General features: G+C 71.5%; 202 protein-coding genes, 6 tRNA genes, 2 pseudogenes and 1 riboswitch (1 of these 211 running past the window's edge). Of the genes and pseudogenes, 61 read left to right on the plus strand and 149 right to left on the minus strand.

Annotated features, from left to right (window positions below):
• Positions 1-14: 14 nt before the first annotated feature.
• From OG730_RS12195 to rimP, 3 genes are all read right to left on the minus strand, one after another.
• Positions 15-302, minus strand: a complete 288-nt coding sequence (locus OG730_RS12195; RefSeq protein ID WP_266881406.1) for a YlxR family protein — start codon at positions 300-302, stop codon at positions 15-17.
• 188 nt (positions 303-490) lie between these two features.
• A complete protein-coding gene (gene nusA / locus OG730_RS12200) occupies positions 491-1591 on the minus strand; it encodes a transcription termination factor NusA (RefSeq protein ID WP_327304270.1) in 1101 nt (366 codons plus the stop codon).
• A gap of 2 nt (positions 1592-1593) precedes the next feature.
• Positions 1594-2091, minus strand: a complete 498-nt coding sequence (gene rimP, locus OG730_RS12205) for a ribosome maturation factor RimP (RefSeq protein ID WP_266904030.1) — start codon at positions 2089-2091, stop codon at positions 1594-1596.
• Positions 2092-2245: 154 nt separating this feature from the next.
• On the opposite strand from rimP, the gene OG730_RS12210 reads away from it, so the two are divergent.
• From OG730_RS12210 to OG730_RS12225, 4 genes are read left to right on the plus strand one after another with little or no spacing between them, the layout of a single operon-like run.
• Positions 2246-2797 (plus strand): hypothetical protein, encoded by a 552-nt coding sequence (locus OG730_RS12210; protein ID WP_327304271.1) that lies wholly within the window; start codon positions 2246-2248, stop codon positions 2795-2797.
• Positions 2794-3249: a ferritin-like domain-containing protein gene (locus OG730_RS12215; RefSeq protein WP_327304272.1), complete on the plus strand. Its 456-nt coding sequence runs from the start codon at positions 2794-2796 to the stop codon at positions 3247-3249. The genes OG730_RS12210 and OG730_RS12215 overlap by 4 nt, the downstream gene beginning before the upstream one ends.
• A gap of 52 nt (positions 3250-3301) precedes the next feature.
• Positions 3302-4204: an aminoglycoside phosphotransferase family protein gene (locus OG730_RS12220; protein ID WP_327304273.1), complete on the plus strand. Its 903-nt coding sequence runs from the start codon at positions 3302-3304 to the stop codon at positions 4202-4204.
• Positions 4205-4245: 41 nt separating this feature from the next.
• Positions 4246-5154: a slipin family protein gene (locus OG730_RS12225; protein ID WP_327304274.1), complete on the plus strand. Its 909-nt coding sequence runs from the start codon at positions 4246-4248 to the stop codon at positions 5152-5154.
• Between the two features lie 73 nt (positions 5155-5227).
• Here OG730_RS12225 and OG730_RS12230 read toward each other — a convergent pair whose 3' ends face one another.
• The 12 genes from OG730_RS12230 to OG730_RS12285 all read right to left on the minus strand — a co-directional run bounded on the left by OG730_RS12230 (position 5228) and on the right by OG730_RS12285 (position 23175).
• The gene (locus OG730_RS12230; protein WP_327304275.1) at positions 5228-6931 is read right to left on the minus strand and encodes a proline--tRNA ligase; all 1704 of its coding nucleotides are present in this window, start codon (positions 6929-6931) and stop codon (positions 5228-5230) included.
• A 58-nt stretch (positions 6932-6989) separates the two neighbouring features.
• Positions 6990-7559, minus strand: a complete 570-nt coding sequence (locus OG730_RS12235) for a GNAT family N-acetyltransferase (RefSeq protein WP_327309232.1) — start codon at positions 7557-7559, stop codon at positions 6990-6992.
• A gap of 137 nt (positions 7560-7696) precedes the next feature.
• Positions 7697-8542 carry a GNAT family N-acetyltransferase gene (locus OG730_RS12240; RefSeq protein WP_327304276.1) on the minus strand — a complete coding sequence of 282 codons (846 nt, stop codon included), beginning with the start codon at positions 8540-8542 and terminating at the stop codon, positions 7697-7699.
• 168 nt (positions 8543-8710) lie between these two features.
• The gene (gene ispG, locus OG730_RS12245) at positions 8711-9868 is read right to left on the minus strand and encodes a flavodoxin-dependent (E)-4-hydroxy-3-methylbut-2-enyl-diphosphate synthase (protein WP_327304277.1); all 1158 of its coding nucleotides are present in this window, start codon (positions 9866-9868) and stop codon (positions 8711-8713) included.
• A 197-nt stretch (positions 9869-10065) separates the two neighbouring features.
• A complete protein-coding gene (locus tag OG730_RS12250) occupies positions 10066-11367 on the minus strand; it encodes a M50 family metallopeptidase (RefSeq protein WP_327304278.1) in 1302 nt (433 codons plus the stop codon).
• On the minus strand, positions 11364-12617 hold the full coding sequence (gene dxr, locus OG730_RS12255) for a 1-deoxy-D-xylulose-5-phosphate reductoisomerase (RefSeq protein WP_327304279.1): 1254 nt from the start codon (positions 12615-12617) through the stop codon (positions 11364-11366). Before dxr ends, OG730_RS12250 begins: the two co-directional genes overlap by 4 nt.
• 20 nt (positions 12618-12637) lie before the next feature.
• Complete coding sequence (locus OG730_RS12260; protein WP_327304280.1) at positions 12638-13957, minus strand: serine/threonine-protein kinase; 1320 nt, start codon at positions 13955-13957, stop codon at positions 12638-12640.
• 91 nt (positions 13958-14048) lie between these two features.
• Complete coding sequence (locus tag OG730_RS12265; protein WP_327304281.1) at positions 14049-16046, minus strand: acyl-CoA dehydrogenase family protein; 1998 nt, start codon at positions 16044-16046, stop codon at positions 14049-14051.
• A 116-nt stretch (positions 16047-16162) separates the two neighbouring features.
• Positions 16163-16888, minus strand: a complete 726-nt coding sequence (locus tag OG730_RS12270; protein WP_327304282.1) for a thioesterase II family protein — start codon at positions 16886-16888, stop codon at positions 16163-16165.
• Between the two features lie 153 nt (positions 16889-17041).
• Positions 17042-18487, minus strand: coding sequence for an aldehyde dehydrogenase family protein (locus tag OG730_RS12275; protein WP_327255191.1), 1446 nt, complete (start codon positions 18485-18487; stop codon positions 17042-17044).
• A gap of 569 nt (positions 18488-19056) precedes the next feature.
• Positions 19057-20634 (minus strand): PucR family transcriptional regulator, encoded by a 1578-nt coding sequence (locus OG730_RS12280; protein ID WP_327304283.1) that lies wholly within the window; start codon positions 20632-20634, stop codon positions 19057-19059.
• 189 nt (positions 20635-20823) lie between these two features.
• Positions 20824-23175: an ATP/GTP-binding protein gene (locus OG730_RS12285; RefSeq protein ID WP_327304284.1), complete on the minus strand. Its 2352-nt coding sequence runs from the start codon at positions 23173-23175 to the stop codon at positions 20824-20826.
• A gap of 276 nt (positions 23176-23451) precedes the next feature.
• Between OG730_RS12285 and gabT the strand changes: the two genes are divergently transcribed.
• On the plus strand, positions 23452-24786 hold the full coding sequence (gene gabT / locus OG730_RS12290; protein WP_327304285.1) for a 4-aminobutyrate--2-oxoglutarate transaminase: 1335 nt from the start codon (positions 23452-23454) through the stop codon (positions 24784-24786).
• A 225-nt stretch (positions 24787-25011) separates the two neighbouring features.
• Positions 25012-25908, plus strand: coding sequence for a phosphatase PAP2 family protein (locus tag OG730_RS12295; RefSeq protein WP_327304286.1), 897 nt, complete (start codon positions 25012-25014; stop codon positions 25906-25908).
• Here the strand turns inward: OG730_RS12295 and OG730_RS12300 are convergent.
• The 8 genes from OG730_RS12300 to OG730_RS12335 form a co-directional block, all read right to left on the minus strand.
• On the minus strand, positions 25893-27704 hold the full coding sequence (locus tag OG730_RS12300) for a chitinase (RefSeq protein ID WP_327309233.1): 1812 nt from the start codon (positions 27702-27704) through the stop codon (positions 25893-25895). The genes OG730_RS12295 and OG730_RS12300 overlap by 16 nt on opposite strands.
• Positions 27705-27855: 151 nt before the next feature.
• The gene (locus OG730_RS12305) at positions 27856-28320 is read right to left on the minus strand and encodes a hypothetical protein (protein WP_327304287.1); all 465 of its coding nucleotides are present in this window, start codon (positions 28318-28320) and stop codon (positions 27856-27858) included.
• 195 nt (positions 28321-28515) lie between these two features.
• Positions 28516-29934, minus strand: a complete 1419-nt coding sequence (locus OG730_RS12310) for an NAD(P)/FAD-dependent oxidoreductase (protein WP_327304288.1) — start codon at positions 29932-29934, stop codon at positions 28516-28518.
• Positions 29935-29956: 22 nt separating this feature from the next.
• Positions 29957-30763, minus strand: coding sequence for an ABC transporter permease (locus OG730_RS12315; RefSeq protein WP_266881382.1), 807 nt, complete (start codon positions 30761-30763; stop codon positions 29957-29959).
• Positions 30763-31692, minus strand: coding sequence for an ABC transporter permease (locus tag OG730_RS12320; protein WP_327304289.1), 930 nt, complete (start codon positions 31690-31692; stop codon positions 30763-30765). Before OG730_RS12320 ends, OG730_RS12315 begins: the two co-directional genes overlap by 1 nt.
• Entirely contained in the window at positions 31689-32840 is a 1152-nt protein-coding gene (locus OG730_RS12325) for an ABC transporter ATP-binding protein (RefSeq protein WP_327304290.1), read from the minus strand. The genes OG730_RS12320 and OG730_RS12325 overlap by 4 nt, the downstream gene beginning before the upstream one ends.
• A gap of 84 nt (positions 32841-32924) precedes the next feature.
• Positions 32925-34175 (minus strand): polyamine ABC transporter substrate-binding protein, encoded by a 1251-nt coding sequence (locus tag OG730_RS12330; RefSeq protein ID WP_327304291.1) that lies wholly within the window; start codon positions 34173-34175, stop codon positions 32925-32927.
• A 54-nt stretch (positions 34176-34229) separates the two neighbouring features.
• On the minus strand, positions 34230-35756 hold the full coding sequence (locus tag OG730_RS12335) for a gamma-aminobutyraldehyde dehydrogenase (RefSeq protein WP_327309234.1): 1527 nt from the start codon (positions 35754-35756) through the stop codon (positions 34230-34232).
• Between the two features lie 194 nt (positions 35757-35950).
• On the opposite strand from OG730_RS12335, the gene OG730_RS12340 reads away from it, so the two are divergent.
• The 3 genes from OG730_RS12340 to OG730_RS12350 all read left to right on the plus strand — a co-directional run bounded on the left by OG730_RS12340 (position 35951) and on the right by OG730_RS12350 (position 38611).
• Positions 35951-36526, plus strand: coding sequence for a riboflavin biosynthesis intermediates N-glycosidase (locus OG730_RS12340; RefSeq protein ID WP_327304292.1), 576 nt, complete (start codon positions 35951-35953; stop codon positions 36524-36526).
• A gap of 51 nt (positions 36527-36577) precedes the next feature.
• A tRNA-Ser gene (locus tag OG730_RS12345) sits at positions 36578-36639 on the plus strand.
• Between the two features lie 343 nt (positions 36640-36982).
• On the plus strand, positions 36983-38611 hold the full coding sequence (locus tag OG730_RS12350) for a TROVE domain-containing protein (RefSeq protein ID WP_327304293.1): 1629 nt from the start codon (positions 36983-36985) through the stop codon (positions 38609-38611).
• 73 nt (positions 38612-38684) lie between these two features.
• On the opposite strand, the gene OG730_RS12355 is transcribed toward OG730_RS12350, so the two are convergent.
• The gene (locus OG730_RS12355; protein WP_327304294.1) at positions 38685-39428 is read right to left on the minus strand and encodes a DUF4190 domain-containing protein; all 744 of its coding nucleotides are present in this window, start codon (positions 39426-39428) and stop codon (positions 38685-38687) included.
• Between the two features lie 121 nt (positions 39429-39549).
• Between OG730_RS12355 and OG730_RS12360 the strand changes: the two genes are divergently transcribed.
• From OG730_RS12360 to OG730_RS12380, 5 genes are all read left to right on the plus strand, one after another.
• Entirely contained in the window at positions 39550-40575 is a 1026-nt protein-coding gene (locus OG730_RS12360; RefSeq protein ID WP_327304295.1) for an adenosine deaminase, read from the plus strand.
• Between the two features lie 20 nt (positions 40576-40595).
• Complete coding sequence (locus tag OG730_RS12365; RefSeq protein ID WP_327304296.1) at positions 40596-41285, plus strand: glycerophosphodiester phosphodiesterase; 690 nt, start codon at positions 40596-40598, stop codon at positions 41283-41285.
• The gene (locus tag OG730_RS12370; protein WP_442814890.1) at positions 41282-42487 is read left to right on the plus strand and encodes a sensor histidine kinase; all 1206 of its coding nucleotides are present in this window, start codon (positions 41282-41284) and stop codon (positions 42485-42487) included. Before OG730_RS12365 ends, OG730_RS12370 begins: the two co-directional genes overlap by 4 nt.
• A complete protein-coding gene (locus OG730_RS12375; protein WP_327304297.1) occupies positions 42484-43173 on the plus strand; it encodes a response regulator transcription factor in 690 nt (229 codons plus the stop codon). Before OG730_RS12370 ends, OG730_RS12375 begins: the two co-directional genes overlap by 4 nt.
• A gap of 146 nt (positions 43174-43319) precedes the next feature.
• Complete coding sequence (locus tag OG730_RS12380; protein ID WP_327304298.1) at positions 43320-44528, plus strand: serine hydrolase domain-containing protein; 1209 nt, start codon at positions 43320-43322, stop codon at positions 44526-44528.
• A gap of 7 nt (positions 44529-44535) precedes the next feature.
• On the opposite strand, the gene OG730_RS12385 is transcribed toward OG730_RS12380, so the two are convergent.
• The 3 genes from OG730_RS12385 to OG730_RS12395 all read right to left on the minus strand — a co-directional run bounded on the left by OG730_RS12385 (position 44536) and on the right by OG730_RS12395 (position 47884).
• On the minus strand, positions 44536-45057 hold the full coding sequence (locus OG730_RS12385) for a hypothetical protein (RefSeq protein WP_327304299.1): 522 nt from the start codon (positions 45055-45057) through the stop codon (positions 44536-44538).
• Between the two features lie 90 nt (positions 45058-45147).
• Positions 45148-46326, minus strand: coding sequence for a polyamine ABC transporter substrate-binding protein (locus OG730_RS12390; protein ID WP_327304300.1), 1179 nt, complete (start codon positions 46324-46326; stop codon positions 45148-45150).
• Between the two features lie 118 nt (positions 46327-46444).
• Positions 46445-47884 (minus strand): gamma-aminobutyraldehyde dehydrogenase, encoded by a 1440-nt coding sequence (locus tag OG730_RS12395; protein ID WP_327304301.1) that lies wholly within the window; start codon positions 47882-47884, stop codon positions 46445-46447.
• A gap of 172 nt (positions 47885-48056) precedes the next feature.
• Between OG730_RS12395 and OG730_RS12400 the strand changes: the two genes are divergently transcribed.
• From OG730_RS12400 to OG730_RS12425, 6 genes are all read left to right on the plus strand, one after another.
• Positions 48057-48560, plus strand: coding sequence for an Lrp/AsnC family transcriptional regulator (locus OG730_RS12400; RefSeq protein ID WP_327304302.1), 504 nt, complete (start codon positions 48057-48059; stop codon positions 48558-48560).
• A 3-nt stretch (positions 48561-48563) separates the two neighbouring features.
• Complete coding sequence (locus OG730_RS12405; RefSeq protein ID WP_327304303.1) at positions 48564-49925, plus strand: aspartate aminotransferase family protein; 1362 nt, start codon at positions 48564-48566, stop codon at positions 49923-49925.
• Between the two features lie 185 nt (positions 49926-50110).
• The gene (locus OG730_RS12410) at positions 50111-50920 is read left to right on the plus strand and encodes an ABC transporter ATP-binding protein (RefSeq protein ID WP_442814891.1); all 810 of its coding nucleotides are present in this window, start codon (positions 50111-50113) and stop codon (positions 50918-50920) included.
• Positions 50902-51975 (plus strand): hypothetical protein, encoded by a 1074-nt coding sequence (locus OG730_RS12415; RefSeq protein ID WP_327304305.1) that lies wholly within the window; start codon positions 50902-50904, stop codon positions 51973-51975. Before OG730_RS12410 ends, OG730_RS12415 begins: the two co-directional genes overlap by 19 nt.
• Before the next feature lie 26 nt (positions 51976-52001).
• Entirely contained in the window at positions 52002-53111 is a 1110-nt protein-coding gene (locus tag OG730_RS12420; RefSeq protein ID WP_327304306.1) for an LOG family protein, read from the plus strand.
• A 101-nt stretch (positions 53112-53212) separates the two neighbouring features.
• Positions 53213-54118 carry a DMT family protein gene (locus OG730_RS12425; protein ID WP_327304307.1) on the plus strand — a complete coding sequence of 302 codons (906 nt, stop codon included), beginning with the start codon at positions 53213-53215 and terminating at the stop codon, positions 54116-54118.
• Between the two features lie 180 nt (positions 54119-54298).
• Here OG730_RS12425 and OG730_RS12430 read toward each other — a convergent pair whose 3' ends face one another.
• The 9 genes from OG730_RS12430 to rpsB all read right to left on the minus strand — a co-directional run bounded on the left by OG730_RS12430 (position 54299) and on the right by rpsB (position 64094).
• A complete protein-coding gene (locus OG730_RS12430) occupies positions 54299-55321 on the minus strand; it encodes an ABC transporter ATP-binding protein (protein WP_327304308.1) in 1023 nt (340 codons plus the stop codon).
• A complete protein-coding gene (locus OG730_RS12435; protein ID WP_327304309.1) occupies positions 55321-56937 on the minus strand; it encodes an ABC transporter permease in 1617 nt (538 codons plus the stop codon). The genes OG730_RS12430 and OG730_RS12435 overlap by 1 nt, the downstream gene beginning before the upstream one ends.
• Positions 56938-56996: 59 nt before the next feature.
• Complete coding sequence (locus tag OG730_RS12440; protein ID WP_327304310.1) at positions 56997-58100, minus strand: thiamine ABC transporter substrate-binding protein; 1104 nt, start codon at positions 58098-58100, stop codon at positions 56997-56999.
• A 251-nt stretch (positions 58101-58351) separates the two neighbouring features.
• Positions 58352-59464: a dual-specificity RNA methyltransferase RlmN gene (gene rlmN / locus OG730_RS12445; protein WP_327304311.1), complete on the minus strand. Its 1113-nt coding sequence runs from the start codon at positions 59462-59464 to the stop codon at positions 58352-58354.
• A 93-nt stretch (positions 59465-59557) separates the two neighbouring features.
• Complete coding sequence (locus OG730_RS12450) at positions 59558-60637, minus strand: phosphatidate cytidylyltransferase (protein WP_327304312.1); 1080 nt, start codon at positions 60635-60637, stop codon at positions 59558-59560.
• Positions 60637-61194: a ribosome recycling factor gene (gene frr, locus OG730_RS12455; protein WP_112453867.1), complete on the minus strand. Its 558-nt coding sequence runs from the start codon at positions 61192-61194 to the stop codon at positions 60637-60639. Before frr ends, OG730_RS12450 begins: the two co-directional genes overlap by 1 nt.
• 50 nt (positions 61195-61244) lie before the next feature.
• Positions 61245-62024, minus strand: a complete 780-nt coding sequence (pyrH, locus tag OG730_RS12460; protein WP_327304313.1) for a UMP kinase — start codon at positions 62022-62024, stop codon at positions 61245-61247.
• Between the two features lie 162 nt (positions 62025-62186).
• A complete protein-coding gene (gene tsf, locus OG730_RS12465; protein ID WP_327304314.1) occupies positions 62187-63023 on the minus strand; it encodes a translation elongation factor Ts in 837 nt (278 codons plus the stop codon).
• 135 nt (positions 63024-63158) lie between these two features.
• Positions 63159-64094, minus strand: a complete 936-nt coding sequence (gene rpsB / locus OG730_RS12470) for a 30S ribosomal protein S2 (RefSeq protein ID WP_327304315.1) — start codon at positions 64092-64094, stop codon at positions 63159-63161.
• A 252-nt stretch (positions 64095-64346) separates the two neighbouring features.
• Between rpsB and OG730_RS12475 the strand changes: the two genes are divergently transcribed.
• Positions 64347-64949, plus strand: coding sequence for a M23 family metallopeptidase (locus OG730_RS12475; protein ID WP_327304316.1), 603 nt, complete (start codon positions 64347-64349; stop codon positions 64947-64949).
• On the opposite strand, the gene OG730_RS12480 is transcribed toward OG730_RS12475, so the two are convergent.
• The 18 genes from OG730_RS12480 to proS form a co-directional block, all read right to left on the minus strand.
• Positions 64903-65460 (minus strand): TetR/AcrR family transcriptional regulator, encoded by a 558-nt coding sequence (locus OG730_RS12480; protein ID WP_327309236.1) that lies wholly within the window; start codon positions 65458-65460, stop codon positions 64903-64905. The genes OG730_RS12475 and OG730_RS12480 overlap by 47 nt on opposite strands.
• Before the next feature lie 105 nt (positions 65461-65565).
• Positions 65566-66399, minus strand: a complete 834-nt coding sequence (gene whiG, locus OG730_RS12485; RefSeq protein WP_250743879.1) for an RNA polymerase sigma factor WhiG — start codon at positions 66397-66399, stop codon at positions 65566-65568.
• A gap of 209 nt (positions 66400-66608) precedes the next feature.
• On the minus strand, positions 66609-67835 hold the full coding sequence (gene dprA, locus OG730_RS12490) for a DNA-processing protein DprA (RefSeq protein WP_327304317.1): 1227 nt from the start codon (positions 67833-67835) through the stop codon (positions 66609-66611).
• Complete coding sequence (locus OG730_RS12495; RefSeq protein WP_327304318.1) at positions 67832-69454, minus strand: YifB family Mg chelatase-like AAA ATPase; 1623 nt, start codon at positions 69452-69454, stop codon at positions 67832-67834. The genes dprA and OG730_RS12495 overlap by 4 nt, the downstream gene beginning before the upstream one ends.
• Complete coding sequence (locus OG730_RS12500) at positions 69454-69825, minus strand: YraN family protein (protein ID WP_243337661.1); 372 nt, start codon at positions 69823-69825, stop codon at positions 69454-69456. Before OG730_RS12500 ends, OG730_RS12495 begins: the two co-directional genes overlap by 1 nt.
• Before the next feature lie 126 nt (positions 69826-69951).
• Entirely contained in the window at positions 69952-70260 is a 309-nt protein-coding gene (locus OG730_RS12505) for a DUF2469 domain-containing protein (RefSeq protein WP_005311352.1), read from the minus strand.
• 55 nt (positions 70261-70315) lie between these two features.
• Entirely contained in the window at positions 70316-70843 is a 528-nt protein-coding gene (locus tag OG730_RS12510) for an NUDIX hydrolase (protein WP_327304319.1), read from the minus strand.
• Positions 70833-71609, minus strand: coding sequence for a signal peptidase I (lepB, locus tag OG730_RS12515; RefSeq protein WP_327304320.1), 777 nt, complete (start codon positions 71607-71609; stop codon positions 70833-70835). Before lepB (OG730_RS12515) ends, OG730_RS12510 begins: the two co-directional genes overlap by 11 nt.
• A 44-nt stretch (positions 71610-71653) precedes the next feature.
• Entirely contained in the window at positions 71654-72571 is a 918-nt protein-coding gene (lepB, locus tag OG730_RS12520) for a signal peptidase I (RefSeq protein ID WP_327304321.1), read from the minus strand.
• A 113-nt stretch (positions 72572-72684) separates the two neighbouring features.
• Positions 72685-73395, minus strand: coding sequence for a signal peptidase I (gene lepB, locus OG730_RS12525; protein WP_327304322.1), 711 nt, complete (start codon positions 73393-73395; stop codon positions 72685-72687).
• A gap of 157 nt (positions 73396-73552) precedes the next feature.
• Positions 73553-74371: a signal peptidase I gene (lepB, locus tag OG730_RS12530; protein ID WP_327304323.1), complete on the minus strand. Its 819-nt coding sequence runs from the start codon at positions 74369-74371 to the stop codon at positions 73553-73555.
• A gap of 44 nt (positions 74372-74415) precedes the next feature.
• Positions 74416-74766 carry a 50S ribosomal protein L19 gene (gene rplS / locus OG730_RS12535; protein WP_112450506.1) on the minus strand — a complete coding sequence of 117 codons (351 nt, stop codon included), beginning with the start codon at positions 74764-74766 and terminating at the stop codon, positions 74416-74418.
• A 134-nt stretch (positions 74767-74900) separates the two neighbouring features.
• Entirely contained in the window at positions 74901-75722 is an 822-nt protein-coding gene (gene trmD / locus OG730_RS12540; protein ID WP_327304324.1) for a tRNA (guanosine(37)-N1)-methyltransferase TrmD, read from the minus strand.
• Positions 75722-76336, minus strand: coding sequence for a ribosome maturation factor RimM (gene rimM / locus OG730_RS12545; protein ID WP_327304325.1), 615 nt, complete (start codon positions 76334-76336; stop codon positions 75722-75724). The genes trmD and rimM overlap by 1 nt, the downstream gene beginning before the upstream one ends.
• Before the next feature lie 79 nt (positions 76337-76415).
• A complete protein-coding gene (locus OG730_RS12550) occupies positions 76416-76655 on the minus strand; it encodes an RNA-binding protein (protein ID WP_030011889.1) in 240 nt (79 codons plus the stop codon).
• 2 nt (positions 76656-76657) lie between these two features.
• Entirely contained in the window at positions 76658-77101 is a 444-nt protein-coding gene (gene rpsP, locus OG730_RS12555; protein ID WP_243337676.1) for a 30S ribosomal protein S16, read from the minus strand.
• Positions 77102-77304: 203 nt separating this feature from the next.
• Positions 77305-77901, minus strand: coding sequence for a hypothetical protein (locus OG730_RS12560; protein WP_243337678.1), 597 nt, complete (start codon positions 77899-77901; stop codon positions 77305-77307).
• A 213-nt stretch (positions 77902-78114) separates the two neighbouring features.
• The gene (proS, locus tag OG730_RS12565) at positions 78115-79527 is read right to left on the minus strand and encodes a proline--tRNA ligase (protein ID WP_327304326.1); all 1413 of its coding nucleotides are present in this window, start codon (positions 79525-79527) and stop codon (positions 78115-78117) included.
• A 142-nt stretch (positions 79528-79669) separates the two neighbouring features.
• On the opposite strand from proS, the gene OG730_RS12570 reads away from it, so the two are divergent.
• Complete coding sequence (locus OG730_RS12570) at positions 79670-80347, plus strand: class I SAM-dependent methyltransferase (protein WP_327304327.1); 678 nt, start codon at positions 79670-79672, stop codon at positions 80345-80347.
• 60 nt (positions 80348-80407) lie between these two features.
• On the opposite strand, the gene ftsH is transcribed toward OG730_RS12570, so the two are convergent.
• The 6 genes from ftsH to nsdA form a co-directional block, all read right to left on the minus strand.
• Positions 80408-82252, minus strand: coding sequence for an ATP-dependent zinc metalloprotease FtsH (gene ftsH, locus OG730_RS12575; RefSeq protein ID WP_327309237.1), 1845 nt, complete (start codon positions 82250-82252; stop codon positions 80408-80410).
• A 236-nt stretch (positions 82253-82488) separates the two neighbouring features.
• Complete coding sequence (gene ffh, locus OG730_RS12580; protein WP_327304328.1) at positions 82489-84063, minus strand: signal recognition particle protein; 1575 nt, start codon at positions 84061-84063, stop codon at positions 82489-82491.
• A gap of 284 nt (positions 84064-84347) precedes the next feature.
• Entirely contained in the window at positions 84348-86777 is a 2430-nt protein-coding gene (locus OG730_RS12585; RefSeq protein WP_327304329.1) for a [protein-PII] uridylyltransferase, read from the minus strand.
• Positions 86778-86794: 17 nt separating this feature from the next.
• Complete coding sequence (locus OG730_RS12590; protein ID WP_112451060.1) at positions 86795-87133, minus strand: P-II family nitrogen regulator; 339 nt, start codon at positions 87131-87133, stop codon at positions 86795-86797.
• Entirely contained in the window at positions 87130-88473 is a 1344-nt protein-coding gene (locus OG730_RS12595; protein ID WP_327304330.1) for an ammonium transporter, read from the minus strand. Before OG730_RS12595 ends, OG730_RS12590 begins: the two co-directional genes overlap by 4 nt.
• A 337-nt stretch (positions 88474-88810) precedes the next feature.
• Entirely contained in the window at positions 88811-90331 is a 1521-nt protein-coding gene (gene nsdA / locus OG730_RS12600; protein WP_442814893.1) for a transcriptional repressor NsdA, read from the minus strand.
• Positions 90332-90711: 380 nt separating this feature from the next.
• Between nsdA and OG730_RS12605 the strand changes: the two genes are divergently transcribed.
• The gene (locus tag OG730_RS12605) at positions 90712-91383 is read left to right on the plus strand and encodes a bifunctional DNA primase/polymerase (RefSeq protein WP_327304332.1); all 672 of its coding nucleotides are present in this window, start codon (positions 90712-90714) and stop codon (positions 91381-91383) included.
• An 84-nt stretch (positions 91384-91467) separates the two neighbouring features.
• On the opposite strand, the gene ftsY is transcribed toward OG730_RS12605, so the two are convergent.
• Complete coding sequence (ftsY, locus tag OG730_RS12610; RefSeq protein ID WP_327304333.1) at positions 91468-92691, minus strand: signal recognition particle-docking protein FtsY; 1224 nt, start codon at positions 92689-92691, stop codon at positions 91468-91470.
• Positions 92692-92840: 149 nt separating this feature from the next.
• On the opposite strand from ftsY, the gene OG730_RS12615 reads away from it, so the two are divergent.
• Entirely contained in the window at positions 92841-94304 is a 1464-nt protein-coding gene (locus OG730_RS12615; protein WP_327304334.1) for a cytosine permease, read from the plus strand.
• A gap of 63 nt (positions 94305-94367) precedes the next feature.
• On the plus strand, positions 94368-95354 hold the full coding sequence (locus tag OG730_RS12620) for an LLM class flavin-dependent oxidoreductase (protein ID WP_327304335.1): 987 nt from the start codon (positions 94368-94370) through the stop codon (positions 95352-95354).
• 37 nt (positions 95355-95391) lie between these two features.
• On the opposite strand, the gene OG730_RS12625 is transcribed toward OG730_RS12620, so the two are convergent.
• The 4 genes from OG730_RS12625 to OG730_RS12640 form a co-directional block, all read right to left on the minus strand.
• A complete protein-coding gene (locus OG730_RS12625) occupies positions 95392-96825 on the minus strand; it encodes a sugar porter family MFS transporter (protein ID WP_327304336.1) in 1434 nt (477 codons plus the stop codon).
• A gap of 197 nt (positions 96826-97022) precedes the next feature.
• Positions 97023-100892 carry a chromosome segregation SMC family protein gene (locus OG730_RS12630; RefSeq protein WP_327304337.1) on the minus strand — a complete coding sequence of 1290 codons (3870 nt, stop codon included), beginning with the start codon at positions 100890-100892 and terminating at the stop codon, positions 97023-97025.
• A gap of 227 nt (positions 100893-101119) precedes the next feature.
• The gene (locus OG730_RS12635) at positions 101120-101335 is read right to left on the minus strand and encodes a hypothetical protein (RefSeq protein WP_030227372.1); all 216 of its coding nucleotides are present in this window, start codon (positions 101333-101335) and stop codon (positions 101120-101122) included.
• A gap of 366 nt (positions 101336-101701) precedes the next feature.
• Complete coding sequence (locus tag OG730_RS12640) at positions 101702-101983, minus strand: acylphosphatase (RefSeq protein ID WP_327304338.1); 282 nt, start codon at positions 101981-101983, stop codon at positions 101702-101704.
• Positions 101984-102129: 146 nt separating this feature from the next.
• Here OG730_RS12640 and OG730_RS12645 point away from each other — a divergent pair, with 146 nt between their 5' ends.
• A complete protein-coding gene (locus OG730_RS12645; RefSeq protein ID WP_327304339.1) occupies positions 102130-102975 on the plus strand; it encodes a CAP domain-containing protein in 846 nt (281 codons plus the stop codon).
• 136 nt (positions 102976-103111) lie between these two features.
• On the opposite strand, the gene OG730_RS12650 is transcribed toward OG730_RS12645, so the two are convergent.
• Entirely contained in the window at positions 103112-103717 is a 606-nt protein-coding gene (locus OG730_RS12650) for a flavodoxin family protein (protein WP_327304340.1), read from the minus strand.
• Positions 103718-103848: 131 nt separating this feature from the next.
• Between OG730_RS12650 and OG730_RS12655 the strand changes: the two genes are divergently transcribed.
• Positions 103849-104289, plus strand: coding sequence for a winged helix-turn-helix transcriptional regulator (locus OG730_RS12655; RefSeq protein ID WP_442814894.1), 441 nt, complete (start codon positions 103849-103851; stop codon positions 104287-104289).
• Here the strand turns inward: OG730_RS12655 and mutM are convergent.
• The 9 genes from mutM to OG730_RS12700 all read right to left on the minus strand — a co-directional run bounded on the left by mutM (position 104244) and on the right by OG730_RS12700 (position 113297).
• The gene (gene mutM, locus OG730_RS12660; protein ID WP_327304342.1) at positions 104244-105113 is read right to left on the minus strand and encodes a bifunctional DNA-formamidopyrimidine glycosylase/DNA-(apurinic or apyrimidinic site) lyase; all 870 of its coding nucleotides are present in this window, start codon (positions 105111-105113) and stop codon (positions 104244-104246) included. The genes OG730_RS12655 and mutM overlap by 46 nt on opposite strands.
• A 152-nt stretch (positions 105114-105265) precedes the next feature.
• Positions 105266-106081 (minus strand): ribonuclease III, encoded by an 816-nt coding sequence (gene rnc / locus OG730_RS12665; RefSeq protein ID WP_327304343.1) that lies wholly within the window; start codon positions 106079-106081, stop codon positions 105266-105268.
• A 19-nt stretch (positions 106082-106100) separates the two neighbouring features.
• Positions 106101-106274, minus strand: a complete 174-nt coding sequence (gene rpmF / locus OG730_RS12670; protein WP_003965982.1) for a 50S ribosomal protein L32 — start codon at positions 106272-106274, stop codon at positions 106101-106103.
• A gap of 2 nt (positions 106275-106276) precedes the next feature.
• Entirely contained in the window at positions 106277-106942 is a 666-nt protein-coding gene (locus OG730_RS12675) for a YceD family protein (RefSeq protein WP_327304344.1), read from the minus strand.
• 133 nt (positions 106943-107075) lie between these two features.
• Positions 107076-108110 (minus strand): ATP synthase subunit B family protein, encoded by a 1035-nt coding sequence (locus OG730_RS12680; protein WP_327304345.1) that lies wholly within the window; start codon positions 108108-108110, stop codon positions 107076-107078.
• 117 nt (positions 108111-108227) lie between these two features.
• Positions 108228-108707, minus strand: coding sequence for a pantetheine-phosphate adenylyltransferase (coaD, locus tag OG730_RS12685; RefSeq protein ID WP_243337845.1), 480 nt, complete (start codon positions 108705-108707; stop codon positions 108228-108230).
• A 29-nt stretch (positions 108708-108736) separates the two neighbouring features.
• Positions 108737-109315 (minus strand): 16S rRNA (guanine(966)-N(2))-methyltransferase RsmD, encoded by a 579-nt coding sequence (gene rsmD, locus OG730_RS12690; protein WP_327304346.1) that lies wholly within the window; start codon positions 109313-109315, stop codon positions 108737-108739.
• 74 nt (positions 109316-109389) lie between these two features.
• A complete protein-coding gene (gene recG / locus OG730_RS12695) occupies positions 109390-111627 on the minus strand; it encodes an ATP-dependent DNA helicase RecG (protein ID WP_327304347.1) in 2238 nt (745 codons plus the stop codon).
• A 26-nt stretch (positions 111628-111653) separates the two neighbouring features.
• Positions 111654-113297: a DAK2 domain-containing protein gene (locus tag OG730_RS12700; protein ID WP_327304348.1), complete on the minus strand. Its 1644-nt coding sequence runs from the start codon at positions 113295-113297 to the stop codon at positions 111654-111656.
• Positions 113298-113540: 243 nt separating this feature from the next.
• On the opposite strand from OG730_RS12700, the gene rpmB reads away from it, so the two are divergent.
• Positions 113541-113726: a 50S ribosomal protein L28 gene (rpmB, locus tag OG730_RS12705; protein ID WP_073911113.1), complete on the plus strand. Its 186-nt coding sequence runs from the start codon at positions 113541-113543 to the stop codon at positions 113724-113726.
• Positions 113727-113921: 195 nt separating this feature from the next.
• Here rpmB and thiD read toward each other — a convergent pair whose 3' ends face one another.
• Positions 113922-114779: a bifunctional hydroxymethylpyrimidine kinase/phosphomethylpyrimidine kinase gene (thiD, locus tag OG730_RS12710; RefSeq protein ID WP_327304349.1), complete on the minus strand. Its 858-nt coding sequence runs from the start codon at positions 114777-114779 to the stop codon at positions 113922-113924.
• The gene (locus OG730_RS12715) at positions 114776-115759 is read right to left on the minus strand and encodes a thiamine-phosphate kinase (RefSeq protein WP_266904108.1); all 984 of its coding nucleotides are present in this window, start codon (positions 115757-115759) and stop codon (positions 114776-114778) included. Before OG730_RS12715 ends, thiD begins: the two co-directional genes overlap by 4 nt.
• 245 nt (positions 115760-116004) lie before the next feature.
• Here OG730_RS12715 and OG730_RS12720 point away from each other — a divergent pair, with 245 nt between their 5' ends.
• Entirely contained in the window at positions 116005-116238 is a 234-nt protein-coding gene (locus tag OG730_RS12720; RefSeq protein ID WP_112450218.1) for an Lrp/AsnC ligand binding domain-containing protein, read from the plus strand.
• Between the two features lie 23 nt (positions 116239-116261).
• Positions 116262-116756: a DUF3515 domain-containing protein gene (locus tag OG730_RS12725; protein ID WP_327309238.1), complete on the plus strand. Its 495-nt coding sequence runs from the start codon at positions 116262-116264 to the stop codon at positions 116754-116756.
• 112 nt (positions 116757-116868) lie between these two features.
• On the opposite strand, the gene OG730_RS12730 is transcribed toward OG730_RS12725, so the two are convergent.
• The 3 genes from OG730_RS12730 to OG730_RS12740 are packed head-to-tail and all read right to left on the minus strand — an operon-like array spanning position 116869 to position 119825.
• A complete protein-coding gene (locus OG730_RS12730; RefSeq protein ID WP_327304350.1) occupies positions 116869-118026 on the minus strand; it encodes a D-alanine--D-alanine ligase family protein in 1158 nt (385 codons plus the stop codon).
• Between the two features lie 39 nt (positions 118027-118065).
• Positions 118066-119076 (minus strand): NAD(P)H-dependent glycerol-3-phosphate dehydrogenase, encoded by a 1011-nt coding sequence (locus OG730_RS12735; protein ID WP_327304351.1) that lies wholly within the window; start codon positions 119074-119076, stop codon positions 118066-118068.
• The gene (locus OG730_RS12740; RefSeq protein WP_327304352.1) at positions 119073-119825 is read right to left on the minus strand and encodes a lysophospholipid acyltransferase family protein; all 753 of its coding nucleotides are present in this window, start codon (positions 119823-119825) and stop codon (positions 119073-119075) included. The genes OG730_RS12735 and OG730_RS12740 overlap by 4 nt, the downstream gene beginning before the upstream one ends.
• A 240-nt stretch (positions 119826-120065) precedes the next feature.
• On the opposite strand from OG730_RS12740, the pseudogene cofC reads away from it, so the two are divergent.
• Positions 120066-120671 (plus strand): annotated as a pseudogene (cofC, locus tag OG730_RS12745) (2-phospho-L-lactate guanylyltransferase); the annotation flags it as partial.
• Positions 120672-120950: 279 nt separating this feature from the next.
• On the opposite strand, the gene OG730_RS12750 reads toward cofC, so the two are convergent.
• The 4 genes from OG730_RS12750 to leuC all read right to left on the minus strand — a co-directional run bounded on the left by OG730_RS12750 (position 120951) and on the right by leuC (position 124174).
• The gene (locus OG730_RS12750) at positions 120951-121631 is read right to left on the minus strand and encodes an HU family DNA-binding protein (RefSeq protein ID WP_266881319.1); all 681 of its coding nucleotides are present in this window, start codon (positions 121629-121631) and stop codon (positions 120951-120953) included.
• A 145-nt stretch (positions 121632-121776) separates the two neighbouring features.
• The gene (locus tag OG730_RS12755; protein WP_243337737.1) at positions 121777-122004 is read right to left on the minus strand and encodes an SCO5555 family protein; all 228 of its coding nucleotides are present in this window, start codon (positions 122002-122004) and stop codon (positions 121777-121779) included.
• 137 nt (positions 122005-122141) lie between these two features.
• On the minus strand, positions 122142-122735 hold the full coding sequence (leuD, locus tag OG730_RS12760; protein WP_327304353.1) for a 3-isopropylmalate dehydratase small subunit: 594 nt from the start codon (positions 122733-122735) through the stop codon (positions 122142-122144).
• Between the two features lie 5 nt (positions 122736-122740).
• Positions 122741-124174 (minus strand): 3-isopropylmalate dehydratase large subunit, encoded by a 1434-nt coding sequence (gene leuC, locus OG730_RS12765; RefSeq protein WP_327304354.1) that lies wholly within the window; start codon positions 124172-124174, stop codon positions 122741-122743.
• A 184-nt stretch (positions 124175-124358) separates the two neighbouring features.
• Between leuC and ndgR the strand changes: the two genes are divergently transcribed.
• Positions 124359-125075: an IclR family transcriptional regulator NdgR gene (gene ndgR / locus OG730_RS12770; RefSeq protein WP_112450208.1), complete on the plus strand. Its 717-nt coding sequence runs from the start codon at positions 124359-124361 to the stop codon at positions 125073-125075.
• Between the two features lie 165 nt (positions 125076-125240).
• Here ndgR and OG730_RS12775 read toward each other — a convergent pair.
• The 9 genes from OG730_RS12775 to OG730_RS12815 form a co-directional block, all read right to left on the minus strand.
• Positions 125241-125313 (minus strand) — tRNA-Glu (locus OG730_RS12775).
• A gap of 21 nt (positions 125314-125334) precedes the next feature.
• Positions 125335-125406, minus strand: a tRNA-Gln gene (locus OG730_RS12780).
• A gap of 24 nt (positions 125407-125430) precedes the next feature.
• Positions 125431-125503 (minus strand) — tRNA-Glu (locus tag OG730_RS12785).
• A 61-nt stretch (positions 125504-125564) separates the two neighbouring features.
• Positions 125565-125637 (minus strand) — tRNA-Glu (locus OG730_RS12790).
• A gap of 27 nt (positions 125638-125664) precedes the next feature.
• Positions 125665-125736 (minus strand) — tRNA-Gln (locus OG730_RS12795).
• An 86-nt stretch (positions 125737-125822) separates the two neighbouring features.
• Complete coding sequence (locus OG730_RS12800) at positions 125823-126551, minus strand: HAD family hydrolase (protein WP_327304355.1); 729 nt, start codon at positions 126549-126551, stop codon at positions 125823-125825.
• A gap of 91 nt (positions 126552-126642) precedes the next feature.
• Positions 126643-128121 (minus strand): glutamate--tRNA ligase, encoded by a 1479-nt coding sequence (gene gltX / locus OG730_RS12805; protein ID WP_327304356.1) that lies wholly within the window; start codon positions 128119-128121, stop codon positions 126643-126645.
• Positions 128114-128905 carry a fumarylacetoacetate hydrolase family protein gene (locus OG730_RS12810; protein WP_327304357.1) on the minus strand — a complete coding sequence of 264 codons (792 nt, stop codon included), beginning with the start codon at positions 128903-128905 and terminating at the stop codon, positions 128114-128116. Before OG730_RS12810 ends, gltX begins: the two co-directional genes overlap by 8 nt.
• Before the next feature lie 103 nt (positions 128906-129008).
• Positions 129009-129191 (minus strand): hypothetical protein, encoded by a 183-nt coding sequence (locus tag OG730_RS12815; RefSeq protein WP_266881312.1) that lies wholly within the window; start codon positions 129189-129191, stop codon positions 129009-129011.
• Between the two features lie 602 nt (positions 129192-129793).
• Here OG730_RS12815 and OG730_RS12820 point away from each other — a divergent pair.
• The 8 genes from OG730_RS12820 (at position 129794) to OG730_RS12855 (ending at position 140366) form a co-directional block, all read left to right on the plus strand.
• Positions 129794-133615, plus strand: a complete 3822-nt coding sequence (locus OG730_RS12820) for a sensor histidine kinase (RefSeq protein ID WP_327304358.1) — start codon at positions 129794-129796, stop codon at positions 133613-133615.
• A gap of 9 nt (positions 133616-133624) precedes the next feature.
• Entirely contained in the window at positions 133625-134038 is a 414-nt protein-coding gene (locus OG730_RS12825; protein WP_008739864.1) for a roadblock/LC7 domain-containing protein, read from the plus strand.
• 151 nt (positions 134039-134189) lie between these two features.
• Entirely contained in the window at positions 134190-134582 is a 393-nt protein-coding gene (locus OG730_RS12830; RefSeq protein WP_243337752.1) for a DUF742 domain-containing protein, read from the plus strand.
• The gene (locus OG730_RS12835; protein WP_254385735.1) at positions 134563-135150 is read left to right on the plus strand and encodes a GTP-binding protein; all 588 of its coding nucleotides are present in this window, start codon (positions 134563-134565) and stop codon (positions 135148-135150) included. Before OG730_RS12830 ends, OG730_RS12835 begins: the two co-directional genes overlap by 20 nt.
• 318 nt (positions 135151-135468) lie before the next feature.
• Positions 135469-138681: a sensor histidine kinase gene (locus OG730_RS12840; protein ID WP_327304359.1), complete on the plus strand. Its 3213-nt coding sequence runs from the start codon at positions 135469-135471 to the stop codon at positions 138679-138681.
• Between the two features lie 10 nt (positions 138682-138691).
• The gene (locus tag OG730_RS12845; RefSeq protein ID WP_243337850.1) at positions 138692-139105 is read left to right on the plus strand and encodes a roadblock/LC7 domain-containing protein; all 414 of its coding nucleotides are present in this window, start codon (positions 138692-138694) and stop codon (positions 139103-139105) included.
• A 93-nt stretch (positions 139106-139198) separates the two neighbouring features.
• On the plus strand, positions 139199-139798 hold the full coding sequence (locus OG730_RS12850) for a DUF742 domain-containing protein (protein ID WP_327304360.1): 600 nt from the start codon (positions 139199-139201) through the stop codon (positions 139796-139798).
• The gene (locus OG730_RS12855; protein ID WP_073911148.1) at positions 139779-140366 is read left to right on the plus strand and encodes a GTP-binding protein; all 588 of its coding nucleotides are present in this window, start codon (positions 139779-139781) and stop codon (positions 140364-140366) included. Before OG730_RS12850 ends, OG730_RS12855 begins: the two co-directional genes overlap by 20 nt.
• Before the next feature lie 112 nt (positions 140367-140478).
• On the opposite strand, the gene OG730_RS12860 is transcribed toward OG730_RS12855, so the two are convergent.
• Together OG730_RS12860 and OG730_RS12865 are read right to left on the minus strand one after the other, a co-directional pair.
• Entirely contained in the window at positions 140479-140682 is a 204-nt protein-coding gene (locus tag OG730_RS12860; RefSeq protein ID WP_327304361.1) for an acyl-CoA carboxylase subunit epsilon, read from the minus strand.
• Between the two features lie 24 nt (positions 140683-140706).
• Positions 140707-142290 carry an acyl-CoA carboxylase subunit beta gene (locus OG730_RS12865; protein WP_327304362.1) on the minus strand — a complete coding sequence of 528 codons (1584 nt, stop codon included), beginning with the start codon at positions 142288-142290 and terminating at the stop codon, positions 140707-140709.
• A gap of 332 nt (positions 142291-142622) precedes the next feature.
• On the opposite strand from OG730_RS12865, the gene OG730_RS12870 reads away from it, so the two are divergent.
• Positions 142623-143234, plus strand: coding sequence for a YceI family protein (locus OG730_RS12870; RefSeq protein WP_327304363.1), 612 nt, complete (start codon positions 142623-142625; stop codon positions 143232-143234).
• A gap of 38 nt (positions 143235-143272) precedes the next feature.
• Here the strand turns inward: OG730_RS12870 and OG730_RS12875 are convergent, their stop codons facing one another.
• Positions 143273-144646, minus strand: coding sequence for a hypothetical protein (locus OG730_RS12875; protein ID WP_327304364.1), 1374 nt, complete (start codon positions 144644-144646; stop codon positions 143273-143275).
• 118 nt (positions 144647-144764) lie between these two features.
• Here OG730_RS12875 and OG730_RS12880 point away from each other — a divergent pair, with 118 nt between their 5' ends.
• Entirely contained in the window at positions 144765-144905 is a 141-nt protein-coding gene (locus tag OG730_RS12880) for a hypothetical protein (RefSeq protein WP_327304365.1), read from the plus strand.
• 13 nt (positions 144906-144918) lie between these two features.
• Here OG730_RS12880 and cimA read toward each other — a convergent pair whose 3' ends face one another.
• The 5 genes from cimA to ureA all read right to left on the minus strand — a co-directional run bounded on the left by cimA (position 144919) and on the right by ureA (position 151128).
• Positions 144919-146556 (minus strand): citramalate synthase, encoded by a 1638-nt coding sequence (gene cimA, locus OG730_RS12885; protein ID WP_327304366.1) that lies wholly within the window; start codon positions 146554-146556, stop codon positions 144919-144921.
• Positions 146557-146906: 350 nt separating this feature from the next.
• Positions 146907-147527, minus strand: coding sequence for a TetR/AcrR family transcriptional regulator (locus tag OG730_RS12890; RefSeq protein WP_327304367.1), 621 nt, complete (start codon positions 147525-147527; stop codon positions 146907-146909).
• A gap of 32 nt (positions 147528-147559) precedes the next feature.
• Positions 147560-148600, minus strand: coding sequence for an agmatine deiminase family protein (locus OG730_RS12895; protein ID WP_327304368.1), 1041 nt, complete (start codon positions 148598-148600; stop codon positions 147560-147562).
• A gap of 63 nt (positions 148601-148663) precedes the next feature.
• Positions 148664-150406 carry an urease subunit alpha gene (locus OG730_RS12900; protein ID WP_327304369.1) on the minus strand — a complete coding sequence of 581 codons (1743 nt, stop codon included), beginning with the start codon at positions 150404-150406 and terminating at the stop codon, positions 148664-148666.
• Complete coding sequence (gene ureA / locus OG730_RS12905; RefSeq protein WP_327304370.1) at positions 150403-151128, minus strand: urease subunit gamma; 726 nt, start codon at positions 151126-151128, stop codon at positions 150403-150405. The genes OG730_RS12900 and ureA overlap by 4 nt, the downstream gene beginning before the upstream one ends.
• Before the next feature lie 164 nt (positions 151129-151292).
• Here ureA and OG730_RS12910 point away from each other — a divergent pair, with 164 nt between their 5' ends.
• A complete protein-coding gene (locus OG730_RS12910; RefSeq protein ID WP_327304371.1) occupies positions 151293-152717 on the plus strand; it encodes a cytosine permease in 1425 nt (474 codons plus the stop codon).
• A 77-nt stretch (positions 152718-152794) separates the two neighbouring features.
• Here OG730_RS12910 and OG730_RS12915 read toward each other — a convergent pair whose 3' ends face one another.
• The 4 genes from OG730_RS12915 to OG730_RS12930 form a co-directional block, all read right to left on the minus strand.
• Positions 152795-153898, minus strand: coding sequence for a branched-chain amino acid aminotransferase (locus OG730_RS12915; RefSeq protein WP_327304372.1), 1104 nt, complete (start codon positions 153896-153898; stop codon positions 152795-152797).
• A gap of 231 nt (positions 153899-154129) precedes the next feature.
• The gene (locus OG730_RS12920; protein ID WP_327304373.1) at positions 154130-155170 is read right to left on the minus strand and encodes a 3-isopropylmalate dehydrogenase; all 1041 of its coding nucleotides are present in this window, start codon (positions 155168-155170) and stop codon (positions 154130-154132) included.
• A 92-nt stretch (positions 155171-155262) separates the two neighbouring features.
• Entirely contained in the window at positions 155263-155397 is a 135-nt protein-coding gene (locus OG730_RS12925; RefSeq protein ID WP_327304374.1) for a hypothetical protein, read from the minus strand.
• Between the two features lie 260 nt (positions 155398-155657).
• A complete protein-coding gene (locus tag OG730_RS12930; RefSeq protein ID WP_327304375.1) occupies positions 155658-156539 on the minus strand; it encodes a LysR family transcriptional regulator in 882 nt (293 codons plus the stop codon).
• A 100-nt stretch (positions 156540-156639) separates the two neighbouring features.
• Here OG730_RS12930 and OG730_RS12935 point away from each other — a divergent pair, with 100 nt between their 5' ends.
• Together OG730_RS12935 and OG730_RS12940 are read left to right on the plus strand one after the other, a co-directional pair.
• Positions 156640-157698 carry an NADP-dependent oxidoreductase gene (locus OG730_RS12935; RefSeq protein WP_327304376.1) on the plus strand — a complete coding sequence of 353 codons (1059 nt, stop codon included), beginning with the start codon at positions 156640-156642 and terminating at the stop codon, positions 157696-157698.
• 119 nt (positions 157699-157817) lie between these two features.
• Positions 157818-159848 carry a phosphocholine-specific phospholipase C gene (locus OG730_RS12940; protein WP_327304377.1) on the plus strand — a complete coding sequence of 677 codons (2031 nt, stop codon included), beginning with the start codon at positions 157818-157820 and terminating at the stop codon, positions 159846-159848.
• On the opposite strand, the gene OG730_RS12945 is transcribed toward OG730_RS12940, so the two are convergent.
• Complete coding sequence (locus OG730_RS12945; RefSeq protein ID WP_327304378.1) at positions 159849-160394, minus strand: GNAT family N-acetyltransferase; 546 nt, start codon at positions 160392-160394, stop codon at positions 159849-159851.
• On the minus strand, positions 160391-160954 hold the full coding sequence (locus OG730_RS12950; RefSeq protein ID WP_327304379.1) for an SMI1/KNR4 family protein: 564 nt from the start codon (positions 160952-160954) through the stop codon (positions 160391-160393). Before OG730_RS12950 ends, OG730_RS12945 begins: the two co-directional genes overlap by 4 nt.
• 130 nt (positions 160955-161084) lie before the next feature.
• On the opposite strand from OG730_RS12950, the gene OG730_RS12955 reads away from it, so the two are divergent.
• On the plus strand, positions 161085-161786 hold the full coding sequence (locus OG730_RS12955) for a nitroreductase family protein (RefSeq protein WP_327304380.1): 702 nt from the start codon (positions 161085-161087) through the stop codon (positions 161784-161786).
• Between the two features lie 79 nt (positions 161787-161865).
• On the opposite strand, the gene pruA is transcribed toward OG730_RS12955, so the two are convergent.
• Together pruA and OG730_RS12965 are read right to left on the minus strand one after the other, a co-directional pair.
• Positions 161866-163506, minus strand: coding sequence for an L-glutamate gamma-semialdehyde dehydrogenase (gene pruA, locus OG730_RS12960; protein ID WP_327304381.1), 1641 nt, complete (start codon positions 163504-163506; stop codon positions 161866-161868).
• A 33-nt stretch (positions 163507-163539) separates the two neighbouring features.
• Positions 163540-164466 (minus strand): proline dehydrogenase family protein, encoded by a 927-nt coding sequence (locus tag OG730_RS12965; RefSeq protein ID WP_327304382.1) that lies wholly within the window; start codon positions 164464-164466, stop codon positions 163540-163542.
• Between the two features lie 201 nt (positions 164467-164667).
• On the opposite strand from OG730_RS12965, the gene OG730_RS12970 reads away from it, so the two are divergent.
• On the plus strand, positions 164668-165981 hold the full coding sequence (locus OG730_RS12970; RefSeq protein ID WP_327304383.1) for a PucR family transcriptional regulator: 1314 nt from the start codon (positions 164668-164670) through the stop codon (positions 165979-165981).
• Between the two features lie 10 nt (positions 165982-165991).
• Here OG730_RS12970 and OG730_RS12975 read toward each other — a convergent pair whose 3' ends face one another.
• Positions 165992-166585 (minus strand): TetR/AcrR family transcriptional regulator, encoded by a 594-nt coding sequence (locus tag OG730_RS12975; RefSeq protein WP_327304384.1) that lies wholly within the window; start codon positions 166583-166585, stop codon positions 165992-165994.
• 90 nt (positions 166586-166675) lie between these two features.
• Between OG730_RS12975 and OG730_RS12980 the strand changes: the two genes are divergently transcribed.
• Positions 166676-168229: an MFS transporter gene (locus OG730_RS12980; RefSeq protein ID WP_327304385.1), complete on the plus strand. Its 1554-nt coding sequence runs from the start codon at positions 166676-166678 to the stop codon at positions 168227-168229.
• A 67-nt stretch (positions 168230-168296) separates the two neighbouring features.
• On the opposite strand, the gene serA is transcribed toward OG730_RS12980, so the two are convergent.
• The 6 genes from serA to OG730_RS13010 form a co-directional block, all read right to left on the minus strand.
• Positions 168297-169886: a phosphoglycerate dehydrogenase gene (gene serA, locus OG730_RS12985; protein ID WP_327304386.1), complete on the minus strand. Its 1590-nt coding sequence runs from the start codon at positions 169884-169886 to the stop codon at positions 168297-168299.
• Positions 169887-170163: 277 nt separating this feature from the next.
• Positions 170164-171165, minus strand: a complete 1002-nt coding sequence (gene ilvC / locus OG730_RS12990; RefSeq protein WP_327304387.1) for a ketol-acid reductoisomerase — start codon at positions 171163-171165, stop codon at positions 170164-170166.
• A 141-nt stretch (positions 171166-171306) separates the two neighbouring features.
• Positions 171307-171831 carry an acetolactate synthase small subunit gene (gene ilvN / locus OG730_RS12995; RefSeq protein ID WP_243337813.1) on the minus strand — a complete coding sequence of 175 codons (525 nt, stop codon included), beginning with the start codon at positions 171829-171831 and terminating at the stop codon, positions 171307-171309.
• Between the two features lie 31 nt (positions 171832-171862).
• On the minus strand, positions 171863-173752 hold the full coding sequence (locus tag OG730_RS13000; RefSeq protein ID WP_327304388.1) for an acetolactate synthase large subunit: 1890 nt from the start codon (positions 173750-173752) through the stop codon (positions 171863-171865).
• Between the two features lie 215 nt (positions 173753-173967).
• Positions 173968-176823 carry a putative bifunctional diguanylate cyclase/phosphodiesterase gene (locus OG730_RS13005; protein ID WP_327309239.1) on the minus strand — a complete coding sequence of 952 codons (2856 nt, stop codon included), beginning with the start codon at positions 176821-176823 and terminating at the stop codon, positions 173968-173970.
• A 360-nt stretch (positions 176824-177183) separates the two neighbouring features.
• Complete coding sequence (locus OG730_RS13010; protein WP_327304389.1) at positions 177184-178149, minus strand: 2-hydroxyacid dehydrogenase; 966 nt, start codon at positions 178147-178149, stop codon at positions 177184-177186.
• A gap of 100 nt (positions 178150-178249) precedes the next feature.
• Between OG730_RS13010 and OG730_RS13015 the strand changes: the two genes are divergently transcribed.
• From OG730_RS13015 to OG730_RS13025, 3 genes are all read left to right on the plus strand, one after another.
• Positions 178250-179251: an aldo/keto reductase gene (locus OG730_RS13015; RefSeq protein WP_327304390.1), complete on the plus strand. Its 1002-nt coding sequence runs from the start codon at positions 178250-178252 to the stop codon at positions 179249-179251.
• A 281-nt stretch (positions 179252-179532) separates the two neighbouring features.
• Positions 179533-180699, plus strand: a complete 1167-nt coding sequence (locus OG730_RS13020) for a PQQ-dependent sugar dehydrogenase (protein WP_442815190.1) — start codon at positions 179533-179535, stop codon at positions 180697-180699.
• Between the two features lie 54 nt (positions 180700-180753).
• Positions 180754-180927: a DUF6191 domain-containing protein gene (locus OG730_RS13025; protein ID WP_327304391.1), complete on the plus strand. Its 174-nt coding sequence runs from the start codon at positions 180754-180756 to the stop codon at positions 180925-180927.
• A 28-nt stretch (positions 180928-180955) separates the two neighbouring features.
• Here the strand turns inward: OG730_RS13025 and OG730_RS13030 are convergent, their stop codons facing one another.
• From OG730_RS13030 to OG730_RS13055, 6 genes are all read right to left on the minus strand, one after another.
• A complete protein-coding gene (locus OG730_RS13030) occupies positions 180956-184006 on the minus strand; it encodes a helix-turn-helix transcriptional regulator (protein ID WP_327309241.1) in 3051 nt (1016 codons plus the stop codon).
• 81 nt (positions 184007-184087) lie between these two features.
• Positions 184088-184252: a hypothetical protein gene (locus OG730_RS13035; protein ID WP_327304392.1), complete on the minus strand. Its 165-nt coding sequence runs from the start codon at positions 184250-184252 to the stop codon at positions 184088-184090.
• A gap of 220 nt (positions 184253-184472) precedes the next feature.
• Positions 184473-185072, minus strand: coding sequence for a hypothetical protein (locus tag OG730_RS13040; protein WP_327304393.1), 600 nt, complete (start codon positions 185070-185072; stop codon positions 184473-184475).
• A 139-nt stretch (positions 185073-185211) separates the two neighbouring features.
• Positions 185212-185766 carry a GNAT family N-acetyltransferase gene (locus tag OG730_RS13045; RefSeq protein WP_327304394.1) on the minus strand — a complete coding sequence of 185 codons (555 nt, stop codon included), beginning with the start codon at positions 185764-185766 and terminating at the stop codon, positions 185212-185214.
• Between the two features lie 39 nt (positions 185767-185805).
• Positions 185806-188055, minus strand: a complete 2250-nt coding sequence (locus OG730_RS13050) for an MMPL family transporter (protein WP_327304395.1) — start codon at positions 188053-188055, stop codon at positions 185806-185808.
• A 171-nt stretch (positions 188056-188226) separates the two neighbouring features.
• A complete protein-coding gene (locus tag OG730_RS13055; RefSeq protein ID WP_327309242.1) occupies positions 188227-188637 on the minus strand; it encodes a cupin domain-containing protein in 411 nt (136 codons plus the stop codon).
• Positions 188638-188808: 171 nt separating this feature from the next.
• On the opposite strand from OG730_RS13055, the gene OG730_RS13060 reads away from it, so the two are divergent.
• Positions 188809-189630 carry a GNAT family N-acetyltransferase gene (locus tag OG730_RS13060; RefSeq protein ID WP_442814896.1) on the plus strand — a complete coding sequence of 274 codons (822 nt, stop codon included), beginning with the start codon at positions 188809-188811 and terminating at the stop codon, positions 189628-189630.
• A gap of 40 nt (positions 189631-189670) precedes the next feature.
• On the opposite strand, the gene OG730_RS13065 is transcribed toward OG730_RS13060, so the two are convergent.
• Positions 189671-190405, minus strand: a complete 735-nt coding sequence (locus OG730_RS13065; protein WP_327304396.1) for a dienelactone hydrolase family protein — start codon at positions 190403-190405, stop codon at positions 189671-189673.
• A gap of 226 nt (positions 190406-190631) precedes the next feature.
• A pseudogene (locus OG730_RS13070) lies at positions 190632-191927 on the minus strand (chloride channel protein); the annotation flags it as partial.
• A gap of 85 nt (positions 191928-192012) precedes the next feature.
• On the opposite strand from OG730_RS13070, the gene OG730_RS13075 reads away from it, so the two are divergent.
• On the plus strand, positions 192013-192531 hold the full coding sequence (locus OG730_RS13075; RefSeq protein ID WP_327304397.1) for a DinB family protein: 519 nt from the start codon (positions 192013-192015) through the stop codon (positions 192529-192531).
• A gap of 36 nt (positions 192532-192567) precedes the next feature.
• Here OG730_RS13075 and OG730_RS13080 read toward each other — a convergent pair whose 3' ends face one another.
• Positions 192568-193389 carry an alpha/beta fold hydrolase gene (locus OG730_RS13080; protein ID WP_327304398.1) on the minus strand — a complete coding sequence of 274 codons (822 nt, stop codon included), beginning with the start codon at positions 193387-193389 and terminating at the stop codon, positions 192568-192570.
• Positions 193390-193493: 104 nt separating this feature from the next.
• Positions 193494-194051 carry a hypothetical protein gene (locus OG730_RS13085; protein ID WP_327304399.1) on the minus strand — a complete coding sequence of 186 codons (558 nt, stop codon included), beginning with the start codon at positions 194049-194051 and terminating at the stop codon, positions 193494-193496.
• 175 nt (positions 194052-194226) lie between these two features.
• Here OG730_RS13085 and OG730_RS13090 point away from each other — a divergent pair, with 175 nt between their 5' ends.
• Positions 194227-196125, plus strand: a complete 1899-nt coding sequence (locus OG730_RS13090) for a protein kinase domain-containing protein (RefSeq protein WP_327304400.1) — start codon at positions 194227-194229, stop codon at positions 196123-196125.
• A gap of 83 nt (positions 196126-196208) precedes the next feature.
• Here the strand turns inward: OG730_RS13090 and gatB are convergent, their stop codons facing one another.
• The 11 genes from gatB to OG730_RS13145 form a co-directional block, all read right to left on the minus strand.
• The gene (gene gatB / locus OG730_RS13095; protein WP_327304401.1) at positions 196209-197717 is read right to left on the minus strand and encodes an Asp-tRNA(Asn)/Glu-tRNA(Gln) amidotransferase subunit GatB; all 1509 of its coding nucleotides are present in this window, start codon (positions 197715-197717) and stop codon (positions 196209-196211) included.
• 15 nt (positions 197718-197732) lie between these two features.
• Positions 197733-197984, minus strand: coding sequence for a hypothetical protein (locus OG730_RS13100; RefSeq protein WP_327304402.1), 252 nt, complete (start codon positions 197982-197984; stop codon positions 197733-197735).
• Positions 197981-199492, minus strand: a complete 1512-nt coding sequence (gene gatA, locus OG730_RS13105; RefSeq protein ID WP_327304403.1) for an Asp-tRNA(Asn)/Glu-tRNA(Gln) amidotransferase subunit GatA — start codon at positions 199490-199492, stop codon at positions 197981-197983. The genes OG730_RS13100 and gatA overlap by 4 nt, the downstream gene beginning before the upstream one ends.
• A 5-nt stretch (positions 199493-199497) precedes the next feature.
• Complete coding sequence (gatC, locus tag OG730_RS13110) at positions 199498-199794, minus strand: Asp-tRNA(Asn)/Glu-tRNA(Gln) amidotransferase subunit GatC (RefSeq protein ID WP_007266718.1); 297 nt, start codon at positions 199792-199794, stop codon at positions 199498-199500.
• 393 nt (positions 199795-200187) lie between these two features.
• Positions 200188-200658 (minus strand): nucleoside 2-deoxyribosyltransferase domain-containing protein, encoded by a 471-nt coding sequence (locus tag OG730_RS13115; RefSeq protein ID WP_327304404.1) that lies wholly within the window; start codon positions 200656-200658, stop codon positions 200188-200190.
• 5 nt (positions 200659-200663) lie between these two features.
• A complete protein-coding gene (locus OG730_RS13120; RefSeq protein ID WP_327304405.1) occupies positions 200664-202865 on the minus strand; it encodes a putative bifunctional diguanylate cyclase/phosphodiesterase in 2202 nt (733 codons plus the stop codon).
• Positions 202866-203252: 387 nt separating this feature from the next.
• A complete protein-coding gene (ligA, locus tag OG730_RS13125; protein WP_327304406.1) occupies positions 203253-205463 on the minus strand; it encodes an NAD-dependent DNA ligase LigA in 2211 nt (736 codons plus the stop codon).
• Between the two features lie 31 nt (positions 205464-205494).
• Entirely contained in the window at positions 205495-206490 is a 996-nt protein-coding gene (locus OG730_RS13130; RefSeq protein WP_327304407.1) for a methionine synthase, read from the minus strand.
• The gene (locus OG730_RS13135; protein ID WP_327304408.1) at positions 206487-207176 is read right to left on the minus strand and encodes an SDR family oxidoreductase; all 690 of its coding nucleotides are present in this window, start codon (positions 207174-207176) and stop codon (positions 206487-206489) included. Before OG730_RS13135 ends, OG730_RS13130 begins: the two co-directional genes overlap by 4 nt.
• 64 nt (positions 207177-207240) lie before the next feature.
• Positions 207241-207585 (minus strand): DUF1330 domain-containing protein, encoded by a 345-nt coding sequence (locus OG730_RS13140; RefSeq protein ID WP_327304409.1) that lies wholly within the window; start codon positions 207583-207585, stop codon positions 207241-207243.
• Between the two features lie 117 nt (positions 207586-207702).
• The gene (locus OG730_RS13145) at positions 207703-208683 is read right to left on the minus strand and encodes a GlxA family transcriptional regulator (RefSeq protein ID WP_327304410.1); all 981 of its coding nucleotides are present in this window, start codon (positions 208681-208683) and stop codon (positions 207703-207705) included.
• Between the two features lie 144 nt (positions 208684-208827).
• On the opposite strand from OG730_RS13145, the gene OG730_RS13150 reads away from it, so the two are divergent.
• Positions 208828-209751 (plus strand): NADP-dependent oxidoreductase, encoded by a 924-nt coding sequence (locus tag OG730_RS13150; protein ID WP_327304411.1) that lies wholly within the window; start codon positions 208828-208830, stop codon positions 209749-209751.
• A 49-nt stretch (positions 209752-209800) separates the two neighbouring features.
• Here the strand turns inward: OG730_RS13150 and mnmA are convergent, their stop codons facing one another.
• On the minus strand, positions 209801-210940 hold the full coding sequence (mnmA, locus tag OG730_RS13155) for a tRNA 2-thiouridine(34) synthase MnmA (protein ID WP_327304412.1): 1140 nt from the start codon (positions 210938-210940) through the stop codon (positions 209801-209803).
• A gap of 69 nt (positions 210941-211009) precedes the next feature.
• Here mnmA and OG730_RS13160 point away from each other — a divergent pair, with 69 nt between their 5' ends.
• Positions 211010-211696 (plus strand): N-acetylmuramoyl-L-alanine amidase, encoded by a 687-nt coding sequence (locus OG730_RS13160; protein ID WP_327304413.1) that lies wholly within the window; start codon positions 211010-211012, stop codon positions 211694-211696.
• A 102-nt stretch (positions 211697-211798) separates the two neighbouring features.
• On the opposite strand, the gene OG730_RS13165 is transcribed toward OG730_RS13160, so the two are convergent.
• From OG730_RS13165 to OG730_RS13215, 11 genes are all read right to left on the minus strand, one after another.
• Positions 211799-212962 carry a cysteine desulfurase family protein gene (locus tag OG730_RS13165; protein ID WP_327304414.1) on the minus strand — a complete coding sequence of 388 codons (1164 nt, stop codon included), beginning with the start codon at positions 212960-212962 and terminating at the stop codon, positions 211799-211801.
• Between the two features lie 305 nt (positions 212963-213267).
• Positions 213268-214122, minus strand: coding sequence for a thioesterase family protein (locus OG730_RS13170; protein WP_327304415.1), 855 nt, complete (start codon positions 214120-214122; stop codon positions 213268-213270).
• 57 nt (positions 214123-214179) lie between these two features.
• Entirely contained in the window at positions 214180-214788 is a 609-nt protein-coding gene (locus tag OG730_RS13175) for a trimeric intracellular cation channel family protein (RefSeq protein ID WP_442815191.1), read from the minus strand.
• A gap of 199 nt (positions 214789-214987) precedes the next feature.
• Positions 214988-216106 (minus strand): ABC transporter ATP-binding protein, encoded by a 1119-nt coding sequence (locus OG730_RS13180; RefSeq protein WP_327304417.1) that lies wholly within the window; start codon positions 216104-216106, stop codon positions 214988-214990.
• 5 nt (positions 216107-216111) lie between these two features.
• Complete coding sequence (locus tag OG730_RS13185; protein WP_327304418.1) at positions 216112-217233, minus strand: ABC transporter ATP-binding protein; 1122 nt, start codon at positions 217231-217233, stop codon at positions 216112-216114.
• The gene (locus OG730_RS13190; RefSeq protein WP_327304419.1) at positions 217230-218228 is read right to left on the minus strand and encodes an ABC transporter permease; all 999 of its coding nucleotides are present in this window, start codon (positions 218226-218228) and stop codon (positions 217230-217232) included. Before OG730_RS13190 ends, OG730_RS13185 begins: the two co-directional genes overlap by 4 nt.
• A 126-nt stretch (positions 218229-218354) precedes the next feature.
• The gene (locus OG730_RS13195; protein WP_442814898.1) at positions 218355-220133 is read right to left on the minus strand and encodes an ABC transporter substrate-binding protein; all 1779 of its coding nucleotides are present in this window, start codon (positions 220131-220133) and stop codon (positions 218355-218357) included.
• A 102-nt stretch (positions 220134-220235) separates the two neighbouring features.
• Positions 220236-221231 carry an ABC transporter permease gene (locus OG730_RS13200; RefSeq protein WP_327304420.1) on the minus strand — a complete coding sequence of 332 codons (996 nt, stop codon included), beginning with the start codon at positions 221229-221231 and terminating at the stop codon, positions 220236-220238.
• A gap of 437 nt (positions 221232-221668) precedes the next feature.
• Positions 221669-222409, minus strand: a complete 741-nt coding sequence (locus tag OG730_RS13205) for an enhanced serine sensitivity protein SseB C-terminal domain-containing protein (protein WP_327304421.1) — start codon at positions 222407-222409, stop codon at positions 221669-221671.
• 67 nt (positions 222410-222476) lie between these two features.
• Positions 222477-223187 carry an enhanced serine sensitivity protein SseB gene (locus OG730_RS13210; RefSeq protein WP_327304422.1) on the minus strand — a complete coding sequence of 237 codons (711 nt, stop codon included), beginning with the start codon at positions 223185-223187 and terminating at the stop codon, positions 222477-222479.
• Between the two features lie 159 nt (positions 223188-223346).
• Positions 223347-224033, minus strand: coding sequence for an AAA family ATPase (locus OG730_RS13215; RefSeq protein ID WP_442814899.1), 687 nt, complete (start codon positions 224031-224033; stop codon positions 223347-223349).
• Between the two features lie 200 nt (positions 224034-224233).
• A riboswitch (glycine riboswitch) is annotated at positions 224234-224337 on the plus strand.
• Between the two features lie 184 nt (positions 224338-224521).
• Here OG730_RS13215 and gcvT point away from each other — a divergent pair.
• From gcvT to OG730_RS13240, 5 genes are all read left to right on the plus strand, one after another.
• On the plus strand, positions 224522-225637 hold the full coding sequence (gene gcvT, locus OG730_RS13220; protein ID WP_327304423.1) for a glycine cleavage system aminomethyltransferase GcvT: 1116 nt from the start codon (positions 224522-224524) through the stop codon (positions 225635-225637).
• Positions 225638-225750: 113 nt separating this feature from the next.
• Positions 225751-226131: a glycine cleavage system protein GcvH gene (gene gcvH, locus OG730_RS13225; protein ID WP_254384336.1), complete on the plus strand. Its 381-nt coding sequence runs from the start codon at positions 225751-225753 to the stop codon at positions 226129-226131.
• Positions 226132-226145: 14 nt separating this feature from the next.
• Positions 226146-227402: a serine hydroxymethyltransferase gene (gene glyA / locus OG730_RS13230; protein ID WP_266881241.1), complete on the plus strand. Its 1257-nt coding sequence runs from the start codon at positions 226146-226148 to the stop codon at positions 227400-227402.
• Between the two features lie 167 nt (positions 227403-227569).
• Positions 227570-229219 carry an APC family permease gene (locus tag OG730_RS13235; protein WP_327304424.1) on the plus strand — a complete coding sequence of 550 codons (1650 nt, stop codon included), beginning with the start codon at positions 227570-227572 and terminating at the stop codon, positions 229217-229219.
• Between the two features lie 144 nt (positions 229220-229363).
• Positions 229364-229761, plus strand: the beginning of a protein-coding gene (locus OG730_RS13240) for an L-serine ammonia-lyase (RefSeq protein ID WP_327304425.1). 985 nt of this gene lie beyond the right edge of the window; only the first 398 of its 1383 coding nucleotides appear in the window; the start codon lies at positions 229364-229366; its stop codon lies beyond the right edge, outside the window.

Raw genomic sequence — 229761 nt, forward strand, 5'->3', positions numbered from 1 at the left:
GCCGTACTACGTGCTTACGGTGTCGCCTCGGCCTCATCGGCCACGGCATTGTGCAGTTCCGCCGTGTCGAACGGTCCTGCGGACTTGAAGGCCCGGGAGAACGCCCTACGGCGGACAGCCTGGTCGAGGCAGACCACGGCGGGGTGCACGTAGGCACCCCGGCCGGGCAGCGTACCGCGAGGATCGGAGACACATTTGTCACCGACCGCCACGATGCGCAGCAGATCGCTCTTGGCCGCTCGCTCCCGACACCCCACACAGGTGCGTTCGGGGCATGCGCGGGCTTGCGTCCGGCCAGACACGCTTAAGTCTACCTCCCCGCACCGACCTCACCCCTTCGGGCGAAAAATCGAACGGATGTTGTCGTGATCACCAGTGCCGGGTCACGCCGCCGAAACCTCGGCGGCGGACAGCCGTGCACGTCGAGCAGGGCTCTTGTCGCCCCTGCCGTTCTTGTGTACCGCCCGGACAGCTCCGGGCGGTAGCGGTTTTATTCCCCGCGGCGGTCGTCGCGCCGGTCGTCCCGGCGGTCGTCGCCCCGGTCGCCCCGGTCGTCGCGGCGCTCGCCGCGGTCGTCACGGCGCTCGCCCCGGTCGCGGTCCTCGCCGTCCGAGGGCTGCTCGGTGTCGGGACGGATGTCGATGCGCCAGCCGGTCAGGCGGGCGGCGAGGCGGGCGTTCTGGCCCTCCTTGCCGATGGCCAGCGACAGCTGGTAGTCGGGCACGGTCACCCGCGCGGACCGGGTGTCCCAGTCCACGACCTCGACCTTGCTCACCCGGGCGGGTGACAGGGCGTTGGCGACCATCTCCGCCGGGTCGTCCGACCAGTCGACGATGTCGATCTTCTCGCCGTGCAGCTCGGCCATCACGTTGCGCACGCGGCTGCCCATCGGGCCGATGCAGGCGCCCTTCGGGTTGAGGCCGGAGCGGTTGGCGCGGACGGCGATCTTGGTCCTGTGACCGGCCTCACGGGCGATCGCGCAGATCTCGACGCTGCCGTCGGCGATCTCCGGGACCTCCAGCGCGAACAGCTTCTTCACCAGGTTCGGGTGGGTGCGCGACAGGGTCACGGACGGACCGCGGACGCCCTTCGCCACCCGCACGACGTACGACTTCAGCCGCAGTCCGTGCGTGTAGTCCTCGCCGGGGACCTGCTCCTGCACCGGCAGCATGGCCTCCATCTTGCCGATGTCGACCAGGACGTTCTTCGGGTCCTTGCCCTGCTGCACGACGCCGGTGATGACATCACCCTCGCGGCCCAGGAACTCGCCGAAGGTCAGGTCGTCCTCGGCGTCGCGCAGACGCTGGAGGATCACCTGCTTGGCGGTCGTCGCGGCGATGCGGCCGAAGTCCGACGGGGTGTCGTCGAACTCCTTGGCCTCCTGGCCCTCTTCCAGGTCCCTCGGGTCCTCGGTCGCCCACACGATCACGTGACCGTTGGCGCGGTCGAGCACGACGCGTGCGCGCCGGAAGCTTCCCTCGGTGCGGTGGTACGCGATGAGGAGGGCCGACTCGATCGCTTCGACGAGCAGGTCGAAGGAAATCTCCTTCTCCCGGACCAGACCCCGTAGGGCACTCATGTCGATGTCCACGACTACGCCTCCTCTTCCTTCTTGTCCTTGCGGTTGAACTCGATCTCGACACGCGCCTTGGCGATGTCGGTGAACACGATGCGGCGGGCGGTCGCCTTGCGGCCCTTCACGCCCGGGACCTCCAGGTCCATGCCCTCGTCGTCGACGTCGAGGATGCGGGCGATCACTTCCCCGCCGTCCGACGTCTGGAACTTCACGAGGCGGCCGATCGCCCGGATGTAGTGACGGTGCTCGGTCAGCGGGCGGTCCGCGCCCGGCGAGCTGACTTCGAGGACGTACTCGTCCTCACCCATCGCGTCGGTCTCGTCCAGCAGGTCGGAGACCTCGCGGCTCAGCTCGGCGCACGCGTCCAGCTCCACGCCTTCGTCGGAGTCCACGATGATGCGCAGCATCCGGCGCTTGCCCGCCTTGGACGTCTCGATCTCCTCGAGGTCCAGGCCCTTGGCGGCGACGAGCGGCTCCAGCAATGCGCGCAGCCTGTCGCTCTGGGTGGTGCTCATCCGGGTGACTCCTCGGCCGCGTGTGCTGTTGTGATTTCCGTCGTGCGTCAGGTCAAAGGGTATCCGGTCGCGGGGGGTGTTGCCGTCCGCCCTGTGGACGGGGCCCCGGGTACGGTGATCACACCCTGCCGGCCTTCACCCTTAGGACGTCCCCGTGCCCTCGATCCCGCCCTCGCGAAGAGGCCTGCTCGCCGGTGCCGCGGGCGTCGCCGGAGCCGCGCTGCTCAGCGGCTGCTCCGACGACGGGCCGCCCGCCGCGGCCCCCGAGGTTCCACTCGAACGGCGGATGCGCGAGACGGCCGTTCGTGAGAGCGAGCGACTGCTGGAACGTTACGACGCGACGGCCGCGGCCCATCCGGCCCTCGCCCAGCGCCTCGTACCGCTGCGCGCCTCGGTCGCGGCGCACACCGCGGCCCTCGCCGACGAGGGCTCCCCGGCGGCCTCGCCCTCCCGCTCCGCCTCCGCGCACTCCCCCGTCCCGACCGGCGCCGCGGCCGCTCCCCCCGCTCCGGCGGCCGCGCCGGTGCCCGCCGCGGCCGCCGACGCGCTGACCGCCCTCGCGGACGCCGAGCGGAGCCTGGCCGAGGCCCGGACGATCTCCCTGGCCGGCGCCCCCGGGGAGCTCGCCCGGATGCTCGCCTCGGTCGCGGCCTGCGGCCACGTGCACGCGTACCTGCTGACCTCGAACCCGGGAGCCTCCTCGTGACCTCCACACCCTCCCCCGCCGGCCGGGTCCTGGAGGCGGCGCAGGCCGCGCTCGCCGCCGAGCACGCGGCCGCGTACGGCTACGGCGTGATCGGGGCCCGGGCCTCCGCCGCGCGCTCCGCCGAGGCCCGCGAGGCGCACGGCGGCCACCTCGCGCGCCGCGACGCGCTCGCCCGCACCGTGCGTGAGCTGGGCGGTTCCCCGCGGCCCTCGGAGGCCGCGTACACCCTGCCGTTCACCGTGCGCACGCCCGCCGACGCCGAGCGGCTGGCCGCCGGGATCGAGGACCGGGTGGCCGGCGCGTACTCCGATCTGGTGCGCGCCACCGAGGGCCGGTTGCGCCGCGAGGCGGCCGACGCGCTGAGCGCCGCGGCCCTGCGGGCGGCACGGTGGCGCGGTGTCGGCGTAGCCTTCCCTGGGCTCACCGAACGCGCGGACACACCGCCGACCTAGCGCGCAACCATGCGCGACGGGCCCGGGCACGGCTGAAAGGGACCACGCACGCATGGCTTTCGAACCGCCGCAGCGGCTCCTACGGGCGCTCGGCGAGCTGCCGGAATCGGCGCACGTCTCGGACTGGCTGGGGCAGCTCCCCGGGCTGGCGCAGGACGCGCTGGCCCGGCGCGGGGTGCAGGCCCAGCGGGTGCAGGCGCCCGGCGGGCGCAGCAGCCTGGTCGTCCTCGTCCGGTACGCCGACGGGACCCCGGCCACGCTGAAGCTGGCCCCGCCGGAGCTCCGGCCCGACCGGGAGCTGGCCGCCCTGGCCCACTGGGGTGGCTTCGGGGCGGTACGGGTCCTCGACACGCGCCATCACGAGGAGGACGGGGCGCTGCTGCTGGAGCGGCTGCACCCCGAGGTCTCGCTGCGGTCGCTGCCGGAGGCGAAGGCCCTGCTGGAGGCCTGCGGCACGCTGCGCAGGCTGTGGGTGGCCCCGGCGCCGGGGCACGGCTGGGAGACGGTCGCCGAGCGGACCTCCGAGCAGGCCGAGGTGCTCCGCAAGGCTCCCCCGGAGACGGCGGAGCTGGCCTCGGCGGCGCTGGCGGCCCGCGAGGAACTGACGGCGGCGCCGGCCGAGGAACTGCTGCTGCACGGGAACTTCCGGCAGGGCAAGGTCCTCTCCGGCGAGCGCGCTCCGTGGCTGGCGGTGGGTCCGGACCCGATGGTCGGCGAGCGGGCGTACGACCTGGCGCGGCTGGTACGGGACCGGCTGGAGGACCAGATGGCCTCCTCGGCGGGGGCCTCGGGCGCCCGGCGACGGGTGAACAAGCTGGCCGACGCGCTGGAGGTGGACCGGGACCGGCTGCGGGGCTGGACGCTGTTCCGCGCGGTCGAATCGGGCAACCGGGCGCTGGCCGCGGGGCGGCGTCGGGACGCGGAGCTGCTGCTGGAGTTCGCGGGCTGGTTGTAGGGCATAAGCCTTGTGGGGGACCTGCCCGCCAGGAGGACGCCATGCTCCAGGAACTGCTGACAGCCGGCGCCGTCGCGGGCGTCGGGATCGCGGCCTACGCGGGCGCCGCCGCCCGCGTGGTGAAGCAGTACGAGCGGGGCGTGGTCTTCCGCCTGGGCCGGCTGCGGGGCGGTGTCCGGGGGCCCGGCTTCACCTTCGTGGTCCCGGTCGTGGACCGGCTGCGCAAGGTCAACATGCAGATCGTGACGATGCCGGTGCCCGCCCAGGAGGGGATCACGCGGGACAACGTCACGGTGCGGGTGGACGCGGTCGTGTACTTCAAGGTGGTGGACGCGGCCAACGCGATCATCGAGGTCGAGGACTACCGGTTCGCCGTCTCCCAGATGGCGCAGACCTCGCTGCGGTCGATCATCGGCAAGTCCGACCTGGACGACCTGCTGTCCAACCGGGAGCAGCTCAACCAGGGCCTGGAGCTGATGATCGACAGTCCGGCGGTGGGCTGGGGCGTCCAGATCGACCGGGTGGAGATCAAGGACGTGTCGCTCCCGGAGACGATGAAGCGGTCGATGGCGCGGCAGGCGGAGGCCGACCGGGAGCGGCGGGCGCGGATCATCAACGCGGACGCGGAGCTCCAGGCGTCGAGGAAGCTGGCCGAGGCGGCGGAGGTCATGTCGGAGCAGCCGGCGGCGCTTCAGCTGCGGCTGCTCCAGACGGTCGTGGCGGTCGCCGCGGAGAAGAACTCCACGCTGGTCCTCCCGTTCCCGGTGGAACTCCTGCGCTTCCTGGAGCGTGCGGCCCCCGCGCCTGCGGCGACGCCGCCGAGTGCCGCCGCCCCCGCTCCGGCGGTGGCGCCCCCGGCCACCACCGCGGGGCTCGGCCCCGGGGCGGTCCCGGAGCCCTGCCTGGACGGGTCCCCGCCACCCGCTGCGGAGCCGGACGTGCGCGGGTAGACGCTGCGCGGAGCTGTCCCCTACCCGCCCCGCGCGGCGGCAAGGGGTGCCGCGGGGACCGCGCCCCGCAGGGTTACGCGTCCGCGGTCAGGCGGGACAGGGCCTCCTCCAGGGGGAGTTCCTCTCGGGTGCCCGAGCGGCGGTCCTGGAGCTCGACCACCGACTCCGCCGAGCGGCGTCCGGCCACCAGGATCCACGGGACCCCGATGAGTTCCGCGTCCGTCAGCTTCACACCGGGTGACAGGCCGGGCCGGTCGTCCAGGAGGACGCGCAGCCCCGCCGCGGCCAGCGAATCCGCCGCCGACTCCGCGAGAGCGAGCGGCACCGCCTTGCCCGCCGCCACGACGTGCACGTCGGCCGGGGCCACCGCCGCCGGCCAGCACAGGCCCCGCTCGTCCGCCGTCTGCTCGGCCAGCGCGGCCACCGCGCGGGAGACGCCGATCCCGTAGGAGCCCATCGTGACCCGGACCGGCTTGCCCTCCTTGCCGAGCACGTCGAGCCCGAAGGCGTCGGCGTACTTGCGGCCGAGCTGGAAGATGTGCCCGATCTCGATGGCCCGGTCGAGCCGCAGCCCGGCGCCGCAGGAGGGGCAGGGGTCGCCCTCTTGGACGACGACCACGTCCAGGTACCGGTCCACCTCGAAGTCCCGCCCGCAGACCACGTTCCGGGCGTGTGTATCGGGCTGGTTGGCGCCCGTCACCCAGGAGGTGCCCGGCGCGACGCGGGGGTCGGCGAGGTAGGTGACCTTCTCCAGGCCCTGCGGGCCCACGTAGCCCCGTACGAGGTCGGGCCGGCCGGTGAAGTCCTCCGCCGTCACCAGCTCCACGACCGCCGGGGCCAGGTGCTCGCCGAGCTTGCCGAGGTCGACCTCGCGGTCGCCCGGTACGCCGACGGCGGTGATCTCGCCGTCCACCTTCACCAGGAGGTTCTTCAGCGTCGCCGAGGCGGGGATGCCCAGGTGCGCCGCCAGGGACTCGATGGTGGGGGTGTCGGGGGTCGGGATCTCCTCCAGCGGGCCGTGCTCCCCCTCGGCCGGGGTCAGGGCGAAGGTCACCGCCTCCGTGTTGGCCGCGTAGCCGCAGGAGGGGCAGTCCGCGAAGGTGTCCTCGCCGGCCGGGGCCGGTGCCAGGAACTCCTCCGACGCCGAGCCGCCCATCGCGCCCGACACCGCCGACACCACCCGGTGGTCGAGGCCGAGGCGCTCGAAGATGCGTACGTAGGCCTCGCGGTGGAGCCGGTAGGACTCCGCCAGGCCCTCGTCCGACACGTCGAAGGAGTACGAGTCCTTCATCTGGAACTCGCGGCCGCGCAGGACGCCCGAGCGGGGCCGCGCCTCGTCGCGGTACTTGGTCTGGATCTGGTACAGCATGACCGGCAGGTCCTTGTAGGACGTGCACTGGTCCTTGACGACCAGGGTGAAGATCTCCTCGTGGGTGGGGCCGAGCAGGTAGTCGGCGCCCTTGCGGTCCTTGAGCCGGAAGAGCAGGTCCCCGTACTCCGACCAGCGCCCGCTGACCTCGTACGGCTCCTTCGGCAGCAGCGCCGGGAGCAGCACTTCCTGCGCCCCGATCCCGTCCATCTCCTCGCGGACGATGCGCGAGACGTTGTCCAGGACCCGCTTGCCGAGCGGCAGCCAGCTCCACACCCCGGCGGAGCTGCGCCGGACGTAGCCGGCGCGGACCAGGAGGCGGTGGCTGAGGGTTTCCGCGTCGGCGGGGTCCTCGCGGAGGGTCTTGGCCATGAGGCGGGACATGCGCTGCACGTGTTGCGTTGACATGGAGGGAGGCTATCGGGGGCCGCGCGGGCCTCGGAAACGCTTTCCGGGCCCGCGGGGGTCAGGGCCTGCGCAGCGGCAGCGGGGCGCCCATGACGGCGTACGGGAGGCTCGCGCTCGGGAAGAGGACCTGGCGGGCCAGGTCCGTGTAGCCGAGGGAGCGGTAGAGACCGCGGGCGGGGCTCTCGGTGTCGATCGCGGAGAGGATCGAGCGTTCCTCGGCGGCGGTGTCGGTGATGAGGGTGATGAGGGCGCGGCCGACGCCCTTGCCCTGGAACCCGGGGTGGACGTGGAGCTCGGTGATCACGAAGGAGCCGTCAAGCCAGCCTTCGAGGCCGCCGGTCCGCAGATAGGGCTCGACGACTCCGGACCACCAGTGCGTGCGGTCGTTGGGCATGCCGTAGACGAACCCGGCGAGGCCCCCGTCCTCGGTGAACGCGCCGAGCGCGCGGGCGCCGCGGCAGGTCATGTGGCGCTGGACGATGTAGCGCCGGATGCCGACCTCCTCCTCGCTGAGGCCGAAGGCCATGGCCTGCACGCGCAGGGCCTCGTCGACCCGGGCGGCGAGGTCCAGGGCCCCGATGCGCAGGCCGGCGGGCCGGCCGGGGTCTTCTCCCGCGGGGGTAGGCATCATGCGGCGACCTTACTGGCCGGGCGTGCGGACGGACAGGAAGATCGGGACAGGACGTGCCCGACGCTCGGAACGGCACGCTCGGAACGGCACGCTCGGAACGGCAACCTCGGAACGGCAACCTCAGAAAGACACCCTCAGAACAGCACGCTCATGAACGCGCCGACCTCGCGGAAGCCGACCCGGCGGTAGGAGGCGCGTGCGGCGGTGTTGAAGTCGTTGACGTACAGGCTGACCACCGGTGCCACGTCCCGCAGCGCGTACGCGACGACGGCGGCCATCCCGCTCTCCGAGTGTCCGCGGCCGCGGAACTCGGGGGCCACCCAGACGCCCTGGATCTGGCAGGCGCGGGAGGTCGCGGCGCCGATCTCGGCCTTGAAGACGACCTTGCCGTCCTCGACGCGGGCGAAGGAGCGTCCGCTCGCCACCAGCTCGGCCACCCGGGCCTGGTAGAGCAGGCCGCCGTCGCCGGTCATCGGGGAGATGCCGACCTCCTCGGTGAACATGGCCACGCACGCGGGCATGATCAGGTCCATCTCGTCCTTGCGGATCCGGCGGACCCCGGGGTCGGCGGTCACCGTGGTGGACGGCTGCTCCATGATCATGAGCGGCTGCCGGGAGCGGACGTCCCGGGCCGGGCCCCAGCTGGGCTCCAGGAGCTGCCACAGCAGCCGCGTCGCATCGGCGGGGCCGACGATCGAGGAGCAGCGGCGGCCGGTGCGCCGGGCGCGGTCGGCGAAGGCCCGTACGGCGTCGGGGCCGGCACAGACGGGCACCAGGTTGGCGCCGGCGTAGCAGAGGGAGCGGAGCTCGCCGTCGGCGTACCAGCCCCACATCTCGCCGCCCAGGCGCCACGGGTCGAGCCCGGCGATCTGGACCCGGGAGGTGACGAAGGCGTTCTGGACCGGCTCGCGTCCGAGGATGTCGAGCGCGGCGTCGAGATCACTGGGCTCAAGGACCCGGGTGGTGGTCTGCGTCAACACTGGGGCCTCACCATGCAAGTCTGCTGATCTCCGCACTGTACCCGGACCGGCTCCGAGATGCCTTGGAGGTCCCTCGGAGGCGCCTTCGGTGCGGTCCGACCGGAGGCCCGCACGCCGACGGGCCCGGAACCGCACCTGCGGCTCCGGGCCCGTCACCTGCTGCGGAAACTAGACGCCGATGGCGACCGTCGGCTCGCCCGACATCACGCCGTCCTTCTCCATCTGCTCGGCGATCTTCATCGCCTCTTCGATGAGGGTCTCGACGATCTTCGACTCGGGAACGGTCTTGATGACCTCGCCCTTGACGAAGATCTGGCCCTTGCCGTTGCCGGAGGCGACGCCCAGGTCGGCCTCACGGGCCTCGCCGGGGCCGTTGACGACGCAGCCCATGACCGCGACGCGCAGCGGCACCTCCATGCCCTCCAGGCCCGCCGTGACCTCCTCGGCCAGCTTGTAGACGTCCACCTGGGCGCGCCCGCAGGACGGGCAGGAGACGATCTCCAGGCGGCGCGGCTTGAGGTTCAGCGACTCCAGGATCTGGATGCCGACCTTGATCTCCTCCACCGGCGGGGCCGACAGCGAGACGCGGATCGTGTCGCCGATGCCCTCGGAGAGCAGCGCGCCGAAGGCGACGGCGGACTTGATCGTGCCCTGGAACGCCGGACCGGCCTCGGTGACGCCGAGGTGCAGCGGGTAGGTGCACTGGGCGGCCAGCTGCCGGTAGGCGTTGACCATGACCACCGGGTCGTTGTGCTTGACCGAGATCTTGATGTCGCTGAAGCCGTGCTCCTCGAAGAGGCCGGCCTCCCACAGCGCGGACTCGACCAGCGCCTCGGGCGTGGCCTTGCCGTACTTCTTCAGCAGCCGCGCGTCGAGCGAGCCGGCGTTGACGCCGATCCGGATCGGGGTGCCGGCGTCCTTGGCGGCCCGCGCGATCTCCTTGACCTTGTCGTCGAACTGCTTGATGTTGCCCGGGTTCACGCGGACGGCGGCGCAGCCGGCGTCGATCGCCGCGAACACGTACTTCGGCTGGAAGTGGATGTCGGCGATGACCGGGATGTTCGACTTCTTCGCGATCACGGCGAGCGCGTCGGCGTCGTCCTGCGTCGGGCAGGCCACGCGGACGATGTCACAGCCGGACGCGGTCAGCTCCGCGATCTGCTGGAGCGTGGCCCCGATGTCGGAGGTCCTGGTGGTGGTCATCGACTGCACGGAGATCTGTGCGTCCCCGCCGACGGCGACCGAGCCGACCTGGATCTTGCGGCTGACCCTGCGGTCGGCAAGCTTCGTCGGCACGGCCGGCATTCCGAGAGAGATGGCAGTCATCTGCTGTGCAACCCCAAGGTGTGGATATAGGTGCCGGGATCGGCGGTCTCCAACGTCCGAGATTACGCCAACCGGCACGGCTCACGTGCATCGCAGGTGGTGTGCCACCCGAACGTAGGGAGCCGGGCACGATGCGTGCCCGGCTCCGGTCCCCATGCTGTACGGGCGTCCCGTAGGACGATCCGCCGATCTTTCGATCAGGTGATTTTGATGGGGTTCACCACGTCCGCGGCCAGCACCAGCAAGGTGAAGCAGAGGAAGACCCCGGCCACCACGTAGGCGGCGGGCATCAGCTTCGCCACGTCGAACGGACCCGGGTCGGCGCGCCGGAAGACGCGGGCGAAGGCCCGCCGCACCGACTCCCACAGGGCGCCCGCGATGTGCCCGCCGTCCAGCGGCAGCAGGGGCAGCATGTTGAACAGGAAGAGGGAGAGGTTGAACATGCCCAGGACGTTCAGCATGATCGACATCCGCTGCTCGCTCGGGATGTCCAGGGCCGCGATCTCCCCGTTGATCCGGGCCGCGCCGATGATGCCCATCGGGGAGTCGGCCTCCCGCTCGGCTCCGTTGAAGACCGCGTTCCACAGGGCCGGGATCTTGCCGGGGAGCTGGGCCAGGCCCTGCACGCTGCTCTGGACGACCTCGCCGACCCGGTCCGCGGACTGGGTGAAGGTGAGCGGGGCGATCACGGACTTCGGGCCGACGCCGAGGTAGCCGGCCGAGACGTACTCGCCCTTGACGTAGCCGCCGTGACCGTCGGTCTTGCCCACGCGGTTCTCCACGAGGCTGGCGTTCAGGGTCATCTTCTGCCCGTCGCGCAGGACGGTGAGGGTGGCGGGTCCGATGGTGTTCCGGATGTCCTTCTGGAGCGCGTCCCAGTCCTCGACCGGCTTGCCCTGGAAGGCCACGATCTTGTCGCCGGCCTTCAGGCCCGCGGCCTTGGCCGGGGCCGCCGGGTCGCCTGCCTGGCAGGTGTCGCGGTTCTCGCTCTGCTTGATCACGCAGTCGGTGACGGTCTGGACCTGGGTGGTCGTCTGCTGCACCCCGAAGGTCATCCACACGCCGAAGAAGATCGCCATCGCCAGGACCAGGTTCATGAACGGTCCCGCGAACATCACGATCACGCGCTTCCACGGCTTGCGCGTGTAGAAGAGCCGCGATTCGTCGCCCGGCTGCAGTTCCTCGTAGGCCGCCGAGCGCGCGTCCTCGATCATCGAGCGGAACGGCGACGTGGAGCGGGCGGTGATCTTGCCGTCCTGGCCCGGCGGGAACATCCCGATCATGCGGATGTAGCCGCCCATCGGGATGGCCTTGAGCCCGTACTCCGTGTCGCCCTTCTTGCGCGACCAGATGGTCCGGCCGAAGCCGACCATGTACTGGGGCACGCGGATGCCGAAGAGCTTGGCCGTGGAAAGGTGGCCGAGCTCGTGCCAGGCGATCGAGAAGAGCAGCCCGATGACGAAGACGAGCACGCCGATCAAGGTGAGCAGTACGGTCATGCGCGCGCCTCCACGGCGGCCCGTGCCGCCAGCTCCTGTGCCCGGGCCCTGGCCCAGGTCTCCGCTTCAAGGACGTCCGCGACGGTGAGGGAAGTTCCCCGGGCGGGCGTTCCGTGCTCATCGACCACGGCAGAGACCGTATCCATGATTGCTGTGAACGGGAGCCGACCGGCCAGGAAGGCCTCTACGCACTCCTCGTTCGCCGCATTGAACACGGCGGGCGCCGTACCGCCCAGGGCGCCGACGTGCCGGGCCAGGCCCACCGCCGGGAAGGCCTCGGTGTCCAGCGGGAAGAACTCCCAGGTCGACGCCTTGGTCCAGTCGAAGGCGGTGGACGCGTCCGGGACCCGCTGGGGCCAGCCGAGGCCGATCGCGATCGGGCCGCGCATGTCCGGCGGGGTGGCCTGGGCCAGCGTGGAGCCGTCCGTGAACTCCACCATGGAGTGCACGTACGACTGCGGGTGGACCACGACCTCGATCCGCTCGAAGGGGATGTCGTAGAGCAGGTGCGCCTCGATGACCTCCAGGCCCTTGTTGACCAGGGTCGCCGAGTTCACGGTGATCACCGGGCCCATCGCCCAGGTCGGGTGGGCCAGGGCGTCCTGCACCGTGACCGAGGCCAGCTCGGCGCGGGTGCGGCCGCGGAAGGGCCCGCCGGAGGCGGTGACCACGAGCTTGCGGACCTCGGCGCGGGTGCCCGCGGCCAGGGCCTGGAAGAGCGCGGCGTGCTCGGAGTCGACCGGGATGATCTGGCCCGGCTTCGCCAGGGCCTTCACCAGCGGACCGCCGACGATCAGCGACTCCTTGTTCGCGAGGGCCAGGGTCCGCCCGGCGCGCAGCGCGGCGAGGGTGGGCGCGAGGCCGATGGAACCGGTGATGCCGTTGAGCACGGTGTGGCACTCGGAGGCCGCGAGTTCGGTGGCCGCGTCCGGGCCCGCGAGGATCTCGGGCAGCGGCTCACCGGCGCCGTACTCGGCGTCCAGGGCCTCCTTGAGGGCCGGTACGACGTCTTCGCGCGCGACGGCCACGGTGTGCACGCGCAGCAGCCTGGCCTGCTCGGCCAGCAGCGCGACCCGGCCGCCGGCGGCGGACAGGGCCGTGACCCGGAACCGGTCCGGGTTGCGCAGGGCCAGGTCGATGGCCTGGGTCCCGATGGACCCGGTCGAGCCGAGGATGACGATGTCCCGACGGCCGGCCGCGGGGTCGAAGAGGAGGTGCGGATCGGCGAGGGGAGATGGGCGGTCGCTCATGGACCCATTGTTGCCGCAACTCAGGGGCGCCCGGACACTGAGCCCCCTTCCGTGACCCGAAGGAGAAGGTGCGGGAGCGTCCCGGCGAAGTCGGGGAGGGTGGTGGCCACCCGCCACCAGGCGTCCGGATCGGAGCCCAGGGCCAGCGCGAACAGCCGGTCGGCCTCGGACCGGGCGGCGATCACCGGAGCGGACGGTTCGTGGCGGTCGGGGTGGTCCACCTCACCCAGCCAGTGGTCCTCGTCCAGGGCCCAGCAGGCGGGCGCCTTGTGCCGGATCACGTCCTCGCCGGTGAGCAGGCCGCGGGCGAGGCAGTCGCGCACCCACCGGACGTCCTCCTGGACGGACTGCATGGGCACCGCGAGGCTCGCCAGGGCCAGTTCGCGGTCCACCCCGCCCACGGGCCCGGCGCCTCCGGGCGCCATGGAGCGCACCGCCTCCGCGAGCCCGGGGACCGGCTCTCCCGGGGCGGGCTCCGGCAGGGTGCCGCGCACGATCCGGGCCACCAGGACCGGCAGGGTGCCCGGGAAGGCGGGGGCGTGGCGCAGCAGTTCCGCCCAGAGCCGGGGGTCGTCGCGCAGCGGGCGCAGGGCCCGGGCGACGGCCGTGCGCATGCCCGTGCGCTCGGGCAGGGTCCAGCGCAGGCCGCGGGCCCGGGACACGTCGGTGAGGAGCAGGGTGCGGTGCGCGGGGGCCACGTGGGCGACGACCTCCTCGTGCGTGACCCGGCCCATCCGTACGGCGCGGACGGCGGGCCGGTACCAGGAGCGCTCGTGCGGACCCGCGGTGGCGAGCAGCGCGTGGACGGCCTCCCGGGGCAGGTCCAGGGCCAGCAGCAGGGCTTCGACCGATCCGGCCGGCAGCGGCCGGCGGAGGTGTTCGGCGAGCAGCGGCTCCGGGTCCGGGTCGTGGGGCAGGGTCAGGACGTCCAGCGGGACCCGTGGCCCGCGCCGGCCGTGGCGGCGCAGCAGGCCGATGAGCTCGGCCGCGGTGAGCGGCCCCTCTTCGGGGTCCCGGCCGAGCTCGGCGCGGAGCACCGGCAGGAGTTCCGGCGGGGTCCGGCGGCGGGCGTACCGGGCGGGCCCGGGCAGGCCGGGCAGCGGCCGGCCCACGACACGGGGGTTGCGGGCGACGTAGCTCCGGTCGGCCTCGCTTCCGTGGCGGAGCAGCAGGGTGACGGTCGAGGCCGCCAGCCATTCGTCCCGGCACAGGTACTTGAAGGCGGGCTCGTCGAGCCGGCCGATCATGTCGGTGACGACGTGGTCCGGTGCGTGGCGCAGGACGTGCGCCACGCACCAGGCCAGCCGTCGGCTGGCGCGGTCTTCCTCGGCCGTCGGCATCGTTCTCGTCCGCCTCGCGCTGTGCTCGTACGCGTACCCGTACTCGTACTCATCCTCGTACGTCGCTCCGACGTCCGGCGATGATTACAGGTCAGCGCAGCGGCCGGTGGACATTTTCGCGGGTTGAGGGGCCCGGGGTGGCGTCGGCGATCCAGGGGCCGTCGCCGGAGGGATCCAGGACGCCCTCCTCCAGCCAGGTGTAGTTCCCGGACAGCACCCCGGCCACGACCTTGCGGTCCAGGTCGTCGGTGTTGTCCCAGAGCCGCCCGAAGAGCTCCTCCACGCGGAGCCGGGACTGCCGGCAGAAGGCGTCGGCCAGCTGGTAGGCCTCCCGGCCGTGCTCGCCGGAGGCCCTCAGGTGCTCGGCGCGCACACAGGCCGCGCTCATCGCGAAGAGCTCGGCGCCGATGTCGACGATCCGGCCGAGGAACCCCTGCTTGGTCTCCATCCGGCCCTGCCAGCGGGACATGGCGTAGAAGGTGGACCGGGCGAGTTTGCGCGACCCGCGTTCGACGTAGCGCAGATGGGTGGCGAGGTCGGGGTGGCCGCTCGGGTGGAAAGCCCGGTAGGTGCCGGGGACCTGGCCGGCGCCGGTGGCGAGCTGGGGAAGCCAGCGGGCGTAGAACCCGGCGGCCCGGGCCCCCGCCTTCGCCTTGTCGCCCAGCGCCTTGTCCGGGTCGATGAGGTCGCCGGCCACCGACAGGTGGGCGTCCACGGCCTCGCGGGCGATCAGCAGGTGCATGATCTCGGTGGATCCCTCGAAGATCCGGTTGATGCGCAGGTCGCGGAGCATCTGCTCGGCCGGCACGGCCCGCTCGCCGCGGGCGGCGAGGGACTCGGCGGTCTCGAAGCCGCGCCCGCCGCGGATCTGGACCAGCTCGTCGGCCATCAGGCAGGCCATCTCGGAGCCGTAGAGCTTGGCGAGGGCGGCCTCGATGCGGATGTCGTTGCGGTTCTCGTCGGCCATCTGGGAGGCCAGGTCGACCACGGCCTCCAGGGCGAAGGTGGTGGCCGCGATGAAGGAGATCTTGGAGCCGACGGCCTCGTGCAGGCCGACGGGCCGTCCCCACTGCTCGCGGACGCCGGACCATTCGCGGGCGATCTTCAGGCACCACTTCCCCGCGCCCACGCACATGGCGGGCAGCGAGAGCCGGCCGGTGTTCAGCGTGGTCAGCGCGATCTTCAGGCCGGCGCCCTCGGCGCCGATGCGCTGGGCCGCGGGGACCCTGACCTGGTGGAAGCGGGTGACGCCGTTCTCCAGGCCGCGCAGGCCCATGAAGGCGTTGCGGTGCTCGACGGTGATGCCCGGGGAGTCGGCCTCGACGACGAAGGCGGTGATCCCGCCCCGGTGGTTCTCGCTCTTCGGCACCCGGGCCATGACGACGAGCAGGTCGGCGACGACCCCGTTGGTGGTCCAGAGCTTCACGCCGTCCAGGACGTACGCGTCCTCCCCGTCCGGGACCGCCGTGGTGGCCAGCCGCGCCGGGTCGGAGCCGACGTCGGGCTCGGTGAGGAGGAAGGCGCTGATGGCGGTGGTCGCGCAGCGCGGCAGGTAGGCGTCCTTCTGCTCCTGCGTGCCGAACATCTTCAGCGGCTGGGGCACGCCGATCGACTGGTGGGCGGAGAGCAGGGCGCCGATGGCCGGGCTGACCGAGCCGACGAGGGCGAGCGCCTTGTTGTAGTACACCTGGGTGAGGCCGAGGCCCCCGTACTTCGGGTCGATCTTCATGCCGAGCGCGCCGAGCTCTTTGAGCCCGCGCACGGTCTCGTCGGGGATCTTCGCCTCGCGCTCGATGCGCGCTCCGTCGACGGAGGTCTCGCAGAACTCCCGCATCCGGGCCAGGAAGGCCTCCCCGCGCCGGACGTCCTCCTCGGCGGGGAGCGGGTGGGGGTGGATCAGGTCCAGCCGGAACCGGCCGAGGAACAGCTCCTTGGCGAAGCTCGGCCGCTGCCAGTCCTGTTCCCGGGCCGCTTCCGCGACCTGCCGGGCCTCGCGCTCGGTCACCTTGGGCGGTGCGGGCGGTGCGGACTCTTCGGGCTCTGGGGGCGGAACGGGCTGTGAGGGCTGTGCGGGCTGTGGTGCGGACATGAGGGGGCTCACCTCGCCGCCGAGAGAGGGGGTGCTTACCGGTGGGTGCTACCAGTGAGTCGTACCCGTTTCGGGCGGCGCGGAAGCGGCGGTAAAAGAGGGACGCCGGAGCCCGCTCAGGCGCCCGGCCGGCCCACGGCCAGCCGGGCGACCCGCTCGGCGTGGGGGACGAGGTAGAAGTGGTCGCCCTCGAAGACGTGGGACGTGAAGGCGCCCGTGGTGACCGTCGACCACGCCCGGGCCGCGAACGGGGTGACGCGGGGGTCGCGGTCGCCCGTGAGGGCCATGACGTCCGCGCGCAGCGGCGGGGCGTCCTCGCGGCGGCGGTAGGCGTCGATCAGGCGGAAGTCGTTGCGGACGACCGGCAGGAACAGCTCGCGCAGTTCCGGGTGGCTCCAGACCTCCACGTGGGGACCGCCCAGAGCGGTGACGGCCGCGATCAGGTCCTCGTCGGTGCGCGGAGGGCGCACGACGGTGGGCGAGGGGAGTCCGCGGCCCGAGACGCACAGGCGCGTGACGTGGTCCGCCCCGGCGGCTTCGAGGCGCAGGAGGCTCTCGTAGGCCACGGCCGCGCCCATGCTGTGACCGAGGAGCACCGTGGGCACGGGAGTTTCGGCCAGGAGCTCCGCGGCGACCTGCGGCACCAGGGCGTCCATCGTCGGGATCAGCGGCTCGCCCATGCGGGTTTCGCGTCCCGGGTAGCGCACCGCCACGAGTTCGACCGAAGGATCCAGGTGCCGGGTCCAGTCGCGGAAGAAGCCCGCGCCGCCTCCCGCGTGCGGGAAGCACACCAGGCGCAGGGCGGGATCCGCGACGGGACGGTGGCGCACCAGGTAGGACACGTGGGACTCGATTCGTCGGCCGGGGAACGTCTCGCCAGGCGGCGTGGGGACGCGCGCCCGGACGCCCACGACCCTGCCACACGTCGAAAAGAGACGGCCGGAGCCCCCGCACAGTAGGCTCCGGCCGTCGGCTTGGTGGCCGTACGAGTTCGGTCAGATGTCGAGGCCGCTGAGGACCAGGACCCGCTCGTAGGTGTAGTCGTCCATCGCGTAGCGCACGCCCTCGCGGCCCACGCCGGACTGCTTGACGCCGCCGTACGGCATCTGGTCGGCGCGGTAGGACGGGACGTCGCCGACGATCACGCCGCCGACCTCCAGCTCGCGGTGGGCGCGGAACGCGGTCTGGATGTTCCGCGTGAAGACGCCGGCCTGCAGACCGAACTTCGAGTCGTTGACGGCGGCGAAGGCCTCGTCGGTGTTCTCGACCCGGCGCAGGGTGAGGACCGGTCCGAAGACCTCCTCGGTGGCGAGGGTGACGCCCGCGGGCACCTCGGCGACGACGGTGGGCTCGTAGGAGGCACCCTCGCGCTTGCCGCCCGTGAGCAGCTTGGCTCCGGCGGCGACGGCCTCGTCGACCCAGGACTCGACCCGCTTGGCGGCGTCCTCGGAGACGAGGGGGCCGACGTCGGTGGCGGAGTCGTTCGGGTCGCCGGTGACCTGCTCGCGGACCTTCGCGACGACCTTCTCGACGAGGCGGTCGTAGACCGTCGCGTCGGCGATCACGCGCTGCACGCCGATGCAGGACTGGCCGGCCTGGTAGTTCGAGAAGGTGGCGATGCGCGTCGCGGCCCAGTCGAGGTCGGCCTCCGAGGACCAGTCCTCCAGGACCACGGCCGCGGCGTTGCCGCCGAGCTCCAGGGTGCAGTGCTTGTGGGGCACGGCCTGCTGGATGGCGTAGCCGACCTTGTCCGAACCGGTGAAGGAGATGACGGGCAGGCGCTCGTCCTTGACCAGCTCCGGCATCTTGTCGTTGGCGACGGGGAGCACGGACCAGGAACCGGCCGGCAGGTCGGTCTCGGCGAGCAGCTCGCCGAGGATCAGACCGGAGAGCGGGGTGGCCGGGGCCGGCTTCAGGATGATCGGCGCGCCGACGGCGATGGCGGGGGCCACCTTGTGGGCGCACAGGTTCAGCGGGAAGTTGAAGGGCGCGATGCCCAGGACCGGACCCTTGACGAATCGGCGGGTCAGGGCGAGGCGGCCGACGCCGCCGGCGTCGGTGTCCAGGCGCTGGGCCTCTCCGCCGTTGAAGCGGCGGGCCTCTTCGGAGGCGAAGCGGAACACGGACACCGCACGGCCGACCTCACCGCGGGCCCACTTGATCGGCTTGCCGTTCTCGGCGGAGATCAGCAGCGCGATCTCCTCGGTGCGCTCGGCGAGCCGGCGGGCGACGTGGGCCAGGGCCTCGGCGCGTACGTGGGCCGGGGTGGCGGAGAACTCCGCGGTCACGGCGTACGCGGCGGCGACGGCCTCTTCGACCTGGGCGTCGGTCGGGACGCTGACGGTACCGACGAGGCGGCCGTCCCACGGGGAGTGGACGTCGAAGCTGTCGTCGCCCGTGGCCTGGCGGCCGGCGAGCCAGAAGGCGTGGGTGGAAGTCATGCTGATCCCGGCCCTTCGGAGGGTGTGCGGTGGGTCCTTGTCCCCTCCACCGTAGGACTCCGCCGGGGTTTCGGCGTTTGTCCGGGGTGGAGTACGCGTTCCGCGCGGCGCGCCGCTTTGTCAGTGTCGGGGGCGCGGCTGCTCGTGCGGGGCCCCTGCGGGGGGGCTGTACGGGTGCCCGCGCGGGCACGGCTGCGCCGGGGGCGGACCGCTGCGCGGGGCGGAGTCCCCTACCCGCCCTTCCACCGTTCCCCGGGCTCTGCCCGGACCCCGGACGTGCGCTCCGCGCACGTGCCCTCAAACGCCGGGCGGGCTGAAAGCTGCCGCGCAGCGGCAGTATCCAGCCTCGCCGGCGTTTGAGGCGCGGGGTCTGGGGCGGAGCCCCGGGGAACGGGCGAAGGGTGGGCAGGGGACCCGGCCCCGCAGGGCCGAACCCAGCCGCACCCGCCCACCGGGCCCCACGCCGGGACGGCAGTGGCGGGCACCCGGCCCAGCCACCGACGGACGGAGTCCGGCGCAGCGGCGCGAAGCCGGTGAGGCCTCCAGGGCCGCACCGCGCGAGCGGCGCGTCAGGAAGGCGCGGTCGCCTTCAGGGCGAGCCACAGCTCCATGCGGACGTCCGGGTCGTCCAGGGAGCGGCCGAGGATCTCCTCCACCCGCCGCATGCGGTAGCGCAGGGTGTGGCGGTGGACGCCGAGGTCGGCCGCCGCCGCGTCCCACTGGCCGTGGCGGGAGAGCCAGGCCTGGAGGGAGGCCACCAGATCGCCGCGGCCCTTCTCGTCGTGCTCGCGCAGCGCCCGCAGGGTGCCGTCCGCGAAGGCCCGTACCGCGTCGTCGGCCAGGAGCGGGAGGACCGAGCCCGCCGCGAGGTCCTCGTGCTCGACCATCGGGCGGCCGCGCCGCCGGGCCACGGCCAGGGCCTGGTCGGCCTGCTTGAAGGCGGCCGCCACGCCGGAGGCCGCCGCGGGGGCCGACAGGCCGAGGACCAGCTCGTCCGGCTCCGGTTCGCCCGTCTCACGGCCCCGGCGGGATTCCAGCGCCTCCGCGTGTTCCACGCACGCCTGCACCGCCGAGCCCCCGTCGGCCGCCAGGACCACGAGCCGGCCCGGCTCCGGAACCACCAACAGGGTCTCCCCCGTGCGCGCGGCCGCCGATTCCACGGCGTCGGCGAGCATCGCCAGGCCCTCCGGCTGGGCGGTGCCGGCCAGGGCCGGTTCCGCCACGAGGATCCGGAACGGCGCGTCGAGCAGGGCCCCGTACAGGTCCCCGGCCACGGCCTGGGCGTGGTCCGCCTGACCGGCGAGCAGCATGCGCAGCACCGCGGCGCCGAGCCGGGACTCGGCGTCGTGCAGGGAGCGGGAGCGTTCGGTGGTGAGGGTCAGCAGGGCCACCGCGGAGTGGACGGCGTACCGCTCCGCCGTGCCGAGCGGGGCGCCGGTGCCGACGGCCAGGGCTCCGCGCGCCCGGCGGCCGGTACCGAGCGACTGGAGTTCCACCCGGTCCTCGGAGCCGCCGACCACGGCGCTGGCCGGCGCCGGCCGCTCCCGCAGCCGTTCCACGTCGGGGGTGAGGCGGGCCGCCCGGCGCGCGGCCCAGTCGGGCGCGGCCGCGACGACGGCGCCCGAGGTGTCGTACAGGGCGGCCCAGCCGTGCACGTGCGCGGCCAGCTTCGTCAGCAGGTCGGCGGGCCCGTCGGCGGACAGCGCGGCCCGGGTCAGCTCGCGCTGCGCCTCGAAGCCGGCGGTCACCGCCCGGTACTGGTCGGCGGCGAGGGCGGCGGAGACGGCCTTGCTGATGGCGAGGAACGGGGTGCGCCGGGGCACCTCCAGCAGCGGCAGGTCCTCGGCGGTGGCGGCTTCCACGAGCGCCTCGGGCACGGCGTCGTAGTTCACCCCGATGGCGAAGCCGATGCCGACGACCCCGGCGGCCGCGAGCCTGCGCACGTAGCGCCGCATCTCCTCGGGGTCCTCCGCGTCCAGTTTCATCGCGGTGATGAGGAGGAGCTCCCCGCCCTCCATGTAGGGGACGGGGTCGGCGAGCTCACTGACGTGGGCCCAGCGCACCGGGGTGTCGAGGCGGCCCTCCCCGGCCCGGACGCTGAGCTTGAGCGCCGAGTGCTGGACGAGCGAGGCGAGGGTGAGCGGCATGGGTACCGGGGCGCCTTAGGGAGAGGAGGGGTGCGGCGGCGAGGTGCCGACGGAGGATTCTCGCCGTGGACCACCACCGCGGTTTTCGCCGTGTCGTACGAACGGCACCCTTTGAGTCTGCCACCTCGTACGGGTTCGCTCCGTTCCCCCGGTCGTCCCGGCTCAGTCCTGTCAGTCCTGTCAGTCCCGTCAGTCCTGTCCCCCGAGCCGCACCAGCAGCGGGGCGGCCCGCTCGCCGCGGACGGAGGTCAGGGAGATCACGGCGTGGCCGGGGGGCACCACGTGCGCCAGGTCGGAGGCCGACCAGCGTTCCCGCTCCACCTGGCGCACGGTCACGGCGTCGGTGGTGACGGCCTTGCCGGAGACCAGCTTCCGGAAGGCGTGGATGGCCCGGGTGAGCGGCTGGTCGGCGAAGACCGTCCGGTGGGTGACGTCGCGGGTCTCCACCCATTCGGTGCCCCAGGTCTCGGCGAACCGCTTGCCGTCCCAGGTGGTGACCCCGGAGAAGGCCATCCGGCAGCCCACGGCCCCGAGCAGCGGGGTGCGCAGGGCTTCCGGTACGTCGTCCAGGGTGCGCAGCGTGAGCAGGACTCCCGCGTTGGCCGAGCGGAGCCGCTGGATGCCGCGCACCGCCTCCGGGGTGAGCGTGTGGGAGGCGTCGTCGAAGGCGAGGAGCGCGAAGAGCGTGCGGTCGGTACGGGCTGCGGCGGAGGCGTTGAACTGGGCGAGCAGCAGCCGGGCCAGCATCCGGGAGGCGTCGGCGTGCCCGCGCTCGGGAAGGTCCACGCGGACCCGCAGGGGGTGCTCCAGGGCCCGCAGGGAGAAGGGCCGCCCGGCGCCGGTGGTGTCGAAGAACCCGGCGAAGGCGGGCCGGTCCAGCAGCGCGACCCGGTCGGCGAGGGCCGGGCCGGGGTCGGCGGGGGCCCCTTGCTGGCGTTCGCGCGCGTCGAGCTCGCGGAGCATCCGGTGCTGTCCGGCGGCCTCCAGGGCCTCGCGCAGGCCGGCGAGGGCGACGGGCACGTGGTCGAGGAGCTCCCGCAGCTCCGGCACGGCGGGGAAACGGCCGTACGCGGCCCGGAACGGTCCGAGGAGCTGAGCGAGGGCGGTGGCGGCGCGGCGCACATCGACCCCCGGCAGGTCTCCCACGAAGCCCTCCGCGAGGAGCGTGGCGGCCTCGTCGGCGTCGGTCGTGCCCCCGTAGAGGTCCAGGTCGTAGACGGAGTCGGGATCGCCGACGCGGACGACGACGTCGTAGCCCTCGTCGGGTCCGAGGGCGGCGCCGGTGGAGGCGACCACGACGACGGCGGCCTGGCCGGCGAGGGCCTGCAGGGCCAGTGACTCCACGACGGGGCGGACCAGGCGGGAGGTCTTGCCCGCGCCCGAGGGGCCGATGGCGAGCAGCGAGGTGCCGAGGACTCCGGGGTCGAGGGCGATGCCGCTGCCGCGGCGGGCGTACGGGTTGCGCTCGCCGTCCTGGACGGTGCCGAGCAGCACCTGGCGGGCGAGCAGATCGTGCCGTGCCGCCCGGACGGGCAGCTCGCGCGCCCCCGACGGGTGGACGCAGGCGCCGGCGCCCTTGTCCCGCACGGACTCGGCGAAGGCCCGCGCCCGCGAGGGATCGGCCCGTACGGTCTCCCAGGCACGCCGGATCCGCACGAAGTCCACGTCGTTCATCCGCCCGGCCACCACCTCGGCCCCGAGCCGATCGGCCACCTCCGCCATCCCGGCGTCCCGCACCTCGGTCCAAGTGAGGTTCTCGGAAGGAGCCCCCGCTGCGGGTACTGGGGACGAGGGGGCCTGCCTGGCTTGGTGGCCCGGACCCGGCTTGCGCGCCAGCCGGGCGAAGAAGACGAGCACGGGCGCCGTGACCACGGTGTAGACGAGGACGGTCACCACGGTCCGCGTTCCCCGGCTCATCTCCGCGTACGGCAGGTGGTCGCCCACAAGACCCAGGACCGTCAGCGTGTTCGTTCCGATGAGGAGCAGCACGAACAGTGCACCGGCCACCGCACCCGCAACCCTGGCCTGGGGTCCACGGGCCGCGACCAGCCGTTCGAAGGCCGGGCCCCACGAGCCCAGCCGACTGAACCACACCACCACCGCGCAGGTCACCAGCAGCATGTAGGCCTGCAACCCGGCGGTACCCCGTCCGTCGACCGGATCGCCACCCAGGTCCCACCAGTCCCGGGGGGTGAAGAGCTTGAGCGGCAGGTCCGTGTACGGGATGTAGTTGTTGCTCAGCAGCGACCAGACCAGCACGCACGCCAGGAATGAGATGACCGCCCCGCTCAGCAGGGCCCGGTCGGTGGCCTCCTCCGGCTCCCGTCCCTCACGGGGCCGGTAACCGAAGCGCCAGATGCCCGGCCCCGCCTCCGGGCGAGGGGTACTCAGCCAGTCCGTGAGCCCCGGTCCGACGCTGGGCGCGTGGGCAGGCCTCGGCGGCGCCAGGCCCTGCACGGGAGACACCAGACCCGGCCGAGTCGGCCTGGGTACATGATCCGCACGGACCCTCTGCCCATCGTGCGTGCCGTCGGTGTCCATGAAACCTCTGCCCCCTGCCCGTGAGCGCACTGCCCTGCACTGTCCTGCACTGCCCTGCCTGCACTGCCCTGCGCGCTCAATCTAGTGGCCGTTGCCGCCCCGCGACCCGTACCCGGGCATGATCCACAAGACAGGCGCGGATTCCTCCCTATGGCCGTCACGGACAAGGACACGCGGGGACCACTCCCGAACGGAGCATGCAGGACCCCGCCTCCCGGGCCTAGCCTGCGGACAAAGACACAAGTGCGTCCGAAAACACCCCCCAGGAGCCCCCCTATGACCGCTGTTCCGCAGGAGCGCCGCATCGTCACCGCGATCCCCGGCCCCAAGTCGCAGGAGCTGCAGGCCCGCCGTCTGTCGACGGTGGCCGGCGGCGTGGGCTCCGTGCTTCCCGTCTTCACCGCCCGCGCGGGCGGCGGCATCATCGAGGACGTCGACGGCAACCGCATGATCGACTTCGGTTCCGGCATCGCCGTGACCTCGGTCGGCGCCTCCGCCGAGGCCGTCGTGCGCCGCGCCGCCGCGCAGCTCGCCGACTTCACCCACACCTGTTTCATGGTGACCCCCTACGAGGGCTACGTGGAGGTCTGCGAGGCCCTCGCCGAGCTCACCCCGGGTGACCACGCGAAGAAGTCGGCCCTGTTCAACTCCGGCGCCGAGGCCGTCGAGAACGCCGTCAAGATCGCCCGTTCGTACACCAAGCGCCAGGCCGTCGTCGTCTTCGACCACGGCTACCACGGCCGTACGAACCTCACGATGGCGCTGACCTCGAAGAACATGCCGTACAAGCAGGGCTTCGGCCCGTTCGCCCCCGAGGTCTACCGCGTCCCGGTCGCCTACGGCTACCGCTGGCCGACCGGCGCCGAGAACTGCGGCCCCGAGGCCGCCGCCCAGGCGATCGACAACATCGTCAAGCAGATCGGCGCCGAGAACGTCGCCGCGATCATCATCGAGCCGGTCCTCGGCGAGGGCGGCTTCATCGAGCCGGCCAAGGGCTTCCTCCCGGCGATCGTGAAGTTCGCCAACGACAACGGCATCGTCTTCGTCGCCGACGAGATCCAGTCCGGCTTCTGCCGCACCGGCCAGTGGTTCGCGTGCGAGGACGAGGGCATCGTCCCCGACCTCATCACGACCGCCAAGGGCATCGCGGGCGGCCTGCCGCTCGCGGCCGTGACCGGCCGCGCCGAGATGATGGACTCCGTGCACGGCGGCGGCCTGGGCGGCACCTACGGCGGCAACCCGGTGGCCTGCGCCGGTGCGCTCGGCTCCATCGAGACCATGAAGGAGCTCGACCTCAACGCCGCGGCGAAGAAGATCGAGTCCGTCATGAAGGCCCGCCTGACGGCCATCCAGGAGAAGTACGACATCGTCGGCGACATCCGCGGCCGCGGCGCCATGATCGCGATCGAGCTCGTCAAGGACCCCAAGTCCAAGACCCCGAACCCGGAGGCGGCCGGCGCGCTCGCCAAGGCCTGCCACGCCGAGGGCGTGCTCGTCCTCACCTGCGGCACCTACGGCAACGTGCTCCGCTTCCTGCCGCCGCTGGTCATCGGCGAGGACCTGCTGAACGAGGGCCTGGACGTCATCGAGGCCGCGTTCGCGACCCTCTGATCGACCGTCCGGTCAAGCGTCCGGCCAACCGTCTGATCGACCGCCTGCGCAGCCCCCTGGTCGAACGTCTGACACAGGCGGTAGAACGCGGGGACGCGATCCTCGATCACCGCGCGGTCACTACCGGGGGTAACGGTCGGGCGCTGTGAAGAAGGTGTGGGGGGCCGATGGCGGGAGCGTTTTCCCGCTGTCGGTCCCCCTTCCGCTGCCGTACGGTTTCTGCAGATGAGTGAGACACCCCGCTCCCGGGAAATCGGGGGCGACACCAGTACCGGGCTTCCCCAGCGCCGCACTGGGCATGCGTTCGCGCACACTCTTCACCGATCGGACGGCCGCACGCCCCAAACCCCCCGGGGCGCCCGGCATCCCGATCCGGGCGGCCGCCCCGGAACCACCCCCCCTGTTCCGGGGCGGCCGGCCACTCTCCTCTCGGCGGGTTCCGCCGTCTCCGCGCTCTGCGCGGCGCTCTTCGCCCTGACCACCTGGCAGGTCCTCGTGTCCGGGCCCCTGCTGGTCCCGGACGCCGCCCTCAGCCGCTCGCTGGTGCGCACGGTCCCCGACGCGGTCACCCAGCGCCTCTCCGATCTCGGCAACGTCCCGGTAGCAGTCCCCGTCCTGCTCCTCGCCGTCGTCCACGCCGCCCGGCGCGGCAACCGGCGCGCCGCGGCGGCCGCGGCCCTGGCCATGGCCCTGGTGCCGGCCCTGATCGTCCCGCTGAAGGAGTGGACCGGCCGTCCGGGCCCCCTGGAGCCCTGGGCCTCCGGCTACTACCCCTCGGGCCACACGGCCACCGCTTGCGTGGCGTACACGGGCGCGGCCCTGCTCGTGCGCCCGTACACCCGGGGCCGCTGGCCCCTCCCCCTCGCGGCGGCCCTCACCGCCCTGACGGCGACGGGGCTGATCCTGCGCGGCTACCACTGGCCCCTGGACGTCCTGGCCAGCCTCCTGATGTGCACGCCGCTGCTGCTCGTGGTGCGGAGCGCGGCGGGGCGGGGACGCACGGCAGGGCCGGGGCGTGCGCGCCCCGGCCCTGCCGCGTCCGACGACCACTCGGCCGACGGCCAGCCGGCGGACGGTCAGCCGGCGGACGGTCAGCCGGCCGACGGTCAGCCGCCGAAGTAGGCGTCGAAGTTCTTCGAGAACTCCCAGCTGCCGAAGCGGTCCCAGTTGATCGACCAGGTCATCAGGCCGCGCAGGGCGGGCCAGGTGCCGTGGGTCTGGTACGCGCCACAGTTCGTCTTCTTGGTCAGGCAGTCCAGCGCCTTGTTGACCTCCGCCGGGGAGGTGTGGCCGTTGCCCGCGTTGGTCGTGGCCGGCAGGCCGATGGCGACCTGGTCCGCGCGCAGCGGCGGGAAGACGCGGGCGGTGTTGCCGGCCACGGGGAAGCCCGTGAGCAGCATGTCCGTCATGGCGATGTGGAAGTCGGCTCCGCCCATGGAGTGGTACTGGTTGTCGAGGCCCATGATCGAGCCCGAGTTGTAGTCCTGGACGTGGAGCAGGGTCAGGTCGTCGCGCAGGCCGTGGATGACCGGGAGGTAGGCGCCGGCGCGCGGGTCCTGGCCGCCCCAGGGGCCGGATCCGTAGTACTGGTAACCGAGCTGGACGAAGAAGGTCTCGGGGGCCATCGTCAGGATGAAGTCCGGGCCGTACTTGGCCTTCAGGGTCTTCACGGCGGAGATCAGGTTGACGATCACCGGGGTGGTGGGGGCGCGGAAGTCGGTGTCGCCGGTGGCCAGGGAGAGGGAGTGGCCCTCGAAGTCGATGTCGAGGCCGTTGAGCCCGTACTCGTCGATGATCTTGCTGACGGAGGAGACGAAGGTGTCGCGGGCCGCCGTGGTGCCCAGCTGGACCTGGCCGTTCTGGCCGCCGATCGAGATCAGGACCTTCTTGCCCGCGGCCTGCTTGGCCTTGATGGCCGCCTTGAAGTCCGCGGCCGATTCGACGTTCGGGCATTCGCTGACCGGGCAGAGCTGGAAGCGGATGTCGCCCGAGGTCACCGAGGTGGGCTCGCCGAAGGCCAGGTTGATGACGTCCCAGGAGGCGGGTACGTCGGCCATCCGGACGTAGCCGGAGCCGTTGGCGAAGCTGGCGTGCAGGTAGCCGACCAGGGCGTGCGCGGGCAGGCCGGGGTTGCCCGGGTTGCCGCCGCCGTTCGGCGTGGTCACCGGGACCGCGGCGCTCTTGGCGGATTCGCCGGCCGCGTTCACGGCGCTGACCTGGAAGGAGTACGTCGTGGAGGCGGTGAGGCCGGTGACCGTCGCCGACGTGCCGCCGACGGTGGTCGGGTTCGCGCCGTCCCGGTAGACCTTGTACGAGGTGGCCCCGGTCGCGGCCGCCCAGGAGAGGCCGACCGTGGTGGAGGAGGAGGCGGACCCGGCGAGCCCGGTGGGGGCGGCCGGGATCTGGGGGCCGGGTCCGGAGCCGCCGGGGTCCGGGCCGACGAGGGTCACGTCGTCGGTGAACTGCGACGGCTGGCCGTACCAGCCCTGCGTGTACACGGTCACCGAGGTGGTGCTCGGGCCGGTACGGAAGCTCGTGCTCAGCTGCTTCCAGGCGCCGGGGCTCTGGGTCCAGGTCTGCGGGTCCGTGGTCCCGGTTCCGGTGGCGCCGAGGTAGACGTACGCCCCCTGCACCCAGGCGCTCAGCGTGTACGCGGAGTCGGGCTTGACGGTGACGGTCTGGGAGCAGCGGGCGTTGTCCTGCCCGGCCGGGGTGCTCTTGAGGGCGGAAGTGCCGCCGTGCACCGGGGTGCTGACGGCGGCTCCGCTGCCGGCCGAGCAGCTCCAGCCGTCCAGGCCGGCTTCGAAGCCGCCGTTGCGGATGAGGTCGGCGTCGGCCGCGGCGGCCGGCTGACCGGCGGCGAGGAGGCCGGCCGCCGCGAGGGCGGCGGCGGTAAGGAGGGACAGCGCGGAGCGTATGACGGTGGGTCTGGCGGGGCGGGTGGGGCCAGCAGGACGAGTGGGGCGCACAACTGCCTCCGGTACATGGGGGGATGGAGCCGGGCCGCGCGCGGGCGAGCCGTGGGGGAAGGCGCAGCGGCGCCCAAGATGGTCCAGACCAATCTTCTTGTCAAGACTTCCCACCCGTCCGCCCCACGACGCGCGCCGCCGCCTCGTGCATCGCGAGCTCCAGTACCGCCGGATCGGTGAGCGTGCCCCGCCCGTCCGGGACGACGAGCCAGCGGACCCCGCCCGTGGCCCGGCCGGGGTACGGGACCACGATCCAGGTCCCGTCACCGGCTCCCCGCACACCCGTCCCGATCCAGCGCGACGCCGTGCCCGGGGGCACGAAGAAGCCCAGCCTGGAGTCGCCGAAATCGGCGAGCACCGGGCCGGGCCGGGCGGGCAGCGTGTCCAGTACTTCGAGGGTGGTGCGTCCCAGCTCCCCCGGCAGGATCAGCACGTCCCACCGGCGGCCGGCGGGCAGCAGGGCGACCCCGAGGGGGTTGCGCTCCCACTCCCAGCGACAGGCGTCCGGATCGGGCGCCACCGAAACCAGCCACTCCACTGCCGTCTTGTCCCCCGGGATCGTCATCGCCCGGCCTCCGCTCTCTGTGGGTGAGGTGAAGCGTTCTCACAGGAGAGAGCGGGGCCGGGCGCAGGTATGACGCGGGTTTCGTTACCCCGTGGTAGTGAAGCAGGTCACACCATCACGGGCGATGTGCGCCCGGGGCGTGCGGAGGTCGCTTACCCGATCAGCGCACCGGGGCGGCGCCGTCGGGTTCAGGCCTCAGCTGTCGAAGCCGAGACCGAACCGGTCCAGCGTCTTCAGCCACAGGTTGCGGTGTCCGCCCATCCGGTCCGCCCGGGCCAGCGACCACTTCGTCATGGTGATGCCGGTCCAGGCGAAGGGCTCCGGCGGGAAGGGCATCGGCTTGGAGCGGACCATCTCCAGCTCGGTGCGCTCGGTCTTCTCCCCCGCCAGGAGGTCCAGCATCACGTCGGCGCCGAAGCGGGTGGCCCCGACGCCCAGTCCGGTGTAGCCGGCCGCGTAGGCCACCTTGCCCGCGTGCGCGGTGCCGAAGAAGGCGGAGAAGCGCGAGCAGGTGTCGATCGCCCCGCCCCATGCGTGGCTGAATTTCACCCCTCCCAGCTGCGGGAAGCAGGTGAAGAAGTGCTCGGCGAGCTTGAGGTAGGTCTCGGGCCGGTGGTCGTGCTCGGCGTCGAGCTTGCCCCCGTACGGGTAGATCGCGTCGTAGCCGCCCCACAGGATCCGCCGGTCGGGGGTGATCCGGAAGTAGTGGAACTGATTGGCGCTGTCGCCGAGGCCCTGCCGGTTCTTCCAGCCGATCGAGGCGAGCTGCTCCTCGGTCAGCTGCTCCGTCATGAGCGCGTAGTCGTAGACGGGGACGGTCAGCGGGCGCACCCGCTTGACCAGCGACGGGAAGATGTTGGTCCCCAGCGCCACCCGGCGGGCGAAGACCCGGCCGTACGGGGTCCGCACGGCCATCCCCTCGCCCGAGCCGACCAGGTCGAGCCCGCGCGTGTTCTCGTAGATCCGGACGCCCAGCTCCAGGCAGGCCCGCTTCAGGCCCCAGGCGAGCTTCGCCGGGTTGAGCATGGCGACGCCGTCGCGGTCCCAGATCCCGCCGAGGAAGGTCGGGGAGTCGACCTCGGCCCGGATGGCGTCCGCGTCCAGCCACTCGGAGCGGCCGGCGAGGCCGAGCCGCTCGGCCTCGGCGTGGAACTCGCGGAGCTCCGCGACCTGGTGCGGCTCGGTGGCCACGTCGATCTCGCCGCTGCGCTCGAAGTCGCAGTCGATGCCGTAGCGGGCGACCGCTTCCTCGATGGCGTCGAGGTTGCGGGCGCCGAGGTCCTCCAGCGTGGCGAGCTCGTCGGGCCAGCGGGCCATCCCGTTCGCCAGGCCGTGGGTGAGGGAGGCCGCGCAGAAGCCGCCGTTGCGGCCCGAGGCGGCCCAGCCCGCCTCGTGGCCCTCGATGAGCACGACGTCCCGGGCGGGGTCGCGCTCCTTGGCGATCAGCGCGGTCCACAGACCGCTGTACCCGCCGCCGATGACGAGCAGATCGCAGTGCTCGTCCCCGGTGAGGGCGGGCTCCGCGGCGGGCTTGCCGGGGTCGTCCAGCCAGTACGAGACCGGCTTCGCTTCGGAAAGAGATCGTGCAGCGGTGCGCATGGCGTCTGGGGCCATGTCTTCCAACTCCCTACAGGTGTTACTTGGGCTGTGCTTTCTTGCGGCGGTTGGCGACCATCTGGCCGCCCAGCACCACCAGGACCGCGATGACGAACATCGCCGTGCCGATGACGTTGATCTGTACAGGCGTACCGCGCTGGGCCGATCCCCACACGAACATGGGGAAGGTGACGGTGTTGCCCGAGTTGAAGTTGGTGATGATGAAGTCGTCGAAGGAGAGCGCGAAGGAGAGCAGCGCGCCCGCCGCGATGCCGGGGGCCGCGATCGGCAGGGTGACGCGCAGGAAGGTCTGCACGGGTCCGGCGTAGAGATCGCGGGCCGCTTCCTCCAGGCGGGGGTCCATGGAGAGCACCCGGGCCTTGACCGCGGCGACGACGAAGCTGAGGCAGAACATCACGTGGGCGATCAGGATCGTCCAGAAGCCGAGCTGGATGCCCATGTTGAGGAAGAGGGCGAGCAGGGACGCCGCCATCACGATCTCGGGCATGGCCATCGGCAGGAAGATCAGCGAGTTGACCGCGCCGCGCCCCCGGAACCGGTAGCGGACCATCGCGAAGGCGATCGCCGTGCCCAGTACGGTCGCGCCGATGGTGGCCCACAGGGCGATCTGGAGCGAGAGGGACAGGGACCCGCACATGTCGGCGACCCCGCAGGGGTCCTTCCACGCGTCGAGGGAGAACTCCTGCCAGGCGTAGTTGAAGCGCCCGGTGGGGTTGTTGAAGGAGAAGACCGTGACGACGACGTTCGGCAGGATCAGGTACGCGAGCGTGCCGAGCCCCGCGATCACGACGAGATTGCGGCGCAGCCAGGTGGTGGCGCTCTTCATCAGACCAGGTCCTCCGTCCCCGCTCGGCGGATGTAGATGGTGACCATGACCAGGACGATGGCCATGAGGATGAAGGACAGCGCGGCCGCCGTCGGATAGTCGAGGATGCGCAGGTACTGCGACTGGATGACGTTTCCGATCATGCGGGTGTCCGTGGAGCCGAGCAGTTCGGCGTTGACGTAGTCGCCGCTCGCCGGGATGAAGGTCAGCAGGGTCCCGGAGACCACGCCCGGCATGGACAGCGGGAAGGTCACCTTGCGGAAGACCGTGGCGGGACGGGCGTACAGGTCCCCGGCCGCCTCGTGGAGGCGGGTGTCGATGCGCTCCAGCGAGGTGTAGAGCGGAAGGATCATGAAGGGGAGGAAGTTGTACGTCAGACCGCAGACGACCGCGAGCGGCGTGGCGAGGACGCGGTCGCCCTCGGTCATGCCGAGCCAGCTGGTGACGTCGAGGAAGCCGACCGTGTTGAGGACGCCGACCACCGGGCCGCCGTCGGCCAGGATCGTCTTCCAGGCGAGGGTGCGGATCAGGAAGCTGGTGAAGAACGGGGCGATGACCAGCACCAGGAGCAGGTTGCGCCAGCGGCCCGCCTTGAAGGCGATCAGGTAGGCCAGCGGGTAGCCCAGCAGCAGGCACAGCGCGGTCGCGGTGCCGGCGTAGAGCAGGGAGCGCAGGAACTGCGGGTAGTACTCGGTGAAGGCGTCCCAGTAGGTCTGGAAGTGCCAGGTGACCTTGAAGCCCTCTTCGAGGGAGCCGGTCTGCACCGAGGTGGAGGCCTGGTAGACCATCGGCAGCACGAAGAAGACGACCAGCCACAGGATGCCCGGGAGCAGCAGCCAGTACGGGACCAGGCGCTTCTTCAGGGACGGCTTGTGCACCGGGGGCTCGGCGGAGACGGCGACCTCGGGCAGGGTCGCGGGGGCGGTCACGCGCTCTCCTCGACCGTCTCGATGCCGGCGTCGATGTCCTGGGCCGCGTCCAGGCCGAAGGTGTGCTCCGGGTTCCAGTGCAGTATCACGTCGGCGCCGGGGACGAGGCGGGCGTCGCGCTCGATGTTCTGCACGTACACCTCCAGCTCCGGGCAGACCGGGCTGTCGATGACGAACTGGGTGGAGACCCCGATGAAGGAGGAGGCCGCGATCTTGCCGGCGACCTTGTTGCGGCCGGCCTCGATGGTGTTCTCCGCGTCCGCGTGGACCAGGGAGATCTTCTCCGGGCGCACCCCGACCAGCAGCTTGCCGCCGGCGCGGGGTGTGGTCGAACATCGCGCCGCCGGGACGCGCAGCTTCGTACCGGCCGAGGAGACGACGACGTCGGACGCGCCGGCCTCCAGGACCTCGGCCTCGATGAGGTTGGAGGTGCCGAGGAAGTTCGCCACGAAGGTCGTCTTCGGGTTCTCGTAGAGCTCGGCGGGGGCGCCGAGCTGCTCGACGCGGCCGCCGTTCATCACGGCGACCGTGTCGGCCATGGTCATGGCCTCCTCCTGGTCGTGCGTGACGTGCACGAAGGTGATGCCGACCTCGGTCTGGATGCGCTTGAGCTCCAGCTGCATCTGGCGGCGCAGCTTGAGGTCGAGGGCGCCGAGCGGCTCGTCGAGGAGCAGCACCTGCGGGTGGTTGATGAGCGCGCGGGCCACGGCGACGCGCTGCTGCTGGCCACCGGAGAGCTGGTGCGGCTTGCGCTGGGCGAACTGGCCGAGCTGGACCAGCTCCAGCATGTCGTCGACCTGCTTCTTGACCGACTTGATGCCGCGGCGGCGCAGCCCGAAGGCGATGTTCTCCGAGACGTCGAGGTGCGGGAAGAGGGCGTAGCTCTGGAAGACGGTGTTGACCGGGCGCTTGTACGGCGGCAGGTGCGTGACCTCGCGCTCGCCGAGGCTGACGGTGCCGGTGGAGGGCTCCTCCAGGCCGGCGATCATGCGCAGGGTGGTGGTCTTCCCGCAGCCCGAGGCGCCGAGCAGGGCGAAGAAGGAGCCCTGGGGAATGGTGAGGTCCAGCGGGTGCACGGCGGTGAAGGATCCGTAGTGCTTGCTGATCCCGGCGAGGCGGACGTCGCCGCCTTCGGTCTTGTCAGTCATGGGCCTGGGCCTTCGGTGGTGTGTCGTGGAAGGGGCAGGTGCCGGTTCGGGTGTCTTCGCCGGTGGGGGACGCGGCGGGACCCGTCAGGCTCCGATGAGCTTGGCGAACTTCTCCTCGTACGCCGTCTCTTCCTCGCTGGTGAGGGAGCGGAAGGCGTGCGACTTGGCGGCCATCGCCTTGTCCGGGACGATCAGGACGTTGTCCGCGAGCTCCGGATCGATCTTGGCCAGCTCGTCCTTGACGCCCTCGACGGGGCAGACGTAGCTGATGTAGGCGGCCAGCTGGGCGGCCACCGCGGGCTCGTAGTAGTAGTCGATGAGCCGCTCCGCGTTGGCCTTGTGCCGGGCCTTCACGGGGACCAGCAGGTTGTCGCTGGAGGTGATGTAGCCGGGCGCCGGGATCGCGTACTGGATGTCCGGGTTGCCGGCCTGCAGCTGGATGACGTCGCCGGCCCAGGCCAGGCAGGCTGCGAGGTCGCCCTTGTCGAGGTCCGCCGTGTAGTCGTTCCCGGTGAAGCGGCGGATCTGCTTCTTGTCCACGCCCTTCTGGAGCCGGCCGATCGCCGCGTCGTAGTCGGCGTCGGTGAAGTTCGCCGGGTCCTTGCCCTGGTCGAGCAGGGTCATGCCGACGCTGTCGCGCATCTCGGTGAGGAAGCCGACGCGGCCCTTGAGGGAGGGGTCGTCGAGCATCTGCGTGACGGAGTCGACCTTCTTCCCGCCGGTCGCCTTGGTGTTGTAGGCGATCACCGTGTTGATGCCGGTCCAGGGGTAGCTGTACGCGCGGCCCGGGTCCCAGTCGGGGCTGCGGAACTGCGGGATCAGGTTGGCGTACGCGTGCGGGAGGTGCGAGGGGTCCAGCTTCTGGGCCCAGCCGAGGCGGATGATGCGCGAGGCCAGCCAGTCGGTGACGACGATCAGGTCGCGGCCGGTGTCCTGGCCGGCCGCGAGCTGGGGCTTGATCTTGCCGAAGAACTCGACGTTGTCGTTGATGTCCTCGGTGTACTTGACCTTGATCCCGGTCCGCTTGGTGAACTCCTCCAGCGTGGGACGGGACTTCTCGTCCTCACTGGTGTCCATGTACTCGGTCCAGTTGGAGAAGCTGATCTCCTTCTCCTGCGCCGAGTGGTCGTCGGAGGCCGCGGCGTTGCCCTCCGCGCGCTTGGCCGGCGGGATGCCGCAGCCGGCCAGCGCGGACAGGCCGCCGAGGGTGAGCGCTCCGACTCCGGAGGCGCGCAGCACGGAGCGGCGGGTGAGGGCGCCGCGCCCGGTGGTGAGGCTGCGCCGCATGGCGGCGAATTGCGCCGCCGAGAGGCGGTCGGGCTCGAACTGCTCCATGGGAGGTGCCCTTTCGGGATGGGTGCGAACCGCTGGTCGGGCGGCTCTACGTGGTTATCTGTCCCCGAAGATCGTGCGGTGCCAGTCCTTCGCGGCAACCGCGGTGTTGTCGTACATCACGTGCTTGACCTGCGTGTACTCCTCGAAGGAGTAGCTGCTCATGTCCTTTCCGAACCCGCTGGCCTTGTAGCCGCCGTGGGGCATCTCGCTGATGATCGGGATGTGGTCGTTGACCCAGACGCAGCCCGCCTGGATCTCCCGGGTGGCACGGTTCGCCCGGTACACGTCACGGCTCCAGGCCGAGGCCGCGAGACCGTACGGGGTGTCGTTGGCCAGCGCGATGCCCTCGTCGTCGGTGTCGAAGGGCAGGACCACGAGGACCGGGCCGAAGATCTCGGACTGGACCACCTCGCTGTCCTGGGCCGCGCCGGAGATCAGCGTGGGCCGGTAGTACGCGCCGTCCGCCAGCTCTCCGCCGGGGATCTCACCGCCGGTGACGACCGTGGCGTACGCGCGGGCGCGCTCGACGAAACCGGCGACCCGGTCGCGGTGCACGTGCGAGACCAGCGGGCCGAGGTCGGTCGACGGGTCGAAGGGGTCTCCGACGCGGACGGTCTCCATCAGCTCGGCGACCCGGGCGACGAAGGCGTCGTGGAGGGGGCGCTGGACGTAGGCACGGGTGGCGGCCGTGCAGTCCTGGCCGGTGTTGATCAGGGAGGCGGCGACGGCGCCGTTGGCGGCGGCCTCCAGGTCGGCGTCGTCGAAGACGAGGAACGGAGCCTTGCCGCCGAGCTCGAGGTGGAGCCGCTTGACGGTGGCGGTGGCGATCTCGGCGACCCGCTTGCCGATGGCCGTGGACCCCGTGAAGGAGGTCATGACCACGTCCGGGTGGCCGACCAGGTGCTCGCCCGCGTCCCGGCCGGCGCCGGTGACGATGTTGACCACGCCGTCGGGCAGGCCCGCCTCCTTGGCCGCCTGGGCGAACATCAGGGAGGTCAGCGGGGTGAGCTCGGCGGGCTTGAGGACGATGGTGTTGCCCGCGGCGATCGCCGGGAGGATCTTCCAGGCGGCCATCTGCAGCGGATAGTTCCACGGCGCGATGGAGCCCACGACCCCGATCGCCTCGCGGCGCACGTACGAGGTGTGGTCCCCGGAGTACTCGCCCGCGGCCTGCCCCTGGAGGTGGCGCGCGGCGCCCGCGAAGAAGGCGGTGTTGTCGATGGTCCCCGGGACGTCGAACTCCGTCGACAGCTTGACCGGCTTGCCGCACTGCAGGGACTCCGCGTGCGCGAACTCCTCCGCCCGCTCGGCCAGCACCGCGGCCAGCCGGTGCAGCGCTTCGGAGCGCTCTCCGGGGGTGGCTCCCGACCAGCCGGGGAAGGCCCGCTTGGCGGCGGCGACGGCGGCGTCCACGTCGGCGGTGGAGGCCAGCTCGTAGGTGAGCACCTCCTCGCCGGTGGCGGGGTCGACCACGGTGTGTGACCGGCCCGAGGTGCCGGGCCGCAGCTGCCCGTCGATGTACTGCGCGCCTGCGGCGAATCGGTCCTTGACCTGGACCTTGACCTGGAAGCGGTTGCCCATCACGCTCTCACGCTCTCCGTAGCTACAGTTCGAGCTACAGCTCGAATTGAGTGCCGATCCTGGCAGAGGTATACCCCTCGGCCAAGTGATTCCGTTGTTGCCTTTTGATTACGCGACGGAATCGGTCGACCATGTGTCGAGGCGCGCCCGAAATCCCGTACGAAGTGTCCGGTGCTCCTGCGAGACTCGCATGCATGGAGAAGATCGAGGAACTGATCGGGCAGGTCAGCCGGGGTGAGCGGGTGAAGTTCCTGCCGTTCTGGGGACACCGTCCGCGGCCGGACGGAACGCTCGGACCGAGCTGCCTCAGTCAGTGGTGGCCGTCCGAGTTCACCGTGGGTGACGTCCGGTACGCCACCGCCGAGCACTGGATGATGGCCGGAAAGGCGCGCCTGTTCGAGGATGCCGAGGCGGAGCGCGCGGCTCTGGAGGCGAGGACTCCGGCCGAGGCGAAGAAGGCCGGGCGGCTGGTGCGCGGCTTCGACGACGTGGTCTGGGAGCGGGAGCGGTTCGCGCTGGTGGTGGAGGGCAGCGTGCACAAGTTCGGCTCCGATCCCGCGCTGACCTCGTACCTGCTCTCGACCGGGAACCGCGTCCTGGTGGAGGCCAGCCCGATGGACCGGGTCTGGGGCGTGGGCCTGGCCCCCGACGACGAGCGCGCGCTGGACCCGGCGCGGTGGCGCGGCCTGAACCTGCTCGGCTTCGCGCTCATGGAGGCGCGGGAGCGGCTGGGGGCGGGGCTGCGGGAGGGGGCGCGGGAGGGGCTTTAATCGCTCGCGGCCGGTACGGGTGTGCGTCTAGCGTGATCCTTGTCCAGGTGCGCAGGTGAGACTTACTTCCACTCTTAATGGGGCAGCCGCGGGTTCGAGTCCCGTCATCGGCTTCGGGTCGGTGTAGCTCAGTTGGTAGAGCACCACGTGGTTTCGCCGACCTCGATCTCTGGACACCTCTTCACGCACCTCCCGGTGCGCGGGCAGCGGCTCCTTCTTTTGCAAAGAAACCCAGGCCGCAGCCACTTTGATCTCGGGAGGCACACGTACGGGAAGCCCGGTGCGCAGGCAACGGTTACTTCTCCGGATCAGCAGGTCGCGGGTTCGAGTCCCGCCCGGCTCCGGCCGGTAGCTCAGATGGTTAGAGCGGCTGACACAAGTCCGTCGTCGACTCCGATCTCGGGCCTCCCGTACGTCCCGCCTCCCCCGGTTTCCACTGAATTCGGGGGGATTCACATGGCTCGTTTCAACCTGCTCCGCTCCAAGGCGGCGCCCACCGCGCCCGCTCCGTCCACCACGCCCACCTCACCGGTCCGCTCCACCGGCCGCCGCGCAGCCAACGCGCACGGCAGCCCCGGCTTCGTGCGCGATCCGCGCTCCGAGCTGTTCCTGCTCGCCGTCGCCAACTTCGTGACGCAGCGGACCGCCTACGAGTCCGGCGAGGCCCGCGACGACCGCTACGCCGCGCTCGTGCGCACCCTCGCCGTGGAGGATCCCGCGTGGACCGCGGGCCTGCTCGCTTGGCTGCGGCAGGGCGGCAACATGCGGACGGCCTCGCTCGTCGGAGCCGCCGAGTACGTCAAGGCGCGGCTCGACGCCGGAGCGACCGACGGGCCGTCGAACCGGCAGGTGGTGGACTCCGTACTGCTGCGCGCAGACGAGCCCGGCGAACTGCTCGCCTACTGGACGGCCGTGTACGGGCGCAGCGTGCCCAAGCCCGTCAAGCGCGGGATCGCCGACGCGGTGCGCCGCCTCTACTCCGGCAACTCCCTGCTGAAGTACGACACCGCCTCCCGGGGATACCGCTTCGGCGACGTCCTCAACCTGGTGCACGCCTCCCCCGACCCGGACAAGCCCTGGCAGGGCGAGCTGTTCCGGTACGCCCTCGACCGCCGGCACAGCCCGGAGACCGCCGAGGCGCCGCCGGGCAACCGCACCCTGCGCGCGCACCGGGCCCTGATGGAGCTGCCCGTGGCGGAGCGCCGGGCCGTGGTCACCTCGGCGGACGGCGCCGAGCGGCTCGCCGCGGCGGGCATGACCTGGGAGGCACTGGCCGGCTGGCTGCAGGGGCCGATGGACGCGGCCGCCTGGGAGGCGGTCATCCCGTCCATGGGCGTGATGGCGCTGCTGCGCAACCTGCGCAACTTCGACGAGGCCGGGGTCTCGGACGCGGTGGCCGAGCGGGTCGCGGCGAAGATCTCCGACCCGGAGACCGTCGCCCGGGCCCGGCAGTTCCCCTTCCGCTACCTGGCGGCCCACCGGCACGCGCCCTCGCTGCGCTGGGCGTACCCGCTGGAGCGGGCGCTGGGCCACTCCCTGGCCCTCGTACCGGCCCTGCCCGGGCGGACGCTGGTCCTGGTGGACCGGTCCGGGTCGATGTGGTCGCCGCTGTCGGACCGCTCGCAGCTCAACCGGGCCGACGCCGCGGCCGTCTTCGGGGCGGCGCTGGCGCTGCGCGCCGAGGACGCGGACCTGGTGCAGTTCGGCTCCACCAGCAAGGCGGTCGGCTTCCGGCGGGGCGAGTCGGTGCTGAAGGTGCTGGAGCGGTTCGAGGACCTCGGCGGCACCTACACGGCGGAGGCGGTGCGCGCGCACTACGCGGGGCACGACCGGGTCCTGATCGTCACCGACGAGCAGGCCACCTTCGCCTACGGCGGCGATCCGGCGGCCCTGGTGCCGGACACGGTGCCGGTCTACACGTGGAACCTCGCCGGCCACCGGGTGGGCCACGCGCCCTCCGGGTCCGCGCACCGGCACACCTTCGGCGGGCTCACCGACGCGGCCTTCCGCATGGTGTCCCTGATCGAGGACGGCCGGGACGCCAGGTGGCCCTGGGAGACCGGGCCGGAGGACGCGGACGCCTGAGGGCGGGGTCGAGGGCCGGGCAGGGACGATCACCGTCCCCGCCCGGCCCTCCGTCGTGCCCGCCGGTCGCGGTTCAACCCCGGTGGAGGACCTGCGTGTTCTCGTACGGGGACGAGAACTCCGAGTCGTAGTCGGAGTCGCCGCCCTCGGACGTGGTGGCGATGAAGATGAAGAACACGATCCACACGAGGCTGAGCACGATGCCGACCGCGCCGGTGATGATGCCGGCCAGCGCCATGCCCCCGTTGTCGGCCTCGCCGCGCTTGGCCTTTCCTCGGCCCAGCACTCCGAAGATGACGGCCGGAACGCCGAACAAAAGGCCGAAGTAGCACGAGCACACGGCGAGGATCCCGAGCACGAGCGCGGTGACGCCGAAGCCGTTGCTCTTGGGCGCGTACCCCGGATACCCGGGGTAGCCCGGATACCCGGGGTAGCCGGGCTGGCCGGGGTAGCCGGGGTACCCCGGCTGGCCGCCGTACGGCGGCTGCGGGGCGCCTTGGTGGGTGGGGTAGCCGCCGTACGGGGCCTGCGGCGCGCCCGGCTGGGCCGGGTAGCCGTACCCGGCGGCGGGATCCTGCTGCGCCGGGTAGCCGAAGGCGGGCGTCGTACCGGGCGCCTGCCCGGGCTGGGGTGCGGTCCCGGGCGCGGGCGCGGGCTGCGGTATGCCTCCGCCGCCGGGCATCCCCGCGACGGTCTGCTGGTCGTGCACCCCCGGCGCACCCTGCGACCCCTGCCCGCCCTGCTGTTTGCCCAGATCGACCGCGGGCTGCTCCGGCGGCGCCCAGGGGTCTCGCGACTCGGGGCTCTGATCGGTCATACGGCGCCCCCCTCTCGTACGGCCATGCTAAGCGCTCCCTCCGACAGGCCCCTTCGCCAGTGCGGATCCTGCCTACGATGAACCCCGTTCCATCCGCACCGCGTCCTTCGGAGGCACCCTCATGCCCGACCTGCACCCCTTCATCGCGGGGCTGCCCAAGGCCGAACTCCACGTCCACCACGTCGGCTCGGCCTCCCCCCGCATCGTGGCCGAACTCGCCTCCCGGCACCCCGACTCCAAGGTCCCCACGGACCCCGAGGCCATCGCCGACTACTTCACCTTCACCGACTTCGCGCACTTCATCGAGGTCTACCTCTCCGTCGTCGACCTGGTCCGCACCCCCGACGACGTGCGCACCCTCACCTTCGAGATCGCCCGCGACATGGCCCGGCAGAACATCCGGTACGCCGAGCTCACCATCACCCCGTACTCCTCGACCCGCCGCGGGATCGACGAGAAGGCCTTCATGGAGGCCATCGAGGACGCCCGCAAGGCGGCCGAGACCGAGCTCGGCGTGATCCTGCGCTGGTGCTTCGACATCCCCGGCGAGGCCGGCGAGGAAGCCGCCGCCGAGACCCTGCGCCTCGCCGTCGACCTGCGCCCCGAGGGCCTGGTCTCCTTCGGCCTCGGCGGCCCCGAGATCGGCGTCCCGCGCCCGCAGTTCAAGCCGTACTTCGACGCGGCGCGCGCCGCCGGGCTGCACAGCGTGCCGCACTCCGGCGAGACCACCGGCCCGCAGAGCATCTGGGACGCCATCCGCGACCTGGGCGCCGAGCGCATCGGACACGGCACCAGCGCCACCCAGGACCCGGAGCTCCTGGCCTACCTGGCCGAGCACCGCATCGCGCTGGAGGTCTGCCCCACCTCCAACATCGCCACCCGCGCCGTCGCCACGCTGGACGAGCACCCCGTCAAGGAGATGGTGGCGGCCGGCGTGCTCGTCACCATCAACAGCGACGACCCGCCGATGTTCGGCTCCGACCTCAACAACGAGTACGCGGTGACCGCCCGCCTGCTGGACCTGGACGAGCGCGGCCTGGCCCAGCTCGCGAAGAACGCCGTCGAGGCCTCCTTCCTCGACCCGGCCGGCAAGGCGAAGCTCACCGCCGAGATCGACACGTACACCTCCGCCTGGCTGGCTTCCTGACGGCCCAGCAGAATGGGCGCATGCGCACCCTGACTGCCGTAGGACACCGCGGGGATCCCTACCGCGTCCGCGAGAACACCCTGCCCTCCATCCGGTCCGCCTTCGACCGGGGGGCGGACGCGGTGGAGATCGACGTACGGACGACGCGCGACGGGGTCCCCGTACTGCTCCACGACGAGGACCTCCGGCGGCTGTGGGGCCACGACGTACGGCTCGAGGACGTCACGGCCCCGCAGCTGAAGGAGCTGACCGGCGGCGGGATCCCGACCCTGCGCGAGGCCCTGATGGCCGCCGGCGCGGGCCGGGTCATGATCGACCTGCCGGGTGCGACGGCCCGGGCCGTGCGGACCGTCGTCGGTCAGGTCCGCGAATGCGGGGCCCGCGACCGTGCGTACTACTGCGCGGGTCCGGCCACCATGCTGGCGGTGCGCGCCGCCGATCCGCGCGCCGAGATCGCGCTGACCTGGACTACCCTGGCTCCCCCGCGCCGGGTGCTGATCGACGCGGTGGCCCCGAGCTGGCTCAACTACCGCTTCGGGCTGGTCGGCCCGGAGCTGGTGGACGCCCTGCACCGGGACGGTCTGCTGGTATCGGCCTGGACCCCGGACACCAAGCGCGCGATGCGCGCGCTGATCAGGGCCGGAGTCGACTCGATCACGACGAACCGGGTGGACGCGCTGAGAGCCGTACGGGCCGGGCTCGGCCGGTGATACGGGCCTGGGGGGAGATCGCGGGGCGGATCCGGAGCGCCGGTCCGCACCGGCAGGACCTCGGGCTGACGCTGCTGGTGCAACTGGCCGTCACGATGCCCTTCGTGGTGCCGCGGCCGGCCGGGGCGCCGCCCGCGGACTGGATCTCGTACGCGATGACCACGCTCGGCGTGCTGCCGCTGATCTGGCGCCGGCGGGCTCCGGTGACGGTGCTGGTCGCGATCCTGGCGGCCGGCGGCGTGTACAACCTGGGGGGAGACGGCCCGGGGCAGCCGCTTCCGTACGCCGGGTTGATCGCCTTCTACACGGTCGCCCTGCGGTGCACGGCCCGGGTGCGGCTGACGGTGGGCGGGCTCACGGTCCTCACGGTCGCCGTGTCGGTGTACTGGAACACCGGGACCGCGCGCGAGCTGCTCTTCACTCTCTTCGTCTCCGGGGCCGCGTACGCGCTGGGGCGGCTGCAGCACACCCGGCAGGCGTACACCGCGGCCCTCCTGGACCGGGCGGCCGAGCTGGAGCGGGCCAACCGGATCGAGGCGGAGCAGGCGGCCGCCCGCGAACGGGCCCGGATCGCGCGGGAGATGCACGACATCCTCTCGCACGCGGTCAGCATCATGATCGTGCAGGCCGAGGCCGGTCCGGTGGCCGTGCGCAGGGCCCCCGAGCGCGCCGAGGCCGCGTTCGAGGCCATCGCGGAGACGGGCCGGGACGCCATGGCCCAGCTGCGCACGATGCTGGGGGTGCTGCGCACGGACGAGGCGGCTCCGCGCTCCCCGCAGCCCGGTGTCGGGGAGCTGGAGGGGCTGCTGGAGCGGGTCCGGGGCAGCGGGCCCGAGGTACGCCTGGAGCGCACGGGTGCGGTACGCGCCCTGCCAGCGGCGCTGGAGGCGACGGTGTACCGGGTGGTGCAGGAGGCCCTGACCAATGTGGTCAAGCACGCCGGGGCTTCGGCGGTGGCCGTGGTCCTGGCCTATGGGGAGCGGGAGCTCACGGTGACGGTGACGGACGACGGGCGGGGCCCGGTGGCCGGGGCCGGTGCGGGTTCCGTGCCGCGGGCGCGACCCGGCGGGCACGGCCTGATCGGGATCCGCGAGCGGGCGGCCGCCCACGGGGGTACGGCCCGGACGGGCCCGGGCCCGGACGGCACCGGCTTCGAGCTGCGCGTCGTGCTTGTAACGTCGGGCGCGGAGGTGGGGAAGTGACGATCCGTGTGGTGGTGGCCGACGACCAGGAACTGGTGCGCAGCGGCTTCGCGATGATCCTGGACGCCCAGGAGGACATCGAGGTGGTGGCGGAGGTCGGCGACGGGGCGGCGGCGGTCGCGGCGGTACGCTCCCTCGCGCCCGACGTGGCGCTGCTGGACGTCCGGATGCCGGTGCTGGACGGGATCGAGGCGTGCCGGGAGATCTCGGGGACCGGTTCCTGCCGGACGGTGATGCTGACGACCTTCGACTCGGACGAGTACGTGTACGAGGCGCTGCACGCGGGGGCCAGCGGGTTCCTGCTGAAGGACGTGCGGCGGGACGATCTGGTGCACGCCGTACGGGTGGTGGCGGCGGGCGATTCCCTGCTGGCTCCTTCGGTGGCCCGGCGGCTGATCGCGGAGTACACGGCGGCGACGGCCCGGCCGGGCGCCGGGGAGACGCTGTCCGCGGAGCGACTGGAAGTGCTGACGGCCCGTGAGCGGGAGACGCTGCTGCACCTGGGGCGGGGGCTGTCGAACGCGGAGCTCGCGGCGGAGCTGATGGTGAGCGAGCACACGGTCAAGTCGCACGTGGGCAACGTGCTGTCGAAGCTGGGGCTGCGGGACCGGATCCAGGCGGTGATCTGCGCGTACGAGACGGGTCTGATCGCGGCTGGCTCTCCGGTATCTCCCTCTGGGGAGTGAGACGGGTCGTATCTCCTAGCTCTCGGTGGTGAGTTGTCGTACCGGCAAAGACCCCTCTTGATGGTGATCCGCAACTACCCCTTTGACCAGCAACATTGAGGTCATCGGGGCGGAAGTCGCCCGGAGAGCCGACAGGGGGATCCACCATGAACCGAGCGACCCGCACACTGATCGCCACCGCCCTGGTCCTGGGCGTCGCGGCCGGACCGGCCGCCGCCCACGCCGGGTCGGTGGGGGCGTCTGCCCCGGCCGTCAGCTCCGCGACGCAGGGGCCCGCACCGCAGGTCTCGACCCCGCCTAACGCCACGGCACTGGAGCAGGCGCTCGCGGGGCTCGGGGCGGACCACAAGGACGCCACGGCCGCGCTGGTACGGGTGGGCGGCGCGAGCGGCAGCTGGCAGGGCGGTTCCGGTGTCGCGGACATCCGCACCGGGCGCGCGGCGATCGAGGAGGGCCGGTTCCGGGCCGGATCGGTCACCAAGGTCTTCACCTCGGCGGTAGTGCTCCAGCTCGCCGCCGAGGGCAGGCTCGACCTCGACGGGCCGGTCCGCCGGTACCTGCCCGGGACCGTCCCCGAGGCTTACGGCGCGGTCACCGTACGGCAGTTGCTCAACCACACCAGCGGGATTCCGGCGGCCGACGGTCCGGGCGACTCCTTCGAGGCGCAGTGGGAGCACCGCTTCGACGTGACCGATCCGCACGACCAGATCGCCGATGCGGCGGCCAAGAGCCCCGAGTTCGCCCCGGGCACGGCCCAGCACTACCTGAACATCAACTACACGGTGCTGGGCGCGCTGATCGAGAAGGTGACGGGCGGGACGTACGAGAAGGCGGTCGCGGCGCGGGTACTGAAGCCGCTGGGGCTGCGGGACACCTCGTTCCCGGGCCGTTTCCAGACCCGCATACCGGGTCGCCACAACCACGGGTACCAGGCGGTGGCGCGCCAGGACGGTTCCACCGAGCTGCGGGACGTGACGGAGTGGAACTCCTCGGACCGGTGGGCGGCGGGCGACATCATCTCCACCACGGCCGATCTGGAGCGGTTCACCGTCGCCCTGTTCGGCGGACGCCTCGTACCGGCGGCGCAGTTGGAGGAGATGTTCACGGTCCCCGGGGTCAAGGACTTCGTCACGGGCAAGTCCGCGACGCTGACGGCCGGGATGTCGCGGATGAAGCTGCCCGACGGCACGGTCGCCTGGGGCAAGACGGGCGGCCGGCACGGCTACAACACCGCGATAGGCGGGACCCGCGACCTGTCCCGCACCCTTGTGTACTCGGTCAACTCGACCGATGCCAAGGGCCAGGACATGAACCCGGTGGCCCTCGGCATCATCATGGCCGCCTTCGCCCAGTAGCCCGGACTCAGACCCGGGTCCCGGCCGGTGCCGGTGCCGGGGCCACGGACGGGGCCCGGCCTGCGTCCGCCGGCATCGCCTCCAGCCGCTTGATCATGCGTCGCAGGATCAGCAGCGGGATCACCCCGAAGGCGCCGAAGGACATGTCGATCAGCGACCACCAGACGGGGATGCCCCGGACGGGAGCGCAGATCAGGGCCAGCGGGATGATGCCGGCGCAGGCGATCATGCCGGCCTCGACGATCCAGATGTTCCGGACGGGATCGCGGTGGACCCCGTAGAAGAACACCGCGATCACCAGATGGGCGAAGGCGAGCCAGTCGGTGCCGTAGAGGAGGAAGGGGTATTCGGAATCCGCCCGCACCAGCCCGTCCCCGACGTGTCGCAACCACGCGTTGTCCAGCAGGGCGTTGGCCCAGCGGAGCTCGCTCACCAGGGGGAAGGCGGTGAGTCCGCTCAGCACGAGGCAGACGAGGAACAGGGCAAGCCAGGCACGGATCCGCCGCAGAAGGGCGCTTCTCTCGCTCATGGGAGGAAGCCTACGCAGTTTTCTGAACATGTTCAGCCGAATTGCTGAACATGTTCAGTTCCGCTGCCGGGTCGCGATCGGGCCCGCCCCTCAAAGACCGACGATGCCGTTCCAGCGCTTGGCGAAGGACGAGCGCTCGGCGGAGGAGATGTCGCGGGCCACGACGAGCCGCTTGCGCATGTCCTCGTCGGGGAAGATCAGCGGGTTCTCGGCCAGTTCGGCGGTCTCCTGGTCGTCCGAGGCGGCCAGCACCTCGCGGGCGGCGGGGACCGGACAGACGTAGTTGACGGAGGCGGCGAGCAGCGCGGCCACTTCCGGGTCGTAGTAGAAGTCGATGAGCGCCTCGGCGTTGGCCTTGCGGGGAGCCAGGTTGGGGATGAGCAGGCTCTCCGCCCAGAGTTCGCCCCCTTCCTCGGGGACCACGAACTCGATGTCGGGGTTGTCGGCCTGGAGCTGGATCGCGTCCCCGGAGTACGCCTGGCAGGCCAGCACGTCGCCCTTGCTCAGGTCGGAGGTGTAGTCGTTGCCGGTGAAGCGGCGGATGTGCTTCTTCTTCACCATGCTCTCGACCTGGTCGCACATCCGGTGGAAATCGGTTTCGGTCCACCGGGTCACGTCGGCCCCGTTGCCCTGCATCAGCAGGGAGAAGGACTCGTCGAGGCCGGAGAAGAGCGTCACCTTGCCGGCCAGGTCCGGGTGCCACAGGTCCTTGACGGACTTGATCTCGCGGCCGAGGGCCTTGCGGTTGTAGGCGATGCCTGTGATCCCCGACTGCCAGGGCACGGTGTGCAGCCGGCCCTCGTCGAAGGCGGGCGAGCGCAGTTGCGGGTCCAGGTGCTTCGACACGTTCGCCTGCGCCGAGCGGTCCATCTTCTGGGCCCAGCCGAGGCGGACGAAGCGGGCGGCCATCCAGTCGCTGACCACGACCACGTCGTGACCGGTCTGCTGGTGGTTCATCAGCGCCGGGCTGATCTTGCCGAAGAACTCGTCGTTGTCGTTGATCTCCTCGGTGTACCGGACCTCGATGCCGGTCTTCTCCGAGAAGGCCTCCAGGGTCGGGCGCCGGCTCTCGTCCTCTTCGTCGGTGTCGATGTAGAGGGGCCAGTTGGAGAAGGCGACGCTCCGGTCGGCGACGGAGCGGTCCCGGCCCTCCCGCCGGTCCTCCGGGACGTACGCGGCCGGGACACCACAGCCGGTGAGGCCGGCCAGCAGGCCCGCGGCACCGAGGCCGCGCAGCGCCGCGCGGCGGGAAAAGGCGAGTTCAGGCATGGAAGGAGCCTGGTGGAACGCCAAAGGGCGGGCAATAGACATGTTGTCTACTACCCGCCCCTTCAAGGCAGTGCCCTGGCCGATGCGGCGGCCGTCAGGCCGCCCGCCCGGCTTCCGGTCAGCCGTCGAGCGAGGTCATGACGTGCTTGATGCGCGTGTAGTCCTCGAAGCCGTAGGCGGAGAGGTCCTTGCCGTAGCCGGACTTCTTGTATCCGCCGTGGGGCATCTCGGCGACGAGCGGGATGTGGGTGTTGATCCACACGCAGCCGAAGTCGAGGTTCTTGGACATCCGCATCGCGCGGCCGTGGTCCTTGGTCCACACCGACGAGGCGAGCGCGAACTCGACGTCGTTCGCGTACGCCAGGGCCTGGTCCTCGTCCGTGAAGGACTGGACCGTGATGACGGGGCCGAAGACCTCGTTCTGGATGATCTCGTCGTCCTGCTTGAGGCCCGAGACCACGGTCGGGGCGTAGAAGTAGCCCTTCTCGCCGACCTGGTGGCCGCCCGCCTCGACCTTGGCGTGGGCGGGGAGCCGCTCGATGAAGCCCGCGACCTGCTTCAGCTGGTTCGGGTTGTTCAGCGGACCGTAGAGCACGTCCTCGTCGTCCGGCTGACCGGTCTTGGTGTCGGCCGCGTTCTTGGCCAGCGCCGCGACGAACTCGTCGTGGATCGACTCGTGGACCAGTACGCGGCAGGCCGCGGTGCAGTCCTGGCCGGCGTTGAAGAAGCCGGCGACCGCGATGTCCTCGGCGGCCTTGGCGATGTCGGCGTCCTCGAAGACCACGACGGGGGCCTTGCCGCCGAGCTCCAGGTGGACGCGCTTGACGTCCTTGGAGGCGCTCTCGGCGACCTGCATGCCCGCGCGCACCGAGCCGGTGATGGAGGCCATCGCCGGAGTGCGGTGCTCGACCATGGCCCGGCCGGTGTCGCGGTCGCCGCAGACGACGTTGAAGACGCCCTTGGGCAGGATCGAGCCGATGATCTCCGCCATCAGGATGGTGGAGGCCGGGGTGGTGTCCGAGGGCTTGAGGACCACGGTGTTGCCCGCGGCCAGGGCCGGGGCGAACTTCCAGACGGCCATCATCATCGGGTAGTTCCACGGAGCGACCTGCGCACAGACGCCGACCGGCTCACGGCGGACGATCGAGGTCATGCCCTCCATGTACTCGCCGGCCGAACGGCCCTCGAGCAGGCGCGCGGCACCGGCGAAGAAGCGGATCTGGTCCACCATCGGCGGCAGCTCCTCGCTGGCCGTGAGGCCGAGCGGCTTGCCGGTGTTCTCCGATTCGGTGGCGACCAGCTCGTCCGCGCGGGCCTCGAAGGCGTCCGCGATCTTCAGCAGGGCCTTCTGGCGCTCGGAGGGGGTCGCGTCGCGCCAGGACGGGAAGGCCGCGGCGGCGGCGGCCATGGCGGCGTCGACGTCCGCCTGGCCGGAGAGGGGGGCGGTCGCGTACGCCTCGCCCGTGGCGGGGTTGACCACCTCGGTGGTCCGCCCGTCGGCGGCGTCCTTGAACTCCCCGCCGATGTAGTTGCGCAGACGACGCAGTTCGGTGGTCACTACAGCCACACTCCTGTGATCACATGTCCAATGGTTGAGACAGCTACCCAAGCCTAGCCTCTCGGACGCCGTTTTCGACAGGCCCACACATCACGAACTACGGAATCAGTGAGATCTGACTCCCCAAACAACGAATTACATCGTTCTCGCCTTGCGGAACAGACGACTCCTCGTGCACAGTGAGGTCGTGGTCAGTCGAAGCGCAGATTCCAGGACAAGACAACCGTCCCCTTCGGTCGATGCTGTGTCCCTGGCGATCATCGAGCAACTGCAAGAGGACGGTCGCCGCCCCTACGCGGCGATCGGCAAGGCCGTCGGCCTGTCCGAAGCAGCGGTGCGCCAGCGGGTTCAGAAGCTGCTCGACCAGGGCGTCATGCAGATCGTCGCCGTCACCGACCCGCTCACCGTGGGGCTCCGGCGCCAGGCGATGGTCGGCATCAACGTCGAGGGAGACCTCGACCCCGTGGCCGACGCGCTGACCGCGATGGCCGAATGCGAGTACGTGGTGATGACCGCGGGCTCGTTCGACCTGATGGTGGAGATCGTCTGCGAGGACGACGACCACCTGCTCGACACGATCAACAAGAAGATCCGTGCGCTCCCCGGCGTGCGATCAACCGAAAGCTTCGTTTACCTGAAGCTGAAGAAGCAGACCTACATGTGGGGAACGAGATAGCCCGTGAGCCAGGACCTCTCCAAGACCGCGTACGACCACCTGTGGATGCACTTCACCCGCATGTCGTCATACGAGAACTCGCCCGTCCCCACCATCGTGCGGGGTGAGGGCACCTACATCTTCGACGACAAGGGCAAGCGCTACCTGGACGGTCTCGCCGGACTGTTCGTGGTCAACGCCGGTCACGGCCGCAAGGAACTGGCCGAGGTCGCCTACAAGCAGGCGCAGGAACTCGCGTTCTTCCCCATCTGGTCGTACGCGCACCCCAAGGCCGTCGAGCTCGCCGAGCGCCTCGCGCACTACGCCCCGGGCGACCTGAACAAGGTCTTCTTCACCACCGGTGGCGGCGAGGCCGTCGAGACCGCCTGGAAGCTCGCCAAGCAGTACTTCAAGCTGCAGGGCAAGCACACCAAGTACAAGGTCATCTCCCGCGCGGTCGCCTATCACGGCACCCCGCAGGGCGCGCTGTCCATCACCGGCCTGCCGGCCCTCAAGGCCCCCTTCGAGCCGCTGGTCCCCGGCGCGCACAAGGTGGTCAACACCAACATCTACCGCGCCCCGATCTACGGCGACGACCCCGAGGCCTACGGCCGCTGGTGCGCCGACCAGATCGAGCAGGAGATCCTGTTCGAGGGCGCCGACACCGTCGCCGCCGTCTTCCTGGAGCCGGTGCAGAACGCCGGTGGCTGCTTCCCGCCGCCGCCCGGCTACTTCCAGCGCGTCCGCGAGATCTGTGACGAGTACGACGTCCTGCTCGTCTCCGACGAGACGATCTGCGCCTTCGGCCGCCTCGGCACGATGTTCGCCTGTGACAAGTTCGACTACATCCCGGACATGATCACCTGCGCCAAGGGCATGACCTCGGGCTACTCCCCGATCGGTGCCTGCATCATCTCGGACCGCCTCGCCGAGCCGTTCTACAAGGGTGACAACACCTTCCTGCACGGCTACACCTTCGGAGGACACCCGGTGTCCTCCGCGGTGGCGCTCGCCAACCTCGACATCTTCGACAAGGAAGGCCTCAACCAGCACGTGCTGGACAACGAGGACGCCTTCCGCTCGACGCTGGAGAAGCTGCACGACCTGCCGATCGTCGGCGACGTCCGCGGCAACGGCTACTTCTACGGCATCGAGCTCGTCAAGGACAAGGCCACCAAGGAGTCCTTCACGGACGAGGAGACCGAGCGCGTGCTCTACGGCTTCCTCTCCAAGGCGCTCTTCGAGAACGGCCTGTACTGCCGCGCCGACGACCGTGGCGACCCGGTCATCCAGCTGGCCCCGCCGCTGATCGCCGACCAGGGCACCTTCGACGAGATCGAGGGCATCCTGCGCCGCGTGCTCACCGAGGCCTGGACCAAGCTCTAACCAGCCCGCGTCCTCCCACCGTCCCGCAGGCGGCAAACTGCCGGACCACACGGCCCGGATCCTCCGTTCGAGTGAGAACGAGGGGGTCCGGGCCGTGTGCTGTCACCATCCAAGACGTTCATCTCTTTACATCTCATTGCGGCGCCAGTGACCAAGCGGGCTCCGCTTCGTTCCCCCGGACGGAGGTGTACGCCATGGTGGCTCCACGGGACAACGCCGCGCTGGACAATGCCCGGCCCGACAGTGCCCTGCCCCAGGACGATCTGCTCTGGGCACGGTCCCTTCACTACTCCCACAGCGGTTCACCGGGCCTGATCGGGGTCTCGGTCGGCGTCCGCTCGGGAGAGATCCTCGCCGTGACCGGCCCCCGGGGCAGCGGCAAGACCACGCTGCTGCGCTGCCTGTCCGGACAGCTCCGGCCCGAGCAGGGCGAGGTCTGGTTCAACAGCGTCCCCGTGCACACCATGGGCGCCCCGGCCCGCGAGCGGCTGCGCCGCGACCGCTTCGGCTGGATCGGCCCCGAGCCGCGGCTGCTGCCCGAGCTCCGCGTCTGGGAGAACGCCGCCCTGCCGCTGCTGATCGCCGGCGCGAGTCACCGCACCGCGAAACGGGCCGCCTGCGAATGGCTGGACCGCCTCGACATCGGCGCCTTCGCCCGCAAGCACCCCGGCGCCCTCAACCGGGCCGAGTCCCAGCGCGTCGCGCTCGCCCGCGCCCTCGCGCACCTGCCCGCCGTGGTCTTCGCCGACGAACCCACCGCCCCGCTGCACCGCGCCGAGCGCTCCCTGCTGCTGCGCACGCTCACCACGGCCGCCCGCTCCCACGGCATCACCGTGCTCCTGGCCACCCACGACGAGGAGACCGCGGCCGCCGCCGACCGGCGCTTCTCCCTGCTGGACGGCCGACCCGCCGCCGCGGCGACCGCGGCCGGGCTCTCCCCCACCTCCTTCCCCCAGCCCCCGGAGGAACAGGCCGCGTGCTCGCTCTCCGCCTAGCCCGCGGCTCCCGGCCGCTGGTACAGCTGCGCCGGCTGCTCGTCGCCGCCGCGTCGGCCGGCAGCGGCTTCCTGCTGCTGTACGTGCTCGCGCAGGCCACGGCCCGGCCCGCCGGATCGTTCCCTCAGCTGCTGTGGGCCCTGGTCCCCCTCGGCGCCACCGTCCAGTTCGCCGTCGCCGTGGCCCGGACCGACCCCGCGACCCGGCCCCTGGAGGGGCTGGACGCCGCCGGGCTGGGACCCGTACGGCTCACGCTGGTCGCGACGATCTCCACCGCCGTGGCCTGCGCCCTCGGCAGCGCCGTGGCCCTGGCCGTCTTCCTCCACCTGCGCGGGGAGGTGACGGGGTTCCCGTTCGACGGTGCCGGGGCCGGCTTGCTCCACGCCGACCAGCCCCTGCCCGTGGCCGCCGCCCTCACCCTGCTGGCCCTGCTCCCGGTGGCCGCCTCGATCGCCACCGCCCTCGCCCTGCGCCCGCACCCCCGGCCCGCGCCGCAGGCCGCACTGCCCTGGGGCATCGCCCTCACCGCCTGCGGACTCGCCGCGCTGGCCTACGCCCGCCCCGGCGGAGCCGGCGTGCCCGCGGGCTGGGCCCTGACCGCCCTCGGACTGGCCCTCGCCGGTCCGGGCCTCGCCTATGCCTGCGGGGCGCTGGTCCAGGCCGTCCGCCCGGGCGCGCTCCGGCTGCTGGCCGGGCGGGCCCTCCAGGAGGAGGCCCCCCGGCTGGGCGCACCCCTCGGGGTCCTGTGCGCCGTCGGGGCGGGCGCCCTCAGCGCCCTGGCCCTGCGCGACCACGGCGGACTCCAGGTCCCGCTCGGCCCGCTGACCGCTCCCGCCGCCGCCCTGGTGGCCCTGTGCGCGACCGCCACCCTGCTCACCTCCGCGGTCGAGGTCCACCAGGCCCGGGCCGCCACCCGCGAGACCCTGACCGGGCTCGGCGCCCCGGGCAAGGTCCTCCGTACGGCCGCGACCGTACGGGCCACCGCGCTGGTGGCGGTGTGCCTGCCGCTCAGCTGGGGTGTGTCACAGCTGACGTCGCTGGCATTGACCCGCTGAGGTGAGCAGCCCTTAGGGTGGGCCGAATGGTCAACCCACACATCGAGACCGACAACGAGATCGAGACCCTCGCCGAATTCGACCGGGTCGTGGCCCGCGGCTCGCTCAGCGGGTACCGGATCCAGTCGGTCAACCTGCTGGAGCGGACCTTCGCACTGCTGTCCGCCGACACCTCGTCCGCCGTGTTCCTGGGCTGCGCGATGGAACCGGACGCCTCGGCCAAGGTGCGCGCGGACGGCGCCCTGGTGTTCCCGCCCGTCCCCGACCTCCCGTTCAATCCCTACCGGGGCCTGCTCTACACGCCGGAGGAGCTCTTCACCGGGCTGTCCGCCGGCTACGAGGCCACCCCGGACGCCGAGGCGTACGCCTGGTTCCAGGAGACCAAGGCGGAGGGCGACATCTACTCCTCGATGCTGCGCTCCATCCACGACGACGCCATCTCCGACGCCCTCGACGAGCACCTCGTGGGCGCCCGCGTCGTCGGGGTGATGGGCGGGCACGCCATGACCCGCGGCGGCGACGCCTACCGGGGCGCCGCCGAACTCGGCCGGACGCTGACCCGCTCCGGGCTGACCGTGGCCACCGGCGGCGGCCCGGGCGCCATGGAGGCGGCCAACCTCGGCGCGTACCTCGCCCCGGCCCCCGACGAGGCCCTGCCCGAAGCCCTGCGGATGCTGGCCAAGGCTCCGTCCTTCACCCCGTCCGTCTCCGACTGGGCGCGCGCGGCCTTCGCCGTACGGGAACGCTGGCCGGCGGTCACGGGCGGCGACTCGGTGGGCATCCCGACCTGGTTCTACGGACACGAGCCGCCGAACCCCTTCGCCGGCCACGTCGCGAAGTACTTCGCGAACGCCACCCGCGAGGACGGGCTGCTGGCACGGTCCAACGCGGGCGTGGTCTTCCTGCCCGGCGCGGCGGGCACGGTCCAGGAGATCTTCGACAACGCGACGCCCAACTACTACGAGTCCCGGAGCGAGCCGACCCCGATGATCCTCGTCGACCGCGTCCACTGGACCGAGCGGCTGCCCGCCTGGCCGCTGCTCCAGGCACTGGCCCGGGGCCGGGCGATGGAGTCCCGGATCGCCCTGGTCGACTCGGTGACCGAGGTCCCGGCGGCCCTCGCCGCGATGGGCTGACCTGAACGGCCTGCGCCGGCCAGGCAACTCCTCTCCCCTTTTCCACGTCTGGAAGAGGTACGCACTACGTAAAACCTGCCAGACGTGAACGGAGCCCACGGGTGCTCATAGGCCTGCTGACCGCTATCGCGGCGTCCATCTGCTACGGCACGGGATCCGTCCTGCAAGCCGTGGGCTCCCGGCGGGCGGCCCGGATGTCGCCCGCCGCCGCCGGGGTCACCCAGCACGGCGGCCCGAACCTCAGCTCCACGGCGAAAGCCGCGATGACCTGGGAGTTCATCGTCGGCACGATCCTGGACTTCGTGGGCTTCGGCCTGGGCGCCCTGGCCGCCCGACTCCTGCCGCTCTTCCTGTCCCAGACGGTCATCAGCGCCAACCTGGTGATCACGGCCGTGCTGAGCGTGAAGATGCTCGGCATCCGGCTGACCCGGAAGGAATGGACCTCCATCGGGGTCGTCTGCGCGGCCCTGGTCCTGCTGGCGACGGCGGCGGGCCACGAGGGCGGTCACTACGCGCCGGCCGCCACGCACTGGTGGCTCCTGGCCGTGACCGTACTGATCATCGTGGGCGGCACGGTGGCGGTACGTTTCCTCGGCGCCCGCGCCGCGATCCTGGCGGGCCTGCTGTCGGGTCTGGCGTTCGGTGCGCTGGGCGTCGGGGTCCGCGTCCTGAACGGCGTCGAGCCGTTCTCGTTCCCGGCCCTCCTCTCCGACCCGGCCCTGTACGCCATCGTCCTCGCCGGCGTCGGCGGCATGTACCTGCACACCGTGGCGCTCCAGATCGGCTCGGTGAACGGCGCCACCGCCGCCCTGGTGGTCGGCGAAACCGTGCTCCCCGGAGCGATCGGCGTGCTCTGGCTGGGCGACGCGTCCCGCCCCGGCATGGCCTGGCTGGCGGTCCTCGGCTTCGTCCTGGCGGTGACCGGCGCGGTGGCCGTCGCCTGGTACGGCAACCACGAGGCCGCGGACGGAGAGGTCCCCGTCCCGGCACCGGCTCCGGTCGGCTGAAGCAGCCCCGCCGGGGTGTGTTCCTTCAGCCGTCCGGCGTTTGAGGACCGGGGTCTGGGGCGGAGCCCCAGGAGGGTCCGGGCAGCGCCCGGGGAACGGGCGAAGGGCGGGTAGGGGACTCCGCCCCGCAGGGCCCACCCAGCCGCACCCGCCCACCGGGCCCCGCACAGCGGCCCGGCCCTAATCCCCCGGCAGCACGACCACTTCGCCGGGGGCGAAGCTCACCGCGACCCGGTCCCCCACCCCGGGCGCCCCGGCCAAGTCACACTCCGCCTCCAGTACCGGCCCCACCTCGGGCCGGAGCAACAGCGCGACATGCGTCCCCCGGAAGGTCCGCGACACCACCTCGCACCCCAGTCCAGCAGGCGAAAGCACCACCCCGGCCGGCCGGACCAGCACCTGGCACTCCCCCTCGGAGGCCCCCGCCGCAACCGGCACCTTCCCCCACGCAGTGGAGGCGACCCCACCCGACACCACTGCCGGGACGACGTTCTCGAAGCCCAGGAACCGCGCCACGAACTCCGACGCCGGCCGCTCCCACACCTCCAGCGGGGTCCCCGCCTGCGCGATCCGCCCGTCCCGCATGACGACCACCCGGTCGGCCAGCGCGAACGCCTCGCCCTGGTCGTGCGTGACGGCCAGCACGGTCGTGCCCAGCCGCGAGAACAGCCCCTGCAACTCCACCACCAGCCGCTCCCGCAGCCCGCGGTCCAGCTGCCCGAGCGGCTCGTCCAGCATCAGGAGCCGCGGCGAGGGCGCCAGCGCCCGCGCCAGCGCGACCCGCTGCTGCTCGCCGCCGGACAGCGAGGCCACCGCCCGGCCCTGCGCCCCGGGCAGCCCGACGAGCTCCAGGAGCTCGGTGACCCGGGCCTCGGAGGTCTGCTTCGAAGCGCCCCGCATCCGCAGCCCGAACGCGACGTTCCCGCCCACGTCCCGATGCGGGAACAGCTGGTGGTCCTGGAACATCAGGCCCACCCCCCGCCGGTGCACGGGCACCGCTGCCTGGTCGGCGCCGCCCAGCAGCACCCTCCCGCCGGCGACGGGCTGGAGCCCGGCCACCACCCGGAGCAGAGTGGACTTGCCGCTCCCGCTGGGCCCCAGCACGCACACGATCTCGTGTTCGGCGACCACCAGGTCCACGGCGTCCACGACCGCGCGCTCACCGAAGCGGACCGACACCCCTTCCAGCTGAAGCAGGGTCATCAGAACTCTCCGGAGGTCTTGTCGGGTCGCAGTCGCTCCAGCGCCAGCAGGGACACCGCGCACACCAGCATCAGAATCGTGCTCAGGGCCATCGCCTGCCCGTAGTTCATCTCCCCGGCCCGCCCCAGCAGCCGTGCCACGGCGACCGGCAGCGTCGGATGGTCGGGCCGCGCGATGAAGACGGTCGCCCCGAACTCCCCGAGGGACACGGCGAAGGCGAAGCCCGCCGCGATCAGCAGGGCCCGCCGCACCATGGGCAGGTCCACCTCCCGCCAGGCCCGCAGCGGTGAGGCGCCGAGCACGGCGGCGGCCTCGCGCAGCCGTCCGTCCACCGCGCGGAGCACCGGCAGCATGGTCCGTACGACGAAGGGGACGCCCACCAGCGCCTGCGCCAGCGGCACCAGGATCCACGAGGTCCGCAGGTCCAGCGGCGGCTCGTCGAGCGTGATGAGGAAACCGAAGCCGACGGTGACGGCCGACACCCCCAGCGGGAGCATCAGCAGCGCGTCGAAGCCCCGTACGAAACGGCCCGCGCGCCGGGTCAGCGCGGCGGCCGCGAGCCCGCCGACGACCAGCGCGATGGCGGTGGCGGCGAGCGCGTACTGCAGGGAGTTCCAGATGGCCTCCAGCGGTGGCACCAGGAACGTTCCGCCGCCCGCGCCCACCTCCTGGAGCGCCCGGTAGAAGCCGAAGCCGTAGCCGCCGGGGGCGTCCAGCGAGCGCTCGACCAGCACGGCCAGCGGCGCCACGATCAGCAGCGCCACCGTCAGCAGCACCCCGCCGAGCAGGGTGCGCTGGGCCCAGCCGCGCGGCCGGTGCGTGGTCCGCCCCGGGGCGACGAGCCGCAGCGCGGTCTCCCGCTTGCGCACGGTCCAGGAGTGCACGCCGAGAATCGCTCCGATGGCCGCGAACTGCACCATCGTCAGCACCGCGGCCGTCGGCAGGTCCAGGAGCTGCGCGGTCTGCCGGTAGACCTCCACCTCCAGGGTGGAGTACGCGGGCCCGCCCAGGATCTGCACGACGCCGAAGGAGGAGAACGTGAACAGGAACACCATCAGCGAGGCGGCGGCGACGGCCGGGCCCAGCGCGGGCAGCGTCACGCGCCGCCAGGCGGCGAACCGCCCGGCGCCGAGCACCCGGGCGGCCTCCTCCTGACGCGGATCGAGCTGCGCCCACAGTCCGCCGACCGTGCGGATCACCACGGCGTAGTTGAAGAAGACGTGCGCGAGCAGGATCGCCCACACGGTCGTGTCGAGGCGGATCCCCCACACCTCGTCCAGCAGGCCGTTGCGCCCCACCAGCGCGAGGAAGGCGGTGCCGACCACGACGGTCGGCAGGACGAACGGCACCGTCACGAGCGCCCGCAGCAGTTGTTTGCCGGGGAACTCGAAGCGCGCGAAGACGTACGCGCCGGGGAGTGCGATCAGGAGCGTGAGCGCCGTGGACGCGAGCGCCTGCCAGGTGGTGAACCAGAGCACGTCGCCGATGTCGGGCCGGGCCAGCACCTCGCCGATCCGGCCGAACTGCCAGCCGGCGTCCGTCTTGAGCCCGCGCCCGACGATCGCGGCCACGGGGTAGGCGAAGAACAGCCCGAAGAAGACGAGCGGCACGGCCATCAGACCGAGCCTGACGGCCGTGGCCCGCCCGCTCTCCTTCGGTAGGGAACTGGGCCGTCCTACTTCACGACGAGCGCGGTCCACGCCTTGACCCACTGGTCGCGGTTCTTCGCGATGGCCTCGGGGGCGACCGTCTCGGGCTTCTCGATGACCACGCCGTGCTTGGTGAACAGCTCGGGCAGCACCGCGTCCTTGGTCACCGGGTTCACGAACATCTGGAGCGGCATGTCCTCCTGGAACTTCTTGGAGATCAGGAAGTCCAGGAGCGCCTTGCCGCCCTCCTCGTTCTTCGCGCCCTTGAGCAGACCGGCGAACTCGGTCTGCCGGAAGCACGTGCCCGTCGAGACGCCCGTGGGGGCCTCGGTCGGCTGCGGCTCGCCGTAGAGGACCTCGACCGGCGGGCTGGAGGCGTAGGAGACGACCAGCGGGCGGTCGCCCTTGGCCTTCTTGCCGCCCGCCGAGCCGGAGAAGCGCTCGTTGTAGGCCTGCTCCCAGCCGTCGACGACCTCGACGCCGTTGGCCTTCAGCTTGCTCCAGTAGTCCTTCCAGCCCTCGTCGCCGTACTTGCCGACGGAGGCGAGCAGGAAGCCGAGGCCGGGCGAGGAGGTCGCGGCGTTCTCGGTGACCAGCAGGTTCTTGTACTCCGGCTTGATCAGGTCGTCCAGCGTCTGCGGCGGGGCGAGCTTCTTGTCGGCGAAGTAGGCCTTGTCGTAGTTCACGCAGATGTCGCCGGAGTCGACCGGGGTGACCCGGTGCTCCTTGTCGAGGACGAACTCGGGCTTCACACCGGCCAGCCCCTTGGCCTCGTACGGCGTGAAGATGCCGTTGTCGAGGGCGCGGGAGAGCAGCGTGTTGTCCACGCCGAAGAAGACGTCGCCGCGCGGGGAGCCCTTGGTGAGGATCTCCTGGTTCAGCGCCGCGCCCGCGTCTCCGGACTTCAGGACCTTGACGGTGTAGCCGCTCTGCTGCTCGAACTCCTTGAGGACCGCTTCGGTCACGTTGAAGGAGTCGTGCGAGACGAGGGTGATCGTCTTGGACTTCGGGGCGGCGGACGCGGACGCCCCGGCGGGCTTGTCCTTGGCGTCGCCGCCGCAGGCGCTGAGCGTGGTGACGCCGAGCGCGGCCACGAGCGCGACGCCCGCCATCTTCTTGGTGGTGCTCATTGGTGCATTCCTCCTGGGATGTCCAGGAGAAGACGCGGCCCTGCCCGGCGCTCTGTGGAGCGGACGCCGGGCAGGGCGCAACAGCTTGAGTGATGACCGAACTTCCTACCCCGAATGACCGGGGCGAGGTTCAGAGGGTCTGCGGTGACGGTTACCGCACTCTCAGCGCTGTGGCGCTCCCCTGTCGGAATATGAAATTGGTTCGGCCACAGGGTACCCCGCGGCCGAATGCCCACCTCAATTGGCGGAAATCAGCGCTCCGAGGCGGCGAGCTGGCCGCACGCGCCGTCGATCTCCTGGCCACGGGTGTCGCGTACGGTCACCGGCACTCCGTGGCGGGCGATGGCCTCGACGAAGGCCTTCTCGTCCTCGGGGCGCGAGGCGGTCCACTTCGAGCCCGGCGTCGGGTTCAACGGGATCAGGTTGACGTGCACGCGCTTGCCCTTGAGCAGCCTGCCGAGCAGGTCACCGCGCCAGGCCTGGTCGTTGATGTCGCGGATCAGGGCGTACTCGATGGAGATCCGGCGGCCGGACTTCTCCGCGTACTCCCAGGCCGCGCCGAGCACCTCGCGGACGTTCCAGCGGGTGTTCACGGGGACCAGGGTGTCGCGCAGCTCGTCGTCCGGGGCGTGCAGGGAGACGGCGAGGCGGCACTTGAAGCCCTCGTCGGAGAAGCGCAGCATCGCCGGGACCAGGCCCACGGTGGAGACCGTGATGCCGCGCTGCGACAGGCCCAGGCCGTCGGGCTCCGGGTCGGTCAGGCGGCGGATGGCGCCGACGACGCGGTTGTAGTTGGCGAGCGGCTCGCCCATGCCCATGAAGACGATGTTCGACAGCCGGGCGGGCCCGCCGGGGACCTCGCCGTCGCGCAGGGCGCGCATGCCGTCGACGATCTGGTGGACGATCTCGGCCGTCGACAGGTTGCGGTCCAGACCGGCCTGCCCGGTGGCGCAGAACGGGCAGTTCATGCCGCAGCCGGCCTGCGAGGAGATGCACATGGTGACCCGGTCCGGGTAGCGCATGAGCACGGACTCGACGAGCGTGCCGTCGTGCAGCTTCCACAGGGTCTTGCGGGTGGTGTCGTCATCGCAGGAGATGTGGCGCAGGACGTTCATCAGGTCCGGCAGCAGCTCCTGCTGGAGCTTCTCCCGGGACGCGGCCGGGATGTCGGTCCACTCGGCCGGGTCGTGCGCGTACCGGGCGAAGTAGTGCTGGGAGAGCTGCTTGGCCCGGAACGGCTTCTCGCCGATCGCGGCGACGGCCTCCCGGCGCTCCTCGGGCGTGAGGTCGGCGAGGTGCCGGGGCGGCTTCTTCGCTCCACGAGGCGCGACGAAAGTGAGCTCTCCCGGGACAGGGCGGGCCATGGCAGGTACTCCTTGTAAGACGAAAGGCGCGCCGCAGAAGCAGCGCGCCTTCCAAGAGTAACCGCCCCGCCTGTACGGGCGCCTTTTCGCAGGTCAGCCGGTACCGACGAACAGCGCCAGCAGCAGCCAGACCACGGGGGCCGTCGGGAGCAGGGAGTCCAGCCGGTCCATGATGCCGCCGTGGCCCGGCAGCAGGGTGCCCATGTCCTTGATCCCGAGATCCCGCTTGATCATGGACTCCCCGAGGTCGCCGAGCGTGGCGCTGACGGCGACGGCGAAGCCGAGCACCAGGCCCTGCCACCAGACGCCCCCGTCGATCAGGAACTCCATGCACAGCGCGCCGGCCCCCATCGCGAAGGCCACCGCCCCGAAGAGCCCCTCGCGGGTCTTTCCGGGGCTGATGCGCGGGGCGAGCTTGGTCTTGCCGAAGCGCCACCCGACCGCGTAGGCCCCGGTGTCGCTGACCACGGTCAGGAGCAGGAAGGTGATCACCCGCTGCGGCCCGTCGTCGGCGGTGAGCAGCATCGCGACGAAGGTGGCCAGGAAGGGCACGTAGAACGCCGCGAAGGCGCCCGCCGTGACGTCCCGGAGGTAGTCCTCGGGCGGCTCGGTCATCCGCCAGACGAGGACGGCCAGCACCGTGAGCGCCATGGCCACCCAGGCACCCTCGGCACCGCGGAAGTATCCGGCGATGACCATGGCCGCGCCGCCGATGGCGAGCGGGACCAGCGGGGCCTTGATGCCCTTCTTCTCCTGGAGCCGGGAGGTGAGCTCCCACAGGCCGACGACCACCGCCACGACGACGACGCCGAGGAAGACCTCCTTGACGATGAGCAGCGAGGCGAAGATCACCGCGCCGAGGCCCACGCCGACCCCTATGGCGGCACCCAGGTCCCGCCCGGCCCGCTTCTTCTGAGGCGGGGGCGTGGCGTCCTGCGGTGCCGGCGAAGGCGGGGTCGGCGGGGGGCTGGGCATGGGCTCCTGCGGCGGCGTCTCGGCGCGGAAGAGGGAGCCGCCGTCAGCGGCGGCCCCCCGATCGCGTGCTTCCCGGTCGTCGAAGTCACGGCCGGCGGCATCGGGCACGATGGGCATGGGCCGAGTGTGCGGGCCCACCAGCGCATCGTAGGCGGGACCCGCCGGAACCGGCTCCGGCTGCCAGGAAGTGTCGTTCATCAGACTTCGAGGAGCTCGGCTTCCTTGTGCTTCAGGAGCTCGTCCACCTGCGCGACGTACTTCGCGGTGGTGTCGTCGAGCTCCTTCTCGGCGCGGCGCACCTCGTCCTCGCCGGCTTCCTTGTCCTTGACGAGCTTGTCGAGGGCGTCCTTCGCCTTGCGGCGAATGGCGCGGATCGACACCTTGGAGTCCTCGGCCTTGGTGCGCGCGACCTTGATGTACTCCTTGCGGCGGTCCTGCGTCAGCTCGGGGAAGGTCACCCGGATGATGCTGCCGTCGTTGCTGGGGTTGACGCCCAGGTCGGAGTCGCGGATGGCCGTCTCGATGTTGCGCAGGGCGCTCTTGTCGAACGGGGTCACGATCGCCATGCGCGGCTCGGGGACCGAGAAGGAGGCGAGCTGGTTGATGGGCGTGATGGCGCCGTAGTACTCCGCCACGATCTTGTTGAACATCGCCGGGTGCGCACGACCGGTGCGAATCGCGGCGAAGTCTTCCTTGGCGACGACGACGGCCTTTTCCATCTTCTCCTCGGCCTCGAGGAGGATCTCTTCGGTCACCACGTGCTCCTGCATGTCAGAAATGGATGGTTCAGGCGGACGGGGCCTGCTCAGGCCCGGGTGCCCTGGTCGCTCACGAGCGTGCCGATCTTCTCACCCTTGACGGCTCGCGCGATATTGCCCTCGGCGAGCAGCTCGAAGACCAGGATGGGCAGCTTGTTGTCGCGGCACAGCGTGATGGCGGTGGCATCGGCGACCTTGAGGTCGCGCGACAGCACCTCGCTGTACTCCAGCGCGTCGAACTTCACCGCGTCCGGGTTCTTCTTCGGGTCGGAGTCGTAGACCCCGTCGACGCCGTTCTTGCCCATGAGCAGGGCTTCCGCGTCGATCTCCAGGGCACGCTGGGCGGCCGTGGTGTCGGTGGAGAAGTAGGGCATGCCCATGCCGGCGCCGAAGATGACGACGCGGCCCTTCTCCAGGTGGCGCACGGCGCGCAGCGGGATGTACGGCTCGGCGACCTGGCCCATGGTGATGGCCGTCTGGACGCGGGAGTCGATGCCTTCCTTCTCCAGGAAGTCCTGGAGGGCGAGGCAGTTCATGACGGTGCCGAGCATGCCCATGTAGTCGGACCGGGCCCGGTCCATGCCGCGCTGCTGGAGCTCGGCGCCGCGGAAGAAGTTGCCACCGCCGATCACGATCGCGATCTCCGCGCCGTCGCGGACCACCGCGGCGACCTCGCGGGCGATGGCGTGGACCACGTCGGGGTCGACGCCGAGTCCTCCGCCACCGGAGAAGGCCTCGCCCGACAGCTTCAGCATGAAGCGGCGGCCCTTCTTGTCCTGGTCGCTCTTGTCGTCGGAAGCGGTGTGGGTGTCCACGCCCTGATTCATGGAGATCTCCTCGTGCACATACGAAGAAGGCCATTGCCGGTGGGTCCTCGCGGTTCCCTCTACGGCAATGGCCTCCTCGTCAGATCTGCGGTCGCCCTGCGCGAACGCGGGCGACTGCTTCAGACCCTACCGGGGTCCGGTGTCCGTCGCGTACGGACGGACTCAGATGCCGACCTTGATGCGCGAGAAGCGCACCAGGGTGACACCGGCCTCGTCCAGAACCTTCTGGACGGACTTCTTGGCGTCCAGGGCGTAGGCCTGGCCAAGCAGCGTGTTGTCGCGGAAGAAGCCGTTGACACGACCCTCGACGATCTTCGGCAGCGCGGCCTCCGGCTTGCCCTCGGCGCGGGTGACCTCTTCGGCCACACGGCGCTCGGACTCGACGACCTCGGCCGGCACGTCTTCCTTGGAGAGCCACTTCGGCGCGAACGCGGCGATGTGCTGCGCGACGCCGCGGGCGACCTCGGCGTTCTCCTTGTCGAGCTCGACCAGGACACCGATCTGGAACGGCAGGTCGGGCATCGTGCGGTGCATGTACGCCGCGACGTAGCCGCCGGTGAACTGCGCGAAGCGGTCCAGGACGATCTTCTCGCCGAGGTTGGCGTTGGCCTCGTCGACGAACGCCTGCACGGTCTTGCCGGGCTCGATCTCGGACGCCAGGAGCGCCTCGACGTCGGCCGGGGACGTGGCGGCGATGTGGTTGGCCAGCTGCTCGGTGACTGCCTGGAACTTGTCGCCCTTGGCGACGAAGTCCGTCTCGCACTTCAGCTCGACGAGGACACCGGAGGTGTTGTCGTCGGAGATGACGGAGACGACGGCACCGTTCTCGGCAGAACGGCCTTCGCGCTTGGCGACGCCCTTCTGACCCTTGATACGGAGCGCCTCGACGGCCTTGTCGACGTCACCGTCGGCCTCGACCAGCGCGTTCTTGCAGTCCAGCATGCCGACGCCGGTGAGCTCGCGGAGCTTCTTGACGTCAGCGGCGGTGTAGTTCGCCATGAGTCTGTGATTCTCTCTCGAAGTCGTAGATCTACGGGTGAACGGCGGAGGAGGCGCGCCCCAGGCGCGGCTCCCCCGCCGTCATCGTCCGTGCTGTGAGTGCCCGGCGCATGAACGCCGGGCGCTCTCAGTGGGTCAGGCCTGCTCGGCGTCGGCGGCCGGAGCCTCGACGACGGCCTCGGCGACGACCTCGGCGGCCGGAGCGGCCTCAGCCTCGGCCTCGACGGCGGGGGTCTCGACAGCGGCCTCGGCCGGAGCCGCGGCCTCGGCCGACTCGTCGGAGTCAGCCTTCTTGTCGCCCTCGAGCAGGTCGCGCTCCCACTCGGCCAGCGGCTCGGCAGCGGCCTTCTCGCCCGGCTTCGAGTCGCCAGTGGCGGCACCGGAACGGGCGATGAGGCCCTCGGCGACGGCGTCGGCGATCACGCGGGTGAGCAGGGTGACGGAGCGGATCGCGTCGTCGTTGCCCGGGATCTTGTAGTCGACCTCGTCGGGGTCGCAGTTGGTGTCGAGGATCGCGACGACCGGGATGTGGAGCTTGCGCGCCTCACCGACGGCGATGTGCTCCTTCTTGGTGTCGACGATCCAGACCGCGCTGGGGACCTTCGACATCTCGCGGATACCACCGAGGGTCTTCTCCAGCTTGATCTTCTCGCGAGAGAGGACCAGGAGCTCCTTCTTGGTGAGACCCGAGGCGGCGACGTCCTCGAAGTCGATCGCCTCAAGCTCCTTCAGACGCTGAAGGCGCTTGTAGACGGTGGAGAAGTTGGTGAGCATGCCACCCAGCCACCGCTGGTTGACGTAGGGCATACCAACGCGCGTCGCCTGCTCGGCGATGGCCTCCTGGGCCTGCTTCTTGGTACCGACGAACATGATGGAACCGCCGTGGGCGACGGTCTCCTTCACGAACTCGTAGGCGCGGTCGATGTACGACAGCGACTGCAGCAGGTCGATGATGTAGATGCCGTTGCGCTCCGTGAAGATGAAGCGCTTCATCTTCGGGTTCCAACGGCGGGTCTGGTGACCGAAGTGGACGCCGCTTTCCAGCAGCTCCCGCATCGTTACGACGGCCATGGCCATCTCCTTGTTTTCTCGGTTTGGTTCCTGACGCCCCTGTCGCGCCCTGCCCCCGTAGAGGGGACCGAGAGACGCTGTCACCTGGCCCTGAGGGGCCGGTGCTGGGGCGTGCGAAGTCGACCCGGTGACCCGGATCGCCACAAGAAGTGTACGGGACCCGGTGGTATGCCGGATGACGCGGTTGTCCACAGCGCCCCGCCCGTCCACAGGCCCCGGCAGGGCCGGCTCCGGGGCGGGACCCTGACCCCCATGACGAAGCTGCTGCTCACCCTGGTCCTGATGCTCGGGCTCGCCCTGGGCCCGCCCGCGCCCACCCCGGGGCCGCGGCCTGCTCCGGGGGCCACGGGCGCCTCGGGGGCCTCGGGGGCCGCGAGCGCCTCGGGCGGACGGCCTCTCCCCGCGCCCCTCGCTGTGCTCCGCTGGTGGGACCCGCCCCCGACCCCGTACGCGGCGGGCCACCGCGGGGTCGACCTGGCGGCGCCGGTGGGCGCGGAGCTCCGCGCGGTCGGTCCGGGCCGGGTCCACTTCGCCGGCCCGGTCGCGGGCCGCGGCGTGCTCTCGCTGACCCTCCCGAACGGCCTGCGCACCACGTACGAGCCGGTCCGCCCGCTGGTGACGGAGGACGCCGAGGTCACGGCCGGCCAGGTGGTGGCCGTCCTCACGGACGGCACGCACTGCCCCCGCCCATGCCTCCACTGGGGCCTCCTGCGCGCGGAGACCTACCTCAACCCGCTGGCGCTCCTCCCCCGCCCGACTCCCCGTTTGCTGCCCCTTGCCGGAACCCCGGGGCCGGCAGCGGAGCGGATCAGCCCCCGACGCCCCGCAGGGCCATGGCCACCGCCGCGTCCGTGACGACGACGGGGTCTTCCCCCGTGCCCGCCTCGATCCGCCGCACGGCGGCGTCCACCACGCCCTGCAGCAGCATCGCGGCCAGCCTCGGCTCCGCCTGCCCCAGCGCGGCCAGTGCCTCCACGATCATCGCGATGAGGCTCCCGTGCGCCGCGCGGATCTTCTCCCGCGCCCCGGCGTCCAGCTCGCTCGCCGAGATCGCCACCACCGCCCGGTGCCGCTTGTCCCCCACCAACCCCAGCTGGCTGCGCACGTACGCCTCGATCTTCGACTCCGGATCCTGCGCCCCGGACATCGCCGCCTCGATCTCGGCCGCCCACACGGGGAAGTCCACCGCGCACAGCTCTTCGACGACGGCAGCGCGGGACCGGAAGTACTCGTACACGGAGGACCGGGCGAGGCCGGTCCTCTCCGCGAGGGCCGGGAAGGTCAGCGCTTCCGTTCCCCCTTCGGACAGCAGGGAACGGGCAGCGTCCAAGAGGGCGCCGCGCTGCATCGACCGGTGCTCGGCCACGGAGGCCGCTCGAATCCTGGGCACGCGTCCACTCTACGGATGCACCGCAAGGCCGTGGCACGCTCCCGGCGCCCGCCCCCGGCCCCACGGCCCGATACCAGGGGGTCAGCGCCCGACGTCCGCCAGCTTCGCCCGGAGCTGCAGGACCGACTTGGTGTGGATCTGGCTGACGCGGCTCTCGGTGACCCCGAGGACGTTGCCGATCTCGGCGAGCGTGAGGCCCTCGTAGTAGTAGAGGGTCACCACCGTCTTCTCCCGCTCGGGCAGCGTGTTGATGGCCCGCGCCAGCAGCCGGCGCAGCTCCCGGTCCTCCGCGACCTCCACCGGGTTGTCCGCGGCGGTGTCCTCAAGGGTGTCCATCAGGGAGAGGCGGTCCCCCTCCCCGCCCACGTGCAGCAGCTCTTCCAGGGCGACCACGTTCGCCAGCGACAACTGGCTGAAAACCGCGTGGAGATCCTCCACGCCGATGCCCATCTCACCGGCGACCTCGTGCTCGGTCGGGGTGCGCCGCAGCTGGGCCTCCAGCGTGGCGTAGGCCCGTTCGACGGCGCGCGCCTTCTGCCGCACCGAGCGGGGGATCCAGTCCAGGGCCCGCAGCTCGTCGATCATCGCGCCGCGGATGCGGGTGATGGCGTACGTCTCGAACTTGATGGACCGTTCGATGTCGAACTTCTCGATGGCGTCGATCAGTCCGAAGACTCCGGAGGAGACGAAATCGGCCTGTTCCACATTGGGCGGGAGGCCGACGCTGACCCGGCCCGCCACGTACTTCACGAGGGGCGAGTAGTGCAGGATCAGCTGCTCCCGCAGCCGCTCGTCACCCGAGTCCTTGTACGAGCGCCACAGCACCTCCAGCGACGAGGGCGCGGTGGACCGCTCGCTGCCGCGCGCAGCGGGGGGCACCGCAGCGCGGTCGGACCCTGAGGTGTGCTGGGGCATGCTTCGCCTTTGCCGGAGCCGGATTCCTTGGGAGCGTAGCGTGACGGAAGTGTCGCGGTGCGCGAAGAGTACGGGATCGCGCAGGCCCGCAAGGGCGCCCCGACTCGCGCGGGCGACCCGGGACCGGCGCCTGGCGCACGGTCCCGGCGGGTGCCGCCGGGAGGACCGCGTCTCTCATCGGCTTCACTCTTTCACCGGAACGCCCCAGGTCAACGACCGCCTCGCCGGGTGGCTGCGCTTTGTGCACCTCCTCTCGGCCGCTTCGAGGCCAACTGCCAGCCGTCGCCCTGCCGTTCGACAAACCCCAGAGAGTGAAGTTCGTACAGTCTGCCGATGACTTCATCGGTGCCGGTGCCCGCCGCCAGGGCCAGTTCCTCTAGGTCGGCGGGGCGACCCGCCGGCAGGGCTTCGAGGACCCGGACCGCGCCGGGGCCCAGGAGGTCCCGGGCGATCACGGGGCCCCGCCGCTCGGGGGCCAGCTCCCCCATCGCGCCGACCAGCTCGATGACCTCCGCCGCGTCCGTGACCAGCGAGGCCTCGCCGCGCAGCAGTTCGTGCACACCGGCCGAGAGCCCACTGGTGGCCGGGCCCGGGATGCCCATGGTGATCCTCCCCAGCGCCTGGGCCCGCCGGGCGGTGACCAGGGATCCGCTGCGGTGGGCCGCCTCCACGACGACGGTGCCGCGGGTCAGGGCAGCGATGACGCGGTTGCGCAGGACGAATCGGCTCGGTGTGGGATGGCTGCCCGGGGGCAACTCGCCGAGGAGCAGCCCTTGGGCGGCGATCCGGCCGAGCAGTCCGGCGTGTCCGCGCGGGTAGGGCACGTCCACCCCGCAGGCCAGCACGGCGACCGTGGCCCCGCCTGCGGCGAGGGCGCCGCGGTGGGCGGCCCCGTCGATCCCGTAGGCGGCGCCCGAGACGACCACCCAGCCGTGCTCGGCGAGTTCACCGGCCAGACTCTGGGCCATGTGCGCCCCGTACGGGGTGCACGCGCGGGCCCCGACCACCGCCACGGACCGCAGCGCCCAGGTCCGCAGGTCCGGCCCGCCCCGCACCCACAGCCCGACGGGCCGGGCGTCGCCGAGGTCGTCCAGCTGGCTCGGCCACTGCGCGGACCCCGGGCAGACGAACCTTCCCCCGGCCTCGGCGGCGGCCGCCAGGTCCCGCCGGGGGTCGGCCGCCGCGGCCCGGCGGCGGTATCCGGCGAGCCGCTCGGCGCCGACCCCGGTCAGCACCCCGGGATCCGGTTCGGGCCCGGTCAGCAGCCGTATCAGCCCGACGGCCCCGTACGTCCGCAGCCAGCGCCCGCCCTGCTCCTCCCCGGGCTCCAGGACCCGGGTCAGCGCGGCCCGCGCGAGCACCTCGCCCTCGAACTCCAGCCGCGCCCGCGGCTCCGCCTCCGCCCCGGCCCCCTCCCGCGGCTCCGCGGCGGTCATGAGGCGGCGCCCAGGTGCGCCGAGGCTCCGCGTGCGATCCCGGTGCGCAGTTCGAGGGCGACCGCCACGTCCAGGGCGTCGGGGCGGTCCCGGCTCCTCAGGTCGGCCACCGTCCAGGCGACCCGGAGCACCCGGTCGAGCCCCCGCGCGGTCAGCAGGCCTCGCTCCAGGTCCCGTTCGGCCTGGGCCAGTGCTCCCGGCGCGGCCGGCCAGCGGGTCCGCAGCTCATGGCCCGGTACCTCCGCGTTGAGCCGCCAGCGCGTGCCGTCGAGGCGCGCCGCCGCCCGGTCACGGGCCTCCCGCACCCGGGCCGCGACCACCATCGTGGCTTCGCCGCGGCCACCGCGCCCCAGCAGATCGGCGCGGGTGACCGGCTCCACCTCCACCCGCAGGTCCACCCGGTCCAGCAGCGGCCCCGACAGCCGGGCCTGGTAGCGGCGGACCACCGAGGCCGGGCAGTCGCATCCGGTCCCGTGCAGGGTGTGCCGCCCGCAGGGACAGGGGTTGGCGGCCAGCACCATCAGGAACCGGGCCGGCAGCCGTACCACCCCGGCGGCGCGGGCGATGACCACGTGTCCGGCTTCGAGGGGCTGCCTCAGGGCGTCCAGGGCCTTGGTGCTGAACTCCGCGGCCTCGTCGAGGAACAGCACCCCCCTGTGGGCCAGGGACACCGCTCCGGGCCTGGCCACCCCGGCCCCTCCCCCGACGAGCGACTGCATGGTCGCCGAGTGGTGCGGGGCGCAGTACGGGGGCCGGGCGACGAGCGGTTCGCCGGGGGGCAGGATTCCCGCGACCGAGTGGACGGCCGTGACCTCCAGTGAGTCCTGTCGGGTGAGCGGGGGCAGGATCCAGGGGATACGCTCGGCCAGCATGGTCTTGCCGGCGCCCGGGGGTCCGCTGAGGAAGAGGTGGTGCCCCCCGGCGGCCGCCACCTCCAGGGCCCGGCGTGCCGCGTGCTGTCCGGCGACGTCGGCGAGATCGGGGAAGTCCCGCCCGTCGCCGTCGCGGGCCACCCCCGTGCCGAGTCCGGCGCCGGGGACGACCAGCCCGGCGAGCATCGGGTCCGGCCGCCCGGGCGGATCCGGCGGATCCTCCTCGGGGACCTCCCCGTCGGTGAGCACCGCGATCAGCTGCCGCAGGCTGCGGACCCCGAGCACCGAGACGTCCGGGACGAGCATGGCCTCGGCGGCGCACTGCTGGGGGACCACGACCTGCCGGTATCCGGCCTCGGCGGCGGCGAGCACGGCTGGCAGGATCCCGCGGACGGGACGCACCCGGCCGTCCAGGCCCAGTTCCCCGATGAGGACCAGATCGGCGATCACCTTCGGATCCACCACTTCGGCGGCGCCCAGAACGGCGGCGGCGACAGCGAGGTCGAAGCCGGCCCCGCCCTTGGGGACCGACGCCGGGCTGAGGCCGACGGTGAGCTTCTTCTGCGGCCAGGCGGCGCCCGAGTTCACGACGGCCGCCCTGACCCGGTCCCGGCTCTCGATCAGGGTCTTGTCGGGCAGCCCCACCAGGGCGAAGGTGGCCACCCCGGGCTCCAGGTCCGCCTGTACCTCGACCACCACGCCTTCGACGCCCACGAGGGCGACCGAGCAGGCCCGTGCGAACCCCATCAGGCCGCCCCCCTGACGTGCTCCACCACGGGCCCGCCGCGCCGCGGCAGGAGGACCCCGACGAGGTCGATGCGCACCCCGCCCGGGGGTGGTCCCCCGTGGTCGGCCAGCCAGCGCCCGGCGAGCCTGCGCAAGCGCTCGGCCTTGGCGGGCCGCAGCGCGGCCATGGGATGCTCGAACTCCCCCGCCCGCCGGGTCTTGACCTCGCACACGACGAGGGCGTCCCCGTCCCGGGCGACGATGTCGATCTCCCCGCCGCGACACCGCCAGTTCCGCGCGATCACGGTCATCCCGGCCTCGGTGAGCCGCCGCGTCGCGAGGTCCTCGCCGTACCGCCCCAATGCCTGCTGTGCCACGCCCTTCGCGTTCATCCGGCACCACCTCCGACACCGACGGTCCCGCACCCCCGCCCACCGAGTGGATCTTGGTGGACAGCCGGGGCGATGTGGACAACCGCATCACCCCGGCGAGGGAGGAAGGCTCGGAGGAGGAGGGGATCAGCTGCCCGGAAGTTCGAGATCGCTCTTGTTGAGCTCCTCGATGTTCACGTCCTTGAAGGTCAGCACCCGCACCTGCTTGACGAAGCGAGCCGGTCTGTACATGTCCCAGACCCACGCGTCGGCCATCGAGACCTCGAAGAAGACCTCCCCCTGCACCGAGTGCACCTGCATCTCGTAGTCGTTGGTGAGGTAGAAACGGCGTTCGGTCTCGATCACATACTTGAACAGCCCGACGACGTCGCGGTACTCGCGATAGAGCTTCAGCTCCATCTCGGTCTCGTACTTCTCGAGGTCCTCGGCACTCATGGCATGTTCCCCTTCAGCCGTGCGTCCCCCTATTGTGCGCCAGGCCCGTGCGCCCCTAAACGATTTCCGGGGCCAGGTTCACGGGCGCACCCGGGGGACCGTCGTCGAGCAGCGTGCGGAGCAGCTCTGCGAGTCTGGTCGGGTACACCGTCTCATGGGCCGCAAGAAGTTCCTCGGAGGTCCACCACCTGGTGCCCGAGACGCTGCGGCGCTCCAGCTCGGTGAGGCCGCCCAGCACCGTCGCGGTCTGGCTGGTCCGGGCCAGGAAGTACCACTCGTCCTGCTCCCAGCGGCGCCCGTCGAAGGGGAACGAGCAGTAGCGGTGCCACAGCACCGGGCCCAGCTCCACGTCGGTGATCCCGGTCTCCTCCGCGAGCTCGCGCAGCGCGGCCTGCTCCCGGGTCTCGGTCCCTTCCAGGCCGCCGCCCGGGGTGAACCACCAGTCGTCCGCCGGGTCTCCCGGCTCGAAGCCGTGCATCAGCAGGATCCGGTCCTCGGGGTCCAGCAGGATCACCCGCGCCACCTTCCGCGGCCCGCCCGACGCGGAGCCCGTCCCCGGCCCCGTCGTCGCGTCAGCGGACATCGGCCCGCTCCCGCCTCCGCCCGCGCCCGAAGACCCGTACGACCGGCCCGTACGCGGCTCCGAGCACGACCAGGGCGGCGCCGGCCACCACCGCCGCCACCTGGAGCAGCAGGGGCCCCGCCGTCGAGGTCCCGCCGGGCAGGGCGGCGTAGGCCTTGGGCCGCTCCACCATCGACAGGTCGGGCCACGCGACGGCGTCGACGCGGGCCATCACCGCCGAGCGGGGCACCGTCCCCTGGCCGGCCTCCTGCAGGTGTGCCCGCGAGTCCAGCGAGGATCCGCGCCGGTCGCCGAGCAGGAAGAGGTTGCCCTCCGGCACCGTCACCTCGAACGGCGTCCGGGAGGCCGCCCCGTCCGGAGCGCCCGCCAGGTCGAGCTTCTCGACGTCGATGTACGGCTCGTCCAGCTCCTTGCCGTTCACGGTGAGCCGGCCGCCGGCACCGCAGCACTTGACCGTGTCCCCGCCGATCCCGACGACCCGCTTGACCATCGGCGAATCGCTCCACTGCTGGTCCCTGAAGACCACCACGTCCCCGCGGTGCACCTCGCCCCCGCCGATGCGCTGTGCCAGCATGCGGTCCCCGGGGTTCACCGTCGGCACCATCGAGTCGGTCGGCACCGTGTACGGCTGGTACACGACGGCTCCCCATACGAACCCACCGAGGAAGAGCACAAAGCCGATGGCCACGACCACTCCCGACAGCACGCTGCCGAGAGCACCGCGGCCATCGCCGTCACCTGCTCGTATTGCTCGTGTTCCGCCCATTGCAAGCGCCCCCACACTCGGAGATCGTCGACCTGGGCGGCACCCTACCTGCCGGTAGGCCCTGCGGTCAGCTTCCGCCTGCGCCACAGTACGACCGGTACCGCGCCGGCGAACCCGAGGGCGGCCGGGCCGAGCCCGACCGGCGCCAGTCCGGCGGCGTCCATGCCGAGCGCGGTGGCCTTGGTCTGCGTGCCGATGCCGGGCTGGTCGAAGGTGTCCGGAACCGGCAGGGTCGACCAGCGGGTGATCGGCCACGCGACCACCACGGCGCGTCCGACGACATCACTGACGGGCACGAACCCCTGGGTGGCGGGGTCCTGCTGGTGGTAGCGGGAGTCCTGCGAGTTCTGACGGTGGTCGCCCATCACCCAGATCTTGCCCTTGGGCACGGTGAGCGGACCGAAGGGCAGGTCGTCGCACGGGGTGTTGCCCGGGTAGATGTACGGCTCGTCCAGCTCCTTGCCGTTGACGATGACCGGTCCCCCCTTCTTGCACTCGACCGTGTCACCGCCGATGGCGATCGTCCGCTTGATCAGGTCCTTCTCCTCGGCGGACGGCATGAGGCCGATCCAGCTGAGGGCCTTCTGGGCGATGTTGGGCTCGGGAGTGAACTCGTTGCTCAGCCAGTTCGACGGGTCGTGGAAGACGACGACCTCACCGCGCTCGGGCTCCGACCCGAACCACGGCGTCAGCTTGTCCACGAGCACCCGGTCGCCGCGCTGCAGGGTGTTCTGCATCGAGTCGGAGGGGATCGAGAAGGCCTGCACGAGGAAGGTCTTGATCAGCAGGGCGAGCAGCAGGGCGATTCCGACCAGGAGCGGAAGCTCCTTCCAGAAGGAACGGTGCGAGCGTGCCTCGGCGCCGTCCTGCGCGTCGCCGTCTTGCTCGACGGCATCGGGCCCGGAGGAGTCTTTCGGCTCCTCGCCACCCTCGTCGCGTCCGGACCGTGCACCAACCGCCACGTCCCCCACATCCACTCCTCGTTCGGAATTCGACGCCCGGACCTGATGAGGCGCGGGCCCTCCCCTCCCCTAACGAGCGGGAGTTCCCGAAGGCGCGGGAGACCAAGGACACACTATGCGAACGAGGAGCCGCCCCGGCGCCTACGGGGCGCGCGGCGACCGCCGCGCGCCTGGTCGGGAACCATGCGGAAGGTGGCGGGCTGTTCCAGCCGGTGCCAGTGCCCGACGGGCCAGGCGATCACCACGGCCTGGCCGACCACGTCCTTCACGTCGATCGTGCCGTGGAAGGCCTCGTCGAGGTGGTAGCGGGAGTCGGCGGAATTCGCCCGGTGGTCGCCCATGACGAAGATCCGTCCGGCGGGCACCTGCACCTCGAAGCGGATCTCCGAGGGCGCGTTGCCCGGGTTGACGTACGGCTCGTCGAGCGGCGAGCCGTTGACGCTGACCCGCCCCCGGGCGTCGCAGCACTTCACGCTGTCCCCGCCGACCCCGATGACCCGCTTGATCAGGTCCTGTTCGTTCGCCGAGGGCAGCAGGCCGATGAAGGTGAGCGTCTGCTTGATCTGCTTGATGCCCACCGGGTCCTCGGCCGGCTGGACGCTGTCGGCGCCCAGCCAGCCCCCCGGGTCCTTGAAGACGACCACGTCGCCGCGCTCGACCTGGGAGCCGAACCACGGGGTGAGCTTGTCCACCAGGACCCGGTCGCCGATGCGGATCGTCTGCTCCATGGAGCCCGACGGGATGAAGAAGGCCTGGACGAGGAAGGTCTTGAGGATCAGGGCGATGCACAGCGCGACCACCACGAGCAGGGGCAGCTCCCCCACCCGCCGCGTACGCCGCCTGCGCTTCACCCGGCGGGCGAGGCGACGCCGTTCGGCCCGGCTGCCGGGCTCCGCGGGCCCGGCGCCCGGCTCGGGCTCCGGCTCCGGTTCTGGCTCCGCGCCGGCATCTTCGTACCGGTCTCCCCGCGGGCGCCCGCGGCTACCCACGGCCGCCGCCCGCGGAATCCGCGGCGCCCCAGCGCGACACCGGCCAGCCGATCCAGTCGGCCCGCCCGATCACCTTCTCCACCGGCACCATCCCCCCGCCCGGCTCCCCGAGGTGGTCCCGGGAGTCCCGGGACTGGGAACGATGATCACCCATGACCCACAGGCTCCCAAGGGGCACGACGATACGGAACGGCACTTTCGATCCGGAGTCGCCGGGAAAGAGGTACGGCTCGTCCAGCGGGACCCCGTTGACCTTGATCCGGCCGCGTTCGTCGCACACCACGTCGTCACCGCCGACGCCCACGACCCGCTTCACGAAATCGGTGTCCGAGGGCTCGGCCAGCCCGAGCGCGGAGACCGCCCCGTGCAGGGCGTCGCCGATCGGACTCCCGTCCCGGTCCTCCTGTACGAAGGAGCCCGTGCCGTCGAAGACCACGACGTCCCCGCGCTGCGGCCGGTCGCCGAAACGGTACGCCAGCTTGTTGACCAGGACCCGGTCCCCGACGGCGAGCGTGGGCTCCATCGAGTGGCTCGGGATCAGGAAGGGCTGGAGCACGAAATTGCTGAACAGCAGCAGGAAGACGGTGCAGGCGAGGCCGAGCAGCCCGGCGCGCCGCCAGCTCAGCCGGTCGGCCTTGCCGGGGCCCGAGTCCGCCGCCGCGTCCAAGTCCGCCGCCGGGTCCGCGTCCCGGGTCGGGTCCGGGGTCGGATCCGAGTCCGGACCCGCTCCGGAAAGCACGAAACGCGACCGCCCCTCCCCCTCGTCGGGGGAAGAGTGGCCGCGCTGCGTGTGAGGTGCTTCGGTGTCCATCGGGGGCGAGCCTATCCGGCCTTCCCCTGAACCCCGGGAGCAGATCAGCGGTCGCGCTTCTCCTTGATCTTCGCGGCCTTGCCGCGGAGCTCACGGAGGAAGTACAGCTTGGCGCGACGCACGTCACCGCGGGTGACGAGCTCGATCTTCTCGAAGATCGGGGAGTGGACCGGGAAGGTACGCTCCACGCCGACGCTGAAGGAGACCTTGCGGACGGTGAAGGTCTCGGAGACGCCCGCGCCCTGGCGGCGGATGACGACACCCTTGAACTGCTGGATACGGGAGCGGTTGCCCTCGATCACGCGGACGTGCACGTTGACGGTGTCACCCGGGCGGAAGGCCGGGAGGTCCGAGCGCAGGGTGGCGGCGTTGACGCCATCGAGCAGGTGAGACATGTGATTCGTCTGCTTTCTTCGCATGACGCCACAGGTCGCCGATGCGGGGTTTCCGGAGAGAATTCGGGAGCTGCGGGACTCGGCGGACGACGGTCCCCCTGTGGCAGGGGCGTACGCGAGCACACAGCAGCCGCCTATTCTTCCACGGTCTGCGGCCTGCGCCAAAATCGGCCGTCGGGGGAAGGCTTCCAGCCGAGGATGCTCAGCAGCTCGCGGTCCTTCTTGTCGAAGGCGGAGGCCTCGCAGCGCTCGATCAGGTCCGGGCGGTTGGCCGCCGTACGGCGGAAGGCCTCGTCGCGGCGCCACCGGGCGATCTTGCCGTGATGGCCGCTGACCAGCACGTCCGGGATCCCGTGGCCGCGCCACTCCGGGGGCTTGGTGTAGACGGGCCCCTCCAGCAGGTTGGCCATGTCCCCGGGTGCGAAGGAGTCGTCCCGGTGCGATTCGGCGTTGCCGAGCACCCCGGGGAGCAGCCGGGCCACGGCCTCGGTGACGACCAGGACGGCCGCCTCGCCGCCGGCCAGGACGTAGTCGCCGATGGACACCTCGTAGACCGGGAGGCGCGTGGCGTACTCGTCCATGACCCGGCGGTCGATGCCCTCGTACCGGGCCGGGGTGAAGATCAACCAGGGTCGTTCGGAGAGCTCGACGGCCAGTTCCTGGGTGAACGGGCGCCCGCTGGGGGTGGGGACGACGATGACGGGCCCGTGCGCGCCCGATTCGTAGCCGTCGGCCAGGGCCGCGTCCAGGGCCTCGCCCCACGGCTCGGTCTTCATGACCATGCCGGGACCGCCGCCGTACGGGGTGTCGTCCACCGTGTTGTGCCGGTCGTACGTCCAGTCCCGCAGGTCGTGGACGTGCACGTCGAGCTGGCCGCGCGCCCGCGCCTTGCCGACGAGGGAGACGTTGAGCGGTTCGAGGTACTCCGGGAAGATCGTGACGACGTCGAGACGCATCAGGCGTCTTCCCCGTCCGAGTCCGAGTCCGATTCCGAGTCCGACGCCGAACCCGACTCCGCTTCCGCGGCTTCCTCGTCCCGGGCGGAGACGACGATCGCCTCGCGCTCGTCGATGAGACCGGGCGGCGGGGTGATGACGCAGCGCTGCTCTTCGAGGTCGATCTCGGCGACGATCTCCTCGACGAAGGGGATCATCACCTCGGTGCCGTCCGGCCGCTCGACGATGAACAGGTCCTGCGAGGGCAGGTGGGAGATCTCGGTGATCCGGCCGATCACGGTGCCGTCCTCCAGGACGACGTCGAGGTCCATCAGCTGGTGGTCGTAGTACTCGTCGTCCTCGGCCGGCAGCTCCGCCGGGTCCACCTCGGCGATGAGCAGGACGTTGCGCAGGGCCTCGGCGCCGGTGCGGTCCTTGACCCCGGCGAAGCGCAGCATGAGCCTGCTGCTGTGCACCCGGCCCGTCTCGACCGTCAGCGGTCCCGCCGACGCGGGGTCGGTCCGGAGCACGGCACCGGGCCCGAGCCGCAGCTCGGGCTCGTCGGTCCGCACCTCGACGGTGACCTCACCCTTGATCCCGTGGGCGCGGCCGATCCGCGCGACTACCAGCTCCACTGCTTCTCTCCTGTTCAGACGACGACGGGCCGGGGCGGGCACGTATGCCCTCCCCGGCCCGTGCCGGTGATTCAACTGCTCAGCGGACCTGGTCCACGTCGACGAGGTCGACGCGGATCCCCCGGCCGCCGATGGCGCCCACGACGGTACGCAGAGCACGTGCGGTGCGGCCGTTGCGGCCGATCACCTTGCCGAGGTCGTCGGGGTGGACCCGAACCTCCAGCACCTGCCCGCGGCGCAGGTTGCGCGAGGCGACCTGCACTTCGTCGGGGTTGTCCACGATGCCCTTCACGAGGTGCTCAAGAGCCTCCTCGAGCATGCTCAGGCCTCGGTCGACTCGGCGGTCTCGGCCTCAGCCTCGTCCGCCTTCTTGTCGGCCTTCTTCGCCTTCTGGGTGATGGCTTCGCCCTTGCCCTCGCCGATGCCCTCGAGGGCCTTGGCGAACTCGTCGAAGGAGCGACGCTTGTTCTCCTTCGTCGCCGGCTGCAGCAGCGGCGCGGGGGCCGGAAGGCCCTTGTGCGCCTGCCAGTCACCGGTGAGCTTCAGGATGGCGAGCACAGCCTCGGTGGGCTGGGCGCCAACGGACAGCCAGTACTGCGCACGCTCGGCGTTGACCTCGATGCGCGACGGGTTGTACGTCGGGTGGTAGATACCGATCTCTTCGATCGCGCGACCGTCCCGACGGGTACGGGCGTCGGCGACGACGATGCGGTAGTGCGGCTGGCGAATCTTGCCGAGGCGCTTGAGCTTGATCTTGACTGCCACTGGAGTGGTGTCTCCTGAACTTGACGTGGTTGGGCACATGAGATGCCACGTGGGGTTGCGGTACTCGGGTGCCCGATGGACGCGTCAGCCGGAGGAGAGAGGGGTCCTATGCGACTGTCGAGTACAGCTGTCCATTGTGCCACACGCCCGCGGCTCGCTCGGCCGGGAGGTCGCGCCCGCATGGACCGGGGCCACCCGCCGGGTCAGGAGGCCACCGCGATGGCCACTTCCGGGATGCGGAAGGGCTTCATGCAGCCTCCGCACACGATCGGGGCCTGAGCCAGTACGGACGGGACCACGCGCACGTTGCGCCCGCAGTCGCAGACCGCCTTGACGCGGACGCCGCCGCCGGAGGACCCGTGCCGGGCCGCCGGGCCGCGGAAGCTGCGCTTGGTGTCGGCGGCCGTGGCGACCGTGTGGGCCTTCAGCGCGCGCTGAAGGCGCTCCATGGTGGGGCGGTAGCGCTTCTTCGCCTCGGGATTGAGCGAGACCAGGGAGAAGCCGCTGCTCGCGTGCGGCTCGTCGGTGTGGTCCAGCCCCATCTCCTCGGCGATCGCGAGGAACCTGCGGTTGTGGTAGCGGCCGGCCCGCGAAGTGTCACGCACTCCGCGGGCTGCGGCGATGCCGTGGACTGCCTCGTGCAGCAGTCGCTCGAAGGAGAGTTCGGCGCCGCAGGCGGACGAGGACTCTCCGATCAGGGACTCGGGCGCGGCAAGGTCAGGCAGCTCGGGGTGGTACCGCTGAATATCGGCCCACGCCTGCGCCAGCTCTGCGGCGAGAACAGGTGGTGTCGTGCTCACGTCGTGACAACGAGCCGGGGGGCCCCGGTGTTCCGATTCCGGGCCATTCCAAATTTTTTGCACGTACCAGTCAGTTCAGTCTCATGCGTCCCGACGAGGACGGGTGCGCATATCTCAGGAGGAGTCGGTACGTAGTGAGGCCTACCGACTGACACAGCCCCGGCGCGCGGCGGATGCCGCACGCCGGGGCGTGAGAGCCGTCAGCCGGACCGGCTAGTACGAGCGCGCGACGATCGCGAGGTTACCGGGGGCGTCGTCCGCCAGCGGCACCGACCCGTCCTCGGCGATCAGGCAGCGTACGGAGACGGCCTGCTCGGCGAGCTTCGCCTCGCCCTCGGGGCCGAGGTCGGCCCACGGGATCCGCGCCCAGCCACCGGCGATGGCGGCCTCGGCGGCCTCCTCGATGGTCGAGACGTCGGAGGTGCGGGAGATGCGGCGCTCGCGGGACTCGCGCAGCAGCTGCTCCTGGTCCTCCTCCAGCACCTTGGGCAGCAGGGCGGCGAGGTCGGAGATCTGCACGGCCTCCTTGCCGCCCGGGATCCGGCGGGCCAGCATCGCGGTGCCGGCCTCCAGGTCGCGGGGGCCGATCTCGACGCGGACCGGTACGCCCTTGAGCTCCCAGTCCACGGCGCGGCGGCCGAAGGGGGTGTCGACGCGGTCGTCGACGAACACCCGCAGGCCCGCGGCCTTGAGCTGGGCGCCCAGCTCGCGGACCTTCGCCACGGCCTCGTCGCCCTTGATCGCCATGACGACGACCTGGACGTGCGCGAGGCGCGGCGGGACCCGCAGGCCGTTGTCGTCGCCGTGCGACATGATCAGGCCGCCGACCATGCGGGTCGAGACGCCCCACGAGGTCTGCCAGACGAGCTCCTGCTTGCCTTCCTTCGACAGGTACTGCGTGTTGAAGGCCTTGGCGAAGTTGGTGCCGAGCTCGTGGCTCGTGCCGAGCTGCAGGGCCTTGCCGTCGCCCATCATGCCCTCGAGGGTGAGGGTGTTGATGGCGCCGGCGAAGCGCTCCTTGGCGGTCTTGCGGCCGAGCACGACGTCGATGCCGAGCACGTTGGTCATGAAGTCGCCGTACACGTCCGTGTGGATGCGGGCGGCGTAGTCGCGGGCGTCCTCGTACGTGACGTGGGCCGTGTGGCCCTCCTGCCAGAGGAACTCGCTCGTACGGAGGAACACGCGCGGGCGCATCTCCCAGCGGACCACGTTCGCCCACTGGTTGATCAGCAGGGGCAGGTCGCGGTAGCTCTGGACCCACTTGGAGAAGTACTCGTTGATGATCGTCTCGGAGGTCGGCCGGACGACGACCGGCTCGTCGAGCTCCTTGCCCCCGCCGTGCGTGACGATCGCGAGCTCGGGGGCGAAGCCCTCGACGTGCTCCGCTTCCCGCGTCAGGTACGACTGCGGGATGAACAGCGGGAAGTACGCGTTCTGGGCGCCCGCGTCCTTGATGCGCGCGTCCATCTCCTGCTGCATCCGCTCCCACAGGCCGTAGCCGTACGGCCGGATGACCATCGTGCCGCGGACCGGACCATTGTCGGCCAGCTCGGCCTTGTTGATCAGATCCTGGTACCAGCGGGGGAAATCCTCCGCCTGGGGGGTGAGAACGGGTGCCTTTGCCATGGCGCGAATGGTACGGCGCCCGGAGTGCCGAACGTGAATCGGGTGCGAATCGGGTGGCGCGCTCCTCTGGACGCGGGGGCGAATCGGGAGTTCTCTGGCAACGGGGGCATGGGGGCGAAACGGAATCAGGAGCGCTCTTTCGATGACACCGACGCCGACGGCGACGCTTGTCGCGCGGGACTGGGCGGAGATCCAGGAACGGATGCTGGTACCGCTGTACGAGGCGGTCTACGACCGGCTGGAGGTCGGGCCGGGAGACCGGCTGCTCGGCCTCGACTGCGGGGCCGGACTGGCCCTGCTGCTGGCCTCGGGCCGGGGAGCCCTGGCCACGGGTGTGGAGACGGATCCGGCACGCCGGACGCTGGCCCGGGAGCGCCTCCTGGAGGTGCTCGCGGCCCCTCCGGCGCCCGCGGTGCCCTACGACGTCCTGCTGGCCTTCTCGCCCTCCCCGGGCGCCCTGGCCGCGGCCCTGCCGGCGCTGCGCCGGCCCGGCGCAGCGGTGGTGCTGGCGGACTGGGGCCCGGCGGAGCGGTGCACGGTGCCCTCCGTCCTGGGCGGCGGGCCGGCCGCGCGGGACCTGGACGCGATGGCGGCCGCGGCCGGGCTGGTGCCGGACGGGTCGGGGCGGGTGTTCTGCCCCTTCGGGTACGCCGACGTGGACAGCGCGGTGCGCGGGCTGCTGTCGACCGGGCTGTACGAGTGCTCCGACCCGGTGCAGGTGGAGAAGGAACTGGCGGAGGCGCTTCACCCGTACGAACGGGGTGACGGGGCCGTCTGGCTGCCGAACATCTTCCGCTACGTCATCGCCCGTACGGCCTAACCGCCCCACGCGCGCGCGAGCGCCGCCGTGCGGGGCCCCCGGACCGGCCCCGCACGGCGCTCACTTGTGCGGCGCCGACTTGTGGAGGCGGGCAATGCCCGCGGCGGCGTAGGCGGCCGCTTCGTCGAGGGTTTCGTTGGCCATCAGGGCCTCCGCGAGGGCGTCCAGCTTGCCGCGGTTCTCGCGCAGCAGGCGGCAGGCCTTCTCGTAGCACTCGTCGACGATCCGGCGCATCTCGTGGTCCACCGCGTCGAGGGTGGCGGGGGCCGCGGAGAGGCCGTAGGGGCTCTGTCCGTCCGAGGGGATGGCGGTGAGGCGGCCGATGCGCTCGCTCATGCCCCAGCGGCCGACCATGCCCCGGACGATGTTGGTGACCTGTTCGAGGTCGTTCTCCGCGCCGGTGGTGATGACCTCGTAGACCACCTGCTCGGCGGCCATGCCACCGAGCGCCCCGATGATGCGGCCGCGCAGGTACTCCTCCGTGTAGGCGTACCGGTCGGCCTCCGGGGTGGAGAGGGTGACCCCGAGCGCCCGCCCGCGCGGCACGATGGTGATCTTGCGGACGGGGTCGGCGCCGGGCTGGAGCATGCCCAGCAGGGCGTGACCGCTCTCGTGGTACGCGGTACGGCGGCGCTCCTCGTCCGGCATGACCAGCGGCCGTTCGGCGCCCAGCTGGACCTTCTCCAGCGCGTCGGAGAGGTCCGTCTGGGTGACCTCCTTCTGCTGGCGCTTCACGGCGAGCAGGGCGGCCTCGTTGGCGAGGTTGGCCAGTTCGGCTCCGGTCATGCCCGGGGTCGTACGGGCCATCTGCGCGAGATCGACCCCGTCGGCCAGCGGGATGTCCCTGGTGTGGATGCGCAGGATGGCTTCGCGGCCGGCCTTGTCGGGCGGGGAGACCATGACGGTGCGGTCGAAGCGGCCCGGCCGGGTCAGCGCCGGGTCCAGCACGTCGGCCCGGTTGGTCGCGGCGAGGACGACCACGCCCTCGGAGCCGGAGAAGCCGTCCATCTCGGTGAGGATCTGGTTCAGGGTCTGCTCGCGCTCGTCGTGGCCGCCCATGGCCGCGCCGCCGCCGCGCACCCGCCCGATGGTGTCGATCTCGTCGATGAAGATGATCGCGGGGGCCACCTTGCGGGCCTCGGCGAAGAGTTCGCGCACCCGGGAGGCGCCTACGCCGACGATCATCTCGATGAACTCGGAGGCGGAGGCGGAGAAGAACGGGACCCCGGCCTCGCCGGCCACCGCGCGGGCGAGCAGGGTCTTGCCGGTGCCGGGCTGGCCGGCGAGCAGGACGCCGCCGGGCATGCGGGCGCCCATCTTGCGGTACTCGTCCGGGTTCTTCAGGAAGTCCACGACGTCGTTGAGCTCGCCCTCGACCTCGTCGATGCCGGCCACGTCCTCGAAGGTGGTGCGCTTGGCGCCCTCCAGCTCGACGGGCTTGGGCGGCGTCTTGCGGCCGAGCCCGCCCATGCCGCCGCCCATCGCCGATCCCATCCGGCGGGCGATGACCACCCACAGGAGGACGAGCAGCAGCATCGGGGCCAGGGAGATCAGCAGATTGGCCAGGAAGCTGCGCTGTTCGACGACCGGGGAGGCCGTGACGACGACGTTCTGCTTGGTGAGGTTGGCCCACAGGTCGTCGTCGGCGAAGGCGGGCCGCTGGGAGACGAACTTCTTGTAGTCGCCCTTGTCGCCGTCCGGCTTGGGCTGTTCCGCCTTCAGCTCGCCCTGGATGGCGTCGCCCTTGGAGTAGATCTTCGAGACGTTGCCGTTCGCGACCTGCTTGCTGAACTCCGTGTACGAGATCGTCGGCTCGTCGCCCTCGTTGAAGAAGGAGAGCACCAGGTTGGTGATCAGGTAGACGATCAGGGCGGTGAGGATCAGGCCGCGCCAGCCGCCGGGCATCCGCTTCTTGGGCGGCGGGGCGGGGGGTGCGCCTTCGGAGCGCCAGGGCGTATCGGCCCGGTCGCGGGGCGGTACGGGGGTGGGGCTGGGCACGTAGGCCTCCTTCTGCCGTCCTCCCGGCCGACCATAAGCGACAAACCGGACCATCGCCCCTGGCGGCGGGCCACACGGCGAAGCCCCGGCCGGAGTGGTCCGGCCGGGGCTCGCGTGGCTCCGTACTGCTCCTTCGTGAACCGCTACTTCATGAACTTCTTGAACTCGTCCGGCAGGTCGAAGTCCCCACCGGGCTGGGCGCCCCCGGCCGGAAGGCCGAACGGGTTGCCGCCGGCGGCGGGCTCGATCGCCTCCGGACCGGCCTCGCGGCGCGCGGCTGCCGCAGCCTCTTCTTCCTTGCGCTTCATCGGGTTGCCGCTCTTGCGCTTGCCCTTGGCCTGCTTGACCTGCTTCTTCTGCCGGCCGGGGCCGCCGCCCATCCCGGGCATGCCCGGCATGCCCGGCATGCCGCCGCCCTGGGCCATGCGGGACATCATCTTGCGGGCCTCGAAGAACCGCTCGACGAGCGACTTGACGGCGCTGACCTCGGTGCCGGAACCCTTGGCGATACGGGCGCGGCGCGAGCCGTTGATGAGGTGCGGGTCCTGGCGCTCGGCCGGGGTCATCGACTTGATGATCGCGGCGGTGCGGTCCACGTCGCGCTCGTCGATGTTGTTGATCTGGTCCTTGATCTGCCCCATGCCCGGGAGCATGCCGAGCAGCTTGGAGATGGAGCCCATCTTGCGGACCTGCTCCATCTGGGACAGGAAGTCGTCGAGCGTGAACTCCTTGGGCCCCTTCTGCAGCTTGGCCGCCATCTTCTCGGCTTCGGCCTGGCTGAAGGTCTTCTCGGCCTGCTCGATCAGGGTGAGCATGTCACCCATGTCGAGGATCCGGCCCGCCATGCGGTCCGGGTGGAAGGCGTCGAACTCGTCGAGCTTCTCGCCGTTCGAGGCGAAGATGATCTGCTTGCCGGTGACGTGCGCGATGGAGAGCGCCGCACCGCCTCGGGCGTCGCCGTCGAGCTTGGAGAGCACGACGCCGTCGAAGCCGACGCCGTCGCGGAAGGCCTCGGCGGTGTTGACCGCGTCCTGGCCGATCATGGCGTCGACGACGAAGAGGATCTCGTCGGGGCTGACGGCGTCGCGGATGTCCGCGGCCTGCCGCATCAGCTCCTGGTCGATGCCGAGGCGGCCGGCGGTGTCGACGATCACGACGTCGTACTGCTTGGTCCGCGCGTACTCGATGGAGTCCTTGGCGACCTGGACCGGGTCGCCGACGCCGTTGCCGGGCGCGGGCGCGTAGACGGCCACGCCGGCCCGCTCGGCCACGACCGAGAGCTGGTTGACGGCGTTGGGGCGCTGGAGGTCACAGGCGACGAGGAGCGGGGTGTGGCCCTGCCCCTTCAGCCACAGGCCGAGCTTTCCGGCGAGGGTGGTCTTACCGGCACCCTGGAGGCCGGCGAGCATGATCACGGTGGGCGCGGTCTTGGCGAAGCGCAGCCGCCGGGTCTCGCCGCCGAGGATGGAGACCAGCTCGTCGTTGACGATCTTGAGGACCTGCTGGCCCGGGTTCAGGGCCTTGGAGACCTCTTCGCCGCGGGCGCGCTCCTTGACGTTCGCGATGAAGGAGCGGACGACCGGGAGGGCGACGTCGGCCTCGAGGAGGGCGATACGGATTTCCCGCGCCGCAGCGTCGATGTCCTGCTCGGAGAGGCGGCCTTTGCCCCGGAGGGACTTGAAGGTCGCGCTGAGGCGGTCGGAAAGCGTATCGAACACGGTGGTCGCGATTCCTCGGGTCGGGGGCGTGTGGTCGTCCCCCAGGGTATCGGGCCGCGCTACCCCTTCGGCCCTGCGGGCGGCTTTCCCCACCCCGCCCTTAGCCCGTTCCCCGGGACTCCGCCCCGGACCCCGCGCCTCAAACGCCGGCGAGGCTGGAATATCCCCGGCGGGGCTGGATGGCGCGGAGCGCCATTTCAGCCCGTCCGGCGTTTGAGGACCGGGTCCGGGCGGAGCCCGGGGAACGGGCGAAGGGCGGGTAGGGGACAGCCCCCGCAGGGCCCCTACGCCAGGGCCGCCTGCACGGCCAGTGCAAGGGCTGCCGCCGCCGGGCCCGTCAGGGGTTTGCCGTCCGCGTCGACCACGTACACCGTGTCCACGGCGTTCGCGCCGAGCGTGGAGACGTGCGCGCTGCGGACCCTGACCCCGGAGGACTCCAGCGCCCGCCCGATCCGGTGCAGCAGTCCGACCGCGTCGGGAGCGCGCACCTCCAGGACCGTGGCCAGGGAGGAGACCTCGGGCATCACCGCGACCCGGGGCGGCGGCGGGACCACCCCGCGCCGGCGCGGGTACGCCGCCTCGCGGTCCGCCAGCTTCGCCGGGACGTCCAGCGAGCCGTCCAGGGCCCGCACCAGGTCGGTGCGCAGCCGTGCGGCCTGCGGCAGGGAGCCGTACTCCGCCGCCACCCGCCAGCGCAGGACCAGTACCTCGCCCAGTTGCTCCGGGAGCTCCATCGAGCGCAGGTCGGCCGCGCGCACGGTGAGCCGGTGCAGGGCCAGTACGCCGGCCACCGCGGGCAGCACCCCCGGCTGGTCGGGGACGGCCACCACCAGTTCCACCCCGACCGCGTCCTCCTCCTGGCGGGCGTGCAGGGCCAGGACCGGCTCCCCGGTGCGCAGCGCCTCCACCGCGAGGCGCTCCTGCTCGGTCGTCGGGATCTCCAGCTCCGTCACCGCCGGGGCGGCCCCGCGCAGCACGGCGGCGACCCGGGCGACCAGGTCGGCCACGAGCGAGCCGCGCCACGCGCTCCACGCCGCGGGGCCGGTGGCCAGCGCGTCGGCCTCCGTCAGCGCGTGCAGGATCTCCAGCGTGCCGGGCGACCCGACCGCCTCCGCGACCGCCTTGACGGTCGCCGGGTCGTCCAGGTCGCGCCGCGTGGCGGTGTCGATGAGCAGCAGGTGGTGGCGTACGAGCACGCCCAGCACGGCGACGTCCTCCGCGTCGAAGCCCACCCGCAGTGCCATGTCGCGCGCGATGGTCTCGCCGGCGACCGAGTGGTCGCCGGGCCAGCCCTTGCCGATGTCGTGCAGCAGCGCGGCCATCAGGAGGAGGTCGGGGCGGCCCACCCGGCGGGTCAGCTCCGAGGCCCGGACGGCCGTCTCGACGAGGTGCCGGTCCACGGTCCAGGTGTGCACCGGGTTGCGCTGCGGCCGGCACCGCACCCGCTCCCAGTCGGGCAGCAGCTTCGTGATGATCCCCTCGGCCTCCAGCGCCTCCCACACGGCCACCGTCGGCTCCCCCGCGCCCAGCAGGGTCAGCAGCTGCTCCCGGGCCTCGGCCGGCCACGGCACCGGCAGCGGCTTCGCCTGCGCCGCGAGCCGGCGTACGGCGTGCAGCGAGACGGGCAGTCCCGCCTGGGCGGCGGCCGCGCCGAAGCGCAGGGGCAGCACCGGGTCCCGGTCGGGCCGCGCGGCCAGGGCCAGTACGGCCTCGCCGTCGGACTCGACGACGCCCTCGGCGAGCGGGGCCCGCTCCGGTACGGAGCCGCGGGTGCCGAGCAGCCCGCGCAGCCGGGGGCGGGCCGACCGGGCCCGGAGCACGCGCCCGACCTCGCGCCAGGTCACGTCACCGGCGTACGAGACCACCCGCGCGGCCTCGTACACCTCCCTGAGCAGGGCGTCGGCGTCGAGCAGACCGAGCTGCGCCGCGACCGGCGTCTGCTCCTGGAGGGAGAGCCGATCGGTGGCGCGGCCCGTCACCAGGTGCAGCGCGTCCCGGGCGTCGAGCAGCCGGCGCCGGGCTTCGGCGAGCCCTTCGCGGGGGGCGTCGGCCAGCCAGGACGCGGCGACGGCCCGCAGCGCGGTGACGTCGCGCAGTCCCCCGCGGGCCTCCTTGAGGTCGGGTTCCAGCAGGAAGCGGAGCTCCCCGGCACGCTCGGCCCGCTCGCGGCACAGGGAGTGCAGCTCGGGAAGGCGCTTGGCGGCGTGGTTGCGCCAGTCCGCCAGCACGGAGGTGCGCAGTCCCGCGAGGAGCCCTGCGTCGCCGGCGACGGGCCGGGCGTCGAGCAGTCCGAGGTGCACCTTGAGGTCTTCGGCGGCGGTCTTGCGGGCTTCGCCGGGGGTGCGCACCGAGTGGTCGAGGGCGACGCCGAGGTCCCAGACGGGGTACCAGAGCCGGTCGGCCAGGGTGGCCAGGGCGCGCGGTTCGGCTTTTCCGTCGTGCAGCAGGACCAGATCGAGGTCGCTGCGCGGGGACAGTTCGGCGCGGCCGTAGCCGCCGACGGCGACGAGGGCCGCGCCCCGCACGCCCGTCTCCTTCACGGCGGTGGCGAACAGCGCCTTCAGCCAGTCGTCGGTCAGGGCGGCCAGGGCGGAACGCCGGGAAGGCCCGGACCGCGACTCCTCCTGGAGGAGTCGCAGCCGGGCCGCGGCGTACCCGCTGGGTCCCTGGTCGGCGGTGTTGCCGCCGTCAGTGGTCTCTTCGACACTCGTCACCCAGAGGTTCCCATCACCTAAAGCGCGTCAGCGCCACGTTCGCCGGTGCGGACCCGGATGACCGAGTCCACGGGGATGCTCCACACCTTGCCGTCGCCGATCTTGCCGGTCTGGGCGGCGTCGACGACGATCCGCATCACGTCTTCCGCGTCGCCGTCCTCGACGAGCACCTCTATGCGGATCTTCGGCACGAGGTCCACGGTGTACTCGGCGCCCCGGTAGACCTCGGTGTGTCCGCGCTGGCGGCCGTAGCCGCTGGCCTCGGAGACGGTGAGCCCCTGGACTCCGAAGCGGTGCAGGGCTTCCTTGATCTCGTCGAGCCGGTGCGGCTTCACGATCGCGGTGATGAGCTTCATGCGTCAACCTTCTTGCTCGCGGCAACGGGGGTGGGGACGGCGGTGCTCCGGGAGGAGGAGCCGCCGCCGGCTCCGCTGAAGTCGTAGGCGGTCTCGGCGTGTTCGACCTGGTCGATGCCGGAGACCTCGTCGTCCTCGGGGACCCGCATCCCGATCGTCTTGTCGAGCAGGAAGGCGAGCACCGCGGACGCCACGAGAGAGTAGGCCAGGACGGAGAAGACTCCGATGGCCTGCTTGCCGAGCTGCTCCAGGCCGCCGCCGTAGAAGAGGCCGGCCGCGTCGGACTGGACCCCGCCGGTGGCGAAGAGGCCGACGAGCAGGGAGCCGATGACACCGCCGACGAGGTGGACGCCGACCACGTCGAGGGAGTCGTCGTAGCCGAACTTGTACTTGAGGCCGACGGCCATGGCGCACACGACACCGGCGATGGCGCCGATGGCGATCGCGCCGAGCGGGGAGCAGGAGCCGCCGGAGGGGGTGATGGCGACGAGGCCCGCGACCGCGCCGGAGGCGGCGCCGAGGGTGGTGAAGGAGCCGTGGCGCAGCTTCTCGTAGCCGAGCCAGGCGAGCATGGCGGCGGCGGTGGCGACCTGCGTGTTGACGAACATGACCGCGCCGACGCCGTCGTCGTTGCCGAGCCAGGAGCCCGCGTTGAAGCCGAACCAGCCGAACCACAGCAGGCCGGCGCCGAGCATCACGAGCGGGAGGCTGTGCGGGCGCATGGGGTCCTTCTTGAACCCGACGCGCTTGCCGATGACCAGGATCACGCCGAGGGCCGCGGCGCCCGCGTTGATGTGGACGGCGGTGCCGCCCGCGAAGTCGATGACCCCGAGCTCGAAGAGCCAGCCGCCGGCGCCCCACACCCAGTGGGCGACGGGGAAGTAGACGATCGTGACCCAGAGGGTGATGAACAGCGCCCACGCGCTGAACTTGACGCGGTCGGCCAGGGCGCCGCTTATCAGCGCCGGGGTGATGATCGCGAACATCAGCTGGAAGACGGCGAAGACGTAGACGGGGATGGTGTAGCCGTCCCACAGCTCGGTGATGCCGATGCCGCTGAGTCCCACGTAGTCGGAGGTCCAGCCGATGAGCGAGCCGGAGTCGGCGCCGAAGGCGAGGCTGAATCCGTAGAGGACCCAGAGGATCGTGACGATCCCGAGGCTGATGAAGCTCATCATCAGCATGTTGAGGCTGCTCTTGACGCGGACCATGCCTCCGTAGAAGAAGGCGAGTCCCGGGGTCATCAGCATGACCAGGGCGGAGCAGATGAGCATGAACCCGGTGTTCGCGGAAGACAGCGTGGGGGCGTCTGCCGCGAGGGTCGTGATGGCTGATGCCATCGGCGTCTCCTCGTCGTCGGTACGTTCGCGTGCGGGCGATCGTGAAAACCTGAGCGGCGCTGGTTCGTGAATCAGGCCTGAGGGTGTTCCGGCCCGGGGGCTGGCCGGTTATTGGCCCTGAGATTCGCGCAGGCCGGTTTCCGGCGGCGCCGCTGGGTGTTTCGCGTCGATGACGAAGAGGTCTGGCGTGTTACGCCTCCATGAACGAGTGGTTCATGGAGGCGGCGGGTGGAGACCCGGCCGCGGCGATGACCCGGGGAACCTGGCTGGGGGAGCCTGATCGGGCTTCACGGGGTGACTGCCGCGGCCGGGGGCCTTGGGGGCGGCCGGGTGGCCGTCAGACGGCCTCCGCGGCCTCGGGGAGGCGGGAGGCGAGGTGGTCGGTCAGCCGCACCACGTCGGCGACGTCGCCGTACTCACGCGCGGCGGTGTCGACGGTCTTGCGCAGCCGGGTGTTCACCCGTTCGGACCGCACCTTTCCCGCCACGTCGAGGGCGCGGCCCACGAGGACGGTGGCCTGCTCGGGCTCGCGCTGGAGCAGGTGCACGGTGGCCATGCCGATCAGGTTGAGGGCGTAGGAGCGCTGGTGCTCCTCGTCCTTCCCGAAGAGCTCGACGGCGCGCCGCATGACCGGCTCGGCGAGGGAGGCGTACATGGGGCTGCGGCCCGCGACGTAGGCCAGGTCCCGGTAGGAGTGGGAGTTCTCGCCGTTGAGCTCGGCCTCGGAGAAGAAGCGGATCCAGTCGGGCTCGGGCTCGGCGTCGAAGCCGACGTCGGAGAAGGTGTCCTCGGCCATCCGCACGGCCCGCTTGCAGCGGCTGGGCTGGCCCATGTTGGCGTAGGCGCGGGCCTCCATCGCATACAGCATCGCCTGCGTACGGGGCCCCGCGCAGTCGCGGCTGCCGTACTGGGCCAGGTGGATGAGCTCCAGGGCGTCCTCGGGGCGGCCCAGGTGGATCATCTGGCGGCTCATGCTGGAGAGGATGTACGAGCCCAGGGGCTTGTCCCCGCCCTCCTTCGCGGCGTGCAGCGCGAGGACGAAGTACTTCTGCGCGGTGGGGTGCAGGCCGATGTCGTAGCTCATCCAGCCGGCGAGTTCGGCGAGTTCGGCGGCGACCTTGAAGAGCCGCTTCATGACCGGGGCCGGGTGGTTCTCCTGGAGCAGGTCGGTGACCTCGTGGAGCTGGCCCACCACGGCCTTGCGGCGCAGTCCGCCGCCGCACTGGGCGTCCCACTGGCGGAACATCACGGTGGTGGCTTCGAGGAGGTCCACCTCGGGCTCGGAGAGCCGGGGCGGCCGGTGGCCGCTCAGGGCGCCCGTCGGCCCCGCCTCCCGGGGTCCCGGGTCGGCGGCCGGGACCGGTACGAGCCAGCGCTGCATGGGCTCGATGAGGGCGGGGCCGGCGGACAGGGCGAGCGAGGTCCCGAGGAAGCCGCGGCGGGCCAGCATCAGGTCGCTGCGGGAGAACTCGCCGAGCAGCTCGATGGTCTGCGGTCCGGCCCAGGGCAGGTCTACGCCGGAGACGGAGGGGGTCTGGTGGGCGGTGCGCAGGCCGAGGTGCTCGATGGCGACGACGGAGCCGAAGCGTTCGGAGAAGAGCTCGGACAGGATGCGCGGGACGGGCTCGCGGGGCTGTTCGCCGTCGAGCCAGCGCCGGACCCGCGAGGTGTCGGTGCTGATGTGGTGGGCGCCCATCTGGCGGGCGCGGCGGTTGACCTGGCGGGCGAGCTCGCCCTTGGACCAGCCGCTGCGGACGAACCAGGACGTCAGCTGCTCGTTGCGGACGGTGGCGCCCTGCGACACGTCGGACTCCACGTCGGACTCCGCACTCGTTCCGCTTGCGCCGTTGCCGCTCACTGGAACGCCCCCCATCCGTCAGTCTCTTCTACACGAAACCCTGCCGGGAAACGGTCTTCACAGGTCCTTCACGCATGCCTCCGGCATACCCGCGTCCTACCCGCGAACCCGTCTCCTCTTCGCGCTTCGTGCACCGAAAGTAATCCTACGATCACCCCTTCGGCGAGGTCGATCCCGGAAACGCCACCATTCGCCACCCCTTCGAATGAACTCGCCACCCGCCAGGCGCGATTCACTTGACACGAAGGCGAGATCGATCGGATGGACAGGAGTGCGCCGGGGCGTGCGCGTCACGAAGTGCGCCGGTAGTCCGGGCAGCCAACACAACCGGCCGAGGTCGTAACCACCGGCACGTCCGACCCGTTGGAGGGGGCATGGGCATGGGCTTCACGATCGGCGGCAGCCGCGGCACCAAGGAGTTCCGTTCCGGCGCTCGGCGCCGCGGCCGGACGTCGGAGTGCACGACGGTGGCGGAGTACACCGGACTGTGGGGCTGGGACGTGGTCCCCGGCGCCCGGGCCGCGGGTCCGGCCCGCGACTGTTCCTGCGGTCATACGAATTGTGGTGCGCCGGGGGCGCATCCACTGGCCCTCGCTCCCACGGTCCCGGCCGGCGCCACCCTCGACGAGGTCACCGAGACCTGGACCGGGTACCCGGGAGCCGCCGTGCTGCTCCCCGTCGGGCGCTCCTTCGACGTCATCGAGGTCTCCGAGGAGGCCGGGCGGCGGGCGCTGGTGCGGCTGGAGCGGATGGGGCTGCCGCTCGGCCCCGTGACCGCGACCCCGGACGGCCGGGCCCAGTTCTTCGTCGCCACGGGGGCGGCGGCCGGGCTGCCGCAGCTGCTGTACCGGATGGGCTGGGACGACGCCGATCTGGATCTGCGCGCACTGGGCCAGGGCTCCTACGTCACCGCCCCGCCCTCGGACTTCGCGGGCCTCGGCCCGGTGAGCTGGCTGCGCCCGCCGGCGCTGGACTCGGCCGGGGACCCCCCGCAGGCCCGCCTCCTGCTGGGCACCCTCGCCTACCTGTGCCACCGGCTGCGCCGCGCGTAGCTGCCCTCCAGGCTCCGCACATGGCAGCGCCCCCGGGTCCTGGGACCTCGGGGGCACTGGTCGGCGTAGGAGCGTCGGGGGCGTTCAGTCGCCGATCAGGGCGTCGACGAAGGCTTCCGGCTCGAAGGGCGCCAGGTCGTCCGCACCCTCACCGAGACCGATGAGCTTGACCGGTACGCCGAGCTCGCGCTGGACGGCGATGACGATGCCGCCCTTGGCGGTGCCGTCGAGCTTGGTCAGCACGATGCCGGTGATGTCCACGACCTCGGCGAAGACGCGGGCCTGGGTCAGGCCGTTCTGCCCGGTGGTGGCGTCCAGGACCAGCAGGATCTCGTCGAGCGGGCCGTGCTTCTCCACGACGCGCTTGACCTTGCCGAGCTCGTCCATGAGGCCGGTCTTGGTGTGCAGCCGGCCCGCCGTGTCGATGAGCACCACGTCGGCGCCCTCGGCGATGCCCTCCTTGACCGCGTCGTAGGCGATCGAGGCCGGGTCGCCGCCCTCGGGTCCGCGCACGGTGCGCGCCCCGACCCGGTCGCCCCAGGTCTGGAGCTGGTCGGCGGCGGCGGCGCGGAAGGTGTCCGCGGCGCCGAGCACGACGCTGCGGCCGTCGGCGACGAGCACGCGGGCGAGCTTGCCGGTGGTGGTGGTCTTGCCGGTGCCGTTCACGCCGACGACCATGATCACGGCGGGGGTGTCCACGCCGCTCTCGGTCTTCACCGCGCGGTCGAAGTCGGTACCGAGGAGCGCGACCAGCTCCTCCTTCAGCAGGGCGCGCAGATCGGCGGGGGTGCGGGTGCCGAGCACCTTGACCCGCTCGCGGAGCCGGTCCACCAGCTCCTGGGTCGGCGCGACACCGACGTCGGCGATGAGGAGGGTCTCCTCGATCTCCTCCCAGGTGTCCTCGTCGAGGTGCTCGCGGGAGAGCAGCGTGAGCAGCCCCTTGCCGAGCGTGTTCTGCGACCGGGCGAGGCGGGCGCGCAGCCGGACCAGGCGGCCGGCGGTGGGCTCGGGCACCTCGATCTCGGGTGCGGGCGGAGCCTCGACGACCGGGTCCTCGACCGCGACCGGCGATTCGAGGGCGGCCTCCGCGTCGGGGAGGGCGACCTCCTCGATCGTGCGGCGCGGTTCTTCCGCCGTCGGTGCGGCGTCCTCCCCCACCTGCGGTTCGGCGGGCGGGGCAGTGATGGTCGGCGTGCTGGGCGGGGCCGTGGGGGGCAGCTGCTTCTTCTTGCGGCTGCTGACCACGAGCCCGCTGATCGCACCGACCGCGACCAGGGCGATGACTACGGCAAGGATGAGGATTTCCATAACGCTCCCCAGTATCGGCCACGAGCGCGCCGAGCCGGGGACCCTGGAGGTTCACACCAGGACGTAAGCCTCTGTTTGTAGTTTTTGCCGCAAATCTACGATGATGAGCAGTCCCCCACGCCCCGCCCCTCCCCCCACGGAGTACACCTATGCCTGCCGAGACCGCCGTCGAGTCGCGCGGACTGGAGCCCGTCCCGGACGCCGAGCGCCGCGGGCGGGTCCGCGAACTCGTCCCGACCTGGGTCGCCGCCAACATCAGCGTGCTGCTGCTGACCATGGGCGCCGGTCTCGTCATCTTCAACGGGCTGAACATCTGGCAGGTGCTCGTCGTCGCGATCGCCGCCCCCGTCGTCTCCTACGGGATCGTCGGACTCATATCCATCGCGGGCAAGCGCGGCGGCGCCCCCGGCATGGCGCTCTCCCGGGCCGTCTTCGGCCAGCGCGGAAACCTCTTCCCCGGCGCCCTGATCTGGGTCGCCCGCTGGGGCTGGGAGACCATCAACGCGGTCAGCGGCGCCTACGCCGTCCTGACCGTCCTGGACCTGGTCTTCGGCGTCAGGAAGAACACCGCGCTCATCGTCGTCACCCTGCTCTTCTTCGTCGGCTGCACCTTCCTGGTCTCCGGGCTCGGCATCAACGCCCTGCGCGTCTGCTCCAAGTGGTCCACGTACCTCTTCGGCGCCTTCAGCGTGCTCGTGCTCGGCTACCTGATCGCGGAGACCGACTGGTCCGCCGTCTTCGACAAGCCCGCCGGTTCCACCGCGATGATGATCGCGGGCATCGGCACCATCGCGGCCGGCGGCATCAGCTGGGTCCCCTCCGGCCCGGACTTCACCCGCTACCTGCCCCGCACCGCCTCCGCCCGGGGCATGGTCGGCGCGACCATCGGCGGCGCGGCCGTCGTGGTGATCCCGATGGTGCTCATGGGCGCGGTGATGGCGGTCGCCACCCCCGACCTGGCCACCGCGCAGGACCCGGTGTCCTTCATCGGCGAACTGCTGCCGATCTGGATCGCGGTCCCGTACCTGCTGATCGCCCTCATCGGCATGCTGCTCATCAACTCGATGTCCATGTACTCGGCGGGCTTCACCGCCCAGACCCTCGGCATCAAGGTCCCGCGCGCGGCGGCGGTCAGCGTCAACGCCGTCATCAGCCTGGTCTTCGGCTTCCTGCTGATGGTGGTCGCGACCAGCTTCTTCGGCTCGTTCATCTCCTTCCTGACCCTGCTGGCCGTGGCCTTCTCCGCCTGGATCGGCGTCTTCGGCGTGGACATGCTGCGCCGCCCGTCCTACGACGGGGCCGCGCTCCTGGACACCACGCGGACCAGCGCGTACTGGTACAAGGGCGGTTTCGCCTGGCAGGCCATGACCGCCTGGGGCCTCGCCCTGGTGGTGGGCCTGCTGTTCACGAAGGTCGACTGGTTCAGCGGCCCGCTGGCCACCACCTGGATCGGGCAGAACGGCCTGGGCTGGGCGGCGGGCATCGTCACCTCGGCCGTGCTGTACGCGGTCCTGCCGCGCACCCCGGCGGCCCCGGAGGCACCTGAGGCCGTTCCGGCGGCCCCGGAGGCCGCCGCGCAGGATCGGGCCCCCGCCGGATCCCTGTCCAACTGACGCCACGTCAGCTAACGTCCCCCTTCGCCCGCCCACCCACCTCCGGCGAAGGGGGACTTCTCCATGCCCATCACCGTGGCCCGGTTCAACCTCATCGATCCGAACGGCACCCCGGAAACCCTCTCCGCCCGCTACAAGGCCGCGCTGGAGATGGCGAAGTACGCGGACGACCGCGGGATCGACACCATCCAGACCGAGGAGCACCACGGCACCGACAACAACTGGCTGCCCTCCCCCTTCGCCTTCGCGGGCGCGGTCTTCGGCGCCACCCGCCGGATCGCCGTCACCGTCTCGGCGATCATCGGCCCGCTGTACGACCCGCTGAAGGTGGCCGAGGACATCGCCGTACTGGACCTGCTCAGCGGAGGCCGCCTCGTCACGGTGGCGGGCATCGGCTACCGGCCCGAGGAGTACGAGCAGCACGGCGTGGAGTGGGGCCGGCGCGGCAAGCTCCAGGACGAGCTGCTGGAGACCCTGCTGAAGGCGTGGACCGGCGAGCCGTTCGAGTTCCGCGGCCGCACCGTACGGGTCACCCCGCGGCCCTTCACCCAGCCGCACCCGCTGCTCCTGGTCGGCGGCAGCTCGCAGGCCGCGGCCCGCCGGGCGGCCCGCCTCGGGCTGCCGTTCTTCCCGAGCGCGCACCTGCCCGAGCTGGAGGCGTACTACCACGCGAAGCTCGCGGAGTACGGCACGGAGGGCTTCTGCATGATGCCGGCGGCCGAGACCCCGCTGCTGCACATCGCCGAGGACCCGGACCGGGCGTGGGACCAGTACGGCGAGCGGTTCCTGCACGAGGCCGGGATGTACGCCTCCTGGCAGTCCAAGGACATCCGCAGCGCCGTACGGTCGGGCGCGCGCACGGTGGCGGAGCTGCGCGCCGAGGGCGTGTACCGGATCCTGACCCCCGACGAGGCGGTCGCGTACGCCCGCGGCGCCGGCGAGGCGGGGAACCTGGTGCTGCACCCGCTGTGCGGCGGGATGCCCGTGGACGAGGGCTGGCGGAGCCTGCAGCTCCTGTGCGAACAGGTGCTGCCCCGCCTCAAGGACTGAGACGGGGCGGCAACCGGGGATCGTTGGCGGGGGGTGGTCAGCCCATCTCCTCCAGCGCCTTGCCCTTGGTCTCCGGCACCCACTTGAGGATGAACGGGATCGAGAGCACGGCGAAGACCGCGTAGATGACGTACGCCCCGGACAGGTTCCAGTCCGAGAGCGTCGGGAACGAGACGGTGATGACCCAGTTGGCGATCCACTGGGCGGCGGCCGCCACACCGAGGGCCGCGGCGCGGATGCGGCCCGGGAACATCTCGCCGAGCAGGACCCAGACCACCACACCCCAGGACAGCGCGAAGAAGAGCACGAAGAAGTTGGCCGCGATGAGGGCCACGAGCCCCTGGGTGTGCGGGAGGGCGATGTCGCCGCCGCTGGTGTCCTTGTAGGAGAAGGCCCACGCGGCGAGCGCGAGGGAGATCGCCATGCCCACGGACCCGATGAGCGCGAGGGGCTTGCGGCCGATGCGGTCCACGAACACCATCGCGATCACCGTACCGATGATGTTCACGACGGAGGTCTCGAAGGAGTACAGGAACGAGGAGCTCGGGTCGATGCCGACCGACTGCCACAGCGAGGAGCTGTAGTAGAAGATCACGTTGATGCCGACGAGCTGCTGGAAGACGGAGAGGCCGATGCCGATCCAGACGATCGGCAGGAAGCCGAAGCGGCCGCCGAGGAGGTCCTTGAACGTGGACTTCTGCTCCGAGTGGATGGCGCGGTCGATCTCGCGGACGCGGGCGTCGGCGTCGATGCCCTCGCCCTCGACCTCGCGCAGGACCGTCTTGGCCTTCTCCATGCGGCCGGCCGAGACGAGGAAGCGCGGGGATTCGGGGATGGCGAAGGAGAGCAGCCCGTAGAGCACGGCCGGGACGACCATGACGCCGAGCATCCACTGCCAGGCTTCCAGGCCGCCGATCTTGCCGCGCTGGTCGCCGTCGGCGAGGTTCAGGATCCCCCAGTTGACGAGCTGGGAGATGGCGATGCCGATGACGATCGCGGCCTGCTGGAACGAAGCGAGCCGGCCGCGGTAGGCGGGCGGGGAGACCTCCGCGATGTAGGCCGGTCCGATCACCGAGGCCATGCCGATGCCGAAGCCGCCGATGACCCGCCACATCGCCAGGTCCCAGAGCGCGAACGGCAGGGCGGATCCGATGGCGCTGGCCGTGAAGAGGACGGCGGCGATCTGCATGCAGCGGATGCGGCCGATCCGGTCGGCGATCCGGCCGGCGGTGGCCGCGCCGAGGGCGCAGCCGATCAGCGCGGCTGCGATCACCTGGGCGAGCGTGCCGGAGCCGACGTCGAAGCGGTCGCGGATGGCCTCGACGGCGCCGTTGATGACGGAGCTGTCGTAGCCGAAGAGGAATCCGCCCATGGCGGCGGCCGCGGTGATGAAGATGACGTGCCCGAGGTGGTCGGGCTGGGATACGTGGCCGCCACCAGGGTCCTGGGGCCGCGTCGTGCTGCTGCTCAAGGTGCGCTCCTGCGTGCCGGCTGCGGGGTGGACGGGCTGAGGGTGTGATCCCTCCCAGTGGCGCACGGGTCAAGATCGGGCACCACCCGGAAGGGCCATCGGTGGCACGCCTGCCCCGGACGGGCCCGGCCACACCCCACCGGGGTCCACTCGCGGCCACCGCACCCACCCGCACCCACCCGCACCCGGCGGCTCCGTCACCGCAGGCGCTGGCTGATCACCTTCGACACCCCGTCGCCCTGCATCGAGACCCCGTAGAGCGCGTCGGCGACCTCCATGGTCCGCTTCTGGTGCGTGATCACGATCAGCTGCGAGCTCTCCTGCAGCTCCTCCATGATCCGGATCAGCCGCTGCAGGTTGGTGTCGTCGAGCGCGGCCTCGACCTCGTCCATCACGTAGAACGGGCTGGGCCGCGCCTTGAAGATGGAGACCAGCAGGGCCACGGCGGTCAGCGAGCGCTCGCCGCCCGAGAGCAGCGACAGCCGCTTGACCTTCTTGCCCGGAGGCCGGGCCTCCACGTCGACGCCCGTGGTGAGCATGTTGTCCGGATCCGTCAGGATCAGCCGGCCCTCGCCGCCGGGGAACAGCCGCGAGAACACCCCCTCGAACTGGCGGGCCGTGTCCCGGTAGGCCTCCGTGAAGACCTGTTCGACCCGCTCGTCCACCTCCTTCACGACCTGGAGGAGGTCGGCCCTGGTCTTGCGCAGGTCCTCCAGCTGCTCGCTGAGGAACTTGTGCCGCTCCTCCAGCGCCGCGAACTCCTCCAGCGCCAGCGGGTTGACCTTGCCGAGCTGCTGGTAGGCCCGCTCGGCCGCCTTCAGCCGCTTCTCCTGCCGGGCGCGCACGAAGGGCTCCGGACCGGAGTCCGCGTCCGGATCCTCCCCGTCCGCGGACGGGCTCGGCGGTACCGGCTGGTCGGGCCCGTACTCGGCCACGAGCCCCGGCGCCGCCATCCCGAACTCCTCCAGCGCACGGCTCTCCACCTGCTCGATCCGCATGCGCTTCTCGGCGCCGAGCACCTCGCCCCGGTGCACCGAGTCCGTGAGCTTGTCGAGCTCGCCCTTGAGGCCGCGGCCCAGCCCCCGGGCCTCGTCGAGCTCGCGCTCGCGGACGCCCTTCGCGTACTCGGCGGACGTGCGCTCCCCCACGGCGCGGGTCAGCGACACCTCGATGTGCGCCAGCAGCTGGCGGGCTCCGTCGGCGACGGCCCCGGCCACCCGCGCCTCGTACCGCAGCCGTTCCCGGCGGCGCTCGGCCCTGGCCCGGGCCTCGCGCTCGGCCCTGGCCCCGCGGTCGAGGGAATCGGCCCGGCCCGCGAGCCCCTTCACCCGCTCCTCGTGGGTCCTGAGCTGGAGCCGGGCCTCCATCTCGGTCTGCCGCGCGTTCGCCCCGTCGGCCGAGAGCCGGTCCTTCCTGGAGGTGTCCGGCTCCTCCTCCGCAGGCATCTCCTCGGCGACCGCGAGCCGTTCCGCGCACTCCTCCACGTCGGCCAGCGCCTGCTCCAGCGCGTCCTGCGCCGCGGCGGCGGCCGCGGCGGCGCGGTCGGCTTCGCCCAGTGCCCCCTTCGCCTGCCCGGCGAGCCGTCCGAGCTGCTGCGCGACCCCGGCCCGCGCCCGCTCGGCGGCCCGCCGGAGCTCCCCGAGCTCCTCGACCCGGGCCCCGGCCGCCACCCGGCGCGCGTCCGCGTCCGTCTTCTCCCCCGCCAGCACCAGACACCGGCCGTCCAGCCGGGCCAGCTCCGCCGCGGCCTCGTCGACGGCGGCCTGCACCTCGATCAGGCTGGGCACCCCGGCGGAGCCACCGTGCGCGAGGTGCGCTCCGAGCACGTCCCCCTCGGCGGTCACGGCCACCAGCTCCGGCCGCGCGGCAACGAGCGCCTCGGCCTCGTCGAGCCCCCCGACGACAACGAAGTCCCGCAACACCCAGGCCACGGCCCGCACGACCTCGGCGTCCCCCCGCACGAGCCCCGCGGCACCGACCACCCCGTCAACCTGCACCTGAGGCCCGGAGCCCGACACGGTCAGCCCGGCGGGCGCTTGAGACGCGGGGTCAGGGGAATTCAGCCCCGCCGGCGTTTGAGGCGCGGGGTCCGGGGCGGAGCCCCGGTTTCGGGAAGGGGCGGGGTGGGGGAAAGCAACCCCCGGCCCGACCCCGCCGGCCGACCCGACACCGGTTCCCGGTTCCGACCCCCGGGTCGCCGCGACGGTCTGGACCGAGTCCTGGTCCTGAGCCGAGCTCGCGTGGGGGGCCTGATCCGGGATCGGGCCCGGGGCCGACCCCGAATCCGGCGCCGGGGCCTGACCCGGAACTCCGCCCCCGACCACCGAACCGCCGGAGGCGACGGGCGCGATGAGGAACGCCGCCCTCCCCGCCTCCCCCTCCCGCAAGTACCGGATCGCCCCGGCCGCCGCCGCCGTCGACGTGACGGCCACCGCGTCCGCCGCCGCACCCAGCGCCGCCGCCACCGCGACCTCGTACCCCGGGGTCACGGACAACCGCCGGGCCGCCGGCCCGAGCAGCCCCTCCAGCCGCGCCGCGAGCAGCTCGGCCGTGCCGTCCTTGCGGCGCAGCCCCATCGCCAGGGCGTCCCGCCGCGCCGACACCGCCGCCCGCGACCGCTCCGCCGCGGCCAACGCGTCCCGGGTCTCCCCCAGTGCGGCCTCCGCCGCCGCCAGCTCGGCCCGCGCCTCCTCGTACTCCCCCGGCCCGGAGCCGGCGGCCCCCTCGGCCGCCCCCGGGGATTCCTCCCCGACCTCCTGCGCCAGCGCCTCGTACTCCTCGCGCGCCTCCTCCGCCCGTGCCCGCGCCGCGTCCCGCGCCAGCACCAGCCGGTCGATCTCCGCCTGGGCGGCGCCCGCGCGGGAGCGGGCCGCGCCGAGCCGGCCCGTCAGCCGCGCCAGTGCCTCGCGCCGGTCGGCGATGGCCCGCGCCACGTCCCGTAGCCGCCGTTCCTCGTCGGCCAGCGCGCGCTCCAGCTCGGCCCGGTGGGCGACGGTGTCCTCCAGGGCCCGCGCGGCCGCCTCCTGTGCGGCCGTCAGTTCCGCCTCCTGCTCGCGGATCCGCGCGGCCTCCTTCTCCATCTCCTCCGGATCCCGGCCGCGCCGGTCCTCCTCCGCCGGCGCCGACGCCGAGGTGACCCGGGCGTCCGCCAGCGACACCGTCCCGCGCACGCGCTCGGCGAGCTGGGACAGTTCGTACCAGGTCTGCTGCGCCCGCTGGAGCCGGGGCGCGAGTTCCCGTACGGCCTCCTCCAGTTCGGATTCCCGCCGCACCGCCGCCGCGAGCTGCGCCTCGGCGGCCTCCTTGCGCTCCTTCAGGGCCGCCTCGTCCGCGATCTCCGCGTCGAGCGCGCCCTTGAGCGTGACGAGGTCGTCGGCGAGCAGCCGCAGCCGCGCGTCCCGCAGGTCCGCCTGGATCACGGCCGCCCGCCGGGCCACCGCCGCCTGCCGGCCCAGGGGCTTCAGCTGCCGCTGCAGTTCGTTGCCCAGGTCCTGCACGCGCGCGAGGTTGGCCTGCATCGCGTCCAGCTTCCGCAGCGCCTTCTCCTTGCGCTTGCGGTGCTTGAGCACCCCGGCCGCCTCCTCGATGAAGGCGCGGCGGCCCATCGGATCGGCGTGCAGGACGGAGTCCAGCTGGCCCTGTCCGACGATGACGTGCATCTCGCGGCCGATGCCGGAGTCGGAGAGCAGTTCCTGGATGTCGAGGAGGCGGCAGGTGTCGCCGTTGATCTGGTACTCGCTGCTGCCGCCGCGGAACATGATCCGCGTGATGGTGACCTCGGCGTACTCGATGGGCAGCGCGCCGTCGGAGTTGTCGATGGTGAGCGAGACCTCGGCGCGGCCGAGCGGGGGGCGACCGGTCGTGCCGGCGAAGATGACGTCTTCCATCTTCCCGCCGCGCAGGGACTTGGCCCCTTGTTCGCCCATGACCCAGGAGAGCGCGTCCACCACATTGGACTTGCCGGAGCCGTTGGGGCCCACGACGCAGGTGATGCCCGGCTCGAAGCGCAGGGTGGTCGCGGAAGCAAAGGATTTGAAGCCGCGCAGGGTCAGGGACTTGAGGTGCACGCCGCCGGACTCTACCTTTCACGTTCGGTTTCGCCCATGAAGGTGCAGGGCACATCAGACGTTAAAGGAATGGGCCCCCCACCTGGCGCAACGCCGCCCGGCGGCCTTGTCCGAGGTGGGAAAGGCGGAGGAAAGCGGAGTAGGGAAGAGCGGAAAGAAAGAAGGGACGCCGAAGCGTCCCTTGCAGATCATGCGGTTCCGTAGATCGAGCGACGAGGGAGCGCGGATCAGGTGAGCGCAGGCTCCGCCTGGGGTACGTCGAGGTCGATGCTGTCAAGCAGCGAGTCTCCGTGCTGTGCGGCGGCCGCATTCAGAGCGTCGTTTTCGGACTGGATTCGTCCGAGCTCGGACTCGAGGTCCTGGACGCGCTGCTGAAGCCGTCGCATCTCGGCGAGGAGTCGCGGGTCGGAACCGCCGACGTAACCGAGAAGCGCCTTTGCCATGATGGATGGTCCTCCACACTGAGTGACCGACCGAAGCGGTGTGGGTCGTGAGGGAATCGCACCCGCGGATGTCCGGCAGCGACTGTCAGTCACTGCATCGATCTTTAGCTGACACTGTGTACTGCCAGCACTGCCAAACAGCTCAGGTGCGCGGGGCTTCCAGCGTCTCACCAAAAAGTTTGACGGTCAACACGATCACGCCCCGTATCGGCGGGCATCCCGGCCCCCGCAAGGGGCGTGGAGATCATCCTCGTCTCCGAGCCTTCCACGGATCCGTCACGCCGGCAACGCGTCGGCGACGAATGCGCAGTTCCGACCGCATGCGGACCATCCGGCGATGTGTTCAGTACATGATCAGTCGATCGCTCACCGGATCGCGAACCCGTCGTAACCGCCGCGCGGTGTGCTCCAGATCTCTGTCACCCCGTCCACGTTCCCGGGCGTGTCGGCGCTGTGCAGCCACTCCAGGAGCCGGTGGCAATTCTCACGTTGACCTTCGGCCACCACCTGTACTCGACCGTCGTCCAGGTTGAGCGCGAAGCCGATCAGTCCGCCGATCTCCATGGCGTTCGCCCTGGTGAACCAGCGGAAGCCCACTCCCTGTACACGGCCGCGCACCCAGGCGGTCATGCGCACATCTTCGTTCATGCCTGAACGCTAACCGGGCAAACAAATTCGGGTCACCTCGCCCCCTGCCGCCATGGCGTACAGTCGCGCAGCAATGAGCTCACCCATTTGGGTGAGTAAAGGTTGATCTTGAAGCGTTGACCCCAACCCCAGGAAGGTGAGCCACGATGGGACGCCACCGACTCCACGCCGCGCCGCGCCCCGGCGGCAAGCGCCGCGCCGCCCTGCGGGGCGGTCTCCTCGGCGCATCCGTGGCCGTGGCCCTCGGCACGGCGGCCGTCACCACGGGCTTCGTCCCGGTCGGCTCCGCCTTCCCCTACGTAGGGGTCACGACCGCGGGCTCCGACGCGAAGACCACGGACGCCAAGGCCAAGACTCCGGTCTCGCCGAGCACCCAGAGCGCGCTGGAGCAGCAGGGCGGCCTCGCCAACCTCTCCGGCCGGGCCCCCTCGGGAGCTGCCACCCCTTCCGCCTCCCCCACACCCTCCGCCTCACCTTCCCCGTCGGCCTCCCCTTCCCCTTCTCCTTCCCCCTCCACCAAGGCGGCGAAGACCCCGGAGGCGAGCCCCACCCCGACCCCGGTGAAGCCGAAGCCGAAGCCCTCCGCCCCCGCGGCCCCGCCCACCTCGGCCGGCCACTCCGCCGAGGAGAGCGCCGTACTCGCCCTGGTGAACCAGGAGCGCGCACAGGCCGGCTGTGTTCCCGTCCGGGCGAACCCGCCGCTGGCGGCGCTGGCCGGGGCCTTCAGCAAGGACATGGCCGTCCGGGGCTTCTTCGACCACACCGACCCCGACGGCAACACCCCGTGGGACCGCGCCACCAAGGCCGGCATATCGGGGATGGGCGGCGAGAACATCGCCCGCGGCCAGGGTGACGCGACGGCCGTGATGAAGGCCTGGATGAACAGCCCGGGCCACAAGGCCAACATCCTCAACTGCGAGTTCCGCACCCTGGGCGTCGGCGTGTACAACGCCGCCGGCGGCCCCTGGTGGACCCAGGACTTCGGCTTCTAGCAGCGGCTCTCCGCAACGGAAACGGGCGGGGGCACGGTCACGCGCGGCGGATATCGCCGCGCGTGACCGTGCCCCCGCCCGTTTCCACGTACCGCACCCGTGCCGGGCGGGCAGCGCCCGGCACCCGGGTCCCGCCTCAGACGGAAGCCAGCGCGGCGCGGCCCGCGAGCAGGACACGGGCCTGCTCGGTGACGCGGGCGCCGAGGTGCTCGGCGGTGGCGATGTCGGCCTTGTGGACGAACTCGGGGCCCTGGTCACCGTTGGACTGGGCGGCGGCGCCGTCGAAGAAGCCGAGGCGGTTGATGTCGTTCTCGGAACCGGTGCTGGAGTTCCAGCCCGGCTTCAGGCCCAGGTTGACCCAGCTCATGCCGTGCTGCGAGGCGAGGGTCTGGAAGTAGTCGAGGGTGTTGCCCTTGTCTCCGGACTTGGAGCCGGAGTTGGTGAAGCCCGCGGCGACCTTGTCCTGCCAGCCGGCCGCGAACCAGATCTTCGAGGTGGCCTCGGCGAAGACGTGGAAGGCGCCGGAGGCGGTGCCCATGTAGGTCGGGGCACCGAAAACGATCGCGTCGGACGCGGTCAGCAGCTCCCACCGCGCGTCGTCGATCTCGTCGACCTTGATCAGGTGCACGGTCGCACCAGCCTCGACGGCGCCGGCCTTGACGGCCTCGGCGATCACAGCGGTGTGGCCGTAGCCGGAGTGGTAGGCGATCGAGACGACGGGGGTGTAAGTGGTTGCGGACAAGACGGTCTCCCTCGGAAAACACCGTGGGGTACACGGCGCTGTGCGGCGTGAAGCAACGACACAGAGGTAACCACTAACTTTTCGAAAGCGCAACCTAGATGGCTGGCGCTGCGCAGTAGTAGGCTGAAACCATGCAGACTCCAGGGTGTGGCGAAACAGAGGGTGACGGCGTGCCCGAACAGGCCTCCGAAGCCTTCGATGTGTTCGCTCGCACGTGCCCGTCCCGCGAGACGCTGGAACACGTCACGGGTCGCTGGGGCAGCCTCACGGTCGGCGCCCTGTCCAAGGGGCCGTGCCGGTTCAACGAGCTGCGCCGCCGGGTGGACGGCATAAGCGAGAAGATGCTCTCCCAGACCCTGCACGCGCTGGAGCGCGACGGCATCGTCAACCGGGAGGCCCAACCGACCAACCCGCCCCGGGTCGACTACGAGCTGACCCCGTTCGGCGTATCGGTCGCGGAGCGCGTGGACGCGCTCATCGGGCTGCTGGAGGGCAGCATGCCCGCGGTGCTCTCTTCCAGGTCCGCCTACGACGCCACGCGCGAGACCCGCTGGCAGCGCGGGCAGAAGTAGCTCGACCGGTTCATCCAGGGCCTGCGCCGGATCGGAGTACCGCAGCGCCGGCAGGGCTCGTCCTCCCGGCCGTAGGCGTCGAGCGAGCGGTCGAAGTAGCCGGACTCTCCGTTGACGTTGACGTAGAGGCTGTCGAAGCTGGTGCCGCCGACGGCGAGCGCCTCGTTCATGACGTCGCGGACGTGGCCGAGGAGCTCCGTGCTGCGGGGGCGGGTGAGCATGGCCGTGGGGCGCTCGTAGTGCAGCTTGGCGCGCCAGAGCGATTCGTCCGCGTAGATGTTGCCGACCCCGCTGATCAGCGACTGGTCCAGCAATGCCCGCTTCACGGTGGTGCGCTTGGCGCGCAGGGCCAGGTGATAGGCCGTTTCGTCGAACAGAGGGTCCAGGGGGTCCCGCGCGATGTGCGCGATGACATCGGGGAGTCCCTCCGCGCTGTCGGGGACGCACGGGTGCAGCGACAGCCCGCCGAAGGTCCGCTGGTCGACGAAGCGCAGCTCCGTCCCGGCGTCGTCATCGAACCGCATCCGGATGCGCAGGTGCTTCTCGTCGGGGGCGCCCTGCGGCTGCACGAGGAGCTGCCCGCTCATCCCGAGGTGCCCGAGCACCGAGTGCTCGCGCTCCTCGAGGGGCAGCCACAGGTACTTGCCGCGCCGCCTCGGTACCGCGAAGGTCTCCCCCGTGAGCCGCGCCGCGAAATCGGCGCCGCCGCCCTCGTGCCGGCGTACGGCGCGCGGGTGCAGGACCTCGACGGCCGTCACGGTCCGCCCGGCCACCCAGCGCTCGAGCCCGCGCCGCACCACTTCGACTTCGGGCAGCTCGGGCACGGGGGTCCTCCGGAGGGAGTGCGGGGCGGGACGCTGCCGCCGAGCCTACCGGGCCCGCCCGGACCGCCGTGCGGGGGCCTTTGCCGGAAAACGGGTCCGCCCCGCCGCCTGCCGGAGCAGGTGGCGGGGCGGGGGGTTCCCGGAAGAACGGATCAGGCGTCCGGGTCGGCGGGAGTCGGCGTCCCGTCGTCCTCGGCCGGAGCGGCCGTGGATCCGGCAGCCGCCGAAGTCTGCTCGCCCGGCGCGGTACTGATACCGCGCCACGCGGACTCGGCCGCCTGCTGTTCCGCTTCCTTCTTGCTGCGCCCGACACCGGTGCCATAAGAGATCCCACCGACGCGCGCGGCGGCGGTGAAGGTCTTCTCGTGGTCCGGGCCGGTCTCGGTGACCAGGTATTCGGGCACCCCGAGACCTTCGGCGGCCGTGAGCTCCTGGAGACTGGTCTTCCAGTCCAGGCCGGCACCGAGGTTCGAGGACCTGTCGATGAGCGGGTCGAAGAGCCGGTGAACCAGCTCCGAGGCCGCGTCGAGACCCTGGTCGAGGTAGACCGCGCCGATCACCGCTTCAAGGGTGTCGGCGAGGATGGAGGCCTTGTCCCGGCCGCCCGTGCCCTCTTCGCCCCGGCCGAGCCGGATGAAGGAGCCGAGCTCGAGCCCGCGGCTGACTTCGGCAAGTGCGCGCGAGTTGACTACCGCGGCCCGCAGTTTGGCCAGTTGGCCTTCCGGCAGGTCGGGGTGGGTCGTGTACAGCGTGTCCGTGACCACCAGGCCCAGCACGGAGTCCCCGAGGAACTCCAGGCGTTCGTTGGTGGGCAGACCGCCGTTCTCGTACGCGTACGAGCGGTGGGTCAGCGCACGCACCAGAAGGGCGGACTCGAGTCGATACCCGAGCCGCCCTTCCAGAAGCACGTGGGACGAGGCCGCGTTCTTACTGTCTGCCTGCTTCTCAGCGTTGGACAGCTCAGACATTGCGCCTCTCACCAGCCGCTCAGACCTCGAGGACCTGGCGCTTGTTGTAGGTGCCGCAGCTCGGGCACGCAATGTGCTGGAGCTTCGGCTCCTGGCAACGCTCACACGAAACCAGGGTGGGGACCGCAGCCTTCCACTGCGACCGGCGGTGGCGCGTGTTGCTGCGCGACATCTTCCGCTTCGGAACAGCCACGGCTACTTCTCCTGCTTCTCGGCGGCGCCCTGAACTCCGTCGGAGGCAGTGCCGCTCATATTGTCCTTCTCGACGCCCTGATCGGTGACGAGTCCCTGCAGTGCCGCCCAACGGATGTCGACGGCGTCATGATGGTGGTCCGGGTCGTCGTTCAGGCTGAGCCCGCAATCGGGGCACAGTCCGAGACAATCCTCCCGGCACACCGGCTGCAGCGGCAGTGCGAGCACCACCACATCGCGCAGCACGGATTCGAGGTCGAACAAGCCGTCCTCGAGAAAGAGTGTGTCCTCGTCGTCCTCGGCGTCGTCGGCCGGCTCCGCCTTGGAGCGGATCCGGTCGTCGGCGTCAGGGTACGAGAACATCTCCTGGAACTCCGCCTTGAGCTCGCGCTCGACGGCCTCCAGACACCTTACGCACTCCCCGGTCGCCCAGCCACGGACGGTGCCTGTGACAAGCACCCCTTCCATGACCGACTCCAGGCGGAGCTTGAGATTCAGCTTGTTGCCCTGGGGCACTCCGATGACACCTGCGAGACCGAGGTCCGCCGGCGCCGCGATCTCACGGGACAGCCGCAGCATGGCACCAGGACGCCGACCCAGCTCGTGCGTGTCGAACACGAGAGGGTTGCGGTGGTCGAGGTGGGTGTTCAGGGCTGTTCCCGCTTTCACAAAATCACTGGAGACTGCTGAAGATCAAGACTTCCGCCACGTGGGGGCAGCATGGATCGCGGTGCATACGCGCGACCGAAGAGCCAGGATACCCGCCGCTTCGCCCTGAGCCCAATCCAGGTTCCGGAGGGGCTCAGCGCCCCTGCTCGTACTGGCGCAGCTGGTCCAGATTGATCATGCTCGTGTCGAAGAAGCTGGTCTCGTCCAGGGCCGCCTGCTGGTCCTGGACGGGCTGCTGCTGGTAGCCGCCGTAGGGGTCGGGCTGCTGCTGCTCGTACGAGACCGCGTACGGGTCGGGCTGCTGCTGGGGCTGCTGGTAGCCGGCATAGGGGTCCTGGTAGGCGGCGTACGCGTCCTGCTGGACGGGCTGCTGGTAGGCATACGCGTCGTACGAGGGCTGCGGCTCCGGCTGCGCCTGTGCGGGGATCAGCGGCGCCTGCGGCTCGGCCAGCCCGGCCAGGAAGTCCGCGTCGCTGGAGGAGCGCGACTGGTTGGAGCCGACGGCGTCCTGGGCGGCCATGTGCGCGCCGAGGTCGTCGGTGGCCACGCGGCCCAGCAGCTTCTGGCGGCCCCGGCCGACGGCCTCGAGGGTCTTGGAGAGCACCGCTTCGAAGGTGGCCAGCTTGGTGTCCACGTACGCGTCCGCCTGCTGCCGCTGCGTCTCCGGGTCGTGGCTGCGCTCGGGCGCCTCGGCGTCGGGGTAGCCCTGCTCGTCGAGCCCGGCCCCGCGGCCCAGCAGCTTCTCGCGGCCCCGGTCCACCGAACCGATCGTCTTGGTGAGCACGACCTCGAAGTTCGCGAGCTTGCTGTCGACGTAGTCGTCGGCCTCGGCCTTGACCTCGTCCGCCTCCCGGCGGGCCTCCGCCAGGATCCGGTCCGCCTCGTCCTGGGAGCGCCGCGCGACCTCGGTGTCGGAGACCAGCGAACCGCGCTGGGCGTGCGCCGACTCGATGATCCGGTCGGCCTCGCGGCGGGCCTCCTCGACCATCTGCTCCCGGCCGCCGATGAGCTCCTGGGCCTGGGCGAGCGAGCCCGGCAGGGCGCCCCGCACCTCTTCGAGCAGGGCGAGCAGCTCGGCGCGGTTGATCACGCACGAGGCCGACATGGGCATGGACCGGGCGCTGCCGACGGCCGCGACGATCTCGTCGAGCTTCTTCTGCACGTCCATGGGTGCTCGCACTCTCTCGGCCCCGGGCGGTTCCCGAGACGGACGGGACGACTGTAAGGCCACCGGCCCGGGAGCCGACACCGGCTGACTCCCGGTCAGGGGGCGGTGGAGGCCGGGTCAGCGCCGGGGCAGCCGCTCCAGCAGCGCGGCGTGCACGTGCGCGGGCAGCAGGTGGGCGACGTCGCCGCCCCAGGCCGCCACTTCCTTGACCAGGGAGGAGGACAGGAAGCTGTAGGTGGGGTTGGTCGGGACGAAGAGCGTCTCGACGCCCGACAGGCCCATGTTCATCTGGGCCATCTGCAGCTCGTAGTCGAAGTCGCTGACGGCGCGCAGACCCTTGACGATGGCCGGGATCTCCCGCTGCTTGCAGAAGTCGACGAGGAGTCCGTGGAAGGACTCGACCACGATGTTGCCGTAGCCGGCGGTGGCCTCGCGGATCAGCTCGATCCGCTCCTCGACGGTGAAGAGACCCTGCTTGGACTGGTTGATCATCACGGCGACGTGGACCACGTCGTAGAGCCGCGAGGCCCTGCCGATGATGTCGAGGTGTCCGTTGGTGATGGGGTCGAACGACCCCGGACAGACGGCGCGGCGCAACTGCATTCCCTCGTTCCCGGGTGCGGGCTTCATGACTCTTCGCTGGTGGAGGCGGCGCGACCGTACCAAAGGGTGCCCTCGCCGTACTTCCTGGAGCGCAGCGGCTCGAAGCCGTCCGGCCACGGGAAGGCCCCGCTGCGGGTCCTGCGCTCCACGGTGACGAGCGCGTCGCCGGTGAGCCAGCCATTGGACCGGAGTGTGAGCAGGATCTCGCGGAGGTGCGCGTGCTCGACCTCGTACGGCGGGTCCAGGAAGACCATGTCGTACGGGTCCCCGTGCGCGGCGCCGGCCACGATCTGCTCGGCCCTGCCGGACCGGAATTCGGCGCCGGGCAGGCCGACCGAGGTGATGTTGTCCTTGATCGCCTTGGCGGCCTTGGCATCGGGCTCGACCAGCAGCGCGTGGGCCGCGCCGCGGGAGAGCGCCTCCAGGCCGACGGCGCCGGAACCGGCGTAGAGGTCGAGGACGCGGGCCCCCTCCACTCCGTGCAGCGACTCCCAGGTGGAGAAGAGTCCTTCGCGCATCCGGTCCGAGGTCGGGCGGGTGCCGGTGCCGGGCGGTACGGCGAGGCGTCGCCCGCCGGCGCTTCCGGCGATCACGCGGGTCATCTGGGGTCCTTCGGTGAGCGGGGCAACGGGTGGTGCAGGTGTTCCACGATAGGTCGTGCCCGTCGCCGCACCCGTCACCCCTTCTCCAGGTACTGCTCCCGCTCGGTGTCCAGCAGGGCGTCCAGGGCGGTCCGCAGGCCCGGCAGCTCCGTGAGCTCGGGGTCGGCGGCGACCACGCGGGTGGCCTCCTCCCGGGCCTGGGTGATGACTTCCTCGTCCTCGATGACCGCGAGCATCCGCAAGCTGGAGCGGACACCGGACTGGGCCTGGCCGAGCACGTCGCCCTCGCGGCGCTGCTCCAGGTCGATGCGGGAGAGCTCGAAGCCGTCCAGGGTGGCGGCGACGGCCGCGAGCCGGGCGCGGGCGGGGCTGGCCTCGTGCATCTCGCTGACCAGCAGGCACAGCCCGGGGGCGGAGCCGCGGCCGACGCGGCCGCGGAGCTGGTGGAGCTGGGAGACCCCGAATCGGTCCGCGTCCATGATGACCATGACGGTGGAGTTCGGGACGTTCACGCCGACCTCGATGACGGTGGTGGCGACCAGCACCTTGACCTCGCCGGCGGTGAAGCGGCGCATGACGTCGTCCTTGTCGGCGGGGTCCATCCGCCCGTGCAGCACCTCGACGGAGAGCCCGGCGAGCGGGCCCCGGGTGAGCTGCTCGGCGATCTCCAGCACCGCGAGCGGGGGCCGCCGGTCGCCGTCGTCCTCGGCCGCCGCCTTCTTCTTGGCGGCGGCGCCCTTCGCTCCCTTGGCTCCCTTGCCGTTCTCGTCCTCCCCGTCGCCGATGCGCGGGCAGACCACGTACGCCTGGTGGCCGTTCTCCACTTCCTCGCGGACCCGCTCCCAGGCCCGGGCCAGGAAGTGCGGCTTGTCCTTGGCGGGCACCACGTGGGTGGCGATCGGGGAGCGGCCGGCGGGGAGCTGGTCGAGTACGGAGGTCTCCAGATCGCCGAAGACGGTCATGGCGACCGTGCGCGGGATCGGGGTGGCGGTCATGACCAGCAGGTGCGGGGGCTGCTTCCCCTTGGAGCGCAGGGCGTCGCGCTGTTCCACGCCGAAGCGGTGCTGTTCGTCGACGACGACCAGGCCGAGGTCGTGGAACTGGACCTTGTCCTCGATGAGCGCGTGCGTGCCGATCACGAGGCCGGCCTCGCCGGTGATCAGGTCGAGCAGTGCCTGACGGCGGGCGGGCATCCCCATCGAGCCGGTGAGCAGCACCACCTTGGTCCCCCGGTCGGAGCCGCCGAGCATGCCGCCTTCGGCGAGCTCGCCCATCATCTCGGTGATGGACCGGTGGTGCTGCTGCGCGAGCACTTCGGTGGGGGCGAGCATGGCGGCCTGTCCGCCGGAGTCGACGACGGCGAGCATGGCCCGCAGCGCGACCATCGTCTTCCCCGAGCCGACCTCGCCCTGGAGCAGGCGGTGCATGGGGTGGTCGGTGGCGAGGTCGTCGAAGATCTCCTTGGAGACGCCTCGCTGGCCTTCGGTGAGGGTGAAGGGGAGCTTGGCGTCGAAGGATTCGAGGAGGCCGCCGGGGGTGGGGCGGCGGGGTACGGCCGGGAGCTGGGAGTCGGCGTGCCGGCGGCGGGCCAGGGCGACCTGGAGGACGAAGGCCTCGTCCCACTTGAGGCGGCCGCGGGCGTCCTCGATGTCGGCTTTGGTGACCGGGCGGTGGATCTTCAGCAGGGCTTCGGTGAGCGGGACCAGTGCGCGGTCCTCGCGCAGGGCGGGCGGCAGCGGGTCGACGACCTCCTGGGCCCTGGGGAGCACCGCGTCCACGCACTTGGCGATCTTCCAGGACTCCAGCTTCGCGCAGGCCGGGTAGATCGGGATGAGCTGGCTCGCGAAGGCGGCGGCCGCGTCCCGGTCGGAGGCGTCCGCGCCGAGCGGTTCGTAGGCCGGGTGGGCGAGCTGGAGCTTGTGGTTGAACATGCCGACCTTGCCCGCGAACATCGCGCGACTGCCGGGCAGGAGTTCCTTGTGCGGCTTGTGGACGCCGGACCCGAAGAAGACGAGCTGGAGCCGTCCGCTGCCGTCGGTGATGGTGACTTCGAGGCGCTTCCCGCCGCCCCGGCTGCCCTGGTACGTGAGCAGGCGCGCGTCGGCGACCTGCGCGACCACGGTGACGTGCTCGTCGATCTGGTCGGCGAGTTCGGCCAGCGAGGTCAGCTCGCCGCGCTCCGCGTACCGCCGGGGGTAGTGGTGGAGCAGGTCCAGGGCCGTGTGCAGGCCGAGCTGCTCGGCCAGCACCTTCGCGGTGGCGGGGCCGAGGGTCTTCTTGAGGTCTTCGTCGAGCGCGGGCACGTGTTCCATTGCACACCATCGCGCTGACAACCCGGCTATTCCACCCCGATGAGCAGCGGCGCGGACCAGCGTCCGCCCTGATAGGTGACGGTGTCGACGGCGAGGTGACCGTGCTGGACGTACGCCTCCAGCAGGCCGGCGAGCTCCTCGGGGGCCTCGGGGCCCAGGACCAGGGTGACCAGTTCGCCGCCCGATCCGAGCATGCGGGCGAGGACCGCCTGGGCGGTCTCGGCCAGACCCGTGCCGATGACGGCGACGTCGCCGTCGATGAGCCCGAGCACGTCGCCGGCCTGGCAGATGCCGGCCGAGGTGAAGGACTGCCGTTCGGCGACGGCGAGTTCGCCGTAGCGGGTGGCTCCGGCGGCCGCGGTCATGGCGACCACGTCCTCGTCGAAGCTGCCGTCCGGGTCGTGCACGGCGAGGGCGGCCAGGCCCTGGACCTCGGAGCGGGTGGGGATCACGGCGACCCGTACGCCTTCGGCCCGCGCCTGCTGGGCGGCGGCCGCGGCGACCGCGCGCAGTTCGGCGCCGTTGGGGAGCAGGACGACCTCGCGGGCGTGCGCCTCGCGGATGGCGTCGGCCAGTTCGGCGACGGCCGGGGGTTCCCCGGGCCGGGCGAGCACGGTGGTGGCGCCCGCCTCTCCGCAGAGCCCGGCCAGTCCCTCGCCCTGGACCACGGCGACGACCGCGCGCTGGGAGCGCTCGCCGCGGGCGCGGCGGCGTTCGTCGCCGAAGTGCGTGATGCGGATCCGGTAGGGCCGCCCGGCGACCACCGCGGCCTCCACGGCCGCGCCGGGGTCGTCGACGTGGACGTGGACGTTCCACAGCCCGTCGCCGCCGACCACCACGAGGGAGTCCCCGAGGGAGTCGAGCCGGGTGCGCAGCCGGTCGACCTCGGGCTCGGGGGCCTCCAGCAGGTAGATCACCTCGTAGGCGGGTCCGCCGTGCTCCTCGGCGCAGGGCTCGGACGGCTTCGGTACGGGCACGGCCCGGCCGCGTACCGGTTCGGGCGCCGGCTCCCGCCCGGACAGCGCCTGCCACAGGGCCCCGAGTACGGCGACCAGCCCGCAGCCCCCGGCGTCGACGACCCCGGCCCGCCCCAGCGCGGCCAGCTGGCCCGGAGTTTCGGCGAGGGCCGCGCGGGCTCCGTCGTAGGCGGCCCCGGCCACGTCGGCCGCGTTCTCGGAGGGTCCGGCGGCGGCTTCCGCGGCCCTGGCGGCCGCCGCGGCGACGGTGAGCATGGTGCCCTCGACAGGGTGCGCGACGGCCCGGTACGCCTCCTCGGCGGCCCGGGTCAGCGCCCGCGCGAGCAGCCGTGCGGGATCGCGCCCGGCGGGCTCGTCGCCGAGTACGTCGGCCACTCCGCGCAGCAGCTGCGCGAGGATCGTCCCGGAGTTGCCCCGGGCGCCTATCAGGGCGCCGTGCGCGAAGGCCCGTACGGCTTCGGGGAGGGTGGCTCCGGCTGTGCCGTCCGTCACTCCGGCGAGGTGGTCCGCGAGCTCGCGGTCGGCCGATTCGGCGGTCAGGTAGAGGTTGGTGCCGGTGTCCGCGTCGGCGACGGGATAGACGTTGATCGCGTCGATGTCCTCGCGGGCCCGGCCCAGTGCGGCCAGGGCCAGTGAGCTCCAGGTGCGTACCGCTTCGGCGTTCAGGGGGTACGGCTGAGGCTGGTGCGCCACCGGGCGTTCCTCCTTGTGCGGGCCAGGGTTCACCGCAGGGTAACGAAGGACTGCCGGGAGGGCGGGACCCCGGGGCGGGGGCGGCCGGGGACATGGTAGTTTTCTTGGACCGAGGCAGTCGTTGTATGCTGCTCCGGTTGCCCGATGAGAGTCGGGCCATTCCCCCCGGCAAACCACTTCAGATCTCTGATACCGGTGCGCCGGGATTCACTGTAAGTGCATCTGAAGTCTTTGGAGTGACCTGTGGCTGCCAACTGCGACGTTTGCGCCAAGGGGCCGAGCTTCGGCAACAGCATTTCCCACTCGCACCGCCGCACCTCGCGTCGCTGGAACCCGAACATCCAGCGTGTCCGTGCCGTGGTCAATGGGACGCCGAAGCGCCTCAACGCCTGCACCTCGTGCATCAAGGCCGGCAAGGTCTCGCGCTGACGCCTTCCGTCGTAGCGCAGCCCTTTCCGGTTGCTGAGAAGGCCGGTCCACCTGGTGGACCGGCCTCTTGCTTTACCTGATCGAACATGATCAAACCTGTAGGGCCTGCTTCACCTCGTACATGTACGAGGTGAAGCAGGCCCTACAGGCGTTTCAGTGCGGGCGTTTCAGTGCGGACGGTTCCGTGCGGACGGTTCAGCAGCGCCACTGCCACGCGTGGTCCACCGGGCCGATGCCCCCGCCCAGGGAGAACCCGGCGGCGATGGCGCCGGTGACGTACTCCTTGGCCTCGGTGACGGCCTCCGGGACGGTCCGGCCCTTGGCCAGCCCCGCCGCGATCGCGCTGGCGAGCGTGCAGCCGGTGCCGTGGGTGTGGCGGTTGTCGTGGCGGGGGGCCCGCAGCCAGCGTTCGTCGGCGCCGTCCGTCAGGAGGTCAACGGCCTCGCCCCCGTGGGCGGCGAGGTGGCCGCCCTTGATCAGCGCCCACGCGGGCCCGTACGCGAGGACCGCGTCGGCGGCCCGGCGCATGTCGTCCTCGGTCTCCACGACGACTCCGGTGAGCTGGGTCACCTCGTCCAGGTTCGGCGTGGCGACGGTGGCCCGCGGCAGCAGTTCTCCGCGGACGGCGTCCAGCGCGGTGGCCGCGAGGAGCGCGTCCCCGTGCTTGGAGACGCCGACCGGGTCCACCACCGCCGGGGCGGCGGTCGCGGCGAGCAGTTCGGCCACGGCCTCCACGAGCGCGGCCGAGGAGAGCATTCCCGTCTTCACGGCCTGGACGCCGATATCGTCCACCACGGCCCTGTATTGGCCCTTCACGGCCTCCACGGGCAGTTCCCAGACCCCTTTGACGCCCAGCGAGTTCTGCGCGGTCACAGCGGTCACCACGCTCATCCCGTGGACCCCGAGCGCCAGCATCGTCTTGAGGTCGGCCTGGATGCCCGCGCCGCCGCCGGAGTCGGATCCGGCGACGGTCAGGCACAGCGGCGGGTGCGGGCGGGACGGGGTGGTGGCCGTCCGACCGGGGGCGCCGGAGGCGCCGGGGGAACCGCTCATCGCGGGGTGTCCTCCGCGGCCGCGTCCCCGCCGAAGTGGTCCCAGCCGCCGGTGGAGGCCCAGGGGGCGCCGTCGACGGTCACCTGGGGCAGCGCCGAGCGGTTCTGGACCTCGCCGATGACCTTCCAGCGGGCCGGGAGCTTCACGTCCGGCGGGAAGGTGGCCACGATCGCGTGGTCCTCTCCCCCGGTGAGGACCCACTGGAGCGGGTCCACGCCGACGGCCTGCCCGATGTCGTGCATCTGCGTCGGGATGTCGACGGCGGCCGAGCGCAGGTCGATCCGTACCTTGCTGGCCTCGGCGATGTGCCCGAGGTCCGCGATCAGGCCGTCGCTGACGTCGGTCATGGCGGTGGCGCCGAGTCCGGCGGCCGCGGGGCCCGCGTGGTACGGGGGCTCGGGGCGGCGGTGGGCCTCGACGAAGGCGCGCGGCGAGCGGAAGCCCCGCGAGAGCACCGCGAAGCCGGCCGCGGACCAGCCGAGCCAGCCGGTCACGGCCACGACGTCGCCGGGCTGGGCGCCGGAGCGCAGCACGGGTTCGTGGTTGCGCAGGTCGCCGAGGGCGGTGATGGCCACGGTGATGATGTCGCCGCGGACCACGTCGCCGCCGACCACGGCCGCGCCGGCGACCTGGCATTCGTCGCGGATGCCGTCCATGAGCTCGGTGGGCCAGGTCGCCGGCAGCTCGGCCGGGACGACGAGGCCGAGCAGCAGCGCGGTCGGCACCGCGCCCATGGCGGCGATGTCGGCGAGGTTCTGCGCGGCGGCCTTGCGGCCGACGTCGTAGGCCGTGGACCAGTCGCGCCGGAAGTGCCTGCCCTCCAGCAGGATGTCCGTGCTCGCCACGACCCGCCGGTCGGGGGCCGACACCACCGCGGCGTCGTCGCCCGGGCCGACCCGGACCGCCGGGGTGGTGGTGAGCCGTGAGGTGAGCTCCCGAATGAGCCCGAACTCCCCCAGCTCGCCCACAGTGCCCTTCATCGCTGTGCCCCTTCTTGCCCAGTCCGCTTGCGGTCGCGAGCCGTCACAGCTCTGGGTACCGTCAACAGATACGTCAACTTCTGCTCTCCGTACGCCCCGCTCTGCGCGCCGCCGACCCCGCGGGTCTCCCCGCGGCGCTCGGCGACGCGGTACCGTGGCGTCCCTTCTTCCCCGGGCCCACCCGTCATCCCCGGGCCCACCCGAAGGGTAGGGGAAATGATCCTCGTGGCCGCCCTGGAGGTTCCGTGGTACAGGCGTACATCCTCATCCAGACCGAGGTGGGCAAGGCGTCGTTCGTCGCCGAGTCCATCGCGCAGATCGCGGGGGTGATCCAGGCCGAGGACGTGACCGGCCCCTACGACGTGATCGTGCGCGCCCAGGCCGACACCGTGGACGATCTCGGCCGCATGGTCGTGGCCAAGGTCCAGCAGGTGGAGGGGATCACCCGCACCCTGACCTGCCCGGTCGTCCATCTGTAGCCCCCGTCTACTCTTGGCCGGTGATGTCACGACACCGCCGGCCCTTCTCTCTGCTCGCCGCCCTGGTCGCGCTGGCCGCCTCGGCGGCCGTCGCGGGCTGTTCCCCGGGCGGTTCCGAGGCCCGGGTGGATCCGCCGTCCGCTCCGCCCGCCGATGTCGCGGATCTCTGTGCGGCGCTGCACAAAGAGCTTCCCGCGACGGTGGTCTCGCTGGCCCGGACCCCGGCACTGCCGGAGTCGGACCTGACCGCCGCGTGGGGTGGCTCGGCGATCGTACTGCGGTGCGGTATCCCCCGGCCCGCGAAGATGCTGGACGAGAAGCAGGAGGGCGTCGACGTGAACGGTGTCGGCTGGCTCCTGGAGGACCTGGGCGACGACGGCTTCCGGTTCACCACCGGGAGTCGGCTGGCGTACACGGAGGTCCGGGTCGACAAGGAGCATGCCACGGATGCGGGGATGCTGGTGGGCCTCTCCGCCGCGATCGCCAAGACCGTTCCGGTGGGCATCTCCTCGTACTGACGCTCCCGGGCCCGCCCGCGCGGAAGAGGACCGCCCGCCGCCCTCCTCATCCGAGGGGCGGCGGGCGGTCCTCTTTCGCGTACGGGGCTTCGGGGCTGGGCTCGGTACGGGGTTAGCGCAGTCCGGTGGAGCGGCGCAGGGCGGCCTGGATCAGGCGGTCCACCAGCTCCGGGTATGCGATGCCCGACTCCTGCCACATGCGCGGGTACATGGAGATCGGGGTGAAGCCCGGCATCGTGTTGATCTCGTTGATGACGAACTCGCCGTCTTCGGTGAGGAAGAAGTCGGCGCGCACCAGGCCCTCGCAGGACGCGGCGTCGAAGGCCTCGATCGCGAGCTTCTGGACCTCGGCGGTCTGCTCCGGGGTGAGCGGGGCGGGCACGAGTCCGGAGGCGGAGTCGATGTACTTCGCCTCGAAGTCGTAGAAGTCGTGGCTGGAGACCGGCGGGATCTCGGCGGGCACGCTCGCGCGCGGACCGTCCTCGAACTCCAGGACTCCGACCTCGATCTCGCGGCCGCGCAGCAGCGCCTCCACGATGATCTTCGGGTCGTGGCGGCGGGCCTCGCGGATCGCGGCGTCCAGCCCGGAGGGATCGTCGACCTTGGTGATGCCGATCGAGGAGCCTGCGCGGGCGGGCTTGATGAACAGCGGCCAGCCGTGCTCGCCGGCGAAGTCCGCGATGCGGGCGAGGGCGCCCTCGCGGTCGTTCTCCCACTCGCGGGGGCGGATGGTCACGTACGGGCCGACGCTCAGCCCGAAGGACGTGAAGACCCGCTTCATGTAGTCCTTGTCCTGGCCGACGGCCGAGGCGAGGACGCCCGAGCCGACGTACGGGATGCCGGACAGCTCCAGGAGGCCCTGGAGGGTGCCGTCCTCGCCGTACGGGCCGTGCAGGACGGGGAAGACCACGTCGACCTCGCCCAGCGCCTTGGGGACGGCGCCCGGCTCGGTGTAGACGATCTCGCGGCTGGCCGGGTCCACGGAGAGCACGACGGTGCCGTCATCGGAACCGGCGAGCTGCCCCACGTTGGGAAGCCGGCCGCCGGAGATGGCCATCCGGGCGGGCTCGTCGGCGGTCAGCGCCCATCGGCCGTCCGTGGTGATGCCGATGGGCAGCACCTCGTACTTGGAGCGGTCGATGGAGCGCAGGACGGCGCCCGCGGTGACGACCGAGATGGCGTGTTCCGAGCTGCGGCCGCCGAACACGACGGCCACGCGGGGCTTGCGGCCCTGCTGCTCAGGGGTCTGGGGGAGGTTCTCGCTGCTCATATCGCCTCGAGGGTACCCGCTCACGCGTCCGGAAAGCAGTCAGCGCCGTTCCGGTTTGGCGCTGCGTCCCATGAGTTCCTTGAGCGCGACCAGGGTGGGCTTGCCGTGGTGGACGATGTCGACGACCGTGTCGGTGATCGGCATGTCCACTCCGTGGCGGCGGGCCAGATCGGCCACGGACTGGCAGGACTTGACGCCCTCGGCGGTCTGCTTGGTGACCGCGATGGTCTCCTCCAGGGTCATCCCGCGGCCGAGGTTGGTGCCGAAGGTGTGGTTCCTGGAGAGCGGCGAGGAGCAGGTGGCGACGAGGTCGCCGAGGCCCGCGAGGCCGGAGAAGGTGAGCGGGTCGGCGCCCATCGCCAGGCCCAGGCGGGTGGCTTCGGCGAGGCCGCGGGTGATGAGCGAGCCCTTGGTGTTGTCGCCGAGGCCCATGCCGTCCGCGATGCCGACGGCGAGGCCGATGACGTTCTTGACGGCGCCGCCGAGCTCGCAGCCGATGACGTCGGTGCTCGTGTACGGGCGGAAGTACGGGGTGTGGCAGGCGGCCTGGAGTCGCTGGGCGACGGCTTCGTCGACGCAGGCGACCACGGAGGCCGCGGGCTGCCGGGCGGCGATCTCGGCGGCCAGGTTGGGTCCGGTGACGACCGCGATGCGCTCGGCGGGGACCTTGGCCACCTCTTCGATGACCTCGCTCATCCGCTTGGCGGTGCCGAGTTCGACGCCCTTCATCAGGGAGACGAGCACGGTCTGGGGGGCCAGCAGCGGGGCCCAGGCGGCGAGGTTGCCGCGCAGGGTCTGCGAGGGCACGGCGAGGACCGTGAAGTCGGCGCCGGCCGCGGCCTCGGCCGGGTCGGTGGTGGCGCGGATGTTCGCGGGGAGTTCGACGTCGGGGAAGTAGTCCGGGTTGGTCCGGCCGCTGTTGATGGCGTCGACGAGCTCCTGCCGGCGGCCCCACAGGACCACCTCGCAGCCGGCGTCGGCGAGGACCATGGCGAAGGCCGTGCCCCAGGAGCCTGTTCCGAATACGGCTGCCTTCACGGGACCTGTCACTTGGTGCCCTCCCCTGCGGCCTTGCGCCGCTGCTGCGCCCTGGCGCCTCGATGGTCGTACGGCTGCGCGGGCGCACTCTCGCCCCGCAGTTCCTCCAGCAGCCCGGTGATGGCCGCCATGATGACTTCGGTGGCCTCCCTGAGCACGTCCGGAGTGGGTTCCCGGTCGTAGTACGCGGAGAGGTCCACGGGCGGCCCGGCGAGGACCTGGAGGGTCTTGCGCGGGAACAGGCTGACCTTGTTCTCCTTGGCGTAGGGCGGCATCGCGAGATTCGCGCCCCACTGGGCCACCGGAATGACGGGGGCCCTGGTCATCAGCGCCACGCGGGCGGCGCCGGTCTTGCCGGCCATCGGCCACATCTCGGGGTCCCGGGTGAGGGTGCCCTCCGGGTAAAAGGCCACGCATTCGCCGCGCTCGATCGCGTCCACGGCGGCCCGGAATGCGTCCAGGGCGTTGGTGGACTCCCGGTAGACGGGGATCTGACCGGAGCCGCGCAGGATCGCTCCGACAATGGGGACCTCGAAGAGGGCCGCCTTGCCGAGCAATCGGGGCACCCGGCCGGTGTTGTACTGGAAGTGCGCGTAGGACAGCGGGTCCAGATACGAGTTGTGATTGACGGCGGTGATAAATCCGCCCTCGGTCGGAATGTGTTCCATTCCCCGCCAGTCCCGCCTGAAGAGCACTACCAGCGGCGGTTTCGCGATGGCCGCCGCAAGGCGGTACCAGAAGCCGATTCTGCGGCGGGACACTCGGACACCTTCCTCTAGGACCGGTGCGCGGCTTGGGCGCCCCGGGGACGGACAAGTGTGGGCCCCGGGTCCGGTCTCTGTCGAGAACACCGTACGCCCCGGACACCCGGAGCAGGCCCCGGGTCGCCCGGCATGAGGTGACAATGGGGCTCCGCATGACCTGACCGTGACCAGCACATGGTCTGAGCGGCGCGCGAGCGTGCCGGAGGGAAGGGGTCCGTCACGAACGCCGTCTGGAGTCTGGTGGTCCCGCTGAAGCCCCTCGCCGTGGCCAAGAGCCGCCTCGCGGCGGCCGTCGGGGCGTCCCGGCCGGGGCTGGCCCTGGCGTTCGCGCTGGACACCGTCGCGGGGGCGCTGGCCTGCGCCGCGGTCGCGGATGTGGTGGTCGTCACGGACGATCCCGCGGCCGGGGCGGAACTTGCCCGGCTGGGGGCCCGGATCGTGCCGGACTCCCCCGCCGCCGGCCTCAACGCGGCGCTGGCCCACGGGGCGCGGGAGATACGGGCGGGCAGGCCGCGGGCGGCGGTGGCCGCGATGAACGCGGATCTGCCGGCGCTTCGGCCACCCGAATTGCTACGCGTGCTCGAAACCGCTTCGGCATTTCCCAGGGCATTTCTGGCGGATGCGGCGGGAATCGGGACGACCTTGCTTTCCGCTGCTCCGGACGTGGAATTGGCGCCCTCGTTCGGCGGCCCCTCACGGGCCCGGCATTCGGCCTCCGGCGCGGTGGAAATGGCCCTCGCGGGCGTCGAGAGCATCCGCCGGGACGTGGACACGGGGGCGGATCTGCGGACGGCCCTGGCCCTCGGCGTGGGGCGCCATACGGCCCGATACAGTGCCCGTATGCAGGCGACCGCGTACACGTACGACACCCAGACCCGCAGCGGCAGTGTGCTGCTGGACGACGGCACCCCGGTGCCCTTCGAGGCCCCGGCGTTCGACGCGGGCGGCCTGCGGCTGCTGCGCCCCGGGCAGCGGGTCCGGATCGAGACGGACGGCGAGGGCGCGGGCCTGCGGATCACCCTGGTCACGCTGCAGACCTTCTGACCCCGGACCCTCCCGTACGCACCGCGGGCCGGTTTCCCCACGGTGGGGAAACCGGCCCGGCGTGTGTGACTCGTTGCCCTACTTGGTCTTGCGGGCGGTGGTCTTCTTCGCGGTGGCCTTGCGCGTCGCCGTCTTCTTGGCGGGCGCCTTCGTCGCCGCGGTGGCCTTCTTGGCAGCCGGGGCGGTCTTCTTCGCGGTGGCGGTGGTCTTCTTCGCCGTCGCCGCGGCCTTCTTGACCGTGGCCTTCTTGGCCGCGGGGGCGGCCTTCTTCGCCACGGCGGTCTTGGCGACCGTCTTCTTGGCGGTGGCGGTGACCTTCTTGGCCGTGGTCTTCTTCGCGACCGTGGTCTTGGCCGCGGCAGCCGCCTTCTTGGCGGGTGCGGCCTTCTTCGCGGCGGCCTTCTTGACCGTCGCCGAAGCACCACCGGTGAGGCTGCCCTTGGGCGCCTTCTTCACCGAGACCTCGCCGCCCTTGGGCAGCTTCTTGGTGCCGCTGACCAGGTCCTTGAAGCCCTGGCCCGCACGGAAGCGGGGAACAGAGGTCTTCTTGACCCGGACGCGCTCACCCGTCTGGGGGTTGCGGGCGTAGCGGGCCGGGCGGTCGACCTTCTCGAACGAGCCGAAGCCCGTGACCGAGACCCGGTCGCCACCGACGGTCGCGCGGACGATGGCGTCCAGGACCGCGTCGACGGCGTCCGCGGCCTGCTGACGGCCGCCCAGCTTGTCGGCAATCGCTTCTACGAGCTGCGCCTTGTTCAACGTCTTCCCCTTCGGAGACTTCGCCAGAACGAATGTGTTCAAGCTTATTTCGCACGTTAGGCGGATATATACCGCAAATCAAACACGAAACGGGCTTATCACCCTAGTGCCGCAACGTTGTAGGCCGTTACGGAGTTCCTTCGCATCAGTCGCCTTCAGGGAATCGACCCTCGTCGAGGTCCTTCATCAACCTGTCCAGGCGCCTTGCCGCGTCGGCGAGATCATGCTTCGCCACGGCGGTGACGACCAACAGCTTCCGGGACAGCGCCATCCTTACGCCCTCCGGGACTTGCAGTGTGCGCACCCTTGTGTGTGCTTCTTTCAATCGGTCGGCGACAAGTCCGTAGAGCTCAAGTTGACTGTCGCGTTCCATGCACAGATTGTGCCATCTGGGGCGAGTTGTCGCCTCACGGGGCCTCAACACACGACTGTGCCCCCTGCCGGATGGCAGGGGGCACAGTGTTGCCTATGTGATCACCCTAAGGCGAATAAGCGCTGCTCAGGCTGGAATCACGCCTGAATCGTGCTCGGCTTGAAGGCCGGCCGAGTGCTTTCGTACGTGGCGATGTCCGCTTCGTTCTGAAGGGTGAGGGAGATGTCGTCCAGGCCCTCCAGCAGCCGCCAGCGGGCGTTGTCGTCGAGTTCGAACTCCGCTACGACGCCTTCGGCTCGGACCTGGCGGTCGACCAGGTCGACCGTGATCTCGGCGGTGGGGTCGGCCTCGGTCAGCTTCCACAGCCGCTCGACGGTCTCCTGCGGCAGGACCACGGTCAGCAGACCGTTCTTCAGCGAGTTGCCGCGGAAGATGTCGGCGAAGCGGGAGGAGATGACCGTCTTGAAGCCGAAGTTCTGCAGGGCCCAGACGGCGTGCTCGCGCGAGGAACCCGTACCGAAGTCGGAGCCGGCGACCAGGACGGTCGCGCCGGCGCGCTCGGGGCGGTTGGTGATGAACTCCGGGTCCTTGCGCCAGGCCTCGAAGAGCCCGTCCTCGAAACCGTCGCGGGTGATCTTCTTCAGCCAGTGGGCCGGGATGATCTGGTCGGTGTCGACGTTGCTGCGGCGCAGCGGGACGGCCCGGCCGGTGTGGGTGGTGAAGGCTTCCATCGTTCTCAGACTCCTGCGGGCGCGGTAGCGGCGGACGACCCAGCCAGGTCGGCGGGCGAGGCCAGGTGGCCCAGCACCGCGGTGGCGGCGGCCACCTGCGGGGACACCAGGTGGGTGCGCCCGCCCTTGCCCTGCCGGCCCTCGAAGTTGCGGTTGGAGGTGGACGCGGAGCGCTCACCGGGCGCCAGTTGGTCGGGGTTCATGCCCAGACACATCGAGCAGCCCGCGTGCCGCCATTCGGCGCCGGCCTCCTTGAAGACCTTGTCCAGGCCCTCCGACACGGCCTGCAGGGCGACCCGGACCGAGCCCGGGACGACCAGCATCCGTACGCCTTCGGCGACTTTGCGGCCCCCGATGATCCCGGCGACGGCGCGCAGGTCCTCGATGCGGCCGTTGGTGCAGGAACCTACGAAGACGGTGTCGACCTTGATGTCGCGCAGCGGCTGTCCGGCGGTCAACCCCATGTACTCCAGGGCCTTTTCGGCGGCGTTCCGCTCCGAAGCGTCCTCGTACGAAGCCGGGTCGGGGACGTGTCCCGACAGGGGTGCGCCCTGGCCCGGGTTGGTGCCCCAGGTGACGAACGGCGACAGCGTGGTGCCGTCGATGACGACCTCGGCGTCGAAGACGGCGTCGTCGTCGGTGCGCAGGGTCTTCCAGTACGCGACCGCCGCGTCCCAGTCCTCGCCCACGGGGGCGTGGTCACGGCCCTCGAGGTAGTCGAAGGTGGTCTGGTCGGGGGCGATCATGCCCGCGCGGGCGCCGGCCTCGATCGACATGTTGCAGATGGTCATGCGGGCTTCCATCGAGAGCTGCTCGACGGCCTCGCCGCGGTACTCCAGGATGTAGCCCTGGCCGCCGCCGGTGCCGATCTTGGCGATGATCGCCAGGATCAGGTCCTTGGCGGTGACGCCCTCGGCCAGCGCGCCGGTGACGGTGATCGCCATCGTCTTCGGCCGGGCCAGCGGCAGCGTCTGCGTCGCCAGTACGTGCTCGACCTGGCTGGTGCCGATGCCGAACGCCAGCGCGCCGAAGGCGCCGTGCGTGGAGGTGTGCGAGTCACCACAGACCACGGTGGTGCCCGGCTGGGTCAGACCCAGCTGCGGTCCCACGACGTGGACGACACCCTGCTCGACGTCGCCCAGCGAGTGCAGGCGCACGCCGAACTCGGCGCAGTTCGACCGCAGCGTCTCGAGCTGGGCCCGGGAGACCGGGTCCGCGATCGGCTTGTCGATGTCGATGGTGGGGGTGTTGTGGTCCTCGGTCGCGATGGTGAGGTCGAGGCGTCGGACCTTGCGGCCGGCCTGGCGCAGCCCTTCGAAGGCCTGCGGGCTGGTCACCTCGTGCAGCAGGTGCAGATCGATGAAGAGGAGGTCGGGCTCGCCTTCGGCGCGCCGGACGACATGGTCGTCCCAGACCTTCTCCGCGAGTGTCCTACCCATCGCTTTCCCTCCGGCCGGCCGGTTGTGCCGGCGCTTGATAGAGATCTTGTGCGCCTGATCGCCCGTACCCCACGTCCCGGACGACGGCTCGGACCCAGTGGTTCGTGGACCCGCACATACAGACTCGCTGGTTCTTGGAAAAATTGAACTTGCGTTTCACAGTGTGAGACGCGAATATCGTTTCATGGACAACTCTAGCGGCGTCGGCGTTCTCGACAAGGCAGCTCTGGTATTGAGCGCACTGGAGTCCGGTCCGGCCACCCTCGCCGGGCTGGTCGCGGCGACAGGGCTCGCACGACCCACGGCACATCGCCTTGCCGTGGCACTGGAACACCACCGGATGGTGGCGAGGGACATGCAGGGCCGGTTCATACTCGGACCGCGGCTGGCGGAGCTCGCCGCCGCGGCCGGCGAGGACCGCCTGCTGGCCACGGCCGGACCGGTGCTCACCCACCTCCGGGACGTTACGGGCGAGAGCGCGCAGCTCTACCGGCGTCAGGGCGACATGCGCATCTGCGTGGCGGCCGCCGAGCGGCTGTCGGGCCTGCGGGACACCGTTCCGGTGGGCTCCACGCTCCCGATGAAGGCCGGCTCGGCCGCGCAGATCCTGATGGCCTGGGAGGAGCCCGAGCGGCTCCACCGCGGGCTCCAGGGCGCGCGCTTCACGGCGACGGCCCTCTCGGGCGTACGGCGTCGCGGCTGGGCGCAGTCGATCGGCGAGCGGGAGCCCGGCGTGGCCTCCGTCTCGGCGCCGGTGCGCGGCCCCTCGAACCGCGTGGTGGCCTCCGTGTCGGTCTCCGGGCCGATCGAGCGCCTGACCCGCCACCCCGGGCGCATGCACGCCCAGGCCGTCATCGACGCGGCCGCCCGCCTGACCGAGGCCCTGCGCCGCTCCAGCTGATCCCTCTTCTCCCCACTACCCCCGGGCCCGGGGGCGCGTGAGACGCCGCACACGTCCACACACGCGCCGCCGGGCCCGCTCTTCTTCCTTCCCGGCCCTGTCCGGAACCGTCCGGAAACAGCGAAGAGGCCCTCCGCGATGAACGCGGAGGGCCTCTTCTGTGCGTACCCCCGACCGGATTCGAACCGGCGCTACCGCCTTGAGAGGGCGGCGTGCTAGGCCGCTACACAACGGGGGCTAGCTTCACTGCGGTACTGCGCTGGGCTACCAGGACTCGAACCTAGAATAAGAGAACCAGAAACTCTCGTGTTGCCAATTACACTATAGCCCACAGGTCTAGACCAGCTAGACACCGTACCCCCGACCGGATTCGAACCGGCGCTACCGCCTTGAGAGGGCGGCGTGCTAGGCCGCTACACAACGGGGGCCCTAGCGATCCTGCATCAAAACATCCGGGTGCGACCCTGGAGATCTCGCGGGAAGGATCTGTACCCCCGACCGGATTCGAACCGGCGCTACCGCCTTGAGAGGGCGGCGTGCTAGGCCGCTACACAACGGGGGCAAGCACTGCGTTTACTACTGAACTGCGCTGGGCTACCAGGACTCGAACCTAGAATAAGAGAACCAGAAACTCTCGTGTTGCCAATTACACTATAGCCCACCAAAACGCAAGACCCTGAGGGACTTTCGTTCGGTTAGCGTCTCCGGCCCGGCCTTTCGGCCCGAGCGGGCGGCGCAGAAAGAACATTACCGGATGGCTGACCGTGCTCCAAAACGGGTATCCCCGGCCAGCACCTGCGGGAGTCCGTCGAGTCCGGTGATCCGGTGCACGCCCTCGGGCCCGGGCCCCCGCGATCCGTCGCGGTCGAGCCACACGGCCGTCAGCCCGGCGTCCCGGGCGCCGCGCGCGTCGATCTCGGGCTGGTCCCCCACGTAGACCACCTCCCCGGGCTCCAGACCCATCTCGGCGCACGCGGCCAGGAAGGCGCCGGCCTCGGGCTTGCTGACGCCCAGCTCCACCGCGCACACCAGGACCTCGAAGCGCTCGCGCAGGCCGAGGTGGCGCAGCTTGGGGTCCTGGTTGGCCACGGAGGAGTTCGTGAGCACCCCGTGGCGGTAGCCGCCCGCCAGGGCGTCCAGTACCGGCACGACGTCGGGGAACAGCTCCCAGGCGGCCGTGTAGTGCCCCACGTACCGCCCGAACCAGTCGTCGGCCTGCGCGTCGGTCAGCGCGGGCTCCCCGAGGAACTCGCGCACCCGGTCCCGGCGCTGCCCCTGGAAGGTGCCGTGGCCGGCCGCGAACCGCTCCCAGTGGCGGTCGGTGATCCGCCGCCACAGCGCGAGCGCCTCGACCGGAGCCCCGTACCGCTCCGCGAGCCCCTCGGCGACCAGGTGCGCCGCGAGCCCGGCCCGGTCGGCCCCGGTGTAGTCGAAGAGCGTGTCGTCGATGTCCCACAGCACCGCACGGATCCCCATGGGGCCGACCCTACGCGGAACGCCTCAGGGGCGGCAGCCGTTCGCTGATACAGCGGTCGGCTGCCGCCCCTGAGGGACGGACGGGTGGCGCCTACGCGGCGGTGAGCTTCGCCAGGGTCGCGTCGATGCGGGACAGGGAGCGGTCCTTGCCCAGGATCTCGAGGGACTCGAAGAGCGGCAGGCCGATCGTGCGGCCGGTGACGGCCACACGGACGGGGGCCTGCGCCTTGCCGAGCTTGAGGCCGTGGGCCTCGCCGGCGGTGAGGACCGCCTGCTTGAGGGACTCGGGGTCGGACCAGTCCGCGGCGGCGAGGTTCTCGCGGGCCGTGGTGAGGAGGGCCGCCGGGTCGCCCTTCATCGCCTTGTCCCACGAGGCCTGGTCCTCGACGGGCTCCTTCAGGAACAGGAAGTCGACGTTGTCCGTGATGTCGGACAGGACCGTGACGCGGGTCTGGGCGTACGGCGCGATGCGCTCCCAGGCGGCGGCGTCGAAGTCCTCGGGCGCCCAGTTGGCGTGCGGGGCCTGGAGCCACGGGGCGCAGCGGTCCGCGAAGACCTTCGGGTCGAGCAGCCGGATGTGGTCGGCGTTGATCGACTCGGCCTTCTTGAGGTCGAAGCGCGCCGGGTTGGCGTTGACGTCCGGGATGTCGAACTTCGCCACCATCTCCTCGATCGAGAAGATGTCCTGGTCCTTCGAGAAGGACCAGCCGAGCAGCGAGAGGTAGTTCAGCAGGCCCTCGGGGAGGAAGCCGCGCTCGCGGTACAGGTTGAGCGAGGCCTCGGGATCGCGCTTGGAGAGCTTCTTGTTGCCCTCGCCCATCACGTACGGCAGGTGGCCGAAGGCCGGCACCGCCTTGGCGATGCCGAGCTCGATCAGGGCCCCGTAGAGCGCGATCTGGCGCGGGGTGGAGGAGAGCAGGTCCTCGCCGCGCAGGACGTGCGTGATCTCCATCAGCGCGTCGTCGACGGGGTTGACCAGCGTGTAGAGCGGGGCGCCGTTGGCCCGGACGATGCCGAAGTCCGGCACGTTGTCCGGGGTGAAGGTCAGCTCTCCGCGGACCAGGTCCGTGAAGGTGATCGGACCGTCGGGCATCCGGAAGCGGACGATCGAGGTGCGGCCCTCGGCCTCGTACGCGGCCTTCTGCTCGTCCGAGAGGTCGCGGCAAGTGCCGTCGTAGCCGGAGGGCTTGCCGGCGGCGCGGGCGGCGTCGCGGCGGGCGTCCAGCTCCTCGGTGGTGCAGTAGCAGGGGTAGGCGTAGCCGCCGTCCTGGAGCTTCTGCGCCACGTCCTTGTAGATGTCCATGCGCTCGGACTGGCGGTACGGGGCGTGCGGGCCGCCGACCTCGGGGCCCTCGTCCCAGGTGAAGCCGAGCCAGCGCAGCGAGTCGAGCAGCTGGCCGTAGGACTCCTCGGAGTCGCGGGCCGCGTCGGTGTCCTCGATGCGGAAGACGAACGTACCGCCGTGGTGGCGGGCGAACGCCCAGTTGAAGAGGGCCGTGCGGACCAGACCCACGTGGGGGTTGCCGGTCGGGGACGGACAGAAACGTACGCGGGGGGTCGCGTTAGCCACGCTTGATCACCTTGTTGGTGAGAGTGCCGATGCCTTCGATGGTGACGGCGACCTCGTCGCCGACGTTCAGGGGGCCGACTCCGGCCGGGGTCCCCGTGAGGATGACGTCGCCCGGGAGCAGCGTCATGGCCTCGGTGATGTGCACGATGAGGTCCTCGATGGAGCGGACCATCTGGCTGGTGCGGCCGAGCTGGCGCTGTTCGCCGTTGACGGTGCACTGGATGGTCAGGTCGCTGGGGTCGAGGTCCGTCTCGATCCAGGGGCCGAGGGGGCAGGAGGTGTCGAAGCCCTTGGCGCGGGCCCACTGCTTCTCGCGCTGCTGCACGTCGCGCGCGGTGACGTCGTTGGCGCAGGTGTAGCCGAGGATGACGTCCTTGACGCGCTCGCGCGGGACCTCGCGGCACATGCGGCCGATGACCACGGCGAGCTCCGCCTCGTGGTGGAGGTCCTGGGAGAAGGACGGGTACGCGATCGGGTCGCCCGGGCCGACCACCGAGGTGGAGGGCTTGAAGAAGGTGATGGGGACGTCGGGGACCTCGTTGCCCAGCTCCGCCGCGTGCTCCGCGTAGTTGCGGCCGATGGCCACGATCTTGTTCGGGAGCACGGGCGGCAGCAGCCGGACCTTGTTCAGCGGGACCTTCGTGCCCGAGAGCTCGAAGTCCGCGAACGGGATGCCCTTGATGATGTCGAGGACGAGCTCACCTTCGGACGCCGCGAGGGCGGTGCTGCCCTCGACCGCGCCGAACGCGACATTGCCGTCGATCGAGAACCTGGCGATGCGCACGTGTTGCGTCTGCCCCTCTGTATTTCCGCTGGCTGGAGTCTGCGGACTCCAGGCTAACGCGGTCGGGGCCGGCGCTTCGCGCGGCTTTCGCCGGACGGCCCCTTTACTGCGCGGCGGCGACCGGCGCGTCCATGAGGATGGTGCGGCGCGGGTTCGCGGTCTGGGTCGGCAGCTCGACGGTGTGCTCCGGGACCGGTACGGCCTGCAGCTCCTCGGCGTCCTTGAGGTGCGCGAGGGTGGTGCGGCGCGGGTTGGCTATGTTGCGGAACATCATCGTCGTCTTCATCGGAGTGGGAAGCCCTCGGCTCACTAGGTCGGATGGTGGCGGCGGGCGCCGCCTGGATGCCTTCGGAGTGCCACTTGTCGCTCGCGGCAAGCCTGTAAAGCTCAAGGCTAAACATCTGAATCCCCCGCCGAACCGGGAAGTAATGGCCACGGCTATGTGAGTTTGCTCACCAGCGACCAGGCATTACGGGCATAACGGGCAGTCAATTCGACCCCACAAAGCGGACATTGTGCCACTGAATGCGCCATTCCGCTCCCGATCATCGCGACTGGGACAGCTTGTCAGGCGCGAGGTTTGGGCGGCGTAAGTCCGATTCCATATGAATTGGCCCGCACGTCGGGTAGTGCGGACGTCACCGGAAGTGACCGACTGTCCAGGCCGGGACTCGCACCTTGTTGGAGATCCGCCTCTGTGCTGGAATTCGCGGGACCGCCGCGGGAATCAGCCGGCGCGCAGGTGGCGCGAGACAGCGCCGAGCGCGGCGGCAACGGAGAGGGAGACGCGCCGGTCACCGACGACCACCATGGGGCGCATTGCCCCACGACTCGACACCGTCCCACCGGTCGCCCGGCGGGACGCCTGGTCCAGAGGTTGCGACGCTAGTGCAGGGACGATTCAAGAGGGATGACAAGGGGTCTCCCCAGGCCCGTCAGGGCCGTGGGGAAGCCGCGCCGGAGCAGGACCCGCGCGGCGGGACCGACCGTGGCTCCTCGCCCCAGCACGCCCAGAACCGCGGGCCGGCTGTCGAGAGCGTGGGCCCCGACGGCTCCGCCGCGGTGAAGCCCAAGGGCCGTGCCAAGCCCAAGGGCGGCTCCAAGGCCGACGACGAGTCGGGCGGCCGCGACGTCGCGATACCCCAGACCCCCCGTGGGTCCGGTTCCCGTCTGGCCATGCAGAACTGGCGCATCAGCACGCGCCTGGTGTCGCTGCTGACCCTGCCGGTCGTCGCCGCCACCACCCTCGGTGGCTTCCGCATCAACGACTCGCTCAACGACATCGCGCAGCTGGAACACATGCAGCTGCTGACGACCATGACCCGGCAGGCCACCAACCTGGCCGCCATGCTCCAGGCCGAGCGTGACAACTCCGCCGGTCCGCTGTCCGTCGACAAGTCGGGCAAGACCAGCACCCTGGTCCAGGGTGTCCGCGACTCGACCGACTCCGCCGTCCGCTCCTTCGCCGCCGCGACCGACAAGGTCGAGGTCGCGGAGGGCGACGACGAGACGCTCAGGTCGATCCGCAACAACATCCTGCAGATCGCACACGGGCTCAACAACCTCGAAGAGATCCGCAAGAACGCGTACCAGAACGGTGCCCAGCAGACCGTCACCGAGTACAACGCGCTGGTCGTCTCGCTGCTCTCGCTCTCGCAGGACATGGCCCAGGCCACCTCGAACCCCGAGATGATCAAGCGCACCCGTGCGCTGGCCGCGTTCTCCTCCGCCAAGGAGTACGCCTCGATCCAGCGCGCGGTCATCGCCGCCGCGCTCCCCGCCGACCCCAGCCAGCCCGGCAACATCACCGAGAACGACCGGCTGTACGCCCGCTCCGCGCAGAACAGCGAGGAGCAGGCGCAGAAGACCTTCGAGCTCGCCTACCAGGGCAAGCCCGAGGAGCTCCTCGCCTCGCTCGGTGACGGCAACCAGGAGATCGGCAACGCCGACGGCTACGCGCGCCGCGTCCTCGGGAACAAGGACCAGTTCCCCAAGGAGAAGCCCCGGTCCTGGATGGACTGGTACGACGCCGACGACACCAAGCTCCAGGCGATGAAGGTCATCGAGCTCACCCTGCTCGAGGACATGGAGCAGAAGGCCCGCGAGCTCAAGAACGAGTCGCAGCGCGACGCCCTCATCAACGGTGCGCTGATCCTGCTCGTCCTCGGTGTCTCCCTCGTCGGCGCCTTCGTCATGGCCCGCTCGATGATCCGCTCGCTGCGCCGCCTCCAGGACACCGCGACCCGCGTCGCCCAGGACCGGCTGCCCGAGCTCGTCAAGCAGCTGTCCGAGTCCGACCCGCAGGACGTGGACACGACGGTGGAGTCCGTCGGTCTGCACACCCGCGACGAGATCGGCCAGGTGGCCGCGGCCTTCGACGACGTGCACCGCGAGGCCGTCCGCCTCGCCGCCGAGCAGGCCCTCCTGCGAGGCAACGTCAACGCGATGTTCACCAACCTCTCGCGCCGTTCGCAGGGCCTCATCCAGCGCCAGCTCTCGCTCATCTCCGAGCTGGAGTCGCGCGAGGCCGACCCGGACCAGCTGTCCTCGCTCTTCAAGCTCGACCACCTCGCGACCCGCATGCGCCGTAACGGCGAAAACCTCCTCGTCCTCGCGGGCGAGGAGCCGGGCCGCCGGTGGACCCGCCCCGTCCCGCTCGTCGACGTGCTCCGTGCCGCGGCGTCCGAGGTGGAGCAGTACGAGCGCATCGAACTCTCGTCGGTGCCCGGCACCGACGTCGCCGGCCGCGTCGTCAACGACCTCGTGCACCTGCTCGCCGAGCTGCTGGAGAACGCCACCTCGTTCTCCTCCCCGCAGACCAAGGTCAAGGTCACCGGCCACGCGCTGCCCGACGGCCGCGTGCTCGTCGAGATCCACGACACCGGCATCGGCCTCTCCCCCGAGGACCTCGCCGCGATCAACGAGCGGCTCGCGTCCCCGCCCACCGTGGACGTCTCCGTCTCCCGCCGCATGGGTCTGTTCGTGGTCGGCCGCCTGTCCTTGCGACACGGCATCCGCATCCAGCTCCGCCCCTCCGACTCGGGCGGTACGACGGCCCTCGTCATGCTGCCGGTGGACGTCGCCCAGGGCGGCAAGAAGCCCGCTCCGATGCCCGGCCAGGGCGGTCAGGGCGGTCCCGGTCAGGGCGGTCCCGGCGCACAGGGCTCGGTCCCGGGTCCCGGCGCGCGTCCCCCGGTCGGCGCCGGCCCGCAGCGCGGCCAGGTGTCCGCCGGCAACCAGCGCGCGGCCCTGCCGGGCCGCGACGGCGCCCCCGGCGGTCTGCCCCAGGGCCCCGGCCCGCAGGGCGGACGGCCCCCGCAGCAGCAGGGCCCCGGCGGCCAGACCCAGAGCGCCTTCGGTTCGGGTGCTCCGCTGCCGGGCCGCGGCCCGGTCTCGGGTCCCGGCGGCCCGGGCGGCTTCGGCGGTCCGCAGGCCCGTCCTCCGGTCGGCGTCCCCACGGCGTCCGGTCCCGGCGGCTTCCCGCAGGGCAACGGCTTCGAGCGTCCGCAGCAGGGTCAGCCGGGGCAGCAGGCTCCGCAGCAGGCTCCGCAGCAGCAGGGACAGCCCGGACAGCCCGGTCGGCAGCAGACCGGCGGCCCGGCCGCGCGCGGTCCCCGGCCGCAGCTTCCGCCGCGCGGTGGCGCGCCCCGTCCGGAGCTTCCGGGCGCGGGTGGCGGCCCCTCCGCGATGCCCCAGACCACCTCGTGGGGCGCGGGCCAGCGCGGTCACGACGTACCGCGCGGCCACGACGAGCTGTCGGGCCCCGGATCCACGTCCGAGTTCCCCCGCCCCGACTTCAACGCCCCGGCCCCGCAGGCCGGCCCGGCGGGTGGCTACGACAGCGGCGCCACGGGCCAGTTCGCCCGTCCGGAGTTCGGTGACCCGGCCTCCACGGGGCAGTTCGCCCGTCCCGAGTTCGGTGACCCCGCCTCCACCGGGCAGTTCGCCCGTCCCGAGTTCGGCGACCCGGCCTCCACCGGCCAGTTCGCCCGCCAGGACTTCCAGGCCCAGCGGCCCGGCGGCCCGGGTGTCGGCGGCTTCGCCCAGCCCGGCCAGCCCGGCCAGGCCCCGCAGCCCCAGGGCGACTACGCCCCCGTACCGCCTCCGCGCGCGGAGGCTCCGCGGCTGCCGCAGGCGCCCCGTCCCGAGGCGCTGCCCCCGGCCGGGCCGAGCGGTGAGGGTCGCAGCCCGATCTTCGACACGCTGGAGTCGAACTGGTTCCGCCAGGAGGCCGGCCAGGCCCCCGCGCAGGTACCGGCGGTGCCCCAGCAGGCGCAGCAGTCCGCCCCGGCGGCTCCGGCTCCCGCCTCCCCCCAGCGCCCGCAGCAGCACCAGCTGCCGCAGCGCGGCGCGGAGCAGGCTCCGGCGGAGTCCGCGCAGACGGCCACCGGCGCCGTGCCGACCGTGAGCTGGCGCTCCTCGCCGAACGACGAGCTGATGCGGCAGGCCGAGCGCGTGCGCCAGCCCGCCGCCGGCGGCATCACCACGTCGGGTCTGCCCCGCCGGGTCCCGCGGGCGAACCTCGTGGCCGGCACCGCGCAGCAGCAGGCCGAAGCACAGGCCGGCCCCCAGGTTTCGCGGTCCCCGGACGATGTCCGAGGCCGTCTCACCAACCTCCGCCGCGGTATCCAGCAGGGACGGCAGGCCGGCACCACCGGACCGGCCACCGGCAACTACCACGTCGACCCCACTTACCAGCAGGAGCGATAGTTGAGTTCGATGAGCCAGGCGGCACAGAACCTGAACTGGTTGATCACCAACTTCGTGGACAACACCCCAGGGGTGTCCCACACCGTGGTGGTATCCGCCGACGGCCTCCTTCTGGCCATGTCCGAAGGCTTCCCCCGCGACCGGGCCGACCAGCTCGCCGCGGTGGCCTCCGGGCTGACCTCCCTCACCGCGGGCGCGTCCCGCATCTTCGAGGGCGGTGCCGTCAACCAGACGGTGGTGGAGATGGACCGCGGATTCCTCTTCCTGATGTCGGTTTCCGACGGATCCTCGCTGGCCGTACTGGCGCACCCCGAGTGCGACATCGGCCTGGTGGGTTACGAGATGGCCCTCCTCGTGGACCGCGCCGGCAGTGTCCTCACCCCGGACCTGCGCGCGGAACTGCAGGGAAGCCTGCTCATCTGACTGCCGCTCTCCCGGCCGGACGGTACTGCCGGCCGGGGGACCGGGGCCGCGGCCCCGGAACCCAGTACCGCCATCAGGCCGTCATACCGTCCCCCCACCGGCCGCCCCGTCAGACGGCACGCTGACCATTGCTGTCCAGCCCGGAGGATCAATGACCCCGCCCCCCGCCTATTCCGATCAGTACGGAGACTCGTACTCGGAAGGCGACCAGCCGCTGGTTCGTCCGTACGCGATGACCGGTGGCCGGACCCGACCGCGCTACCAGCTCGCCATCGAGGCCCTGGTCAGCACCACGGCCGATCCGATGCACCTGTCCGGGCTGCTCCCGGAGCACCAGCGCATCTGCACCCTCTGCCGTGAGGTCAAGTCGGTCGCGGAGGTCTCCGCACTGCTCAACATGCCGCTCGGCGTGGCACGGATCCTCGTCGCCGACCTGGCGGAGGCCGGCATGGTGGCCATCCACCAGCCGGGCAATGGAGAGGCCGGCGGCACGCCGGATGTAACGCTGCTCGAAAGGGTGCTCAGTGGACTTCGCAAGCTCTAACGGTGGAGCGGCTCCTGCTCGCTCCACCACCTCCGCGAAGATCGTGGTGGCGGGTGGTTTCGGCGTGGGCAAGACCACGTTCGTCGGCGCCGTCTCCGAGATCAACCCGCTGCGTACCGAGGCCGTGATGACGTCCGCGAGCGCGGGCATCGACGACCTGACCCACACCGGGGACAAGACGACCACCACGGTCGCCATGGACTTCGGCCGCATCACCCTCGACCAGGACCTGATCCTGTACCTCTTCGGTACCCCGGGCCAGGACCGCTTCTGGTTCATGTGGGACGACCTGGTGCGCGGCGCGATCGGGGCGATCGTCCTGGTCGACACGCGACGCCTGGCCGACTGTTTCCCGGCCGTCGACTACTTCGAGAACAGCGGCCTGCCGTTCGTCGTGGCGCTCAACGGCTTCGAGGGACACCAGCCGTACACCCCGGAGGAAGTCCGCGAGGCCCTGCAGATCGGCCCGGACGCCCCCATCATCACCACCGACGCCCGCCACCGCGCGGACGCCAAGAGCGCGCTCATCACGCTCGTCGAGCACGCCCTGATGGCGCGGCTCAAGTAACGGATCACGCAGGGGCGCCGCGCAACGGGGGCTTCACGGGCTGGTTTGAGGGGCGGGCTGTGTCATGCGACACGGCCCGCCCCCTTCGTTCATAACGTTTCGACAGAGAATTGGCGTTAGTTGGCGACACGGTGCGTTCGTCCGGTGCCGCTGCGCTCACAACTGGCCCCGATTTTGCCGCAGGACGCTCTTTATGTCCGATTTATGTGGGGCATAAGGCTCTAGGAATGGCCGATTTCAACTGTTTGGAACACGGCCGTTAACCGTGCTGGAATTCAACGAACTAGCTAGTAGCACCGCCGAGAGGTTGTTGGTCGAGTGAGGCGAAGCAACTCGAGCCCCGCGGATGAACCCGCGCGCGGCAACTTCACCCCGCCGCCACGCGCGGCCACGTCTGCCTTTGACGTACCCGTGGAACCATCCGTGAGCCCCGGCAGCACCAGCAGGTTCTCGCCCCGCAACTGGCGTGTGCCGACCCGTCTGAACGCCATCCTGCTCGTCCCGGTCCTCGTCGGACTGGTCATGGGCGGTTTCCAGGTGAAGGGCTCGATCGACACCTGGAACGAGGCCAAGGACGCCGAGAAGACCGCGGGCATCGTCACGGCCGCCGCCGAGTACGGCCAGGCGCTGCTGAACGAGCGCGACCTGACGGCCGATCCCCTGCTCAGGGGCCAGCGCGACTCCGAGCCCGTGCTGAAGGCCTACGCCGCCACCGACGCCGCCAAGGCGAAGTTCGCCGAGGCCGCGAAGGACCTGCCCGAGGGCCAGGGCCTGGAGCGCCGCCTGGAGCTCTTCCGCCAGGAGGAGCCGAAGCTGGAGCAGGTCCGCAAGACGGCCTACGTGGGGAAGTACGAGACGCCGAAGAAGGCCCTTCCCAAGGACCTGGGCCCGATCCCGACCGAAGAGGGGTACGTGCTGGTCCAGCACTACCTCATGCAGTTCTCCAACGAGCTGGGCCTCGGCACCGGCAACGTGACCTCGTACGGCCGCATGGTCTACGCGCTCGAACTGTCCAAGGCCGCGAACTCGCTGCAGCGCTCGGTGGGCACGCACCTGCTGGTCCGGCCGAACGCGGACGAGGACATCCGCAAGGCCCAGCTCGTCGCCTTCTCCTCGTACGCGTACCTCGAAGAGATCGCCATCGGCGAGTACGTCGCCGCCGGCACCGACGAGGACGTCGCACGGCTGCGCGAGATCATGGGCAAGAAGTCCGAGGAGGGCGCCCAGAAGCTCGCCGCCGCCAAGCAGGCGGCCGAGCAGGCCGGCACCGTCTTCCACGCCCCGCCGGTGGTCAACGGCTCCGCGCTCACCGGTATGACCGAGGCGATAGCCAGCGGCGAGAAGCCCTCCAAGCTGGCGCAGGACGGCACCACCCCGGCAGCGTGGCAGGCCGCGGCCACCGCCAAGTTCGACGGCTACGCCGAACTGGAGAAGGAACTCCTCGCCAAGGCCCTCAAGGACTCGGTCGCGGTCTCCGACGAGGCCCGCAACGACGCCATCCTGACCGGCGCCATCGTGGTCGTGGCCCTGCTCGCCGCCTTCATCCTGGCCGGCATGATGGCCCGCCAGATGGGCCGCGCGATGCGCCGGCTGCGCAACGGCGCCTTCGACGTCGCCGAGCAGCGCCTGCCGATGCTCGTGGACCAGCTCTCGCGCACCGACCCGGGCAAGGTCGACACCCGGGTGGTGCCGATCCCCATCGACTCCCAGGACGAGATCGGCGAGGTCGCCCGCGCCTTCGACCAGATCCACCGGGAGGCCGTCCGGCTCGCCGCCGAGCAGGCCCTCCTCCGGGGCAACGTCAACGCGATCTTCACGAACCTCTCCATGCGCAACCAGTCGCTGATCGAGGGCCAGCTGACCCTGATCACCGAGCTGGAGAACAACGAGGCCGACCCGGACCAGCTGGAGAACCTCTTCCGCCTGGACCACCTGGCCACCCGCATGCGCCGCAACGGCGAGAACCTCCTCATCCTCGCGGGCGAGGAGCCGGGCCGCCGCTGGGACCAGCCGGTCCCCCTCGTCGACGTCCTGCGCGCCGCCTCCTCCGAGGTGGAGCAGTACGAGCGCGTCGAGCTGTCGGGCGTCTCCGAGGCCGAGATCCACGGCCAGGCCGTGACCGACCTCGTGCACCTGCTCGCCGAGCTGCTGGAGAACGCCACCACCTTCTCCTCCCCGCAGACCAAGGTCCGGGTCAACGCGACGCGTCTGCCCGACGGCCGCGTGATGGTCGAGATCCACGACAAGGGAATCGGCCTGACGGCCGAGGACTTCGCGGACATCAACCACAAGCTGGCCAACCCGCCGACCGTGGACGCCGCGATCTCGCAGCGCATGGGTCTGTTCGTGGTCGGCCGGCTGGCCGACCGGCACAGCATCCGCGTCCAGCTGCGCCCCTCGGGCGAAGCGGCCGGCACCACCTCGCTGGTCATGCTCCCCGACGCCATCACCCACGGTGGCGGTGGCGAGGAGATACCGGCGGACGACTTCACGGTCTCCCAGATGATCCCGCGCCAGCAGAACCAGCAGTCGGCTCCGCTGCGCACGGCCGCCGAGCTCGGCTTCGACGACTCCCGCTACGAGGTCCACCGGGCCGACCAGCCGGGCTACGACGAGCCCGTCGCCGACCCGGTCGGCCGGTCCCTGGGCCGCGAGGAGCGCCGGGCCGCGCTGGAGGCGCAGGTCGGCTACCCGCAGGCGCAGGCGGAGTACGACGAGTCCGCGGCCCCCGCGGCGGAGTATCCGGAACCGCAGCCGGAGCACGCGTACCAGCCGTACCAGGGCTACGAGCAGCAGCCCGCCCAGGGCTACGACCTCGGTTACGAATCCGCTCAGGCCGGGCAGGGATACGACGCGTACACCCAGCAGGATTACGCGTATCCGGAACCCGGGTACACGGATCAGCGACAGGAAACCCCGGCCTACGACGGCGGGTACGATTCCCGTTCCACGGCTGCGGAGTGGCCCCAGCAGAACACCTACTCGGGCTCCTACCAGCAGGATTACGGGACCGAATCGGAATCACCGGCCGCTCCCGAACCGGCCCAGGAACGCGTAGGCTTCGACCGTCCGGGCGCCACCGCCGACGCCGGCCACCAGGTGACCGGGGCGGGCCTGCCGCGACGCGGCAGCCAGCCGCAGCAGCGGCCGGGACAGCAGGAAGCGGAGTCCTCCGGATCCCTCTTCGAGCAGCGGCCGCAGCGTCAGCAGCAGCCCGCGGCGCCGGAGAAGGCCCCCGAGGAACCGGCGGGAACTGACGACTGGCGCTCGAACAACGACGAGCGCTGGCAGCAGGCCGCCAAACTCCGTGAGCCGAAGGCCGGCGGGGTCACCCCCTCCGGTCTCCCCCGGCGCGTGCCCAAGGCCAACCTGGTCGAGGGCGCTGCGGAGACGACGCCGCAGGGAGGCCCCGAGGTCTCCCGGGCCCCGGAGGACATCCGTGGCAGGTTGAGCAACCTGCGACGCGGCGTCCAGCAGGGCCGCAACGCGGGATCCGAGCAGTCAAGTAACAGCTATGACCAGGAGCGTTAGTGTGAGCGCGATGAGCCAGGCGGCGCAAAACCTGAACTGGTTGATCACCAACTTCGTGGACAACACCCCAGGGGTGTCTCACACGGTGGTGGTATCCGCCGACGGCCTCCTTCTGGCTATGTCCGAGGGCTTCCCCCGCGACCGGGCCGACCAGCTCGCCGCGGTGGCCTCCGGACTGACCTCCCTCACCGCGGGTGCCTCGCGCATCTTCGAGGGCGGCGCCGTCAACCAGACCGTGGTGGAGATGGACCGCGGATTCCTCTTCCTGATGTCCGTCTCCGACGGATCCTCGCTCGCGGTGCTCGCGCACCCCGAGTGCGACATCGGCCTGGTGGGTTACGAGATGGCCCTCCTCGTGGACCGCGCCGGCAGTGTCCTCACCCCGGACCTGCGCGCGGAACTGCAGGGCGGACTTCTCAACTAGCAGACAGGCAGTGCGTTTCGCGTCACTGCACCATAGGGTGCGGTGGCGCGGTTCCACAGGGAGTACTGCGTACTTGGAGTCGGAGGAGGAAACGTGACAACACCCGGAGGACATCCCTATGGCGGCGCGCAGCAGCCGCAGGGTGGGCACGACCAGAACCGCTTCAACTTCCCTTCCGCTCCCAGCAACCGGCCCGCGCCGGAGCACGACCCCGCCTCCGGGCAGCCGTACCAGCGGCAGCCCTACCAGCAGCCGCAGCAGCCGTACGGCCGGCCGCAGCAGCAGCCCGGGCAGTCCTACCGGCCCTCGCAGCAGCCTCCGCGCGGCGGGCGCCCGCCGGCTCCCCAGGCGCACAACCCGCTGGTGCGCCCGTACGCGATGACCGGTGGCCGGACCCGTCCGCGCTACCAGCTCGCCATCGAGGCACTGGTCAGCACGACGGCCGATCCCGCGCGTCTGCAAGGGCAGTTGCCCGAGCACCAGCGCATCTGCCTCCTGTGCCAGGAGATCAAGTCCGTCGCGGAGATCTCGGCACTTCTTTCCATTCCTCTTGGCGTAGCCCGGATCCTCGTCGCCGACCTGGCGGAGGCGGGCCTCGTAGCCATCCACCAGCCCGGCGGCGACGAGTCCGCCGGCGGCCAGCCAGACGTGACACTGCTCGAAAGGGTGCTCAGTGGACTTCGCAAGCTCTAACGGCGGAGCGGCTCCTGCTCGCTCCACCACCTCCGCGAAGATCGTGGTGGCGGGTGGCTTCGGCGTGGGCAAGACCACGTTCGTCGGCGCCGTCTCCGAGATCAACCCCCTGCGCACCGAGGCCGTCATGACGAGCGCCTCCGCCGGCATCGACGACCTGACCCACACCGGGGACAAGACGACCACCACGGTCGCCATGGACTTCGGCCGCATCACCCTCGACCAGGACCTGATCCTGTACCTCTTCGGTACCCCGGGCCAGGACCGCTTCTGGTTCATGTGGGACGACCTGGTGCGCGGCGCGATCGGCGCCGTCGTCCTCGTCGACACCCGCCGTCTCGCCGACTGCTTCCCCGCCGTCGACTACTTCGAGAACAGCGGCCTGCCCTTCGTCATCGCCCTCAACGGCTTCGACGGGCACCAGCCGTACACCCCGGAGGAAGTCCGCGAGGCCCTGCAGATCGGCCCGGACGCCCCCATCATCACCACCGACGCCCGCCACCGCGCGGACGCCAAGAGCGCGCTCATCACCCTGGTCGAGCACGCCCTCATGGCCCGCCTGCGGTAGCCGTCCCCGGCGCCACGCGCCGGGTCGCACGCGCCCGGTCGTACGCGAAAGCCCCCCGCACTCCGAGGAGTGCGGGGGGCTTTTTCGCGTGGTGTCCGCGGGGCTTCGGGTACTAGCCCTGCCAGCTGCGCGGGCCGCGGAAGCCGGGGGTGCGCTCCAGGCGGCGCCAGCCGGCCTGGGAACCCACGGCGGCGGCCGGGGCGTACTCGGGGGTGGCGGCGGCGCGGGCGAGCAGGATCGCGGTGATCGCGGCCAGCTCCTCGGGCTCGGCGTTGCCCTTCTCGACCTTCAGCAGGGTGCCGTTCGCGTTGCTCATCGGTGGCGTTCTCCTTCGACGTCTCTACTGGGGCGGGTTGCCGTGCTTGCGCGACGGCAGATCGGCGTGCTTGTTGCGGAGCATCGCGAGGGCGGCGACGAGGACCTCGCGCGTTTCGGCGGGGTCGATGACGTCGTCGACGAGGCCTCGCTCGGCCGCGTAGTACGGGTGCATCAGCTCGGCCTTGTACTCCTTGACCATGCGCGCACGCATGGCCTCGGGGTCTTCGGCGTCCGCGATCTGCTTGCGGAAGATGACGTTGGCGGCGCCCTCGGCGCCCATCACGGCGATCTCGTTGGTCGGCCAGGCGTAGGTGAGGTCGGCGCCGATGGACTGGGAGTCCATGACGATGTACGCCCCGCCGTAGGCCTTGCGCAGGATCAGGGAGATCCGCGGCACGGTCGCGTTGCAGTACGCGTACAGCAGCTTCGCGCCGTGGCGGATGATGCCGCCGTGCTCCTGGTCGACGCCCGGCAGGAAGCCGGGGACGTCCAGGAGGGTGATGATCGGGATGTTGAAGGCGTCGCAGAGCTGGACGAAGCGCGCCGCCTTCTCGGAGGCGTGGATGTCCAGGACGCCGGCGAGGTGGCCGGGCTGGTTGGCCACGATGCCCACGACCTGGCCGTCCATCCGCGCCAGCGCGCAGATGATGTTGCGGGCCCAGCGCTCGTGGATCTCCAGGACGTCGCCCTCGTCGACGAGCTCCTCGATGACCTTGAGCATGTCGTACGGGCGGTTGCCGTCGGCGGGCACGAGGTCGAGCAGGACGTCGGAGCGGCGGTCCGCCGGGTCGCTGGTCTCGTGGACCGGGGGGTTCTCGCGGTTGTTGGAGGGCAGCATCGTGATGAGGTAGCGGACCTCGGAGATGCAGGTCTCCTCGTCGTCGTACGCGAAGTGCGCCACCCCCGAGGTCTCGGCGTGCACGTCCGCGCCGCCGAGGCCGTTCTGGGTGATCTCCTCGCCGGTCACCGCGCGGACCACGTCCGGACCGGTGATGAACATCTGCGAGGTCTCCCGGACCATGAACACGAAGTCCGTCAGCGCCGGGGAGTAGGCCGCGCCGCCGGCGCAGGGGCCCAGCATCACCGAGATCTGCGGGATGACACCCGAGGCCTTGGTGTTGCGCTGGAAGATCCCGCCGTACCCGGCGAGCGCCGAGACGCCCTCCTGAATGCGGGCACCGGCGCCGTCGTTGAGGGAGACCAGCGGGGCACCGGCCGCGATGGCCATGTCCATGATCTTGTGGATCTTCGTGGCATGGGCCTCACCCAGAGCGCCACCGAAGATCCGGAAGTCGTGCGCGTAGACGAAGACCGTACGGCCCTCGACCGTGCCCCACCCGGTGATGACACCGTCCGTGTAGGGCTTCTTGGCCTCGAGGCCGAACCCGGTCGCACGGTGGCGACGCAGCTGCTCGACCTCCTTGAAGGAACCCTCGTCGAGCAGCAACGCGATCCGCTCACGGGCGGTCAGCTTGCCCTTCGCGTGCTGCGCTTCGGTCGCACGCTCACTCGGGCCGCGGCGCGCCTGCTCACGCAGGTCGTGCAGCTCGGCCACGCGCCCGCGGGCGTCCGTCGGCTCGCTCGGAATCTGGTCCACAACGGTCATGTAATGACCTTACGAAGCCGGACCGGAAAAACCCTCCGTCGAATCCGCACAGTGTCAGGTGTCTTCCGCTGTCCGGGCCGGACAGAACCAGTGGGAGAGCAGTGCGTCCCACCAGGTAGGACGTTGGTCCTTTGTGGGGTCTCCACAAATCCTCACCCCAAGTGGCCGCCTAGGCGTCACCAAGATGCCGTCAAGACGTCCAAGCCACCCACCAGAGTGGCAGAGGTTGAAATTTGAACGGAATGGGTCTAGCGTCGTTCTTGTTGAAAGTTCAACGAGTCACCGAGTGAGTGCCGGACATCGAGCGGCACCCCTACCAAGGAGAAGTAGCCATGGGTATCTTCAACCGCCGCGCCCAGGACACCACCACGACCGCCGTCGCCACCCTCGACGTGGACCCGGCCCTGGCCGCGCTCACCGGCGACTACGTCATCGACGCCTCGCACAGCAGCATCGGCTTCACCGTCCGCCACGCGATGGTCACCAACGTGCGCGGCACCTTCGCCGAGCACGAGGGCGCCCTGCACCTGGACGGCGCCGACCCGTCCCGCTCCACCGCCTCCATCGAGGTGAAGATCGCCTCCATCGACACCGGAATCGGCGACCGCGACGGCCACCTGCGCTCCGGGGACTTCTTCGACGCCGAGACCTTCCCGCTGATGACCTTCCGCTCCACCGAGGCGCAGCAGCTCGGCGGCGACAAGTACCGCATCACCGGCGAGCTGACCATCAAGGACGTCACGCGCCCGCTCTCCATCGACCTGGAGTTCGGCGGCTCGGCCACCGACGTCTACGGCAACGAGCGCGTCGGGTTCGAGGGCTCCGCCGAGATCCTGCGCTCCGACTGGGGCCTGACCTGGAACGCGGCTCTGGAGACCGGTGGCGTGATGGTCAGCGACAAGGTGAAGCTGACCTTCGACATCTCGGCGATCAAGCAGGCCTGAGGCCGGTTGCTCGCCGCGGGTCCGGGGGCCGGGGGCGGCTAGAAGTCGCCTCCGCCGAACCCGCCTCCACCGCCGAAGTCCCCGCCGCCGCCGAAGTCCCCGCCGCCGAAGTCGGACGGGTTGAAGTCGGCCCCGGAGACGTCGCCCCCGTCGAAGCCTCCGCCGCCCCCGTCGAATCCGTTGCCGCCGCCGAAATCGGAGGCGTAGGCCGGACTGGACATCATCGAACCGAGCATCGTGCCCATGAGCAGGCCGGGCAGGATGCCGCCGCCGAAGTAGCCGCCGGCCCAGGGACCGTACGCCGGACCGGCGTCGTAGTAGGGGCGCGGACCGTGCTCGGTGTCGACGGTGCGGACCGCCGGGTCCTGGCCGTCGCGCAGCCGGACGGCGTCCGCCGCGCAGACCGGGACCGTACGGGCGGCCCCGCCCGCCGGGGCCCAGGCGGCGTCCTCGGTGCTCGGCCCGTGGCGCGGGTCGAAGAAGCAGGGCGCTCGGCGCTCGGGCAGCGGCCGGCCCTCGCGACGGGCGTCGAGGCGGGCCAGGGCGTACCGGCCGTCCTCGAGGGCCTGGGTGACTCCCTTGACCTCCTCCGGGTACCGCACGGAGGCCATGATCTGCTTGGCCTTCTCGTAGGAGTCGAGGCCCTGCTCGTAGTCCGCGCGCATGGCGTCGTCGGCGCCGGGCTCCCCGGGGTGGAAGTCGAGGCGCTCCAGCTCCTCGCCGAAGGCCGTGATGTCCTCGTCGACGACCACGCTCAGCCGGGCGATGGACTCGCGCCGGAGTTCTTCCTTCTTCTTGCGGTTGCGCTTGACCAGCGCGTACGCCCCGCCGCCGCCGACGGCGGCCACCACGCCGAGCCCGATCAGGGCGCCCACCGGAGCCCCGTCGTCGGCCGCCGCGCCGCCCCAGGAGGCGGGGGCCTTGCCCTTGGCCTGGGCGAGGGCCTGGTCCACGAAGTTGTTGAGCTCGGTGCTCGCGTCGACGGCGCCGCCCGCCTTGACGGCGTCGACGAGGTTGCGGACCGCATTGTTCGGCATGACGGCCCGGTCGGCGCCGGCGTTGAAGCCGTCCCCGAGCCGGATCGCGTAGAGCCCGGTGATCCCGGTCTCGGTACGGACGGTCTTCAGCACGCTCGCGGCCGGGAACTCGGCGGTGGCCGGCAGCACGGCGACGAACACGGGCTTCCCGGCGTCCTTGATCTTCTTCGCGAGCGCGTCCGCCTGTGCGGGCGGCAGCTGGGCCTCGGCGCGGGGGTCCACGTAGACCGGGCCCTTCTTGAGGGCCTCCGCCACGGTGGTGGTCCCATCGGCGGCCGCCGCCCCCGGGGCGACCAACAGCGCGGTCCCGGACAGCCCCAGCAGCAGAGCGGCCAGCAGCGATCCCATACGTACGGATATAAGCCTGGTCCTCATAGTCACGACGCTACCCGAACGGGTGCAATCCTGTGTGAGCTGGACATAAGGCCTACCGCCCCGGCGGAAGGGCTCCGACCCCACCCTGCGGGCCAGGGGGCGGGGCGATGCGACGGGCATGGCTGCGGGGACGGTACTGGCGGCGGCGAGCCATTTCCGGACCGAGGACATAGAAGCCCTCGGTCCGGACCAGGTGTGGGCGAACGGCAAGGCCATGAGCCGCAAGAAGTACCGGGCGTACGTCAAGGACGAGTGCTGACCACTCGGTGGGACTACTCCGCCGGCTCCACGCCCGCGTGGAGGAGGCCGTAGGTGAAGGCGTCCTCCAGGGCCTGCCAGGAGGCGGCGATGACGTTCGGGGCGACGCCGACCGTGTTCCATTCGCGGGAACCGTCCGTCGTGGTGACCAGGACCCGGGTCGTGGACGCCGTGCCGTGTGCGCCTTCCAGGATGCGGACCTTGTAGTCGATCAGCTCGAACTTCGCGAGCTGGGGGTAGAAGCGCTCCAGGGCGACCCGCAGCGCGCGGTCCAGTGCGTTGACCGGGCCGTTGCCCTCCGCCGTCGCGACGATCCGCTCGCCCTTGGCCCACAGCTTCACCGTGGCCTCGTTGGCGTGCGTGCCGTCGGGGCGGTCCTCGACGATGGCCCGCCAGGACTCGATGCGGAAGTACTTGCGCGCCCGGCCCTCGGCCTCGGCGCGCAGCAGCAGCTCGAAGGAGGCGTCGGCGGCCTCGTACGTGTAGCCCTGGAGCTCGCGCTCCTTGACCCGCTCCACGACCCGGGAGACCAGTGCGCGGTCCCCGCCGAGGTCGACGCCGAGCTCCTTGCCCTTGAGCTCGATGGAGGCCCGGCCGGCCATGTCGGAGACGAGCATCCGCATGGTGTTGCCGACCCGCGCGGGGTCGATGTGCTGGTACAGGTCCGGGTCGACCTTGATCGCGGAGGCGTGCAGGCCCGCCTTGTGCGCGAAGGCGGAGACGCCGACGTAGGGCTGGTGTGTGGAGGGGGTGAGGTTGACGACCTCGGCGATGGCGTGGGAGATCCGGGTCATCTCGGCCAGCGCGCCCGCCGGGAGGACCGTACGGCCGTACTTGATCTCCAGCGCGGCGACGACCGGGAAGAGGTTGGCGTTGCCGACGCGCTCGCCGTAGCCGTTCGCGGTGCACTGCACGTGGGTGGCGCCGGCGTCGACGGCGGCCAGCGTGTTGGCGACGGCGCATCCGGTGTCGTCCTGGGCGTGGATGCCCAGGCGCGCGCCGGTGTCGGCCAGCACGGTCGCGACGGTCGCGGCGATCTGCGCGGGCAGCATGCCGCCGTTGGTGTCACAGAGGACCACGACGTCGGCGCCGGCCTCGTGGGCGGCGCGTACGACGGCCTTCGCGTACTCGGCGTTGGCCCGGTAGCCGTCGAAGAAGTGCTCGCAGTCGACGAAGACCCGGCGGCCCTGGGAGACCAGGTGGGCGACGGTGTCGCGGACCATCTCCAGGTTCTCGTCGAGGGTGGTGCGCAGCGCGAGCTCGACGTGCCGGTCGTGGGACTTGGCGACCAGGGTGATCACCGGGGCGCCGGATTCCAGCAGGGCGCGGACCTGCGGGTCGGTGGCGGCGGAGCCGCCCGCCCGGCGGGTCGCGCCGAAGGCGACGAGCTGGGCGTGCTTGAAGTCGATCTCCGCGCGGGCACGCGAGAAGAACTCCGTGTCGCGCGGGTTGGCGCCGGGCCAGCCGCCCTCGATGAACCCCACCCCGAAGTCGTCCAGGTGGCGGGCGATCGTCAGCTTGTCAGCGACCGTGAGGTTGATGCCCTCACGCTGGGCACCGTCGCGCAGGGTCGTGTCGAAGACGTGGAACCCGTCATCGGGGCCGGGGCCCGAAGCCGGCGCAGTCGGCTCGGTCGCCTCTGTCGTCGTCATGCTGATCTGACTCCTGTCGGATGGGTGGTTCCGGATGCCCGCCCTAGGGCGGGCCGACGCCACTGCCCCCATCATCGCGCGCTGCCCGATTCCGGCGTGTTCGGGCCGGAAAACGAAAAAACCTCTCGCGGGTGCGAGAGGTCTGCGCGCGGGTCTGGGGCACGGTGGCCGCCTCCGCGAAGTTCTTCCGCGGCTCAGCGGCCACTGGGGACCGGCGCGCTGCTGTCCATAATCATGAGCTGAGCAGGCACGTCGGCAGTCTGCCATACCGCATGCCGTGCGTGGACGGGAATCTCAGCATGCGGTCACACCCGTCCGAGGGTCGGCCGGGGCGGCCCCGGGCCGCCGGCTCAGGCCCCGGATCCCGGGGTCAGTGCCTCGCTGAGGAACTCGCCGACGTGCTCCAGGATGTCGCCGCGCCCTATCCCGGGCAGGCCGACGGCGACCTGGATGCTGAACCCGTCGAGCAGGGCCCGCAGCCGGGCCGCGAAGCGGTCCGGGTCGACCGGGCGGAACTCCCCGCGCGAGATGCCCTCGGCGAGCAGGGCCACCAGGTCGCGGTGCCAGGCGCCCTCGATGGCCCCCTGGCGCTCCCGCTCCCCCGGTCCCGCGTCCTGCGAGCGGTTCCAGACCTCCAGCCACAGGGTCCAGTGCGGATCCCGGGCGCCCTCGGGCACGTACAGGTCCACGTACGCCTGCAGGCGCTCGCGCACCGGGCCGCGGCGGGACAGCAGGGCGCGGCGGCGGGTGCCGAGCGCCGCCTCGCTCCACTCCAGGGTCTGCAGCAGGAGCTCGTCCTTGGTGCGGAAGTAGTAGAGGAGGTGGCCGCTGCTCATGCCGACCTGGCGGCCCAGGCCGGCCATGGTCAGACCGTCCAGGCCTCGTTCGGCGATGGTGGCCATGGCGGCGACCAGTACGTCCTCGCGCGGCGGCGCGTTCTTGCGCGCGGCACGTACTTCACCCGCCACCATGGCCCACTCCTCGTCCCGGCCGCCCTCTCGGGTCAGACCTTCGGCTGCTGCTGGGTGATGCAGTGGATACCGCCACCCCCGGCGAAAATCGTACGTGCGTCGACGAGCGTCACGGTCCGCTCGGGGAACAGACCGCGGAAGATCTCCGCCGCCTCCTCGTCGCGCGGGTCGTCGAAGGCGCACAGGACCACGCCGCCGTTGCACAGGTAGTGGTTGATGTAGGAGTAGTCGACCCACTCCCCGTCCTCTTCCAGCACGGTCGGCGCCGGGATCTCCACAACCTGGAGCTGCCGGCCCCGCGCGTCGGTGGACGCGCGCAGGATGGCGGCGATGGTCTTGCCGCGCTCGTGGTCCGGGTGGGCCGGGTCGGGCTGGCTGTGGACCATGACCACGCCGGGGCGGGCGAAGGCGGCGACGATGTCCACGTGGCCCTGGGTGCCGTAGGTGCCGTAGTCGCCGGCCAGGCCGTACGGGAGCCAGATCGCCTTGGTGGTGCCCAGGTGGGCGTGGATCTCGGCCTCGACCTGCTCGCGGGTCCAGTCGGGGTTGCGGCCCTTGCCGAGCTGCACGGTGTCGGTGAGGAGCACGGTGCCCTCGCCGTCCACGTGGATGGCGCCGCCCTCGTTGACCAGGGCGGTGCTGTAGGTGCGGGTCCCGACGAGGCCGGAGATCTCCCGGGCGATCTCCGAGTCGTGGTCCCAGCGGGCCCACTCCTGGGCGCCCCAGCCGTTGAAGGTCCAGTCGACGGCCGCCAGCTCGCCGGCGTCGTTGGTGACGAAGGTCGGGCCGATGTCGCGCATCCAGGCGTCGTCGAGCTGCCGCTCGACCAGCTCGATGTCGTCACCCACGACGGCGCGGGCGCTCTCGGCGTCGCCGGGCGAGACGACGAGGGTCACGGGCTCGTACGAGCGGACCGCGCGGGCCACGGCGCCCCAGGCCTCGCGGGCCTCGGCGAGCTCCTGCTCGTTGGTGAAGGTGGGGTTGGGGCTGGGCCAGGCCATCCAGGTGCGCTCGTGGGGCGTCCACTCGGCGGGCATCCGGAAGCCGGCGTTCACGGGGGTGGTGTCGGTCATGGCAGGGGGTCCTTACGGGCTGTGCTGACTTCCGGGCCGTGCTGGTTCAGAGGCTGTGCTGGTTCAGAGGAAGTACAGGCGATTGAGGGAGACCGATTCGGCGGCTTCGGAGCGCAGCGGTTCCCCGTCGAGGGAGACGAGTCCGCTGCGCGCGTCCACATCGACCGCGCCCACCCGGGAGTTGAGGAGCAGGTTGCCGGGGCCGATGCCGCGGGTGCCGCGGACGGCGACCCGGCGCCTGCGGGTCGGCATCTCGTCGCTGCCCAGCGCCGCCGCGGCGGCCGAGACGAAGGCGACGGAGATATCGGCGGCGGTGGCCCCGTACGAGCCGAACTGCGGCCCGAGGACCAGCGGTTCGCAGGTGTCGGTGGCGGCGTTGGGGTCGCCGGTGACCCCGTAGGCGGGGAAGCCGGACTTGAGGACCAGCTGCGGCTTGGCGCCGAAGAACTGGGGGCGCCACAGCACGATGTCGGCGAGCTTGCCGACCTCGATGGAGCCGATCTCGTGGGCCAGGCCGTGGGCGATGGCCGGGTTGATGGTCAGCTTGGCCATGTAGCGCAGGACGCGGGCGTTGTCGTCGCCCTCGCCGTCGCCGTCCAGCGGGCCCAGCTCGCCCTTCATCTTGGCGGCCATGGCGAAGGTGCGGCGGATGGTCTCGCCCGCGCGGCCCATGCCCTGGGCGTCGGAGGAGGTGATGCCGATCGCACCGAGGTCGTGCAGGACGTCCTCGGCCCCCATGGTGCCCGCGCGGATCCGGTCGCGGGCCATGGCGGCGTCGCCGGGGAGGTCCGGCTTGAGGTCGTGGACGGAGACGATCATCCCGTAGTGCTCGGCGACCGCGTCCCGGCCGAAGGGCAGGGTCGGGTTGGTGGAGGAGCCGATGACGTTCGGGACGCCCGCCATCTTCAGGACGTTGGGGACGTGTCCGCCGCCGCAGCCCTCGATGTGGAAGGCGTGGATGGTCCGGCCGTCCAGCACCCGCAGGGTGTCCTCGACGGACAGGCATTCGTTGAGGCCGTCGCTGTGCAGGGCGACCTGGACGTCGTACTCCTCGGCCACGCGCAGGGCGGTGTCCAGGGCGCGGGTGTGCGCGCCCATGTCCTCGTGCACCTTGAAGCCGGACGCGCCTCCCTCGGCGAGTGCCTCGATCAGCGGGGCCGGGTCCGAGGAGGAACCGCGGGCCAGGAAGCCGATGTTGACGGGCCAGGCGTCGAAGGCGTTGAAGGCGTGCTTCAGCGCCCACGGGGAGTTGACGCCGACTCCCCAGACGGGGCCGAACTCCTGCCCGATGATCGTGGTGACGCCCGCGGCGAGCGAGGCCTCCATGATGCGCGGGGAGAGCAGGTGCACGTGGGTGTCGACGGCGCCGGCGGTGGCGATCATGCCCTCGCCGGAGACGATGCTCGTCCCGGTGCCGACCACGACGTCGACCCCGTCGAGGGTGTCGGGGTTGCCGGCCCGGCCGATCGCGTGGATGCGGCCCTCGCGGATGCCGATGGAGACCTTGCGGATGCCGAGTACGGCGTCGATGACCAGCACGTTGCTGATCACCACGTCGCAGGTGTCGCGGACGGCGGCGGCCTTCAGGTGCAGTCCGTCGCGGGCCGTCTTGCCGAAGCCGGCCAGGAACTCGTCCCCGGGCTTCTGGGAATCGGACTCCACGCGGACGGTCAGCCCGGAGTCGCCGAGCCGTACCCGGTCACCGGCGCGGGGGCCGAAGACGGATGCGTACTCGTGCGGGTCGATGTGCCGGCTGCCGGGTGCGCAGTGCGCGCTGTGGTCCGTGTGGGGTGTCTGCCGGCTCATGCGGTCGTCCCTTCCGGGCGGTCGTTGGCGTCGGGGGCGGCGGTCGCGCCGAGATAGCCGCAGGCTTCGGCGCGGGTCAGCGCCTGCTCCTTGGCCCCGGGCGCGTCCAGCGGGCCGTCCACCAGTCCGGCGAAGCCGATGGCGATGCGTGCGCCACCGATCGGGACCAGGGCGACCTCGGCCTCCCCGCCGGGGTCGAAGCGGACCGAGGAGCCCGCGGGCACGCACAGCCGCATGCCGTACGCCGCCGCGCGGTCGAAGTCGAGGCGCGGGTTGGCCTCGAAGAAGTGGAAGTGGGAGGTGACGCTGACCGGCACCGGCGCGGTGTTGCGTACGCGCAGGTGGACCGTGGGCTCCGGCTGGGGGGCGCCGGGGCCGGGTACGACCGCGCCCGGGGCGTCCTCGCCCAGGCCGACGGCGCCCCGGATCGGGGACGAGACCACCGCGAGGCGGGATCCGTCGTCGAAGACGGCCTCCACGTGCACCTCGGTGACCACGTCGCTGACGCCGGGCAGGACGTCGTCCGGGCCCAGCACGGAGCGGGCCTCCTCGATGGCCTCCGCCAGCCGCTTGCCGTCGCGCGCGGCCTCGCAGACCGTGTCCGCGATGAGCGCGGTGGCTTCCGGGACGTTGAGTTTGAGTCCGCGGGCCCGCCGGGCCCTGGCCAGTTCCGCAGCGCTGCGGAGCAGCAGCCGGTCGCGCTCCGTAGGGGTCAGCCGCACGCCGATCCACCACCCTTTGAGTCGATGGGTTAGAGCATCACTCTAACTCTTCATTTGCTTGCAATGAAGCATTGACCTGAGACCTGGGCTTAGGTCACATTGAGTGTCGCTCAAACATTCATGCATCGCAGTGCCACCCCCCGCCCTGCCAAGGGAGTCCCCCCATGCCCATCGAACAGCGCGGAGTCGACACCATCCCGGAGGAGGAACGGACGAGCGGTCCCCGTGACCTGATCTCGATCCTCCTCGGCTCCAACCTCTGCCTCGGTGTGATCGTCTTCGGCTGGCTGCCCCCGTCCTTCGGACTGGGACTGTGGCCGTCGGTCACCGCCATCGTGACCGGCACCCTCGTCGGCATCGCCTTCACCGCGCCGCTGGCGCTCGTCTCCCTGCGCACGGGGACCAACCTCTCCACGTCCAGCGGCGCCCAGTTCGGCGTCCGCGGCCGGCTCGTCGGCTCGGTCGTGGGCCTGCTGCTCTCCCTCGGCTATACCGCGCTGACCCTGTGGATAGGCGGCGACGTGATGGTCGGCGCCCTGGCCCGGCTCACCGGACTGCCGGACACCGGCGTCTCCCGGGCCGTGATGTACGGCGTGCTCGCCGCGTGCACCGTCGTCGGAGCCGTCTTCGGCTACCGGCTGCTGCTGCGCATGAGCAAGGTGCTCTCCATCGGCATGGTGCTGCTGCTGGCCGTCGGCGTGTTCGCCTACGCACCCGACTTCACCACCGCCGCCCCGCCCGACACCGCGTACCTGCTCGGCTCCTTCTGGCCGACCTGGCTGCTCGCCGCCGTCGCCGCCGGGCTCAGCGGGCCCGTCGCCTTCATCACCCTGCTCGGCGACTACACCCGCTACATCTCCCCGCGCCGGCACAGCTCCCGCACGGTGCTCTGGTCCACCGGGCTCGGCCTGCTCGTCGGGCTGCTGATCCCGCAGCTCTTCGGCACCTACACCGCGCTCGCCGCCCGGGCGGGCGCCGAGTACGCCGGTCCGCTGGTCGACGCCGCGCCGTTCTGGTACCTGGTTCCGCTGCTGGTCGCCGCGGCGGCCGGATCGGTCGGCAACGCCGGGCTGATGCTCTACTCCATGGGCCTCGACCTGGACGCCATCGTCCCCAAGGCGACCCGTACGACGGCCACCGTGATCGCCGCGGCCGTCGCCACCGCGTTCGTCTTCGTCGGCTCCTTCGAGTGGGACGTGCAGGCCGCGATGACCTCGTTCGTCCTGCTGCTGACCGCGATCGGCACGCCGTGGGCCGTGATCACCCTCATCGGCTACGTCCGCTGCCGCGGCCGCTACGACGCCGAGGCCCTCCAGGTCTTCAACCGCCGCGCCAAGGGCGGGGTCTACTGGTTCCGCGGCGGCTGGAACATCCGGGCCACCCTCTCCTGGGCCGTCGGCGCGGGCGTCGGCCTGCTCGCCGTGACCACCCCGTTCTACGAGGGCCCGCTGCTGGCCCTGACCAAGGGCGTGGACTGCTCCTTCGTCCTCTCCGGCCTGACCGGCGGCCTGGTCTACGCGGCCCTGACCGCCCGCGGGGCCCCCGCCGCGGCACCCGCCGAAGCCGACGTGGAGCCGGTCGCCGCCTAGGACCGCTCGCCCGTACGCGCGAAGGCCCGCGTCCCCTCGGAGGGGGCGCGGGCCTTCGCGCGTACGGGCCGCGGGGCCTAGCCCAGCGGGTGCATCCAGCCGTGGGTGTCCGCGTTGTGGCCGGTCTGGAGGTCCAGGAGGGCCTTGCGGAGCTTCATGGTGACCTCGCCGGGCTCACCGGTGCCCTGGGTCCAGTTGGCGCGCTCCGACTTGACGGAGCCGACCGGGGTGATCACGGCGGCGGTACCGCAGGCGAAGACCTCGGTCAGGGTGCCGTTCTCGTTGTCGCGCTTCCAGTCCTCGGTGGTGATGCGGCCCTCTTCGGCGGTGTAGCCGAGGTCGCGGGCGATGGTGAGGAGGGAGTCGCGGGTGATGCCCGGGAGGAGCGAGCCGGTGAGCTCGGGGGTGACGATGCGCTGTGCTCCATCCTTTTGCCCGTACACGAAGTACAGGTTCATCCCGCCCATCTCCTCGATCCAGCGGTGCTCGACCGCGTCGAGCCAGACGACCTGGTCGCAGCCGTGCTCGGCGGCCTGGGCCTGCGCGACGAGCGAAGCGGCGTAGTTGCCACCGGTCTTGGCGGCGCCGGTGCCGCCCTTGGCGGCGCGGACGTACTCCTCGGAGAGCCAGACGGAGACGGGCTTGACGCCACCGGGGAAGTAGGCGCCGGCCGGGGAGGCGATGACGATGAAGAGGAACTCGTTGGCCGGGCGGACGCCGAGGCCGACCTCGGTGGCGAACATGAAGGGCCGCAGGTAGAGCGAGGCCTCGCCGGAGTCCGGCACCCAGGCGCGGTCCTGCTTGATCAGCGCGTCACAGGCGTCGATGAACAGCTCGGTCGGCAGCTCCGGCATTGCCATCCGGCGGGCGGAGGCCTGGAAGCGCTCGGCGTTCGCCTGCGGGCGGAAGGTGGCGACGGTGCCGTCGGGCTGCTTGTAGGCCTTCAGCCCCTCGAAGATCGTCTGCGCGTAGTGCAGGGTCATGTTCGCCGGGTCCATCGACAGCGGCGCGTACGGGACCAGCTCGGCGTCGTGCCAGCCGCGGCCCTCGGTCCACTTGATCGTCACCATGTGGTCGGTGAAGTGGCGGCCGAAGCCGGGGCTCACCAGGATCGCGTCGCGCTCCGCGGCGGACAGGGGGGTCGAGGAGGGCTTCAGCTCGATCGTGGGCGTCGTCGTCATGAGTGCTTGTCCTTCACCGGTTTTGTAGGGCGGACCGCGCTCACGGCGTACTAGGACGTCCGAGCTTCCCCGTATTCCGCGGCCTCGCGTTCGATTATCGCGCGCGAGGGGGCTTCGGTGAAACGGGGTGAATGCGGCCCAGAGGAGATGGTGGCACCCGGGGCCGCACAGGAGAAGCCGCCGGGTGCGGTGGTCGCGACCCGGCGGCTTCCTGGAGGTGGGGCTACCGGGTCAGCCGGCTACTCGCGCGGCGAGGGCGTCGCCGATGGCGTCGGTGGAGCGGAAGGTGCCGTCGCGCTCGGCGAGGTCGGCGGAGACCGCGTCCTCGATGCGGGCGGCCTGGGCCTCGTAGCCGAGGTGGCGCAGCAGGAGGGCGACCGACAGGATCGTCGCGGTCGGGTCGGCCTTGCCGGTGCCGGCGATGTCCGGGGCCGAGCCGTGGACGGGCTCGAACATGGACGGGAAGGCGCCGGTCGGGTTGATGTTGCCCGAGGCGGCCAGGCCGATTCCGCCGGTCACGGCGGCGGCCAGGTCGGTGAGGATGTCACCGAAGAGGTTGTCCGTGACGATGACGTCGAAGCGCTCCGGCTGGGTGACGAAGAAGATCGTCGCGGCGTCGACGTGCAGGTAGTCGGTGGTGACCTCGGGGTACTCCTGGCCGACCTTGTCGAAGATGTTCTTCCACAGGTGACCGGCGTAGACGAGGACGTTGTTCTTGTGGACCAGCGTCAGCTTCTTGCGCGGGCGGCCGTTGGCACGCTCGTACGCGTCACGGACCACGCGCTCGACGCCGTAGGCCGTGTTGATGCTGACCTCGGTGGCCACCTCGGCCGGGGTGCCGGTGCGCAGGCTGCCGCCGTTGCCGGTGTACGGGCCTTCGGTGCCCTCGCGGACCACGACGAAGTCGATCTCCGGACGGCCGGCGAGCGGGGTGGCCGTGTTGGGGAAGAGCTTCGACGGGCGCAGGTTGATGAAGTGGTCGAAGGCGAAGCGGAGCTTCAGCAGCAGACCGCGCTCCAGGACGCCCGACGGGACCGAGGGGTCGCCGATGGCGCCCAGCAGGATCGCGTCGTGGTGCTTGAGGGCTTCGAGCTCCGCGTCCGGGAGGGTTTCACCGGTGCGGTGCCAGCGCTGGGCACCGAGGTCGTATTCCTTGGTCTCCAGCTTCACATCCTGGGGCAGGACCGCGGTAAGGACCTTGAGGCCCTGAGCCACGACTTCCTGGCCGATGCCATCACCGGGGATCACTGCGAGATTGATGCTGGTCGACATGGTGGAACCGTACTCCTTGTCCCATCCCTCAGACATATTGCGTCCATCATGTGGACGCAATATGTCCCGGGCCGGGAGGGTTCAGCGGCAGGTCAGTGGCCGGTCGAGCCGCCGTTGTCACGGCGGTCGAGGGCGCGCTGCAGGGCGGCGGCGGCGTTCTTGCGGTCCGCGTCGGCGGAGGCGGAACGGCGGACGCGGTGGGCGGTGGTGGAGGGGGTGTGCGTCATGGTGATCGACTCCTTGAGATCACGGCGTGGCGGGGCCACGGATGAGGGGTTCCTTCAAGGCGCCGGAAGAGGCGGGGAGCGGTGCGCGACAGGGGTTGCCTGTCATCGGGCGCGCGCTCTCGACCGCCATTCGCCGGATCGGCGAGACGTTCGGCTTCTACAACGTAAGCCAGCTCCCGCTGTATGTCTCCGCAATTACTCGGACTTCCTACTATCTGAGACGCCGAACGACCCGGAAGGCTTCTATCCCGGCTCCGGTTTCAGCCTCCCTGGGCCCGAAGTTCCCTGATCAGAGCCCGTACGGCGAGAGTGGCAGCGGATTCCGGTGTGGTGACGTACCCCACCCGCCTCACCGGCCCCTCCGGACCCAAACCGGTGACCTCCACGGCTCCGGTCGCCTCCCGGAGGGACAGCTCGGGCATGATCGCCATCCCGAGCCCCCGGCCGACCATGGTCAGCACCATCGCGTCGTCCTCCGCCTTGACGGTCGCCCGCGGGATCCAGTCCTGCGCCAGCCACCAGGCGCGCGTGTGGGAGCCGCAGTTCTCGTCCCAGTCCATCAGGGGCAGCGCCTTCGGGTCGGGGTGTCCCGCCGGATGCACCAGGGCGTACGCCTCCTCCACGAGCACCCCGCTCAGCAGGCCGGGCGGCAGACCCTGCGCGACGCCCAGCGTCGCGATGCCGAGGTCCGCGCGGCCCGCGGCCACCTCCCCGGCCGCACCGGCGCCGAGCTCGCGCACCACCCGGACCTCGGGGCGGATGCCGGGGTGCCGGGCGGTGAGCCGCTCCAGGGCGGGGGGCAGCAGGTGCAGGGCCGCGCTGCGGAAGGCGGCGATCCGCAGGACGCCGTCCAGGACCGCCGGACCGGCGCCGCCGCCCGCGCCGCGCGCCTCCGCGGTCATGACCTCGAAGAGCCGCAGGATCCGGCGGGCGTGCCCGACGGCCCGCTCCCCCGCCGGGGTGGGCGAGGCCCCGGTCCGGCCGCGGACGAAGAGCACCGCGCCGAGCTTGGCCTCGCTGCCGCGCACCGAGTGCGAGACGGCCGACTGGGTGAGGCCCAGCGAGACGGCCGCGGCCGAGAAGCCGCCCCGCTCGGCGACGGCCACCAGCACCCGCAGTTCCTGCGGGAGGAGCTCGGACACAGGGCTCTCACCTCGTTCTATGAGCGGCATTCATGGGTGTGCGGCTTCCATGAGCCCAACCCCCTGCCCGGGCCGGCGATTCCCTCCTAGCGTCCTCGCCATGACCACGAACGCCACGCACGCCATGAACGCCACGAGCACCACGAACACCGCTTACGCCGTCCACCAGATCGCCCGGCCGGACGGCTTCCCCGCGGCCTCCGACTTCGCCTACGTCCGGACCCCCGTCCCCGAGCCGCGCCCCGGCACCGCCCTCGTGGAGAACCTCCTGCTCTCCGTGGACCCCTACCACCGCGGACTGATGGACGGCGGCGAGGGGGGCTTCGAGCTCGGCACCCCGCTGGAAGGCCGCTCGGTGGGCCGGGTCGTCGCCTCCCGCGACCCCGGGCTCGCGGAGGGCGACCTGGTCTTCCACCGCGAGGGCTGGCGCACCCACGCCCTGGTCACCCTGGGCGCCGGCGGCACCCGCAAGCTGCGCGGCCACGAGGGCGTCCCGCTGGAGGCGTACCTCTCCATCCTCGGCGGCACCGGCCTGACCGCGTACGCCGCCCTGACCCGCACCGCGGCCCTGCGCGAGGGCGAGGACCTCTTCGTCTCGGCCGCGGCGGGCGGGGTCGGCACGGCCACCGGCCGCATCGCACGGCTGCTCGGCGCCCGCCGGATCATCGGCAGCGCGGGTTCGGCGGCGAAGGTCCGCCACCTCACCGGGGTCCTCGGCTTCGACGCGGCCTTCGACTACCACGACGGGCCGGTCGGGGAGCAGCTCGCGCAGGCGGCCGCCGCCGGCGGGGGCGGCATCGACGTCTACGTGGACAACGTCGGCGGGGACCACCTGGAGGGGGCCATAGACGTGCTGCGCGAGTACGGGCGGATCGCCTGGGTCGGCGGGATCTCGATGTACAACGGCGACCGCTCCCCCGCCGCGCCCCGCAACCTCTTCGAGGTCGTACACAAGTCGCTGCGCCTGGAAGGGGTATTGGTTCGCAATCACACCAATCTGCAGGACGAGCTGGAGGACTTCCTCGTGCCGCACCTGCGCAGCGGCCGGATCGGCACCGACACCACCGTTGTACAGGGGTTTGAGCACACGGTGGAGGCCTTCCGGGGCATGCTCCGGGGCGAGAATCTCGGAAAGATGCTCGTGCGCGTCGAGGCCTGAATCCAGCCACCCGGATGTTCACCGACTTCTTACCGCACGGATGTAGACCTTTGGCGCGACTGCCGTCACGCTTGCCGTCAATGTGCCAGCGGGGCACTTGAGTTGGAGGCGAGCAGCCAGTGACACCTATCAGCCGCAGAGGATTCGTGGGAATCGGCGCCGGGCTGATGGCAGGGGCGACCCTGCCCGCGATCGCGCCGACCTCGGCGGCCGCGGCCACCGCGTCGGGCACGATCACCGACGTGAAGCACGTGGTGATCCTGATGCAGGAGAACCGCAGCTTCGACCACTACTTCGGCAAGCTGAAGGGTGTCCGCGGTTTCGGTGACCGCGCGGCCGGCAACATCCCGGGCGGCTGGGGCATGTTCAACCAGCCCAACTGGGGCGGCCGCCAGTACCCGTGGAAGCTCAGCTCCACCCCGCCGGCGGGCGGCGTCGACGGCGAGACCCTCGCCCAGTGCAACGGCGACCTCCCGCACAGCTGGACCTCGCAGCACGCGGCCTGGAACAAGGGCCGCATGGACAACTTCGTCACCGGCGTCGGCAACACCCGCACCCTCGGGTACCTCGACCGCGGCGACATACCGTTCCACTACGGCATCGCCGACGCCTACACCATCTGCGACGCCTACTTCTGCTCCACCCTGAGCGCGACCGGCCCCAACCGCACCTTCCTGTGGAGCGGCAAGATCGACGCGGGCAGCAAGGACGGCGGCGACGAGTCCGGGCTGACCTGGGAGACGTACGCGGAGGCCCTCCAGCGCGCCGGGATGAGCTGGAAGGTCTACCAGAACGCCCAGGACAACTACGGGGACAACGGGCTGGCCTACTTCAAGAAGTTCACGGACGCCAAGCCCGGCAACCCCCTGTGGGACCGCGGCATGGGCTCCGTCCCCAAGGTCACCGGATCCACCCCCGACGACATCGCCGCCGCCATCCGCGCGGACGTGGTCGCCGGGACCCTCCCCCAGGTGTCCTGGGTCGTGGCGAACGAGGCCTTCTCCGAGCACCCGTACGCCCCACCCGGCGACGGCGCGCACTTCGTGGACCTGGTCTACCGCGCGCTCTCGGCGAACCCGGAGGTCTTCGACTCCACCGTCCTCTTCCTCAACTACGACGAGAACGACGGCTTCTTCGACCACGTCCCGCCGCCGATCGCCCCGCCCGGCACCGCGGGCGAATACCTCGACGGCGTCCCGATCGGACTCGGCTTCCGCGTCCCGATGATCGTGATGTCCCCGTGGACCCGCGGCGGCTGGGTGAGCTCCGAGGTCTTCGACCACACCTCCGTGCTGCGGTTCATGGAGAAGTGGACGGCCGCGCTCGGCACCCCCGCGAACTGTCCGAACATCAGCGCGTGGCGCCGCAAGGTCACCGGCGACCTGACGGGCGTCTTCGACTTCGCGCACCCGGTCTACGGGGTTCCCACGGGCCTGCCGTCCACGGCCAAGGTCATCGGGCAGGCGACCTGCGGCCCGCTCTCCAACCCGGTGCCGCAGGACAACGCGCAGCCGGCGCAGGAGGCCGGGACCCGGCCCGCGCGCGCCGTTCCGTACCAGGTCAACGGGAACCTCGACCGGTTCGAATTCGGCTCGGGCGGCAAGATCCTGGCCTGGTTCTCGATGACGAACGCGGGCGCCGAGGCGAAGCAGGCGGCGCACTTCTCGATCCACCCGCACCAGTACCGGGACACGGCCGCCTGGCAGTACACGGTGGACGCCGGCGCCACGTCCTCGGACTACTTCAACATCGGCACGGGCAGCGGCTCCGGCAAGTACGACATCTCGATGTACGGGCCGAACCGCTTCCTGCGGCGGTTCATCGGCGACGCGTCGAAGGCGGGGAAGTCCATCGAGGTCGCGTCCCGCTTCGCGGTGGAGCCGGGCACCGGCAAGACGGCGCTGTACCTCAAACTGACCAACTCCTCCGCCTCCCCGGTGACCTTCACGATCCGCGCGAACGCCTACCGCACGGACGGCCCGTGGACGTACACGGTGCCGGCGAACTCCTCGCGCGAGGACTACTTCAACGCCGTCGCCTACCACAACGGCTGGTACGACTTCACGGTCCTCGCCGACTCCGACGGCACCTGGTCGCGCCGCTACACGGGCCACATCGAGACGGGCGCGCCGAGCGTCAGCGGCAGCTAGCTAGAGCACGTCCCCGTCGCGCCAGTCGAACCACAGCGGCCCGGTGGTGGGATCGAGCAGCACCCCACCGCCGGGCGGCGTCCACACGTACGTCGCCCCCTCCTCCTCGGGCAGCCGCTCGGGCCCGCCGGGCCCGAGCACCCCGATCTCCCCGCCCCACACCCGCCAGCCGCGGCCCGCGTACAGCCGAGCCCCGTCGGCGGAGGCGCTGAGCGCCCCGAGCGCGTAAGCCCGCTCGACGACCCCCTCGACCGCCTCCATCACCAGAGCGCCGAGCCCGCGCCGCCGCCGGTCGGCCCGCACGGCCACGGCCTCGACGTAGCCGGTGCGCAGCGCCCGGCCCCGGTGCAGCACCCGCCGCTGCACGACGCTCCCGTGCGCGACGAGCTCACCGCCCTCGTGCACCAGGACGTGCAGCCCGCCGAGCGCGTGCTCGAAGTCCTCGCCCCCGAACTCCCCCTCGAAGGCGGCATCGAGCAGCTCCCGAACCCGCCGCAGCTCCCCCTCGGACAGCTGCGAGGTGTGCCGCAGCGATACCTCGTTCACGCCTGCCCCTCCAGCCATCCGGTGTACCAGGTGCGGAAGTCAGGACTCTCCGGCGTGCGGCTGCCGAAGTCCTGGTCCAGGAACCAGACCTCGCCGGTCAGCGGTCCGTTGACGACGAGCCGGGAGTACATGCCGCAGCCGTGGTCGGCGAGCACCAGTGTGCCCCGCGTCAGGCCTTCGTCCGGGTCGTACCTCAGTCCCTCGTCGAACGGCCGGGGCTCCCGCATGGGACAGGGGGCGGCCAGCCGGCCCGGCCTCCGGTCGTCCGCCCACTCCCCCTCGGCGGCCCCGTCCGCGTCGGCGGACGGGCGCGGGGTCACGAGCGGCATCAGTCCGTACGCGGGACCGGCGGGACCGTCACCCACGCGGGCGACGAACGAGCGGTACTCCGGGGGCAGCCGGCATCCGTGCTCCTCCTCGAAGGCACGGATCTCGGCCTCGGGAAGCGGCGGAGCCAGCTCGTACCGGTGACTGCGGGCGCCGTGGCGCAGGGCCCCCGGGTCCTGCGCCGCCATCTGCCGCAGCCTCGTCCGTACGGCTCGCGCGTCCCAGTCGCCCATGGCACGACCGTAGCAAGCGCCGTCCCCCCACCGCCTGTATCCGCTATGCGGACATGAAATATCGCCCACCGGCCGAATTGGGCCGACGCGACTCTGGCGGTCTGGACCATTGGCTCGGCAGACTCGCCCCATGTCTCCCGATACCCAGCAGTGGACCCCGATCCACGGCCAGCCGTACCGTTCCGCCCCCTACCGCCCCGAGCGGATGCCGGCGCCGGAATCGCTCGCGCGCGCCGCCGAGTTGCGGACGCGGATGGACGAGCGCAGGACCGTACGCCACTTCTCCGCCGACCCGGTGCCCGAGCAGGTGGTCCGGGACGCCATCGCGTGCGCCGCGACCGCGCCCTCCGGGGCGCACCAGCAGCCGTGGACCTTCGTCCTCGTCAAGGACCCGGCCGTACGGGAGCAGATCCGCGCGGCCGCCGAGCAGGAGGAGCAGCTCTCCTACGACGGCCGGCTCGGCGACGAGTGGCTCGCCGCCCTGCGCCCCATCGGCACGGACGCCGTGAAGACCCACCTCACCGACGCCCCGGCCCTGATCGTGGTCTTCCAGCAGCGCTACTGGCTCGGCGAGGACGGCACGAAGCACAAGCACTACTACGTCGACGAGTCGGTCGGCATCGCCGTCGGCATGCTCCTGTCGGCCCTCCACCTCTCCGGCCTGGCCGCCCTGATCCACACCCCGAGCCCGATGCGCTTCCTCTCCCACGTCCTGAACCGCCCGGAGAACGAGAAGGCCTTCGCGGTCATCCCGGTCGGCTACCCGTCGGACGACTGCGAGGTCCCCGACCTGATCCGCAAGTCCCTGGACCAGGTCATCGTCGAGGTCTAGGCGGGCCCGCGGACATGAAACCGCCCCCGCTCCGGACTTGGGGGTACCGGAACGGGGGCGGGGTTCTGTGGGGCCTGGGTCAGCCCATGTGGGGGTAGCCGTAGTCGGTCGGGGCCACCAGGGTCTCCTTGATGGAGCGGGTCGACGTCCAGCGCATCAGGTTCGACGCCGCGCCGGCCTTGTCGTTGGTGCCCGAGGCGCGGCCGCCGCCGAAGGGCTGCTGGCCGACGACGGCGCCGGTCGACTTGTCGTTGATGTAGAAGTTGCCCGCGGCGAAGCGGAGCTTCTCCATCGCGTCGGCCGCCGCGTAGCGGTCCTGCGCGATGACGGCGCCGGTCAGGGCGTACGCCGAGACGGACTCCATCTGAGCCAGCATCGCGTCGAACCCGTCGGCGGCGGCGTCGTCGTAGACGTGGATCGCCAGGATCGGGCCGAAGTACTCGGTCGTGAAGACCTCGTTCGAAGGGTCGGTGCACGCGATGACGGTCGGGCGGACGAAGTAGCCCTCCGAGTCGTCGTAGGTGCCGCCGGCGACGATCTCGCAGGTCGGGTCGGCCTTCGCGCGGTCGATCGCGGCCTTGTTCTTGGCGAACGAGCGCTCGTCGATGACGGCGCCGATGAAGTTCGTCAGGTCGCGGACGTCGCCCATGGTGATGCCGTCGACCTCGGCCGCGAAGGCCTCCTTGAAGCCGTCGTTCCAGATCGAGGCCGGGACGTAGGCGCGCGAGGACGCCGAGCACTTCTGGCCCTGGTACTCGAAGGAGCCGCGGGTCAGGGCGGTCTTCAGGATCGCGCGGTCCGCGGACGGGTGCGCGACGACGAAGTCCTTGCCGCCGGTCTCGCCGACCAGGCGCGGGTAGGACTTGTAGTTCTCGATGTTGTTGCCGACCGTCTTCCACAGGTACTGGAAGGTCTTGGTCGAACCGGTGAAGTGGATGCCCGCGAGCTCCGGGTGGGTCAGCGCCACGTCGGAGACGGCGATGCCGTCGCCCGTCACCAGGTTGATGACGCCCTTCGGCAGGCCGGCCGCCTCCAGCAGCTCCATGAGGAGGATCGCGGAGTGGGTCTGCGTCGGGGACGGCTTCCACACGACCACGTTGCCCATCAGGGCCGGGGCGGTCGGCAGGTTGCCCGCGATGGCCGTGAAGTTGAAGGGGGTGATCGCGTAGACGAAGCCTTCGAGCGGGCGGTGGTCGCTGCGGTTCCACACGCCGGCGGAGTTCGCGACCGGCTGCTCGGCCAGGATCTGGCGGGCGAAGTGGACGTTGAAGCGCCAGAAGTCGACGAGCTCGCACGGGGTGTCGATCTCGGCCTGCTGCGCGGTCTTCGACTGGCCCAGCATCGTGGACGCGGCCAGCTTCTCGCGCCACGGGCCGGACAGCAGCTCGGCGGCGCGCAGGATGATCGCGGCGCGGTCGTCGAAGGACATCGCGCGCCAGGCCGGGGCGGCGGCCAGCGCGGCGTCGACGGCCTCCTGGGCGTCGGCCCGCGTGGCGTTCGCGTAGGTGCCGATGACCGCCTTGTGGTCGTGCGGCTGCACGACGTCGAAGCGCTCGCCGCCGCCCATCCGCTTGACGCCGTTGATCGTCATCGGGAGGTCGATCGGGTTCTCGGACAGCTGCTTCAGCTGGATCTCGAGGCGCGCGCGCTCCGGGGTGCCGGGGGCGTACGAGTGGACCGGCTCGTTGACCGGCACGGGGACCTGGGTTACAGCGTCCATGATGCGGGGTGCTCCTTGAGCTAGTGGGAGGGCCTAGTTCTTGGTGATCATCGAGCGGAGGAAGAAGAGCAGGTTGGCCGGCTTCTCCGCGAGGCGCCGCATGAAGTAGCCGTACCAGTCGGTCCCGTACGCCGTGTAGACGCGCATGCGGTGGCCCTCGGCGGCCAGCCGCAGGTGCTCCTCGCCGCGGATGCCGTACAGCATCTGGAACTCGTACTCGTCCAGCTTGCGGCCCGCCTTGCGGGCGAGCTCCTGGCCGATGGCGATCAGGCGCGGGTCGTGGGACCCGATCATCGGGTAGCCCTCGCCGTCCATGAGGATCTTCAGGATGCGGACGTACGCCTTGTCGATCTCGGCCTTGTCCTGGTACGCGACCTCGGCGGGCTCCTTGTAGGCGCCCTTCACGATGCGTACGCGGCTGCCGGCCGCGGCCAGGCGGCGGGCGTCGGCCTCGGTGCGGAACAGGTACGCCTGGATCACGCAGCCGGTCTGCGGGAAGTCGCGGCGCAGCTCCTCGTGGATGGCGAACATCGAGTCGAGGGTGGTGTGGTCCTCGGCGTCCAGGGTCACGGTGGTGCCGATGGCGGCTGCGGCCTCGACGACCGGACGGACGTTGGCGAGGGCCAGCTCGTGACCGCCTTCCAGCGCCTGGCCGAACATGGACAGCTTCACGGACATCTCGACGGTCTCGCCGAGGCTCAGGTGGGCGAGCTGCTCGATGAGCTCGAGGTACGCGTCGCGCGCGGCGTGCGACTGCTCCACGGTGGTGATGTCCTCGCCGACGACGTCGAGGGTCACCTCCAGGCCCTTGCCGGTCAGGTCCTCGACGATCGGGATGACCTGGTCGACCGTCTCACCGGGGATGAACCGGTTCACCACGGGCTTGGTCACCGGGGCGGCAGAGACGATTCGGCGCATCTTGTCGCTGCGCGAGGCGGCGAGGATCGCGGGACCCAGCACGGGGTACCTCCAACGGGGGCGGGCAGAAGCAGACATTCAGCCCGCGCCGGGACGACGGAGGCCATAAGGAAAACGCAAGTAAAACCACCGTGAAACCTAGGGATCTCCCCGATCCTCTGCCATCGACAGCTGTCACGCATCCGTGGCCCGGATCTCATACATCTGTCTGAAGGGGGCGTGCGGGGGTGGGAGAATGTGCGGGTGAAAGGCGATTACCAGGACCTGGTGGACGAGATTTCGGCGCTGCTCGGCGCTCCGGCGACGCTGGAGAACCGGGACTTCCGCCTCATCGCCTTCGGCGCGCACGACAGCGATGACGATCTGGCCATGGACCCGGTACGGACCCGCTCGATCCTGACCCGCCAGTCGACCGCGGCCGTCCGGTCCTGGTTCGAGGGCTTCGGCATCGCCCGCGCCACCGGACCGGTCAGGATCCCGGCCGCCCCCGACGCCGGCGTCTTCCGGGGGCGGATCTGCCTGCCGGTGCGCTACCGCGGGATCGTCCAGGGCTACGTATGGCTCCTCGACCAGGAGCCCGGCCCCGACGCGCGGGCGCTGGCCGCGGCCATGGAGGTGGCCCAGCGGATCGGGCTGCTGCTCGCGGAGGAGGCCCGGGCGGGGGCCGACCTGTCCCGGGAGTTCCTCGCGGTGCTGACCGCCGGGCGCGGCTGGCAGCAGGACATGGCGGTGGCCGCGCTACGGGTGGCACTCGGCCCGGGCGGCGAGGGGCCGCACGCCGCGGTCTGCGTGAGCCCGTGGTCCGGCGAGGCCCCGGCTTCGGTCCCGGGAGCGGCGGCCGTGTGCGTGGCGCCCGGGCGGGGGGCCGGCGAGCAGGAGCGGCGCCCCGGCGACGGCCCGGCGGGGCAGTGCCTCGCGGTCCTGATCCGCCTGCGCGGCACGGACCCGCTGGCTCCGGCCCTCACGGCGATCTCCCGCCTGATGCCCCGCGCGGCCGGTGGGGCCGGTGGGGCCGGTGGGGCCGGTGGGGGACGCGGGGCGGGCGGAGCGGACGGGACGGGCGGGGCCGCCAAGGCCGACCAGGCCGCCGGGCCGGGATCACCGGCCGGCGGCAAAGCAGCCGCCCCCGGGGCCGCCACCGGAGTGACCGCCGGGGTGTCCGACCCCGTGCGGGCACTCACCGCACTGCCCGGCGCCTGGCAGCAGGCCACCGCCGCCGCCCGGGCCGCCGCCGCCGGGCCGCGGCTCGGGCCGGTCGCGCAGTGGTCCGCGATCGGGCCCTACCGCATGCTGGCCTCCGTCGCCGAGGAGGCCCTGGACGACCCGGTGGCCCGCGCCCTGCGCGGCCCGGCCAATCCCGAACTGGCCCGGACGGCCGAGGTGTTCCTGGACTGCGCGGGCCAGGCGGGCCGCGCGGCGGCGGCCCTGGGGATCCACCGCCAGACCCTGTACTACCGGCTGTCCCGGGTGGAGCAGCTGACCGGCCTCGACCTCGACGAGGGCGAGGACCGCCTCCTCCTGCACATGGCCCTCAAGGCCGCCCGCCTGCACGGCTGACGGTCACCCGCTAGGGCGCGTCCCGAACGGTCTTCGCCGCCGCCATCCCCGCCACCGCCCGCCGCATTCCCTCCGTCAGCTCCGCCGGGGTCGCGGCCGACGCGGGGTCGAAGAGCCACTGGAGCATGAACCCGTTGAGCAGGGCCTGGTAGAAGGCGCCCGCGGTCCGCAGGTCCTCCTCCGTCAGGTCCTCCTCGGGCACGCCCGTGAACATCGAGACCAGCCCGCGGCGCCCCTCCCCCTGCGAGGCGGCGAGCATCGACCGCAGCTGCGGCATCCGGTCCCCGGCGAGGGCGATCTCCATGCTGGCCGCCCAGATCGGGCCGGACGCCTCGTGGCCGGCGTGCACTCCGTCCCACACCGAGCGGAAGCGTTCCAGCGAGCCGCCCCGGCCCTCCACCCCGGCCGAGAACTGATCACCCCACTCCTGGACGACGGCGATGTAAGCCTCCGTCATGAGGGCGTCCTTGGAGCCGTAGTGGTAGCCGATCGAGGCCAGGTTCGCACCCGAGGCCTTGACGATGTCGCGGGCGGTCGTACCCACGAAACCCTTCTCGACCAGGCACTTCTTGGCGCCTTCCAGCAAATCTTCGCGGTGTCCCATGGCTTCACGGTAGCCAAGACGACCGTCCAAGACAAACGTTCCATACGGCCGTACTAGACAAGCGTTTATGACGCTTGTACATTTCTGCTCATGACGAACCCCGCAGCACGCCCCGCCGGTCTCGCCGGTCGCCGGGAATGGATCGCGTTCACCGTTCTCGTCCTCCCCCTGCTCCTGGTCTCGATGGACGTCTCCGTCCTCTACTTCGCCATCCCGGCCATCACCCGGGAGCTGGACCCCAGCGCCACGCAGCAGCTCTGGATCTTCGACAGCTACGCCTTCGCCCTCTCGGGCCTGCTCATCACGATGGGCTCGCTCGGCGACCGGATCGGCCGCCGCAAGCTGCTCCTGGCCGGCGCGGCCGCCTTCGGACTCGCCTCCGTCGCCGCCGCCTACGCCTCCAGCACCGAGATGCTCATCGCGGCCCGGGTCCTGCTCGGAATCGGCGGCGCGACCCTGATGCCGTCCACGCTCGCCCTCGTGCGCAACCTCTTCCAGGACGAGCGGCAGCGCGGCAAGGCCATCGCGATCTGGTCCGGCGCCATGACCGGCGGCGTCGCCCTCGGCTCGGTCATGAGCGGCGTGATGCTGAACCACTTCTGGTGGGGCTCTGTCTTCCTGATCAACGTGCCCGCGATGCTGCTCCTGCTGATCCTGGTCCCCGTGCTGGTCCCCGAGTTCAAGGACCCGGCGCCCGGCCGCTTCGACCTGCTGAGCGTGCCGCTGTCGATGGCCGCCGTGCTGCCGGTGGTCTACGGCCTCAAGGAGATCGCCGCCGAGGGCTTCACCCCGCTCCGCTCCGGCTGCCTCGCCGCCGGTCTGGCCTTCGGGTACCTCTTCGTCCGCCGCCAGCGCTCCCGCGGCGACGCCATGGTCTCCCGGACCCTCTTCCGGGGGCGCGGCTTCGGCGCCGGCATCGGCCTGAACACCGTCGCCGCCTTCGCCATGATGGGCTCGGCCTACTTCACCACCCAGTACCTGCAGTCCGTGCTCGGCATGGGCACCCTGGAAGCCGCCCTCTGGAGCCTCGCCCCCTCGGTCCTCATCGGCGCCGCCGCCCCCGTCGGCGCGGCCCTCGCCCAGAAGACCGACCGGGCCTACGTCATCTCGGGCGGCTTCGTCCTCGCCGCCGCCGGGTTCACCCTGATCAGCCTGGTGGACACCGACTCGCTGTGGCTGCTGCTGACCGGAGCCGGGGTCCTGGCCTCCGGCATCGTCACGGTGATGTCCCTGGTCTCCGACATGGCGCTCGGTTCCGCCCCCGCCGAGAAGGCCGGCTCCGCCGCCTCCCTGCTGGAGACCGGCCAGGAGTTCGGCGGCGCCCTCGGGATGGCCGTCCTGGGCAGCCTGGGCACCGCCGTCTACCGCTCCGACCTGGCCGGCTCCGAGCCCGCCGTGCGGGAGACCCTCGGCGGGGCCGTGGCCACCGCCCAGGGGCTCGGCGGCGCGGCCGGCGGGCAGGTCCTGGCCGCGGCACGGGAGGCCTTCGTGCACGGAATGCAGTACGCCGCCTGGGGCGGTACGGTCCTGCTCCTCGCGGCGGCGGTGCTCGCCGCGGCCCTGCTCCGGGGACGCGGAGCCCCCGCCCCCGCCCCTGCGGAGCCGGCCCCGGCCGGCGCGGGGATCGCGCACTCGGAGGCGTAACGGAGCGGAACGCGCGAAAGGGCCCGGGGTCTCCCCCGGGCCCTTCGCTCTGTCGCGTGCCGCGGCGTCAGCCGAGGCTGACCGTACGGGCCGAGACGGCGCCGATCTCGGTGGCGATGTCCGCGAGGACGTTCACCGGGGCCTCGGCGTCGACGGTGAGGACCGCGAGGGCCTCGCCGCCCTCTTCGGCGCGGGCGACCTGCATGCCCGCGATGTTCAGGCCGGCCTCGCCGAGGATGCGGCCGACGGCGCCGACCACGCCCGGGCGGTCGGCGTAGCGCAGGACGACCATGTGGTCGGCGAGTGCCAGGTCCACGTCGTACTCGCCGATGCCGACGAGCTTCTGGAGGTGCTTCGGGCCCACCAGCGTGCCGGAGACCGAGACTTCCTGGCCGTCCGACAGGGTGCCGCGGACGGTCACCACGTTGCGGTGGTCCGGGGACTCCGAGGAGGTGGTCAGGCGGACCTCGACCCCGCGCTCCTGCGCGAAGAGCGGTGCGTTGACGTAGGAGACCGTCTCGTCGACGACGTCCTCGAAGACGCCCTTGAGCGCGGAGAGTTCGAGCACCTTGACGTCGTGCTGGGTGATCTCGCCGCAGACCTCGACGTCGAGGCGGACCGCGACCTCGCCCGCCAGCGCGGTGAAGATGCGGCCGAGCTTCTCGGCGAGCGGCAGGCCGGGACGGACGTCCTCGGCGATGACGCCGCCCTGGACGTTGACCGCGTCGGGGACGAGCTCCCCGGCGAGCGCGAGGCGCACCGACTTGGCGACCGAGACACCGGCCTTCTCCTGGGCCTCGTCCGTGGACGCGCCGAGGTGCGGGGTGCAGACGACCTGGTCGAGCTCGAACAGCGGGGAGTCCGTGCAGGGCTCCTTCGCGTACACGTCGAGGCCGGCGCCGGCGACGCGGCCTTCCTTGATGGCCGAGTACAGCGCGGCCTCGTCCACGATCCCGCCGCGGGCGGCGTTGACGATGCGGACGGACGGCTTGACCTTGTGCAGGGCCTCGTCCCCGATGAGACCGAGGGTCTCAGGGGTCTTGGGCAGGTGCACGGTGATGAAGTCGGCGACCTCGAGCAGCTCGTCGAGCGTCAGCATCTTGACGCCCATCTGGGCGGCGCGCGCGGGCTGCACGTAGGGGTCGTACGCGACGATCTTCATGCCGAAGGCCGACATGCGCTGGGCGACCAGGACGCCGATGCGGCCGAGGCCGACGACGCCGAGGGTCTTCTCGCTGAGCTCGACACCCGTGTACTTGTTCCGCTTCCACTCGCCGTTCTTCAGGGCGGTGTTGGCCTGCGGAATGTTGCGGGCCGTCGCGACGAGCAGGCCACAGGCCAGCTCGGCGGCGGTGACGATGTTGGAGGTCGGGGCGTTCACGACCATCACGCCGGCCTTGGTGGCGGACGAGACGTCGACGTTGTCCAGACCGACACCGGCGCGGGCGACGACCTTCAGCTTCTTGGCCGCGGCGATGGCCTCCGCGTCGACCTTGGTCGCGGAACGGACCAGGATCGCGTCGACGTCCACGATCGCGGGGAGCAGCTCCGCGCGGTCGGCGCCGTTGCAGTGGCGGATCTCGAAGTCCGGGCCGAGCGCCTCGACAGTGGCGGGCGACAGCTCTTCGGCGATGAGTACGACAGGTTTCGAGCTCACGTGGGTCCTCACAAGTCCAGTGCGGACGGCCGTCCCGACGGCCGCAGGCGGTGGAGGGGGGTAGCCGCGTGGAAGACGCACGACACTGTGGGCCTGACGCGTTGTGTTGAGCAGTGTAGTGGCGGATCCGGGAGGGAATTCCGCCTGTAAGGAAGGATCACCCGCACGAGATTGGCCAGGGTGGACAAGCGGTCCTCCGCGAGGCCTCTCGTGCGGGTGCCCGAGCCGATGTGCCGCGGGGCCGGGACGCACCGTCCCGGCCCCGCGGCGAAGCGGATCAGCTCTCGTCGTTGTCGACCCAGCTCATCAGCTTGCGCAGCTTCTTGCCGGTGGTCTCCAGCAGGTGCGCCTCGTCGGCGCTCTTGTACGCGTTGTACTTCGGCAGACCGGCCTTGTACTCGGCCATCCAGGTGTTGGCGAACTCGCCGCTCTGGATCTCCGCGAGGACCTTCTTCATCTCGGCCTTGGTGGCGTCCGTGATGATGCGGGGACCGGTGATGTAGTCGCCCCACTCGGCGGTCTCGGAGACCGACCAGCGCATCTTCTCCAGGCCGCCCTCGTACATGAGGTCGACGATGAGCTTCAGCTCGTGCAGGCACTCGAAGTACGCGATCTCGGGCTGGTAGCCGGCCTCGGTCAGCGTCTCGAAACCGGCCTTCACCAGCGCGGAGGCGCCACCGCAGAGGACGGCCTGCTCACCGAACAGGTCGGTCTCGGTCTCTTCGGTGAAGGTGGTCTTGATGACGCCGGCGCGCGTGCCGCCGATGCCGGCCGCGTACGACAGCGCGAGCTGGAAGGCGGAACCGGTGAAGTCCTGCTCGACGGCGGCGATGCAGGGCACGCCGCGGCCTTCCTCGTACTGACGGCGGACCAGGTGACCCGGACCCTTGGGCGCGACCAGGGCCACGTCCACGTTGGCCGGGGGCTTGATGAAGCCGTAGCGGACGTTGAAGCCGTGGCCGAAGAAGAGCGCGTCGCCCTCGTCCAGGTGCGACTCGATCGAGGCGGCGTAGATCTCGGCCTGGAGCGGGTCCGGGGTCAGGATCATGATGACGTTCGCCCAGGCCGCGGCCTCGGCGACGGGGAGGACCTTCAGGCCCTGCTCCTCGGCCTTGGCCTTGGACTTCGAGCCCTCGTGCAGGCCGACGACGACGTCGACGCCGGAGTCACGGAGCGACAGCGCGTGGGCGTGGCCCTGGCTGCCGTAACCGATGACCGCGACCTTGCGGCCCTGGATGATGGACAGGTCGGCGTCGTTCTCGTAGAACAGCTCGGCCACTGGGATATCTCCTTGGTGCGCTGGTGTTGCTCCCACCGTACGGCGGGGAACGGAATACGTGGTTCTCGGTCTCGCCATACGAGCGAGGGAGAAACGGACGGGCGGGGCACGGCCGGGCCGGTGTCACCGGCCCGGCCGGGCTCAGGCGCTGCGGTCGAGCGCGCGCAGGCTGCGGTCCGTGATGGACCGGCCGCCGCGCCCTATGGCGATCGTGCCGGACTGGACGAGCTCCTTGATGCCGAAGGGCTCCAGCATCTTGAGCATCGCGCCCAGCTTGTCGGTGCCGCCGGTGGCCTCGATGGTGACGGCCTCCGGGGAGACGTCGACGGTCTTGGCGCGGAACAGCTGGACGATCTCGACGATCTGCGAGCGCGTCTCGTTGTCGGCGCGGACCTTCACCAGAACGAGTTCGCGCTCGATGGCGTTGGTGTGCTCCAACTCGACGATCTTGAGCACGTTGACCAGCTTGTTGAGCTGCTTGGTCACCTGCTCCAGCGGGAGGTCCTCGACGTTCACGACGATGGTGATCCGCGAGATGTCGGGGTGCTCGGTGACACCGACCGCGAGGGAGTCGATGTTGAACCCGCGTCGGGAGAACAGCGCGGCGATCCGGGCGAGGATGCCGGGCGTGTTCTCGACCAGGACGGAGAGCGTGTGCTTGGACATGTGAGTCGTTCTCTCTCTCGGCTCTCTCGGCTCAGTCGTCTTCGTTGTCGCCGAAGTCGGGGCGGACGCCCCGGGCGGCCATGACCTCGTCGTTCGAGGTGCCGGCGGCGACCATGGGCCACACCATGGCGTCCTCGTGGACGATGAAGTCGACGACGACCGGGCGGTCGTTGATCGCGTTGGCCTCGGCGATGACCTTGTCCAGGTCGGCCGGGTCCTCGCAGCGCAGCGCCACGCAGCCCATGGCCTCGGACAGCTTGACGAAGTCCGGGACGCGGGTGCCCATGCGGGGGGCGGCCGACTCGCCGAGCTGGGAGCCGACGGCCGTGTCGGTACCCGTCTCACCCCCGTGCAGGACGGTGTTCGAGTACCGCTGGTTGTAGAACAGGGTCTGCCACTGGCGGACCATGCCCAGCGCACCGTTGTTGATGATCGCGACCTTGATCGGGATGTTGTTCAGCGCGCAGGTGGCCAGTTCCTGATTGGTCATCTGGAAACAGCCGTCGCCGTCGATCGCCCAGACCGTGCGCTCCGGCATGCCGACCTTGGCGCCCATCGCGGCGGGGACCGCGTAGCCCATGGTTCCGGCGCCGCCGGAGTTCAGCCAGGTGCGGGGCTCCTCGTAGTTGACGAAGTGCGAGGCCCACATCTGGTGCTGGCCGACGCCGGCCGCGTAGATGGTGCCCTTCGGCGCCAGCTGGCCGATCCGCTCGATGACCTGCTGGGGGGAGAGCGTGCCGTCCTCGGGCAGGTCGTAGCCCAGCGGGTACGTGTCGCGCCAGCGGTTGAGGTCCTTCCACCAGGCGGTGTAGTCCCCGGCGTTGCCGTCGGTGACCTCGGCCTGGACGGCCTGGATCAGGTCGGCGATGACCTCGCGGGCGTCACCGACGATCGGGACGTCCACGGCGCGGTTCTTGCCGATCTCGGCCGGGTCGATGTCCGCGTGGATGACCTTGGCGAAGGGGGCGAAGCTGTCCAGCTTGCCGGTGACGCGGTCGTCGAAGCGGGTGCCGAGCGCGATCAGCAGGTCCGACTTCTGGAGCGCGGTCACGGCGGTGACGGCACCGTGCATGCCCGGCATGCCGACGTTCTGCGGGTGGCTGTCCGGGATGGAGCCCAGGGCCATCAGGGTGGTGACGACCGGGACGCCGGTGAGCTCGGCGAGGACCTTCAGCTCGGCGGTCGCGCCGGCCTTCATGACGCCGCCGCCGACGTAGAGGACCGGCCGCTTGGCGGCGGCGATCATCTTGGCCGCCTCGCGGATCTGCTTGGCGTGCGGCTTGGTGACCGGCCGGTAGCCGGGGAGGTCCTGGCTGGGCGGCCACGAGAAGGTGGTCTTCGCCTGCAGGGCGTCCTTGGCGATGTCGACCAGGACCGGGCCGGGGCGGCCGGTGGAGGCGATGTGGAAGGCCTCGGCGATGGTCCGGGCGATGTCCTCGGCCTTGGTCACCAGGAAGTTGTGCTTGGTGATCGGCATGGTGATGCCGACGATGTCCGCTTCCTGGAAGGCGTCGGTGCCGATCGCCTTGGAGGAGACCTGGCCGGTGATCGCGACGAGCGGCACGGAGTCCATGTGCGCGTCGGCGATCGGGGTCACCAGGTTGGTGGCCCCCGGGCCGGAGGTGGCCATGCAGACGCCGACCTTGCCCGTGGCCTGCGCGTAGCCGGTGGCGGCGTGGCCGGCCCCCTGCTCGTGGCGGACCAGGATGTGACGGACCTTCTTGGAGTCCATCAGCGGGTCGTACGCGGGGAGGATGCAGCCGCCCGGAATGCCGAAGACGGTGTCGCACCCCACCTCTTCGAGAGAGCGGATGAGGGACTGCGCACCCGTGACGTGCTCAACTGCGGCGGACTGGTGTCCGCCGGAACGGGCCCGCGGCTGCGGATGGTGGGCCCCGGTGGCCTGCTCGGTCATCGGCATTCTCTTCTCGAAGCTGAGGGTTTTACGAGGAGGGTTTTACGAGATTCGACGTTGCCAGTGCAACAAAAAACCCCTCGTGCCGGGAGGCAAGCGAGGGGAGCGCGTCGGGTGCGTTGAGCGGGGACATGCTGGTCCCAGCTTCAGCCGACGCGCTTTCCAAGTACGAGAATTCGGGTGCGCATGGCATTGACCCTCCCTCCGGCGGGAGGGTGATGTCAAGCGGGTGGGACGGGCGTCTCATTATGTGAGCCTCTGCGGATGACCATCGAGCCCCCTTGCGAACCACCGGCCAACGCGGGTTGGGCCGCGCCGCCCGGTACTGGGAACGTACCGCGCACGAGCGCTCGGCGCAGCCTGTACTCGTCCAGAGGGCCGGAGAAGGCCATTCCCTGCCCGTGGGTACAGCCCATCGCGCGCAGCGCCATGACCTGCTCGGGGAGGTCCACTCCTTCCGCCACCGACTGCATGCCGAGGTCGTTTGCGATCCGCAACAGACCGGCGGTGATCTTGTGCAGCCGGGGTGACTCCACGACCCCCTCGACCAGGCCCCGGTCGAGCTTGAGCATGTCCACGGGGAGCCTGCGCAGGGCGCTGATGGCCGCGTAGCCGCTGCCGAAGCCGTCGAGGGCGATCAGGACCCCGAGCCGGTGCAGGGCCGCCAGGCGGCGCTCCAGGTCGTCGAAGGGCACCCTGGGGTCGGAGACGGCGAGCTCCAGGACGAGCCCGCCCGACGGCAGCCCGTTGCGGGTCAGCAGGGCCTCCACGGAGCCCAGCGGCATCGACCGGTCCAGCAGCCGCTGCGCGGTCATCCGTACGGCCACGGGGACGTCGTGCCCGGCCCGGTGCCGGTCGGCGGCCTGCCCGACGGCCTCCTCCAGCAGCCAGCGCCCCAGCTCGGCGGTGCGCGAGGCGTCCGGGACGGTGGAGTGCCCGCTCTCGCCGGCCCCTCCCCCGCCGGTCCCGCCGGCCCCTCCCGCGCTGTGTTCGGCGACCCGCAGGAACTCGGCGGGGGTGAACAGGATCCCCTGGGCGGAACGCCAGCGGGCCTGCGCCACCACGGCCGAGATCTCCCCCGAGGCCAGGGAGACCACGGGCTGGTGCAGCAGGGTGAACTCTCCGTCGTGCAGCGCGGTGCGCAGCCTGCCCGCCAGCGCCGCCTTGCGGACGACCTCGGCCTGCATCTGGGGCGCGTACATCTCGACCCGGTCCTTGCCGCCCGCCTTCGCCCGGTACATCGCGAGATCCGCGTTGCGCATCAGATCCGAAGGGGTGATGCCGGGGTCCGCGAAGGCCACGCCGATGCTGGCGGCGACCCGGACCTCGCTCCCGGCGATCCGGTAGGGCTGGGAGAGGGTGGTGCGCAGCCGGTCGGCGATCTCGTGGACCTGGTACTCGCGGGCGGTGCGGTCGCGGCTGCCGTCGCCCAGGATCAGCGCGGCGAACTCGTCGCCGCCGAGGCGGGCCGCGGTGTCCCCGGCCCGGACCGAGTCCTGGAGCCGGCGGGCGGCCTCGATGAGCAGTTCGTCGCCCGCCTGGTGGCCGATGGTGTCGTTGACCGCCTTGAACCCGTCGAGGTCGATGAAGAGCACGGCGGTGCTGTGGTCCCCGGCCCTGCGTCCGGTGAGGGCCTGGCGGACCCGGCGGGTGAACAGGGCCCGGTTGGGGAGGTCAGTGAGCGGGTCGTGCTCGGCGCTGTGCTGGAGCTGCGCCTGGAGCCGCACCCGCTCGGTGACGTCGCGGCTGTTGAGGATGAGACCGCCCTGGTGGCGGTTGACGGTGGACTCCACATTGAGCCACTCGCCGTCACCCGATCTGAACCGGCACTCGATGCGGGTGGTCGGCTCCTCGGCGGGCGGCGCGGCCAGGAAGCGGCGCACCTCGTGGACGACGCGGCCCAGGTCCTCCGGGTGGATCAGGGTGGCCAGCTCGGTGCCGACCAGCTCCTCCGCCTCGCGGCCGTAGACCCCGGCGGCGGCGGGGCTGACGTAGCGCAGGGTGCCGGTGGGCGCGGCGATCATGATGACGTCGCTGGAGCCCTGGACCAGGGAGCGGAAGTGGTTCTCCTTCTGGGCCAGTTCCTGGGTCAGCGCGATGTTGTCGAGCAGCATGATGCCCTGGCGGATGACCAGGGCGAGCACGACCGTACAGCCCGTGAAGACGACGACCCGGTCGACCTTCCGGCCGTCCACGACGTTGTAGAGGATCCCGAGGGTGCAGACGGCCGCCGCGAGGTACGGGGTGAGGGCGGGCAGGGAGCCGGTGATGGGGCGGCTGTGCGGCCGCTCTGCGCGCGCGTGCCCGTGGGCGGCGGGATCGGGGCTCGGGTGCAGGCGGCGGGCGCCCCAGGGGGCGTACGCGAGGAGGAGCGAGCCGGCGAACCAGCCGGCGTCCAGGAGCTGCCCGGACTGGTATTCGGCGCTGAGCAGCGGCGAGGTGAACAGCGCGTCGCTCAGCACGGTCAGAGCGAGGGCCGCGATGGCGGTGTTCACGGCCGAGCGATTGGTCTCGGAGCGGCGGAAGTGCAGCACCAGCACCATCGAGACGAGCGCGATGTCCAGGAGCGGGTAGGCCAGCGAGAGGGCCGCGCGCGGGACGCTGCCGGGGGCGCCGGACTGGGCGGTGCGCGCGGCGTGCGCGAGGGCCAGGCTCCAGGAGAGGGTGAGCAGCGATCCGCCGATGAGCCAGGAGTCGAGGCCCAGGCAGACCCAGCCGGCCCTGGTGACCGGGCGCTTCGCGAGGACGAGCAGGCCCACGATGGCGGGCGGCGCGAAGCAGAGGAAGGCGAAGTCGGCGAGCGAGGGCTTCGGCACGGCCTCACCGAGGACCACCTCGTACCAGCCCCAGACGGCGTTGCCGCAGCAGCCCATGAGCGAGGAGAACGCGAACAGCAGCCAGGCCGGGCGCTCCCGGCTGTCGATGGCCCGGGCGTAGGTGAAACAGGAGACGGCGGCGAGCAGGCCGGCGGCGCTGAGTCCGAAGTCGCCCATGATCTCGGCGAGTTCCTCGGAGCCCCAGCCGAGGGCGGCGCCCACGCCGTATCCGCTGCTGACCACCGCGAGGAGGATCTGCATCGCCAGGGCCTTCGAGCCGCTGCCGCCGCCTCCGGCGAGGGGCCGGCGGGTCAGCAGCGCCGCCCCCGGCGTGCTCACCGGTCCCCCTCGCTGGCTGGTTCCGGCGCGGTCCAGTCCCGGCACCGTCGCCTCCGGCGGCTTCGCCGCATCGGATCCTTCGTCCATTGGCAGTGCATCGCCCGTCGCCCCCCAAAGTGTCCGATCACTCCCCAGCGCCAGACGTTCGTGGCGCAGCCCCTTGGTCCGGACGATACACCACTTTCGTCACTCAGGGACATAGTTTCTCTACGCTCCGTCACCAACAAGGGAGTTGTACCCACCGAGCACATCCGGACGAACGCGGAGCGTGCGCGTCATACGTCAATCCGTGATCAACACCGTGTTCTCCACGGGCTCTCCGGCGGCGAACCGGCGGAGCTGACGGGCCACCAGACGCTTGGCCCGCGGCTCGAACGCGGAGCTGCTGCCGCCCACATGGGGCGTGATCAGGACACCCGGAGCATGCCAGAGCGGGTGGCCTGAAGGCAGTGGTTCCGGATCGGTGACGTCCAGCGCGGCGCGCAGCCGGCCCGACTCCACCTCAACCAGAAGGGACTTGGTGTCGACGACGGGTCCGCGGGCCACGTTCACGAGCAGCGCGCCGTCCTTCATGCGGCCGAGGAACGCGGCTCCCGCGAGCCCCCTCGTCTCCTCGGTGAGCGGTGTGGAAAGGATCACCACGTCGGCCGCGGGCAGGAGTTGGGGCAGCTCGGCGAGGGCGTGCACCGGCCCGCGCGCTGTGGTGCGCGCCGTCCGCGCCACCCGGACGATCCGCTCGCACTCGAAGGGCGCCAGCCGGTCCTCGATGGCCGCGCCGACCGCTCCGTAGCCGATGATCAGTACGGACTTGTCCGCGAGGGCCTCGTAGAACCCGAAGCGCCATTCCTCGCGGTCCTGGCCGCGCACCATGCCGGGGATCCCGCGCAGGGAGGCCAGGACCAGGGTGAGCGCGAGCTCGGCCGTGCTCGCGTCGTGGACGCCCTTGGCGTTGCACAGCCGTACGCCCGGGGCCAGGTCGCCGAGGCCGCCCAGGACGTGATCGACCCCGGCGGTCAGGGTCTGGACGACCCGCAGCCGGGGCATCGCGGGCAGCGGGCGCAGGGTGACGGCCGGGGACTTCATGTACGGGGTGACGTAGAAGACGCAGGCGGCCGGATCGGCCGGGAAGGCGTCCTCGCCGTCCCAGTGGCGGTAGCGGAAGGAATCGGGCAGGCCCTCGATCTCCTCGGCGGGGAAGGGGAGCCATACGTCGGGGGTCTCGGGAGTCTCGGGAGTCTCTGCGGTCATGATCAGGAGGCTATGCCAGGGGATCCGGATCGAGCCGTTAGTTTGTGTGCCGGGAACGGGAGGCCCACCGAGGCCCGGGCACGACCAGGGGGGACACGCGGTGGAGCGCAGGTCGATCGGGGCGGGGGCGCTGACGGTGGGTGCCATCGGCCTCGGCTGCATGCCGATGAGCGGGGCGTACGCGCCTTCGCGCAGACGGCGCGAGGACTCGCTGCACACCGTGCACACGGCCCTCGACCTGGGGGCGAACCTGCTCGACACCGCCGATCTCTACGGCCCCTACACCAACGAGCTGCTCCTCGGCCGGGTCCTGCGCGAGCGCCGGCCGGACGCCTTCGTGTCCGCGAAGGCGGGGCTGCGGGCCGACGGGGTGCACGTGGTGGCCGACGGGCGCCCGGGATACCTGCGGAGGGCCTGCGACGCCTCGCTGCGGCGGCTGCGCACCGACGTCATAGACCTGTACCAGCTGCACCGGGTGGACCCGGACGTGCCGGTCGAGGAGTCCTGGGGCGCGCTGGCGGAGCTGGTGGGCGCGGGGAAGGTACGGGCGCTGGGCTTCTGCGCGCTGGGGGCGGGCACCGGGCCGGGTGCGGGGACGGGCGGGGACCGGGCGTACGAGGCAACGGTCCGGCACCTGGAGCGGGCGCAGCAGGTGTTCCCGGTGAGCGCGGTACAGGCGGAGCTGTCGGTCTGGTCGCCGCGGGCGGCCTGGCGGCTGCTGCCGTGGTGCGCGGCGCGGGGGGTGGGGTTCCTGGCGGCGATGCCGCTGGGGAGCGGGTTCCTGACCGGGACGCTGGTTCCGGGCGAGGGGTTCGAGTCCGGGGACGTACGGGCCCGGCATCCGCGGTTCACGGCGTACGCGATGGCGGCGAACCAGGTGCTCGTGGCGGGGCTGCGGCGGGTCGCCCGGCGGCACGGGGACGGGGTCACGGCGGCGCAGGTGGCGCTGGCATGGGTGCTGGCCCAGGGGCCGCAGGTGGTTCCCGTGCCCGGGGCCGGGCAGGCGCGCTGGGCGGCGGAGAACGCGCGGGCGGCCGAGGTGCGGCTGACCGCCGAGGACCTGGTGGAGCTCTCGGAGCTGCCGGTGCCGGTCGGGGCCTGAACCACTCGATCGAGTGTACGAGTGACGGAACTTGGGACATGGTCGGCGCTGTTGAGTCGTGTGAGGGCACGATCGGAGGACCGGAGGGGAGCGGGGACATGCGAAACGGACAGGGCCGGGGACGAGTGCAGGGACGAGAGCCGGGACGAGAGCCGGGTCGGGGACCGGGCGGGGGGCCGGGGCTGCCGCCGGGGCCGGGCCAGGGGCTGGACCGGGAGCAGGGCCTGGCGGGCGGGCCGGTGCGGGCCTACGCCGGACCGCGCACGCGGGCCCGTGGGGTACTGGCGGCATTCGCCCTGGCGGGATGCGGGGCACTGCTCGCGGCGGGTTGCTCGCCGCCGGCGGGCACCGGAGTCCGGCCGGGCGATGCGCCGGCGAGCTCGGCGGCGGGTTCCGCGCCACCGGGGGCCTCGGGCTCCCCGTCCGCCTCCGCGTCGGCCTCCGGGCCGCCGGCAAAGGGGCGGGTGACGGTGACCGGCGTGGCCGCGCAGGGCCTGGAGTCCCCCTGGGGGGTGGCTCCGCTGCCCGACGGGAACCTGCTGGTCGCCTCCCGGGACAAGGGCACGATCAGCCGGGTCGACGTGGGCACGGGGGCCGTGACCCCCGTCGGGAAGGTGCCCGGAGTGGCTCCGGGCGGTGAAGGCGGGCTGCTGGGCCTGGCCGTGTCCCCTTCCTTCGCCTCGGACCTCATGGTGTACGCCTACTTCACCACCGAGTCCGACAACCGCATCGCGCGGCTGCGCTATGACGAGCGGAGACCGGCGGGCGACCAGCTGGGCGCGCCCGACACCGTGTTCCGGGGGATCCCCAAGGGGCTCATCCACAACGGCGGGCGGATCGCCTTCGGCCCGGACAAGATGCTCTACGCCGGGACGGGCGAGACCGGGGACAGCGGGCTGGCCCAGGACAAGAAGTCGCTGGGCGGAAAGATCCTGCGGATGACCCCGGACGGGGAGCCGGTGCACGGCAATCCGGAGGCCGACTCCGTCGTCTACTCCTACGGGCACCGCAATGTGCAGGGGCTCGCCTGGGACAAGGACAAGCGGCTGTGGGCGGCCGAGTTCGGCCAGAGCACCTGGGACGAGCTGAATCTGATCGAGCCCGGCGCGAACTACGGCTGGCCGGAGGCCGAGGGCAAGGCCGGCAGACCGGGGATGCGCGATCCGGTGGCGGTGTGGAAGACCGACGAGGCCTCGCCGAGCGGGATCGCCTGGGCACAGGGGTCCATCTGGATGGCCGGGCTGAAGGGGCAGCGGCTCTGGCGGATCCCGCTGGCCGGTACGGAGCCGGTGGCGGCGCCGGAGGCCTTCCTGACGGGCGAGTACGGCCGGCTGCGCACCGTGGTGGCCCTCGGGGGCGACAGATTGCTGCTGGTGACGAGCGAGACGGACGGGCGCGGGTCGCCGGAAACCGGTGACGACAGGATCCTGACACTGACCGTGGGATGACCGGCGGTCGACGGGCCGGGCCCCGACGGGGGAACGAAAGGCACGGTGGACGCGATGTTCAACATGATCGAGGAGCTGTTCAGTCCGGGCCGCAAGCACACGGACGAGGAGAGGAAGCGGCTGGAGCTCTCCCGGATCGACGTGAATGACGGCGACCCGGGAAAGGGTCCGATAGACCTGGACTCCGGCAAGGTGCTCATACGGGCCAAGGAGGACCCGGCGGCTTAGCTGTCCTGCGGGGCCGGGGGCGTGTCCTTCACCGGGTCCCGGCCGGCTGCTGGGTCACGTGGCCGAAGAGCCGTAGCCGGTGGGCCAGCGCGGCGGCTTCGCCGCGGCTCGCCACACCGAGCTTTGCCAGGATGTTCGAGACGTGCACGCTGGCCGTCTTCGGCGAGATGAAGAGCTCCTCGGCGATCTGGCGGTTGGTGTGGCCGGCCGCGACCAGGCGCAGCACGTCCCGTTCGCGGCTGGTCAGGCCCAGCGCCTCGACCGGGTCCGCGCCCGGAGCGAGCAGGGCCCGGGCGGCGGCGTCCACGGGGGTGAGCGGGAGCCGGGCGCGCCGTGCGAGCAGGGCCAGGTCCTCGCGGATCCTGCGGGCACCGAGCTGCTCGGCGGTGGCGTAGGCCTCCTGGAGCAGAGCGGCGGCGGCCTCACGGTCCCCGCCGGCCGCCAGCAGGGCCTCCACGAGCCGGTACTGGGCCCTGGCGAGCAGGTAGGGGCGCTCCAGGGGGCGTACGGCCGCTTCCACGCCCGTCCAGTCCGCGACGGTGTCCCGGGCCTCGGCGCGCAGCAGCTCGGCCCTGAGGTACTCGGAGTGGGCGTTCCACACCGGGACCGGTGTGGCCAGGCGCCGGGCCGCGGTGCGCAGCACCGTCAGCGCCTCCTCCCGGCCCGCCTCGGCGGCCGGCAGGCCGCGGGCCTCGGCTTCGGCCGAGGCGGCGGCGAGCAGCAGCGGCCAGGCATAGCGGTGGATGCCGAGCGGGAAGCCGTGCTCGATGACGGCGGCCACCTCGCTGCGGACGTCGGCGATCCGGCCCTCTGCCGCGGCCACTCCGATCGCGAGGCGGAACAGCGGGATCCGGTGCTGGGGCTGGCCGTCGTGGGATCCGAAGTGGGTGCGGGCGGCGGTGAGCTGGCCGGCGGCCTCGGCGAGTTCGCCGCGGGCCAGGGCCAGGTAGGACAGCCGTACGACGGCGGCGGCGCGCGGGGCGGCGCTGCTGACGAGGGTCAGGGTGCGCCGGGCCTGCGTCGCGGCCTCCTCCCACCGGCCCAGGCTGTACAGGCTCTCCGCCATGTTGCCCCGGATGTAGGCCTCGGAGTCCATCAGATGGGAGTTCTTGACCAGCTCGGCGCCTTCTTCGGCCAGTTCCACGGCTTCGCGGGACCGGCCCAGGCTTTCCAGATGAGAGGTGAGGTTCACGTGCGCGCGTGCCACCAGCATGGCGAGTCCGAGTCCGGCGGCCCGGTTCTTGACCGCGTACATCTCGGCGAGTCCGCGCTCGGCGTCCCCGGCGTCGACGAGCAGGCTGCCGACGGTGATCCGGGCGTTGAGTTCGGTGTCCTCGGCGCCGACCATCCGCGCGTACTCCACGGCGCGTTCGGCGGCGACCAGGTTGTCGGGCCCCGGCTTGTGGAGCATGCCCCAGCTCGCGGCCCGGACCAGGACGTCGGCGTGCACCTGGGACGGGGGCAGCCCGCGGACGAGCTCCTGCGCCCGGGCCAGCTCCTCCCAGCCGTCGCCGCGGGCGAGGCTGGCGATCATCCGGGAGCGTTCGGTCCAGAACCAGGCGGCGCGCAGCGGGTCGTGCCCGTCCTCCAGCAGCCGCAGGGCCGTCTTGGTCAGCTTCAGGGCGCGTTCGCGCTCGCCGCCGAAGCGGGCCGCGACGGTGGCTTCGGCCAGCAGGTCGAGGCGTTGCAGCGGGGTGGTCGCCGGGTCGCAGCCGCAGGGCGGGTAGACCTCGGTGTAGTCCGCCGGGCGCAGTTCGGCGCGCACCTCCTCCGGTACGGCCTCCCACAGTTCCATGGCCCGCTCCAGCAGGCGCAGTTGCTCGGAGTAGGCGTGCCGGCGCCGGGCGGCCACCGAGGCCGCGAGCACGGCGGGCAGCGCCTTGACCGCGTCGTTGGCGTAGTACCAGTAGGTGGCGAGGCGGATGACCCGTTCCTCCGCGCGGATCAGGGAGTCGTCCTGTTCGAGCTCCTCGGCGTAGCGGCGGTTGACGCGGGCCCGCTCGCCGGGCAGCAGGTCGTCGGAGACCGCCTCGCGGACCAGGGAGTGGCGGAAGCGGTAGCCGTCGCCGTCGGAGGTGGCGAGGAGGATGTTGGCGCCGACCGCCGAGCGCAGGGCCTCGATCAGTTCGTCCTCGGTGAGCCGGGTGACGGCGCGCAGCAGGGGGTACTCCACCGTGGAGCCGCCCTCGGCGACGATGCGCACGACGCGCTGCGCGGCGTCCGGGAGGACTTCGACGCGGACCAGGAGCAGGTCGCGCAGGGATTCGGTGAGGCCGGTGACGCAGCCGCTGGCGCGGGAGGCGACGAGTTCCTCGACGAAGAAGGCGTTGCCGTCGGAGCGGGCGAAGACCGACTCGACGAACTCCTCGTCAGGCTGCGAGGCGAGGATCCCGGCGAGCTGGCGGCGGACTTCGGCCCGGTTGAAGCGGGACAGCTCGATGCGCTGGACGGTGCGCAGCCGGTCGAGCTCCGCGAGGAGCGGGCGCAGCGGGTGGCGGCGGTGGACGTCGTCGGCGCGGTAGGTGGCGACCACGACGAGCCGGCCGCTGCCGAGCGCGCGGAAGAGGTAGGAGAGCAGGTGCCGGGTGGAGGTGTCCGCCCAGTGCAGGTCTTCCAGGACGAGGACGACGGTGCGGTCGGCGGCGAGCCGTTCCAGCATCCGGGCCGTCAGCTCGAAGAGCCGGGCGGTGCTCTCCTCGTCGTGGGGGCCGCGCGGGGTCTCGCCCAGTTCGGGGAGGATGCGCGCGAGCTCGTCCTCCTGGCCGACGGCGGCGGCGGCCAGTTCGTCGGGGAGCAGGCGGTGCAGGGTGCGCAGCGCGGTCGAAAACGGGGCGAAGGGAAGTCCCTCCGCCCCGATCTCCACACAGCCTCCGACGGCCACGACCGCGCCGCGGCGGTCGGCCTCGGAGAGGAACTCCTCGGTGAGGCGGGTCTTGCCGACCCCGGCCTCGCCGCCTATGAGCAGCGCCTGCGGCTCTTGGCCGGCTGCGCGCGTCAGGGCGTCGGTGAGTACGGCCAGTTCGTCGGCTCGGCCGACGAACACCGGGCTGACAGATCGGGTCTCCACGCCGCCGAGCATCGCACAGAGGCCCTGCTCATCGGCACTGGATATCGGTGCGCTTCTCATCACGTGCCGGTTCGGACGGTCTCGTGCCGCGGGTTACGCGGCGCGGGTGAACCGGCCGCGCTGCCCTCTCACCGACCCCACCGGTTCCTGGCTCCGGGAGAAGCGGCGGGCCTTCTTCGCTTCCCGGACCAGACGGTAGGCGTCGGCCTCGCGGATGAGGTCGGCGCGGCGGGCGGTGGCGATCTCGTACTCGAACATCTCGTGCTCCCTGGTTCGCGTTTCTCGGACACCTCGTTCGGTGTGATCCAAGATTCGCGCCCCAGGGGGTGCCGGCACATCGGGAGCATGCCGCATCTGTACGAGCCGGGGGTCCTTAGGCCGGGATTGGTGGTCCCTGAGGTGGCCTAAGGCAGTACCTAGACGAGCCGCCGGGCAGGTGCGAACGGCCTAGGCGGACCGCCCGGAGGCGGTGGACGGCCTAGACGGCGGGGGCCGTCGGGAGGGCGAGGAGATACATGAACGCGAAGGCGACGACGCCGATGGCGGCGACGACGACGGCGGCCCAGGAGACGGAGCGGACCCAGGCGGGGAGGGTGCGGCCGGGGGCGCCGAAGGCCGGACGGGCCAGCACGAAGACGGCGATGAGCAGCGCGATCGTCGACAGGACGCCGTTGGCCAGGGCGGTCATGTGCCAGGCGTTGCCGTACAGCGCCTCGATCTTGGCCTCGGTGGTGGTGGCGTTGGCGGAGCTGATCTGGCCCTTGAGGGTCTCGCGCTCGGCTATGACGCGGGAGGTCCAGCTGCCGCTGAGGGCGATCAGGCCGAGACCGGCGGCGACGATCGCGGAGGCACCGGAGGCGACACCACTGCTCTGCTGCTCCTCGGCCGCGGCGTCGAGCTCGTCGAACTCACCGTCCTCCGCGGTGAGGTCCGAGGTGGGGTCCTCGACCTGGGCCTCGTCGGTGGTGGTGATGTCCGCGGCGGCCGGGGCGGTCGTCTCCTCGGTGGCGGCCTTCTTCAGGTCGGCCGGGGAGTCCGCCTCGGGAGCGGTCGGGGCGGGGGTCTTGGTGGTGTCCATGCGGGGCACCGTAGGCGGCTTTTCTGAGAGGTTCCTGAGAATCCGGCCGGGCGGCGTGCGGCGCCGCGCCCCGGCCCCGCGACGGACTCGGGGCGGGGCGGCGGCGCACGGGCGCCGGGGGTGCCTGCGCCGGGGCTGCCTACGCGGAGCGGGCCGCGGACCACTCGTGGGCGAGGAGCGCCCAGACCTCGGTGTCCTGGCGGACGCCCCGGTGCAGGTGGTTCTGGCGCAGGACGCCCTCACGGGTCATGCCGAGGCGCTCGGCCACGGCCAGGCTCTTCTTGTTGCCGGAGGCTGCGTGCCATTCGACGCGGTGCATGCCGCGCTCGCCGAAGGCGTAGTCGATCAGGACCCGGCAGGCCTTGGTCACCAGGCCGCGGCCGGCCGCGGCGGGCTCCAGCCAGCAGCCGATCTCACAGTTGCCCGTGCCCGCGTCGAACGCCGGGAAGAGCACCCCGCCCACGAGGGTGCCTTCGACGCGGATCCCGAAGAACCGCGCGCCGTCCTCCCCCGCCGTGAGCGCGTACTTGGCCAGCAGGGCCCGGGCGGACTCCAGGTCGGCGGACCGGTCGGGGAAGCCGACGTACTGGCCGATGAACTCGCGTCCGCGTTCGATGTGGGCGAAGAACTCCTCCGCGTGCCGGGCTTCCAGCGGGAACAGCTGGGCGTCGTCGGCGAGGTCTATCGAGAACATGCGCGTTCTTCCTTGGATATCGAGCGGCGGATGGCCGGATCACCGGGAGCTGGTCGCGGGCTCGGCCGCTTCCTCGCTCGTGGCGGGGTCCGCGCCGGGCCGTTGCAGGGGAAGTTTCGCATGCGGACGGCGCTCGGGGGGCTCGATGCTGATCTTCGGGAGCCGGCGGTCCAGCCAGGCAGGCAGCCACCAGTTGGCTCCGCCGAGCAGGTGCATCAGGGCCGGTACGAGGAGGGTCCGCAGGACGAAGGCGTCGAGGGCGACGGCCGCGGCGAGCGCGATGCCGAACATGGCGATGAGCCGGTCTCCGCTGAGCACGAAGGCCAGAAAGACGGAGATCATGATGACGGCCGCCGAGTTGATCACCCGGCTGGTCTCGGCGAGGCCGACGCGCACCGCCCGCCTGTTGTCCCCCGTCTCCAGCCACTCCTCGTACATCCGGCTGACGAGGAAGACCTGGTAGTCCATCGACAGCCCGAAGAGCACCGAGACCATGATCACCGGAAGGAAGGGCTCGATCGGCCCTGCGCTGCCCAGCCCGAGCGGTTCGCTGCCCCAGCCCCACTGGAAGATCGCGACGACGACTCCGAAGGAGGAGGCGACGGCGGCGACGTTCATGGCGGCGGCCTTGACCGGGATGCCGATGGAGCGGAAGGCCAGCAGCAGGAGCACGCAGCCGAGGGCGATGACCACGCCGACGAAGAGCGGCAGTTTGCCGACGATGACCTCGGCGAAGTCGTCGTAGCCGGCGGTCACGCCGCCGACGTGGACCTGGAGGGCGCCGTCCTGGCCGGCGCGCGGGATGACGTCCTCCCGCAGCCTGTCGACCAGCTCGCTCGTGGCCCGGGACTGCGGGGAGGAGTCCGGTACGACGGTGACGACGGCGGTGTCGCCGCCGCGGTTGAAGACGGCCGGTCCGGCGGCTGCCACGCCTCTGGTCGTACGGAGCGACTCGGTCAGCGCCTCCACCGCGACCCGGTCGCCGGGCCCGCCGAGGCGGGCGACCACGGTCAGCGGGCCGTTCATCCCCGGGCCGAAGCCCTCCGCGAGCAGGTCGTAGGCCTTGCGGGTGGTGGAGGTGGCCGGGTTGTTGCCCTGGTCGGAGGTGCCGAGGTGGAGGGAGAGCGTGGGCAGCGCCAGCACCACCATGACCGCCGCGGCCACCAGGCCGAGCAGCTTCGGGTGCCGCTCGACGAAGGCCGACCAGCGGGCGGCGAAGCCGGTGACCGTGTCGGGCCGCGGGCCCTCGGCGGCGAGCTTGCGCCGCTCGCGGCGGGACAGCGCGCGCATGCCGATGTAAGAGAGGAGCGCGGGCAGCAGGGTCACCGAGGCGGCGACGGTCAGCACCACGGTGAGGGAGGCGGCGATGGCGACGCCGTCCAGGAAGTTCAGCCGGAGCACCAGCATGCCGAGCAGCGCGATGCAGACGGTGGCCCCTGCGAAGACCACGGCCCGGCCGGTGGTGGCGACGGCGCTCTCGGCGGCTTCCGCGACCGGGAGCCCGCGCTTGAGGCCCTTGCGGTGGCGGGTGACGATGAACAGCGCGTAGTCGATGCCCACCCCGAGGCCCACGAGGGTGCCGAGCATCGGGGCGAAGTCGGCGACCGGCATCGCGTGGCCGAGGAGGGTGATGCCGAAGTAGGAGGTGCCCACGCTGACCAGGGCGGTCGCGATGGGCAACAGGCTGGCGGCCAGGGAACCGAAGGCCAGGAACAGCACCACCGCGGCGATGGCCACGCCGATGACCTCGGCGAGGTGCGCGGAGGGGGCTTCGGTGAGGCCGATGGCGCGCCCGCCGAGCTCGACCCGGAGTCCGTCGGCCTGTGTGGCCGGGTTCCGCGCGGCGTCGACGACGGCCTTCGCCTCGCCCTTGGGCACCGAGTCGGCCTGCCGGTCGAAGGTGACCACGGCGTAGGCGGTACGGCCGTCGGGGCTGATCCGGGCCGCGCTGTCGCCGCCGGGACCATAGGGGCCGGCGACCGATCCGACACCGGGCAGCCCGGCTATGGAGTCCAGGGCCCGCGCCATGCGCTCCCGCACGGCCGGCGTCCGTACGCTCTGCCCCTCCGGGGTCCGCCACACGATGGTGTCGGCGTCGCCGCCCTGCCCGGGGAAGCCCTCCCGCAGCAGGGCGTGCGCCTTGGCGGACTCGGTGCCGGGGACCTCGTAGTCGTTGGAGAAGGCCGTCCCGGCGCCGACCGCGGCGGCGGCGGCCGCGCCGAAGGCGAGGAGCCAGAGCAGGACGGCGGCGAGTCGGTGCCGCATGCACCAGCGTGCGAGGGCTGACAACGGACGGGCTCCCTGGTGGTTCGGATCCTTACCGGGGAACGGCCCGTCGGAAAGAACGCGTGAACACTGAAACTGAACGCTGGTCTACACCTTCACGATCGCAGCGTCGTGTGATCGTTGGCGGCCATCGTGGGCAGGGTCACAGGCCTTCGGGCAGGTCCGGGACCATGGTCACACGGGGTTCGGAGCGGAGGTCCGGCCGGACTGGTCGTCGGGGTGGTCTGCGGACCTGTCGTCCGGGTGGCCCGCGGACCTGTCGTCCGGGTCGCGGGCGGGCTCCTCGTCGGTGCGGTAGCCCGGCAGCGAGGGCCAGCGCACGGTGAGCACCACCGAGTCCTCCTCCGCGTACCAGGAGTGGTCGACTCCGCGTCCCCACACGACGTAGTCCCCCTGTTCGGCCAGTACGACGCTCCGGCCGGGGAACTCCAGCCGGAACCGGCCGCTGATCAGTACCTGCAACGCCGTACGGGACTCCCCGCGCACCCAGCTCGCCCGCTCCTCGCCCCGGGGGTGGACGCCCCACTTGATCTCCACGTCCTCGCTGTGGCGGGGATCGCCGGGCTCCCTGAAGTGCCCCAGCAGCCAGCCCCGGTCGACGGCGGCGTCGGGGGCGGCCTTGCCGGTGTAGACGGTGGGGTGGGCGGGGCGGGTGGGGCGGGTGGGGTCCGCGGGGTGCGTCGGGTGCCTGGGGTCGCTCACGGGGGTGAGGTTAATGCAGTTGTCGGACCCGTCGGCGGCTGGTGAGCTGGCCGGATGACGATGGATCCAGAGGACTTGCGAGAAGTGCGCGCCGAGTTCGACTCCGTGGTGCGCCGGGACGCCCGGCCGGACACCAGTGACGCGCGCGTGGAGCGGGCGGGCCCGGTCGTACGGCAGATCGCGCCCGGCCCCGGCGGGAGCATGGTGCTCTGGTCGGACCTCGACGAGCACACGGCGGATGCGGCGATCTCGGAGCAGGTGGCGTTCTTCACCGCGCTGGCCGCCCGGGGCGAGGTCCCGTCGGCGGAGTTCGAGTGGAAGCTGTACGGCCACGACCGCCCCGCGGACCTCGGGGACCGGCTGCGCGCGGCCGGCTTCGTGGCGGAGCCCGAGGAAACCGTGCTGGTGGCTCGGGTGGCGGATCTCGCCGCCCTGTCGGTGGAGCCGCCGGAAGGGATCGCGCTGCGGGTGGTGACCGACGAGGCCGGCGTGGACCTGATGCTGGAGGCCCACCGCCGGGCCTTCGGCTCGGACCGCCCGCGCATCAGGGACCTGATGCTGAACCTGCTCAGGGACGAGCCGGATACGATCGAAGCCGTCGTCGCGATGGCGGGCGACACCCCGGTGAGCGCGGCCCGGATGGAGATGCGCCCGGGGAGCCCCTTCGCCGGCCTGTGGGGCGGCGGCACGGTCCCGGAATGGCGGGGCCGCGGCATCTACCGCCTCCTGGTGGCCCACCGCGCCCGCGTGGCGGCGGACCGGGGCATCCGCTACCTCCAGGTCGACGCCTCGCAGGACAGCCGCCCGATCCTGGAACGGCTGGGCTTCGGCGTCCTGGGAGTGACGGTGCCCTGGATCTGGGAGGGGAAGGAGTAGGGCCGGCCGCCGCTTCAGCCCTGGTGTGCGGGCTGGAGCCTCAGCTGTCGGCCAGGGTGCGGTCCAGGAGGGGGAGCAGTCGATCCCAGTGGCGCTTCAGCCCGGAGGCGCTGAAAGCGTCGGTGTCGGACATGGTGAAGCTGTGGATGGTGCCGGGGTAGATCTCGGAGGTGTGGCCGACGCCTGCCGCGTCCAGGGCCTGGTTGAGCTCGCCGAGGGCCGCGGGTGTCATATCGCCTTCGGCGTGGCCGAGGTGGACCTGGGCGGTGAGCTTGGAGAAGAGGTCGGCCCCGTCGACACCCACGGGGCCGTGGAACGCGGCGACGGCCGCCACCTGGTTTGGGTGGGCCGCGGCGGTACGCATCGCATAGAGGCCGCCTATGCAGTAGCCGGTCACCGCGACCGGTCCGGCGCCGACCTCGGGCCGGGTGGCGAGGAAGCCGAGGTAGGCGTCGGCGTCGCTCAGGACACGCTCGGCGGTGTGCGCCTCGATCAGGGGCATCAACTGGCCGAAGACCGCCGGTCGGACCTCTTCTCCGATGTGCTCGGGAAGCTCGAGCACCGGTGCCGGACCGTGCCGGTAGAAGGAATTGGGGACGAGCACGTAGTAGCCGTGCCCGGCCAGTTCGCGGGCCATCGCCCGCACCACGGGCCGGATGCCGAAGCCGTCCGCGTACATCAGCACCCCTGGGTGCCGCTCGCTGTGGTCGGGGAAGGCGGCGAAGGCGTCGGCCTGGCCGTCCGGGGTGGGAATCCGCAGTGTCTCGGTGCGCATGAATGCTCCTGTCGTGGTTGATGTACAGAACCTGTGATCAACACGACGAAGGCGGAGCCCGCGCGGCAGCGCGAGAACTCCGATCCGACAGCGGGCCCGAACCGGCCCGTACGGCGCTCAGAAGAGCCCCGGGTCACCGATCCGTGTGTGGCGCGAGGCCGTCCCGGTATTCATAGCCGGACAGCGTAGCCCACCGGATCCGGGCCCCCTGTCCCCTTTACGCCGCCAGGTCGATCCCCCTGCGCGTCAGCTTCAGCGTGTACACCGTGTCCCTGCTGAGCAGGCGGCTCACGCCCGTCGCCAGGGCCACCGCCAGCATGAAGGGGGCGATCAGGCCGTACTCGCCGGTGAGTTCCACCATGATGGCCACCGCCGTGATCGGGGCCCGTGCGCTGCCCGCGAACACCGCCGCCATGCCGACCAGCGCGAAGGCGGGCACGTCCGCCGGGGAGGTCACCAGGCCGAACGCCGCGCCGAGGGTGGCTCCGATGAAGAGGGACGGGGCGAAGACCCCGCCCGAGCCGCCGATGCCCATCGTGGTGCTCGTCGCCAGGATCTTGCCCAGCATCAGGAGCAGCAGCAGGCCCAGGGCGTACTTCCCGTGGACCGCGCCCTCCAGGACGGGGTAGCCGACTCCGTACATCTGGGGCAGCGCCAGCAGGATCAGGCCGAGCAGCAGCCCGCCCACCGCCGGGCGCAGCCATTCCGGGCCGCGCCACAGCCGGTCGCACAGGTCCTCGGCCACGTACAGGAAGCGCGTGAAGCCGATTCCGACGGTGCCGGCGAGGATTCCGAGGGCGGCGAAGAGCAGGTACTGCCCGGGGTGGTCCACGTGCATCGCTTCCAGGACCAGGAACGGCCGGTCGCCGAAGACCGCGCGGGCGATGGCGCAGGCCGTGACGGAGGCGAGGGCGAGGTACCCGAAGGTGCGGGAGGTCCAGCGGCGGAGGATGAGCTCCATGGCGAATACGACGCCCGCGAGCGGTGCGTTGAAGGTGGCCGCGATGCCGCCGGCCGCGCCGCAGGCGAGGAGCAGTGTGGTGTGCTCCTCGTCGGACTTCAGCAGGCGTCCGAGGGTGGAGCCGAGTGCGGCGCCGATCTGGACGATGGGGCCCTCGCGGCCGACGGAGCCGCCGCCGCCGATGCAGAGGGCGGAGGCGAGGGATTTGACGGCGGCGACGCGGCCCTTGATCCGCCCGCCGTTGTGGGCGACGGCCAGCATGACTTCGGGGACCCCGTGCCCGCGGGCCTCGCGGGCGTAGCGGTGGACGAGCGGGCCGTAGACGAGGCCGGCGACGACGGGGGCGAGCAGCACGAAGTACGGGCCGAGGAAGCGAGCGCCGGGGTTGGCCGCGTGGCCGGCGCCCGCGTAGTCGGCGTGGCCGGAGAGCAGTTCCGTCGCCCCGATCACCATCCACCGGAAGAGCACGGCTCCGACGCCCGCTCCGATGCCGATGAGCAGCACGGGGCCGAGGGCCTTCAGGTGGGAGATATGGGTGATGTGGGTACGGCTTGGCGGCATATGTTCAATTTAGGAACAAAAAACGGAACACGGTAGGGGCGAACGCCCTTCCACCCCCCGGGACCAACGGGGCAAGATCTCAGCCATGACTGCCACAGAATCCGCCCACCGCACCGCCCCTCCCCTCACCGGGAGCGAGCGCGAGACGCTCCGCGCGTACCTCGATTTCCACCGGGCCACCCTCGCCTGGAAGTGCGAGGGCCTCACCGACGAGGAGCTGCGCCGCCAGGCGTCCCCGCCCTCCACGCTGTCGCTGCTCGGGCTGGTCCGCCACATGGCGGAGGTGGAGCGGCACTGGTTCCGGCGCACCTTCGGCGGGGCGGACGTCCCCCACCTGTGGTCGGACACCCACGATTTCCAGGCCGCCTACGACGCCTCCGGCTCGACCCGCGCCGAGGCCTTCGCGGCCTGGCGTGCGGAGGTCGAGCACTCCCGCGCGGTGGAGGAGGCCGCCGAGTCCCTGGAGGTGACGGTGCGCGTCGAGAAGTGGGAGGAGGACGCCTCGCTGCGCCTGCTCATGCTGCACATGATCCACGAGTACGCCCGCCACAACGGCCACGCGGACTTCCTCCGCGAGGCCGTCGACGGAGCCACGGGCGCGTGACCGCCCCACCACGGACTTCGGCGGACACCCGCCCGCTCACCCCCGATGCGCCGGGAGCTCCGGAAGGTCCGGGAGCTCCGCCAGGAATCCGGTGACCAGGTCGGCCCACTCCTGCGGGCGTTCCACGAACGGGAGGTGCCCGGTGGGCAGTTCCGCCCACCGCGCGCCGGGCAGCGCGTCCGCCACCGCCCGCTGGAGTTCCACCGGTACGAGGCGGTCGGCGGTGGTCGCGATCACGAGCGCGGGTACGCCCACCCGCGCGAGGTCGGCGCGCAGGTCGGCCCCCTTCACCAGGGCGGCGTGGTCCCCGCCGCCGGGCGGGAAAGCGGCGGCGGTCGCCAGGACGGCCGCCTCCAGTTGCTGGCCGGTGAGCCCCTCCAGGGCCTGCGGGCTGAGCGTGAGCGGCACGAGGAGCCGCGCGAGCAGCTCGTCCTCCCCGCGCCGGGCCAGCTCCGACCAGAGGTCGGTGATGCTGCCGAGCCACCGGCCGGCCCGCGCGAAGGTGGCGGTGAGCACGAGCGCGGTGACCCGCTCCGGGTACCGGGCGGCGATGCGCACGGCGACGTTCCCGCCGAGGGAGTAGCCGAGCACGGCGAACCGCTCCAGCCCCTCGGCATCGGCGGCGGCGACCAACTGGTCTGCGAGTGCGTCCAGTTCGAGCGGCCCCGAGGCGCGCGGGGTGTCTCCCGTGCCCGGGTAGTCGACACCGACGACGGTGTACTCCTCGGCGAGGGCATCGAGGATCGGACCGAAGTTCGACTCGACCGAACCGCCTCCGCCATGGGCGAGGAGCAGTCCGGGGCCACCGCTCTCCTTGCGGACGGTGCGGGCATAACTGCTGGTCAGTGCGGCACCCATGAGGGATCCCCCTAGTTCCGTAGCGGTCGATACAGAAAGAACCGTACCCGATTAAACTATCGATCGCTACAGAATTCGGCCGCCCGTCGAGCGGGGCGGAGCCGTTACGTCCTTCGCGCGGGCGGCGCCGCCGTCGCCGACTCCCCGCCCGACACCCCGAGGTCGGCCCGCATCGCCGCCCGCATCACCCGGAGCGGTTCCCAGACGCCTTGTTGGGCTTCGCCCGCGGCCTCCATCGACTCACCCGGGTCGGGGGCGCCCCGCTCCAGGCGCTTCACCTGCCCGTAGACCGCCGTCAGGGCATGGTGGACCACCGCCGCGAGGGTGAGGACGGGGTCGGGCGCGACCATCTGCGCCTCGGAGTAGCGGTCGCGGAAGGCGTCCTTCGCCGCGTCGAGCGCGACCCGGTCGGCGTCCTCGACCCGGCGTTCCCGCAGGGTGTGCAGATGCTGGTTGAGGGCCGTGGTGAACTGCCGGGCCTCCCGGTTGAGGTCCGCGTAGCAGGTGCGCCGCAACTGCAGGTTCTCGCGCGCCACTTCGTGCCTGCGCACGAGTTCGATCTCCCGGGCCTTCCCGCGCGCCGCGCCGCGCTGGGTGAGCAGTGCGGCGCCCAACGTGCCCGCGACGCCCGCCACGGCGATCACCATCGCACCGATCTCCACCGTTCCCCCGCCTCAGTCCGACGCAATCCGCCCCAGTTGACCTGCCCCGCGCCCAGTCTGCCCGACCCCTGCCCGTTGACCCCCAAAAAGGGGTGTGCGGGCCGATTCCCATTGACCCCGCCAACCACCGCACGGGAAGCTGATCCCCACTCAAACACTCGGCGCTGGGGGGAAATTGACCAGCCAGAATCTGCACATCGGCCCGGACGCGGCAGCGGACCGCTACCGCTTGCTCCGGGCCATCGGGCGCGGCGGGGAGGCCGTGCTCTATCTCGCGGAGATCGAGCTCGCGGGAGGATCCGAGCCCGTCGTCGTGAAGGTGCTCGACTCCAAGACCACGATCACCCCGGACGTCTTCGACCGGATCAGCCAGAAGTGGAACGAGCAGGCGGAACTGCTGCGCTTCGTCCACCGGCCGGGCGTCGTGGGCGTGCGGGAGCATTTCGAGGGGCCGCCGATCCACCGGCCCGGGGAGTCCTCGACGCTGACCGGGCGGGCCCTGGTCCTGGTCATGAACCACGTCGACGGACTCGACCTGCGCGACTGGCGGGCCGAGCGGACCCTCGCCACGGCCGCCGAGCGGCGCGAAGTGATGCGCACGCTGGAGCAGTTGGCCGACGTACTGGACTGGCTCCACTCGGGGAAGGCCACCCCCTCCGGGCGCCAGGTGATCCACGGCGACCTGTCGCCCGGCAATGTCATGGTCGACGCGCACGGGCAGGCCACCCTGGTGGACTTCGGCCTCAGCAAGCTGACCGCCGACCACCAGACGGCGGAGGTGTGGTTCACCCAGGGCTACGCGGCGCCGGAGGTCTTCGAGGGCAAGCGCACCCCGGGCGCGGACCGGTACGCCTTCGGGGCCATCGCGTACTTCCTGCTCAGCGGGGAGTCCCCGCCCTCTACGCCCGAGCTGCTGGCGGGGGCCCTCGTACGGCTGCCGCAGTTCGCGGTACTGGACGCGGAGCAGCGGGCGCGGATCGCCTCCATCTACGCCGCCGATCCGCTGAAGCGTCCGCTGAACCTGGCGGGCTGGATGAAGGACATCCGCCGCGCGGTGGTGTCCACGACCAGCTCCACCTCTCAGCGAGTGGTGCGGGACGCGGTGCCGGCGCCCCCGGTGACTCCTCCGGCGGCGCCGCCTAGGCCCGTGGCCCCGCCCCAGCAGCCCTCGCAGCCGCCGGTGGCCGCGGCGGCGGCCCCGGCCGTGCCCGCGAATCCCCCGGCGAATCCCCCGGCGCAGCCGGAGTACACGCCACCGCCCACCCAGCCCGCGTACACCCCCTCGCCCACCGAGCCGGTGTACGCCCCGCCGCCCGTACAGGCGAGCGTGCCGCCGGGGTACGGTCCGGCGGCTCCCGTGACCGTCTCCTCCGCGGAGCCGGTCCCCGCGCCACCCCCGCGCAAGCGCAAGCGGCGTACCGGGCTGGTGCTCGGGGTGGTGCTGGCCGTCCTGCTCGTCGCCGGCGGCGCGGTGGCCGGCGTCAAGCTGCTCGGGGACAAGGAGGACTCCGACGGCTCGAACACGGCCGGCGGCGGGGACAAGGCCGCCTCCTCCCCCTCCGTACCCGAGAGTCCGACACCCGCGCCCTCGCCCTCGCCCAGTCCGTCGGCGTCCGAGTCCGACTCCCCCGCCACCCAGCCGACGGGGACCGGCTCGCCCCCGTCGGGGATCGCGCCGGACGTCAAGGCGGCCGACCTCACCGTCATGGGCCCGGTCAACGACGACCTGGGCGGATTCGACGTCGGACCCGCCAAGATCAACACCACGCAGTACGGGGCCGCGTTCATCCAGCAGAGCAGCTGCAACTTCGACGCCCAGACCGAGTTCGACCTCAACCGGGCATGGAAGACGCTGGAGTTCACCGCGGGGATCGACGACGGCTCGACGAACGAGAAGGGGCGGGTGACCATCTCGCTCGACGGCCAGCCCGCCGCCTTCTCCGAACTCGTGGAACTGGGCAAGCCGATCACCCGCACGGTGGACGTGAGCGGCGCCCTGCGGCTGCGCATCAAGGTGGACAAGGGCTGCGACAACGGCACGGTCGTCATCGCCGCCCCCCAGCTCAAGCGCTGACGCACCACGGACCGCGTACGCGCGGCGGCCCCGCACCGGAGAACCGGTGCGGGGCCGCCGCGTGCGTACGTCCGTACGGGGAACTACTCGGAGACGCCCAGGCGCTCCAGGATGAGCTCCTTGACGCGGGCGGCGTCCGCCTGGCCGCGGGTGGTCTTCATGACCGCTCCGACCAGTGCGCCGACCGCGGCGACCTTGCCGCCGCGGATCTTGTCGGCGATGCCCGCGTTGCCCGCGATGGCCTCGTCCACGGCCGCGCCGAGCGCGCCCTCGTCCGAGACGACCTTCAGGCCGCGCTTCTCGACGACCTCGTCCGGGGTGCCCTCGCCGGCGAGGACGCCTTCGAGGACCTGGCGGGCCAGCTTGTCGTTGAGCTCGCCGGCCGCCACCAGGGCCGCGACGCGCGCGACCTGGACGGGGGTGATGGGCAGCTCGTCGACGACGACGCCCTGCTCGTTGGCGTTGCGCGCCAGCTCGCCCATCCACCACTTGCGGGCGGCGGTCGAGTCGGCGCCGGCCTCGATCGTGGCGACGATGGAGTCCACCGCGCCCGCGTTGAGGATCGACTGCATGTCGTGCTCGGTGACGCCCCACTCCTGGAGGAGGCGGTTGCGGCGCGCGCGCGGCATCTCCGGGAGACCGGAGCGCAGCTCCTCGACCCAGGTGCGGGCCGGGGCGATCGGGACCAGGTCGGGCTCCGGGAAGTACCGGTAGTCCTCGGCGTTGTCCTTGATGCGGCCGGCCGTGGTGGAGCCGTCCTCCTCGTGGAAGTGCCGGGTCTCCTGCACGATCGAGCCGCCGGAGGAGAGCACCGCCGCGTGGCGCTGGATCTCGAAGCGGGCGGCGCGCTCGACGGAACGCAGCGAGTTGACGTTCTTCGTCTCGCTGCGGGTGCCCATGGGCACCTCGGGGCTGGTGCGCAGCGACAGGTTGACGTCGCAGCGCATCTGGCCCTTGTCCATGCGGGCCTCGGAGACGCCGAGCGCCTTGATGACCTCGCGCAGCTCGGCGACGTACGCCTTGGCCACCTCGGGGGCGCGCTCGCCGGCGCCCTCGATCGGCTTGGTGACGATCTCGATGAGGGGAATGCCGGCGCGGTTGTAGTCCAGCAGCGAGTGGGACGCGCCGTGGATGCGACCGGTGGCGCCGCCGACGTGCAGCGACTTGCCGGTGTCCTCCTCCATGTGGGCGCGCTCGATCTCCACGCGGAAGATCTCGCCGTCCTCCAGCTGCACGTCGAGGAAGCCGTTGAAGGCGATCGGCTCGTCGTACTGGGAGGTCTGGAAGTTCTTCGGCATGTCCGGGTAGAAGTAGTTCTTCCGGGCGAAGCGGCACCACTCGGCGATCTCGCAGTTCAGCGCGAGACCGATCTTGATGGCCGACTCGATGCCGATCTCGTTGACGACCGGCAGCGCGCCGGGCAGGCCGAGACAGACCGGGCAGGTCTGCGAGTTGGGCTCGGCGCCCAGCTCGGTCGAGCAGCCGCAGAACATCTTGGTCTTCGTGCCGAGCTCGACATGGACCTCGAGGCCCATGACGGGGTCGTACGACGCGAGGGCGTCCTCGTACGACAGCAGTTCAATGGCAGTCACAGTGGAAATTCCCTCTCAGCCCAGCAGGACGTCGTCGTCGCCGAGACGCTTCAGCTCGCGGTACAGGATCGCGAGGCCGGTGACGATGGCGGCGGCGGACACGACGGCGTCGATCAGCTTCAGCGTGTCGTGCTCGGTGCGGGCCTTCTTGGCCTGCTTGACCACGCTGAGGGCACCGAAGGCGGTGGTGCCGATCGACAGGTACGTACCGGACTTGGACTTCCTGAAGCCCTTGGCCTTGGACAGCGCGTTCGTATGGGAACTCACAGCGACGGAGCCTCCTCAAGCAGCGGGTGACCCCAGCGCTCGACGAAGGCGGCCTCGACGGCGGCACCGACCTTGTACAGCCGGTCGTCCTTCATCGCCGGGGCGATGATCTGGAGCCCGACCGGGAGACCGTCCTCCGGAGCCAGGCCGCAGGGCAGCGACATGGCGGAGTTGCCGGCCAGGTTGGTCGGGATGGTGCACAGGTCGGCGAGGTACATCGCCAGCGGGTCGTCGGTGCGCTCACCGATCGCGAAGGCGGTGGTGGGCGTGGTCGGGGAGACGATCACGTCGACCTGCTCGAAGGCCTTCTCGAAGTCCCGCGTGATGAGCGTGCGGACCTTCTGGGCGGAGCCGTAGTACGCGTCGTAGTAGCCGGAGCTGAGCGCGTAGGTACCGAGGATGATGCGGCGCTTGACCTCGTCGCCGAAACCGGCTTCGCGGGTCAGCGCGGTGACGTCCTCGGCGGACTTGGTGCCGTCGTCGCCGACGCGCAGGCCGTAGCGCATGGCGTCGAAGCGGGCCAGGTTCGAGGAGCACTCGGACGGCGCGATGAGGTAGTACGCGGCCATCGCGAGGTCGAAGGACGGGCAGTCCAGCTCCACGATCTCGGCGCCGAGCTCGCCCAGGAGGGCGACGGACTCGTTGAACCGCTGGACGACGCCGGCCTGGTAGCCCTCGCCGGCGAACTGCTTGACGACACCGACGCGCATGCCGGCGACGGAGCCGCTCAGGGCCGCCTCGACGACCGGCGGGACCGGGGCGTCGATGGACGTGGAGTCCATCGGGTCGTGGCCGGCGATGACCTCGTGGAGGAGGGCCGCGTCCAGGACCGTACGGGCGCAGGGGCCGCCCTGGTCGAGGGAGGAGGAGAAGGCCACCATGCCGTAGCGGGAGACGCCGCCGTAGGTGGGCTTCACGCCGACGGTGCCGGTGAGGGCGGCGGGCTGGCGGATGGAACCGCCGGTGTCCGTGCCGATGGCCAGCGGCGCCTGGAAGGCGGCCAGCGCGGCAGCGGAGCCGCCGCCGGAGCCGCCGGGGACGCGGGTGAGGTCCCAGGGGTTGCCGGTGGGCCCGTAGGCGCTGTTCTCGGTGGAGGACCCCATGGCGAACTCGTCCATGTTGGTCTTGCCGAGGATGACGACGTCGGCTTCCTTCAGCTTGCGCGTCAGGGTGGCGTCGTACGGCGGGATCCAGCCTTCGAGGATCTTCGAACCCACGGTCGTCGGGATCCCGACGGTGGTGAAGATGTCCTTGAGGGCGAGCGGTACGCCGGCCAGCGGGCCGAGCTTCTCGCCGCGCCCGCGCTTGGCGTCGACGGCGGCGGCCTGGGCGAGGGCGCCCTCGCGGTCGACGTGCAGGAAGGCGTTGACCTTCTCGTCGGTCGCCCCGATACGGGCCAGGTGGGCCTCGGTGACCTCGACGGCCGTGAGCTCGCCGGAGGCGATCTTCTCGGCGGTCTGGGCGGCCGTGAGCCGGATGATGTCGATGGTGCTGTTGATGTCAGCCATGGTGATTAGTCCTCCCCCAGGATCTGCGGCACCTTGAAACGCTGCTGCTCCTGGGCGGGAGCGCCGGAAAGCGCCTGCTCGGGGGTGAGCGACGGACGGACCTCGTCCGCGCGCATGACGTTCGTCAGCGGCAGCGGGTGGGAGGTCGGCGGGACGTCTTGGTCGGCGACCTCGGAAACGCGGGCGACCGCGCCGATGATGTCGTCGAGCTGTCCAGCGAAGTGGTCGAGCTCTTCGCTCTTCAGCTCCAGACGTGCCAGCCGAGCGAGGTGGGCGACCTCCTCGCGCGTGATGCCAGGCATGCAGCGATCCTCTGGGGGTTCGGGTGTGTAGGTTTCGGCCCCAATCCTATGGGGCCCCGCCCATGCCCGGCGCCCCGGTTTCCCCCCGGGGCGGTACGAAGCCCCCACGCGGGCGGATTCCGCTCCGCGGCGGGGCCGCCCGCGGCGGCGTCTACGCAGCCCGCTGCGGGTGTCCCGCCGCGCGGGGCGAAGTTCCCCGCTGCGACCCTTGCCGCTACGCGGGCGAAGTCCCCTACCCGCCCTTCGCCCGTTCCCCGGGCTGCGCCCGGACCCCCTGGGGCTCCGCCCCGAACCCCGCGCCTCAAACGCCGGCGGGGCTGGATTTGCTCGGGTCCGGGCGGCGCCCGGGGAACGGTGGAAGGGCGGGTAGGGGACAGCCCCGCAGGGCAGGCGTCAGGCGACGGCGGTCAGCTCGGCGCGGGCCGCGGTCAGCGTTTCGGGGAGGGTGGAGTGGACCGTGAGGTCCGGCCTCGAGAGGGACAGCTGCGTGATCACGTCCGCGCGTCGCGGGTAGCCGGGGTCGGCGCCGACGACCAGGCGGCGGCCCGGGGTGGCCGCGGCCGCGCCGAGTTCGTACAGGGTGATCGGCTGGACCGTGAGGGACGCATCGCATGCGGGGAACCAGAAGAGGGTGAGGTCCGCCCGCAGCAGGTGCGCGTACTCCCAGGCGATCTGGACGTCCGTCTGCGAGGGGTCGGACACGTCGAAGTCCGCCCGCCGCGGGTTGAGCACGACGAAGTCGGCCAGCTCCCGCGCCGCCTCCGGCTGCCAGCGCGGGCAGTGCGTGATCCCGCCCGCCAGGAAGACGGACGGCGGATCCCCCGGCGCGGGCCGGTGCACCGCCGGGGCCTCCACGTACCGCACGGCCCTCACGGGGTCTGCGCCGCCGCGGCGGACGCCGCCTCCGCGGCCAGCTCCGCCGTGATGTCCGCCGGCCGCCGCCAGCCGCGCTCGCCGCGGGCCAGCAGCCAGGCCGTCGCCTCCTGCGGAGGCATCGCGGCGGCGACCAGCCAGCCCTGGACGGCGTCGCAGCCCAGGTCCCGGAGCCGCTCCCACGTCTCGTCGTCCTCGACGCCCTCCGCGACGACCAGCAGGCCGAGCGAGTGGGCGAGGTCGACGGTGCAGCGGACGATCTCCGCGTCCTGGGCGTCCACGGCGAGCCGCGCCACGAACGAGCGGTCGATCTTCAGCTCGCTGACGGGCAGCCGCCGCAGGTGGACGAGGGAGGAGTAGCCCGTGCCGAAGTCGTCCAGGGACATCTTCACGCCGTGGCCGGTCAGTCCGGCCATGGTGTCGGCGGCCCGCTGCGGGTCCTCCAGCAGGACGTGTTCCGTTATTTCCAGCTGGAGCCCGCTCGCCGGGACCCCGTGCCGGGCGAGGCGCGCGGCCACCGCGCCGGCGAAGCCGGGGGTGTGGACGTCGCGCGGCGACACGTTGACGGCGACCGGGACCTTGAGGCCCTGGGCCCGCCACCGGGCGACCTGCGCGAGCGCGGTCTCCAGTACGTACTCCGTCAGGTGCGGCATCAGCCCGGAGGTCTCGGCGATCGCGATGAACTCGTCCGGGGGGACCCGCCCGCGCTCCGGGTGCACCCAGCGCACCAGTGCTTCGAGCCCGGCCACCTTGCCGTCGAAGCAGACCTTCGGCTGATAGTGCAGTTCCACATCGCCCGCGTCCAGCGCCCGGCGCAGGTCGCCCAGCAGGCCGAGCCGGTCGGGGGTGTTGCTGTCGCGCTTGGACTCGTAGACCTCGACCCCGGTCCGGTCCCGCTTCGCCTGGTACATGGCGACGTCGGCGCGGCGCAGCAGCCCCTCCGCGTCCAGCGCGTGGTCGGGGAAGACGGCGAGGCCGGCGCTGGCCTCCAGGACCAGGGTGAGGCCGTCCAGGTCGAGGGGGGAGCTGAGTTCGGCGACGAGGTTGCGGGCGATCCGCTGGGCGCTGGTGGTGGAGTCGGCGATGGGCAGGAGGACGGCGAACTCGTCGCCGCCCAGGCGGGCCGCCTCGGCGTCCGGGGGCAGTGCCTGGCGCAGCCGGTCCGCTATCTGCAGGAGCAGGCGGTCGCCGGCGAGGTGGCCGAGGGTGTCGTTGACTGCGCGGAAGCGGTCCAGGTCGATCAGGACCAGCGCCGCACGGTTGCCGGAACGTTCGGCCTGGTCGAGGGCGCTCCAGGCGCGCTCCAGCAGCCACTGGCGGTTCGGCAGTCCGGTGAGCGGGTCCCGCAGCTGCTCCTCGGCGCGGGCGCGGGCGATCCACAGGGTGGAGTCCAGGGCGATCAGCGGTACGGCGAACAGCGGCAGCAGCACCGGCTGCGATTCTGCGACCACGCAGATCAGCGGGGCGATGCCGAGGAGCGCCACGGCGACCAGTGCCTGGCGCAGCAGCGCGGTACGGGCGACCGTGGGCAGTCCCCCGCCGCTCGGGGCGAGGGCGAGCCACAGCAGGACGCGGGTGACGAGCAGGTAGGCGACGGCGACCAGGATGACCTCGGGTACCGCGTCGAGCTCCCAGCCGGTGGGCCGCCACGGGGACTCCACGGAGGGCGACTCGCCGAACGCGGCGAGGACGAGGGCGCCCGCGCCGATGCCGAGGACGTCGGTGGCTCCGTGCAGGAGGCCCTGGCGCCAGCGGTGCCTGCGGGCGGCGCCCACGAGGGAGACCACGGCGAGGGAGACCAGGCCGGCAGGGACCCATCCGTAGAGGATGAGGACGCCGAGGGTGAGGGCCGCGCCCGATCCGGTGCCGCCCCACCAGCGGTCGCGGCCGAGGGCGACGAGGTGGCCGACGATGATGCCGGTGAGCAGGGCGAGCGCCCAGCCGACCGGGCCGCCGGGGAACAGGGCGTGACGGCTGGTCAGTGCGGTGACGATGCCGACGCCGAGCACGACGGCGGCGAGACCGACGATGGCGAAGGGCAGCACGGCGCCGCGATCCGCCCGGCCCGCGCCCACGCCGGTGTCGAGCGGTCGCGATCGCGGTGTCCTGGTGCCCAGGACACCGAGCCGGCCCGTCCGCATGGACGGGAACTCCCCGCCGAAATCTGGTGACGGGTCGGCGCTTTCGGTGGGTTTCATGCCCGTCCCTCTCACAGCCGGCGATGCCGATGCCACGCGATGGCCCCGATGCCGTGCCATCACGGCCGGAAGCGCGTCAAGCAGCCGTGCACGACAGGCGCACCCCTCAACAGTAGGACGCGGGAGGCGCCCAGGGGCAGCGGTCGGCGGCGGTTGCCCGAATACGACCCAGCCATCCTCATCAGTACGGTATCCGCCGAACGGGTGAGTTTGGACCAGGCCCCCCGGCCGCCCGTCCGATGATCCGACAGGTCGTGGGCCCGCCACCAGCCTTGTACCGGCCTCACGGGGACCGGGTACCGGCCGTGGCCCACCCGGTGCCACCGCCGGCCGCGCCCGGCGCGCGCCCGCTCGTACGGCCGCACGCCACGCATCCGTTCGCCTTCGCTACTCCGCTTCGGCGTCGCCGTCCACCGGGAGCGCGGCCTCGCGCGCCGCGTCGGGGCCCTCCTCCAGCAGGACGGCGAATCCGGCGTCGTCGAGGATGGAGAGCTTCAACTGCACGGCCTTGTCGTACTTCGAGCCGGGGTTGTCGCCGACCACGACGAAGGAGGTCTTCTTCGAGACGGACCCGGTCACCTTGGCGCCGCGGCTCTGCAGGGCCTCCTTGGCGCCGTCCCGCGTGTGGCTCTGCAAAGTTCCGGTGACGACCACGGTCAGCCCTTCCAGCGGGCGCGGCCCCTCGTCCTCGCCGGAGCCTTCCTCCTCCATCCGGACGCCGGCCGCGGCCCACTTGCGCAGGATCTCCTCGTGCCATGGCTCGGCGAACCACTCCTTGAGGGAGGCGGCGATGATGTCGCCGACGCCCTCGGCCGCCGTCAGTTCCTCCACGGTGGCGGCCCGGATCGCGTCGATCGACCGGAACTCGCGGGCGAGGGCCTCCGCGGCGACCGGGCCGACGTGACGGATCGACAGGCCGTTGATGATGCGGGCGAGCGGGCGGTCCTTGGCCGCCGCGATGTTCTCCAGCATCGACAGGGCGTTCTTCTTCGGCTCGCCCTTCTGGTTGGCGAAGACCGTGACGATCTTCTCCTCGCCGGTCTTCGGATCCCGCTTGGGCAGGCCACTGTCCGGGTCGAGGACGTAGGCCTTGATCGGCAGGAGCTGCTCGATGGTCAGGTCGAAGAGGTCGCCCTCGTCGAGCAGCGGCGGGACGGCGGGCTCCAGCGGGCCGGTCATGGCCGCCGCCGCGACCATTCCGAAGTTCTCGATGTCCAGGGACTGGCGGCCGGCCAGGTAGGCGACCCGCTCGCGCAACTGGGCGGGGCAGGAGCGCGCGTTGGGGCAACGGACGTCGATGTCCCCCTCCTTCATCGGCCGCAGTTCCGTCCGGCACGCCGGGCACTCGGCGGGCATGACGAACTCCCGCTCGCTGCCGTCGCGCAGGTCGACCACCGGCCCGAGGATCTCGGGGATGACGTCGCCGGCCTTGCGCAGTACGACGGTGTCCCCGATGAGCACGCCCTTGGCCTTGACGACCTCCTGGTTGTGCAGGGTCGCGAACTCCACCTCGGAGCCCGCCACCGTCACCGGTTCCACCTGCGCGTACGGGGTCACGCGCCCGGTGCGGCCCACGCCGACCTTGATGTCGATCAGCTTGGTGTTGACCTCCTCGGGGGCGTACTTCCAGGCGATGGCCCAGCGCGGGGCGCGCGCGGTGGATCCGAGGCGGCCCTGGAGGGCGATCTCGTCGAGCTTGACGACGACGCCGTCGATCTCGTGCTCCACCGAGTGGCGGTTCTCGCCGAAGTAGGCGATGAACTCCCGGACCCCGGCGAGGGTGGAGACCACCTTGTTGTGCCGGGCGGTGGGCAGACCCCACTCGTGCAGCAGCTCGTATGCCTGCGACTGGTTCTCGATCTCGAAGCCCTCGCGGGCGCCGATGCCGTGCACGACCATGTGCAGCGGGCGGCTCGCGGTGACCTTCGGGTCCTTCTGGCGCAGCGAACCGGCCGCCGCGTTGCGCGGGTTGGCGAAGGGCTTGCCCTCGGCCTCGACGAGCCGGGCGTTGAGCTCCTCGAACTTCTCCATCGGGAAGTAGACCTCGCCGCGGATCTCGACCAGGGCGGGGATCCGGTCGCCCTTCAGCCGGTCGGGGATGTCGGCGATGGTGCGGACGTTGGGCGTGATGTCCTCGCCCGTGCGGCCGTCGCCGCGGGTGGCGGCGCGGGTCAGGCGGCCGTTCTCGTAGGTGAGGTTGACGGCCAGGCCGTCCACCTTGAGCTCGCACAGGTAGTGGTAGTCGGAGGTGCCCGCGTCCCGGGCCACGCGCTCGGCCCAGGCCGCCAGCTCCTCGTCGTCGAAGGCGTTGTCGAGGGAGAGCATCCGCTCGCGGTGCTCCACGGAGGCGAAGTCCGTCTCGTACGCCCCGGCCACCTTCTGGGTGGGCGAGTCGGGCGTGCGCAGCTCCGGGTACTGCTCCTCCAGCGCTTCCAGCGAGCGCAGCAGCTTGTCGAACTCGGCGTCACTGACGACCGGCTGGTCGTTCACGTAGTACCGGAAGCGGTGCTCCTCGACCTGCTCGGCGATCAGCGCGTGCTGCTCGCGCAGTTCCGCCGGTACGGTCGATTCGCTGCCCTGCTTCTGTTCGGCTGCCATGCCGTGTCCTCCCGTGACCCGTCTCGATCCATCACTCAGGGTTGTCGGCGAGCGACCTCGCCGCCCTGACGCAGTGCGCCTGAACAGCCCGCGCGTAGGCGGGCGAAGCGCCTGCCAGACCGCACGAAGGGGTGACCACGACGGACTCCGCCAGAGTCCCCGGGGTCAGCCCCAGCCTGCGCCAGAGCTTCCTGACACCCATGACGCTACCGCCCGGGTCCGACAACGGGCCGTCGGTCCCCGGCACCACTCCGGCGAAGAGTTTCGTACCGGCTTCGACGGCTTCCCCGATGGCGTCATCCTCGCGCTCGGTGAGCAAGGAGAAATCGAACGACACGCCCGAGACCCCGGCGCGCCGCAGCAGTCCGAAGGGCACCTCGGGGGCGCAGGAGTGCACGATGACGTCCCCGTCGTGGACGGCGAACAGCTCGCGCAGCGTCCCCTCGACGACCTGCCGGTCGACGGCGCGGTACGTGCGGTAGCCACTGGCGGAGCGCACCCGCCCGAGCAGAACGGCGGTGAGCGAGGGCTCGTCGTACTGGAGGACGATCTCGGCGCCGGGGATCCGCTTGCGTACGTCGGCCAGGTGCTCGCGCACGCCCTCCGCGAGGGACCCGGCCAGGTCCCGGCAGGCGCCCGGGTCCTGGAGGACGGACTCGCCGCCGTGCAGTTCCAGGGAGGAGGCGAGCGTCCACGGCCCGACGGCCTGGACCTTGAGCCGGCCCTCGTACCCCTGGGTGAACTCCTCCAGGGCGTCCAGGTCCTCGCCGAGCCAGGAGCGGGCCCGCTTGCTGTCGCGGCCGGGGCGGTCGCTGATCCGCCAGCCGCTGGGCTCGACGTGCGCGTACATGTCCACGAGCAGCCCGAGAGACCGGCCGATCATGTCCGCGCCGGGGCCCCGGGCGGGCAGCTCGGCGAGGTACGGGAACTCCTCGAAGGAGCCGGTGACGGTCTTGGCGGCCTCGCGGGCGTCGCCGCCGGGGAGCGAGCCGATCCCGGTGGCCCCACCGGTGCGGCTCGCGCTCATCGGCCGGGCCTGACGGTGAGGTCGCTGACCACGGCGTCGCGGGGCAGGTCGACGGCCATCACGATGGTGGTCGCGACGGACTCGGCGTCGATCCAGTCGGCGGCGTCGTAGGACTCGCCCTCCTGCGAGCGGACCTTCATCTGCATAGGGGTGGCGGTGCGGCCGGGGTAGACGGAGGTGACGCGGATGCCGTTCTCCTTCTCCTCCGCCCGGAGCGAGTCCGCGAGGGCCTTCAGCCCGTGCTTGGAGGCGGCGTACGCGCTCCAGTCGGCGTGGGCGGCGAGTCCGGCGCCGGAGTTCACGAAGACGATGGTGGCGTGGGAGGCCCGCAGGGTGGGCAGCAGGAGCCGGGTGACCTCGGCGGGGGCGATGAGGTTGACGTTGAGCTGCTGGTGCCAGGTCTTGGGGCGCAGCTCCCCCACCGGGCCGAGGTCCACGATGCCGGCGATGTGCAGGAGCGAGTCGATCCGCTCCGGGACGGCCTGCTTGGAGAAGGCCCACGACAGCCGGTCGGGGTCGGCGAGGTCCCCGACGAGCGCGCTCGATCCGGGGTACCGGTCGGTGAGCTGCCGGGCGCGGGCGGCGTCGCGGGCGAGGAGGACGAGGTCGTCGCCGCGGGCGTGCAGCCGCGCCGCGACGGCGGCACCGATCCCGGAGCCGGCGCCGGTGATGAGATGAGTAGGCATGCCGCCATGCTCGCACCCCGGCCCCGCCCCACCTCACTGTCCACCCCCGGCGGGGGTGGACCGGCTACAGCCCCGCCGCCTCGCGCAGGGCCGCGGCGGTCTTCGAGGCGTCGTAGTCCGCGGGGACGCCGTCGACGAGGATGATGTCGCCCGCGATGTGATCGGCGCGCAGCGGGATCAGGGCCTGGTAGGGGGCGGAGGCGTACCAGGCGCGGGCCCCCTCCAGGTCGGGGAAGGCGATCATGACGATCGTGCCGGGCCAGGCGCCCTCCATGACCTCCACCTGGCGGCCGTGCACGAGGAAGCGGCCCCCGAAGGGGTCCATGGTGCCCTGGATCTCCTCGATGTAGCGGAGGATGTCATCGTTCATGGTCTCGGGGCGTATGTGGCCGATGGCGTAGGCGGTCATCTCGGGCCTCTTCTTCCGTGCGGGATCGGCTTGTTGATCCAATCCTGCCCGCCGGTGGCCCCGAAGGCGATTACCTCCCGGGTCATCGGCGGGGCGCACCGCCGACCTGCCGGGGCCTCAATGGTGGGCGAGCACGGCCGAGTTGGGCTGGAAGGTGCGCCGGTAGGCGATCGGCGAGATGCCGAGTGCGGATCGCATGTGCTGGCGCAGCGAGTTCGCCGAGCCGAAGCCGGAGCGGTGGGCGACCAGGTCTACGGGGAGGTCGCTGGTCTCGAGCAAATGACGTGCGAGTTCCAGGCGTTGGCCGGTCAGCCACTGCACCGGGGTCATGCCCACCTCGTCGCGGAAGCGCCGGGTGAAGGTGCGCAGGCTCATCCGGGCGTGGGCGGCCAGCTCGGCCAGGGTGATCGGTTCGGTGAGGCGTTCCAGGGCCCAGGCCCGGGTGGCCGTGGTGGTGGCCACGGTGGGTTCGGGGACGGGCCGCACGATGTACTGGGCCTGCCCGCCGTCGCGCCACGGCGGGACCACGCACAGCCGCGCGGCGAGGTTGGCGACGGCGCTGCCGTGGTCGGCGCGGACGAGGTAGAGCAGCAGGTCGATGCCGGCGGCGACCCCGGCCGAGGTGAGGATGTCGCCGTCGTCGACGAAGAGGACGTCCTCGTCGAGATCGACGCGCGGGAAGGCCCGCCGGAACTCCGGGGCGTGGATCCAGTGCGTGGTGGCGGGCCGCCCGTCGAGCAGCCCCGCGGCGGCGAGCACCTCGGAACCGGTGCAGATCGACACGACGCGGGTGCCCGGACGGATCCGGGCGAGGGCGTCGGCGAGGGCCCGCGGCAGCGGTTCGCCGCGCAGGAGCCCGGGCAGCGAGTGGGTGGGCGGGATGATCACGGTGTCGGCCGCCGCGAGGGCCTCGGGCCCGGCGCTGACGCCGATGGTGAAACCCGCGTCGGTGGCCACGGGCAGGCCGTCCACGGTGCAGACGGTGACCTCGTACAGGAAGCTCCCGCCCGGGCCGCGGGCGTTTCCGAAGACCCGCGAGGGCATGCCGAGCTCGAACGGGGCGACGCCTTCGAGGGCGAGTACGGCTACACGGTGCATGGCCAGATTCTGTCACAGGGTGGCCATTCGGCCACCACCACGCGGGCCCGGGCAAGGCCAAGCTGGAGCCATCGCCGGGGAAACCGGCAGGTCACAGCAGACCGAGAACGACCAGAAGCAAGCAGAACGACCAGGGAGACATTCATGCGCGCCATCGTCGTCAGCCAGTGGGGCGGACCCGAGGTACTGACCGAGACCGAGCTGGACCGTCCGGAGCCGGGCTTCGGGGAGGTGCTGGTACGCGTCCACGCGGCCGGCGTGAACCCCGTGGACTGGAAGACCCGCGCCACCGGCATGCTGATCTCCTGGGCGCCCGTCCCGGCCGTCGGCTGGGACGTCTCCGGCACCGTGGAGGCGGTCGGCTACGGGGTGACCCTGTTCCAGCCGGGCGACGAGGTGTTCGGCATGCCGCGCTTCCCGCACCAGGCGGGCGCCTACGCCGAGTACGTCACGGCCCCGGCCCGGCACTTCGTCCGCAAGCCCGCCGCGATCGACCACGTCCAGGCGGCCGCGCTCCCGCTGGCCGCGCTCACCGCCTGGCAGTCGCTGACCGGCACCGCGGAGCTCCGGCCCGGGCAGCGGGTGCTAGTGCACGCGGCGGCCGGCGGAGTCGGGCACCTCGCCGTGCAGGTCGCCAAGGCTCTCGGCGCCTACGTGATCGGCACCGCGAGCGCCGCCAAGCACGACCTCGTACGCTCCCTCGGGGCCGACGAGATGATCGACTACCGGACCACCGCCTTCGAGGACGTGGTCAAGGACGTCGACGTGGTGATCGACGGCGTCGGCGGGGACTACGGAGTGCGCTCCCTGAAGGTGCTGCGCCCCGGCGGGCACCTGATCACCCTGAGCAGCCCCGACACGGTGCCGGCGGACGCCGAGGGCTTCCACACCGGCTGGACGCTGGTCGAGCCGGACTACGAAGGGATGAGGGCCATCGCGGCCCTGGTGGAGGAGGGGAAGCTGCGGCCGGTCGTCGACACGGTGCTCCCCCTGGCCGAGGCCGCGAAGGCCCACGAGATCGGCGAGCTCGGCCGGACCACCGGCAAGATCGTCCTGACGGTGATCTGACCGGGCCGGCCGGGCCGACCGGCCTGCCCTGGCCGGCCGGCCCGCCCGACTAGACGGACGCGGACGCCGTGGCCCGGGTGGTGGTGGCGATCGTGGCGGAGCCGACCACGCGGGTGCCGTCGTAGAGGACGATCGCCTGGCCGGGGGCCACGCCGCGGACCGGCTCGTCGAAGCGGACGCGCAGTTCGTTCTCCACCAGCTCCGCGAAGACCTCGGTCTCGCCGCCGTGGGCGCGCAGCTGCGCGGTGTAGGTGCCCGGGGCGGCGGCGGTGGATCCGCACCAGCGGGGGCGGATCGCGGTGAGGGCGGTGACGTCCAGGGCCTCGACGGGGCCGACGGTGACGGTGTTGTTCACCGGGGAGATGTCGAGGACGTAGCGCGGCTTGCCGTCGGGGGCCGGGTGGCCGATCCGCAGGCCCTTGCGCTGGCCGATGGTGAACCCGAAGGCGCCCTCGTGGGTGCCGACCTTCTCGCCGGTGGCCTCGTCGACGATGTCGCCCTCGGCCTTGCCGAGACGGCCGGCCAGGAAGCCCTGGGTGTCGCCGTCGGCGATGAAGCAGATGTCGTGGCTGTCGGGCTTCTTCGCGACGGCCAGACCCCGCTCCTCGGCCTCGGCGCGGATCTCTTCCTTGGTGGTGAGGGTGTCGCCGAGCGGGAACAGCGCGTGGGCGAGCTGCTTCTCGTCGAGCACGCCGAGGACGTACGACTGGTCCTTGGCCATGTCGGAGGCGCGGTGCAGCTCGCGCGTGCCGTCCTCGTTCAGGACGACGGTGGCGTAGTGGCCGGTGCAGACGGCGTCGAAGCCGAGGGCGAGGGCCTTGTCGAGCAGCGCCGCGAACTTGATCTTCTCGTTGCAGCGCAGGCAGGGGTTCGGGGTGCGCCCGGCCTCGTACTCGGAGATGAAGTCCTCGACGACGTCCTCGCGGAAGCGCTCGGCGAGGTCCCAGACGTAGAAGGGGATGCCGATGACGTCGGCGGCGCGGCGGGCGTCGCGGGAGTCCTCGATCGTGCAGCAGCCGCGGGCCCCGGTCCGGAAGGACTGCGGGTTCGCGGAGAGGGCGAGGTGGACGCCGGTCACGTCGTGCCCGGCTTCGACCGCGCGGGCGGCGGCGACGGCGGAGTCCACTCCGCCGGACATGGCGGCGAGGACGCGGAGGGGGCGGGGGACGCTCGGCAGGTTCTCAGTCATAGCACCGTCCAGGGTACGGGGGAACCGCGCGGGGTCACAGCGCGTTCTCGGTGGCAGGGGGTGGATCACATGGGGAGCAGGAGCGACAAGGGCGGTACGGGCGGCACGGCACGGCCCGGGAGGACCCGCAGGGCGGTGCTGTTCGGCGGGCTCGGGGTGGTGGCGGCCGCGGCGGTCGCCGGGCGCGATGAGATCGGACGGGCCTGGTGGCTGGTGCCGGGGGTGTCCAAGCCGCGGCAGGACGGCGAGCTGGACCACGCGGGGGCCTCCTGGACGGCGGCCTCTCCGGCGAACTGGCGGCTGGCGGACCGGCCCGCGGACTACCGGGTGGACCGGATCGTGGTGCATGTCACCCAGGGCGGCTTCAAGTCCTCGGTCGACGCCTTCAAGAATCCCTTCCACCGGGCGTCGGCGCACTACATAGTCGGCCAGGACGGCCACATCGAGCAGATGGTGCGCGAGCTCGACGTCGCCTTCCACTCGGGCAACCGCTCCATGAACGAGCGCAGCGTCGGCATCGAGCACGTCGGCTTCGTCGACCGGCCGAAGGACTTCACGGACGCGATGTACGGGGCCTCGGCGCGGCTCGCCGCCGACGTGTGCAGGCGGTACGGCATACCCGCCGACCGCAAGCACTTCCTCGGCCACTCCGAGGTGCCGGGGGCCGACCACACGGACCCCGGCCGCCACTGGGACTGGGACCGCTACCTCCGCATGGTCAACGAGGCCGGCACCTCGGGCGCCCGGGCTGCCTAGACCGCCCAGGCCGAAGCCCGCCCAAGCCGAGGCCCGCCCTAGCTGAGGCCCGCCCTAGCTGAGGCCCGCCCTAGCTGAGGCCCGCCCTAGCTGAGGCCCGCCCTAGCTGAGGCCCGCCGTACGGGCCCGGGCGACGGCCGGGCCGATGGCGGCGGCGACCGCGTCCACATCGGCCTGGGTGGAGGTGTGGCCGAGGGAGAAGCGCAGGGTCCCCCGGGCCAGCCGCGGGTCGGTCCCGGTGGCCAGCAGCACGTGGCTGGGCTGCGCCACCCCGGCCGTGCAGGCGGAGCCGGTGGAGCACTCGATGCCCTGGGCGTCGAGCAGGAGCAGCAGGGAGTCCCCCTCGCAGCCCGGGAAGCTGAAGTGGGCGTTGGCGGGGAGCCGGCCGGCCGGGTCGCCGCCCAGGACGGCGTCGGGGACCTCGTGGAGCACGGCGGCGACGAGCCGGTCGCGCAGGGCGCCGATCTCGGTGGCGAACCGCTCGCGCCGCTCGGCGGCGAGGACGGCGGCCACCGCGAAGGCGGCGACGGCCGGGACGTCGAGGGTGCCGGAGCGCACGTGCCGCTCCTGTCCCCCGCCGTGCAGGACGGGTACTGGGCTCTGGTCGCGGCCGAGCAGCAGCGCGCCGATCCCGTACGGTCCGCCGACCTTGTGGCCGCTCACGGTCATCGCGGCGAGGGCGCTGTCGCCGAAGCGGACGTCGAGCTGCCCGAAGGCCTGGACGGCGTCGGAGTGCAGCGGGATGCCGTACTCGCGTGCGACGGCGGCGAGTTCGGCGACCGGCATGACGGTGCCGATCTCGTTGTTGGCCCACATGACGGTGGCCAGCGCGATGTCGTCGGGGTTTCGCTCGACCGCCTCGCGGAAGGCCTCGGGGTGCACGCGTCCGTAGCGGTCCACGGGCAGGTACTCGACCCGCGCCCCTTCGTGCTCGGCGAGCCAGTGCACGGCGTCGAGGACGGCGTGGTGCTCCACGGGGCTGGCGAGGACGCGGGTCCGGGCGGGATCGGCGTCGCGGCGGGCCCAGTAGAGCCCCTTGACGGCGAGGTTGTCGGCCTCCGTGCCGCCGGCGGTGAAGACCACCTCGCTCGGACGGGCCCCGAGTGCGTCGGCGAGGGCCTCGCGGGCCTCCTCGACGGTGCGGCGGGCGCGGCGGCCGGCGGCGTGCAGGGAGGAAGCGTTGCCCGTGACGGCGAACTGCGCGGTCATCGCCGCAGCGGCCTCAGGCAGCATCGGGGTGGTGGCGGCGTGGTCGAGGTAGGCCATGATCCCCCGATTCTACGAGCCCCCGCCGGGCCCCCGCGCCGCCGGTCCACCGTGCGGCACCGGCCACGGCCTTGTTCCCCCGCACCCGGGTCGCCCCGGCCCCCTCCGCACGCCTGCCGCGTCCGCCCGCCGCGCTCCGCGCCCGCCCTTTCCGACCCCGCCGACGGATCGGGAACCGAACGCCAACAGGCGGCGGTTCACGCGTACGAGTCCGCCGCCGCCGTCCGGCGCCCGGACGCATGAGGACGGCCCGCGCCGAGGTTCGCGAACCTCGGCGCGGGCCGTCCTTCGGCGTGGGGGCTACATCAGGTGCGCGGCGCCCGGGCCAGCTGGCGGGACTGGGCCACCAGCCGGTCCGCCGAGTCCCAGACCTCCGCGTCCTCCTCCAGGAAGCCGCCCGCCAGGTTCCGCGTGGTGATCGACACCCGGAGGGGACCGGGCGCCGGACGGTGGCGGATGTGGGTGGTGAGTTCCACCGTCGGGGTCCAGCCGACCAGGCCGAGGTCGAAGGAGGTCGGCGGGAGCGCGTCCACCGCCAGGAGGAGGGAGAAGGGGTCCGCGTCGCGGCCGTCCGCGAGCTCGAACCAGGACCGCATCTCGCCCTTGCCCGAGGGCTGTCCGACGGCCCAGCCGGCCGTCGCCGGGTCCAGGCGGAGCCGGAGCCGGTCCACGATGGCGGAGCTGCCGGGGATCGGAGCCGGGCCGGCCTCGGGGCCGAGGCAGTCCTCGTAGGCGGGGATCGCGGGCGGGAGGGCCGTGGTGTGGACGGAGTCCGGGAGCGCGGCGAGGTCCCCGTAGGAGGCGAGGACGCGGATCCGCTCGATCTCGGCGCCGCTCTCGTCGAACTGGAAGAGGGAGGCCTGCCCGCTGGAGAGCGTGCGGCCGACCCGTACGACCTCGGTGCGGATCACGGCGGGGCCGGGGACCGACGAGGTCAGGTAGTGCGCGGAGACCGTGAAGGGGTCCGGGTGCGGCAGGGCCGCCGACAGGGCGCGGCCGACGAGGGCCAGCAGGTATCCGCCGTTGACGGCGGTGATGATCGTCCACCCGGCGGAGAGGTCCGCGTCGTACACACCGGGCTCGCCCGCACGGGCGGTGATGGTGGTGTCGCGGTCGAACTCGCTGTCGCCGATGGAGGCCTTGGCAGCTGCGTGTGACATGGAACGACCGTACACCCGGACCCTACTAAGCGGTAGCTTTTCCGGGTGTGGCGACCGCTACGGCTCCTCCGCCACCGACGAGCGGCGGTTCCACGCGAGCGGCGCCCGCCAGTGGTAGCGGATGGCCAGCAGCCGCAGCACGAAGGTGGTGACGATCGCCAGGCCCGTCGTGAGGGCGTTGAGGTTGTCGAAGCTGATGAACAGCGCCACCATCGAGGCGCCGATGACGGCCGGCACGGCGTACATCTCGCGGTCGCGCAGCAGCGAGGGCACCTCGTTCACGAGGACGTCGCGCAGGACGCCCCCGCCGACGGCGGTCGCCAGGCCGAGCGCGGCGGAGGCGGTGAGCCCGAGGCCGTACTCGTAGGCCTTGGTCGTGCCCGTCACGCAGAAGAGCCCGAGGCCGGCCGCGTCGAAGACGTTGATCGCGCGGTTGATGCGCTGGACCTCGGGGTGCAGGAAGAAGACGAACGCGGCGGCGACCAGCGGGGTGACGAAGAACCCGAGATCGCTGAAGGCGGCGGCCGGTGTGGCGCCGATGACGATGTCGCGGAACAGGCCGCCGCCGAGGGCGGTGACGAGCGCGAGGACGACGATGCCGAAGACGTCGAAGTTCTTGCGTACGGCGAGCAGGGCGCCGGCCGTGGCGAAGACGAAGATGCCCATGAGGTCCAGGGTGTGCTGGACTCCGGGCGGGAAGAGATCGTGGATCACGGGAACATTCTGCCGGTCGCCCGCGGCGTGCTCGAACGCGTGTGGCGCGGCCACGGCCGCAGACCTCCGCGCCCCCAAGGCCGACGGGGCCGGATCCTGCCCGAGCGGTTGCCGGCGGGGCTGACGCGCCCCGCCGGCGCCCGGCGTGGCCTCAGACCGTCGGGCCGGCCACCGCGTCCGCCGCGCCCGGCAGGGCCGGGTCGCCCGGGGCCTGGTCGGGGGCGTTCTCCGGGTGGTGACAGGCCACCTGGTGGCCGGTCTTCAGCGCGATCAGCGGGGGCTCCTGCGTGGTGCAGACCTGGGTGGCCTTCCAGCACCGGGTGTGGAACCGGCAGCCGCTCGGCGGGGAGATCGGGGAGGGCACGTCCCCCTTGAGCAGGATGCGGCCGCTCTTGACTCCGCGCCGGCGCGGGTCCGGCACCGGGACGGCCGACATCAGGGCCGTGGTGTACGGGTGCATGGGCGCCGTGTACAGGGACTTGTTGTCGGCGAGCTCGACGATCTTGCCCAGGTACATGACCGCGATCCGGTCCGACACGTGCCGGATGACCGACAGGTCGTGGGCGATGATCACGTACGTGAGGCCGAGCTCTTCCTGGAGGTCGTCCAGCAGGTTGACCACCTGGGCCTGGATGGAGACGTCCAGGGCCGAGACCGGCTCGTCGGCCACGACGAGCTTCGGCTTCAGGGCCAGGGCGCGGGCGATGCCGATGCGCTGGCGCTGACCGCCGGAGAACTCGTGCGGGTAGCGGTTGTAGTGCTCCGGGTTGAGGCCCACCAGGGACAGCAGCCGCTGGACCTCCGCCTTGAGGCCGCCCTCGGGCTGGACTCCCTGGAGCTTGAACGGGGCGCTGACGATGGTGCCCACCGTGTGGCGCGGGTTCAGCGATCCATAGGGGTCCTGGAAGATCATCTGCACGTCGCGGCGCATCGGGCGCATGCCGGACACGCCCAGGTGCGTGATGTCCTTGCCCTCGAACTCGACCTTTCCGCCGGTCGGTTCGAGCAGCCGGGTGATCAGCCGGCCCATGGTCGACTTGCCGCAGCCGGACTCGCCGACGATGCCGAGGGTCTCACCGGGGTAGACCTCGAAGTCGATGCCGTCGACGGCCTTCACGGCCCCGGCCTGGCGGCGCAGCAGCCCCTTGGAGATGGGGAAGTGCTTGACCAGTCCGGTCACCCTGAGCAGCGGCTCCGGGGAGTCCACCGCCTGGGCCGGGACGACGACCGTCGCCGCCTTCTCGCTCGCGCCTTCATCGGGCACAGTCATGTCGGTCACAGCTTCGGCGCAATCTCTTCGGTCCAGATCCGGTCCCGCTGCTCCGGGGAGAGGTGACAGGCGGCCCAGTGCCGGCCGGCGCCCTCCGCGGCGGCGTCGACCAGGGACAGCTCGGGCCGTACGGTCCGCGTGACCTCGCCCTTGGGCAGGTCGGCGTACGGGCACCGGGGGTTGAAGGCGCAGCCGCTCGGGATGTTGATGAGGCTGGGCGGCGAGCCCTTGACCGGGATGAGGCGCTCGGTCGCCTCCCGGTCGATGCGCGGCATCGAGCCGAGCAGGCCCCAGGTGTACGGGTGCCGGGGTTCGTAGAACACCTTCTCCGCGCTGCCCCGCTCCACGCACCGGCCGCCGTACATCACGAGGAGGTCGTCGGCCATCTCGGCGACGACGCCGAGGTCGTGCGTGATCATGATGACCGCGGAGCCGAACTCCTTCTGCAGGTCCCGGATCAGGTCGAGGATCTGCGCCTGGACGGTGACGTCGAGGGCGGTGGTGGGCTCGTCCGCGATGAGCAGTTCGGGGTTGTTGACCAGGGCCATCGCGATCATCGCGCGCTGGCGCATGCCGCCGGAGAACTCGTGCGGGTAGCTGTCGACCCGCTTGTGCGGCTCGGGGATGCCCACGCGGTCCAGGAGCTCGACGGCCCGCTTGCGGGCGGTCTTCTTGTCGGCCTTGTTGTGGACCCGGTAGGCCTCGGCGATCTGCTTGCCCACGGTGAAGTAGGGGTGCATCGCCGACAGCGGGTCCTGGAAGATCATCGCGATCTCCCGGCCGCGCAGCTTGCGGACCTCTTCCTCGGGGCTGGAGAGCAGTTCCTTGCCGTCGAGCCAGATCTCGCCGGAGATCCTGGCCCGCTGGCGGCCGTACTGGCCCACCCGGTGCAGGCCCATGATGCCCAGCGAGGTCACCGACTTGCCGGAGCCGGACTCGCCGACGATACCGAGGGTCTTGCCCTTCTCCAGCGTGAAGGAGAGCCCGTCCACGGACTTGACCAGGCCGTCTTCCGTGGGGAAGTGCACCTTGAGGTCGCGTACGTCGAGGAACGCGGTGCCGGGTGCGCCGGCGGCGACGGGCTCGTTCAGTGCGCCCGTCACGGCGGGCGTCGTCGAATCGGTCATGACAGCCTCACTCGGGGGTCGATCACCGCGTACAAGAGGTCGACGACGAGGTTGGCCGCGACCACGAAGAAGGCGGAGATCAAGGTGATGCCGAGAATGACCGGCAGGTCGTGCTCGCTGATGGCGCGGACGGCGCTGTAGCCGAGGCCGTGCAGCGAGAAGGTGTACTCGGTGAGGACCGCGCCGCCCATCAGCGCGCCCAGGTCGAGGCCCAGGACGGTCAGGATCGGCGTCATGGTCGAGCGCATCGCGTGCTTGCCGATGACGACGGGTTCCGTCAGCCCCTTGGCGCGCGCGGTGCGGATGTAGTCCTCGTTGAGCACTTCGAGCATGGTCGCGCGGGTGAGCCGCGCGTACATCGCCGCGTAGAGGAAGGCGAGCGAGATCCACGGCAGGACCATGCCGTTGAACCAGGTCCCCGGATCCTCCGCGAAGGTCTTCTCCGGACGCCCGAACCAGCCGAGCTGGTCGGAGAAGAGGGCGATGGCGAGCATGCCCGTGAAGTAGATCGGGAGGGAGACGCCGGCGAGGGCGAGACCCATCGCCGAACGGTCCAGGACCGTACCGCGCTTGAGGGCGGAGATGACGCCTGCGGCGACACCGCCGATCACCCAGAGCACGACGGCACCGGCGGCGAGCGAGAGGGTGACGGGCAGCCAGTCGGTCAGCAGCGGCCACACCTCCTGCTCGCTCTTGAAGGAGTATCCGAAGCAGGGCGCGGCGCAGTGCGTGACGTCGTTGCCGTTGGCGTACGTACGACCCGCCACCAGCCCGACGACGAACTTGCCGAACTGGACGAGGATCGGGTCGGCGAGACCCATCTTCTGCCGGATGCCCTCGATGGCGGCGGGGTCGGACTGCTTGCCGACGAAGTAGAGGGCCGGGTCCGTCCCGATCATCTTCGGGAAGAGGAAGAAGATTCCGAAGGTCACCAGCGTGATGACCAACAGCATGACGATGACGGCGAAGATCCGCCGGATGAGATATGCAAGCACTGCGCTCGGCCTGACCGCGGCCCGGGAACGCCCTCTTCTGGAGAGCGCCCCCGAGCCGCCGCCGCGGCCATCACCTGCCCTTCGTGCCTAGCGGGTGTGGCACTGGAACTGAATCGGACGGTTTGTCTACTGGACGCCGAGCGAGGCGTAGTCGTACCGGCCGTTGTACGCGTCGGAGGTGTAGACGTTGGTCAGACGGCTGCTGCGCCACGAGATCGTCTTGTCGTAGACGAAGGGCAGGTAGACCGCGGCCTCGGAGACCTTCTGGTTCATCTGCTTGTAGATGTCGCCGGCCTTGGCCGGGTCCGTCTCCGCGATGGCGTCGTCGAACAGCTTGTTGATCGCCGGGTCGTTGAGCTCGGAGAAGTTGTTGTTACCGCTCTGCAGGATGAAGCGGCCGTCGACCAGCGGCTGGGAGAAGCCCTGACCGGTCGGGAAGTCGGCGCCCCAGCCCATGATGATGATGCCGTAGCCCTTCTCCTTGACCACCTTCGGCGAACCGATGATGCCGGAGGTCTGGGCGCCGTCGAACTGGTCGACGTCGGCCTCGATGCCGACCTGCTTCAGGGCGTTCTGCAGGGAGACGGCCGTGGCGACCTCGACCGGCTTGTTGTTGCGGACCGCGATGGTCGTCTTGAAGCCGGTCTCCTTGCCACAGGCCTTCAGGGCGGCCTTGGCCTTGTCGACGTCCGGCTTGCCGTCGTTCGTCAGGACACCGTACGGGTCGTACTTGCCGTCGGCGCCCTTGATGCCCAGCGGGAGCATGTTGGGGGCGATGTCGCCACCGGCCTGCGGGCCGCCGCGGGCGGTCTGCAGGGACTTGTGGTCGGCCGCGTAGATGACGGCCTTGCGGCACTCGATGTTGTCGAACGGCGCGACGGTCTGCGGCATGACGGCGTACCGGATGAAGCCGGTCTGGCCGTTGTCCAGGTTGTCCTTGTGGTCCTTCAGCGCGGTGGCGCGGGCCGCCTGGCCGATGCCGGTCGCGTTGATGTCCAGGTCGAACTCGCCGTTCATCAGGCGCTTGTCCATGTCGTCCGCGTTCGCCATGAACGTGACCGAGATGGAGTCCGGGAGCGCCTTGCGGATCGTGTCCGACTCGGCCTTCCAGTTCGCGTTGCGCGAGAGCTTCATGCTCTTGTTGGGCTCGTACGAGTCGATCTTGTACGGGCCGCTGGAGAAGGGCTTGAGGCCGTACTTGGCCGCGGTGTCCTTGTCCTGCTTGACCGGGCTGGCGGCCGGCATGGCCAGCATCTGCTCGAAGTCGCCGTTGGGCGCGGGGAGCTTGAAGATGATGGTCTTCGCGTCCGGGGTCTCGATCTGCTTGAGGCCGAGCTTGTCCGGGCTGGTGTCCTTGTACGGACCCTTGTACTCGGTCTTCGGGTCGAGGACCTGCATCAGGTAGACCGGGCCGCCGGAGATGACGTCCTGGGCCCAGGTGCGCTCGATGCCGTACTTGATGTCCTGGGCGGTGATGGGGGTGCCATCCTCCCAGGTCACGTTGTCCTTGAGGGTGTACTTGTAGGTCTTGCCGCCGTCGCTGATCTCCGCGTTCGCGGTGGCCAGGTCGGGGACCAGCTCGGTGCTCTTGGAGCCCGGCTCCGCCTTGAAGCTGATCAGCTGGCGGGTGTAGTAGCGGGAGAAGTCCCACATGAAGCCGTAGTAACCGCGCTGCGGGTCCCACGAGTCGGCTTCCTGCGTACCGACGAACTTCAGCTCGCCGCCGGCCTTGGTCGAGGTGTTCGCGACCTTGCCGATGGCGGCGTTGAAGCCGCCCGCCGCGGCCGGCTTGTCCTCGTTCTTCTTGCCGTCGTCGCCGCCACAGGCGGTCGCGGCCAGCATCGTCGCGATCACGACGGCCGTGCCGGCGGCAAGCCGGCGCTTGGACATGCGATGGGTAGTCACGATGCTCGCAACCCTCCGTTGTGATTCCGGTTCGAAGCCGGGTTCCGGTGTGCCCTGCGGTTCTGACCTGCGGGTGCCCTGCGGGATGACCTGCGGGGACGGCTAACGTGAGCCCTTCGGGTCGAGGGCGTCGCGGACGCCGTCGCCGAAGAGGTTGAAGGCCAGCACGGTGATGAAGATCGCCGTACCGGGGAAGATCATGAAGAGCGGATCGTCCTCGTAGGTCCGCACGGCCGTCGAGAGGGTCTCGCCCCAGGACGGCGTGGGCGGCTTGACGCCGACGCCCAGGAAGCTGAGCGCCGCCTCGGTCAGCACGTTGGTCGGGATCATCAGCGTCGCGTAGACGGTGATCGGTGCGACCAGGTTCGGGAGCAGCTCGCGGAAGAGGATGTACATCCGGCCCGCGCCCAGGCTCCGCGCGGCTTCGACGTACTCGCGTTCGCGCAGCGACAGGGTCTGTCCGCGGACGATGCGGCCGATGTAGGGCCAGCCGAAGAAGCCGATCACCAGGACCAGTACGGCGATCCGCAGGCCCGAGCCCTCGAAGCCCCAGAGCTTGCCGGGGACGACCGAGATCAGCGCGATGATGAAGAGCAGCTGCGGGAAGGCGAGCAGCAGGTCCATGACCCGGCTGATGGCCGCGTCGACCCAGCCGCCGAAGTAGCCGGCGACGATGCCGAAGAAGGTGCCCATCGAGACCGCCACGAAGGCGGACAGGAAGGCGACCAGCAGCGAGATGCGGGCGCCGTAGACGATGCGGCTGAACACGTCGCGGCCGTTGACCGGCTCGATGCCGAGCAGGAAGTCCCCGCTCATGCCGCCGTAGTCGCCGGCCGGCAGGCCCAGCAGCGGGTCCAGCAGGTCTTCGTGCAGTTCCTCCGGAGGGTGGCCGAACACGCCGACGATCAGCGGCGCGAAGAGTGCGACGAGGATCAGCAGGAGCACGACGAAACCGCCGGCCAGCGCGACCTTGTCGCGCTTGAGCCGCATCCAGGCGATGCGGCCGGGCGAACGGCCTTCGATGGCCTTGGCGGGGACGTCGGCTACGGACACGGGTGCGGGTGTCTCCGCGCTCATGTCGTGCAGTGGTGCCGTCATCGTGGTGGGGACCCCTCTCGGCCGACGGGTGGGCCGGCCCATGCCCGCCGCTGTGGCGGCGTTGGTGCGGAGTGGCGCTCGGAGTGCGAGGTTGCGAGGTACGGATGCGCGAATTTCCTGTGGCGGGGAGAACTCAGGCAACACCTGGAGGACTGACCCGCTCTTGGGTGGGGAGTCTTCATCGGGCGCTCGATCAGCCGCCAGACCCGCAGGTGAATGGATGCGCAACCGTGATCTGAGGGTCGAGTTCCCGTTATCCGGACTTCGCTGCCGCCTGAGCGGAGCAAGACATCCTGTTCGGTACGGAATCGGACATGGCGCCCAACTCGGCGTACTAGTGCGCCTATTGGGCGTACATCAGCGTCGAAATCAGGACAACGCAAAGGCCGCACGGAACGACTGTTCCGTGCGGCCTCGGGTGGCTGAATGCCGATGTCTCAGTAGGCGGGCGCCTGTCCCTCGCGGTCGTAGAAGGGCCTGGTCTGCGCCCGGAGCCACATCGCCACGGGATCGTGTTCGTCCGCGAGCGCGACCGTGCACACGGGCACCCCCTCGGGGACCGCTCCGACCGACTGGCGCATCATCTCCCGCACCGATTCCAGGGCGTGCGCGGAGGCGTCGTACAGGTCGAGCCCGACGGCGAGGTACGGGGACCCCAGCGCGGGCTGCACCCAGGCGCGGCGCAGCGACCGGACGGCGGGCGTGCGGTGCGCGTGCTGCGTGAGCAGCCCGTAGAACTGCGGCAGCTCGATGGCGGGCTCGGACAGCCGCAGCGGGCCGGCCGGCATCCGGTCCAGCCCGGTGGCGATCCGGCGCAGGTCGGCCCAGGGAAGGCCGACGCCGCCGCCCTGGGCGTGCGGATTGAGCCACAGCCCCCAGCGGTCGGGGTAGAGGGCGCGGGCGATGTCCCGGCCGGTGACCACCTCGTACCCGCGGTTCCAGCCGCTGGCGGCCAGCTCCTGCGGGGAGGTCACGCAGGGCGCGTACCCGAGGCCCTCGACCTCCATGCCGCCGTACTGGGCTTCGGGGGAGCCGGGCCGCCCCTGCCAGAGGAGCATCCACAGCCGTCCCTCGGCCAGGGCGTGCAGGAGAGACTCGTAGCTCTCGTAGCGCCCGGGAGTCACCTGGCGCAGCATGTGCTCGACCTGCCCGACCGCGGCCGTGCCTGACGCACTCACCCGGTACCCCTCTTCGTCTGTTCGTCCGCCCGTCGTCCACGCGTGTCGGCCACCAGCTTAAGCGTCACTACGGCAGGTAGAAGGGGCGCACGCGCGTGGTGATGTAGTCGACGACCGGGTCTTCCGCGGCGTCGAGCAGGATCAACTGCACCGGCCAGGGCGGTGGTACGCGGGTCAGGGCCCGGCCCAGCGCGTCCATCGGGGCGTTTCGCATCCCGGGCTCCCATCCCAACAGGTGGACGCCGACGTAGAGCTCCGGCGCGGCGCCCTCGACGCTGGCGAGGCAGCGGTGCGCGGAGGCGACGACTCCGGTCGCCCGGAACTCCTCCGCGGCGGCGGCCAGGAACTCGACCGGGTCCTCCTGCCAGTCGGGCTCGTAGAGCCGGACCCGGCCACCGGTGGCCGGGCCGTCGAGCGGGTCGCGGCCGGCGCGGCAGAGCTCGGCGACGGCCGGCGGGGGCAGGGGCACGCCGACGGAACCTTCGGGGTTGACCGCGATGCCGAGCTGCGGGGGCAGGCCGCGGGCGAACTCCGGTGCGGGGGCGACGGCGAAGTCCATGCCGGGCCCGACGCAGGCGCGGAACTGCTCCTCGGAGCTGTAGACGGGCACGTACGCGGCGCCGTCGATGTCCATGGTGGGCAGGCTCAGGCTGTTCACCCCGCCGGGCAGCGGGATCCACAGGTCGCTGCGCCCGAGGACCTCCAGGATCCGCCCCCCGGCGTCCGGCTGCCCGAGCGCCGCCCCGAGCACCTGCTCCAGCTCGTTACCCGGCCACATGTACGTCTCCGCTCGCTCGCCTTGGTCTCGGCCCGGGTTTCTCGAGCAGAGGTTCCCGGGATTCCCGAGATTAACGGGCGCCCGCGACACCCCGACCGGGGGCCGCCCGCACCAGGGGCCGCCCGCACCAGGGGCCGCCCGCACCGGGGGCCGCCGCCGCTAGCGGAAGGCGATCGAGGTCAGCCGCGACGCCGCCGGGCGGTCCAGCAGGGTCACCGACGCGCAGCCGGCCGGCGGGCGGCCCGCCTCGGCCTCGCGCAGCAGCCGGGCCACCGCGCCGCGGTGCCGGGCGAAGGCGTACGCCGACACCCCCCGGCCCCGCGCCGCCTGCCCGGCCCGGGCCTCCTCGGGGGTGGTGTCCAGCAGCACCAGGTGCAGCGCGCGGCCGCGCCGCCGGGCCGCCGAGGCCAGCAGTGCCCGGACCCAGCTCTGCGTGCCGCAGTCGTGGACCACGGCCGGGGCCCCGGAGCGGAGCACCCGCCACAGGCCCCAGTAGTGCGCGATCCGGACCGCCGGCCGGTACACCGCGTAGGGCAGGGCGGCCGGCATCCGGCGCTCCCACCGCTCGCGGGCGTCCTGGGAGTCGATGCCGCCGCCCTCGGCGGCCCGCTTGATCAGGGTGCTCTTGCCGCCGCCGGGCAGTCCGGAGACCACCACGACGTCCCCTTCGGCGAAGCGGAGCCGCCGCGGGCCCTCGGCCCCGCGCAGGTCCCGTACCGCTCCGGGCTCCGCCGGCGCGCCGGCCGCCGCCGGGTCCCGTACGAGGCCGCGCTGCGACGGCACGCCGCCGACCGCGCCCTCGACGGTGCCGGTGTTCGTCGCCGCCAGTACTCCGAATCTCCGCACAGTGCTCGCCTCCCCCGCCGGGTCACCTGGACCCGTTCCCCCTGAGTGTAAAGAGACGGTAATCCGGGGTGTCCGGTTCCGCTCCCGGTCCGCTCCGGTTCCGCTCCGGTTCCGCCCGGCTTGCGGCCCCCCTCCCCCATTCGGCCGCACGCCGTGCAATGATGTGCGCCATCTGGACACCTAACTGCATACCGGCCGCTTGAATCCGCGCGGGAGAGTCCCGGCACGCCGCAAGGCGGTGCCCGGGCGCCGAAGGAGCAAGTACCTCCCTTGAATCTCTCAGGCCCCGTACCGCGTGGATGAGGCAGATCTGAAAAGCGAGCCGCGCCACCGCCCCTGAGGGCTCCGGCGACGGTTCCACCCAAGGTGCAAGTCGAAGGCCTTCCCCTGGAAGCGGGGAACTCTCGGCGAACCTCTCAGGTTCCGATGACAGATGGGGAGGAACTCCTCCTCGTCATGTCATGCCCTGGGACCCGGGAGCCACACCCATGAGCACTGCCCCCCGCCTGACCGCCCTCGATGCGCTGCACCGTTCCCTCGGTGCGACCATGACCGATTTCGCGGGCTGGGACATGCCCCTGCGGTACGGGAGCGAGCGCGACGAGCACACCGCCGTCCGCACCAAGGCCGGCCTCTTCGACCTCTCCCACATGGGCGAGATCACCCTGACCGGCCCCGAGGCCGTCAAGGTCCTGGACTACGCGCTGGTCGGCAACATCTCCACCGTCGGCGTCGGCCGCGCCCGCTACACGCACATCTGTCAGGAGGACGGCGGGATCCTCGACGACCTGATCGTCTACCGCCTGGGCGAGACCGAGTTCATGGTCGTCGCGAACGCCTCCAACGCCCAGGTCGTCCTGGACGCGATCACCGAGCGCGCCGCCGGCTTCGACGCCGAGGTCCGCGACGACCGCGACGCGTACGCGCTGCTCGCGGTGCAGGGCCCGGAGTCCCCCGGCATCCTCGCCTCCCTCACCGACGCCGACCTGGACGGGCTGAAGTACTACGCCGGCCTGCCCGGCACGGTCGCCGGGGTGCCCGCGCTGATCGCGCGCACCGGCTACACCGGCGAGGACGGCTTCGAGCTGTTCGTCTCGCCCGAGCACGCCGTGGAGCTGTGGCAGGCGCTGACCAAGGCGGGCGAGGGCGTCGGCCTGGTCCCGGCCGGCCTGTCCTGCCGCGACACCCTGCGCCTGGAAGCGGGCATGCCGCTGTACGGGCACGAGCTGACCACCTCCCTGACCCCGTTCGACGCGGGTCTGGGCCGGGTCGTGAAGTTCGAGAAGGAGGGCGACTTCGTCGGCCGCGCTGCCCTGGAGGCCGCTGCCGAGCGCGCCGCCTCCAACCCGCCGCGCAAGCTGGTCGGCCTGATCGCCGAGGGCCGCCGCGTTCCGCGCGCCGGCTTCTCCGTGACCTTCGACGGCCAGGTCGTCGGCGAGGTCACTTCGGGCGCCCCGTCCCCGACGCTGGGCAAGCCGATCGCGATGGCCTACGTCGACGCGGCGCACGCCGCGCCCGGCACCTCCGGCGTCGGCGTGGACATTCGCGGTACGCATGAGGCGTACGAGGTCGTGGCCCTGCCGTTCTACAAGCGGCAGAAGTAGCCCCGTACCGCACCGCACCGCCCGTCGGCGCTCCGCGCCGCACCGCGGGACCCCGTAGGACCCCCGCACGACCACGTTCGTATCCACTCCCCCGCATCCAGGAGAATCAGGTCATGAGCAACCCCCAGCAGCTGCGTTTCAGCAAGGAGCACGAGTGGCTGTCGGACGCCGTCGACGGCGTCTCGACGGTCGGCATCACGGAGTTCGCGGCCAACGCGCTCGGTGACGTCGTCTACGCCCAGCTTCCCGAGGTCGGTGACACCGTGACCGCGGGCGAGACCTGCGGCGAGCTGGAGTCGACCAAGTCGGTCAGCGACCTGTACTCCCCCGTCACCGGCGAGATCGTCGAGTCCAACCAGGACGTCATCGACGACCCGGCGCTGGTGAACTCGGCTCCGTTCGAGGGCGGCTGGCTCTTCAAGGTGCGCGTCACGGAGGAGCCGGCCGACCTGCTCTCCGTCGACGAGTACGCCAAGCTCACCGCCGGCAACTGACCCAGGGAACCCTGATGTCTGTACTGAACACTCCCCTCCACGAGCTCGACCCGGACGTCGCCGCCGCCGTCGACGCCGAACTCGTGCGCCAGCAGTCCACCCTGGAAATGATCGCGTCGGAGAACTTCGCTCCGGTCGCCGTCATGGAGGCCCAGGGCTCGGTCCTGACCAACAAGTACGCCGAGGGCTACCCCGGCCGCCGCTACTACGGCGGCTGTGAGCACGTCGACGTGGTCGAGCAGATCGCGATCGACCGCATCAAGGCGCTCTTCGGCGCCGAGGCCGCGAACGTGCAGCCCCACTCGGGCGCGCAGGCCAACGCGGCCGCGATGTTCGCGCTGATCAAGCCGGGCGACACGATCATGGGCCTGAACCTGGCCCACGGCGGTCACCTGACCCACGGCATGAAGATCAACTTCTCCGGCAAGCTCTACAACGTGGTCCCGTACCACGTCGACGAGACCGGCGAGGTCGACATGGCCGAGGTCGAGCGCCTCGCCAAGGAGTCCAAGCCGCAGCTGATCGTCGCGGGCTGGTCCGCCTACCCGCGCCAGCTGGACTTCGCCGCCTTCCGCCGCATCGCGGACGAGGTCGGCGCGTACCTGATGGTCGACATGGCGCACTTCGCCGGCCTGGTCGCCGCGGGCCTGCACCCGAACCCGGTGCCCCACGCCCACGTCGTCACCACCACCACGCACAAGACCCTCGGCGGTCCGCGCGGCGGTGTCATCCTGTCGACGCAGGAGCTGGCCAAGAAGATCAACTCCGCGGTCTTCCCGGGTCAGCAGGGCGGCCCGCTGGAGCACGTGATCGCGGCCAAGGCGGTCTCCTTCCTCGTGGCGGCCTCGCCCGAGTTCAAGGAGCGCCAGGAGCGCACCCTGGAGGGCGCGAAGATCCTCGCCGCCCGCCTGGTCCAGGACGACGTCAAGGCCGTGGGCGTGGACGTCCTCACCGGCGGCACCGACGTGCACCTGGTCCTGGTCGACCTGCGCAACTCCGAGCTGGACGGTCAGCAGGCCGAGGACCGCCTCCACGAGGTCGGCATCACGGTCAACCGCAACGCCATCCCGAACGACCCGCGGCCTCCGATGGTCACCTCGGGTCTGCGGATCGGTACGCCGGCGCTGGCCACCCGCGGTTTCGACGCGGAGGCCTTCACCGAGGTCGCCGAGATCATCGCGCAGGCGCTGAAGCCCGCCTACGACGCCGATGACCTGAAGGCGCGCGTCTCGGCGCTCGCCGCGAAGTTCCCGCTGTACCCGACGCTCTAGGCGCCGGCCTGAGAGGGCCCGGCCTTGTTTTGCACAGGGCCGGGCCTTCTTCATGACCAAAGCCCCAGGTGGAGGCGACCTAGTGCCACCGAATATTCCAATAGATGGCAAATAGGCTCCGGATAAAGGAAAGACCGCACCCCCTGGCAGGACGGACAGCACACCCCATGGACATGAGCGCAGCGAACAAGAAGGGACTCAGTCTCTTCGCCCTGATCATGATCGGCCTCGGCTCGATCTTCGGATCGGGGTGGCTCTTCGGCGCCGGTCAGGCGGCAGCAGTCGCGGGACCCGCGGCGATCATCGCCTGGGTCATCGGCGCCGTCTTCATCGGCATGATCGCCATGTCCTACGCGGAGGTGGGCGCCGCCTACCCGCTGCCCGGCTCGATGGCCCGCTTCGGCACCATCTCGCACGGGCCGGTGCTCGGCTTCATCACCGGCTGGGCGGTCTGGATCGCCATCGCCGCGCTGATCCCGATCGAGTCCATCGCCGGTACGCAGTACATGTCCTCCTGGAACTTCGGCTGGGCCAAGGGCCTGGTCGAGAACGGCGGCCTGACCACCTCCGGCATGGCGATGGCGCTGTTCCTGACGGTCGCGCTGTGGCTGGCCTGCTACTGGTCGGTCGCGCTGCTCGCCAAGGCGAACAACCTCCTCACCCTGGTCAAGTTCGCCATCCCGGTGCTCGCCGTGATCGCCCTGATCGCCTCCGGCTTCCACACCGGCAACTTCACCGACCACGGCGGCTTCGCCCCCAACGGCTGGTCCGCGGTCATGACCGCGGTCACCACCTCCGGCGTGGTCTTCGCCTTCAACGGCTTCCAGGCCGTCGTCAACCTCGGCGGCGCCGCCAAGAACCCCGGCCGGGCCATTCCGCTGGCCCTGGTGGGCGCGCTCTCCCTCGGCCTGGTCATCTACCTGGCCCTGCAGATCGCCTTCATCGGCGGTGTCCCGCCTACGAGGCTGGCCGAAGCCGGCGGCTGGAGCGGCATCAACTTCTCCTCGCCGTTCGCCGACCTCGCCAAGATGCTGATGCTGCACTGGGTCGTCACGATGCTCCAGTTCGGTGCCTTCATCTCCCCGTCCGGCGCCAACATCGGCAACGTCGCCTCGGCCTCGTACATGGCGCAGAACCTCGCGGACACCGGCTTCTTCCCGAAGAAGATCCGCGAGGTCCACCCGAAGTACGGCACCGCGCGTCCCGCGATGTGGCTGAACCTCGGCTTCTCGGTCCTGCTGCTGGTCACCGTCGGCCACAGCTGGGAGGCCCTGGCCAGCGTGGTCTCCGCCGCGATGGTGGTCTCGTACCTGATCGGCCCGATCGCCGTCGGCGTCTTCCGCACGACCAAGCCCGAGCTGCCGCGCCCCTTCCGCCTCCCGGCGGCGAGCGTCCTCTGCCCGATCACCTTCGCCTTCGCCGCCTGCGCCCTGTACTGGTCCAAGTGGCCGGACACCGGCAAGGTGGTGCTGCTCACCCTGGTCGCCGCACCCATCGCGGCGATCGTGCTCAAGCGCAAGGGCGAGAAGAACCTGGCCAAGCAGTTCGCCCCCGCCTGGTGGATGATCGCCTTCCTGCTGTGGCTGGGCACCCTGTCCGCGCTCGGCAGCAAGGAATTCGGCGGCCACGGCGTCATCCCCGGCGGCGTGGACATCGCCCTCGTGGGCGTCTCGGCCCTGGGCTTCTACTTCTGGGCCGTACGGTCCGGGGTCAAGGCCCACTACGCGGGCCTGCCGGGCCCGGACCCGGTCCTGGACGCCCCCGCCGGGGAGTCCGACGCCGCGGCCGCACCGGAGCGCGAACTGACCCACGCCTGAGCATTCCCTTCCCGACCCGTCCGGCGGCCGAGCTGTTCACCTCACCGCGTTAAGCTCGGCTGCCGGACAAAATCCGCAGATCACCCCTCTCCACCCCTCCTGCCCACGCTTCCCACCCACGAGCAGACATAGGAGTCCGCAACCGTGGCCATCTCCGTCTTCGATCTCTTCTCGATCGGCATCGGTCCCTCTTCCTCCCACACCGTCGGACCGATGCGCGCCGCGCGCATGTTCGTGACCCGGCTCAAGAAGGACGGCGTCCTCGCGCAGACAGCCTCGGTGCGCGCTGAGCTCTTCGGCTCGCTGGGCGCCACCGGCCACGGCCACGGCACCCCCAAGGCGGTGCTGCTGGGCCTGGAGGGCCACTCGCCCCGCACCGTGAACGTGGAGACCGCCGACGCCGAGGTCGAGCGCATCCGCCAGAGCGGCCGCCTGCGCCTGCTGGGCACCGAAATAGGTGACGGCCACGAGATCGACTTCGACGAGCCGAACCAGCTGATCCTGCACCGCCGGCGCTCGCTCCCGTACCACGCGAACGGCAT

It is taken from the genome of Streptomyces sp. NBC_01298 (assembly GCF_035978755.1).
In the GTDB taxonomy this organism is placed as follows: Bacteria; Actinomycetota; Actinomycetes; order Streptomycetales; family Streptomycetaceae; genus Streptomyces.

Excerpts from the sequence above, each read along its gene's own strand:
- rimP (WP_266904030.1), bottom strand. The coding sequence starts at position 2,091 with ATGAGCACCACCCAGAGCGACAGGCTGCGCGCATTGCTGGAGCCGCTC.
- OG730_RS12220 (WP_327304273.1), top strand. The coding sequence starts at position 3,302 with ATGGCTTTCGAACCGCCGCAGCGGCTCCTACGGGCGCTCGGCGAGCTG.
- OG730_RS12225 (WP_327304274.1), top strand. The coding sequence starts at position 4,246 with ATGCTCCAGGAACTGCTGACAGCCGGCGCCGTCGCGGGCGTCGGGATC.
- OG730_RS12230 (WP_327304275.1), bottom strand. The coding sequence starts at position 6,931 with ATGTCAACGCAACACGTGCAGCGCATGTCCCGCCTCATGGCCAAGACC.
- OG730_RS12235 (WP_327309232.1), bottom strand. The coding sequence starts at position 7,559 with ATGCCTACCCCCGCGGGAGAAGACCCCGGCCGGCCCGCCGGCCTGCGC.
- ispG (WP_327304277.1), bottom strand. The coding sequence starts at position 9,868 with ATGACTGCCATCTCTCTCGGAATGCCGGCCGTGCCGACGAAGCTTGCC.
- OG730_RS12250 (WP_327304278.1), bottom strand. The coding sequence starts at position 11,367 with ATGACCGTACTGCTCACCTTGATCGGCGTGCTCGTCTTCGTCATCGGG.
- dxr (WP_327304279.1), bottom strand. The coding sequence starts at position 12,617 with ATGAGCGACCGCCCATCTCCCCTCGCCGATCCGCACCTCCTCTTCGAC.
- OG730_RS12260 (WP_327304280.1), bottom strand. The coding sequence starts at position 13,957 with ATGCCGACGGCCGAGGAAGACCGCGCCAGCCGACGGCTGGCCTGGTGC.
- OG730_RS12265 (WP_327304281.1), bottom strand. The coding sequence starts at position 16,046 with ATGTCCGCACCACAGCCCGCACAGCCCTCACAGCCCGTTCCGCCCCCA.
- OG730_RS12275 (WP_327255191.1), bottom strand. The coding sequence starts at position 18,487 with ATGACTTCCACCCACGCCTTCTGGCTCGCCGGCCGCCAGGCCACGGGC.
- OG730_RS12280 (WP_327304283.1), bottom strand. The coding sequence starts at position 20,634 with ATGCCGCTCACCCTCGCCTCGCTCGTCCAGCACTCGGCGCTCAAGCTC.
- OG730_RS12285 (WP_327304284.1), bottom strand. The coding sequence starts at position 23,175 with ATGGACACCGACGGCACGCACGATGGGCAGAGGGTCCGTGCGGATCAT.
- gabT (WP_327304285.1), top strand. The coding sequence starts at position 23,452 with ATGACCGCTGTTCCGCAGGAGCGCCGCATCGTCACCGCGATCCCCGGC.
- OG730_RS12295 (WP_327304286.1), top strand. The coding sequence starts at position 25,012 with ATGAGTGAGACACCCCGCTCCCGGGAAATCGGGGGCGACACCAGTACC.
- OG730_RS12305 (WP_327304287.1), bottom strand. The coding sequence starts at position 28,320 with ATGACGATCCCGGGGGACAAGACGGCAGTGGAGTGGCTGGTTTCGGTG.
- OG730_RS12310 (WP_327304288.1), bottom strand. The coding sequence starts at position 29,934 with ATGGCCCCAGACGCCATGCGCACCGCTGCACGATCTCTTTCCGAAGCG.
- OG730_RS12315 (WP_266881382.1), bottom strand. The coding sequence starts at position 30,763 with ATGAAGAGCGCCACCACCTGGCTGCGCCGCAATCTCGTCGTGATCGCG.
- OG730_RS12325 (WP_327304290.1), bottom strand. The coding sequence starts at position 32,840 with ATGACTGACAAGACCGAAGGCGGCGACGTCCGCCTCGCCGGGATCAGC.
- OG730_RS12330 (WP_327304291.1), bottom strand. The coding sequence starts at position 34,175 with ATGGAGCAGTTCGAGCCCGACCGCCTCTCGGCGGCGCAATTCGCCGCC.
- OG730_RS12335 (WP_327309234.1), bottom strand. The coding sequence starts at position 35,756 with ATGGGCAACCGCTTCCAGGTCAAGGTCCAGGTCAAGGACCGATTCGCC.
- OG730_RS12340 (WP_327304292.1), top strand. The coding sequence starts at position 35,951 with ATGGAGAAGATCGAGGAACTGATCGGGCAGGTCAGCCGGGGTGAGCGG.
- OG730_RS12350 (WP_327304293.1), top strand. The coding sequence starts at position 36,983 with ATGGCTCGTTTCAACCTGCTCCGCTCCAAGGCGGCGCCCACCGCGCCC.
- OG730_RS12355 (WP_327304294.1), bottom strand. The coding sequence starts at position 39,428 with ATGACCGATCAGAGCCCCGAGTCGCGAGACCCCTGGGCGCCGCCGGAG.
- OG730_RS12360 (WP_327304295.1), top strand. The coding sequence starts at position 39,550 with ATGCCCGACCTGCACCCCTTCATCGCGGGGCTGCCCAAGGCCGAACTC.
- OG730_RS12365 (WP_327304296.1), top strand. The coding sequence starts at position 40,596 with ATGCGCACCCTGACTGCCGTAGGACACCGCGGGGATCCCTACCGCGTC.
- OG730_RS12380 (WP_327304298.1), top strand. The coding sequence starts at position 43,320 with ATGAACCGAGCGACCCGCACACTGATCGCCACCGCCCTGGTCCTGGGC.
- OG730_RS12385 (WP_327304299.1), bottom strand. The coding sequence starts at position 45,057 with ATGAGCGAGAGAAGCGCCCTTCTGCGGCGGATCCGTGCCTGGCTTGCC.
- OG730_RS12390 (WP_327304300.1), bottom strand. The coding sequence starts at position 46,326 with ATGCCTGAACTCGCCTTTTCCCGCCGCGCGGCGCTGCGCGGCCTCGGT.
- OG730_RS12420 (WP_327304306.1), top strand. The coding sequence starts at position 52,002 with ATGGTCAACCCACACATCGAGACCGACAACGAGATCGAGACCCTCGCC.
- OG730_RS12430 (WP_327304308.1), bottom strand. The coding sequence starts at position 55,321 with ATGACCCTGCTTCAGCTGGAAGGGGTGTCGGTCCGCTTCGGTGAGCGC.
- OG730_RS12435 (WP_327304309.1), bottom strand. The coding sequence starts at position 56,937 with ATGGCCGTGCCGCTCGTCTTCTTCGGGCTGTTCTTCGCCTACCCCGTG.
- OG730_RS12440 (WP_327304310.1), bottom strand. The coding sequence starts at position 58,100 with ATGAGCACCACCAAGAAGATGGCGGGCGTCGCGCTCGTGGCCGCGCTC.
- rlmN (WP_327304311.1), bottom strand. The coding sequence starts at position 59,464 with ATGGCCCGCCCTGTCCCGGGAGAGCTCACTTTCGTCGCGCCTCGTGGA.
- OG730_RS12450 (WP_327304312.1), bottom strand. The coding sequence starts at position 60,637 with ATGAACGACACTTCCTGGCAGCCGGAGCCGGTTCCGGCGGGTCCCGCC.
- pyrH (WP_327304313.1), bottom strand. The coding sequence starts at position 62,024 with ATGAATCAGGGCGTGGACACCCACACCGCTTCCGACGACAAGAGCGAC.
- tsf (WP_327304314.1), bottom strand. The coding sequence starts at position 63,023 with ATGGCGAACTACACCGCCGCTGACGTCAAGAAGCTCCGCGAGCTCACC.
- rpsB (WP_327304315.1), bottom strand. The coding sequence starts at position 64,094 with ATGGCCGTCGTAACGATGCGGGAGCTGCTGGAAAGCGGCGTCCACTTC.
- OG730_RS12475 (WP_327304316.1), top strand. The coding sequence starts at position 64,347 with ATGACGAAGCTGCTGCTCACCCTGGTCCTGATGCTCGGGCTCGCCCTG.
- whiG (WP_250743879.1), bottom strand. The coding sequence starts at position 66,399 with ATGCCCCAGCACACCTCAGGGTCCGACCGCGCTGCGGTGCCCCCCGCT.
- dprA (WP_327304317.1), bottom strand. The coding sequence starts at position 67,835 with ATGACCGCCGCGGAGCCGCGGGAGGGGGCCGGGGCGGAGGCGGAGCCG.
- OG730_RS12495 (WP_327304318.1), bottom strand. The coding sequence starts at position 69,454 with ATGGGGTTCGCACGGGCCTGCTCGGTCGCCCTCGTGGGCGTCGAAGGC.
- OG730_RS12500 (WP_243337661.1), bottom strand. The coding sequence starts at position 69,825 with ATGAACGCGAAGGGCGTGGCACAGCAGGCATTGGGGCGGTACGGCGAG.
- OG730_RS12505 (WP_005311352.1), bottom strand. The coding sequence starts at position 70,260 with ATGAGTGCCGAGGACCTCGAGAAGTACGAGACCGAGATGGAGCTGAAG.
- OG730_RS12510 (WP_327304319.1), bottom strand. The coding sequence starts at position 70,843 with ATGTCCGCTGACGCGACGACGGGGCCGGGGACGGGCTCCGCGTCGGGC.
- lepB (WP_327304320.1), bottom strand. The coding sequence starts at position 71,609 with ATGGGCGGAACACGAGCAATACGAGCAGGTGACGGCGATGGCCGCGGT.
- lepB (WP_327304323.1), bottom strand. The coding sequence starts at position 74,371 with ATGGACACCGAAGCACCTCACACGCAGCGCGGCCACTCTTCCCCCGAC.
- rplS (WP_112450506.1), bottom strand. The coding sequence starts at position 74,766 with ATGTCTCACCTGCTCGATGGCGTCAACGCCGCCACCCTGCGCTCGGAC.
- trmD (WP_327304324.1), bottom strand. The coding sequence starts at position 75,722 with ATGCGTCTCGACGTCGTCACGATCTTCCCGGAGTACCTCGAACCGCTC.
- OG730_RS12550 (WP_030011889.1), bottom strand. The coding sequence starts at position 76,655 with ATGCTCGAGGAGGCTCTTGAGCACCTCGTGAAGGGCATCGTGGACAAC.
- proS (WP_327304326.1), bottom strand. The coding sequence starts at position 79,527 with ATGGCAAAGGCACCCGTTCTCACCCCCCAGGCGGAGGATTTCCCCCGC.
- OG730_RS12570 (WP_327304327.1), top strand. The coding sequence starts at position 79,670 with ATGACACCGACGCCGACGGCGACGCTTGTCGCGCGGGACTGGGCGGAG.
- ftsH (WP_327309237.1), bottom strand. The coding sequence starts at position 82,252 with ATGCCCGGCGGCTGGCGCGGCCTGATCCTCACCGCCCTGATCGTCTAC.
- OG730_RS12590 (WP_112451060.1), bottom strand. The coding sequence starts at position 87,133 with ATGAAGCTCATCACCGCGATCGTGAAGCCGCACCGGCTCGACGAGATC.
- OG730_RS12595 (WP_327304330.1), bottom strand. The coding sequence starts at position 88,473 with ATGGCATCAGCCATCACGACCCTCGCGGCAGACGCCCCCACGCTGTCT.
- OG730_RS12605 (WP_327304332.1), top strand. The coding sequence starts at position 90,712 with ATGGGCTTCACGATCGGCGGCAGCCGCGGCACCAAGGAGTTCCGTTCC.
- ftsY (WP_327304333.1), bottom strand. The coding sequence starts at position 92,691 with ATGGAAATCCTCATCCTTGCCGTAGTCATCGCCCTGGTCGCGGTCGGT.
- OG730_RS12615 (WP_327304334.1), top strand. The coding sequence starts at position 92,841 with ATGCCTGCCGAGACCGCCGTCGAGTCGCGCGGACTGGAGCCCGTCCCG.
- OG730_RS12620 (WP_327304335.1), top strand. The coding sequence starts at position 94,368 with ATGCCCATCACCGTGGCCCGGTTCAACCTCATCGATCCGAACGGCACC.
- OG730_RS12635 (WP_030227372.1), bottom strand. The coding sequence starts at position 101,335 with ATGGCAAAGGCGCTTCTCGGTTACGTCGGCGGTTCCGACCCGCGACTC.
- OG730_RS12640 (WP_327304338.1), bottom strand. The coding sequence starts at position 101,983 with ATGAACGAAGATGTGCGCATGACCGCCTGGGTGCGCGGCCGTGTACAG.
- OG730_RS12645 (WP_327304339.1), top strand. The coding sequence starts at position 102,130 with ATGGGACGCCACCGACTCCACGCCGCGCCGCGCCCCGGCGGCAAGCGC.
- OG730_RS12655 (WP_442814894.1), top strand. The coding sequence starts at position 103,849 with ATGCAGACTCCAGGGTGTGGCGAAACAGAGGGTGACGGCGTGCCCGAA.
- rnc (WP_327304343.1), bottom strand. The coding sequence starts at position 106,081 with ATGTCTGAGCTGTCCAACGCTGAGAAGCAGGCAGACAGTAAGAACGCG.
- OG730_RS12680 (WP_327304345.1), bottom strand. The coding sequence starts at position 108,110 with ATGGACGTGCAGAAGAAGCTCGACGAGATCGTCGCGGCCGTCGGCAGC.
- rsmD (WP_327304346.1), bottom strand. The coding sequence starts at position 109,315 with ATGACCCGCGTGATCGCCGGAAGCGCCGGCGGGCGACGCCTCGCCGTA.
- recG (WP_327304347.1), bottom strand. The coding sequence starts at position 111,627 with ATGGAACACGTGCCCGCGCTCGACGAAGACCTCAAGAAGACCCTCGGC.
- thiD (WP_327304349.1), bottom strand. The coding sequence starts at position 114,779 with ATGAGCGGTTCCCCCGGCGCCTCCGGCGCCCCCGGTCGGACGGCCACC.
- OG730_RS12715 (WP_266904108.1), bottom strand. The coding sequence starts at position 115,759 with ATGAAGGGCACTGTGGGCGAGCTGGGGGAGTTCGGGCTCATTCGGGAG.
- OG730_RS12725 (WP_327309238.1), top strand. The coding sequence starts at position 116,262 with ATGTCACGACACCGCCGGCCCTTCTCTCTGCTCGCCGCCCTGGTCGCG.
- OG730_RS12730 (WP_327304350.1), bottom strand. The coding sequence starts at position 118,026 with ATGAGCAGCGAGAACCTCCCCCAGACCCCTGAGCAGCAGGGCCGCAAG.
- OG730_RS12755 (WP_243337737.1), bottom strand. The coding sequence starts at position 122,004 with ATGGAACGCGACAGTCAACTTGAGCTCTACGGACTTGTCGCCGACCGA.
- leuD (WP_327304353.1), bottom strand. The coding sequence starts at position 122,735 with ATGGAAGCCTTCACCACCCACACCGGCCGGGCCGTCCCGCTGCGCCGC.
- leuC (WP_327304354.1), bottom strand. The coding sequence starts at position 124,174 with ATGGGTAGGACACTCGCGGAGAAGGTCTGGGACGACCATGTCGTCCGG.
- ndgR (WP_112450208.1), top strand. The coding sequence starts at position 124,359 with ATGGACAACTCTAGCGGCGTCGGCGTTCTCGACAAGGCAGCTCTGGTA.
- OG730_RS12800 (WP_327304355.1), bottom strand. The coding sequence starts at position 126,551 with ATGGGGATCCGTGCGGTGCTGTGGGACATCGACGACACGCTCTTCGAC.
- OG730_RS12815 (WP_266881312.1), bottom strand. The coding sequence starts at position 129,191 with ATGAAGACGACGATGATGTTCCGCAACATAGCCAACCCGCGCCGCACC.
- OG730_RS12825 (WP_008739864.1), top strand. The coding sequence starts at position 133,625 with ATGAGCCAGGCGGCACAGAACCTGAACTGGTTGATCACCAACTTCGTG.
- OG730_RS12830 (WP_243337752.1), top strand. The coding sequence starts at position 134,190 with ATGACCCCGCCCCCCGCCTATTCCGATCAGTACGGAGACTCGTACTCG.
- OG730_RS12845 (WP_243337850.1), top strand. The coding sequence starts at position 138,692 with ATGAGCCAGGCGGCGCAAAACCTGAACTGGTTGATCACCAACTTCGTG.
- OG730_RS12860 (WP_327304361.1), bottom strand. The coding sequence starts at position 140,682 with ATGAGCAACGCGAACGGCACCCTGCTGAAGGTCGAGAAGGGCAACGCC.
- OG730_RS12865 (WP_327304362.1), bottom strand. The coding sequence starts at position 142,290 with ATGACCGTTGTGGACCAGATTCCGAGCGAGCCGACGGACGCCCGCGGG.
- OG730_RS12870 (WP_327304363.1), top strand. The coding sequence starts at position 142,623 with ATGGGTATCTTCAACCGCCGCGCCCAGGACACCACCACGACCGCCGTC.
- OG730_RS12875 (WP_327304364.1), bottom strand. The coding sequence starts at position 144,646 with ATGAGGACCAGGCTTATATCCGTACGTATGGGATCGCTGCTGGCCGCT.
- OG730_RS12880 (WP_327304365.1), top strand. The coding sequence starts at position 144,765 with ATGGCTGCGGGGACGGTACTGGCGGCGGCGAGCCATTTCCGGACCGAG.
- cimA (WP_327304366.1), bottom strand. The coding sequence starts at position 146,556 with ATGACGACGACAGAGGCGACCGAGCCGACTGCGCCGGCTTCGGGCCCC.
- OG730_RS12890 (WP_327304367.1), bottom strand. The coding sequence starts at position 147,527 with ATGGTGGCGGGTGAAGTACGTGCCGCGCGCAAGAACGCGCCGCCGCGC.
- OG730_RS12895 (WP_327304368.1), bottom strand. The coding sequence starts at position 148,600 with ATGACCGACACCACCCCCGTGAACGCCGGCTTCCGGATGCCCGCCGAG.
- OG730_RS12900 (WP_327304369.1), bottom strand. The coding sequence starts at position 150,406 with ATGAGCCGGCAGACACCCCACACGGACCACAGCGCGCACTGCGCACCC.
- OG730_RS12910 (WP_327304371.1), top strand. The coding sequence starts at position 151,293 with ATGCCCATCGAACAGCGCGGAGTCGACACCATCCCGGAGGAGGAACGG.
- OG730_RS12915 (WP_327304372.1), bottom strand. The coding sequence starts at position 153,898 with ATGACGACGACGCCCACGATCGAGCTGAAGCCCTCCTCGACCCCCCTG.
- OG730_RS12920 (WP_327304373.1), bottom strand. The coding sequence starts at position 155,170 with ATGTCGACCAGCATCAATCTCGCAGTGATCCCCGGTGATGGCATCGGC.
- OG730_RS12925 (WP_327304374.1), bottom strand. The coding sequence starts at position 155,397 with ATGACGCACACCCCCTCCACCACCGCCCACCGCGTCCGCCGTTCCGCC.
- OG730_RS12935 (WP_327304376.1), top strand. The coding sequence starts at position 156,640 with ATGACCACGAACGCCACGCACGCCATGAACGCCACGAGCACCACGAAC.
- OG730_RS12950 (WP_327304379.1), bottom strand. The coding sequence starts at position 160,954 with ATGGGCGACTGGGACGCGCGAGCCGTACGGACGAGGCTGCGGCAGATG.
- OG730_RS12955 (WP_327304380.1), top strand. The coding sequence starts at position 161,085 with ATGTCTCCCGATACCCAGCAGTGGACCCCGATCCACGGCCAGCCGTAC.
- pruA (WP_327304381.1), bottom strand. The coding sequence starts at position 163,506 with ATGGACGCTGTAACCCAGGTCCCCGTGCCGGTCAACGAGCCGGTCCAC.
- OG730_RS12975 (WP_327304384.1), bottom strand. The coding sequence starts at position 166,585 with ATGGGACACCGCGAAGATTTGCTGGAAGGCGCCAAGAAGTGCCTGGTC.
- OG730_RS12980 (WP_327304385.1), top strand. The coding sequence starts at position 166,676 with ATGACGAACCCCGCAGCACGCCCCGCCGGTCTCGCCGGTCGCCGGGAA.
- ilvN (WP_243337813.1), bottom strand. The coding sequence starts at position 171,831 with ATGTCCAAGCACACGCTCTCCGTCCTGGTCGAGAACACGCCCGGCATC.
- OG730_RS13000 (WP_327304388.1), bottom strand. The coding sequence starts at position 173,752 with ATGCCGATGACCGAGCAGGCCACCGGGGCCCACCATCCGCAGCCGCGG.
- OG730_RS13005 (WP_327309239.1), bottom strand. The coding sequence starts at position 176,823 with ATGCAGATCCTCCTCGCGGTGGTCAGCAGCGGATACGGCGTGGGCGCC.
- OG730_RS13010 (WP_327304389.1), bottom strand. The coding sequence starts at position 178,149 with ATGACCGCAGAGACTCCCGAGACTCCCGAGACCCCCGACGTATGGCTC.
- OG730_RS13025 (WP_327304391.1), top strand. The coding sequence starts at position 180,754 with ATGTTCAACATGATCGAGGAGCTGTTCAGTCCGGGCCGCAAGCACACG.
- OG730_RS13030 (WP_327309241.1), bottom strand. The coding sequence starts at position 184,006 with ATGCTCGGCGGCGTGGAGACCCGATCTGTCAGCCCGGTGTTCGTCGGC.
- OG730_RS13035 (WP_327304392.1), bottom strand. The coding sequence starts at position 184,252 with ATGTTCGAGTACGAGATCGCCACCGCCCGCCGCGCCGACCTCATCCGC.
- OG730_RS13040 (WP_327304393.1), bottom strand. The coding sequence starts at position 185,072 with ATGGACACCACCAAGACCCCCGCCCCGACCGCTCCCGAGGCGGACTCC.
- OG730_RS13045 (WP_327304394.1), bottom strand. The coding sequence starts at position 185,766 with ATGTTCTCGATAGACCTCGCCGACGACGCCCAGCTGTTCCCGCTGGAA.
- OG730_RS13060 (WP_442814896.1), top strand. The coding sequence starts at position 188,809 with ATGACGATGGATCCAGAGGACTTGCGAGAAGTGCGCGCCGAGTTCGAC.
- OG730_RS13065 (WP_327304396.1), bottom strand. The coding sequence starts at position 190,405 with ATGCGCACCGAGACACTGCGGATTCCCACCCCGGACGGCCAGGCCGAC.
- OG730_RS13075 (WP_327304397.1), top strand. The coding sequence starts at position 192,013 with ATGACTGCCACAGAATCCGCCCACCGCACCGCCCCTCCCCTCACCGGG.
- OG730_RS13080 (WP_327304398.1), bottom strand. The coding sequence starts at position 193,389 with ATGGGTGCCGCACTGACCAGCAGTTATGCCCGCACCGTCCGCAAGGAG.
- gatA (WP_327304403.1), bottom strand. The coding sequence starts at position 199,492 with ATGGCTGACATCAACAGCACCATCGACATCATCCGGCTCACGGCCGCC.
- gatC (WP_007266718.1), bottom strand. The coding sequence starts at position 199,794 with ATGCCTGGCATCACGCGCGAGGAGGTCGCCCACCTCGCTCGGCTGGCA.
- OG730_RS13120 (WP_327304405.1), bottom strand. The coding sequence starts at position 202,865 with ATGAAACCCACCGAAAGCGCCGACCCGTCACCAGATTTCGGCGGGGAG.
- ligA (WP_327304406.1), bottom strand. The coding sequence starts at position 205,463 with ATGGCAGCCGAACAGAAGCAGGGCAGCGAATCGACCGTACCGGCGGAA.
- OG730_RS13130 (WP_327304407.1), bottom strand. The coding sequence starts at position 206,490 with ATGAGCGCGAGCCGCACCGGTGGGGCCACCGGGATCGGCTCGCTCCCC.
- OG730_RS13135 (WP_327304408.1), bottom strand. The coding sequence starts at position 207,176 with ATGCCTACTCATCTCATCACCGGCGCCGGCTCCGGGATCGGTGCCGCC.
- OG730_RS13140 (WP_327304409.1), bottom strand. The coding sequence starts at position 207,585 with ATGACCGCCTACGCCATCGGCCACATACGCCCCGAGACCATGAACGAT.
- OG730_RS13145 (WP_327304410.1), bottom strand. The coding sequence starts at position 208,683 with ATGCACCGTGTAGCCGTACTCGCCCTCGAAGGCGTCGCCCCGTTCGAG.
- OG730_RS13150 (WP_327304411.1), top strand. The coding sequence starts at position 208,828 with ATGCGCGCCATCGTCGTCAGCCAGTGGGGCGGACCCGAGGTACTGACC.
- mnmA (WP_327304412.1), bottom strand. The coding sequence starts at position 210,940 with ATGACTGAGAACCTGCCGAGCGTCCCCCGCCCCCTCCGCGTCCTCGCC.
- OG730_RS13160 (WP_327304413.1), top strand. The coding sequence starts at position 211,010 with ATGGGGAGCAGGAGCGACAAGGGCGGTACGGGCGGCACGGCACGGCCC.
- OG730_RS13165 (WP_327304414.1), bottom strand. The coding sequence starts at position 212,962 with ATGGCCTACCTCGACCACGCCGCCACCACCCCGATGCTGCCTGAGGCC.
- OG730_RS13170 (WP_327304415.1), bottom strand. The coding sequence starts at position 214,122 with ATGTCACACGCAGCTGCCAAGGCCTCCATCGGCGACAGCGAGTTCGAC.
- OG730_RS13175 (WP_442815191.1), bottom strand. The coding sequence starts at position 214,788 with ATGGGCATCTTCGTCTTCGCCACGGCCGGCGCCCTGCTCGCCGTACGC.
- OG730_RS13180 (WP_327304417.1), bottom strand. The coding sequence starts at position 216,106 with ATGACTGTGCCCGATGAAGGCGCGAGCGAGAAGGCGGCGACGGTCGTC.
- OG730_RS13185 (WP_327304418.1), bottom strand. The coding sequence starts at position 217,233 with ATGACCGATTCGACGACGCCCGCCGTGACGGGCGCACTGAACGAGCCC.
- OG730_RS13200 (WP_327304420.1), bottom strand. The coding sequence starts at position 221,231 with ATGACGGCACCACTGCACGACATGAGCGCGGAGACACCCGCACCCGTG.
- OG730_RS13210 (WP_327304422.1), bottom strand. The coding sequence starts at position 223,187 with ATGTGGCCGGGTAACGAGCTGGAGCAGGTGCTCGGGGCGGCGCTCGGG.
- gcvT (WP_327304423.1), top strand. The coding sequence starts at position 224,522 with ATGAGCACTGCCCCCCGCCTGACCGCCCTCGATGCGCTGCACCGTTCC.
- gcvH (WP_254384336.1), top strand. The coding sequence starts at position 225,751 with ATGAGCAACCCCCAGCAGCTGCGTTTCAGCAAGGAGCACGAGTGGCTG.
- glyA (WP_266881241.1), top strand. The coding sequence starts at position 226,146 with ATGTCTGTACTGAACACTCCCCTCCACGAGCTCGACCCGGACGTCGCC.
- OG730_RS13235 (WP_327304424.1), top strand. The coding sequence starts at position 227,570 with ATGGACATGAGCGCAGCGAACAAGAAGGGACTCAGTCTCTTCGCCCTG.